Genomic DNA, 230,686 nt, shown 5'->3' on the forward strand with positions numbered 1-230,686 from the left:
CCTGCTCGAGAACGGCGGCAAATTTTCGACCGACCAAACGGTAACTCTTCACGCATCCGTCCAACCGAAGTCGATCGAACTGCGGGTGCATAACGCCGGTTCGGTGATTCCGCCCGACCAGCTAGCGGAGGTGTTCATCCCGTTTCAGCGGGGGCGCAATGCCAGCGGACTGCCGGGCTTCGGGATTGGACTTTCACTGACGGAGCGCATTGTCCGCTTGCACAAAGGCGACATCCGGGTTGAGTCGAAGGAAGGCGCCGGAACCACTTTTATCGTCACGCTTCCCCGCTAATTGCATTTCTAACCCCGTTCTAATGTCGTTCTAACACGAGCTTAACACCGGCTTACGACCTTTGTAAGGTCAACCAGGCAGTAGGGTACTAAATGAACCTGAAACCGAGTGGTTGATTTAGTATAAAGACAGAAAAAGCCATGAAAACATACATTTTTGCTCTAGCTCTTAGTGGATTAACGATTTTGAATGCCGCAGCCCAGGACGATACCAAACGTCGGAAGGATGTCACCTATTCGACCCATAATTACAAACACCCCAACAAAGCGGCTGTTGCCCAAAAGTGGGCGAACCAGAAAGGGGAAGGCATTAGCGCCCCGGCGGTGAACAACCGGGCGGTAGCCAACTACAAGCAACCAAGGCTCAACACAGAACCGGTCAACGGTATCCTGGTGCCGCATACGGCTGAGGAAAATCTGGCCAACCGGAACTACAAAATTCAGCATTTCAATGTAGCGGGTCAGGAAGCACCGGCGGCTGAAGTGGCCGGTAACACGCCGAAAGGAACCTTGCCACAGGAGAACGAATAATCCTAAACCTGATTGCCAAAAACGGCTTAACCGCATCTTGTATGCGGTTAAGCCGTTTTTGTTTTGGTCAAACTTCGGATATTCTCAATATGCCGGTAATTCAGTAGACCGGCGGGTGTCTAATGATGAGGTCTATGGGATGGAGCCCATTTACACTTGAGGAAAAATCTAATTTTGTATGCATACGTGATTTATGGTTCAACGCTCCGACCGGAGCGTTGAACCTGTTTCGTTTGAGGATATTTGGAACGGTATGATTAATAAATAGATAAACCGTAGAAATTTTGGTAGTAATTTTTATAAATTGTACCCCATTATGTTTTCTTTAAACAAAATGCAAAAAAGAATTTTTGTTTTGGGACCTATGCCGCACTATTATCTGATCAATTGTTAGAAAAAACTTTAAGTATTGTTGTAATTAGTAATCCTGCATTGGCGTCCTTTATTAAAATCCTTTATTTACTTAAAATCAACTTGAAATGTGTGAACTGGCAACACTTGATATTAATCGTGCTATAATGCACACAATTATTGAAAAAGAAACTAGGCAGTTACATGCCTCTGTTAAAGAGTCACATGAAGCAGTTACTTTGTCAGAGGGAGCAAAAAATGTTATTTATAAAAGACTAACCAATGCATTAGGTTTAAATTCTCGGGCTTTCAGTCTTGAAATTGAAAAATATGACACTGAAAGCATATTTTCATATTGCAAGGGGATAATTCCAAAAGATGATGTTTCTTTTGTTAATGCTTCAAAAAAAATTGCGGATAAACTAGCTGTATCTCAGAAAAGAGGTTTTATTCCTGGAGGATATTTGATTTTTTTAGAATGTACTCATACAGTGAAAAATATACCATGTTTTATAGTAATAAAAGCCGAACCTCATGAAGCAATCAGACAAAGTAATAATGGCGAAAAAGTTTTATTAGAAGTATTAGATGATTTGATTCTTTCGCCATCACAAAAGTTTTTTAAAATTGGAGTAATTTTTAAGAGAGATTTTCCTATAACTGAAGATGAATTTACTAATAAAGTTTACCCTCCAAACGATTATTATGGATGCATATTGTTTGACGAGAACTTTAAGAAGGCAACAAAACCAGCAGAATATTTTTATAAGGATTTTTTAGGTTTTTCTATTTCTAAAAACTCTTTGATACAAACAAAAAAGTTTTATCAGTTTACAGATGGATTTATAAAAGATAGCTCTATAAGTCAAAGTGAAAAAGAAGATGCCTTGAAGAGTTTGAGGTCTTACATCAGGAGTTACAATGATTCGATTATAAATTTTTATCATTTTGCAGAGGATTTTCTTCCTTATGAAATAAAGTCAAGCTATAAAGCCGAAGCACAAGACTATATACCATCTTCTTTTATGAAGGATGCGACACTATTAAAGAAAGAATTAGAGACAAAAAAGATCAATTTTCCAAATAAAGTAATGCTTTCATTACCTGAGGAATTATATGGCGACAGGGTCAAGGTTATTTCTTCTCATGAAATTAAGGTTGAAGAGATAAGCGACGCAAATTATACGTGGGTCAGAATAGCGGGAAAGCCCTATGAATCAAGAAGAAACTCGTGAGAAAGAATTGCGAATGGAATTTCGCACTCTACTACCTCATTTGGAAAGTTGGGGAAATGAAGTTGACAAGACTTTAAAAGAAATACTTCACGAGTTTATTTTGACAAAAAAAGTACAAATTGGTCCAGCATTTAGGGTGAAAGATGAGGACAAGTATATCGAAAAAGTGACTGCGAGGAAAGCTTATAATAATCCCTTGATAGAAACTTCAGATAAGGTAGGTACTCGTGTTGTGCTATTAAATACTAAAGATTTAGTAGATGTTTCAGATGTATTAATGAATCATGATTCATGGAATATTACCAAAGATAGAGAATGGTTGAAAGAAGTTGAAAGCAATCCCAGTACCTTTGATTACCAATCTGAACATTTTGTAGTCACACCAAAAAAAGAAACCCTTTTAGATATTGACTTTAATGCATTAAAGTGCGAAATTCAAATCCGGACTCTACTTCAACATGCTTATGCAGAGGTGAGTCATGATCATGTCTACAAAGGAGCTTATAAAAATGATAAGCCCATTTTAAGGAAGCTTGCTAAATCAATGGCACTTATGGAGGCTACCGATGATTACTTTAATCAAATTTTTGATTTAATCGGTAATCCTAATAACAAAGAAAATGATTTATTGAAAAATCTTGGTATTTTATATAAACATATTGTGCCTGAAAAAGAGGTGTATTATAGCCAAGATTTATCCGATTTGTATTTACCCCTTTTTTATAATAAACCATTTAATGTTGGAAATTTAGATGGGTTTGTTGAAAACAATGCTCAATTAAAAAACTGGATTAATAGGAGTAATCTTCTTCTTTTTAAGCATCCAATTATTATTATGCTTGCTTACTTTCTTAGAAATGATCAAGATTATTTGTGTGAGAATTGGCCTTCAACTAGGAGTCAGTTGGAAGGTCTTCATCTAGGTCTAGGTTACAGCTTTTCGGATTACTAGTATTGTAAATTTAAATAGTTTTTCCGTCGAATATGTATATTATATTCGACGGAAAGATGCTAAAATAATTGTTTTAGATATATGAGAGGAGTTTAAATTTAGGGTAATTATTGCCTTTTTTGTTGTTTTTTCAAGTTGAACGCATGAAAGAATTTCCTTTGGCTCACCTCTGAAAAACTGTAATTTTTTCGACATTTATCAATGAGTTACAAAGAGTGAACCAATGCTTTTTTGGCAAATTCGACCAAACTAATGCAAAAGTTTCGATAATACATTCAACCTGTTATCTTATCACTTCTTCCGAACATACACATTGTTGCTGATCGACTCCAGCCGCACTGCCGGCCCACCGCCGTTGACGGTTCCTTCCAGCAGATAACCGACCATCGGATTCTTCTGCTTTTTGTTTTTGAAGTCGATGTTTAAATCGGAATAGACCTCGCCGGTGATGGTTTTCATGGACAGATTAGCGCCCTTGGTTCCGGACCAGTTCAGGTCCACAAAACCGCTGATGGTTTTGGCAAACACCTCTTCGCTGGCGCCTTCGATGTCGATGTTGCCGTTGATGGTTTCGACGCGCAGTTTGGCTTTGCGGGGCAGAAAAACCTGGTAGTGGATGGTGCTGCAGACGTAAAAATCCTGACCATTCTTTTCGGTGCGCCAGGTCGACGTTTTTTTGCCCGGACAGTCCTCGGCTTTGCCCAGTCGCAAAAGCTCCCGGTCGTAATCGGTTTTGACGCTGATTTCAGTCGCCGTAGACGCCGATTCAACCAGCAGGGCATTGTTGAGCTGACCGCTGTTGATGGTCACCGCAATGCGGACGTAAACCTCCGGTTTGTCCCAATACCGGACCTGAATGCTGTCGGCAAACTTCAGGTGGAGGTTGACGAGCTGGTTCGGCGTGAACGGAAAGGTTTTGTCAATAATTTTTTGGGCGAAGGCCGGGCCGATAGTCAGGCCGGTCAGGAGCAAAAAGAGGAGCTTTTTCACGGGAGTAGTGCAGTTTTTGGTGGCTTACTTTTGCTTGCGGATGTAGATGTTGCTGCTGATGGTATTGAGCTGAATTTCAACTCCTCCGCCGTTGGCCGTTCCTTCGATGTGGTTGCCTCCACCCACACGCGACAAGCCTTCCTTCGCGCTTTTCAGGCCCAGATCAAAGTCGGTGTACATCTCGCCGTTGATCGACCGAAGCTTCATATTGGCCTTCGCATTGGCGGGTAGCGTCACGTCTACCGCTCCCGAAATGGTGGTGATCGACGTCGGTTTTTCCTGGCTTAGATTCGTAAAAAAGACGTTGACTTCGCCGTTGGTGGTGTTGGCGACCACGGGGCCGGTCACACTTTTGAGCGTGATGGGCGAGTTGGTGGTTCGCACTTCCAGGTCGCCGTCCATGTTGCTGATGGTGACTGCTCCGTTCCGCCAGTTGATTTGCCGGAAGAGAATGGCGACTTTTTTGGGCACCCGAATCGTGTAGTCAATGTCTTTGCGGGTGGCTTTTTCGATCTTTAACCCGCCGTTTTCCGGGGTTACGGCCAGCCCAATGCCGGAATTGTCCACGGCCGAATAATACAGCGGTTTCAGTCCTTTGGCCCGTTCCGGCGGTGCTTCCAGTCCCGACGACGCCCGGATGATGACCTCATCGCCGTCGTATCCTTCAATTTTGTATTCACCGGCGTCCATCTCGATAACGATTTTCCGGTCTTTGGCATTGGCGAGTTTAGCCTTGTATTCCTGTGCGTTGGCATCCGGAAGGCAGCATAAAGCCGTGACAATCAATAAACTGATTTTTCTCATTGGTTTGGTCTGTAAAAAGTGGAAATCGAATAAAATCAGGAAGCAGAGCGGTTTTTGGGCTGAGCCAGGCGATTCAGCCCTTCTTCCGCTTTCAGCCGGACCGCTTCCAGGAGTTGCCGGTTTTGGGCGAGTCGCTGCATCGCGTCGACGGCCCGTTTTTCCTGAATCGAAACCAGGGTTTCGATGAGCATGATCTGGACGTAGGGATCGGTCTGAATCTTCAGTGATTGAATCAGGGCTTCCCGAACGCCCGGTTCGTTGGGCAACCGCATCAAAGCCTCACAAGCCGCCAGCCGTACGTTGATGTTTTCATCAAAATTCAGCGTATTGATCAGCAACTGGGTAATCGCCTGGTCGGCTTCCGCCAACTCGTAGCTCTGATTAACAGCCTGAATGCGTTCGCTGGCCGATGTCTGGGCCGCCGGGTCGAAGTTTAGCACCTTTTTAATGGCCACCGTCGACGAACTTTCGAGCGAATCGGTCTGTGCAGAAACCCGGTTGCTGTAATAATAACCGCCCACAAAACCGCCCGCCAGCAGGGCCACACTGGCGGCCATGCGGAGCCCCCAGGTCGTCAGACTTCGGATGCGACCCTCCGAACCCAGCCGGTTGGCCAACCGGTTGTTGAATGCGGAGGACGGCTGCTCGTTGCGGACTTCGGCGAAGTAGCGAAACGGCCCGGCCTGGTTCTCCAGATGGGCGGGAACCGAGGGGCCGCGAAAAAAATCCCGCAAGGCTTTTTCTTCTTCCAGGGTGCTCTCCCCGGCGTAGTATTTTTCGAGCAGCTTTTCAATATCCTGCTTCATAATCGTTGGTCTTTAGGTAACTGTCACGCACCCGCTGTCGGGCTCTCGACAAAATCACGCGGATGTTGTTGACGGTCAGGCCCGTTACCTGTTCAATTTCCTCAAACGAATACTCCTCCACATCGCGCAGATGCAGAATCAGTTTTTGCGGGTCCGGCAAATCGCCGATGATGCGACGCAGGAGCGCGCTGCTGTCTGCTAATTCAGCCTGGCGATACGGCGAAACATCGTCTGCCTGAACGGTTGTCAGGTCGGTATTGCCGTCCACCGTCCGGTTGGCCTGGGATTTTAGTTTGTCCAGACACAGGTTTCGCGTCATCTGCACCGCCAGGGCTTCGACGCTGTGGTACGAGTCCAACTGCTGTCGTTTCGTCCAGAGCCGCAGCAACACCTCCTGCAACGTATCCTCGGCTTCTTCGCGGTTGCGCAGAAACAGTTTGGCCAACCGAAACAGTCGGCCCTGAACGGGGAGTACGATTTGTTTGAAGGCTTGTAAATCCATTTCAGAGACAAAGACGACTGAATAGGTCATTCATTACAGGGATTGTGCGAAAATTCGACTTTTTTTCGACACCCCAACTGGTATAGTCTGGAAACCGGCCGCCCGGCCGCGTTCGAAAGTCCATTGTAATTATTGTAACTACATGGATTACAACGGGAGCATACGTAGAACTACTTGCTACCAGGAAAGAAATAAGGGTAACTACTACGAGAATTTAAGGGAATTCTACCCGATTTTCACCGAAATGCGACCAACTGACCATTCACCACTTGTAAGAACCTGAGAAACTCCCTTATTTTGGCCTAAGTTTCACATCTAACTCATTCATACTAATGAAAAAATTACTCTCCTCACTCCTCGTAATGTCCCTGCTGCTGGTAGGTACGCAATCATTCGCACAATATCAGAAAGGCGATAAATTATTGAATGCCGGTATCGGTTTATCCAGTTACTACGGTGGTGGTCTTCCGATCGGAGCGTCTTTTGAAGTGGGTATTACCGACGAAATCAGTGTTGGCGCACAAGTCGACTTCTACACCTGGGGTTACAACTTCGGAGGGTATAAGTGGCGGTATACTTTTCTTCCGGTTGCTGTGCGCGGTTCTTATCACGTTAATGAATTACTTAACCTGAATAACGACAAATTAGATTTGTACGGTGGTCTGGCCTTGGGCTATTACATTTCAAGCTACAAAGATAATTCAGGCTACTCAGGATTTTACGATAATGCGTATGGTAACCAGGTTCTGTTTGGTCTGCACCTTGGTGGCCGGTATTATTTCAAACCGAATTTGGGTGCCTTTGCAGAAGTCGGTTACGGTGTTTCTGCGCTGAAATTAGGGGTTGCCTTCAAATTTTAATTAGACATCGCCACAACAAAAAACCGCCGGAAGCTCGCTTCCGGCGGTTTTTTGTTGTGAGACAAGAGAGTAGAGAGGTGAGAATAAAGACCGGTTGTGCCATGGTCTTTGCTCTCACCTCTCTGCTCTCTTGTCTATTTCAGACTCTTCACGCCCATATTCCAGAGCATAAATGCGTAAATATCCGCCGTCGACTCGATGTTTTTCTTCGTGTTGCTGGCACCGTGGCCGGAGTTGGTTTCGATCCGGATCAGCGCCGGATTCGGGCCTTTATAGTGTTCCTGCAACGTTGCCGCGTACTTGAACGAATGGGCCGGAACCACCCGGTCGTCGTGGTCGGCAGTGGTGATCATTGTGGCCGGATAAGGGATCCCCTCTTTAATATTATGAATTGGCGAATAGGCATAAATTGCCTTGAATTCGTCGGCGTTATCGCTGCTGCCATAATCCGACACCCAGCCCCAGCCGACGGTGAATTTATGAAACCGCAGCATGTCCATCACGCCCACCTGCGGAATGGCAACCCGGAACAAATCCGGCCGCTGGTTGATGACCGCGCCGACCAGCAAACCGCCGTTGGAACCGCCCCGCAGGGCCAGCTTTTGCGGTGAGGTGTACTTTTGAGCGATCAGGTACTCGGCAGCCGCAATGCAATCGTCGAACACATTCTGTTTCTTGAGTTTCATGCCCTGCTCGTGCCAGGTTTCGCCGTATTCGCTGCCTCCGCGCAGGTTCACAGACGCGTAAATGCCGCCCTGTTCCAGAAACGGAATCAGCAACGCGCTGAAACCGGGGGTGAGGGTGACGTTAAAACCGCCGTATCCGTACAGCATGGTCGGGTTGTTGCCGTCCAGTTGCAGGCCCTTCAGGTAGGTCAGGAACATCGGTACGCGGGTGCCGTCCTTGCTGGTAAAGAACACCTGTCTGGTTTCGTAATCCGCCGGTTTGAAATCGACTTCCGGCGCCCGGAACAGGGTGGTTTTCTTCGTCGCCAGGTCGTAGCGGTAAATGGTGGCCGGAAAAGTGAAGGAAGTGAAGGTGTAGAAAACGAATTGGTCGTCGCGCTCGCCATCAAATCCGCTCACCGTTCCCAGGCCCGGCAACGACACCTCATTTTCGAGCTTGCCGTTCAGGTCGTAGACGTAAACACGCGAGGTGGCATCTTTCAGGTAATTCGCAAAGAGTTTGTTACCAGCCACCGACGCGCCATCCAGTTTTTCGGGTTTTTCCGGAATCAGATCACTGATGGCACCGGTTTTGGGCATCACTCTGGAAAGCTTGTAATTCGGTGCGCCGTTATTGTGATACACCAGCAACTGATCGCCCACATTGTCGACCACCGAGTAGTTGTATTTGAAGCCTTCGAAAAGTCGCTTGAATTGCTTGTCACCGGCCTGCAGGTCTTTATACCAGACCTCGGACCCGTCGGTGCCCTCGGAAATGTTCAGGACCAGAAACCGTTCGTCCTCAGTGGTTTGTGAAAAGAAATACCGCAACGGATGCGCTTTGTCTTCATACACCAGTTCGTCCTGGGCCTGAGCAGTTCCCTGCCGGTGGAAATACACCTTCATGAACTCATTTTTGGACGATAACTCCTGTCCGGCAGCGGGTTTGTCGTACCGGCTGTAATAAAAACCGTCGCCTTTCCAGGCCGCCCCCGTGAATTTCACCCATTCGAGCTTGTCGGGCAGCGGTTTTAAGGTTTGCATGTCCATCACGTAGATTTCCTGCCAGTCGGACCCCGCTTTCGACAGCGCATAGGCGGCATACCGACCGTTTTTCGACAGATCGAAGCTCGTGAGCCGCGTCGTGCCGTCGGCCGAAAGCTGGTTGGGGTCGATTACCACCTCGGGCGTGCCGGTCAGGCCCTTCTGCCGGTATAAAACCGACTGATTTTGCAGTCCGTCGTTTTTGTAAAAGTAAAACCACTCATTTTTACGACCCGGAGCCGAAAAACGGGGGTAATTGATGATCTGTTCGAGCCGCTTTTCCAGTTGCTTCCGGTAAGGAATCTGCTCCAGATACCCGAAGGTAACAGCATTCTGGGCTTTCACCCACGCACCGGTTTCCGCCGACCGGTCGTCTTCGAGCCAGCGGTAGGGGTCGGCCACTTTCGTGCCGTGGTAGTCGTCGATCTGATCCGTTTTGCGGGTTTTGGGGTAGTTTAGGGGAGTGGATTGGGCTATAGCCCCGGAGATTTCAAGCATAAGAAACAGACCAGTCAGGATGGATTTTAAGAACATGCCTATCAAATAGGTTAATAAGAAAATGAGTCGATAAAATCCAAATTACGACTTTTGATCTGATTGGAACGCTGATTGGGCGGATTTAACGGATCAAAACAGATTTTATCTGCGTTAATCCGTTAAATCCGCCCAATCGCATCGGCGACCCGGCCGTGTTCCCACTCTTTACAAAATATCCCACCAATTTTTCACCGCCTGCGTATCGCCCCCGATGTTTTTGGCGGCTGCGGCACTGTTGGCCGCATTGCTGGCCCGGCTTCCACTGGGGTATTTCAGCCGTTTCGGAACGTCTTTCACGTCCGGGTCCAGGCTACCCGATGCCGGGTCGATGAACAGGATTTCGCCGTTCGGTTTTTTCGGGTCCAGCCGCAACCGTTCCATCCAGGCCTGCAACCCCTGCATGTAGAGCGCCAGCCATTTTTGCGTACCAATCACGTTTTTGAACGTGCCGGCTTTATATGGAACCCCTTCAAGGTAGGCCGCGACCACTTTCGAATCCGTGATTCCCCACTGTGTCATGGAAGCGGTTACGGCGGTTTTATAGAGGTCTTCCGCCGTTTCGGTGCCGACGTTCATCCCGCGCGCAGCGGCTTCGGATTTGGCAAAGGCAATTTCGGCGTAGGTGATCATATATCCCTTGGCCGACCCGCTGTAGGCCACCACACCCGGTTTAGACAAGCCAATCATGGTTGGCGAATTGGCTTCCGTGCCATACACTTTGCCGATGTACTTGCCATTCGTGTCGTCCGGACGGGCAAAAATTGGTAATCGCGGATCGTTGACGGATTTCAGATAATCCACCAGGGTCGATGTTACGGCGAATTCCACCAGCGGTCTTTCGACGTCGTTATACGGAAACCGGTTGGTCGTTGAAGCCACATTGTACGGAAAAAAAGCATCCTGGCTGACGCTGGTCAGGGTGTTTTTAACCGCATCTTCAATGACGGTTTTGGCTTCGGCGGGTTGCGCATCGGCGATTCGCAAGGCCATGCGAATCCGTAGGGCATTGCCGATCCGGACCCATTGTTTGGCATCTCCGTTGGCTACGATGTCGCCCCGAATCGGGCCGGATGACGTGTTTTGCAGAATGTCGATTTGCTTTTTCAACGAAGCCAGCAGGCCAGTGTAGACATCTTTCCCTTTGTCATAAACGGGTTGCGGAATGTCGTCGCCTTTGAGGGCCTGCGAATAGGGGATGTCGACGTAGACGTCGGTCAGTACGTGAAACAGCCAGCTTTTCAGGATTTCGGCCACGGCCAGCGTGTGCGGATTGCTTTCTTCCGGGTGCCGGTTGTAGTAGTTCTGGATTTCCTGCAAGTCCATCAGCGGGCCGGCATACAGGCTGTTCCACAAACCGTCGTTGGTAAACAGAAAACGACCGTCGGAGGTCTTGTCGGTGCCCATCCAGTATTGCGAAAGCTCCATGCCGATGCGTCCGTTGAAATACGTATCGTACATCAGATCCGACGCCCGTTTTTCGGCATTGGCCAGGAGGAATTCGGGCTGGGTTTCGCTGGAACGAGCCGGATCGGTGTTCAGCTCCTCAAAGTTTTGGCATCCTGAAAAGGCGATCAGCAGGGCCGCCAACAGGAAAATGGTATTGAATTTCATGGGAATAAATGTTATGATTTTGCGTGCCCGGTCCGGGCTTGCCTTAAAACGTCATGTTGATATTCACACCGTAACTGCGAACCGCGGGCAGGGCACCGCCTTCAAAACCAATCTGGTTGCTGATGGAATTGGTGATGTTCGCCGGGTCCACATTAGGCGCATTGCTCTTAATCAGCCAGAGGTTCCGGCCCGTCAGGGTGAGCCGCAAAGCCTGCATCCGGATTTTTTTGGCGACGGCATCCGGGAAATTCCAGCCCAGCCGAACTTCACGTAAATAGATGAAGCTGCCATCGTATAAATTGGCTTTGCTGATCCGGTTTCCACCATCGGCGTTGAAGTGCGTGCGGGCCGTAATCACCACATCGTTCGGGGTGCCGTCGGCTTTCACGCCCGGGTTGATCAGCCCCTTTTCGCGAATATCGCCCACGGCGGTTTCAGCCAGCATACCGGATTTATTGCCGTACAAATTGGTGTACGAAAAGAAATCTCCGCCTTTCTGGAAGTCGACCAGCGCAGAAAGATAAAGGCTCCTGAAACTGAATGTATTGGAGAGACCACCGATAAAATCGGGGTTGGCATCGCCAATGATCACCGGTGTTGGCGTGACGTTGTAGGTGCCATTGGCACCCACCGTTCGGTTCCCATTGGCGTCGTAGACGTAGTCCGTACCAAGCATGGTGCCCAGCGACTTGCCTTTTTGCGCCACCATCGAGACCTTGTTGGTACGACGTTCCGTGCCGATCACAAACCGCTCGATCCCTTGGATGTTATCCGTGTTGAGGTCAAGCACGGTATTTTTGTTTTTCGAAAAGTTCAGGGCCATACGCCAGCTAAAATTGCGGGTGGTCACGGGCGATGCCGAAAGCGTTAGCTCAATGCCCCGGTTCTGAACCGTTCCGCCGTTGACAACTTTAGTCGAAAAACCGCTTTCGGCGGGTATCTGAACATCCCAGATCTGGTTTTTGGTCCGACGGTCGTAGTACGTAAAATTAAGCCCGAGCAATTCATTGAAGAATTTTAAGTCAACACCGCCTTCTACTTCCGACGAAAGTTCCGGTTTTAACTTGCTGTTAAACAGCTTGTCGGACGTGCTTTGCAGCGGGAATGTATTAAACGGTGCCACGTAATCATAATACCGGGAAACGCTGTAGGGGTTGGCATCGTTTCCGACCTGTGCATACGACAGACGCGCCTTGCCGAGGGTGAGCCAGTTGGTCTTGGGCAACACATCCGAGAAGATAAAGGAACCGGCAACCGACGGATAGAAATACGAGAAATTACCGGTTTGCTGTAGCGTCGAAGCCCAGTCATTTCGGCCCGTAGCCGTTAGATACAGTAATTTTTTATACCCCAATGTGGCCGACGCAAAAAGGGAATTGGTCTGCCGGTTTCCGTATGCATTCGAAATCGTTGCCGGAAGAACCGAATTTTGCAACACATACACCAGCGGGTTCTGAAGGCCGCCATTCGTGGTGCCCGCGTCCACACTCGATTTGATGCTCAGGATGTTACCACCCGCCACGGCCTCCAGGCTCAGTTTGGAATCCATGAATGTCTTGTTCAGATTCAGCGTGCCCTGGTAGTTGGTTTCGTTGTTGATCGCTACCCGTTTGGCATACGACCCAACGAAAAACCCTTTGGCACTGCGCACTTCGTCGAGGTGATTTAGGTAATCCGAGAACACCCGCACGTCGGCCGATAGCCAGTCGTTGATTTTATACGTCAAACCGGCATTGCCGAAATAGCGGTTGTTCTGATCGGTGTTGAAGCTTTCATACTGGTTCCAGTACGGATTTTGGGTAAACGCCGGTTTTTGAATGTTCCAGGCCGTGCGGTTCCACGATTGCTCTGTTCCGTCGGCGTATTTGTAGTCTTTCAGATACGCATCGTCGATCTGGCGCTGGCCATACATGACGTAAAACAACATGGGGTTGTTGCCGAAAAAGCCGGTTCCGGGTCGCCCTTTGGAGTTGTCGTGTACGTAATTGATGCCACCGCTGAAGGTGAATTTGTCGGTAAATTTATACGTCGTGTTAAGGCTGATGAAAAACCGGTTCAGGTGGCTGCCGGGATAAATAAAGTTCTGCTTCGTTTGCCCCAGCGAAAACCGGATGGAGCCTTTATCGGAACTGCTGGCAACCGACAAGTTATTGGAAAACGTGAAGCCGGTTTTGAAAAAATCCTTCGCATTGTTGGGGTGGGCGCTCCAGGGAGCGGTTTTTCCGAAATTCGGATTGTTCCGATCCTGGTCCCACGACCAGTAGTGCCGCACCAGCGTGCCGTCCAGTTTTGGCCCCCACGATTCATCGGTGCCGTAGTCCGGAATCAGGTCATATTTGCCTTTCCCATCATTGTCGTCATACGTTCCACCGCCGGGCAGAAAACCGGTCGGATTCTGATTGACATACAATTTGGTGAATGCGGAGCTGCCCCCGCCCCCGTACGAATTCTGTAGTTTGGGCAACATCGAAACCTGGTCGACCTGCATGTTGAGGTCATAATTGACCGAAATACTGCCGGACCCTTTGCCGGTTTTGGTGGTGATGTAAATGACGCCGTTCTGCCCGCGGCTGCCGTACAGGGCCGTCGCAGCGGCTCCTTTCAGCACCGAAATGTTTTCGACATCATTGGGATTGATCAATTGGGCCGGGTTGCCGTAATCATAGCCGCCACCTCCGGTACCCTGTCCACCCGTTGTTCCGTAGGAGTTGAGGTTCATGTTGGCCATCGGCACGCCGTCCACGATAAAAAGGGCGTTGTTGTTGCCGGAAATGGATTTCAGTCCGCGAATGGTCACCCGCGACGAACCGCCCATGGAACCGCTGTTGCCGCCGATCTGCACGCCCGCCAGTTTGCCCTGCAACGAATTGATAAAGTTGACTTCCCGGGCTTCCTGAATACCGCTTCCGTCGATCTGTTGTATGGCATAGCCCACATTGCGGGTGTTGCGCTGAACCCCCAGCGCGGTTACCACCACTTCGCTCAGACTTTTGACGTCCGGTATCAACTTGACGGTCACTTTCGACATGGCGGGTGTGACCTGGACCTCCTCGGTTCGGAAGCCGATGGAAGAAATGGTTAAGGTCTGGTTGCCGGATGGCATGGAAACGGTGAAGGTTCCGTCTCCGGCGGTGGTGGTTCCGGTGGTGGTTCCTTTGACGACCACATTGGCCGCGGGGACTGCCGCACTGGTCTCATCAATGACTTTTCCGGTGACTTGCCGGTTTTGAGCCTGGACATGCTGCGTCCACATCGCTATGCCGAACAGCGTCAGCAAGCAATTGCATAAATTTTTCCTCATGGGTTTAGTGTTAATTGGGTAACAATACTTCGGTAATGTTACATATTATAATGATAATATAAATCTAATTTATACGTTTGTTTGGCTGTAAAATGGAAGAAACATCCAGTTTAAGATTCTAATGTTGCTATTTTTTCGAGACCGTTCAGAAATCTAATGGGCTGGTTAAAAACCAAGTACACCGGTTTTTACGGATACCGGAAACGGCTTTTCGAATAGAAATAGTGAATAGAAATAGTTTATAAAAGCGGGAAATGAAATAGTATTGCAGTGTGATTGGTAACGAATCAATTTCGCTATCGAAACGAGTTTGTCTTAATTCCTGTCTTTCTAGTTACCATAAACCGCATTATATGCCTAAAAATCTACTTTCAAAAGTTGGAATCGTATTGGTATTGTTGTTGGGAGCCGCAACGCTCCGTGCCCAGGTGGTGGTTTCGTGGCCACAAAACGGGATGGTCTTTCAGCGTGGTTCCGACAACAAAGCGAGCGTAAAATGCATCATTACCTCGACCAACGGGCAGGCCATTTCGTCCCTGCAACTGCTGTTTTACAAGTATACCCTGGCCAGCGGCACGCAGGGGCCACTCAATCCGGTGACGGGCAATTCGCAAAGCTGGACGACGGTGCCGATTTCCGGGGGCGGGACGTGTCAGGTTACCGCTCAGATCGACGTGGCTGGCGGGATGTATAAAGTCAAAGCGAAAGACAACAGCGGTCGGGAAACGGCCGAATTCGACCTCGGCGTCGGCGAGGTGTTTGCCATTGCCGGCCAATCCAACGCTTCGGGCATTGTGAATGCAAACAACCCGGCTTATGAAACGGGTAATGCGACCTTCGTCCGGTTTTTTAATGAGAAAGACCAGAGTAACAACCTGCAGGGGTTCGAAGAAAACGATCCGGGAAAGTGTGCCGGTTGTTCACCCGAAACGGTTTATTTTCAATGGTATTGGGGCGGATTGGGCAACAAGCTAATACAGACGCTGAATGTGCCGGTGGCCTTCTACCAGAACTCCATGTCGTCAACGAGCGTGGTGGAATGGCGAAACAGCAGCCAGAACCGCAATACGCCCTTCAACGATGGACAGCCCCGGTTTATCAACGGGTTTCCGTACCGGAATTTGAAGAATTTTCTGACGGGCCGGGCCAAACAGACGGGCTTACGGGCTATTCTCTGGCACCAGGGCGAAAACGACATCCGGGGGGATCCTTCTGCGCCCAATGACTCGCCTGCCAACACAACGGGCGGTTTTCCGAGAGCGACGCGGTATTATGACGTACGGACCAATGCCATCAATATGTCAGAAACCGATGACAACATACTGAATGAATTGATCGGGCAAAGCCGGGCCGATCTCGGTGCCGATGTTCCCTGGGTCGTTGCCCAGGCCAGTCATCTGCGTGGTATCACCGATCCGCTGGTCATTCAGCGGCAGGTTAAGGTGATCGGGTATGCCACCCACGAGAACAGCAATCCGGCCGCTGCACCCAAAGCGTTTGGCGATCCGTTTGTGTCGCCCTATGGCCGGGCCAACATCTTCAATGGCCCGAATACCGACCAGTTTGGCAATTCATACCGGCAACCGGATCCCGATAAAACGCATTTCAACAACCTGGGACAGAGCGCCGTTGCGACGGAATGGAACAAGGCTCTGACGACGGCGTATAACGGGCAGACCTTTTTCAACGCTTCGGTACCGATGCTCAACAGGGGCGAAACGACCGGTGTGCCGACCAACGTGGCCTGCAATCCGACGACGCCCCCCGTGGTTAGCGGCAACTTTGACGGCTATCTCTACGGCGCGGACTGCGAAACGTTCCGGGGCTGGGCCTGGGACGCCAATCAGCGAAATACCCCGATTTCGGTTCAGATTCTGGACGGAACAACGGTTATTGCTACCCTGACCGCCGATGAATTCCGGCAGGATCTGGCCAACGCCGGCAAAGGCGACGGACGCCATGCGTTTCGCTACTTCATCGACAACAGCCTGAAAAACGGGGCGAAACATAGCCTTTCGGCCCGCGTAACGGGCAGCAGTTTTGTGCTGAAAAGTGGCCCCAAAGTGATTGAATGTCAGGGAACCGGCACACCACCACCGGCCAACAACCCGCCACAACCCCCCACGGTGGCCGCGTTGTCGGCCCAGCAGGGCGTAGCCTATTCGACGACTTTACCGGCTTTTACGGACCCGGATGGCGAAACACTCACCTACGGTTTGTCACCCGTACCGACCGGCCTGGGCTTCAATCCGGCCAGCCGGGTGCTGAGCGGGACGCCCACGGTCAATGGCACGTTTACCCTGACGTATACGGCAACCGATCCGCGGGGCGGCACCGGCTCAACACCGGTAACCTTGACGATACAGCCTCCGGCTACACAACCGCCATCGTCGACTACCGTGACGGGCAGCTTTGAAGGTTACCTGGACAAAGTGGAGTGCGGCACCATGCGGGGCTGGGTTTGGGATCGGAACAAGCCCAATACTCCCATGACGGTTGAGTTTTACGCCAACGGCGTTGCCATCGGCACGACCGAAGCCAACATTTACCGGCAGGATCTGAAGGATGCCGCCAAGGGCAACGGCGCTCATGCGTACAGCTTTACGACACCGGCCAGTCTGAAGAATAATGCCACGCATCAAATCAGTGCAAAGATCCTGAACAGCAGTTACACCCTGAAGGGGGCGCCGAAACCGCTGACGTGTGCGCCCCCGGCGGCCCGCGTGTCGGCGGGTGTTCCGGAGCGAAACTTGACAGTGACGGTTTTGGGTAATCCGGTGGGCGAAACCATTGGGGTGGAAGTCCGCGGAGCCGAAGGTCAATCCCTGCATTTACAGCTTTCCGATCTGAATGGCCGCACGCTGGCAGAACAGGACGTGGCCGAAGCCGGAGCCGTTGAAATTCAGCACTTGCCGGTAGGACGACAGCCGACGGGCTTGCTTCTGCTGCGGGTCGTGAGCGGTCAGCAAGCGGTTACGGTCAAGGTGCTGAAACCGTAGAAAGACAAGAGAGATAAGACAAGAGAGGAAAGACGGGAGAATAAAGACAGCCAGTAGCGGTTTTTTGTCTTTTCTCTCTGGTCTTTCCTCTCTTGTCTTAACAACATTTGCAGGTTACCGATCTATCTGTTAATTTACCCTGATGTTTCCGTTTCGGTGACAAATGAAACTAACCCGTATCTTGTTCCTGCTCTGCTGGCTGATCGTCCTCGGGTCGCCGGTGGCTTCGGGAGCCCCGAAAGACCCGCTCAGTCAGTCCCTCCGGATTGATCACATTGGCGTTGACGATGGTCTGACGCAAGGGTCGGTGTATCACATGCTGACCGACAGCCGGGGGTTTCTGTGGTTGGGTACGCAGGACGGTCTGAACCGGTATGACGGGGCGCATTTTCGGCATTACCGCCCCAATCTGACCGATTCCACGGCCATTGTCGGCATCAATATCTCCGGGATTGTGGAAGATCGCAACGGCAATCTCTGGATTGGTACGGAATACGGGCTCAACTACTACGACCGGGCGACCGACCATTTCACCTGCATTTATTCGTATTCGAAAGCCAAAAAACCGTTAAAAAGCAAAACCATTCCGTTTTACGCCAACGGCCAGGAGGTGCTGTATTACAGTGAAACCGAAGGACTGGTTTCGTTGACGATCAAAACCCGCCAGAAGCTGGTGCTGGACCCGGGAGTCCGGCCCACGCATGAATACGACCAGTTGAATTCGACCGTTCGGACTCCGCTGGGCGATGTGTGGCTCCACGCGCCAACCGGTTTGATTCGGTATAATCTCTACGAACGGCGGGCTCACTATTATTTCAGCAACCACCCCACCAACGAAGCGGGCCCGGCGGTGGGTGTTTTCTCGTTTCATTGCGATACGGCGGGGGTGGTCTGGCTCGGAACCGCAGCCGGTATGATTCGGTTTGAGCCACAAACGGGTCGTTATCAAACGTTTATGCCGGATGGCGGACGTTCTCTGACTTCGGTTTACACGATTGCGGAAGACCACGACGGTCGGTTGTGGCTTGGCACCCAGCGAAGTGGAATCTGGCTGTTTGACAAAAAGACCAACCGGTTTAGCCCCGTCAGCGGTTTTACCAACAGCTCCCGGCAATTATCCGATTACGAAATCTGCAAAATCTACATCGACCGACAGGGCATTATCTGGGCGAATACCGACCCGGATGGCCTGGCCCGTATCGTGCCGGGCAGTACTTTTTTTGGCGGCATGGCCGTTTCCAAAAACGAACCGCACGTGGCCAAAGACCCGTCGACGCTCAGCCATTTTGTGGTGCGCGGTTTTCTGGAGACCTCCCCAACGGAGTTGTGGATTGCCACCGAACGAAGCCTCGACGTGTTGGACCGCTCCCAAAATCGCATCATCCGGCGGTATCTGACGCAGGCTAAATACAGCGATTTGCCCTCCCGAACCCTCATCAAATGCCTGTATAAAGACCCGCAGGGCCGAATCTGGGTCGGCACGAACGGGGGCGTTTTTACCTTCGATAAAGAGAAATCAACCTTCCGGAAAATTCCGCTGCCGGGTTCGCCCAACAGCAAGGTAGTCGAAAATTTTGTCCGTCGGCTGTTGGCCATCGATGACAATACCATGCTGGCGGCCACCGAAGATGGCCTTTTTCTGCTCGATGTTCGCCAGAAGAAGTTTACCCTGCTGCCGACGATGGTTCATCAGAACATTTTTAGCCTGGCCCGCGACCGCGCCGGTCGCTACTGGGTGGGAACCTACTCGGCCGGATTCTACTGTTATGAGCGGCCACCTATTGGCAAAGAGGTTGAACCACAGCAAATTGTGAAAGGTCTGGACGGCTATACGGTTCTTTATTTTTACGAAGATCCCGTTCATCCCATCGTCTGGATGGCGACGGACAAAGGGCTGGCGGCTCTGAACACCAAAACCGGCCGCATCAGCCTCTATGACCAGCAACACGGGCTGGCGAATCCGTTCATTTACGGCATTCTGCCGGATCACCAGAACCGGCTGTGGATGAGTACAAACCGGGGCCTGGCTTTCTTTAATCCCACTACAAAGAAGTTCAAAAACTTCGACATGTCCGACGGGTTGCAGGGCTACGAGTTCAACGGAAATGCGTATTTCCGAACCCGGGACGGCGAGCTGTTTTTTGGTGGGGTGAATGGATTTAACCGGTTTTATCCGGAGCAGTTCCGGACCAGTTCGTATATGCCGGCGGTTCATATTCACACGATGAGCGTCAATGAAAAGCCTTATCAGTCAGAGGGTTATATTGGTGAGGTGGCCCGAGTCGAACTGCCTTACAATCAGAATACCGTAGCCCTTGAATTTACAGCCCTGGACTATTATAGCAACGGCCGGAACCAGTACCAGTATCAACTCGTTGGCTACGATGACCAGTGGGTGCAGTCGGGGCTGGACACCTACGTCCGGTATGCCAATCTGCCGCCGGGAACCTACACCTTCCGGGTAAAAGCGGCCAACAAGGATGGGCAGTGGAGTCCGAAAATCAAGCGGTTGACGGTGGTGATTCAGCCGCCGTTCTGGCAACGGGCGTGGTTTCTGGTGTTGCTGGGATTACTGGTCGGCGCGATCGGTTTTTACTGGCTTCGCCGGCGCGAAAACCGGATTCACCGGCAGCACCAGCGGAACACCCGGCTGGCCGTGGAATTGCAGGAGCAGATCAAGAAAAACCTGGCCCGCGATCTGCACGACGAGATCGGAACCCAACTGGCGACGCTGAAACTGTACGTCGGGCGGCTGGTCGATCCGCCCACCCATCCCGTTCGGTCGACCTCTTTGAGCGAGCTGGCGCGGCAACTCATCAGCGACATCATCGGCAACATTCGCAACCTGCTGCGGGAGCTGAGTCCCCGAACGCTCGAGCAGTATGGCTATGCGGCTGCCGTGGAAGAACTGCTTTCCCGCATCGACAAATCGACGATTGAAACGCACTTCTGGGCCGACGAACTGCCGGCGCGGCTGAATCCCGAAACCGAACTGATGCTGTACCGGATTACGCAGGAATTATTGAACAACACGCTGAAACACGCCAACGCGCGGCAGGTGAGTATTCGGCTGGTGTATGAAGAACCGCTATTGAAACTCTATTACAACGACGACGGCCAGGGGTTCGACTACAAAGAAGCCCGGCGGGGGTTGGGCATCGGCAACATCGAGTCGCGGGTGGCGCTGATCAACGGCGAAATCGACTGGCAATCGACGCCCGGCGATGGCACACGGGCCATTGTAACATTAACCTACCGGCCGACGAGCCGGTTTTCGCTGGACCGGCTGGAGCGGTCGATCAAAAAAGTGACGGCTTTGTTTTAATTCCGTCTTAAGGGTGGTATGACCAATTTGCACATCAACGGAAGAGTCTGGCTGGAAGCCCAGGAACGGTTTTTCGGCATCGGCCGGATGGAACTGCTGGAACACATTCAGCAGACGGGGTCGATCAACCAGGCAGCCAAGGAGATGAAAATGTCTTACAAACGGGCCTGGGAACTGGTTCAGTCGATGAACAGCCAGGCCGACGCGCCCCTGGTGAGCACCCAAACCGGCGGTGAGCGCGGTGGGGGAGCCAGTGTGACGGAAGAAGGTCTCAAATACCTCACCTATTACCGCGGACTTCAGCAACGGTTTCAACAGTTTCTGGCCGAAGAAGTGAACCATTTGCCCATCTGATTTCAGTTACGCATTCTCCCTGAACCGGCTCTTTTTTTTGCTCCCGGGGTCGGCTCCTGTTCCCGCACCCGGATTTCAGGCAAAAATAATTTACTGCCCAAAACCGCTTATTTCTCCCGAAAACCCTCCTTTTTTGTCCCGTTCCCTCGAATAGGGGCCTAATAAAATCTTTTTTAATCGTTCCGAAATCCAAAAATCAAGTTGACTCGTTCGTATGGGTGTCTTTTAAGAAGATCCTTTTTATACACCCTATTAACAAATTCACTTTTCATATGGAAGAATTAACAAGTACCTCTACCCCCAAGAAAGGCCCGAGCGTACCCGCCATTCCATCAGTTGAACGTCGGATGTTTCTACGCGCATTAGGCTTAACGACTGTTTCGGCGGCTGCCTTTCTAACGGCTTGTCAAAATTCAATGAACGATGTTGCTCCCAAGTATTCAGGAGCCCGGCTTTCGGCCGACGGTGTGAGTTTCGGAGAAGGTGATTTTGCCATTCTGAACTACGCTTACGCCCTGGAGCAACTGGAAACGGCATTCTACATGGCTGTTATCGAGAAGAAAACGTTCGCTGCCGGGAGCAAGGAAGAAATGATTTTCAAGGATATTCACGATCATGAGTTGATTCACCGTGAGTTTTTCAAGCTGGCGATTCCGGCCGACAAACGCATTGGTGATCTGGAATTCGACGTAAGCAGCATTGATTTCACCAACCGCCGGGAAGTGTTGAACACGGCGCGGGTGCTGGAAGATACCGGGGTGGCCGCCTACAACGGTGCGGGTCCGCTGATCTCGAAAGCAAACTCCATTTACCTGACCCTTGCCGGAAAAATCGTATCGGTCGAAGCGCGTCACGCTTCCCTGATCAGTTCCATCCTGCAACCGGGTGGTGGGTTGTTTGCCGGTGACTACGTTGTGGATAACAACGGGTTGGAGAAAGCCCTAACGGTTTCGGAAGTATTGGGCAGAGCGGGTCGATACATCAAAACCGCCATCAACCCTGCTTCACTGCTTGCCCTGGAATCATCCAAATCATAAACCTTACGAACGATCATGAATCTTCTCGGAATATTCTCACAAATTGAAAAAGCTGATCCGGAAATTGGCGAAAAAATGGATTATTCGCGCCGGAAAATGTTGAAAACCACCTCGGTAGCGGCTGCGGCTACGCCCATGTTTTTTGCCGCGATGGTGAACAAGGCCTTTGCCGCTGAAGGTTGTGCCGGTGATGCCATCGCCATTGTCAAATACGCTTTGACGCTGGAATACCTGGAACGCGATTTCTACCGTGCCGGTCAGTTCAAAGCGGGTTTACTGCCTGCGGGAACCCGTCCTTATGTGGTGCAGATTGCCAAACACGAAGCACAGCACGTTGATTTGCTGGAAGGTGTTCTGGGTATCAAACCGAATGCCATGCAGCCGAAATACAACATGGCTACGCTGAACGCAGCCCTGGCCGACTACCCAACTTTCCTGACCTATGCGCAGGCGCTGGAAGACACCGGTGTTCGGGCGTATAAAGGACAGGCCGCCTGTTTGCTGGAAGAAGATACGGCAACATCCCGGACTGTTCTGGCGGTTGCCCTGCGGATTCACTCGGTAGAAGCCCGTCACGCGGCTGCTGTTCGCTACATGCGGGATCTGCGCGTATGGCCATCAGGCGGTCAGAACGGAACAGAACCGGATCCGAAAGTTTATATGAATGAAGATCAGGGAACACAAGGTGGTGCCAACCTGGTTGATTTCTTCAACATGCAGGAAAATAAAATGAAGTTGTACAGCCCCGATATGTCTACCCGGAGTGTGTACGAATCATTTGACGAAGCGTTGACTGCAGAACAAGTGCTGGCCATTGCCGGTCCGTTCTTTGCCGCGCCGATGTAATTGGATAAAGATTGTGATTTTTTGAAAAGACCGACATATGTCGGTCTTTTTTTTCGCTGGTTGAGTTGGTTTTTTAACGGATCATCGTGTGGCGGTCCGGGAGCGATCCTTTCTATAAAACCTACCTTTAAGTGAGTAGTTTGATGCTTGCCATTCCGGATTTATGCCTACTTCACAGTGGGTAATCAAACTAAAAATGCCGTTTAATCACTGATACACAACGGAACCGTTTGCTAATCACATTGGTAGCCGGAATTCCTGATTTTCTTTCCCGTTGGCTTCTTTTTTAGTGACCGCCCACTCGTTTTATTCATTATTTTTCCGTTAACAACGATCGGAGAAATGGTACATACCCGTGATTTTTTTCCACCTGTAATGGTATGGAAATAGTCGCCTTATCAGACAAGACGGTTTTTTTGGTAGGAATCTGGAACTCCTCAAACCGGCCTGTCAAAAATTACCGGTGAACGGCGTCAATGCACCACGACAGCGGGGCCATAGCATTGACCAAACCAATGCCATCGGCTGGCACCAACGCGATGAAAGCGGCCATATCGAAACAGATGCAAAGCAATTTTAAAACAGAAACCAGTTGTTTGTCAGTGTTTTGTGAGCAGGTTTGACCTTGCGCTAGGAAGCTGGCCCGGGCTGGGACTATTCAGATTCGGTCCCGGCAGCAGTCGTCAAAACCGGGAGCTGAAGCCGTTGGAAGGCTGGGACAAACAGCGGAATTTCGAACAACTGCCGGGGTTGTCTGCCGATTTTGCGAGAATAATGGGCGGGGATCTACCTCGTTTTGCGATAGTAGTAAGACAAGCCCCTGGGACTGGTATCCGGTTTAATCTTCGAAAAATGATACCTTATGGAGAATTCGGGGCTACTGCAGAAAATACTTATGATGTGATCTTCACTTATTCGGGACATTTTTCCACCACAAAATTCTGAAAAATATAATTAAATTTAGCACGAGTAACCCTGTCCAATATGTCCAAACTTATACAACTCGCAACGCATTCCTCAGCGCGGGGAGATCTTACCGTTTTTGAAAAAATATTACCCGGTGAAATAAAAAGGGCTTTCTATATCTATAATGTCGGGTCGCCAACCCAGGAACGGGCATTGCATGGACATCGGAAAGAGTCGAATGCCCTGATTGCACTGGCCGGCCAATGCCGGATATTCGTTACCAATGGAGAAGAAGAAAAGTATTTTCATCTCACCGTTCCGAACGAATGCCTGGTGATCGAACCCGGCGACTGGCATATTATTGACGAGTTTACGAAAGATACGGTTCTGCTGGTGCTCTCGAACGAGTGCTATGACCCATCCGATTACTTCTTCGACCGCCCATGATTCCGCATTTAGACCTCAGGCAGGTGAATCAGCCCTACTCAGAGGCTCTGCAAACCGCGGCCTGCCGGGTTCTGTCGTCGGGCTGGTATGTGTTGGGGCACGAAGTGGAGGCTTTTGAGACCAGTTTTGCGGCCTACTGTGGCGTCAAACATTGCATTGGCGTCGGCAACGGACTGGAAGCTATTCATTTGATTTTCAAGGCCATGAATTTTCCGGAAGGGAGTGAAATCATTGTGCCGGCGAATACCTACATTGCCACCATTCTGCCCATTACAGCTTTGGGGCTGACACCGGTCTGGGCCGAGCCCGATCCGCGAACCTATACCCTGGCGGCACCGCAGATTGAACCCCTGATTACGGAAAAAACCCGCGCCATCGTCGTCGTTCACCTCTACGGACGCTGCTGCGACATGGCACCCATTGAGGAACTGGCCCGGAAACACAACCTGAAACTGATTGAAGACGCGGCCCAGGCCCACGGGGCTACCTACCAAAACCGCAAAGCCGGGAATCTCTCCGACGCGGCCGCATTTAGTTTTTATCCGACCAAAAACCTGGGCGCTCTGGGCGATGCCGGCGGGGTGGTCACCAATGACGACGAGCTGGCGCATCAGGTTCGACTGCTCCGCAACTACGGTTCCGAGCAGAAATACATTCACCGGATTCCGGGCATGAACAGCCGACTCGACGAACTACAGGCGGCCTTTCTGGGGGTCAAATTAGCGCACCTCGACGCGGATAACCGGCGTCGGCAAGCACTGGCAGCCCGGTATCTGGCTGAAATTCACCATCCTTCGCTCCAACTGCCCCCCGCCGATACCATCAATCAGGATGTCTGGCATCTGTTTGTGGTACGGCACCCGCAGCGGGAGGCTTTCATGACGTATCTGCGCCAGAAAAACATCGGCACGGTGATTCATTATCCCGTGGCACCCCACCAGCAGGACGCCTATACGGAATACCGTTATCTGGATTTACCCCTGACCGAACAACTACACCGGGAGGTGTTGAGCTTGCCCCTCAATACCGTCCTGACCGATGCCGAAGCGGATTATATTATCGAAACCATTAATGAATCCCCTTACTGATGTTACTCTCTGTCATTATCCCGGTTTATAACAGCGAACGCACCATCTTTCCGCTGGTGGAATGCCTCACCTACGAACTTGCAGCTTACCCCTTCGAGATCGTGCTGGTGAACGATGGCAGTCGCGATGCTTCCGAAGAAATCTGTGAAACGCTGGCCCAAACGTTTCCTCAGGTTCAGTTCATCTCCCTGCGCAAGAACTTTGGCGAATTTCAGGCCGTCATGTGCGGGTTGAACCACGCCCGGGGCGAATACTGCGTGATTATCGACGACGACTTCCAGAATCCCCCACAGGAAATCATCAAGCTGCTCCGCGAAGCCCAGCAGGGCCACTACGATGTGGTGTATTCGCAGTATGAGAAAAAGAACCACGTTCTGTTCCGCAACATGGGCAGTTGGCTCGTGAACCGACTGACCACCTGGTTGTTGCGAAAACCGTCTGATTTATACCTGTCCAGTTTCAAACTGATCCGGCAGGAAGTGGTGCAGGAAATCATTCAGTATAATGGCCCGTATCCGTATCTGGACGGCCTGATTTTCCGGACCACCCGCAACATTGGCCGCGTGATTGTGCAACACCACAAACGCCAGGAGGGCGATTCAAACTATACCTTCCAGCGACTGATTTCACTCTTTCTGACCATCTTTTTCGGCTATTCGGTTCAGCCGTTGCGCCTGCTGACCACGCTGGGTATTTTCATGATTCTGCTGAGTATGGTTGCGGGTTTGGCCGAAACCGTCGGTTCGTTGCTAACGCAGCATTGGCCCGCAAAAGATCATCTGCTGTGGGTGACGATTTGCCTGATCGGCGGGATTCAGCTTTTTGGCATGGGACTGCTCGGTGAGTACGTCGGCCGACTTTTTATGATGCAAAGCGGACTGCCGCAATACGTGGTTAAATCGGAACATTTCAACTATGATCGGAAACCGGGACGAGTACGAAAGTATGTTCCAAGTGGAGCGTAAACTCTGGTGGTATCGCATTTTACACCAGAAAGTTATCCAACAAATTCAATCCCATTTTCCTGCTAATCAGTCCATCCATATTCTGGATGCCGGTTGCGGAACCGGCGGTTTGCTGGATGCATTGCGTCAGGCGGGTTATGCGCAGATCGTGGGCTTCGATGCGTCGGTCGATGCAGTTGCCTTCGCCCGGGAACGGCAGGTGGCCGTCGAACTGCATGATTTGCGGGCATTTGCGTCCTTTCATCCGGGTGAAACGTTCGATGTCATCATCTGCAACGATGTGCTTTGTTACTTCAGGGACGAAGAACTCCTGGCGGTTCTGGACAGTTTTCGGAAGCGACTTCGCCCCGGCGGAATTTTCATCAGTAACAACAACGCTTTTCCGGTTTTGCGCGGCACGCATGATATCGCGCTGCACATCATCCGGCGGTTTGTGAAAGCGGAGTTTGCCCGATTCGCTCCGCAAGCGGGTTTTTCGATTGAACAGTTGGAATACTGGAATTTCTGGCTGACCGTCCCGATCTGGTTGCTCCGCAAAGCGCAGCTTCTGGGGCAGCGCCTGAGCCCTTCCCCGTCCGTTCAATCCGATGTGAAATTGCCGCCGTTGTGGATGAATGAACTGATTTTCAACTGGCTAACGGTCGAAAACCGCTTTTTCCGCACTCCTCCTTTCGGGAGTTCCCTTTTCACGGTGATGCGTTGATGGAAAACCTTCTCTATTCGCTCCCATTCCGGCTTTTCGGTATTTTTCTGCTCATGGGCTGGAGCCTTCTGCTCGGGTGGAGAGTCCGGTCTCCGGACTCCCGGCCCCGGCTTTCGGGGCGGAACGTCCTCGGCCTTTCGTTCGTGCTGTTCATCGGCGTTCGGCTGCTCTACGCCCCGGATCGGGAACAAAATGTAGATACCAGCACCTGGATTGCCACGGCCCTGACGGTTGGCAAAGCCGATGATCCGCTGTCGACGCTACTCAACTATTCGGATGGCCGACCGCTGGCCGTTCTGCCGCTGGCCATCGCCGAACTGATGGGCATTCCGCTGAATTACCGCATTACCGACTTCATTGGGGTAGTGCTGTGGTGCCTGACGCTTTGGCTTTTCTGGCGAATTCTGAAAACCTACCTGGCTGAAGAAACGGCGGTGCTGCTGGTGTGGTTACCCATTCTGATCCTCAGTACGGTTTGGAACCACGACTTTGCGAGTTACAATACCGAAATCATGGGAAATCTCTGGTTGATCGCCGGACTTTTCTGGATTCTGCGGTTTAACACCTGGTCAATGCCTTCCGTGCTCGCCATCGGTTTTTGGCTGGGGTGTTTGCCCTTCGTGAAATTCCAGACCGTACCGATGGGGCTGGTTCTGGGGCTGTTTACGGCCTGGAAACTGTACCGTACCCGTCGGTTTGCCAGCGTGCCGGTGTTGGTGGGTGCAGCCTTGCTGCCGGTTTTGCTGCTAACACTTTACTATTTCAGCCAGAATGACCTGGAATCGTTCTGGGGTGATTATTTCAGCAACTATTTCGTCTATTCCTACACCACTCAGTATTCTGCCTTATCGACCGGCGACCGGTTTTCTCCCATTCGCATGGTTCGCTATTTATTTCATTCCCACCAGCTTACTCTCTTTTGGGTTGGTGTTTTCGGGGGGATTCTGCTGGGTGTCTGGCGTCTGGTTCGTCGCCCGGTTTTCCGATCGACCGATCAAACGGAACGGCTCTGGTTGGGGACGGTCTGGCTGGTGGCCAGCTTTTATGCCGCCCTGCAGGCAGGTAATAACTACACCCATTACCTTCTTTTTCTGGTTTTTCCGGGCCTGTTTCTGCTTGCGGTTTTGTACGAAATCCAGGGTGTTGCCGCGAACTGGAAATGGATAGGCATCAGTTTAGGGCTGGTTGTCGTGCAGGCTTCGGTGAACGGTTTTTTCCGAAAACCGCTTCCTATCCATCCCGGTGAGCCTTTGTTTCAGGCCGTTTCGACTGAAATTCAGCGACGGAGCCAACCGGACGATGGTCTGGTGCTTTGGGGCTATGTCGACCGGCTTCATGTATACGCGCGTCGGCCGATGGGCTACCGGGCGTCCGACACCTTCTGGGTGTATTATCCGACCTCGACCCAGCCTTTCCGCATGAAGGAATTTCTGGCCGATATGGAACGGAATAAACCGCTTCTGTTCGTCGATGCGATGACGCCAAGAATTTCCATGTTTGCGGATGACGCCTTTGAGTTTGAAAACTTTCCCGCCATCAAAACCTACATCGACCGGCAGTATCAGTTGGTGAAAACCATCGAAGACGTCCGGATTTTTGAGCGGAAGAAGGAGGAGAGGAATAAATTATAAATGTAAAATGATGAATGTTAAATGTAAAAGTCTCGCAATCCAGCACTTTTACATTTAACATTCATCATTTTACATTTATAATTACCATTTAAAGGCTTGTCTTTTAAAAGGTTACAAACTAACCGTCTGCTGCCCTTCTTTCAAAGCTACCGTTTTTCCTTTCCATTTCAACGTTCCGGTCAGGCCGTCGGGCAGGGTGACGGTGCCTTTCAGTCCGCCAGTGGGTGTTTTGTCAAACCGCACGGCAATTTCGCCCGCCGGGTGCGGCATGGCGCCTTCCGCAAATTGCAAATTCCCCAGATACGGGGTGATGAGAACCGAACCAAAACCGGGCGAGGCCGGATTGATGCCGCAAACCGTTGATAGAAACTCGTAATTCGGGGCGGCACTCCAGGCGTGGCAGTCGGAGCGGGTGGGTTCGGGGTTTTCAGCAAACGTCGTCAGGCCCATCGCCAGCATGTCGTGCCAGGGTTTCAGCATCGGCAGAAACTGATCGGCCATCCCGGTTTTTTTCAATGCCTGAAACAGATAGAACTTGAAGTAAAACGTCGCCTGAATCAGGGTCGGGTCGGCCATGATCTTCTGCATGAGTGCTTTTTGCTGCGCCACCGGCACGGCGTCGGTCAAAATCGCCCAGATGTTGGCGTGCTGGCTGAAGCCGGTTTTGTCGGGTGTGTCGGCCATCAGGCCCCGTTCGGCGTCCCAGCAACGGTTATACACATTTTTGGCCAGCCGGAGCCCAACCAGGCGGTAATGCTCGGCCTGCTGGTTTTTGCCGTAATGGTAAAACACCTGCGAAATTCGCTGCATCGTGTAGGCTTGCTGCAAAGTCAGAATGGCCGAACCGCCTTTGCGTGCGCCCTTCGGCACCCCGCCCATGCCTTCTTCCGGCGCATCCCACTTCGCCCAGTCGACAAAATTCCACCATTCGAGTGGGCCGTTCAGGCCGTTGGTCGCCAGCCGTTTTTCGTGCCAGTCCAGCACGCCCGTGATGCCCGGCAGCATGGATTCCACAAATGGATCGTCTTTGCGGTGCATCCAGTAGTCATACACCATCGTGACCCAATACAGCGAAAACGGCGGAATGACCTGAAAATCAGCACTCGGATAACGACTTTGCGTCAGTCCGTCGTTGAAACGGCTGTGGTCGTAATCCGAGATGGCTTTCCGCATCAGCCGGTCGTCGCCGGTTACATACAGCGAAATGAACGACTGAATGCGCGTATCGCCGGTGTACTGCAATTGCTCGTAGTAGGGGCAGTCGTAGTACGTTTCGCCGGCACAGAGCCGCGCTGTTCGCCAGCCGATGGTCCAGATGGGTTTCAGGCTTTCGTCACTGCTGGCAAACCGGGCTTTTTCCTGAAACGGGTAGCCCGTAAAGTGGCCCATCAAATCGTGAACTTCCAGCGGTTCGCCTTTGGTTTCGATCGTGATTTGCAAATACCGGTAGGTCCGGAACAACAGCGGCCGGAAGGTGCGTTTCTGCTTGGTGCCATCGCCGATGAACTGATCTTCAAACCCGATCAACTGCTTGCCTTCCACCTGGTTGCGGTTTCCTTTCTGCCGTTTGTCGTCCACCATCGCTTCGGCGTAGCCCAGCGTTATGACGGCGTCTTTTCCCCGGCTGACGGTCAGTTCAGGAAAGGCATTGGTCAGATGCCCCTGATCGCAGAGGATGACGGCTTTGTGGTTGCGGTGAACGGTAAACGAGTTTTTTCCCTGCAAAAAATCATCGTCCACATCGACGCCTTCCGACCGCCGAACCGTTGCCAGCCGTTGCGGAGTTTCTTCCATGAACGGAATGGTGCGCGCCACCAGATTCCAGTTGCCGTCCGTTCCGAGGCCACGCGGTTTGGCGGGCCAGCCGATCGGTTTGGCGGGTGTCCAGGCGGCATCGTCAAACGCCGGTTCCTCCCAGCCCCAGGGGTATTTCGCAGCCTCGACCCGGTCGCCTGCACCCATGACGATATAGGTCCGCAGTTTCGGAATGTCGTTGATCACTGGCGAATAGGCCGGATTCTGGTAAATTTTCCAGGTATTGTTGGTATTGACCACCTGTTCGGCGTCGCCATCGCCCTGCACGATGAACCCAAACTGGTAGTGCATCTGGGCAAACGGCGCGTACTCGGCCATGTACGTCACCACGGCGGCCAGGGTATTTTTGCCGGTATTCAGATACGGGGCGATGTCGACGGTTTCGTAATTCCAGTTTTGCAGATCGCTGCGGGCGGGGCCGGAAACCACGGCTTTGCCATTGACAAACAGCCGGTAACGGTTATCGCCCGACACGTTGATCACGAAGCGGGCGGGTTTCTGGGCCAGATCAAAGCTCTTGCGGAAATGATAGACGCCATACGCCCGGATCGGGGCCGTCGGGTGACCAATCCACTGGGCTTTCCAGAAGTCGGTTTGCCAGCGGGGGGAAGGCTTCGCCAGTTGGGGAGCGGGGGTTTGGGCGAAGGAAAGATGAACGGCCAGCAGGAATATGAAAAGGAGTAAGCGGGTCATAGTTGGGTAATAACGTTATCTCTGCAAAATTGCACTATTTAAAACATTTTCGGCAGCCAGTCGATCCGGTTTTATTTAACGAGATCGTTTCCGCAACCCAAACTACCCAATTTCTTAACACCGCCGTAACCCGATAAATCCCTATTTTTAACGAATGAAACAACCGCTTCGTAAACCGTTCGGATTGGCCCTGCTGGCCTTTACGCTCCTTCCTGTTTTTGCCGCTCTGGCACAACCCACTCCGAAAACCGTTCTGGGCGACTGGTGGTTCTGGCCCGATTATACGCTGGAACGAAACGCCCGGAATTACCCCGGCCCCCGAAAAGAATCCCCGACCACACCGGCGGTGGTGGCTGCGGTCGAAACACCGCCCCTCACGTTTTTTGGAGAGACGCCCACGGAGCGCATCACCAACCTGCTGCCCGCCGTCGCCCTGTCCGGCAAGGCCTTTGCCGTTGAACTCTGGCTGCTCAATCACGTCAATGAACCCGTTGGCGCACTGGTAACGCTTCGGAATCGGCAACGGCCCGAGCAGGGAAACTGGCTGCTCGGTTGTTACGGACAGACGATGCTGTTTTCGCTGAAACCCGATCAACTGTCGCAGCTCCCGGTCGGAAAAAAACAGCCCAGGGGCGGAACAGAAACGACAACCAGGGCATCAATCCTGCGAACCGTGCAGGAAAGAGGCTGGAAAAAACGCTGGAGCCACCTGGTCGGCAATTACGACGGAACCGGTTTGCAACTGTACCTGAACGGCAAAAAAATCGGCGAAATCCCCCAGACTTACCTGACTGCTTCCGGAACCGACTCGCTGCAACTCGAAATGGCGGCTTACCTGCGTCGCGAACCGTATATGCAGTGGGGTGACCTTGTCAAAAACGTTCGGATTCACAACGTAGCCCTGACGGAGCAAGCCATCGTCGGCCGGTTTGCTGAACTGCAACAACTGGTTGAAGATGGGCGGTTGTACCCGGATCTGTTTCATTTCAACGCCGGGCCGTATCTGAATGGTGTTCAGCAGGAAAGCATTCGGTTGGTTTGGGAAACGGATCGACCGGCGTCGGCGGTGATTCGCTACGGTGACCGGCAGCCGTTGAGCCATACGGTAACGGTTCCGCTGAGCGAGGGCAAAACCCACAACGAAGGAAAAGTACACAGTTACATTCAGGAGGCTATGCTGAAAGACCTGAAACCCGGAACGCCCTATTTCTACGAGATCGAAGCGAAATCGAAAACCGGCGAAACCATTTCATCGGGCATTCAAACGTTCAGCACGGCTGTGAAGGAAGGTCAGGCTTTTACGTTTGGGGTGATCGGCGACACCGAAGCGCGGCCGCACGTCAACAACCGCGTTGCGGGTCTGCTGTGGGATGAACGGCCCAACTTTGTACTGCACGTGGGCGACCTCACCGACGGGGGGGAACAGCCGTATAAATTCGAGTGGAACTACGAGTTTTTTACCGGTAACCGGCAACTTTCGGGCCGCGTTCCGTTTTTTCCGGTTCCCGGCAATGGCGAAGGCGATTTGTACTGGTATAAGCAATACCACGCGCTGCCCGAACCGAAAGCCTACTACAGTTTCCGGTATGGCGACGCGGAGTTTTTCATGCTCAACAGCAACGAAGAGAAAGAATTTGCGCCGGGTGGCAAACAATATGGGTGGCTGGAAGAGCAACTGAAGAAATCGACTGCCCGCTGGAAATTTGTAGCCCACCACCACGCGCCCTATTCGCCGGATGAAGACGACTATGGCAATGCCTGGACCCGATCCACCGACATGGGCGACGTTCAGATCCGGAAAATCATTCCTTTGTACGAGAAGTACGGCGTCGATCTGGTGTTCTACGGCCATTTGCACACCTACCACCGGACGCTGCCCATTCGGGAAGGGAAAGTAAACCGCAAAAAGGGCATCACCTACATTCAGGTGGGTGGAGCGGGCGGCAATCTGGAGGATTTTGCGCCCACCCGGCCCTGGTTTACGGCCAAAGCGTTCCGGGGCTACCATTATGGCACCCTAACGCTGGCCGACGGTCACCTGAATTTCAAAGTATACGATACGGAAGGACGTTTGAAAGATTACCTCGATCTGGAAAAAGCCGGGCGGGAAAAACCATAGGTAGTTTTCTGTATTAGTTTGAGCAGGATGCTGCCGGTTAACAGACGTTGAATTTGTCTTTTAATCGGAGAATAGGGCATCCTGCTTTCTAATAATCGAAAAAAAATCTATTTTAATTACCAAAAAAATATGAGTAGTTTGATAGCGATTAGCGTGCTCAACGTGTATAGAAAGTATGATAAAAACGTATACCCTTCTTATTGTAGTTGTTTTAGGATTAGCGATAGCCTGCGAAAGATCTCCCAACCACCATTCTGACCACACTGTCTGGGCCGACAGCACGGCCGAACGCGCTACCAACCTCATGGACGGGAAGAATCCCGCTTTGGCGATGCGGTATCTGGACTCGGCTTACCATGCCCTGCGCAAGCCCGGAATTGGTGATTTATGGAAAAAATACAAGGTAAAAGCGATCTACTATACGTATTACAAACAAGATTTTGTAAACAGGAGGCTGTATATCGACAGCATGTTTACCATTCTGAAAAGCAAGGAAACGACCTACCCGTATGAATATGCCCACACCCTGTATACCCTGGCTAATCTGTTGCAGGAAGAGAAAAAGTATAACCACGCTTTTAAAGTATATTACGATGGACGCAACTTTTCGAAGGGAAGTCTGGACAATTGCAGCTTGAGTGATTTCAGCAATGCCCTGGGAATTATTCGCTATAGACAGGAACAATATCAGCAGGCTATTCCGTATTTTAAACAGGCTTACCGGGAGGTAAGCTCTTGTTCTAATCCAGTTTTTCAGTACAGTTTTATTCAACGCCAGAGCGCGCTCAATTCGATTGCGCTGTGTTTTGAAAAAACCGGCAGGTCCGATTCGGCTATCTTCTATTACAACCGCGCCCTGGAGTTTATCAAAGCAAGTTTCAAACAGTATCCGCACAAACAGGATTTCATCACCACCGCCCGCGCCGTTGTTGAAGGGAATTTAGGGGGCGCGTATGGGCGATTGAACCGGTTTGAGGAAGCCGAAAAACACTTGCAGACGAACATCCAGCTCAATGACCGGCCCGGCTTTTCGATTGAAGATGCCCAGACGGCGAAAACCAAGCTGGTCAAATTATACATCGGCCATAACCGTTTGCCCAAAGCGAAATCGTTGCTCAACGAGCTGGAATCCGATCTGGTATCGGGTCGCGGAAAGAGCAGTTCGCATGGGGAAATCTGGGAGAGCTGGTACCAGTTAAAATGGCAGTATTACGACAAGGTGGGCGATTTGGCCGGCGCCTACCGGTTTTCAAAGAAATACCATGCCTACCGCGACTCGCTGGACCGTCTGAACAACGGGTTGAAGAACGTTGACATCGACCAGGTACTTCGGGAGCACGACCAGAAATACCGGCTTTCGTTGCTGGAGAAGAGCAGTGAATTGCAGAATACGTATGTGATTGGATTATCGGTTTTTCTGGGAATGGCCCTGTGTCTGGCGTTCGTCATCTGGCTTTCCTACCACCGCTCCCGGACCAACGTGAAGAACCTGACGGAACTCAACGGCCAGATGCAGCAGGCGCTTTCGGCCCTGGAAAACAGCCAGCGGGAAAATGCCCGGCTGATGAAAATTGTGGCCCACGACCTGCGCAACCCGATCGGAGCCATGTCGTCGATGGCCGAACTGATGCTGGACGATGACAACCGGGCCGAAGAGGACCGGGGTTTTCTGAAGCTGATCAAAGATTCCGGCACCAACTCCCTGGAACTGGTCAACAACCTGCTGCACATGAGCGGCACGTCGGAAAAACACTTCGCAAAAGAAGAGGTGAACCTGGCCGATCTGGTGCAACATTGTGCCGATATGCTGGCCCTGCGGGCCGCCGACAAACAGCAGTACATCCGGTTGAATCTCCAGCCCGCCGTGCTTTGGCTCAATTATGAAAAGATGTGGCGGGTGGTTAGCAACCTGATTTCCAACGCGATCAAATTTAGCCCGGAAGGGTCAGTGATTGAAATAGCGATTGAAAAAAACCGGGAATCCGTTCAACTCATTGTCAAAGACGAGGGGATTGGGATACCGCCGGAAGTAGGGAGCAAAATTTTCGATGTCTTTACCGAATCGAAACGGAAGGGAACGTCCGGCGAAGAGTCGTTCGGGCTGGGCCTTTCCATCACCAAGCAGATTGTTGAAGCCCACGCGGGAAAAATCTCGTTCGAAAGTGTTCCGAATCAAGGTACTACATTTAAAATTGTGCTTCCTGAGGCTGGATTTGAGTAAGGGTTTTTCGAAGAAATCCCTCCTCAAATCCGCTCGATCAACTCCGCTACTTTCCGCACCGGCTTGCCCGTGATGTGGTCGATAATCGCCTTGGCGTGGTCGCGGCCGTTTTCGATGAACACTTTTTCGGTGTAAATCCCGGCCATCACCGTGCCGCAGACATACAGACCCGGCACGTTGGTTTCGAAGGTTTCCTTGTCGTAGGTCGGCACCTGGGTTTCGGGATTCAGCGAAACGCCACACTCTTGCAGCAAATCGGCGTCGGGAATGTAGCCGGTCAGCATGAGTACAAAATCGGCGGGCAGTTCGCTTTCTTCACCGGTTTCCAACTGAGTCAGGCACACTTTTCCGGGTTCGATGCGGGTGACACAGGTGCTAAAACGGGTGTGGATTTTGCCTTCCTTGACCCGGTTTTTAACATCCGGCACCAGCCAGTATTTGACGGTTTTCCGGAAATCGTCGGCCCGGTGTACAATCGTTACGTGGGCATCGGCCCGATACAACTCCAGAGCCGCTTCCACCGCCGAGTTCGACGCGCCGATGATAACGACGTTGGTGTAGGAATACTGAAACGGTTCGTCGTAATAATGGCTGACATGCGGCAAATCCTCCCCCGGAATCGCCAACGTGCGCGGTTTGTCGAAGTAGCCCGTGGCCAGAATGATTTTGTGAGCCTGGTAGGTGCGGTCGTTGGTCGTAAAAACCGTAAACAGGTCTACCGAATTTTTTCCTTCTTCCTGGGGCGGTTGATACCGGGTGATGTGCTTGACTTCCGTGAATAGCTTGAAATTCAGCTTGAAATAACCGGCCACTTTCCGGTAATACTGCAAGGCTTCGGTGCGGTTGGCTTTTACGCCCGCAATCGGAAACGGAATGCCGCCGATCTCGATGTTTTCGGCAGTCGAGAAAAACCGCATCATTTTCGGATACCGGCGGATGGATTCGGTCAGGCTGCCTTTTTCCAGAATCAGATGGCTCAGTCCGGCTTTGGAAGCTTCGATAGCGGCCGCCAGACCGCAAGGTCCTCCGCCGATGATAATCACGTCGTACATATAGTGTTGCCCGTTGAGCAGGTTGGATCAGATGGACAAATAAAGAATACCAAAATTAGCCAAAGAAGTTCTGATTCTCCGGATATTTCCCGAAATCGCCGGGATTCCGCTGACTGAAGCGGTCTTCAGGCAGTCGACCGCGCTTCCCCTCGGTTTTTATTTCTTTAGATTTGACTTAAATTTGAGTAGACAGCCCTCCTGTGCCGAACCGGCAAACCGGTCGCGTGGGTGGTCTGAGTCCATCTTTTTTCCGAATCGCATGTCGTCCGTATTGATCCTTTTTGCGCATCCCGCTTTAGAAAAATCCCGCACCAACCGGCTTTTGCTGGAAGCCTGCCGGTCGGTGGAGGGCGTCACCGTCAATGACCTTTACGAAGAATACCCGGATTTTGACATCGACGTGGACCGGGAGCAGCAGTTGTTACTGGATCACGATTACATCCTCCTGCATCATCCGTTTTACTGGTACAGTTCCCCCGCCATCGTGAAACAATGGGAAGACCTGGTGCTCGAACACGGCTGGGCGTATGGGCGGGAAGGCAAGGCGCTGGTGGGCAAAAAAATATTGAACGTGCTGACCACCGGTGGGCGCCACGAAGCCTACGAAGAAGGCGGCTATAACCGCTTCACCATGCAGCAATTTTTGGCTCCCTTCGATCAAACGGCGTATTTGTGTAAGATGATTTACCTGCCGCCCTTCGTCGTCCACGGCACCCACCGGCTTTCCGAACCCGAAATGCGCCGGTATGCGAGTCAGTACAAAAGCCTGCTGACGATGCTGACCACCGACCAGATTGACCTCGAAGACGCCAAAACGCGTCGGTATTTGAATGAATTACTCGTCGATTAATCACGCTTATGAATCAATCCGTACTTATTCAGGCCATCGTTTACCTGGCTTCGGGTGTTTTTTTTGTTCCGATTGCCAAACGGCTCGGTCTGGGCTCGGTGCTGGGCTACCTGATCGCCGGTGTCATGATCGGCCCCGCTGTGTTGGGGCTGGTGGGCGAAGAGGGCCACGACATCATGCACTTCGCCGAGTTCGGCGTCATCATCATGCTGTTTCTGGTGGGGCTGGAACTTGAGCCGGAGCGGCTTTGGAAACTGCGCATGCCGGTTTTGGGCCTGGGCGGTTTGCAGGTGCTGCTGACGGCACTGCTGACGAGCGGACTGGCCCTGACGACCGGTTTGCCGTGGCAGCCGTCGCTGGCGCTGGGCATGATTCTGGCCATGTCGTCCACCGCCATCGTGCTGCAAACGCTGAACGAAAAAGGGTTGATGCAAACGGCAGCCGGGCAAAACACCTTTGCGGTTTTGTTGTTTCAGGACATTGCTGTCATTCCCATTCTGGCCATCATGCCGCTGCTGGCGACTTATCCGCTCCCGATCAGTGCCACTGAACACGAGCATGTTGCGTTCATCGATGGTCTGCCGGGCTGGTTGCGCCCCATTGTGGTCGTGAGTGCGGTCGTGGGGCTGGTGCTGATGGGCCGTTACGTCATGCAGCCGGTTTTTCGCATCATTGCCCGAACCGGCATGCGGGAAGTTTTCATCGCTACGGCCTTGCTGATGGTGGCCGGTATTTCAGTTTTGATGGAAATGGTGGGACTGAGTCCCGCGCTGGGCGCTTTTGTTGCGGGGGTGGTGCTGGCCAACAGTGAGTACAAACACGAGCTGGAAAGTGACATCGACCCGTTCAAGGGACTGTTGTTGGGGCTGTTTTTTATCTCCGTCGGGGCCGCCATCAATTTTGAACTAATTGCCGAAAATCCGTTGCTGGTGGTCGGTATCGTGTTGGCGGTGATGGTGGCGAAAGCACTGGTATTGGCGGTTTTAGGGAAGATCTTTCGATTAAAAACCGACCAGAATCTACTGTTTTCGCTGGGGCTGTGTCAGGTGGGTGAGTTTGCCTTTGTGCTGTTTTCCTTTGCGTCGCAAAATGGTATTCTGGCGAAGGAAACGGTGGATCTGATGACAGCGGTAGTGGCCATCAGCATGGGGCTGACTCCGCTGGTTTTTCTGGCGAATGAAAAACTGCTGTTGCCGCGAATCGGCACGAAGGAAGTGATTGATAAAGAGCAGGATACGATTGACGAAAAGAACGCAGTGATCGTCGCGGGTTTCGGACGATACGGCAACATCGTCGGGCGGTTTTTACGGGCCAACAACATCGGAACCACGGTTCTGGATTTTGATTCGGACCGGGTCGATACATTGCGGAAACTGGGCATGAAAGTCTATTACGGCGATGCGTCCCGCTATGACCTGCTGAAATCGGCCGGTGCGGAGGATGCCAAGCTGATGATTATTGCCCTGGATTCGGCGGACAAATCGCTGGAACTGGTCGAAACCGTCAAAAAACATTTTCCCCATTTGAAAGTCTTGGTGCGGGCCAGCGACCGGGAAGATACCTACGATCTGATGGATGCGGGGTTGACGTACATCTACCGCGAAACCGTCGATAGCTCGCTCCGGATGGGCGTCGATGCCATGACCTTGCTCGGTTTTCGGGCGTACCAGTCGCAGCGGGCGGCCCGGTTATTTCTGAAACACGACGAAAAAGCCCTGGCAGGACTGGCCGCCGTCCGGCACGACCGGAAGCAGTATTTCAGCAGTGCCAGACAACGTATTCGGGAGCTTGAAGACCTGCTCAGTTCCGACGAAAAAGACCGCTGGCTGAAGGATGTCGAAGACGGCTGGGACCCGGAATCGCTGCGGAACGAGTTCAAACAGCAGAATCTCTAAGGCGTCAATGTATCCCGATTCTAAATCAGAAACAGTCTGGCTTTTCGGCTGGTTATCAGGTTGTAGGACTTGTATCTGATAATTCTGTTACACTTTCGCTTTCTGCCCCTAAATCCCCTAAAAGGGACTTTTAGTATCCGGATTAAGCTACGTCCAAGTCCCCTTTAGAAGATTTAGGGGCAGAAAGCGAAAGTCTTAAGGTTGAAAACTCCTCAAATTCCTTCCCGGATGGTGGTTGGAAAGAAGACGGTTTTGTCGCGCAGGAAAGCCGCTATCCAGACCAGCACCATAACCATAATCGCCCCGGCGAGCGGCCCACCATGAGACAGTTCGGTGGCCATGGCTCCGGCAAAATAACAGCACAGCAATACGAAGCCCAGCTTCATGGTTTTGGGGTACAGAAACAGGCCGGCAAAAGCAATCTCCATGATCCCCAGCAGCGGAATGTAGGAACCTACGCCCGCATTCGTCAAGGTTTTTACAACGTCGGTGCTTCCCATCAGTTTCATAATACCGCTGAGAATCACCATGCCACTGGCGATAACCGTAAACAGGATGGTGACAATTCGTTTCGTTTTTGCATTCATGATCTTCCTTTGGTTAAATGCGAACGGCGTCCGGAATGGTCCGAACGGCGTCGTTTGTTCGGCCGTAAAAGTACAGCAGGTCACTATGCAAAAGATAGTACTATCCCAAAGGATACCGGTATCCTTTGGGATAGTGGACAAGCGGACGAAAAGGACTGATACCTATCAAATGATGAATGTTGAATGTAAAAGTGCCGCAGCAATTGCTAACTTGCTATACGAAATAAAGCCGTACCCATTGTGCAATCATTGCCCCAGACATTTGCTTTCGACGAAGAGACTACCTATTTCGCTGACCTGATCATCCCCGTTCCGATTCCGAAACTCTTCACGTACCGCGTGCCGCGCGACATGGTGGAACGGCTGAAAGTGGGCGCGCGGGTGATTGTGCCGTTTGGCAAAAACCGGGTGTACACGGCGGTAGTGAAGAACATTCACTACCAACCCCCGAATGCCTATCAGGCCAAATACATTCTCGAATTGCTGGACGAATACCCGCTGATTACCAGCTATCAACTGGAGCTATTTGCCTGGATGGCAGAATATTACCTCTGCAACATCGGCGATGTGCTGAACGTGGCCCTGCCGTCGGGACTGAAGATCACGAGCCAGTCGAAAGTGCAGTACAACCCGGATTTTGACTACCCCGAATTGCTGACCGACGACGAAGTGCGCTTGCTGGACGAACTCAAAAAGCATTCGTCGCTGTCGTACGAAGAACTGGGTCGGCTGGTGGGGGAGACCAACGTGCCGGGCACGATCAAACTCCTCGTGGGCAAACGGGCGGTGATCGTTTTCGACGAAGTGCGGGAAAAGTACGTGCCGAAAATGGTGCGGAAAGTCCGGCTGACGGAGAAATACGAAAACCGGGACGTGATGCTGAGTCTGATTAACGGACTGGAAAAGTCGCCGAAGCAGCAGGAGGTGGTGATGAAATACCTGAGCTACGTGCCGGTTTTGAACAATCCCACCCTCAACCGCAAAGGACTCGACAAATCCATTCTGAATCAGGACGATGAGGTGTCGCAGTCGTCGCTGCAAACGCTGATCAAAAACCAGGTATTTGAAACCTTTGAGATCATCGTTCCGCGTTTTGGCGACGAGGATATGCAAAATGTGGAGGTGAAACTGACTGACATTCAGCAGAAAGCCTGCGACGACGTCATCAGCCAGTTCAACGAAAAAGACATTGTTCTGCTCCACGGCATTACCGGAAGCGGCAAAACGGAAGTCTATATCAACCTCATTCAGAACGCGCTCGAAAGCGGTTCGCAGGTGTTGTATCTGCTGCCCGAAATTGCGCTGACCACCCAGATTGTGGTCCGGCTGAAGAAAGTGTTTGGCGATAAAATGGGGATCTATCACTCAAAATTCTCGGACAACGAGCGGGTGGAAGTCTGGAAGGGCATTGTGGATGGCCAATACCAGTTTGTGGTGGGCGTTCGTTCGGCGGTTTTTCTGCCGTTCGATAACCTCGGGCTGATTATTGTGGACGAAGAACACGAGACGTCGTACAAACAGCACGACCCGGCCCCGCGCTACCACGCCCGCGACGTGGCCATGATGATTGCCCACTGGCAAAAAGCCAAGGTGCTGTTGGGTTCGGCCACGCCCTCCATCGAAAGTTACTACCACGCGCAGCAGGGCCGCTACGGTTTTGTTGAACTGCTGCAACGCTACGGCGACGCCATGCTGCCCGACATTGTGCTGGTGAATACGCGGCTGGAAAAGCAGCAGAAGAAGATGAAAAACGAGTTTTCGTCGGTTTTGCTCGACCAGTTGCGGCAAAATCTGGAGCGGAAAGAGCAGAGTATTTTGTTTCAGAACCGGCGCGGCTACTCGCCCTATCTGCAATGTGAAGACTGCGAATGGACGGGCCGGTGTCCCAACTGTGACGTTAGCCTGACTTACCACATGCGCGATGCCGAGATGCGTTGCCACTATTGCGGCCACAAAGATCCGGTGCCGAAAAGCTGCCCGGCCTGCGGTTCGTTCAAGGTGCGGACGATCGGTTTTGGGACCGAAAAGCTGGAAGATCAGCTTCAGATTGTGTTTCCCGAAGCCCGGATTCAGCGAATGGATCTGGACACGACGCGGGCCAAGAATGCCTATCAGCAGATTATCTCGGAGTTTGAGGGCGGCAACGTCGATATTCTGGTCGGAACGCAGATGATCAGCAAGGGGCTGGATTTCGGAAACGTCAGCCTGGTCGGGATTTTCGACTCCGACCGGATGATTCACTACCCGGAATTCCGGGCCATCGAGCGGGCGTTTCAGATGATTACGCAGGTCAGCGGCCGCGCCGGTCGTCGCGCCGACCGCCGGGGAAAAGTGCTGATTCAGACCAGCAATCCGCAGCAGGCGGTTTTGCTCAAAATTCTGGAGAATGATTACCGGGGGCTGTTTGAGGAAGAAATTGTGGAGCGGGAAAATTACAACTATCCGCCTTTTTCGCGGCTCATCAAGCTAACGGTCCGGCACGCCGAGCAGAGCGTCAGCCAGAACGCGGCTCAGCGGCTGGTGGCCCAACTGACCGAGAAGCTGGGCGAAGCGCGGGTACTGGGGCCGGAAGTGCCGCTGGTCGAGCGTATCCGAAACCAGTATCTGTACACGATTCTGATCAAGCTTGAACGCACCATCAGTCCCAAAGCCGCGAAGGTTTTCATTCTGGAAAAGATCAATGAACTGCTGAGTGACAAGGGATTGAAAGCCGTGACGGTGGTGGCGGATGTGGATTGTTTGTGAAATTGTCTATACATTGTATTATGAACTGGAGAAATTATATACATTCTGACCCCGAAACACTGCTTGGCAAACCGGTCATTAAAAACACCCGTATTTCAGTGGAGTTACTGCTTGAACTTTACGGGAAAGGGTGGACCGAAGAAATGATATTGGAAAGCTATCCAAGACTGACACGCGAAGATATTCGGGCGGTTTTTTTCTACCTGAACGAGTGTTTACGTCAGGAACTCTATTTCCCGTTTAAAGCCAGTGCCTGATGCGGTTTCTTGCCAATGAAAATTTTCCGGGTCCAAGTATTCGACGGCTGCGTGCGGAAGGTTATGACGTGATTAGCATCTCCGAAACAAATGGTGGCTGGAAAGATAAGCAGGTTCTGGCTCAGGCCGTTGCTGAGCAACTGATCATCTTGACTTTTGACCGGGATTACGGAGAGCTTTTATTCCATTATCGATTGGAATCCCCTCCGGCAGTTGTCTATTTTCGTCGAAAAGGCAACACTCCTGATGATGCTGCTAAAATTTTGATTGACTTACTTTCGACCGGTAAGATTGACATTTTAAACCATTTTACGGTCATTGACGAAGATGGAATTCGACAGCGGAAACTGTGATTACCGCCGATAAAAACCCGGAGGTAAAATCAGGACATGCGTGAGTACCAGTACTCGAATCAGGACCGAATAGCAGGACAGTTTGAAAACCATCAGCGGTTTATTCTGAAACACGATAAAGAGTGCGATTTTCAAAGCCATGAGGGGGTGGGCGGGTGCGGATTGAAAAAAAGAAACCATCGTCTTAAGCCAGTGCTTTTCTGAACAATTCTTCCCGACTGCGAAAAATACTCCGGCTCACTTCGGACCCGCAGCTCCCCGGACTTTGCGAGCAGAATGCCCGCAGGCTGGTCGGCAGCGCATCGTAGCGCGCCAGCGCCATCAACCAGACGCTGCGGTCCTGATAGGGAGCCAGCAACGCCCGGGCGCGGTTCAAATAGCGGTGTTGCCGGGGTTTCCAGACGGGGCGCTCCCCGTAGACCAGTCCCTCGCCGTTCAGCAGGTTGGGAAGGGCCTGGGGGGGCGCCAGGGGCAACAGTTCCGCCAGCAGAAAAAGCCCCAGTTCAACGTTCAACAGCCGGTTGGCCAACTGGCCGGGCAACTCGTGTTGAAACCGGAGTTGCGTGGCCAGTGGCTCCTGCCAGTGCAACGGAAACGGGCTCAGTTGGCGGGCAAGGGGTGAGTTGGATAGGGGCAGTGCGTTCATGAGTATGGTTGTTTACCGTTCGTTGTATACAAAAATAAACCCACCAGAACGTAATCTTTTTACGTTGTTACTAAAATTAATTATTTATTTTTACTCGATTGGTCAGGTAAGTTGGTAAGGCAGTCAGGTTGGGGAAATAGTAGACCCGGTAGGTTCCATTGTCGTTAACTGCCCATTTTTCCCGCTGAGCCACAAGGAAAAGTAGCTTCGATACCACGGCCTGATAAGCTTCATAGCCACGGTTCCGAAGGTAAGTTTTTACGTCTAGCGTAGTCGTGCTGCCCTCGGCTAAAATCAGCGTGGTCGCGGCTAAGCGAACGGCCTGCCGGTTGGTTTTTTTCGCGCCTGCTTTCATGGTTATAGTTTAATTCGGACCATGTACCTAATTGTACACTGCGCCTGGTTATAGACAATAAATTCGTTTTTGAGCAAGCTCGCACCCCGTTGAGCAAATACCGAGTCGTATTTTGAATGGATACGCTTCAGCGAATCGTCATCCAACTGCATGTAGTGAGGTTCGTGTTTCGTTACCTTCATCGCTTGGCCTACGTGTACTTCGTAAATTCCCAGATACCCTTCTTTCTGTTTTCCGTTGGCCCAAACAGATCCATGCAGGGAGGTATAGTTGAGTGATTTACTAAACTGATCGGCGAAATAGATCCCATAGCCGAACATTTTGCCCGTAATAACGGCGTTGGCCGGGCGCAGCAATAAGCCGGTTTTTAAAATCGACAGCCAGTTTTCGCTCCGGCTACCGTGCCAGAGAAGCTGCGTTTTGGGGTTGGCGCGATGGCGGACGTAAGCGTCAAAAGCCGTTTGAGTCGCGGCCTGTTGAACGATGAAAGCCGCGTCGAATTTGTCGGCATCCTGTCCCATCATCCGCTTGATGAGCGTCAGCACACGCTTGTCGGTGACTGGCTCAACAGTCAGGTTCAGCATTTCAAGCAGCGTGGCCGGTGTTTGATCGGGGCCTTCCTTCGACTGGCTCAGTTCGACCTGCCCACGCATAACGTCGAGCGTGTCCTGTTCGCAGGCCAACTGATCGTGCAGACTTTGCAGATCATCGGCTGTTTCGGGGGTTTGTGCTAATAGATGCTGGCTTACTTTGCCCATTTTTCGGGGAATCACTTTAAACAGGTCCAGCAATTTGCGGTTGTAACGGTTTGTATCCACGTTCATGACCACCAGAGCGGCCAGCTCATTGAGCAGTTGCTGAGCGGTTTCTACCTGTTTACGGGTAACCTGTTGTGCCGTTACGACATAGTTCTGGTAGATAGACTGGTTCGCAAATTCCATCAGCCGACTCATCAACCCACGCACATCGGGATTGGCAATGGTGCTGGCGTCGGTCACGGCCGATTTCTCCGCATATAGATGCGTCTGATCTACATATCCTTTGGTCACTTTCTCGCGGATTTTCCGGTCCCATTGCACCATCGGATAGGTGGCTACGCTTTTGGCCCCACCGATTCGTCCGTAGTGAACCGTAAAAGTGTCATCCTGCTGTTCGTGCATTTCATAGTATTTGTTGTTGTTTTCGGCCGTTACCATAATCAGTTTCACTGTACGCAGTTTTTTTGCCGTCGTATCGACCGGTTTGGCGGATGAATCGGTAGACATTAGCGTGCTGGCAGGTGACTGGATATTTTTGAGCGATGCGGCAGGAGTAACGTAATTCGTAACACGCTGGAGCAGGTTCGTAAGCATGGTAGTAATGAGGAATAGAAGGGATAGGGGAACCAGGTTTATGGGAAAAATCATCCAAGAACGCTCCGTAAAACCGTCAGGCGATTGCGCGAAAAGCCCACGGTTTTCAAGCGAAATCCGCTGCGATCACAACTGATGTCGTAGGCCTGAAGATGAACCGGAACGGCAATGTACAGTTCCAGCAGATCATGCCAGCAGGTTTCCCGGGTCAGATGCGTCAACAACGCCAGACCCCGGTTGCGCAGTTTGTGCTGGCGGGTGGTCCAGTTCAGGCAGGCCGGGCTGGTCGGCGGGTGGTCCAGTTCAGGCAGGCCGGGCTGGTCGGATGGTGGTCGCTCAGCAAACCGGGCAGGGCGTCGGGGGGCGCACTCGGCAAGAGTTGCGAGAGCAGAAAAAGTCCCAGTTCAACATCCAAAAGTTGGCGGGCAGAAAGCCGGACCGACCGCCGGGCGGTGCGCTGATCGGTTAAAACCGGGTGCGTTGCTGGTTGGGGAGAAGCAAATAGCGTGTTCATCGTCGTGTTGTTTCTGTTCGGCTGGGTGATTCGAACACTACAAAATTGATTTTGTCAGAACGTAATCTTTTTACGGCCATTGATTTTTCTGCGATTTTTTTTTCGCTTCTTTGTCCCGACAACAACCGAACGCATGCCCATTACCCGCTCCGCCTTCCAACGCTACCGCCTGATCGACGAAGTGATCAGCCGCTACCCCCGCCGGTATTCCAAACAGGCGCTGTTCGAACTGCTTCAGGACCGTTGCGGCATTCGGTCGGTTTCGTCACTGGAAAAAGACATCCAGCGGCTGCGTGAAGACCACAACGCGCCCATTGCCTACGACAAACGCAGAAACGGCTATTACTATACGAATCCGCAGTTCCGGCTGCTCCGGCTCATGCTCACGCCCGACGACATGGAAGCCCTCGACTACGCCCGCGAGGTGCTGGCGGCCACGCAGGGCGCGTCGGTGGTAGCAGAACTGACCAACGCCCTCCAGAAAGTCCGGCAAAGCCTGGACATTGTCCGGGAAGTGCGACCCGAAGACGGCAATGCGTCGGGGATGCAGCGGAAAGTGGTGTATGTGGAAGAGAAAGTGCTGGGCGGAAACCGGCAGTACGTTCCAGTGCTGATTCGGGCCGTGAATCAAAACCGGCAGGTGTCGTTTCAATACCGCAAACACGCCGATCCCGAAATCGAGTCGTCCGCGTCGTCCCGAACCCTGCACCCGATTTTGCTGCGGGAGGTGGCCGATAGCTGGTATGTGATTGGGTATGATGCCCTGAGCGGCAAGGAGAAAACCTACGCTCTCGACCGCATGGCCGAACTGGAGATTCTGGACGAACCCTGCGCTGTGCCACCGTCGGTTCTGGCCTATGTCGCCGAGTTGTTCGACCACATTTATGGCATCACGGACACCACCGATCCGGTGGAGGAAATTCTGCTGTCGTTCACGCCCCTATTCGGGTATTACGTGAAAGCCAAACCCATTCACCAGACGCAGGAGGTGTTGCGCGACGACGAAACTGAGTGCGTCGTCCGGCTCCGGCTGGCCCCCAACCGCGACCTGCTGATGCACCTCCGCAGCTACGGCGAACACGTCAAAGTGCTAAAACCGGCGAGTCTGGCGCAGACCATTACGGAGTCGTTGCGGGCGACGCTGGGGCGGTATTGACGAGGCATTTGGAAATGAACTGTTTGTTGATCGGTAGAAATCTCGGTATATTCACTATTGGTAAATGTCTGAATCGCCACTATGCTCTACCCAAAATACCAGGCATTCTTCAACCCGGAACGAACCCCCGTTCCGCTAAAGGTATTGCGAGCCCGAACAGCACCCTTAATTCTCAGTTTTTTACAGGAAAATTTTAAAAATACCGATTATACACCGGCTCTCACGAATGAACGACTGGTAAATAATCTGGCTGATTTTCTGGAAACCTGGAATACCCGTGACGACGAAGGTGATCTGGCCAGCGCGGTGCTGGGTTTTGACGACCGGGCTGCTAAATTTATCCGGGACTGGGTACGGGAAGGATACCTGACATTGTACTCCGATGATCAGGGCCAGGACATGCATTCGCTCACGCCCGACATGGAAAATGTGCTGGATTGGGTGGCATCGCTGATGCGAAAACAGAGTTTCGTTGGGACGGAATCCCGGTTTCTGGACATTGTTAACAAGCTGCGGGATCTGGTTCAGAATACGTCGGAGGACTGGCAGACGAAGGTGACCGAATTGGAAAAACAGAAACTGGCGATCGATGAGCAGATTCGCCAACTGACGTTGACGCAAACCGTTCAGACGTTTGAAGATTATCAGATTAAAGAACGGTTTCAGGAAGTGAATCTATTGTCGCGGAGTATGCTGCGCGATTTTCGGGAAGTTGAATCCAATTTTCGTGATATTACCCAACGGATTTACCAGAAACAGGCGGCCCTTGACCAGACGAAGGGCGGTCTTCTCGGTTATGCACTCGACGCACTGTATGAACTGCGTCAAACCGATCAGGGACGTAGTTTCGAGGCTTTTTATCAGCATCTGACCGATCCGGCCCAGAAGGCTGAACTCGATAACCTGATTCGGCAAGTGTTTGAACTCCTGAACAAACGGGGACTGCCACCGGAGGATACGTTTGTCCGGAAAATTAAATTTTACCTGCACAGCGAAGGACAAAAAGTGAACGCGTCTTTTTACCTGCTGGCGAAGAAATTGGAGAAAATTATCTCCGAAAAAAATAGGATGGAGCGTCGAAAGTCGCTGATGCTCATCAACGAAATCAGAACTTTGGCGTTCGAAATGATGGACAATCCGCCCAAAGAAGAAGCCTTTCTGGAAATTGACGGACGACCGGATTACCTGTCCACCGATACGACGATATCATTGCAGGAACGCGAAAGCAAGATTATGCCGCGTGCCTTGTCTGTTGCCGAAAGCGAAGAAACTGATTTTGATTTGCTGGTCAGCCAGTGGGTTATCGATAAGTCGGTATTGCTGGCAAACATCAAATACCTGCTCCGGAGTGAGGCCCAGGTAACGTTGCGCCGGGTAGTCGACGAGTTTGGGCTGACTCACGGGCTAACGGAATTGATGGCCTACGGAAGCATTGCTGCGTCGTCGGAGAAGCATATCATCAACGATGCCCGAAAAGAAATTTTTGTCATCAGTCCGACCAATTCCGTACCTCAACGAATGGTCGATTTCCCGGAAATTATCTTTTGCCGTTAACTGCCATGCAAAAACCGTATGCCTCCGTGTTGGTCAAGCTCATTCAGACGCACGCCATTTACGACGATGACCGGTTCTACTGGCTGTTGCTGGAGCAGTATGAATCGGCCATCCGCGACTATTTTCAGGTCATTGGCGTCACGCTCGATCTGAACCGGCGGGAAGGCTACGCCCGACTCACTCAGAAGGAGTTTGCGGAGGATGAAGGCAATCCACCCATCCGGCTGATTCGCCGGGTGCCGCTCAGTTACGAACAGAGTCTGTTGTGTATTCTGTTGCGGGAATGGCTGGAAGAGCACGAAATCAGTGCTCACCTGAGCAGCAGTCGGCTTTTCGTGACGCGGGAGCAGTTGCGGGATCGGATCGAACTGTTTTTCAAAAACCAGACGAATCAGAAGGCTTTGCTGGGAAAACTGGACAACCTGATCGAAAAACTGGTCGATCACGGTTTTTTGAAGGTTTCCCGGAAAGATGAAGTCAATCTCGATAACACCCAATACGAAGTAAAAACGTTGCTAAAAGCCAAAATTACCAACGAGAAACTCGAAGAATTCAGAGATAAACTACGCAACTATGTTGAGTCTGTTTGACACCGGTGGGCGGAACTCCGCTGCTACGCGGACGGGCTACCGACTGAAAACGCTGGAAGTGTTCAACTGGGGGACGTTTCATGAAGGCAATAACCGGAGCGACATCTGGAAATTGTCGCTGGATGGAAACAATACCTTGCTGACGGGCGCGAATGGATCGGGCAAAACGACGCTTGTCGATGGGCTGCTGGCCTTATTGGTCAATCCGCAAAAGCGGTTTTTCAATCAGTCGTCAGGGGCGAAAAGTGCCCGGGAACGCACCGAAGAATCCTACGTGGAGGGGCATTATTCCCGGACGCAAAGCGAAGACCAGCAGAACTCGCGCGTTGAAAAACTGCGTCCAAACCGCTCGGCTACCTATTCCATTATTCTGGGCGTGTTCACCAATGAGGGTGCTGCCAGTACGCCCGTTACGCTGGCGCAGATTCGGTGGTTCAACAACAGCGGTTTGCAACGAAAATACGTCATTGCCAAACTCGAACTCACCATTGCCGACCATATTCAGTTCAGTACCGACGGAAACTGGCTCCGCAAACTCAAGCGGCAGTTTGCCGACCGCATCGACGACTTTGATGCGTTTCCGAAATACGCAGCCCGGTTTCAGCAGTTGTTCGGAATGCGGAGCGACAAAGCACTGACGCTGTTTAACCAGACGGTGGGCATGAAAATTCTGGGCGATCTGGACGAGTTTATTCGTACCAACATGCTCGAAGAGAGTACGGCCGAGGACACGTTTAAAAAGCTGATGGATAACTACCAAACGCTTTTGGTGGCCTATCAGGCACTCGAAAAATCCCGGATTCAGCTCAGTTTGCTAAAACCGGTTTATGACCTCAGTCAGGCCTATGCCGAACTGGAAAACCGCATTCGGGAAGCCGAAGGTCAGCAACGTTTGCTGGAACCGTGGTTTGCCCGGCAACAGGGCGGAATCTGGCAGGCAGAAATTGCCCGGCAAGAACGCGAATTAAAGCGACTGGAGGACAAACTGGCCACCCAGGAACACCAATTGGAAGAACTGCGTGAGCAGGAAAAACAGGTTTATGCCGCAAAAGAAAACAACAAAGTTGATCAGCAAATCAAGGAGTTAGCCCAGAAAATTAAAGGATTAGAGGAAATAAAGACAGATAAGAAAGAGAAACTAATAGACTATAATCGTTTCGCCCGTCCGCTGGGATTTGTCGAGAATCCCGACGAAGTGACCTTTCGTGAAAATACTGAGCGCGCCGTGGCCCTGCAACAGTCGCTGGTTCAGGATAGGGAGCGGGTTGGCCAGCAGAAATTCGATACACAAACGAAGGTGAACGGTTTGAAAACCGACTTCGACAAACTGACGGCTGAAATCACTCAACTTCTGAACAGCACGGGAAAAGTGACCGGACGACCCGCCGAAATCCGGCAGGAAATTCTGGAGGCTGTGAACGCAACCGAAGCCGATATTCCGTTTGTCGCTGAGGTGATGCAGGTGCGCGACGACCAAAAGGCGGTTTGGAACAACGCCATCGAAAAAGTATTGCACAGCCTGGGACTGAACCTGTTGGTGCCGACGGACTACTATTCGGCCGTTACGGAATACGTGAACGCGCAGACCGATTTGCGGGGAAAGGTGGTTTTTCAGCTTGTAGCCGGTAAACCGGGCCCGCCGATTTTTCCGGACCCCCGCACGTTGGTGGCCAAACTGGATTTTAACCCTAAAAGCCGGTATATCGACTGGGTCGAAAATCACATCTTCAGCCGGTTCAATTACCTGTGTACTGAAAACCGGAGCGAGTTTGAACGGGCCGAAAAAGCCCTGTTACCATCGGGACTGAACCGGACAAAGAACCGTCACGAGCGCGACGATTCAACAAATCACCGGCATATTCTGGGCTGGGATAACCGTGAACTTCTCCGTGAAAAGCAACGCAAAGGCCGGGAGTTGAGCGACGACATAACCAAGCTCAACCAGGCTTTAAACCGATTAGTTAATGAAGAGAAAAAGATCGATGAAGACGAAAAACGCCTGACGCTGTTTCTGACTATGGATCAATTTTCGAAACTGGACTGGCAGGCCGACGCGTTGAAAATTGCCGATTTGTCGAGACAAAAAGAACAACTCGAAAATTCGAACCAGACACTGAAAACGTTGCTGGAACAACTCGAAATGCTGAGGAAAAATATTGCTAATCTGAGTGCTAAAAAAGACTCAACGCGGGATGAATTCAAGGATACTGAGCGGACTATAAAGACCTTGCAGGAAGAGAAAAGAGGTGGCGAATATTTTCTGGATAACTTTGATTCAGAGGATATTGACATCGAATTAAACCGTCTCAATGATTTGACAAGTACACTGGTCGGGCAGTTGAATTTTGGCAACTTTATTCAGGAAAAACAAAAGCTGGAAAACCGGTTGAGTGCCGAAATCGCTGCGTTAAAAAGCAGTCGGAACAAACTTGAAAAGGACATTGAAAAAAGGATGTCTGATTTTAAAATACCGAAAAAAGAGGTGCGGCTAAAATTCCCGGATTGGGAAAGTGAAACCAACAATCTGGAGCCTGACATTGACCAGTTGGCCGAATACGTCGATCGTTACGAGCAAATCCGGGATGAGAATCTGGTTGAGTTGGAAAGCCGGTTTCAGGAGGAATTCAAGAGTGGCGCGACCAAAGCATTAAGCGATTATTGTAACTCGCTCGAACTGCAACACGAGCGGATTTGTGAAACCATCGACCAGATCAACGAGTCGCTGCGGGGTATTGCATTCAACCTCAACCCTGACACCTATATTCAGTTGGAGCGCACCGACACGCGTAAACCCCGGATTCGGGATTTCCGGTTTGGCAAACTCAATAGCTGGCAGCCTGACCGTACACAAATGGCGCTGGCAACTAATCCGAAAGAGGCTGAAATTGAGCATTTTGTTAGCCGGATTCAGCCGTTTATTAACGAATTACAAGCTGATGAAAAATGGAGACAGGAGGTAAGTGACGTGCGCAATTGGTCGGATTTCAAAGCCCGTGAGTATTTCAAAACCGATCAGACACCGAAACAGGTTTACGAAAGTTCGGGCAGTTTGTCGGGGGGAGAAGCGGCTCAACTGGCCTATACCGTGCTGGGTGCGGCCATTGCTTTTCAGTTTGGTATCAACCGCGACGCTAATACGTATAAGTCGTTCCGGTTTATTGTGGTCGATGAAGCGTTTAGCAAACTGGACGAAGACAAGTCGAAGTACCTGCTGCAACTCTGCCGCAGTCTGGGTCTGCAACTGATGGTCGTGACGCCCCTGACCTCCATTCACCTGCTGGAAAACGACGTGTCGGTGATTCATTGGGTAACCCGCGCCCAGAACGACCGGCGCAAATCCACGGTTCGGGATATTCCGATTCTGGAATACAAAGAGAAGAAAGAAACGCTGCTGGCCGACGCGAACGAAGCATGATTACGTTAGCAGAATTGACAACCAAGGCCAACCGGCAGTATATCAACCTGTTGAAGGGGCATCTGACGGGCGAAAACCGGTTTCCGCTGGTCATTTCCGCCAATAAAGCCCTGGATCGTCGGCAGGGAAGCGAGCATATTTTTGCCCAGCAGCAGGAATTATTACTTCACTCGAAGAACAAAACCGGTCGGGGTTACACGCTTCAACTCAAACAAAATAGCCGCACGAAGCAGAGCGAAATCAGCCGGATTTCGTTTGAATCGCTGGATGATTTTCTGGTTTTTCTGGGAAAAGAAGACGAGTATACGGCTTTTGTTCAGGCGGTTAGCCAGATTCGGATCGAAGTGCCGGAATTGCTTGCTCTGCTCGAACGAATGCCCCGGCTGGTAATCGAACAATTGGGCAAATGGCCTGATTTATTGCGGGTTGTCCGGTATTTCCAGCAAAATCCCCAGCCCCGGCAGTACGTCCGGAACCTGCCCATCGACCTGCCCACAAAGTTTATCGAAACGAACCGGCCCATTCTCCGGATTTTGCTTGATCACCTGATTCCGTCCCACATCAACGCCGACGAAACCGACTTCTACAGACGGTTTCACCTGGAAATTGAAGAGCCGATGGTGAAAATCCGGTTTCTGGACAATACCCTCCGCATCCAGGCCACGCTGTCGCACATCAGCGTGTGGCTGAGCGAGTTTCGTGGTCTGAACCTGGCTTGTGAGCGGATCTACATCATCGAAAACCTGACTTCCTTCCTGACTTTTCCGGCTATTCCCAATAGCCTGGCTATTTGGGGTGGCGGTTTTGCAGTTAACCTTCTCGGGGGCATCGATTGGCTGTCCGAAAAACAACTGTTTTACTGGGGTGACATCGATGTCCATGGTTTTCAGATTCTCTCCCAGATTCGGGGCCATTACCCCGAAATTCAGTCCATGCTGATGGACGAAACGACCTTCATCCGGTTTCACCGGAGCGGAATCGGCGGGGACTTTCTCGCGCTGGAATTGACTAATCTGACGGAGCCGGAACGGCGGCTTTATGAACGGCTATTAGTGAACAATTGGCGGGTTGAGCAGGAGCGGCTGGAAGGTAACTGGGTATTGGAACAACTACTGACTGTCTATCCGACATAGCGTTAATGGCTGCAACAATAGTTGTGTTTCATTCATGAATACAAAGAAATACTTCCCCGTCTTTTCTGGCAGAAATGGGCGAAATCCGGGTAGAATCCCTATTTTTACGGATAACGCTACAATACACAAATGAAAAAATACCGCCCGGCTGGTTTCCCCACAATCCTGATTTTGACTCTCAGTTTCCTCTTCTTTCAAGGTTCGGGTTCGCAAAAATCGTTTCATCCCACCAATCCCTCGGCTGCCGATACGGCAAAATGGGCGTTTCCGTGTGACAAAAATACCATTGAACAGTATACCGCTTACCGAACCTCCAAACCGCCCGTGATCGACGGAAAACTGGACGAGGAAATCTGGACCAAAATCCCGCGTTCACCCCGGTTTGTCGATCTGGTTTCGGGCGGTAAGACGTTGCACGACACGCGGGCGGCTGTCTGTTGGGACCAGGAGAATCTCTACGTGGCCTTCTGGGTGGAAGAGCCCTATATCAACGCCAAACTGGCGAATCACAACGATCCGATTTATTCGGAAAACGACGTGGAGGTGTTTATTGCCGGGAAGGACACCTATTACGAATTTGAAATCAATGCGTTAGGCACGCGCTACGAAGCGTTTTTTATCTGGCAGGATGCTTACGAAAAAGGCGGTTTTGGGCAGGATCCCCGCTTTGCCCTTTCCAATCCGGCGGTTCGAAAATTCAACGGCGTTGGGTTCAAAAACCACCCCCGGGGGCTGCGCTACGGTTCCTGGGATTTCCGGTTTCCGGGACTACAGAGTGCGGTTTTCGTGGACGGCACCCTCAACAACAACCAGGATCGGGACCGAAAATGGACGGTTGAACTGGCCTTCCCCTGGAAAAGCATGGGCGACCTCGCCAAAGCCGACCACCGCGCACTACCTCCGAAAAACAACGACCCATGGCGCCTTGATTTTTCGCGCTTCAACACCTACAAAGAAGCCGCCCCTTCCGGCGACCACGGCGGCTGGGCCTGGAATTCCCACCGCGTCTGGGATTCGCATGTTCCGGAGTGTTTTCCGATGATCCGGTTTTCGGAGAAGGGGTTATGAAAAACACTACTTGGATAAGCTACGCTGTATGTTTAAAACAAAGTCAAGGGTCACATCATTGATCTCAGCAACTAATTCCGGATCTAATCCTTTTTGAAGGCTTTTTATCACGGCAGACTTCTTGATGGCTTCAATCTTCTTTTTTTCACCATGCACGGCTGCCGCGTTTTGGGCAATTAGCATCTCATATGCCAATCTCTTTTCGGCTGACATGGCACTACGGTCTACTTCCTGAATAGCCGCTTTCAGCCATTCTTCATTCCAGAATTCTGGAAACTGCTTTTTATTTTTGACTTTATGCAGCGTCTTCATGGTATAAATGAGTTTGTCAATATCTGACTTTACCTGACCAGCCTTTTTTCTGAACTTGTCTAACTCTACGGTAATAAACGATAACTGGCTATCTGTTTGTTCGCCCTTCTCATTGCGAAGCGTAGAAATGTTATGGTAATCCTCAATAGATGGAAAGATAGTCTTTTTCAGAATACCCACGCAATACACTTTGGAGAGATTTTCAAATGAGTAATCGCCTTTCTTGACTAGCGTATTGAATTTAAAGGCCGAATAGAATTTCATGCGTTGCAGGAATTGGGGGTAGTCGCTCAACTGCATTTCTACAATGAAGTGGTTATCGTGTTCGTCCGTACAGGAGATATCGTACACCCCGCTCCGGCTGTCTGATGTATAGCCTTCAACCGTATTTTTGTTAAAAATAATGCGGGTAATTGGTACGGTAGATTTTAATAGTGTTTGTAAAGCCTGGCGTAGAAATAATGTGTTGGTTTCGTTGCCAAAAGTCACTTTAAAGCCGTAATCAGAGATAAGCGGGATAAACCGCTCTTGGCCGGTGTCGAATTCTTCCATGGACCAAGATTAAGCAAAAATGGCTGATTTTGAAAAATGGCGTCGTATTTCGTTGGCGGAACAACTGTTTCCGCAACCGAACCATTGTAATTCAGAACTAGACATAAACGCCGTATTCAATCCGGGTCAAAACATCATCCACCAGACCGAAACCGCTGATGGTGTTCAGCAACTGCATGGGAGCTTGTCCTTTTAACTCGCGCAACGGGTAACGCAGCCAGTTGGACAGGGCATCGGCCCGGTTGTCGAAAACCAGCAGGCCGTGAGCCGCCAGATTTTCCAGTAACAACAGCCTTTCGGAAGCCTGAGCGTCCAGCCGTCCTTCGCTGCGAAAGCGATGCAGGGTGCGTTCGGTGATTTGCAGAATGGCGGACAGTTCTTTCAGGGAAAGATTGAGCAATTGGGCCAGTTGATCGACCTGTTGAACTTCCTTATTGATCATAAAAATAGCTTATCGTAAAGCTTCCGCTGTTTTCTCAGAATAGCTATCCAACTGCTCTTCCTCGACTATCTTAACGTGTGGCAGATCGGCCAGGAGTTGAACGGCCTGGTCGTACGGTTTGTATAATCCGCGGTCTTTTGGACGAGCCACCAGCACATCGAAACGGGCGTTGTGTTGTTCCGCATAGGGGCGCAAAACCGTGAATTGCCCGACATTCAAGGTTACTTTTTCGGTAATGGACTGCTGCAGTTTTAAATCAAAACTGACCGGTTTTACTAAATTATAAGTGCCGTTCTGCCAGGCAAAAGGAAACTGATAAACCAAACCTGTAGTCTCCGGTTTAACGGTTATGGGTCGATCCAGTGTTTCGCGGCTGATGCGTCCTTGTAGGCGCTTGCGTAGATTCTTTTTAAAAGCTGTAAGGAGATAAGCCTCATCGTGGCGGCCCCGATAAGTTTCTTCCTCATCGTAAGAAGCCAGGAAAAGCCAATAGAAATCGTCTGCAATCTTAGACAAGTCGGACGTATAAACCACACCGGTTTTGACGTCGCCGAACTGCAAGGCGCTGGAATCGCGAATCAGAATTTCATGGTCCGGGAACAACTGGGCCTGCTGCTCGTATTTGATAAAAATGTCCGGCTTTTTATTCAGTTGAAGCGTCTTGGCTGTAATGCCACGAAAGAAGGATTTGATCGTCTTTTCCGGGAAAGACGGGTAAAGCTTACTAATGCGGCCGAGCCGCGAAGGATAGCGAAAAATAACCTGGCGTTGTTCAGGAAACCACAGCAGTAACCCAATATTCAACACCTCACCCAGTGCCTGGGAGTGGTGGTATTGGAGGATGCTATAGTGGAAGATTGAATTCACGCGATCAAGGTCGTTAAAAATTTACAAAACGCTCCGGCTCGGGCTTTGGTTTGGGATAAATGCGTTTTGATCACCGAGTAATTGCCAATTTCAATGTCGTTTACTTCCAATTGGTTCGCTACCTCATCCAGAGCATTGACATTCAAATTCTCTAAAAAATACCGGAATGTATCAAATACTTCTTCCTTTTCATTGGCATTCATCTGTTTTAATAACGGATAAAACAGGTGTTTCTCGTAGGGGAGATACCAGCCATCCCGATCGAATGGCGGCATTACATAGTCATGGACAGCAGATGTACCATTTGCGAAAGGAAAAATCTGTTCGTGATCAATCAGTACCAAATCCTCGTCATCAATCAGGAGGTTAGGCTTATTGCGTTGACCTCCCCGGTCCAGATTGAGTACTAAATTATCAAATGCAAAGATAGTACCGATATCGTAGCTTTTCAAGAATACTCGTTGGTCCGATATATCAACGATGGACGCGTGGGTCTTTAATTCCGTACCAAATTTCAAACCGGAATCGACCTCCCGCAACCGGCCAGCTTCCTTTTCAGGCAATGTTTTCAGAAAGGTTTTACCAAAAGAAATCAGTGCAGCAGTAGGTACTTTTAAGTCAAATTCCTGAGCCAATACATTGCCGAATGCTTCTTTTGCCACCGGATGCAATTGCTGCGTTTGCTTTTCCGTGAACAGTTTGACCACATAGGGTGTAAGCGCACCCTGATCGTTCACTTGTACAACCCACGGCTTGGTGGAGCCGCCGGAGCGAATCGGGCCGAGGTAGGAAATGGCTTCGAGGATTTTCAATACTAATTAAAGCTGTAGTTTTCCAAAGCTAAAGAGATTAACGGAAGAGTGCTTTAAATTATGGCCGAAAAATCGTATGATTATGATAATCTAAATAAAGCGGTGAAGGTCTGTTTGTGGTCAATTCAGGAAGAACCATTAAGCTTTTACCATGATATTGATAATACTCTTGTCCATTGTTAAATTCCTCCCGGATTCGTTTACTGACTTCAACCTTTAAATTGGGTGTAATCGTAATATATCCATCGTCAAATAGCTTATGCATATCGGATCGAAGTAATAGGCCATTCGCTGTTTGATTAGGACCAGATTCCGCAAATGGCTTAATATGGGCTGCTTCTAAAACCGGTAAAGTTTTCTCGCCCGTAATCGCACATCTTTTATTATAAGCATCTATGACCGAAAGCCTAAATGCACCTTGACCGATACGTACTTTACGCAAGATGGTATTTCCGTACTGTGGAGATTCCTCTGCTACAGTAAACGAATCTTGAATAGTTGGAACAGTTGTTAAATACCTGGCAAGAACCGCTTCAACCTGTTGCCAAAGAGTATTACCAATTGTATCGTTTGTACTATAAGTTTTACCTTTTACGATGTTATTGCTCCAATTAGAAGGAACCGTTATCCAATCTTCTTGATTGAAAAATACCGGATTAGTCAGAGCAATACAACCGATAGTCGGATTGCGTTCCGAATTACGACGATACCGCTGAATTACGGTCCGAAACTGTTCTAAATTATCGAAACCATTGCGCGACTTGAATGTGTCCCAGGCTAACGAAAGAGGAAGCTGACTTTGAGCTGCAAAAAAACCAATTCCTCCAATAGCATTGCGTGAGCCTTTTAATTTGAACAGGAATGCACCTCCCGGCTCAAGAGCCCGGAAAGCAGTTCTCCCACCGGGTTGCCAGAAATTCACATCTTCAGGAGCAAGTCTACTTAGATAGCTATACCAATTCCAGTCAGTTACACCAAGATAGTAATCCATGCCCTAAGGTAATAAACCTCTACAAATGAGTGCACAAGTTTATCGCTTTTCACCGTGAAAAGACCTAATTACTTGACACTATGCTTGTGTTAAGTAATTAGCGATTAAACCAATAAATTATGAATCGGCAACCCCCAACCCTCACACCCCAAACTGCCCCAAGTGATGATCCAGATGCTTATAAAACATCGTATTCCATTCGTCTTTACTCAGGTTGCCAAAAGAATGTGATTCTTTGTTATCAAAGTGGCTTTCACCCAGTTGCTGCGTTTTGGAGAGGTAAGCGATCAGGCGTTTTTTTTCCACATCAAAATCCCGGGCGTCTTTGATGAGAAAGGCAGGGGCGGTTTGCGAATTGCGTTGGTAGGGCGCCGGACCGGTGACGGCTCTCTTTACGAAGGTCTTGAGGACGAACTTCATCAGAAAATTGGGCCTGGGATGCTGGTTTTCGTACGTCATCTCATACGTCACGTTGCAGTGCGCCAGCATCTGGGCGACGGTCATTTTACCCCACTGGGCCGGCGTAGTGGGTTTCAGTTGGTTGATGCGCTGAATGACCTGGTCTGAAACCGTAGGGGTGAAGATGTTTGGTAGCGTCATTTGGTAGGTAGGTGTATGGGAGGTTCAACCGGTTTGCTTATCTTGTTCAGAACGGATTACGAATTGTGAGAACGTCATCAATAACCTGGCCTGCCTGCATGTCTTCCGAATAAAAAACAGAACAGCGTGACTCCAATGCTGCGGCTATAATCAGTGAATCATAAAAAGAATAACCGTAACGATTGGCAATTCGGATGGCATCATGAATGGTTTTAGGCGAGTTTTGATGAATCGTAAACTGTGATTGTATTTCATCCAGCGTCGATTTGATTTCTGGCCACTCGGTTTTGAATTTTCGACGTAAGGTATTAGCCATTTCCTGCAATACCTGAGTCGAAATTGTTCTTCCTTTAGGCATGACAATCTGTCGCGCCTTTTGTTGTTTATCAGGTTCGGTAACCGTATAACAATAAATCAGCACATTCGTGTCGACAAAATACCTATCGTTCATTGGCTTCTTCACGGTTAAACCGGAAACCCAGCGTATTCAACTGGATAGCCTCAAAAGTGGGCGTATCTTCAATTTTTATAGTTTTGCCAGCTTCATCCGTTTGCTGAATGTGAACAAATTCAAATTTGTTCAGCAATGCCGACAAAAACACCCATTCCGAATCCTTTACTTCCAATACCACCCGCATACCATCTCAGGTTTTGTTCATACTACAAATTACGACATTTTTTACTTCCGCACCAGCCGCGCATTCCGCAACTCCTCCCGCAACGCGTTCAACCGGCTGTAGGTTTTATACAAATGCTCGGCGTAAATCACTACCTGCGGTTTCAGCGACTGAAATCCGTTGAGCGCCGTCAGCCAGCTCGCGATGGATACGTACGTCGCCCGGCCCCGCTGACCGTTGTCGAGGTACTGCGCGCTGCGCTCCATCACCAGATCCATGCACTCGTTGGGGTAAAATTGAGCAGTTAATTTCAGGATCTCGTTCATCCCCTGAACATACAGCCAGTCGGCGTTTTTGACCAGCTTCAAAAGCTCGGCCGGACGGTTTTCAACGTGCAACACCTGGGCGTAAAACAACTGGTTATGGACAATGCCGCCCGGCGACCCGGCACTTTTACTTTTCAGACTATCGACAAACCGGTTGCGCTGGTCTTCGCTCCAGAACGTGCGCAGCTTCTGGTAGTCGGCCAGACTGCCCTGCAACCGGCTGCGGTTTTCGAGGGCCTGCAAATACAGGTTCAGCGCATCGCCGGGTGCCAGAAACTGGTCGTTCAGATTTTCGAGAATGAACGCATCGAAGGTGCCGGGAAATCGTTTGGTAAGTCGTTGCAGCGCGGTGACGAGTGCCGGATGATCGCCAGAACGGTGATGATACTGAAGCAGTTGCAAACCAATTAGGGCATCTCGCTCCGAAAATTGCTCGGCGGTTTTGACCCAAAGCTGGGTGTCGCCGGTGGTGTCGGCAATCCGCAACAGCACATATTCGACGCCCATTCGCTCCCAGTGGAAATTTTCGATGGCCCGGCGCACTTCCGCAGCCATAACGCGGTCGGTCGACAGTGCCAGCAGCAACGGTTCGAAGGCTTTCAGGTCGTAGTAAAGCTCCTCATCGTTGTTTTCGGCTTCGTCAAAAAAGTGAACCCGTTCGGCCAGTTGATTCATCGCCCACCGCACATCCTCCGAACTGATCACCTGTTGCGAAAGTCGCTGATAATCAGTTTCGAGTAGTTGATGCCAGACTTTTAGGGATTGGCTTGGATAGTCCTCGATGGAGCTATATTCGTCGTGTGCCGGTTCAAAAGCCGCCTGCGTTCCCTCATAAACGCCGAGGTAAATCCGCATGGCATCCAGTAGCCGCCCTTGCCGAAAAGCCGTGCCCACCTGCTCGGCGTAAGGGCGTAATACGTCTTCGATCAGCGGTTCCGGGTCGGGACTTTCTTCCGAATAATAATCGTCATCGTCCATCTCCAGTGTCTCGTCATCAAACCGCAGATCCGACAGGGCCTCGAAGACTTCCGTACTGACGGCCTCGACGCTGGCGGGTTCTGTGGACGGAACCGGGTTGTTTTTTAGTCCGACAAACTGCGCCAACTGAGCGCGTAAATCCGGTTGTTTGTCGAGAAGCTGGCGTAGAAATCCAGTTTTCTGCTCGACGGTGGTTTGTTGCCAAAGCGTGTCAAGATTGACAGGCGGCAGACTATGCGTGAACGAAACCGCTTCCGCAGCGAGCTGTTTCGTGCCAAACTGGTCGAGTACGGCCAAACCCAGTGCGACACAATGTTTGCAAATACCCTCGTATTCGTAGCCGTATGGGCAATCACATTCCGCGTCAAATTCCTGCCCCCGCAAGGTCAGGCTGACGTTGTATTGATCGGAGCCATAGACGATTGCCTCAAACGTGTTGCCCCGCTGTTTGAGTTTTTTAACGGAACCCCGCCTGTAATAGTCTTCACCCCGACCGAATACCGTACTACCGGCCAATTGGCGCAGTGCATTTTTAGTGAACATGGCTGATTGAAAAGCAAACCGCGTTTGATTTTCGCAAAGAAATGACCTAATTTTCAAACCTCGTTTGAAAATGAAACAACGGAATGAATTTACGAATGCTTCTTGCCCCTAAATCCCCTCAAAAATACGTAAATAAGACTTCATGCGGATTCCAAAAACCCTTTTTAGGGCCTATGGCGTTCTGGGTCTTTACACTGCTCAATCTGCTGGCTATCTGCACCTTTTCATATGGGCAACAGCCCGCAAAAAAGCCCACCGCAGCCAAACCGCCCCTTACCGCCACCACGGCATACTCCACCGACAAAGCGGTTTTGACCAAAGGGCAACAGTTGTTCCAGCAGAACTGTACGGCCTGCCACAATTTCCTGCAAAAAGGCATCGGGCCGAATCTGGCCAGCGTGACGACGGAAGTGCCGGTGGACTGGCTCCGGAAGTTCATCCGCAACGCCCCGGAGGTCATCAACAGTGGTGACGCCCGGGCGCACGAGCTTTTTGAAGAATACAAGCAGATGATGCCGCCGTTCACGCAGCTCAGCGAGGGCGACATCACCGCCCTGACGGCCTACCTTCACTCGAAACGCAAGGTATCGACGGTCGATGTCGGCAGCGAAAACCTCGGCGCGGTGCTAAAGGACCCCATTCCGACGAAAATACCGCCCTCCGGGTTGCGGATTCAGTTGGAAGAGGTGACCACCGCCCCGGCCAGTGCCGAAAAAATACCGCTGGCTCGCATCAACAAAATGCAGGTGTTGCCCGGAACGAAAAACCGGCTGTTTCTGGAAGATCTGCGGGGAACGCTGTACGAAATGGAGGGCAATTCGCTTCGGCCCTACATGTCGATGGCGAAAGAACGCCCGAATTTCATTCACGTTCCCGGTTTGGCCACTGGTTTCGGCAGCTACGCATTCCACCCGGATTTCTACACCAACGGCCTGTTCTACACGACCCATACCGAAAAAGCCAACACCGCCCCGGCCGATTTTGCCTATCCCGACTCCATCAAGGTGACGCTGCAATGGGTGCTGACCGAGTGGAAACTGCCCGACCCGACGGCCCCGACCTTTGCTGGCACGGGCCGGGAGATGCTGCGGCTCAACATGGTGAGCCCGATTCACGGCGTTCAGGAAATTACCTTCAACCCGCTGGCCAAACTGGGAAGCGCGGACTACGGCATGTTGTACATCGGCGTAGGCGATGGCGGAGCTACCGAAAATGGATTCTATTTCATCTGCAAAGACCGGAGCCGACCCTGGGGAAAGGTGCTGCGTATCGACCCGAAAGGCACCAACAGCACGAACGGAAAGTACGGTATTCCGCCCCACAACCCGTTTGTGAAGGATCCGACGGCGCTGAAAGAGATTTTTTGTCAGGGATTCCGGAACCCCAACCGGATTAGCTGGACGCCCGACGGCAAGATGCTGATTTCCGACATCGGTCAGGCGCAATCGGAAGAGCTGAACCTGGGCGTTGCCGGGGCAAACTACGGCTGGCCGGATCGCGAAGGCACCTTTGTCATCAACTACCAAGGCCGCATGGACCGGGTTTACGCCCTGCCCGCCAACGACGCGACCTTCAAGTATACGTATCCCGTCGTTCAATATGACCACGACGAAGGCAACGCGTTCTCCGCCGGTTTTGTCTATTCAGGAACCGCCATTCCGGCTCTGACGGGAAAATACATCTTTGGCGATATTGTCAGCGGGAAAGTGTATTTCGTGGAAAACAGTCAGCTACAACCCGGCAAACAGGCCGAAATCAAAGAGTTGAAAGTGGAAGTGGCCGGAAAAACCGCTACGTTTCAGGAATTGAGCCAGAGTAAAAAAACGGATTTGCGGTTTGGTCTGGGGCTGAATCAGGATTTCTTCATCTATACCAAAGCCGACGGCCGGATCTACAAACTGGCCAACTGCGTACCTGATAAATAGAACGGCGGGAAAACCCTACAGGGCTATTTTTAACGCGAACGATGGGATTATTGGCTACAAACATGTCGTGCCTACGATACTTAATTAGTTCATAATCAATTAATAAATCTCATAGTTTGCATTATTTTTAAGATCTGATCAGCACATGTTAGCCGGTATACGCGACAGCTTTTTCGCTGCGCTGTATACCGGCTATTTTCTTGCCATTTCTTCCGGCATTCTTCTCTGATTTCAATCTGACGAGCCACCCAAAACCCCGAATTCAGGCTGGGAAAGGGGTGTTGAAAAATAGTAGAAAAGAAATGTTTTTTTTAGTGTGGGGTAAAATAACAAAACTTTGTCTTCGAATTAGGATATTTTTCCGGCCTGGTCGACACACCGTCAACCATTCTCTACTACGTGCGTAGCGTGTATTCTCTGACCCGATGAACCCTGAAGAGCAGCCTTTAGAAGAGTATCACGCCGACCGAACCGGTCCCCGGATTTCAAAAGAATCAGAACAAACCCGGGTAATTTCCGACGAGTATTTTATTCAGAATTGTTTCGCTTTGTCTCCCCAGAAAGGGTTTGAGTTGCTCTTCAGAAAGTACTACACCAATTTATGCAACCACGCCATTCGGTATGTGTATTCGAAAGAAATAGCGGAAGACGTTGTTGCTGAAGTTTTCACGAATTTCTGGAATAATAAGGTGTATGAAACCGTCGCCATTTCGTACCGGTCCTATTTATACACCTCCGTCAAAAACCGTTCCTACAACTACATAAAACAGGAGTTAAACCGGAATGAAAACCTGGATACGCGCGATGAGGACACGGATTATCTTAATGCCATTGCGGTGCTGCAGCCGGACGAAATCCTGCATTTCCATGAGCTAAGCCGAAAGCTGGAAGTAGCCATTCAACACCTGCCAAAACAATCCCGAAAAGCGTTTCAGCTAAATCGGCTGGAAGGCAAGAAATATGCAGAAGTCGCTTCTGAAATGGAACTAACGGTTAGCGCGGTAGAACGGTTGATCAGCAGAGCGTTATCCCGGATCAGAGAGGAGCTGAAACACGAGTACTTACTCAGTTTATTTCTGCTGTTTATTCTCTAATTCAGTGAGTAATACGATCCAAATCCCGCCATTATGGAATCTTCATTAATAAAGAAAATCGTATTTGATTATTTTGATCATAAGTGTACCACGATTCAACGGAAACTGATTGAAGAGTGGCTTGCTGATAAAAATAATCTTGATCTGTTTCATCAATATCTGGATGAATGGGAGTCACAACATCCACAGTATAATTTTGATCCGGACAGAGGATTGGAAAAAGTATACCGATCCATTCAGGCACCAGAAACCGAACAAAAAGTGAGTACGGTTCCGACCAAACAATTCCGATTAAATTCGCTGTTCAGATGGCTTTCCGTGGCTTCGATTGTTTTAGTTTTGGGTTGGCTAGGCTGGACTCACTATTCAAAATCCCCCGTCATTACCTACCGAACGCTCATCAATACGGTAAAAGAAGGAACCGGTGAAATTTACGAAAAAGAGAACTTGACCAACGGCCCTATTCTGGTAAACTTACCCGACAAAAGCTCCATCATTTTACAGCCCCAAAGCCGGATCAGTTATTCACCGAAGCTATTTAATAAACGAAAACGGGAAGTGGTTTTGTCCGGTGAAGCTTTTTTTGAAGTACAGAAAAACCCCAGCAAGCCTTTTTTTGTCTACACGAGGGGGTTGATTACCAAAGTATTAGGAACCAGTTTTCTGGTAAAAACGCAGGCTGAGTTTTCTGAGGTCGTGGTAAAAACCGGGAAAGTCGAAGTGTTTCTGCATAGTGATAAAAATAAGGATAAGAAAATGACCAGCAACCAATTGGAGGGGCTGGTTTTAAAAGAAGATGAACGCATCAATACAAACCCGAATCAGCATACCTTAAACAAACCGCTGACGGTCGATAAAGCCAACCTGAAACTCCCCATTCAAAGCCTAAGTTTTAATTTTGATGAAACGGCGGCTATTACCGTTATCGAGACGTTAAACAAGGCCTATCATGCAAACATTGTTTATGATAGCACCCGCTTGTCTTCCTGCAAACTGACCGCTCATTTGTCTGACGAACCCTTATTGCAAAAAATCGAATTGATCTGTATTGCGCTTGAAGCCAGTTACGTCGAAAACGATGGTCGAATACAGATCAAGTCAAACGGATGTAAATAAACCGGTTTCAGAATAGGCTTTAATGTGCTGATTGTAATTACCACTGCCTCCCATTATTCCTAACCCTTAACCCATAATTTTATGAACATAGCGCTACGAAATTGCAAACAAAGCATGGGCTTTCTGCCTGCATTTGTTTGCCAGCTATTTCTTTCGGTTCTCTTCATGGGGCCATTGTTTGCTTATAGAGCCGATTCGCAGGAAGTATTGAAAAAACGGATTAGCCTGAAAATTGAAAATCAATCCGTCAAAAAGGTATTGATTGAGATCGAGAAAAATGCCGAAGTGCGGTTTATTTATAATCCCAATTTGTTAAAATCAGCGCACAAGGTCAATTTGACGATCCATAATTTACCGCTTGGCGATGTCCTGACCAGCGTCCTTGAGCCGCTGCAATTGGGCTACCGGATTCTGGGGAAACAGATTGTTCTCAATCGTATTGAAGGAAAGACGTCAGCAATGCCGGAAAACGAGGCCAGTCTACAGCCCATGCTGCCCCTGGATATATCCGTCAAGGGCCAGATTAAAGATGACAAAAATGAGGCCATTGTCGGGGCCAGTATCATCATCAAAGGCCTGAATAAAGGCACGACCACCGACGCGGAAGGCCGGTTTTCGCTGTCGGTTCCCAACGAGGATGCGGTATTGATTGTCAGTTTCATCGGGTATGAATCACAGGAACTTGCCGTTGGGAAACGGACGGTTTTCGATGTGGTTTTAAAGGCGGATTTAAAGCAACTGGAAGAAATCGTAGTGGTTGGCTACGGCGAAATCAAGAAGACCGACCTGACCGGCGCGGTGGCCTCCGTTCAAACCCGGGACATTGTCCGGGCCAATCCGGTGATGGCTTCCAAAGCGATTCAGGGGCAGGTCGCAGGCGCAACCGTCACCAAATCAAGCAACAAACCGGGGGCGGGCTACAACATCACCATTCGGGGCGAAAACACGATCAACAACTCCACCGAACCCCTGGTGGTGATTGACGGGCTGATGGGTGGCAATCTCAACAACCTCAACCCCAATGATATCCAGTCAATGGATATTTTGAAAGATGCGTCGTCGACCGCCATTTACGGGGCGCGGGGCGCCAACGGTGTCATCATCGTCACGACGAAAAAAGGGATTTCCGGCAAACCGCGCGTCAGTTTCGACAGCTACGTGGGCGTAAAAATGCCCGCCCACATTCCCGAACTGATGTCGAGCGAGCAGTTCTACAAAGCGACGTATACCGACCGGGTGCTGGAAGGTGCCACAGGGGCTACATTCACAGCCGCCGAAATGGCGAACATCAAGGCGGGAAAAACCGCTGACTGGGTGGATTTGATTACCGACCCGGCCCTGCAAATGAGCCAGAACATCAGCGTGGCGGGTGGAAATGACAAGACAACCTACCGGTTTTCAGGTGGTTATCTGAACGAAAATGGCAATGTGCTCCATACGGGCTACAAACGCTACAACCTGAACGCCGGTCTGGACAGCAAACTGGGAAACCGCTTCAAGGTGGGGTTTACCTCCTACCTGACCTACAGCAACCAGAACGTGGGGTCGCAGGAGTCGCTGCGGGGGGCTTACCGGGCGCGTCCGACGGGAACCGCCTATTTCAGCGACCTCGCCAACCCGTCCGAGAACGGTGATTTCAATGTCGATGGCTATGCGTTCTGGATGGGAATCAACGACAAGCAGGTGCCCAATCCGCTGGCGGACATCGACCCCAAAACCTCGAAATTGCTGACCACCACGATGTCGGTGATGAGCAACGGTTACGTTGAGTTTACCCCCATCAAAGGGCTCAGTTTCCGCTCGTCGCTTTCCGCTTCGTATAACACCGACCGGATTGGCGATTTCCGGGGGCAGTGGTCCAAATCGCAGATTGGGTCCAAACCCCGGGCGCAGTATGACAACCGGACGCAGGGAAACTACACGCTGGACAACATTATCACGTATAATCTGGATCTGGGCAGGCATAAATTTGGCGTGACGGGTTTGCAAAGTGCCTTTTACCAGCGCAATGAAGCCTATCAGATTGCCGCCAAAGACCTGCCGTACAATTCAGACTGGTATGCCCTGAATACGGGAACCGTGACGGGCATCAACAGTTCGCTGGTCGAGCGTTCGCTGCTGTCGTTCATGGGGCGCGTCAACTACTCCTACAATGACAAATATCTGTTGACGGTAACGGGTCGTTCAGACGGCGCTTCCCAGCTTTCGGAAGGCAACAAATGGGCCTTTTTTCCGTCGGTGGCCCTGGCCTGGCGGATGGGCGACGAACCGTTCATCAGCAACCTCAACGTGTTTTCGAACCTCAAACTGCGCCTGAGCTACGGGCAGGTGGGCAACTCGACGGTGAGTCCCTACAGCACGCAGGCCGGTTTGCTCAACACCGGGTATGATTTTGACGGCACGGCGGCTTACGGTTTCGCGCCTTCCAATCTGGCCAACAAGGATCTGAAGTGGGAGCGGAGTACGGAATACAACCTGGGGCTGGACTTCGGATTCTTTAAAAACCGCATTTCGGCTTCGCTGGAATTGTACAACCGAAAAACCGCCGATCTGATTCTGAATCAGAAGATTCCGACCGTAACCGGGTTTTCACAGGTCATTGCCAACGTCGGGCAGATCGAGAACAAAGGCGTGGAACTGACGCTCAATACCGTCAACATCGCTCGCAACGATTTTAGCTGGAACAGCACGTTTGCGTTCACCCGCAACCGGAATAAACTGCTGCAACTGTACGGCGACGGCCAAACCGTCGATAAAGGCAACAAGCTGTTTGTCGGCTACCCGATCCGTTCGAATTTCGATTATCAGTTCGATGGCATCTGGCAAACCGCCCAGCAGGAGCAGGCGACCAAATACAAACAGGTACCCGGCTCGGTACGCGTGGTCGATCAAAACAACGACGGCGTTATTTCCTCAACCGATGCCATCGACGACCGGGTGGTTCTGGGAACACAGTTGCCAAACTGGATTCTAGGCATCACCAACCGCTTCAAATACAAAAACCTGGATTTGTCCTTTTTCGTCTACTACCGGGATGGCGTTCAATATTACAACAGCACCCTGTCGGGCACCTTCGGCGAAATCAGCGGCACCCGCTATAATAAACTGGCCTCGCTGGACTACTGGCGGAGCGACAATCCGTCGAACACCTATTTTGGGGTAGTGGCGGCCAATCCGTACCGAAATGCCATCAACTACCAGGATGCCAGCTTTTTGCGGATTTCGGACATTACGGTAGGCTACACCTTGCCGAAAGGCGTGATGAATTCCTGGAAACTGGCCAATGCCCGCCTGTATGCGCAGGTCATGAATCCGTTTGTGTTTACCAAATTCACGGGATTTGACCCTGAATTTAACTCGGCGATTTATCAGGATGACGTGCCGTCGATGACGTATACCGTAGGTGTCAATATCAGTTTCTAACCCCGAAATCAACGCGTAATTCCCATGAGATCTTTCCTCTCGATCCGATATACGGCCCTGTCCCTTGCTTTCCTCGGCCTGGTGGCTTCCGGCTGCAAAGACGAATTTTTGGTTGAAAAACCGGTTACCACCCTGACCACCGACGTATACTACAAAACGGAAGCCGGTTTCGAAGATCTGGTTCGGTCCTGTTATTCCCTGTTGCGGAATATCCACCAGAACCGGACGCTGGTTCTGAACGGCACCGACATTTTTTCGCAGAGTGGTTTTGGCGACCCCAAATTTGCCACGCCAGCCGTCACGGGCGGTCCGCTGGAGCAATATGATGTTCGCCTGAATGCCACTTTGGCGGAATTGCAAAGTCTCTGGACGCTCCTGTACGCCGAAGTGGCCCGAACCAACACGGCCATTAGCCGGGCCGAGGGCATTACAACGATGGCGGCTGCACTAAAAGATACGCGGGTTTCGGAAGCCAAATTCCTGCGAGCGTTGTCCTATTTTTATCTGGTTCAGCAGTGGGGCGATGTGCCGATGCCGCTGACCGAATCGCTCAGTCCGAGCAAAGAAGCCATTCGGGTGTCTTCGGCGACTATTTACAAACAGATTATTGACGATTTGCTCGATGCGGAAGCCAAATTGCCGGTGACGGCGTCTAACTATGGACGGATCACCAAAGGGGCCGCTCAGTTTTTGCTGGCTCGGGTGTATCTGACGAGGGGCTGGAACTTCAAAAGTTCGTTGGGTGGGAGCAATGCCGATTTTGATCTGGCGCTGCAATACGCCGATAAAGTGATCGAAGCCTATCCGCTGGCGACAGCCTACACCCAGTTGTTTCCGATTCATTCCGAAAATCCGCTGAAACAATATACCGGTGCTCAGAACGACAAGAACCCGGAAATTGTGTTTGCCGTTCAATACAATTCGGATGTGCTGACCAACAAAACCGACCCGGCTTTTGCCGTAGATGCGGCTGGGGGCAACAACCTGCATTCGGTTTTTGGCGGTGGTGGTGAAGGCTATCCGGGCACGAAAGGCCGGACGTCGGACTACAACCGGCACCAGCCTTTTCACATTACCAATCCGGCCATGTATCGGCTGTTCGATCCGGAAAATGATTCACGATACGATCATAATTTTGTGGAAGTGGGTTATGCCTTATTGCCGGTTACCGGTTTCAAACCCTTGCCCGTCGTTAATCCGAATCTGAGAGTTGACATCAAAGCGGGCGATACCGTCGTGTATTTTCGGCCCTGGAACAAACCGGCCACCTCCTTGAATGAACGCGGCATCGATTTGGGCGGCAAGAAGAATTATTCGGTGGTGAATCTGGATGAGTTTAGCGGAGGATACGGTTTTGTGAACGGCAGCGCGGTTAGCGTGAGCGGTTTTCCGTCGGACCAGCCGATGATGTGGAAGTTCTGGCAGCCCGGTATTGCCTATGGTGATGCATTTGGCACCTTCAACGAAGCGGTTTTCCGCTCGGCGGAAGCCTATCTGATTGCGGCCGAAGCGCTGGTGAAAGGGGCGAAAAACGGGAAACTGGGCGGTGCCGAAGTGTATTACAACAAAGTGCTGGACCGGGCGCTGGTGAAAAAAGGGGCCGATCCGCTATGTGCCAAAGAGCCGGGCAATGTAAAATCGCTGGAAGCGGTGTCGTACCGCGCCACGGCAGCCAACATCTCAATCGACCTGATTCTGGACGAACGCGCCCGCGAACTCATGGGCGAATATTCCCGGTGGTTCGATCTGAAACGAACCGGCAAACTGGTCGAACGGGTGAAAAAATACAATCCCTGGGCGGCCAAAAGCAACACGATCAAAGACATTCACTATTTGCGACCCATTCCGCAGGGCGAGATTGACCTGTCGTTTCCGGCCATGAAACAGAACGAAGGCTACTGATCCATAACCCAATGCCAAAAAAGGGGAGCGGTTTTGCGTTCCCCTTTCTAACCAGAGGATAGTCGTGTAGATTTGCCATCGGCCTGTTGCCCCGTTCCCCTAAAGGGGACTTGGACACGAAATCTTCGGATGCTAAAAGTCCCCTTTAGGGGAACGGGGCAACAGGCCAATTCTGCACGCATAAGATTCACCTCAATATGTTTAAATTTTCCTTCTACAGTCTCCTGTTTCTGCTGGTTCTGGAAATCGGAACAACGCCTTCGCTGGCGCAGAAAGACGCCCCAAAACCGGTCGATCTGGTAAATCCGCTGGTGGATGCGGCCAACTCCCGGTGGTTCTTTTTTAATTCGGCCAGCCGACCGTTCGGCATGGTCAATTTGAGCCCCGACAATGCCGTCAACGCCGACTGGAACGCGGGTTACCGGTATCATCTCGACAGCATCAAATGTTTCAGCCATATCCACGGCTGGCAGTTGTCGGGGATTCCGGTGATGCCCACAACGGGCGAATTCAAGGGCCACCGGGGAGCCAGTCAGTACGGTTCGCCGTTTTCGCACGCCAGCGAAGTCATCAAAGCGGGGTATCATAAGGTGGTGCTGGATCGGTACAATATCACCGCCGAACTGACCTCGACTACCCGGGTCGGTTTTCACAAATACACCTTTCCGGCCTCGGCTCAAAGCCACATTCTGTTTGATTTTTCGACGTTTCTGGGGCCGTCCGATACGCAGAAGGGATCCGTGAAAAAGGTTAGCAATCAGGAGATTGAAGGCTACGCCATCATGGCCCCGACCATTCGCCGACCCAAAACGCTGACGGTATTTTTCGTGGCGGTTTTTGACAAACCGTTTGAGTCTTTCAAAGGCTGGCGAAACGGTACGCTGGAAACGCCCGGCGACCTGATCGAGGGCGAACGCACGGGAGCCTACCTCAGTTTCAAAACCGGAGCGGGTGAAATCCGGAAAATGAAAGTGGCGATTTCGTACGTCAGCGAAGCCCAGGCCCGGCTGAACCTGACGGCCGAACTGCCGCATTGGGATTTTGAAAAAACCGTGCAGGAAAGCCGCACCGACTGGAACACCTGGCTGAGCCGGATCGAGGTGCAGGGCGGCACCGAAACCGAACGCAGCCGCTTTTACACCGATTTGTGGCATGCCTTGCAGGGACGACGGATCATTTCTGACGTTAATGGGAAATACAGTGACATGACCGGTCCCGAACGGCGCATCAGACAGATTCCGTTGGATGCCAACGGGAAGCCCCAATTCAATCACCACAATTTCGATTCGATGTGGGGAGCACAGTGGTCGCTCAACACGCTCTGGCACCTGGTTTACCCCGAAGTGACGGAATCGTTCGTGAATTCGATGCTGCTGATGTACGACGATGGCGGGCTGATTCCGCGCGGACCGGCGGGCGGCAACTACACCTATGTGATGACAGGGGCTTCGTCTACCCCGTTCATTGTCAGTGCGTATCTGAAAGGAATCAAAGGCTTTGATCACCAGAAAGCCTACGAAGGTTTGCGGAAAAACCACTTCCCCGGCGGTATGATGAGCAAAGCGGGGTATGAGCACAACACGTTTAAAGGCGGTGGTATTGAATACTATATGGAACGCGGGTATGTGCCGCACCCGATGGGCAAAACCCGTTACGGTTTTCATCAGGACGGTTCTACGCAGACGCTGGAATATGCCTATCAGGATTACACGCTGGCGCAGATGGCGAAGAAACTGGGCAAAACGGATGATTACGGCCTGTTTATGAAGCGGGCTGAAAATTACAAGAACATCTGGAACCCCGAACTGGGCTGGATGTGGAACCGGACGCTGGACGGGAAATGGGGTGAACCCGCCGATATTTTGCGGTACGACAATGGCTGGGAAGAAGGCAATGCGGCCCAATACACCTGGTTTGTGCCGCACGATGTACAGGGCCTGATCAAGCTGATGGGTGGTCGGGAAGCCTTCACGGCCAAGCTGAACAGTTCGTTTGAAAAAGCCGAAAAACACGATTTTGTTTCGGGGAAATCGCACGACAAAGAGACGCTGGAGGAGTTGCGCCGGGTGTTTATCAACTACGGCAATCAGCCCTGCATGCAGACGCCTTTTCTGTTCAATTACGCCGGTTCGCCCTGGCTGACGCAACACTGGACGCGGCAGATTATCGAGAAAGTCTACAGCGGTATTTCGCCCGATTTTGGCTACAGTGGCGACGAAGATCAGGGATTGATGGGCAGTTTGTCGGTTTTGCTGAAAACCGGTTTGTTTTCGACCAACGGCGGCACGACGCCCGATCCGTTTTACGAAATCAGTAGCCCGCTTTTCAACAAAATTACGATTCACCTCAATCCCAGGTATTACAAAGGGAAGCAGTTTGTGATGGAAGCAAAAAACAACTCGGCTCAGAACCTGTACATCCAGTCGGCGCAATTGAACGGCAGAGCCCTCGAAAAGCCTTGGGTGACGCACGAAACCGTCGTCAACGGCGGAACCCTGCGGCTGCAAATGGGCGCAAAACCGAATAAAGCCTGGGGCAGCAAACCAGAGCAGGCACCGGTGTCGATGTCGTCGAAGTAGAATATCGTTTGATGAATGGGTATGAAACGGATGGAAAATCAGCGACACGTAAATGAGTAAACTGCCGGGCTTGTTATTGGCGTGGGTGCTATGCGTTGGCACAACGGCCTATTCCCAGAAAACCAGCGTCATCTGGCTGGATGATCTGCTGATTCAAACCTTTTCCGAGGGCATTCGTCCGGTGACGGCGAAACGAAATTACAGCAACGATTCGATGCGGATCAACCGGACGTATTTCAGCCGGGGCGTCGGGGCGCAAAGCGTTAGCGTGCTGGCGTTTTACCTGAATAAAAATGCCACGCGGTTCAGTGCCGTGATTGGAGCCGATGATCTGGGAAATACAGAAATTCCGGTCAAATTCTACGTCATCGGCGACCGGAAGATCCTTTTTGAAAGCCGGGAAATGAAGGTGGGCGACGCTCCCCAGAAGGTTGAGGTAGACCTGACGGGGATCGAACGGCTGGGCCTGTTGATCACCGATCCGGTCGGTGGTTCCAACAACAAACGAACCTACGCCAACTGGGCCAATGCGCAGTTGATCATGAAAGGCGAAAACCGCCCTGAACACCTTCCGAATACCGGCGAAAAATACATTCTGACGCCCAAACCGGGCGAAAAACCCCGGATCAATTCTGCAAAAATCGTCGGAGCCACACCCGGAAATCCGTTTCTGTACACCATTGCCACAACGGGAAAACGCTCCATGCTTTTTTCAGCCACGGGTTTACCGTCCGGGTTAATACTGGATCGTAAAACCGGCATTATTACGGGAAAAGTCAGCCAGCGCGGCACGTACAAAACCACGCTGAAAGCCAAAAACTCGCTGGGTGAAGCGACCCGGAGCCTGACGATCAAGATCGGTGATACGATTGCGCTGACGCCACCCATTGGCTGGAACGGCTGGAATTCGTGGGAAACGCGGATTGACCGGGAAAAAGTAATCGCGTCGGCCGACGCCATGGTGAAGATGGGCCTGATCGATCACGGCTGGACGTACATCAACATCGACGATGCCTGGCAGGGTGTCCGGGGTGGGCCGCTAAACGCCCTGCAGCCGAACGAAAAGTTTCCGGATTTCAAGGGCATGGTGGATTATATTCACGGGCTGGGCTTGAAAGCGGGGCTGTATTCGACGCCCTATATTTCCAGTTACGGCGGTTATGTTGGGGCTTCCTCCGATTTTGCAAAGGGCGGAGAATCGCACGAGTCGATTAGGGTAAATCGACGCGCGTTCAATCACATCGCTCCTTACCGGTTCGAAACCGAGGATGCCCGGCAAATGGCCGAATGGGGCATTGATTTCCTGAAATACGACTGGCGGATCGATGTCAACTCGACCGAACGGATGTCGACGGCGCTGCGGCAATCGGGTCGGGATATTGTGTTCAGTTTGTCCAACTCGGCCCCGTTTGCCAACGTGACCGACTGGATGCGGTTATCAAACATGTACCGCACCGGCCCCGACATCCGGGATAGCTGGACGAGCCTGTACCAACTGGCGTTTACGCTCGACAAATGGGCACCTTACAACGGCCCCGGCCACTGGAACGACCCCGACATGATGATTGTGGGCAATGTAGCGACCGGGCCTGAAATCCATCCGACGCGCCTGACGCCCGACGAACAATACAGCCACGTGAGCCTGTTTAGCTTACTGTCAGCACCTTTGCTCATCGGTTGCCCCATTGAGCAACTGGACGCGTTTACCCTGAATTTGCTGACCAACGACGAAGTCATCGAAATCAATCAGGATCCGCTGGGGAAATCGGCCCGGTTGGTGCGGGAGGAGAATGGTGTACAAATCTGGCTCAAACCGCTGGAAGACGGTTCGTTTGCGGTCGGCCTGTTCAACGTTGCGGAGTATGGCAAAACGCCCGAATCGTTTTTTCGCTGGGGGGATGAGACGGCGAAAATCTTTACATTTGACCTGGCTAAAGCGGGGCTGAAAGGCAACTACCGGCTGCGCGATGTGTGGCGGCAAAAGGATCTTGGTGTGTTTGAAAAGACATTCAAAACCGATATTCGGCATCATGGGGTGGCGCTGTTCAGGCTGTTTGCGCTCAATTCGCGTTCCTATCCTTAAACATTCACAAAATGATCAGATTTTTCAGTTTAGGCGTATTGATTTGTGGGATGGCCGGTTTTTTAATCGGCATGAATCCATCACAACCCGACAAAAAGCAGCCGCCCAACATCGTCTACATTCTGGCGGATGATTTGGGGTATGGCGACGTGTCGGTGTATAATCCGGAAGGGCAGATCAAGACGCCCCAGATCGACAAACTGGCGTCGGAGGGCATGCGGTTTACGGACGCGCATTCGCCCTCATCGGTTTGTACGCCCACGCGCTACGGTTTGCTGACCGGCCGCTACCCCTGGCGGAGCCGTCTGCCGGTCGGGGTGTTGCGGGGGTATAGCCGGACGCTGATCGAAGCCGATCGCCCAACGGTGGCTTCGTTGTTGAAAAGCCAGGGGTATCAAACGGCGGTTATTGGTAAATGGCATTTGGGGCTGGATTGGGAAGTGCAAAAGGGCCGTGAAGCGGTTTTGACGGCGGAAGGATACGGCATTAAAACCGAAATGAATCCCGATGATATTGATTTTTCGCGGGAACCGGCGCAGGGGCCGAAAACCGTTGGCTTCGACTATTCCTACATCCTGCCGGCTTCGCTCGATATGCCGCCCTATTGTTACCTTGAAAACCAGAAACTCACCGACTTGCCGACGGGTTACACCGACGGTAATAAGCTGGAAACCGGCTATACCGGCCCGTTCTGGCGCGAAGGCAAGAAGGCTCCCTCATTCGATTTCTATGGCGTACTACCCACGTTTGTGTCCAAAGCCGTAGCTTTCCTGAAAAAGCAGTCGACGCAAAAACCGTTCTTTCTGTATCTTCCACTGGCGGCTCCGCACACGCCCTGGGTGCCGACCGGCGATTATACCGGGAAGTCGAAAGCCGGGGAATACGGCGATTTTGTTCAGCAGGTGGATGCCGCCGTCGGGGAGGTTCTGCGAACGCTGGCCGAATCGGGACTTGCTGACAATACGATCGTTCTGTTTGCGAGCGATAACGGCCCCTACTGGCGGGAAAATTTTGTGAAGCAGTTCAACCACAAAGCGGCTGGCGGATTTCGGGGCATGAAAGGCGACGCGTTTGAAGGCGGCCACCGCATTCCGTTTATCGTTCGCTGGCCGGGTCACGTAAAACCGGGAACGACCAGCGCGGCCACCACCACCTTAACCAACCTGATGGCGACCTGTAATGACGTGCTTGGACTGAAAAACCGGACTGCCATGCCCGAAGACAGCTACAGCATTTTACCCGTGTTGCTGGGTAAAGCCAGCCAGGTTGCCGATCAACCGGCCGTGGTGCACAGTTCATCCATCGGTTTTTTTGCGATTCGAAAAGGCGACTGGAAGTTGATCGAAGGGCTGGGCTCGGGCGGTTTTACGGAACCCAGACAGATCAAAGCACCAGCGGAGCAGGGGAGCAAAGGGCAGCTCTACAATCTGGCCACGGATGGTGCGGAGACCACTGACCTTTATCAGCAGAATCCCGAAAAAGTGCGGGAATTAACGGACTTATTGGTCAAAATCCGGCAAAGCAAAACGCGGGTTTCGCGTTGAGGAGTTCATTTGGCCGGAACGGCCACAGTCACACTTTGGGGCAGAAATACCGTAAATATGGCTCCCTGACCGGGTTGCGACTGGGCCGCGATGGTGCCACCGTGCATCTCAGCCACTTTCTTGCAAATGGTCAGTCCGATGCCCGTGCCGGCATATAAGTCTTTGCCGTGCAGCCGTTGGAAAAGCTGAAAAATCCGGTTGTGATACCGTTCGTCGAAACCAATGCCGTTGTCTTCCACGCTGATGGCCAGGTACGACGGTTCCCGTTGCCGCATTGGAACCGGAATGTCGAAAATGGTGACGTCCCGGGCGGAAATCCGCACCTGCGGAAGGCGGTCGGGTGCGATAAATTTCAGGGCATTCGAGAGGAGGTTCTGGAACAGTTGCCGCAGTTGCAGCGGATTGCCGTAGATGGTGGGCAAACAGCCAACGAAAACCTGCGTCTTTTTTTCACGAATGCTTAGTTCCAAATCGCCCAATACCTCTTTAACCAGCGCGTTGAGGTCGACCTGCCGAAAGGGCTGGTGGTGCGTGTTCAGCCGCGAATAGGCCAAAATATCCTTGATCAGAACGTGCATGCGTTCGGCTGCGTGGTGCATCCGCTGAATCAAATCCTGGGCCGTTGGGTTTAGCTCATTGGCAAACTGTTCGACCAGCAGCGTTCCGAAAGACTGAATTTTTCGTAAGGGTTCCTGCAAATCATGGGAAGCTATGTAGGCAAACTCGGCCAGTTCCTGGTTGCTGCGGTTCAGTTCGCCAATGTTCAGTTTCAGTTCGTGCTGATATTGTTCCAGTTTCTTTTTGGTTTCGGTCAGCTCGCGGTTGTCCTGCAAGGTTCGCTCCACCATTTTCTGGGCCTGAATATCCACCAGAAAACCGCTCCAGTACAGAACTTCCTTCTTTTCATCCAGCAGCGCGGTGGCAGTCATCCGGTGCCAGACGTAAGCACCCGTTTCGGCATTCCGGATTCGGATTTCGATCTGGAACGCGTGGTTGGCCGAAGCGGTTTCGGCCCATTTTTCCCACCATACGGCTGCGTCGTCTTCATATAGAACCGTCTCCCATTTCGTTTTATTCAACTGGCTGACCGATTCGCCGGTGTATTTTCGCAGCCATTCGTTGGCATACAGGAGTTTCCCTTTCGCCGTGGCCGTAAAAATCATGAGTGGCAACGAATCGCTCAACACCTGATACTGGCGTTCTGACGAGCGAAGTCGCTCAGCCAGTTCCTGTAGCTGGTTGTTTTTCCGTTTGATTTCATCGGCTACCAGTTCGGTCGGCTCGGAGTTGAAGTGGTGCTTCCAGAGTGCCACGTTGGTTTCATAGACGCACTGATCGGCTAAAACCGGAATACTGAGCTGTACTTCTGAGCCTTTTTCGGATTTGTAAATCTGAACCTCATCCACCAGGCGGCTGGCCACCTCGATCCGTTCATTTTTTTGTCCGGTAATGGCACTGCGACTGTCACTGATTTTGGCCATAATCCGGGCTTTGGAGCCGTTTGGGGGCACAATACCGAGCGTCAGGGATGCATCGCTGCCATGCTGGAGGGCATCGCGGGAAACTTCTAAAACCGCCGTTGCAAAAGTCGTTTGGACCACGAGTGAAAGCCCCGCCAGTTCGCCCAGTTTCAACGTGCGTTTATGCGCCAGAATTAGATCCTGCTCATCATCCAGCGAAACTTTAGCGAGTTCGTACATAACAGAAACAGGGTATGTTCTATGGCTGCCAGCGAATAAATGGTTCACCCACCGTAGTTTTTATAAAAGGCCATTACCGTAAAAATATCCTCTTGTGAGTCGGGAGAAATAGGTTGATAATTCCGAAAAAGACGATCTGGTCAGTGTGTCGGTTATGTCTGTTAAAACAGCTAAGTTGCTGATTTTGTTTAAAGTGAATCCGGATGCCGATCCGGTCGGCAACAACGGAAACGGGTGTTTTTTTGAAAACTATTTTCCAGCATCCCGAAATCGAAACGGTTTTTTGTCCCGTACTTGCAAGTGGAGAAAAGGCGTCTGTTGGAAGGTGAATTGGTTATCGAAAACAGGAGAATTATGAAAAAAAACGTTCTGAAGAAGGTCTTGCTGTTTGCTCTTTCTTGGTTCATCGGGGCCTCCGGTCTGGCCCAGCAACGAACCTACTGCAACCCGATGGACATCAGTTACCGGTATAATTTTGAGCAGTTGAACGAACGGATTTCGTACCGTTCAGGCGCTGATCCGGTCATTATTAACCACAAAGTGGGCAACAAACCGGGGGAATACTTTCTGTTCGTCACCATTTCCGGTGGCTGGTGGAAATCGAAGGATCTGGTCAGTTGGCAATACGTTGTGCCTGATAAATGGCCGATGGAAGACATGTGTGCGCCGGCGGCCCTGTCGGTGCGCGATACGCTGTTCCTGTTTCAGTCGACGTTCGAACAACGCCCCATTTTTTATTCGACCGAACCCGAAAAAGGCAAGCTCAAGTTCTATAACCGCTGGCTGCCGCGCCTGCCCAAAGACATTGGCCCCTGGGACCCGGCTCTCTTCCACGATCCGGATACCGACAAGTGGTTTATGTACTGGGGTTCCTCGAATGTGTATCCGATTTTTGGTGCCGAACTAGACCACCGCCGTCGACTGACCTACATGAACCCGGAACCGTCGAAAGCCTATCAGCCCATGCTCTGGCTCGACCCGTGGCAACACGGCTGGGAACGTTTTGGCCCAAACCATTCCGATCCCATCAAACCGTTTACGGAAGGAGCCTGGATGACCAAACACAACGGCAAATACTACCTGCAATACGGAGCCCCCGGAACCGAATACAACGTGTATGCGAACGGCACTTATGTCGGCAAGGATCCGCTGGGACCGTTTGAATACGCGCCCTATAATCCCATTGCCTACAAACCGGGGGGCTACGCCACCGGCACCGGCCACGGAAACACGTTTCAGGACCATTTTGGCAACTACTGGAATACCGGCACCACCTGGCTGGGCATCGTCTGGGGCATGGAACGACGGATTGTGATGCACCCCGCCGGTTTCGACAAGGACGACCAGCTTTACGCCAACACCCGTTTCGGAGACTTTCCGCACCATCTTTCCACCAAAAAGTGGGAGAACAGCAACGCGCTTTTTACGGGCTGGATGTTGCTGAACTACAAAAAACCGGTTACAGCCTCCTCGACGCTGGATACCCTGCGGGCAGAGTTGACGGTGGACGAAAACCCCCGGACGTTCTGGGTGCCGACCCAAAACAAAGCCGGCGAGACGCTGACCACCGACCTCGGCGCCGACCACGACATTCGGGCGGTGCAGGTCAATTATGTTGATTACAAAAACACTGTTTTCGACAGTGATTCTACGGTTTATACCCAGTTTCGGTTGTATGCGTCGAAAGATGGAAAGAAGTGGGATAAAATTGCCGATCTGACATCGGAGCCCAAACGCGACCGCGCCTGTGCCTATGTGGAATTGCCCCGGCCGGTGCGCGGGCGGTATGTGCGGTATGAACACGTCTACACGGCGGGTCCCTACGTGGCCATCAACGGTTTCCGGGTTTTTGGCAACGGGTTGGGAAAAGCCCCGGCGACGCCCGTAAAACTAGCAGCTGTCCGGCAGAAAGACCAGCGAAATGCCGATATTGCGTGGGAAAAAGTACCCGGTGCAGTGGGCTACAACATTCTGTGGGGCATTGCCAGAGACAAGCTGTACCAGACCTACCAAATCTGGAACGACCAGCCGAATAAACTGGAATTGAGGGCGTTGAATGTGGGTGTACCGTACTATTTCGCCATTGAGTCGTTCAATGAAAACGGCGTATCAACGGTTAGTGAGGTCATTGGTCCCCGGTAAAAAAGAAATACGAATTCTTCAGGTTCATGTCCCTGTTTTCGACCAGTGATTCGTTCATAATTCACGCCGGAACGCCCGGATGGTTTGACAAAACTTTTCTTTTTCAAAAAAGACCCTCAACTTCGGGTCGCTAAATCGAGTTTGAAACCAACCAATTCCATGAGAAAAATTCTAGTACTGATTTGCAGTTTGCTAACCGGGCTGGCCGTTGCCCAAACCGCGTCGAAACATCCCGATACCTCCGGAAACGACTGGCAACCGCTTTTTGCCGCCGATTTGTCCGACGCCGGTTTTCCAAAAGGCATCTGGAGCGTTGAAAACGGCGTTTTGACGGCCACGGAAGACATCCCGATCTGGACTAAAAAAACGTATAAAAACTTCGTGCTGGACCTGGAATTCAAGAACGCGCCCGGCACCAACAGCGGGGTTTTCGTGTATTGCAGCGATACCGCCAATTTTATTCCGAACTCGGTGGAGATTCAGATTGCCGACGACTATAGCGAACAGTGGTCCAAAGCTCCGGCGTCGTGGCAGTGCGGGGCGTTTTTTGGTCACAAACCCGCTTTGCTGCCCAAGGTAGTCAAATCAGCGGGCGAATGGAACCGCTACACGATCACGTGTCAGGGAAAAAACATTACGGTTTTGCTGAACGGTCAGCTCGTCAACCAGATCGACATGAGCCTGTGGACTTCCGGCAAGACCAACCCTGATGGGTCGGAAATTCCGAACTGGCTCAACAAACCCTGGGCCACACTACCGAACGAAGGGTATGTCGGTTTTCAGGGCAAACACGCCGGAGCGCCGATTTACTTCAAGAACATGAAAATTAAAGCGTTGCCGTAAAAAAAAGTTACCAGAGTCTGCCGACCAGGAAACGACGTGTCCGGGTCGGCAGACTGGTCAAAAGTTTAGTTAATCGTCAGACTTCGCAGCAGGTTTGCACTGCACAGAATTGACAGCACTTTGACGACTTCGCTCGCCAAAACATCGTCCCGGATCACGAAAGCCGCCACCAGACAGGCTACTGACACACTGAACTGGAACATGATTGGTAAAACCGGTAAGCGGGATTCGAGCCGGGTACTCAGCATCCGGGCGTTTTGCAGGAACTTTTTCATGACAGCCTGATCGTTAAAACTGAATCAATTGAAACCGGCCCTCTGCTGGATTGAATGGCCTGCCGAAGGTCAGAGAGGTCTTTCTGCAAGGTTTTGATCCGCTTTTCCCGCATTTTGACGTCTTCCTCGCTGCTGTTGCTACCGATCTTACTTTCGTGGTATTTGATTTTAACATGTACCATTTCAGTAAGGAGTTGAATGGAATCCTGGGCCGAAAACTGACCCTGAATGAGCTGCATTTCCATGATATGCTAAATGGAGTGGATGAATTATTGACCTTGACCCAGCGAAAAGGCGGGTTTTCCGTTAAAATCGTACAGATTCTCCGTCTTGATGGTGTCAATGTTGTTTTCGACGGCTTTGACCAGCAGGAAAATAATATCCAGTTTACCCAGGGTGTTGCCTTTTGCGGGTTTGAAACGACACCGCCAGTGATCGGTACAAAACGTTTCCGAAAAGCCGTCCGGCCATACTTTGATGCCCCGGTTGGTGATCATGGAAAGTTTTGTTTTTTCGGATTCCAGCGGCTTCAGCAACCGGGCAAGCTCGTCTGGATTGGTGCCATTCCAATGAACAAAGACATCGACACCGACCAGTTCTTTTTTGGCGGGCGGTTTTCGCTGGTATTTAGGCAGATTTAACGGCGTTCCATTGGCCAGATTAACGGCTTTCAGGGTCGAGGGTTTCTGACCCAGATTGGCAATAACCGCCTGCGCAAATTCTTTTGTGCCCACTTTTTGCGTGCTGATGCCTTCCTTGTAGAGATCATACGTATGAATACCGTCTTCGATGGTTTTAAGCCAGGCATTCTGTACCTTTTCGGCCACGTCGGTTTGTCCGATGTGAATCAGCATCATCACCGCACCCTGAAGCAGCCCCGACGGATTGGCCAGATTTTGCCCGGCCCGGCGCGGGGCCGACCCGTGAATGGCTTCAAACATGGCACATTCTTCGCCCAGGTTTGCTGATCCGGCCAGCCCCACCGATCCCGCGATTTGAGCCGCTACATCCGAAAGCACATCGCCGTATAAATTGGGCATCACAATGACATCGAAAAGTTCGGGCGTATCGGCCATCTTGGCAGCTCCAATATCAATGATCCAGTGTTCATTTTCGATGTCGGGGTATTCGGCAGCAATCTCGTCGAACACCTGGTGAAACAAGCCATCCGTTTGCTTCATAATGTTGTCTTTCGTGAAGCAGGTTACTTTTTTGCGCTTATACTGACGGGCGTATTCGAACGCATACCGGACGATTTTTTCGCAACCCGGCCGGCTGATGAGCTTGAGGCATTGCACCACTTCATCGGTTTGCTGGTGTTCAATACCGGCATACAGATCTTCTTCGTTTTCCCGCACAATCACCAGATCCATGTGCGGGTGTTTGGTTTTGACGTAGGGATGGAGACTCAGGCAGGGCCGGACATTGGCGTAGAGACCTAAAAATTTGCGGGTGGTGACGTTCAGGCTTTTGTACCCTCCACCCTGCGGGGTGGTGATGGGGGCTTTCAGAAATACCTTGTTTCGCCGGATGATTTCCCAGGATTCTTTGGCAATCCCGGCTGGATTACCGGCCAGATAAACCTGTTCGCCCACCTCAATCTCGTCCAGTTCGAGTTGTGCGCCTGCCGCCAGAATAATGTCGAGCGTGGCATCCATGATTTCAGGACCGATGCCGTCGCCCTTTGCTACTGTAATTCGTGTCATTTTTAATACCAGTTATTGATGCGACAAAATTGCAGCGCCAGGATTATATATTTTTATTTATGTTTGTAATGATATGTATAAAAAATAATTATGAATTACACCCTCAATCAACTTCGCATTTTTTCAACGATCGTTCAAACCCAGAGCATCACCAAGGCCGCCGAAGTACTGCATCTGACCCAGCCGGCCGTTTCAATCCAACTGAAAAATTTTCAGAATCAATTTGAAATTCCGCTGACGGAAGTGATCGGAAAGAAGTTATACATTACCGATTTTGGGAAAGAAATGGCCATTGCGGCCGAAAATATCCTGAACGAAGTCTACGCCATTAATTACAAAACGCTGGCTTATAAAGGGCAACTAACGGGACGCTTGAAAATTTCGGTGGTTAGTACCGGTAAATACGTCATGCCGTATTTTTTGACCGATTTTATGAAGCAGCATCCGGGCATTGAACTGGTGCTGGATGTGACGAACAAATCGAAAGTGATCAGCAGTCTGGAGAACAATGAAGTTGACTTCTCGCTGGTTTCCGTCTTGCCGACTCAGTTGGCCATCAGCCAGATTGAACTGATGCAGAATAAGCTGTATCTGGTGGGGAGTCAGGAGACGGATTTTGGACCGAAACCGTACACCATGCGCCTGTTCGAGACCATTCCGCTAATTTACCGGGAAGCAGGCTCCGGTACCCGGCTGGTAATGGAGCGTTATTTGGAAAACAATGGGCTAACGGTTTTGAAAAAGATGGAACTGACTTCCAATGAAGCTGTAAAACAGGCGGTTATTGCCGGGTTAGGCTATTCCGTTATGCCGCTGATCGGCATTAAAAATGAGCTTGAAAATGGTCAGCTTCGGATTATCCCGGTTGAGAATTTTCCCATCAAATCAGTTTGGAGTCTGATCTGGCTTTCCCATAAAAAGATGTCGCCCGTTGCCGGTATGTATCTGACCTACGTTAAAAAGCAGAAGGATGCAATCATACAGGAACGTTTTAACTGGTTTGAAAATTACCAGTAGCGTTTTTCTTCGGTTACCTGTGACTTAATCCGGTTTTTGAGGTCAAAAGAATGGGCCAACAAACCCTTTCTCTTAAACTTAAAAACTGTCTATGAAAAAGTCACTGGCCGAACTGATCGGCACCTTTTCCCTGGTTCTCTTTGGCTGCGGAGCCGCCAGTATTTCCGGAATTTCGACCACCGGACCCGCCGGTATCGGCCTGTTGGGCATTTCGTTTGCCTTTGGTCTGGCGGTGGTGGTAATGGCCTATGCCATTGGTCCGGTTTCGGGCTGCCACATCAATCCCGCCATTACGATTGCCATGCTGGTGGCCGGAAAAATCAGCGCCAGTGATGCCATCGCCTACATCATTGCTCAGTTTATCGGGGCCACGCTGGGGGCGGGCGTATTGTATTTGATCCAGAGTGGGGCTCCCGGTTTTTCGATGGGCCAATGGGCACTCGGTTCCAACGGCTGGGGGCCCGGCTACCTGGGAGCCTACAACACCTCCTCCGCATTCATTACGGAAGCCGTCCTGACGTTCCTGTTTCTGCTGGTTATTTTCAAAACGACGTCCCGGTTAGGCAACAGCAACATGGCTGGCCTGGCGATTGGTCTGACGCTGGTGTTGATTCACCTGGTGGCGATTCCGGTCACGGGGACGTCGGTCAACCCTGCGCGGAGTTTTGGCCCGGCGATTTTTGCCGGCGGTCTGGCCCTGAAACAATTGTGGCTGTTCATCGTCGCCCCGATTGTGGGCGGAATTGTGGCCGCATTATTTTATAAGGGTGTTTTTGAAGAAAAGAGAAAATAATAAAAGATTCTACAAAATGGGCCATCCCTACGGGATTGTTTTTGATTTTTCTGTGTGGGCGTTTTTACAAAATGAATCATTCCGATGGGATTGTTTTAATTTTCCTGTGGTGCGATTCTACAAAATGAATCATCCCTACGGGATTGTTTTTGATTTTTCTGTGTGGTGCGATTCTACAAAATGAATCATCCCTACGGGATTGTTTTGAATTTTCTTGTGGCCGTTTCTACAAAATGAATCATCCCTACGGGATTATTTGGGATTCCTGCGGAAAACGGACTGCATCATACGTCCCATCGGGACGGCTCATTTTGTAGGAATCGTGTCCGATTATCCGGGGATGAATCCCGTAGGGATGGTTCATTTGACATCGGTGTCAGGTTTTGGGGATTTTAAACGATTCCGAAGACATAATACAGGGCAATCACAAAGAACACGGCTGCGGTTTTGACGAGGGTCAGGATAAAAATGTCCTTATAAGCCTGTTTATGCGTCAGTCCGGTTACGGCCAGTAGGGTGATCAGCGCGCCGTTGTGGGGCAGGGAATCCATGCCGCCACAGGCCATGGCCGCCACCCGGTGCAGCACTTCCGGATCGATGCCCAGTTGGGTGGCCTGTTCGAGGTAGGTTTTGCTCATGAGGGCCAGGCTGATGCTCAACCCGCCCGAACCGGAACCCGTAATCCCGGCCAGCGTCGTGGTCGTAACGGCTTCATTGACCAGCGGGTCTTTGAAAAGGGACGCAATGCCGGCACTCACCACTTTAAATCCCGGAAGAGCCGCAATCACGGCCCCAAAACCGTATTCGGATGCGGTATTCAGTGTGGCCAGCAAGGCCCCGCCAATGGCGAGGTTAAGCCCCGCCGTAAAACCAGCTTTGATGGCCCGGAAGGCAAAAAGAAGAACGGTGACGATGCCCAGAACCAGTGCCCCTTCCACCGCCCAGACAGCCGTTAATTTTGAAATCTCGATGGGCGGAATGCCCTCCATCCCCAGGCTGGCGAAGTCGAACGTTTGGCCGTAGCGTTGGGGAATCAGCTCCGTGAAAACTTTGTTGAAAACCGTCACAACGAGCAGCGGAAGTACCGCAATGCCAACGGAAGGCAGCGTCGTTTCAGCCCGTCGTTCGGGTTCATTGAGGTGGTTTTTTCCGTAACCTTCGCCGGTTTGGATCGCCCGGTTTCGTTGCCATTGCAGATAGAACATGCCAATCGAAAAGATAAAGATGCTCCCGCAAATGCCCAGCCAGGGAGCGGCCCAGGCATCGGTATTGAAAAATGTGGTCGGGATAATGTTCTGAATCTGAGGAGTTCCCGGCAGGGCGTCCATCGTGAAGGTGAACGAGCCGAGGCCAATGGTCGCGGGAATCAGGCGCTTGGGAATGTCGCTGGCTTTGAAGAGTTCGGCCGCAAAGGGGTAAATGGCAAACACCACGACGAACAATGAAACCCCGCCGTAACTGAGAATGGCACCGACCAACACCACGGCGAGCATCGCCCGGTTTTTGCCAATGACAGCGATCACCGCCGTGGAAATGGATTTGGCATACCCCGCCATTTCGATGAGCTTTCCCAACACCGCCCCCAACAAAAATACCGGGAAATAGAGCTTGATAAAACCGGCCATTTTATCGAGAAAAACGCCCGAAAAAAACGGTAGAACGTAAGCCGGGTTGGCTAGCAGAACGGCCAGCAAAGCGGCTAGGGGTGCAAATAAGATGACATTGAATCCGCGGTAGGCAACAATAATCAAAAAAGCCAAAGGCAGTAAAACCAGGAGGACGTCCATCCGATGCGATTGCTTAGAGAGTTAAGCTAGCAGAAGGAGAAAATCATTGTATTTTACTGCCTTTTTTTGGTATCTAGCCGTGTCGATTAAAGCGGCATATTTACAGCACTGAAATCCTTCAGCAACGCCAGGACTTCCTGAACGTTTTCAACCCGATGAGCAGCATGGGTACTGCCGGGACCAACCTTGACGGTATATTGGTTTTCCAGCGTCAGAGCCGTAAACATATCTTCATCGGTGCGGTCATCGCCGATGGCCAGCACAAAGTCGTAGGGTCGGGCCAGTGACAACTGCTTGGCCACCTTGCCTTTATCGGTTTCGGTGCTTTTGATTTCGACCACGCAATTGCCGTCGATCACCCGCAACTGGTAGGGCAGCAGATTTTCGAGCGTGGTGATCAACTCGCGGGACCGCACAAAGCCGGTTTCCGATTCAGCAGAGCGATAATGCCAGGCCAGCGAATGGCTTTTTTCTTCAATAAATGAACCGGGGCAGCGGGTTACGAAATCGATCAGAACCGGGCTGACAATCTGCTTCCACGAACCGTCGTCCAGAATATCCCGTCGCCACAATCCCTGCTGCTTGATGTACGAACCGTGTTCGGCCACCATGTCGATGGGCAGAAAACCCAGCCATTCGTCGAGCGTCTGCTGGTCGCGGCCGCTGATGATCACCACGTAATTTTCCCGGCGGCTCGCCAGCCTGCCCAGCACGTTGATCACTTCGATGGGCGGAGCTGCCAGTTCCGGTTTGGTCTTGTAGTTCACCAGCGTGCCGTCATAGTCGAGCAGCAACAGCCGCGAACGGGCCTGCGCGTAGCGTTCCTGGAGGGAGAAGTTGGGTTGTGATTTCAAGAGTGGGGCGGGCTCAGTCTGTTGGGAGCTTTGAAGATTCAATAAACAGTCGACAAAACTGCCGGCCCATTTTTTGACATCGTATTCTTTCAATCGTCGCTGCATGATGGCAATCCGGCGGGCCTGTTCCTCCGGTTCCATTTCCAGGGCAATTTTCATTTTGTCGGCCACTTCATTTTCATCCATCGGATTGATATGCAGGGCGGTGCTCATTTCGTTGGCGGCTCCGGTCATTTCACTCAGAATCAACACGCCCTGGTGGTCTTTGCGGGCTGCCACAAACTCCTTGGCAACCAGGTTCATCCCGTCGCGAATGGGCGTGATCAGGGCCACATCGCAGGCCGTATAGAGTGCAAGCAACTGCGGAAAAGGCACCGAACCGTAGCGATAGACAATGGGCCGCCAGATCAGGGTTCCGTATTTTCCGTTGATTCGCCCGACGGCTTGTTCGATCATTACTTTCCGTTCGCCGTATTTCAGAATTTCATCGCGGGAGGGCACCACCACCAGGATAAACGTCAACCGCTCCGTCCATTCGGGGTAGCGTCGCAAGAAGGCTTCCAGCGCATCGAGACGCTGCATGACGCCCTTGGTGTAATCCAGCCGGTCAACCGAAAAAATGATCTTATTATCTTTGTAGGCATTCTTCAAAGCCGCGCGCTCTTCCACCACATCCGCGTTGTCGTAGGCGTCGTGATAGAGCGAATAATTGATGCCGACCGGAAACGAATCCGACTGAATAAGCCGGTTCTGGTAATTAATCTTCCATATTTTGTGCTGAACACCCAGATTGATCTGGACGGATTGCAGAAAATGGATGTTGTAGTCGTTGGTATGAAAGCCGACCAGATCGGCCCCCAGCAGGCCCGTTAACAGGTATTCCTTGCATTTCTGGGGCAGAATCCGGATCAATTCGTAGGAAGGGAAGGGGATGTGCAGGAAAAAACCGATGGTGGCGTCGGGCTTTTTTTCACGGATCAACCTCGGCAACCCCATAAAATGATAGTCGTGTACCCAAACGATGTCCTGGGGTTTCATCAGTTGTGAAACGGCTTCACTAACCGCTTCGTTGGCTTTCTGGTAAGCCACGAAATCCTTTTCCTGGTAGTCGACATACGTCGTGAAATAGTGAAAAAGGGGCCAGATGACCGAATTGGAAAAACCGTTGTAGAAATCCTGCTGAATTTTGCGGTCTAAAAAAACCGGGACATACTCAAAGTCATCGTTGACGAGGTGTTTGTGCTTTTCCCAGGTTCGGCGGGAGAAATCGGCGCAGCCTACCCAAACCGGTTTTTCACTGGCGCCTTTGAAATCCAGGGACTTCATGGCCGTTACCAATCCTCCTGAGGAAGCTTTCAGCGTCGTACTACCGGAGGTGGTTTCAAAGGCAAAAGGGAGCCGATACGAAACGATGATAAGTCTATTGTTCTTCATAATGAATGGTTTATACTAATCACGTCGAGTAATTAAATAAGACCATTTAGCGTGGAATGGTTCGGGAAACACCCGGATTAGAAAAATTCTAATCCGGGTAATAACCATTTCCAGAATGCTAAATTTGTTATTTAAATTTCTGACCCACAATGAATTGTACGATAGTCAGAGATTTGCCTATTCGGTTTTGAACGGCTTTTCAATCAAGAATTGCTTTGATGATTCGAACCGGTGCCAGCACCCGGTCCGGGCGGTTGGCCAGGTCATCATTGAGGTCAAACATGGCTCGTTCCAGCAGATAAGCTTCCAGCATAACCCGCAGGTCGGCCCGGTTTTTTGGATAGAAATTCGCTTCCTCAACGGTGTCGAGGTACGCTTTCAGGAAGATCTGGCTGATCTGGTACGCCCACCAGTCGGCAAACGGTAGCAGGTTTTTAATGTCCTCTTTCGGAACCTGGTTGGTGGCCAGAAAACCTTCGTATGCAACGTAATAAAACGACCGGATCATGGCGGCAGCGTCCCGCAATGGCGACCGCTTGATGCGCCGGGTGCTGAAACTCCGCAGCGGATTCCCGCCAAAATCCTGAATGGCAAGGTCCCGGCCCGTCAGCAGCACCTGCCCCAGGTGGTAATTCCCGTGAATCCGAATTTTCAGCGCATCCAGTTTGTGGTCATAAATCCGCTTCATGGCAGCCAAAACCGCCTGTTTTTTACCCAGAATGTCCTCCACTTCCCGGCGGCTGTCGACTGGCAAATCCTTCAGGTTTTTGGTCTGGCTCTGGTAACTTTCCCGAACAAGCGACTGCATACCGGAAAACAGCGACCGCTGGTAGTGCAGCGAGAATTCCTCGGGGGCAAAGTCCTTGTTGGTCGTGTTGGCCAGTGCCAGATGCATCTGACCCGTTCGAATACCCAGCAGCCGGGCCTCTTCCGAGGCCGTGCCGCCCAGCAATTCCCGGCTTTCGACGGTTAACTCATCAAAGCTGGAGGGTTCGCTCCAACTTCCCTGGCGACCAATCAGAGCCAGTGTTTCTTTGTTCCGAGCCAGAATCCGCTCGATGAAGTTGTGAATCCGTTCCAGCATGAAACTATGGCCGTCGCCGTGGTTTTCCACCATCACCTCCATCATTCCCAACGCAATCGAGCCTTTCTCAGACTGCCATTCGATGGTACCGATAAACGATGGAACGTACTCGAAATGGGCTTCATCACTCAAAAACCGGGTGATTTCCACGTCCGGGTTCAGGTTCCAGTCCACTTTCCGGTACATTTTCAGGAAAAACTGGTTGTCGTAGGCAATGGCCGTATAATCCCGGTCGGCGGTGTGCATTTTGGATTTGATGTCTCCGGCGTTCAATGGGTAGCTTTTCAGCTTGTCGTTCCCGGTAAAAACCAGCTTGCCATTTTTGGCTGGAATGGCCTGATTCGCGGCCATTTTGGTGAAGAGCAACTGATGCAACTTGGCGGTAAAGAAAGCATCGCAGAGCAACCCGTCCTGGTCGCCAAGCCTTAGCGTTGCCAAAACCGCCTGCGGACAACTTGTGGCGATCTGGCTGGCCCGGTCACCCTGCACGAACACGACCGGAACCTGATACAATTCGGGCAAACCCTGTTCATACGACACCTCCACCAAGAGGAGCGAGCCGGTTTTGTCGTCCAGATGGATAACGGCCTGATCGGTGATGGCAAAACTGTCGATTTCCCGGCCTTTGCCGATAAACCAGTGGGCTTTCGTCATGTAGTTCGGCAGAATCTCGTTTTCGAGCGTCGTCCGCGCTTTGGTCAGCGTCAGGTCTTCCCATTTCGCCAGCGTCAGCGACGGCAATGCATTTTCCAGATCAACATCCGGGTGTGCTTTTTGCAGCGAAAACCACTGGTAATCATAGGGCGCGAGCGTAAACGGATACGGGCTGTCTTCCCGAATGACCGGGAACCGGTTTTTGCTGAACAGTTCAACCGGCCGGTAGCCTTTGTAGTCGACCAGATCGATCTCCGCCGGTTGCGAGTGTTTGGACAGGTTGACCACAATCAGCAACGTCTCGTCTTCGTAGCTGCGGGTAAAGGCCAGCACTTTCGGATTTTCGACGTTCAGAAACTTCAGATTCCCCCGCCCAAACGCTTTGTACCGCTTGCGCATGTTGATCATGCGTTTCGTAAACCACAGCAGCGACGACGTGTTTTGCCACTGCGTTTCCACATTCACGGCTTCGTAATGGTAGGCCGGATCGAGAATCACCGGCAGGTACAGCTTCTGCGGATTGGTTACCGAAAAACCGGCATTCCGGTCGGGCGACCACTGCATCGGGGTCCGAACGCCGTCGCGGTCGCCCAAGTACACATTATCACCCATGCCGATTTCGTCGCCGTAATACAAAACCGGGGTGCCAGCCAGCGAAAACAGCAGACTGTTCAGCAACTCGATTTTCCGACGGTCGTTGTCCATCAGCGGGGCCAACCGGTGCCGAATACCCAGGTTGATGCGCGCTTTCGGGTTTTTGGCGTACATCTTATACATGTAATCCCGCTCGTCGTCGGTCACCATTTCGAGCGTCAATTCGTCGTGGTTTCGGAGGAAAATGGCCCACTGGCAGGTTTCCGGAATGTCGGGCGTCTGGTCGAAAATGTCGGTAATCGGATAGCGGTCTTCCATCTGAACGGCCATAAACATCCGGGGCATCACCGGAAAATGGTAGTTCATGTGGCACTCATCGCCGTCGCCGAAATACGATGCCGAATCTTCCGGCCACATATTGGCCTCGGCCAGAAAAATGGTTCCCGGAAAATGCTCGTCGATGTGTTTCCGCAGTGTTTTCAGGTACGCATGCGTTTCCGCCAGATTTTCGCCGTTGGTGCCTTCCCGTTCAAAAAGATAGGGTACGGCGTCGAGCCGAAAACCGTCCACGCCCATCTTACACCAGTAATCCAGAATTTTGATGATTTCGTCCTGAACCAGCGGATTGTCGTAGTTTAAGTCGGGTTGGTGGTGGAAAAACCGGTGCCAGTAGTATTGCTGGGCCACGGGGTCCCAGGTCCAGTTGGAGGCTTCGAAATCCTGGAAAATAATCCGGACATCCTTGTATTGACTGGGGTCGTCGGTCCAGACGTAATAGTCGCGTTCCGGTGAGCCTTTCGGTGCTTTTCGCGCCCGCTGAAACCACGGGTGTTGATCGGAGGTATGGTTGATGACGAGTTCTGTTATCACTTTCAGGTTGCGGTTGTGCGCTTCCTGCAAAAATTCCTGAAACTGCTCGATGTTCCCGTACGACGGATTGATGCTGTAATAATCGGCGATGTCATAGCCATCGTCGCGCAGAGGTGACGGGTAGAAGGGCAGCACCCAGATGGCCGTAACGCCCAGATCCTGCAAATAATCCAGTTTTTCCAGCAATCCCCCGAAATCCCCTATGCCATCGCCACTGCTGTCGCGAAAGGCTTTAATGTGTAATTCGTAGATGATGGCATCTTTATACCAGTGGAGTTTATCGTCTAAGCCTGCTTTGTTCGTCGCCATATTTCTCTCGTCAAAAGTCCCGTTTCAATCAGTCTACCTATTAAAACTAACTTCTACGGGAGCGAGATGTTTGGGAAAACCTTGAAACGTCTTTCGGGGTTACTGAAATAGAGACGCATAAAAAAACGGTACCATGCTCCCACCAACCCATCAGACGGCTCCGGCACCGGATGTCGTATTTGGCGATTTTTTTCTGGATGTTCAATTGAGCGGTATTTTCCCCGACTCGAAAACCTTCGTGGACAGTGTCCCGCTGATGGCCCCCGAGGCTATTCTGGCCCAGTATGAAGCTCAGAAAAATAAACCCAATTTTTACCTGAAAGCGTTTGTCGACCAGCATTTTACGCTGCCCGATTCACCCGCGTCCGGTTATGTCAGCGACGCCACGATGACGACCACGGCCCACATTGATCAGCTTTGGGACGTCCTGACACGCGACCCGGATGTGCCGGTGGAAGGCAGTTCGCGGTTGCCGCTGCCCCATCCGTATGTCGTGCCGGGCGGGCGGTTTCGCGAAATTTTTTACTGGGATAGTTACTTTACGCTGCTGGGACTCAAACAGGCGGGGCGGATCAATCTGATTCGGAACATGGTCGATAATTTTGCATACCTGATCGATACGTACGGTTTTATTCCGAACGGCAACCGAACCTATTTCCTCAGCCGTTCACAACCGCCGGTTTTTGCCCTAATGGTGCAGTTGCTGGCCGAACTGGACGGCCCTGATGTGCTGGCGCGCTACCTGCCTCGTCTGCAAAAAGAATATACGTTCTGGATGCAAGGCAGTGAATTGTTAAACGTAGATCATCCGTTTGAGCAGCGCGTGGCCCGGCTGGAAAACGGCACGGTGCTAAACCGGTATTTTGACCCAACACCCCGCCCCCGCGCCGAGGCTTATCGCAAGGAAGTGGAACTGACGGAAGCTGCCAATGCGGTCGGGATCGAGTCTACGGTTTTTTACGGCCATTTGCGGGCCGCCTGTGAGTCGGGTTGGGATTTCAGCAGCCGCTGGTTCAGAGACGGGCAGACGATGGCCACCACCAGCGCGGCCACCCTGCTACCGGTCGATCTGAACTGTATTCTCTATTCGCTGGAACGGACCTTGCGTGACGCCTACCACCAAGCCGGTGACGGGACGGCGTCGGAGCGGTTTGAACACCTGGCCGAAAGCCGGAAAACCGCCCTTTTGCAGACGTTTTGGGATCAGGACCGGGGCTTTTATTTTGATTATGACCTGGTTACTAACCGGCGGACGACTGCCCAAACGCTGGCGGCTGCTTTTCCGTTGTTTTTCGGACTGGCTACGCCCGAACAGGCGCAGGGTGTTCATGACCGGCTGCGAAACGATTTTTTGAAACCCGGTGGCTGGGTGACGACCCTAATTCGATCCGGGCAGCAGTGGGATTCGCCGAACGGCTGGGCGCCCTTGCAGTGGATTGTGTATAAAGGACTTATGAACTACGGTTTTTCGGAAACGGCCACCGAAGGACGAGACCGCTGGCTGGCCCTTAATGACCGGGTTTTCCGGGAAACCGGTAAAATGATGGAAAAATATAATGTGGAAGATGATACACTGATGGCAGGCGGGGGCTATTACCCGAATCAGGACGGTTTTGGCTGGACCAATGGCGTTTACCGGCAATTGATGGGCGAAAAACTGGGTGAAACCGCGCTGGCAGATCAACCGGTATAGCCGAAAAAGCGGGGGGGGGAAGGCATTTTTTAGCATTGATTATACAACCTTTACAGAAAATTTGCTGGATTGTCGGAAAGGGTTGCTTATTTTGCACCTGTATGGTCTACTGACTTCTGTCAAATTCTATGTCATTGAAAAAAACCAAGATTGTTGCCACGGTCGGCCCGGCGTCCGACACCAAAGAAAAACTGCTGGCTTTGGCCCGCGCCGGTGTGAATGTTTTCCGGCTGAATTTTTCCCACGGCACACACGAAGATCATTTAGCCCGCATCAAAAGCATCCGGGAAATCAACGCTGAATACGGCCTGAACCTCGCCATCCTGCAGGATTTGCAGGGCCCCAAGATCCGCATCGGCAAAGTCGAGGATGAAAGCGGGGTGATGATTTATTCCGGTAATAAGCTGGTCTTCACCAATGATGACATCATTGGAACGGCCGAACGCGTCAGTACGCCCTATAAAGGCATGTTCCGCGACGTCCGAAATGGCGAGCGCATTCTGCTGGATGATGGCAAACTGGAGGTAAAAGTAATCGGTACGGACGGCACCGATGTCATCACGGAAGTGGTGTATGGCGGATTGCTGAAATCGAAAAAAGGGGTCAACCTGCCCAATACGAAGGTTTCGATGCCTTCGGTAACCGAGAAAGATTTCGAAGACCTGGACTTTGGTCTGCAACACGAAGTGGACTGGATTGCCCTGTCGTTCGTGCGGCAGGCGTCCGAGATTCTGGAAATTAAAGAGTACATCCGGGCGCGGGGTAAATCCTGTCGGGTGATTGCCAAACTCGAAAAACCGGAAGCGATTCAGAACATCGACGAAATCATTGCCGCTACCGACGGTGTCATGGTGGCCCGGGGTGACTTGGGCGTTGAACTGCCCGCCGAAGAGGTTCCGATGATTCAGAAAATGATCGTCGAGAAATCGAACAAGGCGGCAAAACCGGTGATCGTGGCGACGCAGATGCTCGAAAGCATGATCGACGCGCCCCGTCCAACCCGGGCGGAGATCAACGACGTTGCCAACTCCGTGTTAGACGGAGCCGATGCCGTGATGCTCAGTGCCGAAACCGCGTCGGGTAAATACCCGATTCTGGCGGTCGAAAACATGGCCAACACCATCCTGAAAGTGGAAGAACTGAGCGATAAAATTTACTACCGCTACCACGCTTTCGTCAACGAACAGCCGGGTAAGAACGTCCTGAACGACAATGTCGTGATGAGCGCGTGCCGGTTGGCGCGTGACACCAAAGCCAAAGCGGTGATCGGAATTACGACCTCGGGCTACACAGCCTTCCGGTTGTCGCACCACCGCCCGAAAGCCGGTCTGTACGTTTTTACGTCCAACAAAACCATGATGAACGCGCTCGCGCTCTATTGGGGGGTGCAGGTGATGCCCTATGAGCCTAACCCGGAAAACACGGTGGATCAGACGGTTTCCGAAATCAAGGATCTGCTGGTGAAGCAGGGCGTGCTGAAGTCAGGTGATATTTTCATCAATACGCTCAGTATGCCGTTGATGGAAAACCTGAAAACGAACACCGTGAAGCTGAGTGTCGTGGAGTAGAGAGAGAAGAGTTGTTTCGCGGAGTTAAGCGGAGAAAAAAGGAGTTGAGCGGAGAGAATTTCTCTGTTTAACTCCTTTTTTCTCTGATAAACCGCTCGGGCGGCCCCGTCTGTGTAATAACTCACTCCGCTAAACTCTGACATCCTCCGCTACTCTCTGCGAAACAACCGCCCTATATTTCCGCTGAAAATACCCGAAAGAAACGACGATCAAAACGCCGTAGACCACGGAAATCACATAGGCCGAGTAGATGAAAAAATCGAGGAAACTGATGTTCGGCTGGCCGAAGTTTTTATACAACACGACTGCGACACTTCCCATATAGCCGTAATAATCCGCCAGGGTCACGATGAAGCCCACCGTGCTCACGTAGCGGAACGACGCTACCAACCGCTCGAAATACAGCCCGTTGCACGGCACGTAAGCGCCGTAAAGTCCCAGCCCCACCAGCGTAAACCAGGCTCCCGGCGACAGGATGCCCTGCTGAAAAAGCCAGGTACTGGCGCCAATCAGCACCGCCGACAACAGCATCACGATGTTGATCAGCCGGAACGCCAGAAAGTTGTCTTTGATGAGCTGTAAGGCCCCCATGACGATCAGAATCCCGAACGCGACCGTGGTTTCCGTTTTGGTAAACACGCCCGGATTGGTAATGCCAACGGCCGAAAGAATTTCGGGGGCAAAATTATCGCGGAAATCCCGGAAGGCCGATAGCAGCACGTAGGAGACGATCAGCGTGGTGAGCCCCACCGAAAAAGTCTGGAGAAAATGCCGCCGTTCGGTCTGGTTCATCGGTCGCCGTTCAGTGCGGAGGTCGCGGTCTTCGGGCGAAGGCGGAGGGAGGAGTGTCATCATCCAGACCGAAACCAGCAACGGTACGACAAACAGCAGACCCGTGACGAAGGGAAGCCAGAACTCCGAAATGCCCCAGGCACTCCGGATGGTCAGGGCGACGGTTTTGACAAATCCCGACGCAAAGATGAACGAGGCCGTCAGTCCGGCAACGAGGGCGTCGGTTTGCCGCCGGCCTTCCAGAAAACCCAGCATGATGCCGTAAACCATGCCCAGCGGCAAGCCGTTCAGGAACAGAAAAACGATGTTGTAGGGGGGCGGAGTCAGCGCAAAACCGAGCAACGCCAGTTCAGCCAAACCAATAAAAATCAGGATGTACAGCGCGCGTTGCGCCGGTTTCATCTCCGACACGACCTTCACGCCAATCCGTTTGGAAACCGCATAGCCCAGCACCTGCGCCGTGATGAGCCAAATTTTGTAGCTGATGCCGGCGTAACTCATGCCCTCGAAAATGACGGCCGTAATGCCTTTCCGGAACGCATACATGCAGGCGTAGGTGCAAAACGCAGCGACTGCGCCGAAAGCAATGAAGAAGATCGGGTTTCGTAAAATGGATTTGTTGAGCATTCGGGTAGCTTTGATCACAAATTACACAGGATTTATGAATAGAATACGCGCCGGAACCTAAAAATCAAAATTCGGCAGACTTCCCGGCCTATGCGGTTTTTTGGTATTAAGATTGTGTACATAAAGACAGAAAACTGTATACCGAAGTGGGTCACTCTTTCGTATATATTCTTAAATTCACGTTAGTCTCCACCTGAATACAACCGATATGAGCGCACAACCGATCACCAATGGATGTCTGCTGATCGCTGAACCGTTTCTGGGCGATCCGAATTTTGAACGAAGTGTCGTGCTGGTGTGCGACCATAACGAGGAGGGCACGTTCGGGCTGGTTCTGAACCAGATTGCGCAGGTGAAACTGAACGACGTGCTGACTGATGAAATGTACCACGATTATTCGCTGTATGTCGGCGGGCCGGTGCAGCAAAACACCCTGCACTACATTCACCGGCTGGGGCACACGGTGGACGAATCCATCGAATTGCCCAACGGCCTCTACTGGAGCGGTAATTTCGACCGGTTGCGGCAACTCATCAACGCCGGTGCGGTGAAAGAATCCGACGTCCGTTTTTTTGTCGGCTATTCCGGCTGGTCGGGGGGGCAATTGGCCGATGAAATGGCCCAGAATGCCTGGATTGTGACCCAGGCCGACTCAAGCTATATCTTCGATACGCCCTCCGACCAGTTCTGGCGGGGCATTCTGCGCCAGATGGGCGGGCAATACCGGGTGCTCTCGCATTACCCCGTCGATCCGCGGCTGAATTGATTCAGGGTAGACAAGAGAGATAAGACAAGAGAGTAAAGACTATATTCCTGAAAACCGACGATTCTACTCTTTACTCTCTTGTCTCATCTCTCTTGTCTATCGTCTCTTGTCTATTCTCTTAATTTTTGTGAAAATGGCCCGAAACTTCGGGCTCTACCCGTAAGATAACTGAATTTCTCCCGTTATTTGTCTGCCGGTTCGCGCTCTTAGGGGTGAACGGATTTGTTTATTTCTCCAAAACCGTATGTTGAAAGTCAGACTACTTATATTGGTGGCGTTTTTGTTCGCTTCGTTTGCTTCATTTGCTCAGCTTCAGGGTGTATTTGGTATAAAAGCCGGTGCCAGTTCGTCCATCACCGCGCAGGAAGGCATTACCCCGTATATTTCCCGCTACAAAACCGCCTTTCATCTGGGTGGGGTGTACCGCCTTCGCTACAAACGCTTCGTGGCACAGCCGGAAGTATTGTATTCCATCAAAGGAGGAACCTTCAAACGTCTGGGTGTCAATCCGCAAACGATCCGGAATAATTACAACTACCTGAGTGTTCCACTGATGCTGGGCTGGATTCCCACCGAAGGCGTTGTGCTCCAGGCCGGGCCAGAGTTCAGCTACGCCATCGACACGCCCTACGGCCCCGGAAAGAAGCAGGATACCGGTATTGCCATTGGTGCCCACTACGATTTTCTGGACATGGCCGAAAAATTCAGTTTGAACCTCCGGTATATTCACGGATTGAACAACGTCTCCAACAGTTCCATTGTCGAATACCGCAACCGGACATTTCAGGTTTCGATCATCTATAATTTTTACAAGAAAAAGAAGTGAGAGAGGGGAGGGTTTGTTCTTTTTCGACCTTGTATAAGCACGAATTGAAAAACGAGGCAAACAGTAGCTGCTCTGATTGGTTATCCTGAAGACAATCAATTTCTTTTTTCACCTGAAAAGAGCAGTAGCATGGCAGAGAAGAGCAAAGAGGAGATCGAAGCCAAAAAGGCAATTGGTCCGGCTGGACTGGCCAACCAGTCGGCAAACGGAACCAGCGGGCCCGGAAGCCAGTTTCCGGATGAAGAGATTCAGGACATTGCCCCGACCGACATCGAAGACCGGTACCTGGACGGCGATGAAGACCGTACAGCCGCTAATGTCCGCGAGACGCACCCAAATCGCAACCGGGACGGTAAACCCCAAATCGACAAGCCTTCCTACGGAGGAGGACACTAGAGGATATGAAAAAACCGGGCACTGAAACCGCCCGGTTTTTTCATAAACTGCTAGGATTTTACCCGCACATACACAAGTTTAAAATTTCCCTTTCCGGTTTCCCGCTCGTCAATTTCGAACTGGTCGATGCTTTTCAACAGCGGAACCAGCTTTTTAAAACCGTAATTGCGGGGGTCGAAGTCGGCCTGTTTTTTGGGTAAGAGATTCCCGAGTTCGCCCAGAAACGCCCAACCGGATTCGTCGGCCAGGTCGTTGATGCTATCGGCAATCATCTTGATGACGTCTTTGTTTACCTTGCCAATCGCTTCGGGTTCCACAACGGCAATCGGCTCCGGTTCTTTCGCCGGTTTTACCGGGACCTCAACGGGCCTTGGCGTGGCTTTTTTCCGGGAACGGGTTTTGGCAGTCGCCGGTACGAGAACGGGAACGTGCTCGTTTTTTTTCAGGATTTCGAGGTAAATGAATTTATTACAGGCGGAGATAAACGGCGTTGGCGTTTTCTTTTCGCCGATGCCAAACACTTTCATCCCGGCTTCGCGCAGGCGGGTGGCCAGACGTGTGAAATCGCTGTCGCTCGAAACAATGCAAAACCCATCGACCCGCCCGGTATACAGAATGTCCATCGCATCGATGATCATGGCCGAGTCTGTCGCGTTCTTGCCGGTGGTATAGCTGTATTGCTGAATGGGCGTGATTGCATTTTCGAGCAGCACGGTTTTCCAGCCGGCTACGGTCGGTTTGGTCCAGTCGGCATAAATGCGTTTAAACGTCGGCGTTCCGTATTTGGCAATTTCTTCCAGCATACCCCGGACGTTGGAATAAGGCACATTGTCGGCGTCGATCAATACCGCAAGTCGGAGGTCAATGGCGGTTTCCATGGATTTTTCGGTTGGAAGCGGGCTATAGTGAATCGATAATCCGGCAACTTTACCGAAAATTATGCAGAAGTCAACCTCACCGGACAAGCTTCTTGCCCGGTGAGGAAGGAATTACGCGGTTTTACTCTCTTTCGGCTCTTCCGTGTGACTTTTGAATTTGGTGGCGATATCGTCGTAGGCAGCATCGACTTTCCGCTTGAGGCTTTTGACGGAATGGTTGTATTCATCTTTCAGGTCTTCCAGATAATCCTCTCCCTTTTCCCGGATCTTTCTGCGGACCTTTTCCCCTTTTTCCGGTGCAAACAAGATGCCCAGGGCCACACCGGCGGTGGCTGCCAGCAAAACGCTCAAGATTACTTTTTCGGTTTTCATGGTGTACAATGGTACGGTTTGTAATGATTACTGAATTCGATTTACAAAACTAAACGGATACAAAGTAGCGGAAACTGATCGATATTGGGCATAAAACTGAAAATTATCACCTCTGACGGGCTACAGTGCCATGCCTTCAATCAGCAGAACCCGTTCAATCGACTGGTCTTTCAACGCCAGATACTGCTGGCGTTGCGGATCATCACGGTACGCTTCAAAGTCGGCCTTCGTTGGAAACGTGACGAGGTGAAGTTCGTACGGACGGCCCAGCGTGGTCGCGATCACCGCCGATTGGGGTGGCCGGACCCGGTAAAGCAATTCGCCCCCATACTGATCGAGTAAGGGCAAAACGTGCTCTTCGAAGGCGTGAAAAATCGTTTCCTGCCCCGGTTTCACAAACAGAATCTGGGTGTAATACAGCATGGTTTATTCAATTAATCGGAACAACCGGTTCCAACGGATTTTAGTCCAAACCGTCGACGGGTCGGGGTCGATCGACATCCAGACGAAAACCGCCTTGCCAACGATGTGATTCTCCGGCACAAAACCCCAGTAGCGCGAATCGTCGGAGTTGTGGCGGTTGTCGCCCATCATGAAATAATAATCCTGTTTGAAGGTATACGACGTGATCGGCTGACCGTTGATCGTGAGGCTGTTCGCAGTCATTTCCACCTTCTCATTGCTTTCGTGGCGGTTAATCAGCGTGCCATAAATCGCGAGGGTTTGTGGGTTGATCGGGACGGTTTGTCCTTTTTTCGGAACCATCAGCGGACCAAAATTGTCGCGGTTCCAGGCATACGCCGAGCCGCCGTAAATGCCCGGAGCGAGTTGCCCGGCGGGTTCCGTCATTCGCTCGATTCCCTTCACCCAGTCCAGTTCTTTCAGTTTGGCAATGACCTCCGGCGTGGTCGTGACGCTGTAGCCCACCAGCATGGAAGCCTTCGTGGCTTCGTTGTATTCTTCGATGGGTTGCCAGTTGATAAATGGCCCTTCTGCCGATTTGTAATCGTTGATGATGTTGTATTTCCGGAAAAACCGCTCGTTCAGCACCTCCGTCGTTCTCATGAAATAACTGGTTTCGGCCCGAACCGGCGTTGGAAACACCTTCCCATTGACGTAAACCTGCTCCTGCCGGATTTCGAGTTGGTCACCCGGAATACCGATGCAGCGCTTGATGAGGTTGGTTCGCAAATCCATCGGATAGTCCGGTTCGCCAGCTTTGGGCGGGGGGAAATTGAACACCACGACATCACCGTTTTTTACGGTCGTAAAACCGGGTAGCCGATACGTTGGCAATTGAATCAGGTCGCTGTACGACGGTATTTCCGTCCCCCAGATCTTCTGGTGGGTGAGGGGCACCTGCAAAGGCGTCTGGGGCGTTCGGGAACCGTAGTGTAGTTTACTGACAAACAGGAAATCGCCCACCAGCAGGCTGTTCTCCATCGACGGCGTCGGAATGGCATAGGCTTCAAAGGTCAGAAACCGGATTAGCGTCGCGGCAATCACCGCAAACAAAATCGAATCGAGCCATTCCCGCAGGAACGATTTTTTAGGTTTGGTGGGCTTGGTTTGGGCGTTGCGCATGAGTTGGCAGAATCTGAGGTTACGAATCGTTACCGGGCATACGATCAGGGCGCAATCGGGTACCCCGAATAACCGCCATCATCATTCGGGCAAAGTAAGAAGCAACCGTTTAGGACGGTTTATTTTTTACAGGGGAGGTTGTCTGCTTTGCTGAATGGTGGGGCTGGTCTTGACCAGCATAATTAAAGCTATTCCGATTTCAAACTCTTCACCGGATTCATCAACGCGGCTTTGATACTCTGGAACGAAACCGTCGCAAAGGCAATCGCGATGGCGGTGACCGCCGTCAGGACGAAAACCCACGGGCTGATGCTGGTTCGGTACACGAAGCCTTCCAGCCATTGATTCATCACCCACCACGCCACCGGCGACGCCAGCACGAGGGCAATCAGAACCAGCTTCAGCAGATCTTTGGAAAGTAGCGTCACCAGTCCGGGTGTCGAGGCACCCAGCACCTTGCGGATGCCAATTTCTTTGGTGCGCTGTTCGGCCATGAACATCGACAAACCGAACAAACCGAGGCAGGAAATCAGGATGTCAACACCGGCGAAAATACCGAAGAGTTGTTGCTGCGTTTGCTCGGTGGTATAAAGCCGCCCAAACCGCTGATCCAGAAACTCATAGGAAAAGGGCTGGCTGGAAAACCGCCGTTTCCAGACGGACTCGATGTGCGCCAGGGCCGTCTGCAAACCGGCCCCACCCGCCACGTGAACCGAAATCCAGTTGTGCTGCTCGGGCAGCATAAACATCGCAATGGGAGGGATGGCCTGGCGGAGGGATTCAAAGTGAAAATCTTTGGTGACGCCCACCACCTGACCGCGTCGTTGGCCGTAGCCAAACGGTTTCCCAATGGCCTGCTCGGGGTTTTTCCAGCCCAACATGCGGGCTGCGGTTTCGTTCAGAATAAAAGCCGCCGTGTCATCCGTGGTGTAGGCGCGGGAGAAGTTTCGCCCGGCCGCCATTTTCATGTTGTAGGTGGGAATAAAATCGTGATCGATCGATAAGGCCTTGAGAATCACTTTGGAAGGTGCCATGCTGTCGCCTTTGGCCACGTAGGCATCCCAGGAATCCAGCAGCCGCCCCGACGGAATCCGCGATGACTGTCCCACTTCCAAAACCGATGTGTTGCTCTTTAACTCCTGCTTCAGCGCTTCGGCATTGACCGTCGAATCCTCCACCGTCCGCAGCAAAACGATCTGGTCTTTCTGGTATCCCAGTTTGTAGTTTCGAATGTAATCCATCTGGTTGTAGACCACCATCGTGCTGATAATGAGCACGACCGCAATGGCAAACTGGGTCACCACCAGCGCCTGCCGGAACCGCCCCGTCCGCATGGCCGAGGCAATTTTCCCTTTCAGCACGCTGATGGGTTGAAACGAAGTCAGGAAGAAAGCCGGGTAACTCCCCGACACCAGACCCGTTAACAGCGTGACGCCGGCCACGATGCCCAGAAAAACCGGGTGCGTCAACTGATCCAGCGTCAGTTGCTTTTGGGTGAAGTCATTGAGGAAAGGCAGACACAAAACGACCAGAACCACCGCCAGACTCAACGCAAAAACCACCAGCATAATGGATTCGCTCAGAAACTGGCCCACGAGTTGACTCCGGTGAGCGCCCACCACTTTTCGCATCCCGACTTCCTTTGCCCGACCCGCCGAACGGGCTGTTGCCAGATTCATGTAGTTAATGCAGGCAATGAGCAGAATGAACAGGCCAATGGCCGAAAACATGTAGACATAGCGAATATCGCCATCGGCCTCCAGCGCATCGTCCGTGTCGGAGCGGAGGTGAATATCGGTCAATTTTTGCAGGTTCAGAACCGAATACGTCGATGCTTTGGGTTCGATCCGGCGGTTTTGAAACGCCGGAAACGCCTTGACCAATTTATCCGGATCAGTGCCCTTGGCCAGCAAAACATACGTTAGAAACGAGTTGTTGCCCCAATTGGTCCGCAGGCTTTCGGCGCCGTAAACCCGGTTGTCGTTCAGCGTGTTGAACGAGATCAGAAAATCCGGACGAATGTGCGACTGCGATGGTAAAGGTTCAAAAACGCCCGTCACCATCAATTCAAACTGGTTGTTGCTCCGCAGGCTTTTTCCCATCGGCGATTCCTTCCCGAAATATTTCTCCGCCATGGGCCGCGACAGCATGATGGAAAACGGTTGCGCCAGGGCCTGCACCGGATTCCCGCTGATTACCTTGAAATCCAGCACGTTAAAAATCGCTTCTTCGGCAAAAAGCACCCGGCTTTCGTTGTAGGTGTGCTCACCGTATTTGAGCAACGAGCTGGTACTGAGGGTCCGAACGACCTCTTCGGCCTGCGGAAAATCCTGTTTGATCAGTGGACCGAACGGAGGAGCCACGGTGCCGAGTTTCAGCTCGACGGTGCCGTCATTGGCATTGAGAAAGGTGCGCAAAACCCGGTAGGTCCGGTCGGCTTTGGTATTGAAACGGTCGAAACTAACTTCGTCGCGGACGTAGAGGGCGATCAGCAGGAAGCAGGCCAGTCCGATGGCCACACCGACTATGTTGATAAAGCCGAATGTTTTGTGTTTCAGCAAATTGCGAAACGCAATTTTTAGGTAATTGCTCAGCATAAGGTTCGTCGTTCACTGTCCGTACAAGGCACGTTTTCAGAATGCTCAAACTGTATACCATAAAACGCAATGATCTGATTTTAAGGAATTTATGGTCTGACGATGAGTCCATTTGTCCGTTTACGGACGGTTGGCCGTTCGCTGGCGGACAGGAAAAAGAGGTTATTTCGCAGAGTTTATCAGAGGAAATCAGAGTTAAGCAGAGTTTTATTTTTCTCTGATAAACTCTGATTTCCTCTGATAAACTCTGCGAAATAACTCACTCACTTCTCAAGCTCTCCACCGGATTCATCAAGGCGGTTTTTGCCGATTGAAGCGAAACCGTCAGCAAGGTGATGCCGATGGCCATCAAACCGGCCAGGGCAAATACCCACCCTTGAATCTCAACGTGATAGACGAAGTTTTGCAGCCAGCGGCTCATTGCCCAACCCGCTACGGGCGAGGCTACGGCAATGGCCACCAGCACCGGTTTCAGGAAGTCTTTCGACAACAGGGCGACAATGTCCAGAACTGTCGCGCCCAGCACTTTCCGCACACCGATCTCCCTTGTCCGCTGTTGTGTGGCCAGTTTCGCCAGACCGAACACGCCGAGGCCGCAAATCAGGGTCGCCAGCAGGGTTGCATAGCTTATAATTTGCTGCCATTTCTGCTCCAATTCATAGGCTCTGGCGTTCAGCTCATCCTGAAAACCGTAGTCCATTTCAAATGAAGGGTAGGCTTTCCGGTATACGTTCTTCAAAACGGCCAGGGCTTCTTTTTGGCGGTTTTTGTCGATTTTTACCAAAATTCCGCTGGATTGATCCTCTCGCATGAACAGTGCCATCGGCCGAATGCGCTCCCGCAATGAACTGGCATGAAAATCCTTGACCACGCCAACGATAGTCAGCGGTTTCTGGCTGAAATTCTCGTGCAATCGAATGGTTTTTCCAATCGGCTTCTCCAGCCCCGCGGTCTTTACGAACGTTTCATTGACCAGAACGGCTTCGGTTTTGTCAGACACGAAAGCAGGGGAGAGGTTGCGACCGGCTTTCAGACGGATGCCCAAAACCGGCAGGTAGTTTTCGTCAATGTACTGGTAGTGGCTCTCGATTTTCCGGTTCCCCACGCGGGTCTCGTACGATCCCCCCAGATCACTGTTAAACGAGACGTTTCGGATCAACGGTTCGCCCGCCAGTTCGGTCCGCAGAAAAGCCTGATCGACTTTCAAATCAGTACTGAAAGGAATGTACGTTCCGACGACCTGATACGGATCATAGCCCAGGTCCTTCGTCCGCACATAATCCATCTGATGGTAGAAAACCGTGGTCGCAATCACCAGAAAAACCGACAGGGCAAACTGAATCATGACGAGCGTTTGCCCCAACCAACTCCGCCCCGAAAGTCGCGGTTTATTGTACAATACATCGGTGGGTTTAAAATTGGACAGAACGAGCGCCGGATACAGACCAGCTAGTAAAATATTGAAAATGAGTAGTATGATAAAATAAAGCAGAAGCTCGCCGTCCAGAATTTCACGAAAAACGATGGCTTTGCCGGCTAACTGGTTAAAAACCGGTAGCGTCAACTGCGCGAGCAGAATCGCCACCACAAAAGCACCCAGACACAGAATGGCGGACTCCCCCAGGAATTGAGCCATAATGCGTTGCGAACTGCTCCCCGTCAATTTCCGAACCCCGATTTCTTTGGTCCGTTTCAGCGAGTTCGCCAGACTGATGTTGATGAAATTAGTGGAAGCCATCAACAGGATAAAGGCCGAAATACCCAGAAACAGGTACGAAAAAACCGGATTACTGCCATTGGTGATGCCCCCTTCCCGGTTCCCTTTGCTGTGATATAACGGGTTGAGATGAATGTCGGTCATGGGTTGTAATCCATACCGAATTGCCGGATCAAAACCGTAATTCTTCCGGTTTTCGGCCACCTGCTGCCGGGCGTGTACCGCATAAACGGTACTGAATTTTCGGACAACCAAATCGCGATCGGCCTGTGGATGCAGCACGACAAAGGTGCTCAGATAGGAGTTCAGCCAACTGGTATCGTCGAACGACACCTGCATGAACCGAAACGGAAACAGCAGATCGAACTGGAGCGAGGAATTTTGGGGCGGGTCCTGCACCACACCGGTGATGATCGATGCCCCCACCCGCTTACCGGAAGGCCCATCTTCCAGCAGCGTTTTCCCGATCACATCGAGGCTGTTGAACAGTTTCCGCGCTGTTCGTTCGGTGATGACAACCGTGCCTGCACCCCGCAAGGCGGTTTTTGGATTACCGCTTAACAGCCTGAACGAAAACACATTGAAAAAAGTGGAGTCGACAAAGAAGGGGTGCAGAACAAATGATTTATGGTTGGCCACGAACATGCCCTGGATGTCACCGCCCATCACCCGCACGTAGTTCTGTACTTCAGGCACCTCCGCTTTAAAGGTCGGTCCCTGCACCTGACCCGTTCCTCCGTTCGTCTCGCCGGTTCCGCCCCGGGTTTCGGTCACGGTCGTTGTGATCCGGTAGAGGTTCGGATTTTTCTCGTGGAACCGGTCATAGCTTTGTTCATCTTTTAGGTAGAGAATCGCCAGCAACAGGCAGGTGATGCCAGCGGCCAGGCCAACGACGTTAATGACCGAATACAGCCGGTTTTGCCACAAGTGGCGGAAGGCAATTTTGAGGTAATTTTGGAGCATAAACGTGCCGGAGAACTTTTTACAGTCCTGAGAATAGAAGCGAAAGTCCTAAAGGAAAAAGATACGGATTAAGCGGTTCCCGATGCGTTAGGACGGGATTCCAGGCGATACCCTACGCCGTGAACGGCAACGATCCTGAGCGTCGGGTCGTCCTGCAATAGTTTCCGCAGACGCGATACAAACACATCGACACTGCGCCCGACGATGATGCCTTCGTCTTCCCAGACCGATTTGAGAATAAAATCACGTTCCAGCAGTTGGTTCGGATTCATGGCAAAAAGGCGGAGCAGCTTGGCTTCGCGGTAGGTCAGGTTGTGGACATGCCCCCCGGCGCTCAGCGTCAGATTGGTGGTGTCAAGGCTGGAATTTCCAAAATGAAGCTGGTGGTCGTCGTTAGGAACCGAATCCGGATCTATGGGTTCCTTCGGCGGGGACGACCGGCGCAAAACCGTGAAAACCAAGGCGGTCAACAAACTTCCGAAAGCCATCATCCACCAGGCAGAAGCCGTTTGCGGAGGTGTTTCGGAAGCCGTAAACCGAATCTGGAGATTGTAGCAGCCTTTGGCCTGTTCGCGACCGGTGCAGGCTACTTTCTGCTTTTTCGTTACATCCAAAACCGTATAACCCAGCTCGATTTTGCCATTCGAACAATTCAGGATGGCGACGTCATACGGTCGCGTAACCCCATGCAGCCGGAGGGATGCCTGCAAAACATCGGGCAGTTGGCTGTAGTTGAAGGTCTGATTCAGCCGGATCAGGAACGTGTTGGCATCGGTTTGCTGAACGGGCGAAATCCGGGAGGTCGAATCACCGGCGGCAGCCAGCAACCGGTGCGCCGTCCGGCGAAGGGCAAGATTGGCCTTCTCCGCAAAACGGTTCTGGTCGGCCTGCGCCGGGTTGGGGGTCGACCGAACGAACTGCACAAACAGCAGGCCCGTTAGCAGAACGAGGATGATTGCGATGATGCGGTTTGCTTTTCCCATAGCCCATTCTTTTTATTCCGTGCGCCTGACCTCCGTCAGAAATTTCTGCAATTCGTCCTTGACGTGGGGATCCATCCGTTCTTTTTTCAGTTCCTTCTCCAGCCGGCTGATGGCTTCCGGTTTTTGATTAATCCGGAGCAAAGCCTTTGCCAACGACAGCAGATAGACGTGGTAGCCGTACTTCGCAAAGAAATACTCGAAATATGGAACGGCCTCTGCTTTCCGACTGGATTCGATCAGTTTCTCGCCGGTTTTGATGAGGTTATCGTGATTAAAATACGTCAATTCGTACGTATAATACAACGGCTCATTTTGTAGAAAACGATCGAATACCGGCAACGCTGTTCCAACCGGCATCGTCTGAAGCAAAGAATCCAGGTATACCGAAACCGGTTTTCGGTTGACGTTAAGCGGTTTATCGCCGGCGAGTATTTTTTTAAGATAAGCCGTTGAATTGATGACATTGACCCGCCGACCCGTTTCCGCATCTGTTCGCCCGTTGGAATAAATGCCGACCAGCAGCCCATTGGTGTCGATAATTGGCGATCCGCTGGCACCACCCAAAAAGACCGTATCCATACCCGCGCCTTCAAACTGGACATAAAAGACGGGGCCTTCCGTTTTGACAACCGTCCCCTTTGCCGTCAGCGTCTGTTGAAAACGATAGGGATTGCCCGTCAGATACACGTTTTCTCCGACCAAAACCGCCTTTTCCCGCAACCTGACCGGCTGAATTTTTGGTGAAACCGACTTGGTTGAGAAAACAAGCCAATCCCGCTGCAATACTCCGTTGTCAAAACCATCCCACAGTTTTTCGGTGGAATCTTCGTTCATCAACCGATCGATGACCACCGAATCGGCGGGGTGGTATTTCGGGTACATCTTCCACGTTTTAAGCTGGTCGTTGATCACCACCCGCTTCGTGGCTTTGTTGCGGGCGACCCACAAAATGTGTTTCGCCGTTACCGCCAGCGTGTCTTTTCCGGTATCGAGCAAAAAACCGCTGGCGGCATAGGTGATCGTCGGGTCCTCGTATCGATCCCCGTTTTTATATAATACCTCATTGACCAGGGCAATCGGCGGCCACTGTTCGGCCGGTTTTTGAATCCATTTTTCGGGACTTTGGGCAAATCCAAAGACCGGTAGTGCAAGCACCCAAATTAATATTTTTCTCATCGCGATTAGAGGCCTGGTCAACATCCGTCCCCTTTTCTGAATGGGAGTTTAAGAAACCAGAAAAGCTTCAACCGGATGATTCGTCGGGCTACTGCGTCTTCTTTCCGGATCGGTTCTATCACCAGATCGTCGCCGGCCTGCGCGTAGGCCAGCACGTCTGATAGCTCAATTTCAGCCTTCTCGCAATGCCCATCCGCTTTTGTCCTATTGAGCGGTTTTCCGTCCCGTCGCAGATAAACCCGGAATGGTATTTTGATGGCATCGGGCGAATAGGGGTCGCCGGCCACAACAGCCAATTTACCCCGGCTATTGAGCGAGAAAAAGGAATAATCCAGCGGAATGCCATCTAAGAGCAAGGGATTATCGGAAAATTCTTTCGTTTTTTTCTCAGCAGTTGACTTACTGTTTTCGTGAGAATCGGTTACCCGGTTTTCGGTCAATAGTACGGAACCACTAAAAACAGACGGCTGGGGAAACGTACCGAACAAGAAGGCGAGAAAAATCCATTTTTTCGACATGGTGGTTTTTCGTTAAGTGGACAATGAACCAAATGTATAGTCCATTCCAAACGCAGCCAATCAATGCCCGTAAAACATTGTAAACGAAATGTAAAAGCTTTCTATTCAGTCATTAAAAGGCTTTCTATCCGATGGTTACCGTAGGAGTCGGAAGAGCCAAACTTTTTTTAAGAAATCGCTTCTAATTCTTTAAAAATCTTTTAAAGGAGAATAATCCAAAAACGGCAGAAATAATTTCTGGGATAGGGATTGGCGAAAAATCCCCAATTTCCTATTAAATTACCGCCATAATGGGAAATTAAATAGAGTAATGTCACTATTCAGCAAAACAATTGTTCGTTTCCCGATCGTACTCAACATACCCACCTGTAATTCTCTTTTACCATTTCTAACTTCATTTCCCCCATGCGAAAACCAGTACTTTTTTTGAACCGGAAAGCGCCATTCAACCGCCGGTCTCGGTCCTACACCCTCGTTCTGCTGGCCATCGGAATGGCATTGTCTGCTCCGCCGGCTTCAACCTATGCCAACCCGGCCAAATCCGGAGCGGTGGTCACCCTTGAAAAAGAAGTAACCGGAACCGTTAAAGATAACAATGGCAATGCGCTGCCGGGGGTAAACGTCGTCATCAAAGGCACGACCAAAGGCACGACCACCAACAGTGTCGGAAAGTATACGCTGATGGTCGACAATGACGCTACGGTTTTGATTTTTTCGTTCATCGGAGCTTTGTCGCAGGAGGTTACCGTGGGCGATCGTTCGGTGGTCGATGTGACGCTTCAGGAAGATGCCAAGCAGTTGAACGAAATCGTCGTGACGGCGCTCGGAATCGAACGGAACGCGAAAACCCTGACGTATGCTACCCAGCAGATCGACGGCAAAAAACTGGTCGATGTCCGGGATGCCAACTTTGTCAACACCCTTTCCGGAAAAGTGGCCGGGATGGTCGTGACGCAAGCCTCTTCGGGTCCGGGCTCGGCTACGCGGGTCGTTCTGCGCGGAAACCGCTCCATTACCGGTAACAACAACGCCCTGTTTGTGATCGACGGTGTTCCGGTCGACAACACCGTTCGTGGCCAGGTCACCGGCGACTTCGGTGGCATCAACGGCAGCGACGGTGCCAACAACATCAACCCCGACGACATCGAGTCGATGAACGTGCTGAAAGGCCCGGCAGCCTCGGCCCTTTACGGCAGCCGTGCCGCCAACGGGGTTATCATGATCACGACGAAAAAAGGGAAAGCCGGGAAAGTCTCGGTGGATGTCAATTCGGGCGTGGTGATGGAATCACCGTTCGTATTGCCCAAACTGCAGAATACGTTTGGACAGGGTGCCGGTGGCAAAACCAGCGCCAACTCGCCGTATAGCTGGGGAGCCGCTGCCACCACTTATCCCGACAACATCAAGGACTTTTTCCGGGATGCCGTTTCGACCAACAATTCGGTGGGTATTGCGGCTGGTAGCGAAAAGGTGCAGACCTATACGTCCTACACCAACAACTACAACCAGGGCATTCTGCCGAACAACGAGCTGATGCGTCACACGCTGAACCTCCGGCTCACCTCGCAGATTACGAAGCGGTTTTCGACCGACGCCAAGATTACCTACGTCAACCAGAAGATTGACAACAAACCCCGCTCCGGTGAGGAAAGCTCGGTGACGATGAACCTCTACAAGGTGCCGCGCAGTGTGGATCTGAACAACATCTACAATACGTATGAAGATGCCAACGGCAAACCGACCTACTGGACCAGCTCGGGGATTTATATGAACCCTTACTGGACGCTCAACAAAACGTTTGCGCTCGAAAAACGGAACCGGGTGATTGCCCTCGGTTCGGCCAAATACCAGTTGACCGACTGGCTGAATGTGCAGGGACGGCTCAGTTATGACTGGTATGCCGATCGCTACAACTTCGGGTATGCGAACAACACGCTGTTGTTTGCCGGAGCGGGTGGGTCCTATTCGGATTACACGGGTGAGCAACTGGAGCGCAACATGGACGTGATCATTTCTGGAAACAACAACGTCGGGAAAGACTTCGCCGTGACCTACAACGTGGGTGCCGGATCGACCTACAACCGTTTCTCACAGGTGGGAGCCAGCACCAACGGTCTGTCGGTTGCCAACCGCTTCGATCTGTCTTTTGCGTCGAACCTGACCCAGATTACCGGATATAGCGAGAAAGAACTGCAATACGTGTTCGGAACCGCTTCCGTTTCGTTCCGCGATTACCTGACGGTCGATGCTTCAGTGCGGAACGACTGGTCGTCTACGCTGCCCAAACCGTATTCCTACATTTACTCGTCGTTCGGGGCTAACGTTATTCTTTCCGATGCGGTAAAACTACCGAGCTGGATCAGTTTTGCCAAACTACGCGGTTCGTGGGCGCAGGTGGGGAACGATGCCGCGCCGTATAGCCTGCTGCAAACGTATGCATTTTCACAGGGTGGAACGGGCGGTTATATTTCCCGCAGCACAACCCGCCCGGCTGAAAACCTGAAACCTGAAATTTCGTCGTCTACCGAATTTGGGGCCGATGTCCGGTTTCTGGGCGGCCGCTTAGGCGTTGATTTTACCTATTACAACAGCAATACGGTCAACCAGTTGCTTTCGCTGGGTCTGGCTCCGGCATCGGGTTTTGCCAGCCAGTTTGTCAATGCCGGGAAAATCAACAACAAAGGGTTTGAACTGACCCTGAGCGCATCGCCGTTGAAAGGCAACCGCTTTACCTGGGATGCCTCACTAAATTTCGCCCGGAACGTCAACACCATCGTCGAACTCCACCCGAACATCAAGCGGGCCACCCTTGGCGGTAACACGCGTACGACCACCGCCGTGGTTGTTGAAGGCGGCTCTTATGGCGATCTGGAAGCCTATGGCTGGGCCAAAGATGCACAGGGGCGTTTGTTGGTAAATGCCAATGGTCTTCCGGTTGTTAGTGCTTTTGGTATTATCGGCAACTTCAATCCCAAATTTACGTTTGGTTTCAGCAACACGTTCTCTTACAAGAACTTTGTGATGAGCTTCCTGGTCGACGGTCGGGTGGGCGGCATCATGGTTTCCGGAACGGATGGCAACCTGGCGTATGACGGAACGGCCGAGTACACGCTCGAAAAACGCGAAGGTGGCTGGGTACTGCCGGGTGTAACGGCAACCGGCGAAACCAACACGAAGGCCATTACTTCCGAGCAATTCTGGCAAACCGTATCGCAGGGACGTTATACCTGGGGTGAGTTTTTCTCGTATTCAACCACGAATGTGCGGTTAAGAGAAGCAACTTTGGGCTACAACATTCCGTTCCCGCAAGGTTTTTTCATCAAAAATGCCCGGCTGTCGCTCACGGCACGCAACCTGTTTTTCTTCTACCGGGGCAACGCCACGATGGACATTCCCGGTTTGAAAACCCGCAAGCTGCCGTTTGACCCCGATGTGAACCTGAGTGCGGCCAACTACCAGGGTTCCGAATACGGCGCGCTGCCGTCGACCCGTACCGTTGGTCTTAACCTAAAATTAGGATTCTAAAAACTGAACCGAACGTCTTTTTGGAATCAACAATCAACACAGAACTCACCATGAAAATAGTAGGTACTAAAGTAATGAGATTATCCGCTATCGGCCTGATTGCCGGGGCGGCCGGCATTTGGAGTGGCTGTACGAGCGATTTTGACGAAATCAATACCAGCAAAACCGCTCTTACCACGCTGAGTGCTACCGAACTTCCGTATTTGTTCTCGCGGGCGCAGCAACAGGCGTCGTATGCCGCCGGGACGTACCAGACGGCCCAGAACCTGTTTGCGGATCTGTACGCCCAATACTACGCGACGACAACGCCGAACTTCCAGTCGGACCGGTACTTTATGCACCGGACCTGGATCAACTCGCACTGGAACCCGATTTATACGCAGGTGGTGCCGCAGTTGAAAACCTTGTTCGACCAGACCGACCCGACTTCGTCGCAGTATGCACTGGCCAGCATCTGGTGGGTGTTTGCGTTTCACCGCCTGACGGATTACTACGGTCCGGTACCATATTTCGACGCGGGTATTCCGGCCAACAGCGTTAAATATGATCCGCAGGACAAAATTTACGACGACTTCTTCAAACGTCTGGCGGCTGCAACGACGGTATTGAAAGGCAAAACGGCGGAAAAACCGTACGGGAGCTACGATATCATCTACGCGGGCGATGTCAACAAATGGATCAAATTTGCCAACACCCTGCGGCTGCGGCTGGCGATGCGGATTTCGAAAGTAGATCCGGCCCGGGCCAAAACCGAAGCGGAGGCTGCCATCGCAGGCGGCTTGCTGACCGACGTTGCCGACAATGCGCTGATGACCAAAAACCAGGTGGGGAATGACTACAACGGTCTGGCGACGATTTCGGGCTGGGGTGAGTTTCGGATGAGTGCGTCAATGGAGTCGATCCTGAAAGGCTTCGATGATCCCCGGATCGGGATTTACTTCCAGCCGGCTTTCAACACCAAAACGTATGAAGGCGTCCGCAACGGGCTGGGTTCCGTCGAATTGACCGATCCCCTCAACAACAACGACAACAACTCTAACATCGGAGAGCGTTGGGTGAGAAATACCGGTGCCGGCTCGGCCTGGGCGCAGCAATACGCTACCAAACAGGATATTATGCACACGGCTGAAGCGTATTTCCTGGTAGCCGAGGCCGCTCTGAATGGCTGGAATGTGGGTGGAACGACGGCCCAACAGGCCTACGAAAAGGGCATCCGGGCGTCGATGGACGGCTGGGGAATCAGCAGTGCCCTGACCGACGCCTATATTGTCAGCACCAAAACGCCGATTGCCCCGCAGGATCAACAGAAATCACCGGCTTTGTCGACGATTCCGGTCAAATGGGGCGCGACGGAAGCCATTCAGCGGGAGCAGATTGGTACGCAGAAATGGCTGGCGGTATATCCCGATGGCATCGAAGCGTGGGCCGAAGTTCGCCGGACGCGGTTCCCGAAATTGTACCCGGTGGTCAACTCGGTCAACACCGACGTTCCGACGACGGCCTATCCCCGCCGGATTCCGTTCCTGCTGCTGGAAGAAACCTCCAACACGGCAGCGGTCAAAGCGGCTGTTGCACTGCTAGGCGGCCCGGACAACGCGGCAACGCCGTTGTGGTGGGATAAGAATAAATAAGTGATTATTTCGCGGAGTTGAGCGGAGAAGAAAGGAGTTAAGCGGAGGTATAAATCTCTGCTTAACTCCTCTTTTTTCCTCCGCTCAACTCCGCGAAATAACCTCTTCTACTCAAGACTCCACCAGCATCCGCCGTTGTTTCACCAGATCCTCCCGCTTCACGAAGGTGATCGGCACAAACTGGTCGGTGGGCGAACCGATGTAGTAGAGCGTCCAGTCCTGATCATAACCCGCCAGCATCTGTCGGATGCAATCCACGCGGTCGATGGTCGGAATGTTGCAGTCTTCCCAGTAAAACAGCTCCACGCGGTAGTGCAATTCCTGCCGCTTGCCGTTGATGGTGACTTCGATTTCGATGTCCTGTTTGCCGGGCATCATGGGAATGGGAATAGCGATATGTGCCATAGTTATAGGAGATTGGAAGTTTCAGTTATTCACTCCGAAGACTTTTTACCGGGTTGGTCAAAGCTGCTTTGATGCTCTGGAAACTCACGGTTACAAAAGCAATGACAAGGGCCAAAACGGCCCCGGCGCCAAAAATCCACCATTCAATATCAACTTTGTACGCAAAATCCTGCAACCACTTGTCGGTGAAATAGTAGGCAATCGGCGACGCAATCAGGATGGCGGCCAGCACCAGCTTTAGAAAATCGCGGGTCAGCAATCCCACAATACTAACGACCGTGGCTCCCAAGACCTTACGAACCCCCACCTCTTTAATTCGTTGATAGGCAATCAGGGTTGACAACCCAAACAGCCCCAGGCAACTGATGACCACGGCCACCGCCGTTGCCAAATTAATGACCTGGGACATATTCCGATCACTGGCGTAGATTTCTTCCAGCGTGCTGTCGTAGAACTTGTATTCAAACGGTTCGGTGGGGTAGAAGTTTTTCCAGATTTTTCCGATCTGTTGGATGGCTGTCTGCCACTGTTCCGGATTCGACGTACTGAGTTTGATGTTAAAAGTCGTCAGGCTATTTTTGTTCGTCATCAGCAGAACCGGATCAATTTTCTGGTAAAACGAGCCGATGTGAAAATCTTTCACCACGCCGACAATCGGGATCGGATGTCCATCAACCTCCTGAATGTATTTGCCAATCGCTTCCTGGGGCGACGAAATCCCGAATTCGTGCAGAGCGGTTTCGTTGATGATGTATTCGCGGGCGGTGTCGGACGCGGCCAGATTCCGGCCGGCCAGCAGCGGAATTTTATACATCGCCAGCAGGGTCGTATCGACGTATTTGAGAAACATCCCTTTCTCAATAATCTCGCCTTTCTTCGTTTTATACTGATAACTGTTGCTGCTAAACGACTGGTTCATGGGCGCATTGCCCAGCGCGACACCGGCAATACCGGGTTGTTTGGCCAGTTCCTGCTGCATCGTAAACTGGCGGTGCTTGTAAGCGGGTTTGTCGCTCAGTTTCCAGGGAACATTGACCAGTAACACCGCTTCCCGGTTGAATCCCAGGTCTTTATGGAGCAGGTAATTCAGTTGCCGTCCCACCAGCATCGTTCCGACAATGAACAGCTGGGCGATCACAAACTGAAAGACGATCAGGCTTTTGCGCAGGGTCAAACCGCCTTTTCCGACTTCCGCCGTGACCTGTCCGCGCATCATGCTCACGGCCTGAACGCGGGTGACGAGCCAGCCGGGGTACAGGCCGGAAAAACCGGTAACACCCACCAACAATACCACCAGAAAAAGGGCCATCTTTCCATAATCCGTATAGGCATTCATGCCGTCCGGAATCAACTTCTCGAAATACGTCAGCACCCACTGCGACAGGAAAGCCGAAAGCAAAACCGCCAGGATTGTAATCACCAGCGTTTCGCCCAGAAACTGCCGGATCAGGTGCCAGCGCGAACTGCCCAGCGTTTTGCGGATGCCGACCTCTTTGGCCCGTTGCGGCATCTGCGCTGTGGTGAGGTTGATGTAATTGATGCAGGCCAGCAGCAGCAGGAAAGCCGCAATACCCATCAAACCGTAGAGCACATTCCGGTTGGCCTTGCGGAGGTTTTCGCCGTATTCGGTCGAAAAATGCACCTGCGCCAGCGGAAGCAGTTCATGCCAGCGTTTAAAGTGGTACTTTTTCATATTTTCCGCGCCGTTCAGGGCAGAAATCGCATTGATCTGCTTCAACACCTTCGCCGGAACCGTATTCGGTACGAGTTGGATATACAGCCTATTGTTGGAACTGACCCCGCCCCAGCTCGGGTTCCGGTTGGTCGTTCCTTTTATGGGAAAGAACTCTTTGGCATCGAAACTGCTCGGAAAAGCGAGGTCGGCCACCACGCCCGAAACCCGTACCGTGACGGTATCGTCGTAAATAATCGTGCGGCCCAGCACCTTCGCCATGGGAACACCCGGAAAATATTTTTCCGCCCGGCTTTGCGTCAGGACCACCTGGTTGGGCGCATCCAGGGCCGTGGCCAGGTTGCCGGCCAGCCAGCGGTGCGGCACCATTTCAAAGTAGTCGTTGTTGGTGACGATGAGCTTTTCCGGTTCCGAAAACTGATTGGAACCGGCTTTTCCGCCCGGAATCAGCACGCTCTGTTTCCAGTGATCCCAAACCGGCACTACCTTCTCCAGACCCGGCACCTGTTCCTGGATGGCTTCGGCCATCGGCATTGGCACTCCGGCATTTTTTCCTTCATTCCCCTCCGACTTGAAATGACTAACCACCCGGTAAATCCGCTCACGATTCGGCTGTTGGGTGTCAAAGCTGAATTCATAGCTGACAATCCGGTAAATGACCCAGCAACCGCTGATGCCAATGGCCAGGCCCAGGATGTTGAGGGTGGTGAATAACCGGTTCCGCCAAAGGTGCCGCAGGGTGGTTGTGAGGTAGTTGTGAAGCATTTTAGTGAAGAGTGATGAGTGAAGAATTAAGAATGATGAGTTAAGAGTGATGAGTTAAATAGAACTGCGTCAGCAACTCTTAACTCTTAACTCTTCACTCTTAATTCTTCACTCCGAACGAAGTGAGTTTACCGGGTTTTTCAGGGCGGCTTTGATGCTTTGGAAACTCACCGTGATCAGGGTTACCAAAACCGCCAGAACGCCCGCCAAAGCGAACATCCACCATTCGATCTCAATTTTATAGGCAAACTCCGCCAGCCATTTCGTCATGGCCCACCACGCCACCGGCGAGGCAATGACCAGCGCAATAACCACCAGAATGACAAAATCACGCGAGACCAGACCAACGATGCTGCTGACAGTGGCACCCAGCACTTTGCGAATGCCGATTTCCTTGGTTTTCTGCTGCGTAACGAGCGACACCAGACCGTATAAACCCAGGCACGAAATGAGAACCGCCAGCCCGGCAAAGTAGCCGATGAGTTGGCTCAGCCGTTGCTCGTTTTCATACAGCCGGGCGAGGTTATCGTCCAGAAACTGCGAAGCGAAGCCTTTTTCCGGAAAATACCGGTCCCATTCCTGCTGAATGAACTTCAGGGTTTCGGCCCGGTTTTGCGACTGAATTTTGATCGAGAAAAGCCGCAGCAACGGCTGGTCGATGGTCATCAGCATGCCTTCGATGGGGCGTTGCAGCGACTGGTTATGGAAATCTTTCAGGACGCCGACGATCTTGCCCTGTTTGCCTTCCAGATTGACCGACTTGCCGACGGCTTCGGTGGCCGATTTCCAGCCCAGTTGTTTCACCCCGGTTTCGTTGATCAGAAAAGCCGCGGTTTTATCCGTGGGAAACGACTCCGAGAAATCCCGTCCGGCCACAAATTTGAGTCCGTAGGTTTGGGCAAAGTTGTGATCGACGCCCATCGTGCCGATAAAAACGTTCTCGTCGGGCGAATGACCCTCGGCGATGACATTCCGCCGAACCGAACCGGAACCCATCTGCTGGGTCGACAGCGTTACCTGCCTGATCTGCGGGTTTTTGAGCAGAATATCCCGGAACGTCCGCAACCGGGAATAGGTACTGTCGGAGCGGTTGGCGAAAACGTTGGTAATCTTTTCGTTCCGCGTATTGGCCGTGATGATAAAGTCTTTCTCAAACCCGAGCGGACGGTTTTTCATGTATTCCAGTTGCTGGAAAGCCACCAGCGCACCGATGATCAGCGCAATCGACGCCACAAACTGCGCGCCCAACAACACCTGCCGCAACCGCCCACCCCGGGCTTTTCCGCTGACGAAACTGCCTTTCAGGGTCGCAATCGGTTGGAAACCGGACACAAAAAAAGCGGGGTAACTTCCGGATAATAAACCGGTTAGTAACGCAATCCCGACAAATAGGACCAGCAAACCGGCGTCGGACAGGAAGTAGCGAATGGTCAGTTCCTTGCCGGTCAGGTTGTTGAGAACTGGTAGCAAAACCGCGATTAGAACGAAGGAAAACACCAGAGCGATGACGCTCAGCAGGAGGGATTCTCCTAAAAACTGAGCGATCAGTTGCTGTTTTTCACTGCCCAGTACTTTCCGAATTCCGACCTCTTTCGCCCGTTTGAGGGAGCGAGCTGTCGAGAGGTTGACAAAATTGATGCAGGCAATCAACAGTGTGATCACCGCAATGCCGAGAAAAACGTAAATGTAGGTCATGCTGCCGGGAGACTCCGGAGCACCCTGCGCCCGCGAACGCAGGTGGAAATCCCGCATCGGGTCCAGTGCATACACAATGTCTTTGGCGAACTGCTTGTCGGCGTGCGTTAGCAGAAACTGCGGAAACCGGGCATTGACCGACTCCGGTGATGTTCCGGGGCGCAGCAGGACGTAGGTGTAGCCGTGGGAAATGACCCAGTTTTGCGGAAGATATTGCCGAACGTTCTCACTTTCAGTGGCAAACATGGTTTCGTAATTCGACAGCAGGTCGATGTGAATGTGCGAATGGTCCGGGAATTTTTCCACCACGCCCGTCACCCGCAGCGGATGCTGGCCTTCGTAGAGCAGGGTTTTGCCGAGCGGACTGGTTTTACCGAAATACTTCGTGGCCATTTCATCGGTAATCACCACCGTAAATTTGTCTTTCAGGGCTGTACGTGGATCGCCTTGCAGGAACTTGAACGAGAAGATGTCGAGCAGGGTCGAATCGCTGAAGAAAAACCGTTCCTCGTCGTATTTGACGGGTTGCGACTGCCGGTTGTCAATCAGTTCGATGGTGGCGCTGCTGCGGTAGACCCGGGCTGATTTCTCGATTTCCGAAAAATTGGAGGTCAACAAGGGCGAAACCGTGGGGGGCGTCAGGGCCAGCGGTTCTTCCAGTCCTGCGAATTTGGGCAGGTAGCTGATGCGGTAAATCCGGTCAAATTTCTGCTGAAAGGTGTCGTAGCTGAGTTCGTGTCGCACGAAGAGCAGAATCAGGAAACAGCATGTCAGGCCGACGGTTAAACCGACGATGTTGATGATCGAAAACGTCTTCTGACGAAGCAGGTTTCGGTAGGCGATTTTGAAGTAATTTTTAATCATCTCATAGGATAGGTTTGGTACTGAGGACTTTATTCACTTTTTAAACTCTTCACCGGATTCATCAACGACGCCCTGATCGACTGGAACGAAACCGTCAACAACGCAATGCCGACGGCCAGAAAAGCCGCCAAGACGTAGATACACCAGGCAATTTCGATGCGGTACGCGAAATCCTGCAACCAGTAATTCATCGTCCAGCCCGCGATGGGGAAGGCGATGAGAACAGAAATGAAAACCAGTTTCAGGAAGTCTTTCGAGAGCAGCACAACGATGCTGGACGAGGTGGCGCCCATGACCTTCCGGACGCCAATTTCCTTCGTGCGCTGTTCGGCGGTGAATGTGGCCAGCCCGAACAGGCCCAGACAGGCGATGACGATCGAAATACCGGCAAAAACCGAGAAGAGCCGACCGGTTTTTTGTTCCGCTTCATACAATGCCGCAAAGCGATCATCCAGAAACGTATAGGTAAAAGGGGCGGGAGGACTCAGGGCGGCCCACTTTTGCTTGAACGATTCGACAACACCGGAAGCATCATCCGCCTTCACCTTCACCTGAATGGCGCCCGAATTACCGCCCAGAATCATCATGAGCGGAGCAATTTTTTGCCGGGCGGAGGCATAATGAAAATCCTTGACGACGCCGATCACCGTAAATTCCCGACGCCCGGAACGGACGATGGTTTTGCCGATCGGATTGCTGCGCCCCCAGCCCAAATCCCGAACCGTGGCTTCGTTGATGATCACGGCGGAAGAATCCGTTGAAAATGCCTTCGAGAAATTCCGCCCCGACCGCAAAGCAATGCCCAGCGTGGGCAGATACGCGTCGTCGATGCGAAAAACCGTAGCCTGAATATCGTTGGTATTGGCCTTTTTGACCGGATCTTTCCCGAAGATCTGGGTACTTTCCTGTGTCTCAGTACTGAGCGGAATGCTACGGGAAAGACTCGCCTGAACCACCCGGCTGTCCTGCCGCAACTGATCTTTGAACGCGGTTTCGTTCGTTCCCAGCATGTAGGTGTCGTGAATGACCAGAACCTGCTCTTTATCAAAGCCCTGCGTTTTGGTTTGCATGAATTTCAGTTGCTGGTACGACACCAGGGTGGCAATGATGAGCGCCCCGGAAATGGCGAACTGAAAAACCACCAGTCCGCTCCGTAAGCCACCGCGACCGGCGCTCTGGAGAACCGAGCCGCCTTTGAGAACAGCGGTGATTTTGGAGAAAGCGAGGAAAAAAGCCGGGTAGATGCCCGCCAGAATACCGACGAAAACACCAAAAACGACAAAACCGGCAATGCTTTTCGGGTTAAATACCGTAGAAGCTTCAATTTGCTTCCCGGCCAGGTCATTGAAAAAAGGGAGAAGTACAGTCACCAGCCCAACCGAAAGCAGCAGGGCCAGAAACGTAATAATGACCGATTCGAGCAGAAACTGCCCCATCAACTGGACCTTGATCGACCCCATCACTTTCCGGATCCCGATTTCTTTTGAGCGTTTGGCGGCCCCCGCCGTCGACAGGTTGGTGAAATTGACGATGGCCAGCAGGAGGATGAAAACCGCCAGAACGCTGAAAATATACACGTAGCTGATGTTGCCGTTGGGCTCCAGTTCGTACTTCGTGGCCGAGTGCAAATGAATGTCGGTCAGCGGCTGGAGGAAAAACCGGAAAGTATTGACCGATTTCTGCGCTTCGGCCCGGCTAACGCCCATATCGTGCTGAATCTCGGGAACGACGTGTTCGGAAACCAGTTGCGGGAATTTCGCTTCCAGCTTCTGCGGATCGGTGCCTTTTTTGAGCACCAGATACGTGTAGCAGCCCACGTTGCTCCAGGTCTGGTTCTGGGCGTATTTTACGTCGGCGGTGCTGAAAAACAGGCTGAAGTGAAAGTGCGAGTTCTTCGGGATTTCGCGGATGACGCCGGTGATTTTGCGGACATCGCCGTTGCTGCCAAAGGTCAGCAGTTTGCCGAGCGCGGATTCATTGCCAAAAAAACGCGTGGCAAATTCCTTCGTTACCACCACGGAATTCGGCTCTTTCAGGGCGGTTTTTGAGTCACCTTCCAAAAACGGCAGCGAGAAAATCGTCAGAAAATTGGAGTCTACCACGGCAATGGATTTTTCCTTGATCTGCTTCTCCTGGTAGCGAATAAAAACCTGGTTCCACCGCAGCAGCCGGGTGGTTGCCTCGACCTCCGGGAACGCATTTTTGATGCCCTGACCCACGGCAACATCGACGTTGGGGAAGTCGGTGATGGCATCATTGACCGTCAGATGCAGACCAACGCGGTAAATCTGGTCGGCTTGTGCCGGGTACCGGTCGTAGCTAAGTTCATCAACGACGAACGCCGTGATGAGGATACAGCAGGTTAACCCGACCGATAAACCGACGATGTTGATGAGCGAAAACACCTTGTTCTTGACAAGGTTCCGCCAGGCGATTTTGAAATAGTTTTGTAGCATACCCTTTTGGAGTTAAGAGTTATGAGTTAAGAATTAAGAGTTAATGCATCTGACAATTCATATCTTTTAACTCATAACTCTTAACTCCTTATTCGGAACGGAGTGAGTTAACCGGGTTCATCAAAGCGGCTTTGATCGCCTGGAAACTGACGGTTGCAACCGTAATCACAGCCGCTCCCAGTCCGGACAGGGCGAAGATCCACCAGGAAATATCGGTTCGGTATTCGTACTGCTTCAGCCAATCGCTCAGGAAATACCAGGCCAGGGGCGCGGCAATCAGGAATGAAAGCAGAACCAGTCGTATGAAGTCTTTGGAAAGTAATCCCCACAGGCTGAAGACCGAAGCGCCCAGCACTTTCCGGACACCAATTTCTTTGGTTCGCTGCTCGGCAACAAACGACGCTAATCCAAACAGGCCCAGACAACTGATGAAAATGGCGAGTGTCGCAAAAATCCGCGCCAGTTTCCCCACGCGTTCTTCGGTTCGGAACTTGGCGTTGTATTCATCGTCGGCAAACTGAAAATCGAACGGGCTGTCGGGGTCGTGTTTTTTAAAAACCGCTTCGACTTTTTTGAGAGCCGTTTCAACCGGCATATTCGGTATCAATTTGACGTTGAAGACACTGGCCCAACCGGAATTGACCAGGAAAATGGTGGGTTTGATGGGCGTATAGGGCGACTCCATCACCATGTCTTTGACCACGCCCACGACCTGACACGGTTGGTCGTTGTACCGGATAATCTTGCCCACAATGTTTTTAAGCCCGGTCAGTTTGACGGCCGCTTCGTTCAGAATAAACGCGGAACTGTCGGTGGAAAAATCGCGGGAGAAATCGCGTCCTTCCTTAATCTCCCAGCCGATGGTTTTTCCGAACTCATGGGAGCAGGCCACCACGCCAAACAGCGGAACCGACTTTGGATCTTTGCCTTCCCATTCAAAACCGATCTGGTTGGAGCTAACGTAGGTGGTGGGGCTTGACGATTTGCTCATTTCGAAAACCGCACCCGATTTCAGCAGATCATTCCGCAACGGATCGTATTTGTCGTACAGAGAACTGCTGATATAAATTTGCAGCAAGCCCTCACGGTTGTAACCCACGGGGCGGTTTTTGGCGTGCTGAATTTGCCGGAAAACGATAATGGTACCGATGATGAGCGTAATGGAAACCGTAAACTGCGTCACCACCAGCACTTTGCGGGGAACCGTGGCCCAGCGGCCCACTTTGAAGGTGCCTTTCAGAACTTTCAACGGATTGAAAGACGACAGGTAAAAGGCCGGGTAACTGCCGGCCAAAAAACCGGTGAGCAACGAAAAAGAGGTTAGTAATAGCCAGAAAACAGGATTCTGATACGGGAAGCTCACCTGTTTTCCGGCCAGCTCGTTGAAGGGCGATAGCGACAGCAATACCAGTAAAACAGCCACCAACAGAGCGAAGAAAACGACCAGCATCGACTCACTGATGAATTGGAAAATCAACTGCCGCCGTTGCGAGCCCACGGCTTTGCGAATGCCCACCTCTTTGGCGCGTTTTTCGGAGCGGGCCGTGCTCAGGTTCATGAAATTGATGCAGGCCAGCAGCAACACAAAGACGCCGATGATGCTGAATAGCCAGACAAACTGAATGCCGCCACCGACGTTTTTTCCGTCTTTAAAATCGGAATACAAATGCCAGCGGCTCATCGGATGCAGGAAATATTCGGGGTTGTCGCGCGCGGTCGTGTGTGTTTTCTCCACATCGCGAATTTTTGCCGATACCTTGTCCATGTCGGCCTGGTCAGCAATTTGGGCAAAACACTGAAACGAGTGATTACCCCATTGTTGCTGGGATTCCTTCACCCACGGCTGGTCGGCCAGATAATCGCTCCAGGGCATGTAGAACTCGACCCGGTAGAACTCGGAATTGAACGGCAGGTTTGCGTAGACGCCCGTCACTTTAGCGCTGTTCTTAGAATCGATTTTGACGGTTTTGTTGAGCGGATCGGCCTCTCCGAAAAGCGCTTTGGCCATCGACTCCGACAAGAGAATGGAACGGGGCTCTTTCAGCACGGTGGTGTAATTGCCTTTGAGTAGGTTCAGGGAGAGCATCTGAGGGAAAGACGGCTCGACGTACATCCCGTTTTTGTTGATTTTCTTTTCGCCATGAACGAGCAGATGGCCGTAACTCCAGGATGCCAGCGATACGGATTTGAAGTTGGCTCCGTACTTGGTTTTGATTTCGGTTGCCGACGGAATGGAAATCGCCCGGCTGCTGCCCGTGCTGCCGTTGAATGTCTGGTTGACGTATAGCTGCGCCAGTCGGTCGTAGTTTCGGTGAAATGTATTGAAAGATACCTCGTCATAAATCCACAATCCTATCATCATAGCCACGGCCATTCCTACCGCCAGACCCAAGATGTTGATGAACGAAAAAACCTTGTTTTTAGCCAGGTTTCGGAGGGCGATCTTGAAGTAGTTGCGTAGCATAATCGGCCGGATCAAATAAAAAAAGACAGGTACCGGCCTAGCTCGACCAAATGATATACCAGATTTGTAAAGTGTTGATAATCAATTTTATGCGGAATTGAAATGAAATAAAATGTCCGTAAACGGACGCGGAGCGTACATTTACGGACAGGTAACTTGGTGCGGTATTAAGTGCCAGCCTCCTGGCATCGAATGGACCCTTTTCGGGCTTGCTGGCATAGTCATTTTTGTCTATATTTGATCAAAACAGAAGTCTATGATACCTGCACCACCCGCTGCGCGTGTGTCCGAAGAGGAGTACTTTGCGCTCCTGAAAGGATCGACCGAGAAATTGGAATATCATGATGGTGAGATCGTAGCGATGGCCGGTGCCCAACTACCGCATAATCTCATTGCCAGTAATCTGATTCGACTGCTCGGAAATTGTTTGCTCGAAAGCAATTGCCTTGTCCTGAACAGCGATCAACTGGTGCATCTGGTGGATTGCTATAAATACGTTTTTCCGGATTTGGCCATTGTCTGTCAAAAACCCATTCTGACGGAGCGTTACGGGTTGGATGTGCTGGAAAATCCGGAAATTATCGTCGAGATCCTGTCGGATTCAACGGAGCTATTCGACCGTACGGAGAAATTTGACTGCTATAAACAAATCACCAGCGTGAAAGAATATGTGCTGGTCGCGTCGAAAAAGAAAAAGGTAGAAGTTTTCCGGCGAACCGAATCGAATGAATGGCTTCTGCACGATTACCTTCCTCAGGATGAGGTCGTTAAGATCAGTGCCTGTACGCTGCTGATGGACGATATTTACCGGAAAGTCGGTTTTGAACAGCAGCAGGTTGAACAGAAATAGTTTGCTATTGCCCGAAAAAGAAAATGAAGAGTTATGCGTGTAAGTTAACTCATAACTCTTCACTTTTAACTTTTAATTCGGAATCATCCCGTGCGGATCGATGACGAATTTCTTGGCCGCTCCTTTATCGAAATCCTGGTAGCCTTTCGGTGCTTTATCCAGGCTGATCACTTCCACATTCACGGCTTTGGCAATCTGGATTTTGTCGTATAGAATGGCGTTCATCAATTGCCGGTGGTATTTCATCACCGGACACTGACCCGTATAGAACGAGTGTGACTTGGCCCAGCCCAAACCAATCCGGATGCTCAGGCTTCCTTCCTTGGCGGCATCGTCGGCAGCTCCCGGATCGCCCGTTACGTACAGCCCCGGAATGCCCAGCGCGCCCCCGGCCCGGGTAACGCTCATGATGGCATTCAAAACCGTGGCTGGCCGTTCCGTACCGGCATCCGAACCGTGGCCCCGGGCTTCAAAACCGACGCAATCGACGGCGCAATCGACTTCCGGAACGCCAATAATTTCCGCAATCTGGTCGGCCAGTGGCGTGTCTTTCCGTAAATCGACAATTTCGCAACCAAAGCTTTTGGCCTGCTCCAGCCGTTCAGGAATCATGTCGCCGACAATGACAACGGCGGCCCCCAGCAAATGGCACGAAGCCGCACAAGCCAGACCCACCGGCCCGGCTCCGGCCACGTACACAATGGAACCTGGCCCTACGCCCGCCGTCACGGCACCGTGGTAGCCCGTCGGGAAAATGTCCGACAGCAGCGTCAGATCCCGGATTTTGGCCATCGCCTGGTCTTTGTCCGGGAATTTCAGCAGGTTAAAATCGGCATAAGGAACCATCACATATTCGGCCTGACCACCAACCCAGCCGCCCATATCGACGTAACCGTAGGCCGCGCCGGGCCGGGCGGGGTTGACATTCAGGCAGATACCGGTTTGGCCCACTTTGCAATTCCGGCAACGTCCGCAGGCAATGTTGAACGGAACCGACACCAGATCGCCTTCTTTGACAAACTCGACATCGCGACCGGCTTCGATGACCAGGCCCGTGATTTCGTGGCCCAGTACCAGGCCCGCCGGGGCAGTGGTCCGGCCCCGCACCATGTGCTGGTCGCTGCCGCAGATGTTGGTTGAAACGATTTGCAGGATGACGCCGTGGTGGCACATTCGATCGCCGATCGCCAGTTTGGGGTATTCAATGGACTGTACTTCCACCACACCGGGTTTAATGTACGCAACACCGTGGTTTTGACACATACTTCTAGGGTTTAGAGGGTTTAGAAATTCAAATAAAGCATTATTAATGAACCGCTTCGGCTCCCGCTTTGGCGACAGCATGGTCGTTTTCGACGGTGCTGCCGGATACGCCGATGGCCCCAATCACGTCGCCGTCGGCATTCTTGATCGGAATACCGCCCGGAAAGGTAATCAGTCCGCCGTTCGCGTGTTCAATATTAAACAACGAGCCACCCGGTTGTGATAACTTTCCGAGTTCACCCGTGTTCATATCAAAAAAGCGGGCGGTTTTCGCCTTCTTCTGCGAAATATCGACCGATCCCAGCCAGGCGCCATCCATGCGGGCAAAAGCCGTCAGGTTGGCCCCGGCGTCGACGACGGTGATGTTCATGACGGTTCCTAATTCTGCGGCTTTGGCTTTAGCGGCTTTTACCGCAACCTCTGCCTGTTCTAATGTGATGCCAGTTGTGCTCATGATTTCGCTCTTTTGGATAAAGTGATCAATCTGTTGGTTCCTTTGGTGAACCTGAGCAAAACTAGGCATTCAGAAAAGCTTCTAGTTACACGATAATACCAACAAATACTACTATTATCCAATCCTATCGTAGTGATCAGCAAATTTTCTTATCAAAAAACATTTATAGGGCATACCCTGAAACACGATGAACAACGGATTTCCCTTACAGACCATCAATTTGTCGGACACCCGAGAGCTGGATTCGCTGGTCGAACACCGCCGGGTTTTTACCCTGAATCACTGCGAATTAAATATTTTCGAAACCTACCACTCTTGTTCCGATGTGGTGTTGTCGTACAACGGACTGGTTATTACCAGCATGTTGCGCGGGAAAAAAGTGATGCATTTATCCCAGAAACCCGGTTTTGATTTTCTGCCCGGCGAAACCGTCATTTTACCGGAAGGCATTTCGATGAAAGTGGATTTTCCGGAAGCCGACGAAAAACACCCGGTACAATGCGCCACCATTGCCCTCGACTGGAACGTAGTGACGCAAATGCTGGATTTTCTGAACGAAAATTATCCCCGGAAAGATAAGGTAGGGGAGTGGAAGCTGAATTTTAGTCAGTATCACTTTTACAACAACCGGGAACTGGCCAACGTCATGAACAAGCTGATCAACATCAGCATGGAAGACGATTTGGCCAAAGACGCCCTGGCTGACCTGACGCTCAAATCCCTGCTGATCCGGGTGATTCAGACGCAGAATATGGCGCTGATTGAAGACGGGCTGGCGACGAACAACCGGTTTGCCGCCGTGGTCGAGTATATCCGCGAAAACCTGACTGCGAAAATCAGCATCGAGGTCCTGTGTCAAAAAGCCTGCATGAGCAAATCCGGTTTTTTCCGAACCTTCAAGGAAGCTTTTGGGCTATCGCCGGTGGAGTTTATCATCCGCGAACGGATCGGATTGGCCAAACGGCTGCTGGCCAATCCGACGGCTACGGTCACCGAGGTGTGTTATCAAGTGGGATTCAACAACCTGCATTATTTTTCCCGCCTGTTCAAAATGCTGGAAGGCGTAACGCCCACGGTTTATCGCCAGACGGTGGGGGCGTGACAGAGGAGTGGTTACAGGGGCGTTCCAGGAACAATCCCGGCAGAAGGGGCTATCTGGTAGAAATCGCTAAATGAGCCATCCCTACGGGATTGTTTTTGGTTTTTCGCGCGATACGGTTTCTACAAAATGGATTATCCCTACGGGATTGTTTTTGGTTTTTCGCGCGATACGGTTTCTACAAAATGGATTATCCCTACGGGATTGTTTTTGGTTTTTCGCGCGACACGGTTTCTACAAAATGGATCATCCCTACGGGATTGTTTTTGGTTTTTCGCGCGACACGGTTTCTACAAAATTGGTCGTCCCTACGGAATTGTTTTTTTTTTGGTTTTTCGTGCGACACGGTTTCTACAAAATGGATTATCCCTACGGGATTGTTTGGTTTTCTTGTGGACACGGTTTCTACAAAATGGATTATCCCTACGGGATTGTTTTTGGTTTTTCATGTGGGAAACTGGTTACGACATCTGTCCCATTGAGACAGCCCATTTTGTAGAAATCGCGCGCTTATCCGGGGATGAATCCCGTAGGGGTGGTTCATTTTGTAGAAACACGTACGATTATACGGAGGATGAATCCCGTAGGGATGGTCCATTTTGTAGAAACCGTGTTGAACGAAAAACCAAAACAATCCCGTAGGGATGACCAATCTTGCCGCAACCGGTCTCAATGAAACACCAAATAATTCCATTGGAATGACCAATATGGCAAACACGTATCATCAAGTCTATATCCAGACCGTTTTTTCAGTGAAATACCGGGCCGCTCTGATTCACAAAGATTGGCAAACTGACTTATTTGCCGTCATTGGTAATCTGATCAATGAAACTACTTGCAAAACGCTCATTGTCAATGGTATTCACGACCATGTGCATTGTTTTATCGGTTTGAACCCAAGTCGCGCGATTTCGGAGGTAATGCAAACCGTGAAAGCTCGGTCCTCGAAATGGATTAATGACCACCGACTTACACCGTCCCGTTTCGAATGGCAGGAAGGTTATGGCGTGTTTTCTTACAGCCGCTCGCAGGTGGAGGATGTGTTCCGCTACATTCAAAATCAGGCGGAACACCATCGAAGCCAGACGTTTCAGGAAGAATATTTGAAATTTTTGAAAAAATTTGAAGTGCCGTATGATGTACGGTATATTTTTAAAGAGCCGGTCTAATGAACCATCCCTACGGGATTCATCCCCATAAAAGTGGACATGTTTTCTACAAAATGGGCCACCCCTACGGGATTGGTTTGATGTTCTACAAGATGACTCATCCCTACGGGATTCATTCCCATGAAAGTGGGCATGTTTTCTACATAATGGACCATCCCTACGGGGCGGATGGCGCAATCTGGTTCTCGAAGGCAAACCAACCAATCCCGTAGGGATGGCCCATTTTGTAGACCGATCCCGCGAATTGAATCAAACCAATCCCGTAGGGATGACCCATTTTGTAGGAATCTCGAATTGAATCAAGCTAATCCCGTAGGGATGGCCCATTTTATAGACCGATCCGCGAATTGAATCAAGCTAATCCCGTAGGGATGACCCATTTTGTAGGAATCGATCCGCGAATTGAGTCAAACCAATCCCGTAGGGATGGCCCATTCTGTAGACCGATCCCGCGAATTGAATCAAACCATCCCGTAGGGATGGACCATTTTGTAGGACCGACCGTCGGAATGATTAGCCTCGGGTTTTTATTCCGACCGCAAACTTTTCACCGGATTCATCAACGCGGCTTTGATGCTTTGAAATGAAACCGTGGCAAAGGCAATCGCGACGGCGGCAAAACCGGCGAGGGCGAACATCCACCATTCCACATCGATTTTGTAGGCAAAATCCTGTAGCCACTGGTTCATGCCGTACCAGGCGATGGGCGTCGCAATCAGAATAGAGACGAAAATCAGTTTCAGAAAATCTTTCGATAACAACCCGACGATGCTGCCCACCGACGCGCCCAGCACCTTGCGAACGCCAATTTCTTTCGTCCGCTGGTTGGCCGCAAACGTAATGAGGCCGAACAGACCCAGGCAGGAAATGAAAATGGAGATGCCCGCAAAAATCCGGAAGGCATCGAATACCAGTTGCTCGATCAGGTAATTTCTCGCCAGGTCCTCGTCGAGGAAGGTATACCGATACACATCGTCCGGAAAAATCTGCTTCCAGGTCTGTTCAATCGCCTGGAGGGCTTGGCGGAGGTTCGGTTCGTTGCCGGTGTGCGGGGCGAGTCGCAGGTGAATCTGTCCGTAAAATCCGCTGTTCCAGCATGTCATGACACAGGGTTCGATCGCATTTTGCAACGACCGGTTGTGAAAGTTCTTCACTACACCCAGAATCGGGGCTTCGCCTTCGTTGATGACAACGGTTTGACCAATAGCGGTTTCGGGTGTGAGTCCCAGCATTTTCACCAGCGTTTCGTTGACGACAAAACCGTTAAAAGGTTGACCATTGGGAACGATATTCGAGGTTGTGAACCAACGGCCGCTGACCAACTGGAGGCCAAAAAGTGATGAATAGTCCAGGTCAACCACCTTCAGTTCAGATTGTCGTTTCATTTGCTCCGACTCCGATTTCAGGCGCAAATCCGTTCCGTAGTGGTTTTCGGTCAGGGGAGCACCCGACGAAAAGCTCACGTTTTTGACGGCCGGGTTTTGTCGTAAATGCTCCCGAAATACGGCCAGCTTGCTGTCCTGCTGGTTGCGCGGACTATTGATCGTCATCACCGCGTCCTTCGTAAAACCCAATTCTTTTTGCTGGAAAAATGCCATCTGCCGCGAAACCACCAGCGTGCCAACCAGCAATCCGTAGGTAATGCAAAACTGGAGAACAATCAGTCCCTGTCGCAGCGAAAACCCTTTCTGAGGTGCCGAAAACGTATTTTTCAAGGCTTTGATGGGCTGGAACCTTGACAACACGATCGCCGGATAGGAGCCTGCTAAAACCGCCACAACCACCACCAGACCCGCTCCGAACCACCAGACTGTGTAATCGGCGTGCAGATCGAGCTCGATGAGGGTCATGGATTGGTTGATTACCGCCAGCAATCCGTTCAGGACGCCCAGCGACAGGATTCCTGCAACCACCGTGATCACCAGACTTTCCCCAATAAATTGAAAAAATAATTGCTGCTGCGAGCTGCCCACCACCTTCCGAACCCCCACTTCCTTGCGCCGTTGAATGGCCTGCGCAACGCTGAGGTTGATGAAATTAAACGCGCCGATCAGAATCAGAAAAACCGCCAGACTTGCCAGCCCGGCCAAAACCGTGCGGCTGATGACGTAACTGCCAATATTCTCGCCATAACGCGTTTCGGTATGCACATCGGCCAGCGGTTGCAGTACGTAGGTTTTACGGCGAATGTCTTCGGCGTTCATGTATTTTTTCTGCAAGGCCACCAGTTTCCGCTCAAACGCCTGCGGATCAGCACCAACCGGCAGCGTGACGTAGGTGGTACCCTGGTAGTTGCCCGACCAGTTCGTTGCATAATACGGGTTATTGGCTTTGTAGAATTGGTAATTGATCAGGATATCAAACAGCAGATTGGTATTTCGGGGTGGGGTTTGAATAATGCCCGACACCACCAGCGGGTCCGAATTGTTAATGGTCAGCGTTTTTCCTAGCAACCTTTCGTAGGGAAGGGCGGCTCCGGCAAAATACCGTTCGGCCATTTTTTGAGTCAGTACCACGGCATTGGGTTGTTGAAAAGCGGTATTGGCATTGCCCGCCAGCCAGATTCCGTCCGGCGCAATCGCTTTAAAATCGAACGTTTTCAGGTATTCCGCGTCGGCAAACATCACCCGTTTTTCATCAAACCGGGATACCGTTCCATTTCCATCCGTCGAACTGATGATGCGCGAATCGGGGCCGGCGGTTTGCGTTACGCCCACGCCCGGAATCTCCCGGCGAATGGCTTCGGCCAGCGGATAGGCGGTGCTCGACCAGTATTGAACACCGTCGGCCTTCCGGTTGTGCTCCACAATCCGGTACGTTCGATCGGCGTTTGAATGGAAATGATCGAAGCTCAATTCATACCGGATGAATACGTAAATGACGAGACAGCAGGTGATTCCCAACGACAAACCGAGCACGTTGATCAGGCTGTAGGAGCGGTTTTTCCACAACGTCCGCCAGGCGATTTTAAAGTAGTTACGTAGCATTTTTAGTGAAGAGTTATGAGTTAGGAATTAAGAGTTAAGAGTGAAGAGTTAAGAATTAAGAGTTGGCTGACGCATGCTGAAAACACGTGCGTCAGCCAACTCTTAATTCTTAACTCTTCACTCTTAACTCTTTGTTATTCCGAACGAAGTGAGTTAACCGGATTCATCAACGCGGCTTTGATGCTTTGAAAACTGACCGTCAGACCGGCAATGACCAGGGCTGAACCGCCCGCCAGCGCGAACATCCACCATTGAATTTCTACTTTGTATTCAAAATCCTGCAACCATTTGTCCATCGCATACCAGGCAACGGGCGATGCAATGAGCATCGACAGCAGCACCAGTTTCAGGAAGTCTTTCGACAGCAGCGTGACAATACCGGAAACCGACGCGCCCAGCACTTTCCGAATGCCAATTTCCTTGGTACGGGCTTCTACCGAGAAGGTAATCAGGCCGAGCAAGCCCAGACTGGCCACCAGCAACGTCAGGCCCGTAAACCCGTTGAACAACCGCATCAGTTGCTGTTCTTTGGCGTACAGTCTGTCGTAGGCGTCGTCGAGGAAATAATAATCGAACGGCACAATGGGCTTGCTGCCGTCGTAAAGGGCTTTCAGTTTTTCCAGTGATTGGGCCACATCCGCATTCAGCCGAACCAGCAGAAAACCGCCGTTGGCAACCAGCGCCCGGGCCGTATCACTGACAACGCTTAGTTGCATGGGTGACACGGGCCCATGCAGACTTCGCACGTGGAAATCGGCGAACACGCCGGCGGTTTTCGATCCTTTAAACGGCGGGGCCTGTAGCTGCGGATTGCCCTTGATCCCGGCTTCTTTCATCAGCGTCTGGTTGAAAACCGTCAGTTCGTTTGTCACCGGTTTTTGTTCCCAGCCGACGGGCGCATACAACCAGCGAATGCCCATCATTTTGAAGAACGTTTTGTCTACCGACAGCACATTCACCATCACCTGTTTTTTGGTTTTTTCCGTCTTCATAAACCAGGTAGAAATGTTGTCGGTAAACAAAGCCGTGTTGGAAACCGCCACGTTTTCGGGACCCGCCCATTGCCGGACGGCATCCCGCAGGGCCGGAAATTGCGTCGCCATTTCGGCATCGACTTTCATCGCTACAACTTGTGACCGGTTGATTCCCAGGTTTTTGGTGCGTAAAAACCGCATCTGGGTATACAACACGATGCTGCAAATCAGCAGGCCGATGGAGGTGGCAAACTGCACGGTGGTGAACACCCGCCGAACTGCAGCCCCGCTCCGCCCCGAACTCATGGTACCTTTCAAAACCTCCTGTGGCCGAAACCGCGACAAGAGCAGAGCCGGATAGCTGCCCGCCAGCAGCGAACAGCCCAGCCACAGGGTCAGCAGCAAGATCCAGTAGGGTCCCTGTTGCAACACCCGGTTGTCCATGTGCAGGTCCAGCGCCTGGTTGGCCCACGGAAACAGCGCCTGCAAAATGCCGAGCGACAGCGCAAATGCCAGTGTGGTGGTCAGGAACGATTCCGTAAAAAACTGGCCGATCAGCTCCCCGCGTTGCCCGCCGACGGCTTTCCGAACGCCCACTTCCCGGGCGCGTTTGGTGGCGCGGGCGGTGGTCAGGCTCACGTAATTGATGACTGCCAACGCCAGGATGACGAGGGCAACGGTCAGGAGAATGTAGAGCGACTGTCGGCCGGTTTTTGGCGCCATCCGGCTATCGAGGTGCAGCGCAGGCATCGCTTCGAGAACATATTTGGCCGTCATATCCACGAACTGAATCCCGGCTTTTACTTTTTTGAGCTTTGCTTCGACCTGGGCTACCTGGGCTCCCGGACGCAGCACCAGGTAATGGGTCAGAAAACCGGCTGATTTATAAACGTTTTGCGCCGTTGCTCCCAGCGTCGGCATCGAACTCAACGACACCAGTGCGTTGAACTGAATAACCGAGTTGGTCGGCAGGTCGTCCAGCACGCCCGAAACCGTGAGCGTATAGTGTTTGTCATACACCAATGGACGTCCGATGGGATACTGGTTTCCGAAATATTTTTCGGCCAGCGCGCGGGTCAGCACGATGCGGCCCGGTTCGCTGAGTGCGGTTTCTGGATTTCCGCTGAGCAGGCGAATGCCCAGAACCGACAAGGCCGGGCTGTCGGCAACGCCGATCTTTTCTTCCTTAAACCGGTGGTTTTCATCCGACTGCAACACGACATCGCCAAATCCTTCGGATAACCGGACCACCTCTTCCGCTTCCGGAATCTGTTGTTTGATGGCCGTAGCGAACGACTCGTGCAAACCGGCCATCATAAAATCATCACCTCCGTAGTTGGCAACGGACAGCAGACGGTAGGTCCGGTCGGCAAACGGATGATGGCGGTCGTAATGGAATTCGTGCCAGACATACAGGGCAATGAAGGTGCTGACGGCCAGTCCGACGGTTAAGCCGAGGATGTTCAGGAAACTGAACAGCGGGTTGTATCGCAACTGGCGAAGGGCGATTTTGAAGTAGTTCCGGATCATAAGTTTTTTTAGTTAAAAGTTAAGAGTGATGAGTTAAAAAAGGGTCAGCCAACCCTACGGACGGCCGATGCCGCCAGGTTCTAACTCATCACTCTTAACTCATCATTCTGAACGCAGTGAGGTAACCGGATTCATCAAAGCCGCTTTAACACTTTGGAACGAAACCGTTAAGAACGCAATGAAAACCGCCAGCGACCCCGCCAGCGCGAAAACCCACCACGACAATTCTACTTTGTACGCAAAATCTTGCAACCAGTTTTTCATCACGTATCCCGCAATGGGCGTGGCTATTACGATGGAAATCAGAACCAGTTTCAGAAAATCTACAGAAAGCAACCGGACAATGTTGGTAACACTTGCTCCTAATACCTTCCGAACGCCAATTTCCTTGGTACGCTGTTCCGCTGTAAAAGCCGCCAGCCCGAACAAACCCAGGCAGGCAATCAGGATGGCAAAGCCGGTGAGAGCCAGAATGATTTTGCCCATACTCAGCTCATTGACGTACAGTTGGCGGTAGGTGTGATCCAGAAACGCATACGCAAACGGTTTGGCGGTTTTATAGCGATCATACACCTGCTGAATGGACGCCAGCGTTTCCGAAGTGGGTGCCCCTTTTGCCAGCTTTATGTACAAATAATCCCGGAAAGTCGTATCACTCCCGACAAACAAAGCCATGGGTGCAATGCCATAAGCCATCGTCATGAAATTAAAATCCTTCACAACGCCCACTACGGTTTTTGTCATTCCCCGCCCTAAATCAAGGCTTTGTTCGTAGTTTTTCAGGGTGACTCCCAGTTGTTTCGCTGCACTTTCATTGAGGACGATCTGGTTAGTGGTCGCCCAATCAAGTCCTTTTCGGGGAGCGATGGCCCACTTGATGTTCATGGTTTCGATAAATTCGGCATCTACCGTGTAAGTGGTAGCGATCACTTCTTTTTTGCCATCCATTCTTTTCAATTGCCAGCTACTCGAAAAGGGGCCATACATTAGCAGGGTTGAAGCCGCAACCGATTCAACGCCTTTCAACTGATTGATCTCGGCCCGAATGGCTTTTCCGTATTTATCCAGACCGTCTTCAGGGTCCAGATGTACCGTCACCACCCGATCGCGATCAATGCCGAGGTCTTTCTGCAGGAATAAATCCAACTGGTTTTTAATCAGAATGGAACCGATCATCAGCGCAATGGAAACCGTAAACTGAAAAACCGTCAGCCCTTTCCGAATCCAGAGCACACTACCTGCTGCGCTGAATTTGCCTTTTAACGACTGAATTGGTGAAAAACCGGAAAGCAGCAAAGCCGGGTAACTTCCCGAAAGCAGAATGCTCAGGATGAAAAATCCAGCCGTTGGAATCAGGAAGAAGGGGCTTGTCAGAAAGTTCGGATCGATGGTGATTTGGAGTGTATTGCAGAAAACCGGCTGCAATACGGTGAAAATCAGCATGGCAAAACAGAACGCGAGGGTTACATACAGCGCTGATTCCAGGTAAAACTGAACGACGAGTGCTTTGCGGGCGGCTCCCACCACCTTCCGAACGCCAATTTCCTTCGCGCGGATTATGGAACGGGCCGTGGTCAGACTCACGTAATTGATGAGTGCCAGTAGCAGAATGAGCCCACCGACCACTGAAAAGATACCGACCCGTTTGTAGGTTAGGTTCTGGAAGCGAAAATGATAATCGAAAAGCGGATAGAGCCGGTAACGGTCTCTAACATCTTTAATCATTTCTTCTTTACTCAGCAGCGATGGTATTTTCTGTTCAATGTCGTGCGTGGTCGTCCGGGCACTGAGCAGAAAATAAGTTTCATAACTTCCGCCGGTTCCCACGCTCTCCTGAATTTCGTCGGCTTTCTTTTCGCCCAGAAAACCGGCATGCCAGTTCCGTTCAATCGCGCGATGGGTTGTCATATCGCCCAGAAAATCAAACTGGATGGACGAGTTGAACGGCGGATTTTTTACCACACCGACCACTTGTAACCGGTGGGCTTTATCGTACAGGATCGTTTTTCCCAGCGGGTCCGTATCACCGAAATACTTGCGGGCCATGCGCTCGGTCAGCACCACCGTCGCCGGGCGGGTCAACACGGTTTTGGGATCACCTTTCAGGAGTTGAAAAGAAAATAACCGCAGAAAACCGGGGTCGGCAAACCGGAAGTCTGATTCAAAGGCTTTGTGGTCGGCATCGCTCTGAATCAGTTTGCTGTTAAAGCCTTTTTCCGTCAAACGGGCAAAGTCGTCAACACCAGGGCAGGCTGCTTTGACCGTTTCGCCAAACCGGTATGACATCGTGGGGGCTGAAAACGACCGCTCGCCCTCCTCGTGCCTGAGTTCCACCTTCACGATCTGGCGGCCATTGGCATGAAACCGGTCGTAGCTGTACTCATGGGCCACATAGAGCACGATCAGCAAGGTCACGACCAGGCCAATGGCCAACCCTGATACATTCACCAGGCTGATGGTGCGGTTTTTCCAGAACGTCCGCCAGGCGATTTTGAAGTAGTTCCAGATCATAAGCTTTTTAGTTAAGAGTTAAGAGTGATGAGTTAAGAGTTGGCTGACGCACGTGTTTTCAGTTTGCGTCAGCCAACTCTTAACTCATCACTCTTAACTCATCACTCTTAACTCATCACTCTTAACTCATTACTCTTTTTCATTCCGAACGCAGTGAGGTAACCGGATTCATCAAAGCGGCTTTGATGCTTTGGAATGAAACCGTCAAAAATGCAATGGCAACGGCAATGACTCCGGCAATGACAAACACCCACCACTCTACGTCGATTTTATAGGCAAAATCCTGCAACCACCGGTTCATGGCCCACCACGCCAGGGGCGAAGCCAGCACGATGGCGATCAGAACCAGCTTCAAGAAATCTTTGGAAAGCAACAAAACAATATTGGGCACCGACGCACCCAGCACTTTCCGGATGCCGATTTCTTTGGTGCGCTGGGCGGTTGTATAGGCCGATAAACCGAACAAACCTAAGCACGCGAGCAAAATGGATAGAAAGGAAAAGACGCTGAAAATCTGGCCCGTACGGGTTTCGGCGAAATAGAGTTTGTTGAATTCTTCGTCCATAAACTCGTATTCGAATGGGCGGGAGGGGACGACTGCTTTCCACTTTTCTTCCATAAACTGAAGGGTCGCGGGCAACCGGCTTCCCGACAATTTGACCAGCAGGACATTGCCACTGGCTTCCGGAAAAATGACCAGCGAACTGATTTTCTGTTTCATGGAGGCAAAGTGGAAATCTTCCACCACCGCACCGACAACACCGGGTCTTTGGTTGCCCATGTCCATTTTCTGCCCAACCGCTTCCTGGGGCGACTTCCAGCCCATTTCTTTCACGGCGGCTTCGTTCAGGATAAAATGAAAATGAAGCAGGCTGTCACTGCCGGGCGTGGTTGCCTGCTCCAGATCGGTTGGCGTCCAGTCGCGACCCGCCACAATCCGAAGGCCCATCGTTTTGACGAAATCCTCATCGGCGGGCAGTGCCGTCACCGATTTGTACTGGTCATCCGGGGTGCCGGTTCGGTGCATGCCGTAGCCGCCGTTGATGTACACCGGTGATTCATAGGCCCGGGTCACCTGCTGCACATCGGCGTTCCGTTTGAATTCGGATTTTAAGGCCCGGACTTTTTCGTTCACCTGCCGGTCGGCGGGTAACACCAGCACATGGTCTTTGCTGTAACCCAGTTTTTTGTCTTGGATGTAGGACAACTGATTACGAACCAGCATTGTACAGACAATCAAAAAGGTGGTAATGGCAAATTGAAACACGATCAGCGCCCGGCGGAATTGCCCCGCTCCGGCGGTTTTCAAATGCCCTTTCAGGACGTGAACGGGTTCATAGCGGGCCAGTACCAGGGCCGGATAACCGCCCGCGATGAAACTGACCAGCAGCACAATTCCCAACAGCAGCAACAGATTCCGGGATTCCATCAGAACGTCGAATGAAAATTCCCGGTCGGACAAGTCGTTGAAAAGCGGAAGACCCAGGTAAACCAGCAACAGGCCCAGCCCCAGGGCCGCAAAGGTGACGATCACCGACTCGCCAATGAACTGCCCGAACAATTGCCCCTGCAACGCGCCCATCACCTTCCGAACGCCCACTTCCTGCGCCCGCTCCACGGCCCGCGAGGTGGCCAGATTGATGTAATTGACGCAGGCAATGATCAGAATCAACACCGCCACGGAGCCGAAAATGTAGAGATAAACCAGGTCGCCGTTGGGTTCGAAATTACCCTCGACATCGGAGTGAAGATGCACCTTTTGCAGCGGTTCGAGGTGGTAGGTCAGGTAATTCCCGCCCGTCATCTCTTCCTTGCTGAACTGCGTTTTCATGAAACCCGGAATTTTGGCCTGTAAAGTGGCAATCGACTCCGGTTTGCGCAGCAGCAAATAGGTGGCATAGTTGGCGGAAAACCACTGTTCTTCTTTCGACGCGGAGAGGGTCGTAAACGAAGCCAGCAGGTCGTATTTGATTTGGGAATTGTCCGGGCAATCTTCCACCACGCCCGTTACAGCATAGTCTTTGTCCCCACCCCCGGCGTTGATCCGGACGGTTTTCCCAATCGGGTTTTCGCTGCCGAAATACTTTTTGGCCGACGACTCCGACAGGACGACCAGATTGGGGCCGGCCAAGGCGGTTTTCGGATTTCCCTGTTTCAACCGAAACGAGAAGATGTGGAACAAAGCGGAATCGGCGTAGACCACTTTTTTCTCACTGAATTTCCGGTCGGCATAACTGACCACAGCCTGCCGGTTTTCCATCCGGACGCCCGATTCTACTTCGGGAAACTGCCGCCCGAATTCCGGAGCCACCTTCGTTCCGGTTTGTGGTACTTTATTGACCTGCCCTTCCATGCTGTATTCCATCACGACCCGTACCGTCCGGTCGGCCTTCTGCTGAAAGCTATCGTAACTTAATTCGTGCGAAATGTACAGATACAGCAGCAGGCAGGACGCCAGCCCGACGGCCAGCCCGAATACGTTGATTCCGGAAAAAACCTTGTTTCTCCACAGATTGCGAAAGGCGATTTTGAAGTAATTTTGTAGCATACATTTTTTAGTTATGAGTTATGAGTGAAGAGTTATATGCGTCAGCCAACCGTGCGGGTGGCCCCGTCATAACTCTTCACTCACAACTCTTCATTCCGAACGAAGTGAGGTAACCGGGTTCATCAAAGCGGCTTTGATGCTTTGAAACGAAACCGTGGCAAAGGCGATCAGGATGGAAACCGCGCCGACCAGCACAAACACCCACCATTCCACGTCGATTCGGTAACTGAATTCTTTCAGCCAGCTTTCCATCGCATACCACGCAATCGGGGTCGCAATGACGAGCGCCAGCAGCACCAGTTTCAGAAAGTCTTTGGAAATCAGGGCGACAATTCCCGTAACGGACGCCCCCAACACTTTCCGAACGCCGATTTCTTTCGTCCGCCGTTCGATGGTGAACGTGGCCAGTCCCCACAAACCCAGACAGCAGATAATCAGGGCAATACCGGCAAAAACGCGAAGAAGCGCGAATTGTCGCTGTTCGTCTTCGTACAATTCCTGCAGGCTGTCGTCCAGGAATTTGGCATCAAACAGGCTTTCCGGATACATTTCTTTCCAGGCGGTTTCAATAGCCGCCATCGTGGTCGTATAGTTGCTCGTCCGCAAGTTGAGTCCGACGGAATAGTAGAACTCCGGCAGGTTCATCATCACCATCGGCTCGATGGGATTGTGAAGTGAACTGGTATGGAAATCCTTCACGACGCCCACCACTTCGGCTTCAATATCGTTGATACCCACCCGAATTTTACGCCCCAATGCCTGTTCAGGTTTGGCATAGCCCAGTGCTTTGACAGTATTTTCGTTCACCACAAACGCATACCGGCGCTTTTCTTCCGGTATGGCCCCCGAAATCGCCAGCGTATCGCGGTGTTCGAGGAACCGCCCGGCGACCAGCTTTAAACCGTACGTCTTGAGGTAGTCGGCGTCGGCCAGTTTGAGCGAGATGTTTATTTTCTTCGTCGGATTCGCCGGGTCGGGACGCATGTCGGTACCGAAATTATTGGGTGATGTCGGCGCTCCCAGCGCGAATGAGAGGTGCTCGACCCCTGGAATCTGCCGTAGCGATTGTCCCAATACCGCCATTTTCTTCGAATCCGGAATGGCAACCGTCACAATAGCGTCTCGTTTGAAACCCAGGTCTTTCTGCCGGAAATAATTCATCTGCCGGTAAATGATCAGTACACCCACCGCCAGAATGAGGGAGATGGAAAACTGGAAAACGACCAGTCCCTGCCGCAGCCAGACGCGACCGGAGCGAAGACCTCCCGCTTCCGTGGCGGTTTTTAATGCGCGAATCGGGCGGAAACGGGCGAGGAAGAAAGCCGGATACAAACCCGCCAGCAAGGCCGTGAACAACGCCAGAGCCACCAGAATACCGCTGGTCTGAAGCCATTCTGAGGTGATCTGTTTCTGCAAAAAATCGTTGACAACCGGCAAGAGGACGTTGGTGAGTAGCAACGACAGCAGGGCCGAAATACCGGTCAGCCACAGGGCTTCGCTCAGAAACTGCCAGACCAACTGGCTTTGCGTGGCACCGATCACTTTCCGGACGCCCACTTCCTTGGCGCGCGTCATGGCGCGGGCTGTCGACATGTTGATAAAATTAACGCAGGCAATCAGCAAAACAAACAGACCAACGGCACCGAAAACGTAGAGATACGTGGGCGAAATGGCAGCCGTCAGGATGGTGCCTTCATAGTCGGGGTTGAAATGAATGTCGTGGAGCGGCTGGAGAACCAAGGTGCTGGTTTCGCCGTCGCGGGTAGAAAAGTATTTTTTCTCAGCCTGTCGAAGCCGGGCTGCGTACTGCTCCGGCGACTTGCCCTCGGGTAAAACCGCAAACACACTTCCGCCCGAACGAAGGCCCCATTGGTCGATGCCGAACGAAAAATAGGATTTCATCGACAGGAAAGACACCAGCATCGTTACCGGAAAATTCGTTTGTGAAGGCATATCCCGCATGACACCCGCCACCTGCACCTTCAGGTCGTTGTTGAGTCGCAGCGTTTTTCCGAGGGCCGAAGCCGAGCCGAAATACTTTTGAGCGGTTTTCTGGGTTAAGATGACTTTATTGGGTTCGGCGAGAACGTTCTTCCCGTTTCCTTCGACCATTTCAATATCAAACAGGTCGATGAAGTCGGGTTCCGCAAAAACGACGTTGTCTTCTTTCAGAATTTTCTGGGGCGAAACCAGCACGGAAAGGTCGCGGTCGGCATGAATGCGGGTCACTTTCGGCCAGTCGGCAAAGTCGGTACGCAGGGCTGGTGCGAGCGGATAAGGCGTAATGCCCGACTTCTCGACTTCGGCACCCGTTGTACGGATGAGGTTCACGCGGTAGATCCGGTCGCCCTGCTTGAGGTGTCGGTCGTAGCCCCATTCGTTCTGAACAAAGAGCAGAATCAACAGACAGGTCGTCAGGCCGAGCGTCAACCCGATCAGGTGAATACTCGTAGTGGTCGGGTGCTTCAGCAGGTTCCGCCAGGCGATTTTGAAATAGTTACGCAGCATATCTTTCATTAGTTACGAGTTAAGAATGAAGAGTTAGGAGTTAAAACCGCAGATATTTTAAATCTTAACTCTTCACTCATAACTCTTCATTCTTCACTCCGACCGCAATGATTTTACCGGATTCATCAATGCGGCTTTGATGCTTTGAAAACTGACGGTAATAAAAGCAATAAGCAGTGCCAAACCGCCAGCGGCTACGAAAATCCACCACGGAATTGTGATCTTATACGCAAAGTTTTGCAGCCATCGATTCATGGCCCACCACGCCATCGGTGACGCAATCAGAATGGCGATGACGACCAGCTTTAAAAAATCGGTGGAAAGTAGCAGCACGATGTGGGATATCGAAGCGCCCAGCACCTTCCGAACGCCAATTTCCTTGGTGCGTTGCTGAGCCGCAAAAGCCGCTAATCCGAACAGCCCGAGGCAGGAAATCAGGATGGAAATGGCGGTGAAATAAGTCACGATGCGCGACGTACGGATTTCGGCCTGGTAATTTTTCTGGAAATCTTCGTTCAAAAACGAATATTCAAACGGCTCGTCGGGGCGCAGGGCTTTCCATTTCCGTTCCAGAAAACCCAGCACGGTTTCCATGTTGTCTGAATTGACGTGCGCAATGATGTAGTTGAAATTCGGGCGGGTCATCAGCATAAAAGCGTAGGGTTCAATGGGTTGATGCAGGTTTTCGTGGTGAAAGTCTTTCAGAACACCAATCACTTCGTACTGGTACGTCTGCCCGTGCCAATTAAAATTCAGTTTTTGCCCAATGGCTTTGCGGAGTGGGATCTGAAGCTTTCGCAGGGTTGATTCATTGACAACGAGCCGGTTATTGGTGTCGCCGGGAAATTGCCGCGAGAACAACCGTCCGGCCACCAGTTTGAAACCCATTGTTTGCAGGTATTCAAAATCGACCTCACTGTTTTTGACATTCTGCATTTCATTGACGGTTTGATCCGGGCGATACAAACCAAAATCCGTGGGGTTCATAATGCCGGGATAATACTGGGTTCCGGCCGCCGAAACCACCTGGTTATTCCGTAAAATCTCATTCCGAAACGCCGTATACATCCCGCGCGACTCACTGCTCCGCAACGGAATGGCAATTTGCTGATCCTGCGTAAAACCCAGCGACTGATTCCGCAAAAACCGCATCTGTTCCTGAATCACGAACGTGGCCAGCACCAGCCCGATGGCGACCACAAACTGAAAAACCACCAGCCCGCGACGCAAAGCCACCGCCGACAGGGTGTTGACAAACTTACCCTTCAACACCTGAGCCGGATTGAACATCGACAGGAAAAACGCCGGATAACTGCCCGCGATCAAGCCCGTCAACAGCGTCAACCCGATGAATGATAGGGCAATTGATGGTTCCAGCAATTCCGACACCTGCAAGGATTTGCCGGCCAGTTGATTGAATACCGGCAGAAGCAAGGAAATCAGCCCCAATGCAATGACAAGCCCCAGCAATGACAGGATCATCGACTCGCCCAGAAACTGCCCGATTAGTGAACCCCGTTCCGCGCCCATTACCTTCCGAATACCGACCTCAGCCGCCCGTTTGGCCGAACGCGCCGTCGAAAGATTCATGAAATTAATACAGGCAATCAACAGGGTGAAAACCGCAATCGATGCCAGGATGTACAGGTAGGTGGTGCTGTTGGTCGGCGTCACAATAGCCTGAATCTGGCTGTATAAATGAAGCTCCGGAACGGGAATCAGGAAGAGTCGTTTATCGTAACCGTACCGTTTCAGCTCACTGCGCATGTATTTTTCGACAAATGCCGGTATTTTCTGTTCCAACTGCTGTGCGTCGGCATCCGGTCTTAACCGGAGGTAAGTAGTAAAGAGGTTGTTATTGGTATAATCCAGATTGGGCTGCCGAAGGTAATTGCCGATCATGCCGACATACATCGGTACAAAAAACCGGGCATCGATATGGGAACGCGAACTTTCATCACGGTAAACGCCCGACACCCGGAAATTGTCGCCGTTGCCTGTCGAACCGCTGATCCGAACGGTTTTGTTTAAGGCGGGTGTATTTCCGAACAGTTTATGGGCGACCTCTTCGGATAACACAATCGAGTTGGGCTGAAACAGGGCCTTTTTAGAACTGCCTTCCGTGAATTCGTAGGAAAAAAGATCAAAGAACGTCGAGTCGACCTGATAGCCCTGGGTTTCGTAAAATGACTTCATCGGCTTGCCGGTTTCCTGCACCTGCAGCATCGTTTTGTCATCCATGATGTTGACATAAAGCCGCGCGACTTTTTCGACCTCCGGAAATTCCGATTGAATCGCGGCTGCCATTGGCCCCGAAAGGCGGGGGTATTCTTCATTTAATCCAGGCGATTTGACGGCGCTCGACATCAAATACAATTGCTTCGCGTGCTGGTGGTGCTGATCAAACGATAACTCGCTCCGGATGTAAAGTAGTAACAACATGCAGCACGTCAAACCGACCGAAAGGCCGAGAATGTTGATGGCCGAAAACGACTTGTTTCTCAGCAAGTTCCGAACGGCAATTTTCAGATAGTTCGTTAGCATTTTTGTTATCTTTAAACTTCAATCCGAAAAAACTCTCTTGGTTATGGAAGCTACCATTGAACAACTCTCTGACTACGAACGCGAACGCGGAAAACCAATGCCCACACTGAATCACTCTATTGTGCAAGGCAATTTAACTTTTGCTTTGCAACTGCATTATCGAACCAAATACACCTTTCTGCCGGAGATTAATTTAACTATGCCGGAACGCCCGGATACCGTACCGGACATTGCCATTTATCCTAAACTCCAGGTCGACTTTCTGCACGACGTTACGTCCATGACTCAAATGCCGCTCACGGTCATTGAGATTGTTTCGCCTTCGCAATCCAATGACGATATTCTGGCTAAATTCGAGCGGTATTTTCTGGCCGGTGTTCAATCATGCTGGCTGGTTTTGCCCAGTTTTAAAGCGATTTCGGTTTATTCGGCCATTGGGAAATACCAGTTTTTTACCGATAATACCACTCTTACCGACCCGGTAACCGGGATTGAACTACCGCTGAATGATATTTTCGCTTAACTATTCTGATTTCAAACTCTTCACCGGATTCATCAACGCGGCTTTGATGCTTTGAAAACTGACGGTGGCAAAGGCAATCAGAACGGCCAGCAGTCCCGCCAGCGCAAACACCCACCACGCCAGGTCAATCTTATAGGCAAAGGCGGTCAGCCACTGGCTCATCGTCCACCAGGCAATCGGCGAGGCAATCAGGATTCCGATCAGCACCAGTTTCAGAAAATCTTTGGAAAGTAGCGCGACAATGCCCGTGATCGACGCGCCGAGGACCTTGCGGATGCCGATTTCTTTAGTACGTTGCTGGGCCGTAAAGGTTGCTAACCCGAATAAACCGAGGCAGGAAACCAGAATGGCGATTCCCGCAAAGAAGTTAAATAACTGCCCCGTCCGCTGTTCCGATTTATACATTTCATTGTATTGCACGTCCATAAACTGGTAGTCGAACGGATAATCGGGGCTGTATTTTTTCCAGAGTTTTTCAGTAGCCGCAATGGCTTTGGAGGCATCCTGTCCCGTGGTTTTGACGTAGAGCCGCCCCAAATTGGTGTTGTTCCGGTAAAAGAAAACCGCCGGTTCTACTTTCTGACGCAGGGAAGCAAAATGGAAATCTTTCACGACACCGATGATGATTCCCTTCGTCTGACCGAGCGTAAAACGCTTGCCAATGGGATTTTTAATGCCCGTATTTTTCACGGCGGTTTCGTTCAGGATGACGTGCATCGAGTCCGCGGGGGAACCGGTAAAGGTTTCGCCCTGCGCCATTTTCAGGCCGAAGGTGGCAATGAAATCTTTCTCGACCTGCATCCGGTTGATGATAAACATGCTGTTCTTGGGCTTTCCGTCCCAGTCCGTATCGCCGGTCGAATTGCCTAAACTGAGCAGATTGCCATTCGAAGCGGTTACGCTCCGGACGCTGGGCTGGCGCGACAATTCGGCCTTGATCGCATCGAAATGCTTCAACATATCGCCGGTCATCCAGAACGCGAAGACATTTTCCCGGTCATAACCCAGGTTGCGCTCGCGCATAAACCGCAGTTGGTTGCCGATGACCAGAGTTCCCACGATCAAGGCCGTCGAAAAGGCAAATTGGGTGATCACCAGTGTTTGCCGGAACGTAACGCCTTTGCCGCCCGTGGCCATTTTTCCGCGCAACACTTTCAAGGGTTCGAACGACGACAGAACCAGAGCCGGATAGATGCCCGCAACGGCCAGTGTAAATACCAGCGCGCCCACCAGCACCAGCCAGGTCTGCGGATCGGCCAGCGAAAAGGGCTGGGTTTTGCCGGTCAGTTCCTGGTAGGTCGATTCCAGCCCTTTGATCAGCCCGATGGCCAGCAGCAGCGCGACGACAAAAATCAGGAGCGATTCGGCCAGAAACTGGCCAATCAGGTGTTCGCGCCCCGCACCGACCACTTTCCGGACACTCACTTCCTTCGCCCGTTGCGTGGCCCGCGCCGTGGCCAGGTTGACGTAGTTGATGCAGCCGATGGCCAGCAGAATGAGCGCGACGATGCCCATCATTTTTACTTCCTGCATGGCTCCCGGTGTGCCGTCGGGCCGGTAGAGGTGGATGTCGGTCAGCGGTTGCAGGCGGTACACCGTCACCTGATCATATTGATTGCTGGCATGGTGAACGTCGTTCAGAGTTTTTACGATCTTGTCCAGATTGGCGCGCGGATCGACCCGGAAATACGTTTGGGCGAACCAGTTGCCCCAATCCGAATCCATGGTTTTCCAGTAATCACCGGGGGCACCACTGTATTGATTCGCCAGAATCTGCAACGGAAACAATAGATTGCACTTGATGCTGGAGTTGTCCGGAAAGTCACGGATGACGCCACTCACGACGTAGTTCTGCTTTTTCGGAACGGAATACAGCATCTTTCCAACCGGTTCAGCCGAACCAAAGTATTTCAAAGCCGCCGATTCCGTCAGAACGACCGATTGCAGATCGGGAAAAGGACGTTCGCGGTTGCCTTTCACCCATTCGAAACTAAAAAACGTGAAGAAACCCGGATCGACGTAGACGGCTTTTTCCTCCACCAGCGTTTTGTCCTGCACTTTGAAAGGCGAGACATCGTAATTCCCGACGATGCGCACGGCATCTTCCACCGACGGCATCTGCTGTTTGGCATAAGCCGCCACGGGGGCCACGATCTGGCCCGAAAACTGCTGCGCCGTGCCGGAGCCAAAACCGCCATTGACGCGGTAGATCCGATCCGCATTCGAATGAAAACGGTCGAAACCCGTTTCGTCTTTCACCCACCAGAGCAGCAGAATGCCGATTCCCAACGCCACGGCCAGTCCGCCAATGTTGATGGCCGAGTAGCCTTTGTTGTTGAGCAGACCCCGCCAGGCGGTTTTGAAGTAATTGCGAATCATACCCCTTTTTTTAGTTAAGAGTGAAGAATTAAGAGTTATGAATGAAGAGTTAGGACCGATTCGCGCAGTTTACTCACGCATTAATTCTTAACTCTTCACTCATAACTCATTATTCCGAACGCAGCGAGGTAACCGGATTCATCAGAGCCGCTTTTACGGACTGAAACGAAACCGTTAGCAACGCAATCGCCAGTACCAGCACGAACGGGAGTGCAAAAAGCCACCAGTTTATATCGGCCCGAAAGGCATACGTGTTGAGCCACTGGCTCACGGCCAGCCACGCCAGCGGAGTCGCTACCACGCAGGCAATCAGAATCAAAATCGCAAATTCTTTATACAACATCCGCACGATCTCGGGCACCGTTGCCCCAAGCACCTTGCGAATGCCAATCTCTTTGGTCCGCTGGGCCGTGGTAAACGACGCCAGCCCGAACAAGCCCAGACAGGCCACCAGAATGGCTAAACCGGTGAACAGCCCGAACACCTGCCCAAACCGCTGATCGGCCTGGTATTGCGCGTTGAAATGTTCGTCTAGGAAGAAATATTCAAACGGATTGCCGGGGAAAAAACGGTTCCATTCGCTCCGGACGGTAGCGATCGTGGTGTTCAGTTGGCTGGACGCCATTTTGATCGAAAAATAACCGCCTGCGTCCGGAATGAGCCGGAGAATCAAGGGCTCGAAAGCATCCCGCAGTGATTGCTGGTGAAAATTGTCGGTGACGCCAACGATGGTAAACGTTTCGCCCCAGAAGTCAATTTCTTTGCCAATCGACTCTTCCGGCTTGTTAAAACCCAGTTGTTTGATCGCCATTTTGTTGAAAATGACGGCTTTCTTTTCCAGTCCATACTCTTTCGAGAAGTCGCGCCCAGCCAGCAGTTTCAGGTCGAAGGTTTTCAGGAAATCGTAATCGACGGCAATGACCCGGTATTGGCTTCCCTTGCTTTCGTCGGTGCCTTTCAATCGAATGCCGCCCGCGTTCCAGTCCGACGCCTGTCCGGGAACAACGGACGACGCGGCCACGTGCCGAATGGCGGGTTGGAGCAGCAATTCCTCTTTGAAGGCTACCATCTGCCGCATGAACGTGGAATCCAATCGGATGATGGGGGGATTGACTACCAGCGTCTGATCGATGTTGATGCCCAGACTTTGTTCCTGCATGAAGCTAATCTGCCGAAAAACCGCCAGCGTGCCGACGAGCAGAAACAGTGAAGCCGCAAACTGAAAAATGACCAGCGATTTCCGCAGAATGATGCCCTGCCGCGACGTCACCATCTTGCCTTTCAACACCGTGACCGGCCGGAAACCGGACAAAACAAACGCCGGATACAAACCCGAAAAGAAGGTTCCAATGATGAACAAGGTTGCCAACGCCAACCAGAACGACCCGTTGCCCAGCAACGACAGCGTCAGGTGCTGGCCCGACAGTGCGTTGAACAGCGGCATCACGGCCACGACAAAACCCAGCGCCAGAATCACCGCCAGGCCATTCAGCAAGACCGATTCGATCAGGAATTGCCGGATCAACTGCCCCCGTTGCGAACCGACGGCTTTGCGAATTCCGACTTCCTTGGCGCGATTGATGGCCCGCGCCGTCGCCAGGTTGATGTAGTTGACCCAGGCAATGACGACAATGAAGAACGCAATCGCCAGCAGCAGATAAACCGTGTTGCCGTCGCCATTGGGCTCGGCTTCTTCCATCAGGTGCGAGTAGAGGTGAATGTCTTTCAGGGGTTGCAGCGTATAGACCGCACCGGCATCGTACTTTTTCAGTTCGGCTCCAATGGTTTTTTCAATATACGGCACAAATTTGGCTTCGAGGGCTTTCGGATTAGCGTCAGGGCGAAGCAGCAAATACGACATCGCCCCGTCCCACATCCAGGCATTGTCCGGGTTGTTGTCCGGCCCCATTTCTTTCACAAACGTTACGTGCGGAATCAGCAGATCCGCGTGCAGGTGCGTATTGGCAGGCATATCTTTGTAAACGCCCGTTACTTTAACCGCCTTTCGCTGGTTGAACCGGATGGTTTTGCCCATGGCCTGTTCGTTTCCGAATAGCTTTTTCGCAACGGTTTCGGAAAGTACGACGGTATTGGGTTCAGCCAGCGCGGTGGTGGGATCACCGGCGAGCAGGGGATAGGAGAAGATTTTGAAGAACGATTGGCTGGCCACAAAAACCTTCTCGACTTTCAGGCTTTTTTCGCCGTAATCGGCAATCAACGCCCGGCGCTTCAGCACTTTGACGTAATCTTCCACCTCCGGGAAGGTCGCTTTGAACGAATTTCCGGCCGCCTGGGCGCCACCAGCCCATTGGGTGCTCAGTTTGCCTTTGTCGTACCGATCCTGTTTGACGCGGTAAATCCGGTCGCCCTTCGTGTGAAACTGGTCGTAGCTCAGCTCAAAATCCACGTATTGCAGAATCAGGAGACAAGCCGCAATCCCGATGGACAGCCCGACAATGTTGATGGCCGAAAACACCTTGTGGCGCACCAGATTCCGAAACGCGATTTTGAAATAGTTCGTTAGCATGTTGTGTAAAATTATGAGTGAAGAGTTATGAGTTAAGAGTTAGAAATGCAGACATCCATTTTAACTCTTAACTCATAACTCTTCACTCTTTTCACTCCGAACGAAGTGAGGATACCGGATTGGTTAAAGCCGCTTTGATACTCTGAAAACTGACGGTGACAAAGGCGATCAAAATGGCGAGCAAACCGGCGACGGCGAACATCCACCAGGCCAGTTCGATTTTGAACGCGTATTCTTTCAGCCATTGACTCATCAACCACCAGGCCAGCGGGGATGCAATGACAATGCCGATCAACACCAGTTTCAGGAAGTCTTTCGACAACAGGATGACAATGCTGCTGACGCTGGCACCCAGTACTTTACGCACGCCAATTTCTTTGATTCGCTGCGCCATGATCATGATGGCAATGGCAAACAGGCCCATGCACGACAGCACGATGGCCACCCCGGCGGCTGTAATGAACAACTTGGCCATTTGTTCTTCCGACTGGTATTGCCGGTCGGTATTTTCATCGAGGAAACTCCCCTCAAATTCAGATTTGGGGGCTACTTCCTCCCACGCTTTTTTCAAAACCGCCATCGTGGCCGGCACGTTGTCCGGAGCAATTTTAACCAGAACATAGCCAATCGGCCAGTCGTGGCTCATGAGAAGGGTATTGGGCTGCACGGTTTTCTTGAGGGATTCGTGGTGGTAGTCTTTTACCACGCCGATGACTACCAGTGGAGGTTCGCCATCGCTCACGTTCAGCAAGGTGCCGACCGGGTTTTTCTCGCCCAGTTCCTTCGCCATCGTTTCGTTGATGATGACGCTGGTGGTGGTGTCGGTTGCGTACTGACGGGAGAAATCGCGTCCGGCCTGCAGTTTGATGTCTAAGGTTTTCAGGTAATCGTAATCAACGGGTTGCCAGTGGCTCCGAATCGTCCGGTTTTTGTGGTCAAAGCCCACAATCGACGTCACGGAGGAACCATCCAGACCACGGCCAAAGTTCTTATACGCACCCGTCACACTCAGCACCCGGGGCTGTTGTGCGAGCTTATCCCGGAAGAGGTTTAACGCCTGCCGTCCATTGACCGAGCTGCCAACCGGAATGCTAATGACCTGATTTTCATTGAATCCAAGCGGCATGGTGCGCAGGAAGTTGACTTGTTGCCAGGCAATGAGCGTACATGCCATCAGGAATGTGGCAATCGCAAACTGAACGATGAGTAGGGTGTTGCGAACCGCTCCGGTTTTTCCCAGTGAAACTTTTCCTTTCAGAATCTGCGTCGTGTTCAACCGGGCCACAAACAGGGCCGGATAGCCACCGGCCACAAAAGTAATCACCAGAAACGCCGTCAGCATGGAGATGATTACGGTAGGGTCGGCGAGGTAGGAGAGGGATGCTTTGGTTCGTAAAATACTGTTCAGTTCAGCGACCAAAACCGTGACCAGCAAACCGCCCAAGACCAGCGAAATCAGGCAAAGGATGAAGGCTTCGCCCCAGAATTGAAAGACCAGTTGTTGTTTTAAGGCCCCCAGCACCTTGCGCATACCGACCTCGCGGGAGCGCGTCATGGACCGGGCCGTAGAAAGATTGATGAAGTTGATGCAGGCAATCAGCACGATAAAACCGGCCACTACCAGCAGCAGAATCGGGTAGGAGCGTTTGACGGGCGAGCCATTGCCTCCGCCCACCTCGGTGTCGAAGTGCATGTCGGTCATCGGCAACAGCCGAAGGCTGGTCAGGTCGCCGTTTTCGTCGGGCTGCCCGCCGTCGCGTTTGAGGTTCAGGATCGAATTGGCGAGGTATTTGGTGACGAAAGGCCGGAGTCGTTGTTCAAACGTGGCTTCGCTGATTTTCGGATCGACCTGGACGAATACCGAATGAAACCGGTTGTCCCACTGGTCTTTGTTCTGCTGGTATTCCGGGTAGGCTTCAAATCGGGCCAGCAGGTCGAACTTCAGGCTGGAATTGGTGGGCGCATCGGCCACCACGCCCGACACCACGAACGGTTTCCAGGTTTCGTTCAACCGCAGCGACAGGGTTTTTCCGATGGGGTCGGCGGTTCCGAAAATCGACTGGGCGGTTTTTTCGCTGATGACGATGTTACTCAGGCTGTTCAGAACGGTGAGTGAATTGCCCTTCCGCATCGGAAACGAAAACATTTCGAAAAAATCGGGATCGACAAACCGGACGCTCTTGTCAAATTCCTGGTCGCCGTACCGAACCGCCCCACCGCCATCGACCACCCGCGTGATGTGCGCGATCTCCGGCAGGAGTTCTTTGCGGAGCGACGGTGCCAGGGGAGCAGGCATTGTCGCCGATTTGTTCGTGGGTCCCGACTGCTCATACACCATAAACAACTGCTTGCCGTTGGTGTGGAAATTATCGAACGTCAGGTGCGACCAGGCGGCCAGAAACAGCAAAAGGCAGCTCGCAAACGCTACCGACATGCCAATGACGTTGACCAACGCAAACGTTTTGTGTTTCCACAGGTTACGCAGCGCAATTTTAGTGTAGTTGAGAAGCATAAGAAAAAGCGGAATCGTCGGTGAGCCGTCGTACTACTGTGCCAGAGTCCGCACGAACTTCACCAGCGTTGGTTGGGATAACTGGCAAGGAGTTCGCTGGCTATCCTTTGTCTTTGGGACATACTGTTTCACCTTCCGGTGGGCCGAAAACAGGTTGTGTGGATGACCAATGGCCGAAGCCGATTGGCCGATACAAACCATAAGAAACAAAAGGATCAGCGTTTTCATAAAAAGGTTTCTGAACCGGGGTTAAATTGATTTTTAATCCCGGTTCAGATGTATTACACGTGGAAATTCTCCGTCACAATCTTGCCATCGAACAGGTTGACGATGCGGTGGGCAAAACCGGCATCGTAGGGTGAGTGCGTCACCATGATGATGGTTGTACCTTCCGTGTTCAACTGGTTCAGCAATTTCATCACTTCCTCCCCGTTGGTGGAGTCAAGGTTACCCGTCGGCTCATCGGCCAGGATCATCTTGGGTTTGGCAACCACCGCGCGGGCAATGGCCGTCCGTTGCTGCTGACCACCGGAGAGTTGCTGCGGAAAGTGGTTGCGACGGTGCATGATGTTCATCCGTTCGAGCACTTCCTCCACCGCTTTCTTACGGTCTTCGGCGGGGGTTTTCAGGTACAGCAGCGGCAGTTCGACGTTTTCGTAAACCGTTAGTTCGTCGATCAGGTTAAAGCTCTGAAACACAAAGCCGATGGAGCCTTTCCGCAACTGCGCCCGCTGACGTTCCGACATCTTCGACACCTCGGTGCCGTAGAAGTGGTATTCGCCTTCCGACGGGTTGTCCAGCAGGCCGAGGATGTTGAGCAGCGTGGACTTTCCACAGCCCGACGGACCCATCATAGCCACAAATTCGCCATCCTTGACATCCATGGAAATGCCGTGCAGCGCGGTGGTTTCGACTTCTTCAGTCGCAAAAACTTTTTGTAGGTTTACGGTACGTATCATATTGTCTGACTGGTTTCTGATTTACAACTCTGATAACCTCTGATATTCTCTGATAAACTCTGTGATATAATTCTTAAAAACTATTTCACAGAGTTTATCAGAGAATATCAGCGTTAAAATTCAAGGACTTCGTTATCACCAAAGTTCTCATACGATGAGGTAATGACCTGTTCGCCCGGTTCCAGGCCGGTCAGCACTTCGAAGTATTCGGGGTTTTTACGACCCAGCGTAATGCTCCGTTTCACCGCCCGGTTGCCCAGTTTATCAACCACATAGACCCAGTTGCCACCCGTATCGGAGAAGAAACCGCCCACGGGCAACAACGTTGCTTTCGAAGCCTTGCCCAGTTCCAGTTGAATGGGGGTCGACTGGCCACGTTTGATCCCCGCCGGAGCGCCTTTCGGGAAAATCATGTCTACCTCAAACCGTCCGTTCCGCACTTCCGGATAAACCCGCGTAATCTGTAAGGCATTGTTGGTACCGCTGTATTCAAACGTTCCGTTCAAACCGGCGAAGATGCGGCTGTTGTAGTGTTCGTCGATGCCGACCCGCATTTTAAAACCGTTGAGGTCATCGATCTGGCCAATGTTCTGGCCCTGGTTGATGTTGGAACCGACTTCCACGTCCATTGAGGACAACTGACCCGAAACCGGTGCTTTGACCACCAGATTATTCAGCGTTTGCTGCCAGAGGGCCACGTTTTTCTGCGTCCGGGCCAGCGTTTCTTCCAATTGTTTGATCTGAATCAGCGAGTTTTCCTGCTGGTATTTCTGCGATTCCACTTCAATTTTCCGTTGCTCCACCAGCCGGTCATAATCCCGTTTGGCCGTCAGGTAATCCTGTTCGGGAATGGCTTTGTCTTTAAACAATTTCGCCTGGCGATCATACGCATCTTTGGCCTTATCAAGCTGAAAATCAAGGTCAGAGAGTGTTTTTTGTAGCGTATAGCGTTCCACCCGCAAGCGTTGACGGGTATTTTGCAAATCGTTGACCAGTCGGTTGGCTTCGGTTTCTGACTGGAGGAAGTTGAGTCGCAGGTTCTGGTTTTCCAGCTTCAGCAATACTTCGCCCTGTTTCACCATCGCCCCGCCTTCCACGAGTTTCTCCGTCACATACCCCCCGGCGATGGCGTCGAGCCGGATGGTTTTCAAAGGCTGAACCACACCGGTTACGACAATGAAATCATCGAAAGTGCCGGTTGAAACGGTTGAAATCGTAATTTTATCCTTTTCGACGTTCAGTTTCGAACGGTGATCGGCCCATAGAAAGTTGTAAGCCAGTAATCCGATTACGGCTACTCCGCCGATTGCAATGGCAATCCGCTGGCTTGTCCAAAATCGTTTAGGTAATACGCGATCCATTAATTCGTTGATTGATTGGTTGACTAATTGATTCCTGAATAAGGCTGCAATAAAATGATTTTTCAGCATCATCCATTTGGATAGTCTAATGCCAATTGACGTGCCAGTAATTTACAAGTGCTGATAGACAGTAAGTTATGGTGATTTTGAGGGCTAATTCCTGTCCACATGCGGACAAGTTTTGTCCGAAAGCGGACACGGGTAAAACCGCTGAATATTGTCGTGTCAGGGCTTCCTGACAAGCTGTTTTGCAGCGAACCAACAGACTGCCTATCTTTAGGCGGTAAACGGGCATCCTGACTGGAAAAACCGCACTGTTTCTAGCACCGTCCTGAAAATTTTATGTCGAAACTTCTGATTATCGACGACGACGTCGATGTGTTGAGCGCAGCCAAATTGTTGCTCAAACGCCATTATCCCCAGGTTGATATTGAAAAAAATCCTGAGCGAATTCCGTTTCTGATCACCAACGGAAGCTACGATCTCGTGCTGCTCGACATGAATTTCCAGCGCGACAACAGCAGTGGCCGCGAGGGTTTTCTGTGGCTCGACCGGATTCTGGACATTAAACCCACCACGGCAGTTGTGTTGATCACGGCCTACGGTGACGTTGAAATGGCGGTGCGGGCCATCAAATCCGGTGCCCGGGATTTTGTGTTGAAACCCTGGGAAAACGATAAGCTGCTGGCCACCCTGCAAAGCGCGCTGGACGGGCGGAAAGACGACGGAAACGGACTGTCGAAAACCGGCAGCCCGGCCGGATCGGCGTCGGTGGGCGGCAAGTCGCAAAACCAATCCAACTACATAGCCGTTAGTCCCTCCATGCGGCAGGTGTTTGCCACCGTGGAGCGCGTGGCCGAAACGGATGCCAATGTACTGATTCTGGGTGAGAACGGAACCGGGAAGGATGTGGTAGCCAGAGCGTTACACCAGCGATCGCTCCGACGCGACAAACCGTTTGTGAGCGTCGATCTGGGCGCTTTGAGCGACAGTCTGTTCGAGAGTGAATTGTTCGGCCACGTCAAGGGTGCTTTCACTGATGCCCGCGAAGACCGAACCGGGCGGTTTGAAGAAGCTCAGGGTGGCACGATTTTTCTGGACGAAATCGGCAACATTTCGCTACCCCAGCAAGCCAAACTGCTGACGGTTTTGCAACAGCGGGTGGTGACCCGACTGGGAACAAACAAGCCCAAAAATATCGACGTCCGCCTGATTTGCGCCACGAACTCACCGATTTACCAGCACGTCAGTGACCGCACATTCCGGCAGGATTTGCTCTACCGGATCAATACCATTGAGATTCACATTCCGCCCCTGCGCGAACGGCCCGAAGATATTGTGCCGCTGGCCGAGCATTTTCTGAAGCAATACCGCAAGCAATACAACCGCAAAGTCGCTTCGATCAGTCCGGCCTTAACGCGGCAATTGCAGCAATACCGCTGGCCGGGGAACATCCGGGAATTGCAGCACGCCATCGAGCGGGCGGTTATTCTGGCGCAGGGCAACGTGCTCGAACCGGAAGATTTTTACTTCGGCACCAGCACCCCGGCGGCCATTCCGACGGATAAGGATTTGCCGTTCCAGGAGAATCTTCAGATTGAAGACATGGAGAAGAAAATGATTCAGCAGGCCATGCAGAAGTACCACGGCAACATCACCGACATTGCCCGGGAGCTGGGCCTGTCACGGCAGGCCCTGTACCGCCGTCTGGAGAAATACGGACTCTAATTTATGAAACGATTCGCCACCGGGCTTTTTATTCGGATTTCCATTATTCTGGTTACCTGTCTGCTGATCGCGTATGCCTGGTGGACGGTTCCGGCCAGCCGGTCGCTGCTGGTGGGGGTGGGTATTATTTTATTGACGATTCAAACGGCCAACCTGCACCGCTATATCACCAGCCTGAATCGCAAGCTAACCCGGTTTATGGAGTCGGTACGGTATTCGGATTTTGCCGTGGCCTTCAAAGCCGATAGTGAGTTGGGGCCCAGTTTTAAGGAGTTGAACCAGCAGTTCAACGAAGTGCTGGAAGCTTTCCGGCAGGCGCGGGCCGAGAAAGAAGCGAATCTGCATTACCTCAACACCATCGTTCAGCAGGTGAGCGTTGGGTTGATTTCGTTCGATATGGCCGGCAACGTCGAGATGACGAACCAAGCCGCTTTGCGTTTGCTGGGCATTTACCGGCTTCGCAATCTTTCTGATTTACAGTCGGTTCATGCCGGTTTATACGATATTCTGACCGGAACCCCCAGCAGTACACCCGCCATTTACCAGACCAGCTTCGAGCAGGAGCTATCGGTGCGCTGTGCGACGGTCAGCCTGCGGGGCCGTCCGGTCACGGTGGCGTCGATTCAGAACATTCGCTCCGAACTGCAGCAGAAGGAACTGGAAGCGTGGCAGAACCTGACCAAGGTACTGCGGCACGAAATTATGAATTCGGTCACGCCGATTGTTTCGCTGGTCGGCACCATGCAGCAGATTGTCAATACGGAACTGGCCGGGGCGGATACCGAAGCGGTCAATGACCTGCGCGAAGCCCTGACGACCATTGAACACCGGGGGCGTGGCATCATGCGGTTTGTGGATGCCTATCGTAATTTCACGGCCATTCCGCAACCACGACTGGCCGAAATCTCCGTCGAGAACCTGTTGAAAAATGTCATTGCGCTGGTACAAACGGAGTTGCAGCAGCGGCATATTATTTTGCAGGCTCCTCCCGTGCCGTCGTATCTGATGATTTTTGCCGATGCCGGGCAAATTGAAATGGTGTTGATCAACCTGATCAAGAACGCGATGGAAAGTCTGGACGGACACCGAAAGCCGAAACTCCGGCTGGAAGTCAAATCGCAGGACAACCGGCTGATGATTTACGTTTCCGACAACGGGCCGGGCATTGAACCGGAAGCCATCGAGAAGATTTTTATCCCCTTTTACACTACTAAAAAAACCGGTTCAGGCATCGGTTTAAGCCTTTCCCGGCAGATTATGCAGCTTCACAACGGGCAATTAAAAGTGACCTCCACACCCGGACAAGGCAGCACGTTTTCGATGATTTTCTGATTAACTCACTATCCCGCTCGTCAAGTTCTCCGTATTGGTATTATATTTGCTTTTGCAAGCATGTATAATTGCTGGTTTTATAGTATTTTCTAGTTTATAATCTATCCTGTTCGGCATGTAAAACTACTATCCACTTTTGTATGATATTAGCGATAAACTATTGCAGAATTTACCTCTTACCCACGTTTGAAAGATTCATCAATACGAGAATTGAGAGCCAAATTATAAAAATCAGTTACGTATTACTTCTTTTAATTTTGACGTTTCCGTATCTGGATTTCGTCCATATGCCAAGTGCCGGAATCGATAATTCATGGCGTATTGCTTTAGAGCTTAGCCAGGAAAAAAAACTGATCTGGGGGCAGGATATTATTTATACATATGGGCCGCTGGGTCGCTGGCTACAGCGATACACGATTACAACCGGCCGGTTGGAGCTTTTGGCAGTTGATCTTTTCTTCGCGGTTAATTTGGCCGTTTTGCTTTACAATATGTTGCCTAATCCGCTCAGAATGTGGAATTTGGGTGTCTATTTCATTCTATGGGCCCTGATCAGCAGCATGTATGGGGAATGGGTGCATTTCCTGTGGTTTTATTCAGTAATTTACTGGGGTGTTCGCTATGCCTACCGGCCGACGCAGGGTTTGCTCTACTACCTATTGGTCCTCTCCACCGTAAATTTTTTCATGAAGGCCAATTATGGCATTCTCAGTCTGGGTTTTGTTGTTTCATTGTTGATTTATGTTTACTTGAGCAAACAAAAAACAGGACATTGGTTTCTTTATCAGGTAGCGATTCTGCTTGCGTTATTGATGACGGGAGCTCATTTTTTGCACACCGATTTAGTGAATTACTTTATTTCCAGCCTGCATATAATCAGCGGTTATAATGAATCGCAAGCTATTTATCCGGATAACAGGCTCAGGCTCGTGCTGCTTTCATATGGAATGTACGTCCTGCAAATCGCAACCACCTTACTTTATTTTTATACCCTGGCGACATCCGCTTACAAGCCTAAAAGCAACCCTTATGCTGCTTTATTCAGTCTGGTATGGTTGCTGATCATTTCATTTGTACTCCTGAAATATGCATTCACCCGAGCCGATAGCGGCCACTTAACGGTTTATATCAAGCAATCAAGCATATTACTGGTGCTGATTATCGTTTCCGCAAAAGAAGACTGGATCCGGAAAACATTCTTTGTCTATTTACTCCTGAATAGCAGTTTTTATCTTGTTTTTTATGTGCCGGTTTTTGGAAAAATGTCGGTTAATTATACGACGATGTTTACCCAGAAAGTATACATCCTGCATCATTATTTTCAGTCGGCATTAACGGAAAAGTATCCCGTTCCCAGGGCCACACTCCCCGCCCGGATTCGTCAAAAGATCGGGAATCAGACGGCGGATCGGATCCCCAATGAAATTTCAGAAGTTTATTTTAACGGATTGAACTACAATCCCCGCCCGGTTATTCAATCCTATCAGGCTTACAACTGGTATCTCGATACGAAGAATCGGGAGAAGTATCTTTCCAAAACCGCTCCCGACTGGATTATCTACTCCTACGAAAGTATCGACGGGAAATACCCGCTTGCGGATGAGACGCAAACGCTGTTGGCGGTTTTGCAACGATACCGTGTAGCCGATGAGGCCAATGGTTGCCTTTTTCTGAAAAAAACGGATGATATCCGGCCGCTGCAACTTGTCAGAAAAGAAACCATCCGGCTGCGGATGGGTGAAACATTGCGTCTTTCGGAAAAAGACTCCCTGTTGCATGTCATTTATACCAAAATCCACTATTCCCTGTATGGAAAAATCCTGAATGTCCTTTTTCAGCCTCCGCAACTGACCATGACCATTGGGGCAGAAAATAACCCGGCCGTTACCTACCGGGCGGTGCCGGTGTTATTGGAGAAAGGGATGGTGGTGAACGCCCGGGTCGATCATCTGGCTGACGCCAAAGAGTTTCTGGAAACGACACAGGTTCGTAATAAACGGGTGACGTCTATTATATTTAATGAGAAAATCCGGTGGAAATCCGGGTTCGACGCAGCCATTGAGGTGACCTTACAGTCGTACAGGCTGCGATAACCGTTTTCAGGGGTGGTGACAACATACAGTCCAGGCTGCCCGGTAAACTGGATCAACCCCGCGCCCAGAAAATAAAATCGGTCAGCGGAGCCTGGTCGAGTTGCGGGCGAATCAACTGGACAATCTGCCCGCGGTGGTAGGCGGCATGATGACTCAACTGCGTCAGAATGTCGATCAGGGGGCTTTTGAATGGCTGACCGGTTGAGGTAGTATACGAAATAACCCGGTTCAGGCTGTCGTCTGATTCATTTGCCAGGACGGTTTTCAAGCGCAGGAAATTCCGGTCGGACGTTTCCCCCATCCAGGCAATTGGAATGTCTTCCCAAATGGCGACGTAACTGATCTCTCCCGTCACCCGCGATAGCCAGATTTGCTGGGCCGACAGAATATGCCCCATCAATTGCACCGCCCGAAGCGGAGGGCTGGCCACGCTGTCAAGCGCATCGATCACGGTTCGGTTGGCCCACTGCTCGTAGTCAACCAGGCGAATCAGGTAGTTTTTCATCCGAAGCCAGGCGTTTTAACGCATTAGTCAAGACAAAAATACGAAATGGATCTTTTTACGGCGTCATCAGGATACTCGCCAGATTGGACGTCGGTCCCCGCCGAATCGCTTCGTACAACGCATCGGCGATGCTGGTCCGGATGTTCAATGTAATGAGCTTGGTATGGCTGCGGCTCGGATAAACCCGGTTCGACATGAACACGTAGGAAGTGTTGTATTGCGGGTCGACCCAGATAAAAGGTCCGGTAAAACCGGAGTGACCGAAGCTCTGTGGACTGGCGTATTTAGGTGCGTTTCCTGAGTATTTGAACGTCGGCTTGTCGAAGCCCAGGCCGCGCCGACTCCCTTTTTCCGGGAATTGATAGCGCGTAAATTCCGTAATGGTGGCCGGACTAATAAACTGCTTTCCACCGTAGTAGCCCTTCTGCAAATACATCTGGACCAGTTTCATCAAGTCGTTGGACGAACCGAACAAACCGGCATGGCCCGAAACACCGCCCAGCATGGCGGCTCCTTCGTCGTGTACGCGACCCCAAACCAGCGTTTTGCGAAACACCGAATCGTATTCCGTCGGCACCATGCGCGGCAGGGGATAAAACCGCAGTGGATTGAACGTCAGCGTGGTAGCGCCCAGAGGTTCGTAAATGTTCTGTTTTAGATAGTCTTCAAAGGGCTGGTGCGTCATTTTTTCAACAATCTGCGGATACAGAATAAACGACAGATCGCTGTAGACGTAGTCTTTTTTGGCACTGACCGGAGAGTCGCGAATCGTCTCGAAAATGGTTTTCCGGTATTTTCGGTGCATGAACAGATTATCCGTAATCTCAACTTTATACGGGCCGTGTTTTTCGTCGTCAAACGTATGGTCTTTCCAGGTACCGTCGGGATTTTTGGTAGCGGTCCAGAAAGCAATGGATGCCTTTAAACCCGCCTGGTGGGCCAAAACGTCCCGCCAGACCAGATTGGCTTTGTTCGAATGTTTGAAATCCGGCAGGTAGTCACCCATGGTTTTGTTCAAATCGAATTTCCCTTCGTCTACCAGCCGCATCAGTGCCAGCGTGGAGGTGCTGATTTTGGTTACGGAGGCCAGATCGAACAAATCGTCTTCTTTCGTCGGGGTCAATCCTTCATAAGTATGCGTTCCGTAGGCTTTCCGAAAAATTACTTTACCGTCTTTCGCCATTTCCACGACACAACCCGGTGTTGCTTTTTGCTCCATTGCCACTTTGACCAGCGAGTCGATCTTTGCCGTCAGGAAATACGAATCGACGCCGACCTCCTCCGGAATGGTGTATTTCAACCGGGCAATGGCGGGCGTGGTGATACCGTCGTTCAGTTTGAATTGCGGGTTAACCGTTACCGGCAGCTTGCCTTTCGCCGGAATGGCTCCAAAAATGAGCTGAGCGGCCAGTTCTTCCGTGAATTGGGTGAGCTGGTAGGCCATAATCAGGCCTTTGGCCTTGTCCAGTCCTTCAAATTTGTCCAGCGCATAGGGGTTGCCAAAAACCGAGACGACGGCTTTGCCGGTTTCGCACAATTCTTTCAACAGCGCGACGGTTTTGGGCGTAACCCCATATTGCACCGCCGGGCGAATATTGCTTAGATGTACGCCTACCAGTAGCAAATCGTACTGTTTCAAGTCGTTCCGAATCCGCTCAATGGTGGTATCCGCCGTCGTAGCTGCCAGGTTGAAATGATCGATGGCGGTATAATTGGCGAGCATTTTCTGAAAATAGGTTTCGTTCGGGGCATCGAGCGAAACAGAGGCAATCCGTTTGGTACCCAGATTCAATACCGGAATGATGGGCTCACCAGACGGTTCTTTGTCGTTTTTCAGAACCGTCAGGGATTCTTCCGTCAGCAGTCGATTGATCAGATTGGATTCAGGTTCGTTCAACTCCCGAACGAGGTTCATCAGGTTGACGGGTTTGTACCGATCCAGTCCGGCCCAGGCTTTGGCCGCCAGTACTTTGCGGCAGCGGGCGTCGACGTCCGTTTGCAATAGCCGCCCGTCGGCAATGGCTTGTTTGATCTCCGCAATGGCGCGCGGAATGTCGAGGGTGTATTCCAGCACATCCATACCCGCTTCGATGCCCATCCGGTCGGCAATACCGGACGGAAAATATTTCGTAACGCCTTTCATGTTCATGGCGTCGGAAAAAACCAGACCGCCAAAACCGAGTTCGTTTTTCAGCAAATCGGAAACCACCCGGCGCGAAAGCGTGCTGGGCAGGTTGGGCGTGGAGTCCAGCGCCGGGATGTTCAGGTGGGCAATCATGACACCGGAAGCCCCCGCGTCGATCAGTTTCCGAAACGGATACAGTTCCAACTCGTCCAGTTGCTGGCGGTTTTTCGAGATCAGTGGCAGGTCGTAGTGCGAATCCGTACCGGTATCGCCGTGGCCGGGAAAGTGTTTCAGCGAAGTCAGCAAGCCGTTGTCCTGCATCCCTTTCATGTAAGCCAACGCCTTGCGGGCCACCGATTCTTTGTCTTCGCCAAACGAACGGAAGTTGATAACCGGGTTGTTGGGGTTATTGTTGACATCGGCTACCGGGGCAAAATTGATGTGAATGCCCATCCGCTTGCTTTGGCGGGCCACGGCGGCACCCATTTTATAGATCAAATCGTCGCGTTCCTGAATGGCCCCCAGCGTCATCTGATACGGAAACCGTACGGTGCTGTCGAGCCGCATACCCAATCCCCACTCGCCGTCGATGGCAATGAGCATCGGGACTTTTACGACGGTTTGCAGCCGGTTGACCAGCCGCGCCTGCCGGATCGGACCGCCCTGGAAGAAAACCGCTCCGCCAATCTGGTACGTTTGAATCAGTGCCATCAGCGAATCTTCGTAGCCTTTGCTGCGGTTGGAAAAACCGGCTACCATGATCAATTGGGCAATCCGCTGGTCGGGTGTCAGGGCGTTAAAAACCGAGTCGACCCAGCGCGGATTTGCTTTCAGAAAGGATGGAACCGTCTGGGAATGAGCGGACTGAAATGAAACTAAAAAACAGAGCGTACAAGCCAGCAAACGTAAGCGGACGGAGAAAAGCATAAGCGATGGATTCCTGTTGATACAACGGTTCAGCAAAAGTAACAAAATCAGGGGCTAAATTTGCTCAAATGCCTGTTTCAAATCCGCAATCAGTACGTCCGGTTCTTCAAGACTTGTTGCCCGCCGATTGCGCCACGATGGCCGGCGTCCGAAAAATGCCCACGCCAATGACGAGGCTGACGACGATCATCGCCATGTCGAAAACGGAGCGCTTCGGTTGAATCATGGGGCGGTTATTTGCTGCGGTTGTTGCGAGTCGTCTGCGCCTTTTGCGCCTGTTCCCGTTCGTATTCCTGGCGGTGGCGTTTTTCGGCCGAGAGGTTGCGGTATAACCCGTTCAGGACATAGATGTCGTCTACTTCGTCGATAAGCAGGTGCAACTGTTCGCGTATTTCGTTGATATTCATGCTTTTATTTCGCTAGCCCCCGGATTGCATCCGGGGTTATCCAAATGTAACCCCTTCGGGATTAGAGACTCACTATAGAATAGATAAATGGATGTTTACGAATCGGTATAACGCTACGGCATTCGTTTTGTCACGTTACTCAGTGAAAAAAGAAGTACCCCAGCGCAATGCCGGCGATGACGCCGGCGGCATCGGCAATCAGGCCGGCGACGATGGCGTACCGGGTTTTCTTGATGCCGACCGACCCGAAATACAACGCGACGATGTAAAACGTCGTATCGGCAGCCCCCTGAAAAATGCAGGACAACCGGCCCACAAACGAATCCGGGCCAAACTCCTTCATGGCGTCGATCATCAACGCCCGCGATGCGCTGCCGCTCAGGGGCCGCATGAGTGCGACGGGTAAGGCATCCGTGAAATCCGTGTTGACGCCCGTCAGGCCGATCAGGTATTTCATCCCGTCCACGATGTAGGTCATTGCTCCGGAATTCCGCAGCGCACTGATGGCAACCAGCATCCCGACCAGGTATGGAATGATCCGGATCGAAGTTTCAAAACCGCCTTTGGCACCCTCAATAAACGTGTCGAAAATATCGACCTTCTTCCGCATCGCACCGAGCAGAAACGCTACGATGATCACGAACAGAATGACGTTGCCGACGACTTTCGAAATCTGCTCGATTTCCTCTTTTGGCAGCGAGGACAAATACCACAACGCAAGCGCGAGAAAAGCCGTGATGCCGCCCAGCCAGCCCATCACCAGCCCGTTGAACAGGTTGATCCGTTGTTTCAGGGCCACCAGAAACATACTGAAAACCGTGGCCACATACGTACCGATCAGACAGGGAATGAAAATGTCGGACGGGTCTTTGGCCCCCAGAATGGCCCGTTGCGCCATGATCCCGAGCGGAACGATGGTCAGCCCGGAGGTGTGCAGCACCAGAAACATGATCTGGGCATTGGAAGCAGTTTCCTTCTCCGGGTTCAGTTCCTGCAGACTCTGCATGGCTTTCAGACCGAAGGGCGTGGCGGCATTGTCGAGGCCGAGCATATTGGCCGAAAAGTTCATGATCATCTGCCCGTTGGCGGGGTGGTTTTTCGGCACTTCCGGGAAGAGTTTGTTGAAAAACGGGCCGATGATGCGCGCCAGAAAATTGATGGCCCCGGCTTTTTCACCAATGTTGAGCAGACCCAGAAAAAAGGTCATCACGCCCGCCAGGGGCAGGGCAATGTCCATCACCGCCGTTTTGGAGGAATCGAACAGCCCCTCGACAATGACTTTGAAAATCTCGGTATCGCCCAGAAAAATCAGTTTAAAGAGCGCAATCAGAAAGGCAATCAGGAAAAAAGCTACCCAGATGTAGTTGAGGGCCATGTTTACACGTTGTTCATGGCAAAATAGGTGGTTTTTCGTTATTTCGCAACGAATTAACGCTGGTTCCCTCTGATGTTCTCTGATTAACTCTGAGAAACAGTTAAAAGAGTTGTATCGCAGAGTTAAGCAGAGAACATCAGAGTTGATCAGAGATTCTATAATGAGAAACCTCGCTTTGTTTCTTTTGTTGTTTCCCCGGATTCTTCTCGCTCAGGGGAAACTGGAGCTAGCCATGATTCGGCAGGGATTGGTTGATATTCAGGCAATTGACCGGACGGTTTTGGTCGAGTTGAAGTATTCTACTACTGATAATTTTGTGGGGAAAGACGTCTATGGCGATTTGACGCGGGCGTATTTGCAACCGATGGCGGCTCAAAAACTGGCGAAAGCCAGCAAACTTCTTCAGCAAAAACACCCCGATTTTCGTTTGCTGGTCTACGATGCTACCCGCCCCCGCTCAGCGCAGTGGGATTTGTGGAATACGCTGAGCCACCTGCCGCCGACCGAACGGGGGAAGTACGTTTCCAACCCGCGCAACGGCTCGGTTCATAATTACGGTTGCGCCGTCGATCTGACGCTGGCGACCAAAGCCGGAAAACCGCTCGATATGGGAACAAAATTCGATTACTTCGGCGAATTGGGACATCCCGATAAAGAACTCCAGATGCTGAAACAGGGGAAACTGACCCAGAAACAGGTGGAAAACCGGCGGCTGTTGCGCTCGGTGATGCGAACGGCAGGCTTCTCGTCTCTGAAAACCGAGTGGTGGCACTTCAACGCGCTATCCCGTGCCGACGCCAAAAAGGTGTATAAGATTGTTGAATGAGCCGGAAACCGGAGCGGCTAAACGCTGACCCGCCAGGTTTTGATCAGTCCGTGCATATCGTTCATCAGCAGCAGTTCGAAAAGCTTCACCGTTGCGGCCGCGTCGCCGTCGGCGCGGTGGCGGTTTTTGACCGGAATTTCGAGCGAACGACACAATTTACCGAGGCTATACGAGGGCAATCCCGGAAAAATCCGGCGGCTGAGTTGCACGGTGCAGAGCCGGTGACGCTCAAAGGGCAGGCCAATCCAGGCAAATTCTTTTTTCAGAAAACCATAGTCGAATGGTGCATTGTGGGCCACAAAAACCGCTCCTTCCGTTACCCGCGCAATGTGGTGAGCAACGTCGGCAAAGTCGGGTGCTTCCTGCACCATCTCGTCCGAAATACCGGTCATGCGGGCAATAAAGGGCGGAATGGGGCAGTGAGGGTTCAAAAGCGAATGAAAGCTATCGACTACCTCAACACCATCATACCGAAAAATGGCCACCTCTGTCAGACGGGTTTGTCCACCGATTCCCCCCGTCGTTTCTACGTCAACAATTGAAAACATCGTTTCGCAAGATACACTATTTTCTTTTTTCAGTAAGATTTTGGGGAAGGATGCCCGAAAATAAGGTTGCAGAAGTAGGACGTCGCGAAAGGGACTCCGTAACGCTAACCAACCTGTCATGAATCGTCGCGAAGCACTTGCCTCTCTCGGGCTGTTGACCACCAGCCTGAGCACACCTGAACTCACCGAAACTTACCGGCGAAAACGCGTGCTGCGGGTGGCGCATCTCACCGACATCCACATGATGCCCCGTGCCAATGCCGAAGTTGCGCTGGCGAAATGTTTGCACCGCCTGCAGTCGATGAAAGACCGCCCGGCGTTTATTCTGAACGGGGGCGACACGATTATGGACGCCCTGTCGCGGGATAAAAACACGGTGCGGAAACAGTGGAACGTCTGGAACCGGATCATCAAAGCGGAAAATTCACTGCCCATTCATGCCTGCATCGGCAATCACGATGTCTGGGGCTATAACGGTTCCCAAAAAGATCCGCTCTACGGCAAAGCGTGGGCTGTGGAGCAGTTGGGGCTCACCAACCGGTATTACAGTTTCGACCACAGCGGCTGGCATTTTGTGGTGCTGGACAGCACCCAGCCCCGACCCGAAGGCGGCTGGTATATGGCCCGGCTTGACGACCAGCAACGCGACTGGCTGGAAAAAGATCTGCGGAAAACCGATGCGAAAAAACCGGTGCTCATTTTGTCGCACATTCCCATTCTGTCGGCGTCGGTGCTTTCCAACCAGCGGGTGCAGAAAAACGGCCGTCGGGAAATTTCGGGCGGTTTGCTGCACACCGACGCAGCGGATTTGATCCAGTTGTTTCACAAACGTTCCAATGTAAAAGTCTGTCTGAGCGGCCACACGCACCTGCTCGATCGGGTCGACTACAACGGTGTGACGTACCTCTGTAACGGTGCACTTTCCGGCGACTGGTGGGACAAATCGACCTATCACGAAACCCGCGCCGGTTACGCCCTCATCGACTTGTTCGACGACGGCTGGGTCGAGCGGACGTATGTGGCGTATTGAAAAATAAGAGATTAAATAAACTGTAATTTTTAAGCAAATAATGAGAGTTTATGCTTTGACTACGTACCATCTAAGTGCCATCGGCACGACATGTTTGTAGCAATAACGATTATCTTACTACTCCCGCGTGCCTTTGGGTACGCAATCAGCAGTGGCGGTTGCGTACCCAAAGGCACGCGGGAGGACTGGGGTCCTTTTTTGCTACAAACATCCGTCCGCTATGCGGCCCAAAATCACATAATTTGCGTTGGTTTTAATTGTGATTTATTTCCAAATAGTTTTCATTAAATCATAACCTAGTGGGTCAAACAATTGCAAATCGGTACGAGTAAATGGGAAATAGTCGTTAGTTCCAAAGTATGCTTCTGTCAATTCTGAAAAATATTCCCTTTCGTTTGTAATTGCATATGCTTCTTTCATGGAATAATTACCATTCCCTTCATGGTAATGTACTAAATTGTATATGCCCTCTTCTTTGACACATTTGTAAGCCATTTTAATCACTCTGTTATCAAATCCAAGTATTAAGTCATGATAGGCATGAGCCAATTCATGTAATACCATATTAGGTTGATTTAGCTCAACCCAATAAATAAAATTTTGTATGTTATTTATTTCAATACTTTTTACTTTGTATTTTGAGATGCCATTATTTATCAGATAATTGATGTCGATATGATACCACATGGCACCATCTTCTTTAGTCTTCCATTCAATCCATATCGGGACTTTCTGTAGGATTGGTAAGATGTTAGGTTCAAGTTTATTGCTAATTTCTCTAAGTTTAGAATCTAGCAATTCAATTGCTATTGAAGTAGCTTTCTCTTGAATAGTATTTTGATTTAATCTTATATCAAAACCTGAAAGTTTTAAAAAATTATACATGATAAAATAGATTGGTCTCCATTTATGAAAACAATTTAAACTCATGATAATACCATAGTATACTGCAAGGGTATCTTCTTGTTAATTCTTCTCCAATTTCTTCAATTCCTTCTGAATATACGCTTTCGACAGCCAGTTGGTCCCGATCATCACGCCTTCGATGTTTTTGGTTTGGCTGATGTCTTTCAGCGGGTTGCCGCTGAGCAAGACCAGATCCGACACATTACCGGTTTTGATGACGCCCGAATCCGGTTTTTTGAAGTACGAAGCCACATTGACGGTTCCGGTGCGCAGGGTTTCGTAGGGCGTCAACCCGGCTCCGACGAGGAACTTCATTTCGTGGTGAATCGAAAAACCGGGTACGTTGAAAACCTGGGGGGCATCGGAACCCAGCAGAATATCGACGCCATTTTTCTGGCATTCGTACAGGATTTTCCGGCGCATCTGAATGTACTTTTCTGCGCGTTCTTTCGTGAATTTTGGGTTGTTATTGTAGTTGTTTTTGGTCCTCGTCCAGTTCTGAATTTCCTCCGGTTTCATGTACTTCATTTCGGGATCTTTTGTGAATTCTTCCGCCGGGAGGGGCGAGAGCCAACGTTCGGCCAGGGCTTCGGTCGGAACCACGCGGATGTTCTGGTCGTGCAAGCCTTTCACCAGTTTCGGAATCAGCGCCGGATCAGCACGGTAGCCAATCCAGGAGCCGAACAAACCGGTTTCCTGCTCCACCAGCGTGTCGGAACCGGGCGTAATGGCTTCCATAAAACTATCTAAATGGTCGATGGAAGAATAGCCCGCATCGATCGCCATCCACGCCCCGACGTTGAACGAAACGTGGCCGACAAACGGAATGCCGACTTCCTTAGCGGTTTTGGCAATGGCCGGAAACGTCTCTTTGGTCAAACCGGGGTGGAGTTTCAGGAAATCGTATCCGGCGGCTTTCTGGTCGCGCACCATTTTGGCCCCCTGCTCCGCCGACTTCACGGTTTGCCCACTGAACGACGGCCCGGAAGCGTAAAAATGCGGCCCCAGAATGTCACCGCTGTTGATTTTGCTGCGGAGTTCGAGATGTCGGGGGTGGCCCAACATCCCGCGAATGGTTGTAATGCCGTTGGCCAGGTAGAGTATCAGCACTTCCTTCATTGGCTCGATGTCGTCGATGGGCGGCACGTGGGCGTGAATTTCGGCCCAGCCGGGCGTCAGGTATTTTCCTTTGGCATCGACCACCTGGGCGTCTTTGCTGTATTTTACTTTTCCTTCTGCGCCCATGGCCGTAATCCGGCCATTTTTTACGACAACGGTCTGGTTTTCCAGAACCCGCTCCTGATCCATCGGAATGACATTCACCGATTTGAAGACAATTTCTTTCTGGCGATTGCTGACCAGTTCCTGCGCAAAAACCGATGGCGTCAGGAGAACGATGAGAAACGATAGGAGGGTGCGCATGATCTGACCGGGTTTGGAATAGCTGGATAGGGAACACTGACCGATGAGTAACCGATCCGGCGTTTAAAGTACAAAAGCGTTCGGAGATTTTCATAAATCGCCAAACGCTTTTGTACTTTAAACGCCGGATTTAGTGGGAATAAACTGTCAGGCCGTTGCCTTTTCCGCTTCAAAACCTGTTGAAACCGTAACTTCTTTCCAGGTTTCCAGGTCGTTTTGAACTGCATTGATTTTTTGGTACGCCAGATCATACGCGTCCTGACCCAAAAACAAATGCAGGGGCGGATTGGCTTCCGACGCGATGCGAATCAGGGCCGCGACGGCTTTTTCGGGATCTCCAGGCTGATTCCCGTTGATCTGACTCTGGTGGGCCTGCTGCGAATTCCGAACCTCCTGGTAGGCATCGATCTGGTTTTTGGGAACGCCTAGTGAATCGGACGTCAGAAAATCCGTACGGAAATAACCGGGTTCGACCACGGTCACGTTGATGCCCAGTGGTTTGGCTTCGGCTGCGAGGGATTCCGAAAACCCTTCGACGGCAAACTTGGTGGCGCAGTAAATCCCGAAACCGGGGAAGGCACCCGTAAAACCGCCAATGGAGGAGATGTTAATGATGTGTCCCGATTTCTGTTCGCGCAAGTAGGGAAGTGCTTTCCGAATGACGTTCAGGGAACCGAACACGTTGACGTCAAAATTTTCGCGGGATTCCTCGTCGGTCAGTTCTTCGATGCTGCCGAGCAAACCGTAGCCGGCATTGTTGACCACTACATCGATCTGACCAAAATGATCGACGGTTTTCTGAATTGCTTCGGCCACACTGGACTCGGTTTTCAGATCGACCGCCAGAGGCAGAAAACGGTCATCGGTCGCGCCAACGGCCCGGCGCAGATCGTCCAGATTCCGGGAGGTAGCGGAAACCCGATACCCGGTGTTTATCAATTGTTTTACCAGCGAAAGGCCCAGTCCTTTGGAGGCTCCGGTAACAAACCATACTTTTTGTGTGCTCATCATTTTGTTTGTTTTATGATGCAGCAAAAGTAGGCCGGATTGGCAGGCCGGGCATTGCGGTTTTCAAACTGATCCTTGCAAAATTCAAACCGTGCGAAAGGCCGAGGGCGTCAGGTGGGTGTGTTTTTTGAAAAAGTTGTTGAAATGGGCCGGTTCTTCAAAACCGAGGGTGTAGCTGATTTCGGAAATGTTCCAGTCGGTGTGCTTCAGTAACGCTTTGGCTTCACTGGCCAGCCGCTCGGCAATGTGGTCGGTGGTGGTTTTGCCGGTGGTTTCGCGGATGGAGCGGTTGAGGTGGTTGACGTGTACGGCAAGCTGGTCGGCAAAATCCTTCGCCGACCGCATCCGGAACCGTTGCGAAGGCGATTCGATGGGAAACTGACGTTCGAGTAATTCCGTGAAAACGGCGGTAATCCGGGATTTCGCATCCGTATGCTGGTAGAGTGTTTCGGAGGGCTGCATTTTCAGCGCATAATGCACCAGCTCCGTTACGTAGTTTCGCAGCAGATCGTATTTGTAGAGGTAATCCGAATTGATTTCCGCAAGCATTTTTTCGAACAACTGGCTCACTTGCTGATCCTGAATGTCGTTCAGAACGTAGGCCGGTTTGCCGCCGATGGCATACATCGGCAGCTCGTTCAGGTTGCCCCTAATTTTTTCGGTAAAAAACGCTTCCTTAAAAATGCAGAAAAAACCGCTGGTATCCTCCGACAACGATTCCCAACTGTAGGGTACCTGTGGGTTGAAAAACATCAGCGTCGTTCCGTTGATTTCCAAGCTTTTATCCGCGTAATGATACACGTTCCGGCCCCGGATCAGGGTGACTTTGTAAAAATCCCGGCGGCTGTACTGGACCGGTTCTTTGCCCTCTCCGATGCAATCTTCCAGCCGGAAAACATTGAAATGTCCTCTGTCCTGTTGCAGGTTATTGGGCAGCCAGTTGAACTTGATCTGGTAAAAATCTTCGAGCGATTCCGGTTTTGACATAGTGCGAAGTTACAAAATTCAAACCAGGTTTCTCAATCAAGAGCATTACTTTCGTTATTCCCTAATCTGCAGACGGTGTCGGTACCGTCTGCAGATTAGGGAATAACTATCATTGACAGCTATATTCGTAGTCTGTGAATCCTTGAACAAAGCTTTCTCCTCCTGATATAACTTTCGTTATCATCCTTTTTACGCGCCCGTCATTATCAAATAAATATTTGTATTCGATATGAGAGGTTTCGGTAGAGGTAGACTCTTTTACCAAAAGATTACGGTTTTCTTTGCCAAAAAATGGGAGAGGATTTGGTAAATTCGGCCGGGATAAATCATATTCATAGACAGTGGATGCACCAGCAAATTCTTTTTTAATCGTATTACCATTTTTAATCGTGTATTTGATACTTTCACCTGAGGAATTTTTGCGCTCGACCACATATCCGTTTTCGTCATAGGTTGGAGTTGATGCTACAAATGCTCCATATTCAAAACTTGTATTGGTTACAAGCCCTTGGTTATTCAAGGTATGAGTCGTCAATATATCATTGCTACGCTTAAAAGCGGTCTCCCTTGTATTTATTTGGTTGGGTAGATATTCATAGTACGTTGTGTATTTATCACTAGGGGTATTATCTTCTGTTTTTAGAACTTTTCCATTAGCATCGTATTCATAGATAAGATCATAAGGAGAGCCTCCTATTGCATACGTTTTGCCGTCTTCAACCGTAATTTCCCTCACAATGAATGGCTTTCCTGCATCATAGATGGTAGCCGCGTAATGCAGATCTCCCACTTTTATGTCTTCACCTGGCAGGAGCTTCGCGGCATTGTTGCGGCTCACCACGGAAAGACGGCAATTCTGATAAACCGAAGAAGGTTGCAAATGATCTTGCACCGTACAGGAAATAAACAAAAGAATAAAGCTTGCCACCAGCAGGCAGGATTGAGTAAAAAGTTTCATCGTAATCTTGGAAATGGGTGTATGGTAGACGAAATGACAATTCTTCGGTAAAGACACCCAAAATGCGTAGAACGTTGGAAATGTATTGAAAAAAATAATGCATAAAAAAAGCAATGTTATTAGTACGCTGGAAAATTAAATAACTAACATCGTTTTTTGTTCTTTTTCCGGGGAAAATGATCTTGGTTTGAGAAATCCCGCAGAGCACTATCGCCGATTGAAAATCGGTGTTTTTTACAATTTAATTGGTTTCAGGAGTAGAAACGTTGCCCTTCACATTTTCTCAAAAAACACCCATCGTTTCCCCATGAAACAACTCCGTATCTTTATTCTGACGGTTTTTCTGGCCACCGGCGTTGCCCTCCGCGCCCAAACCATCTGGACCGAAACCGCGCCCGGCGTCTGGAAATTGGCCGTTGGCAAGCCGGAAGCCTACAACCTGCTCACGGCAGCCGGTGTTCAGCCCAATCGGCCTGCGCTCGAAAAATTGGGCAAAACCGCTTTCCCGTTGCCCAAAGACGACATTTCCGTCCGGGTTGTGGATGGAAAAACCTATCTGCGGTTTCCGCTGGAACGCGGGGAGCAGTTGTACGGTTTTGGCCTGAATTTCCAGACGGTTCACCAACGCGGCAAAATTCTTACCCTGCACATGGATCATTATGGCAACCGCGACAATGGCCGAACCCACTCGCCCACACCGTTTTACGTTTCGTCGAATGGCTACGGGGTTTTCATCAATTCGGCCCGGTACATTACCGTATATGCCGGTTCAGGGGTTCGACAGGATAGTAAAAATCCGCCCCAGGCCCAGGACCGGAACACCGACAAAGACTGGTCGGCGCACCCGTATTCCGATGCGGTTGAACTGCTGGTTCCGGCCGAGGGGGTTGAGGTCTACGTATTTGGCGGACCCAAGCCGATGGAAGTGGTGCAGCGGTTTAACCTGTTCAACGGGGGCGGTTGCCTGCCCCCGCGCTGGGGCCTGGGGTTTACACAGCGTGTTCACCGGCTCTACACCGCCGATAGCGTCCGGAAAGAAGCTGCCGAGTTTGAAGCCAGGCAGTATCCGCTGGATTTCATCGGGTTGGAACCCGGCTGGCAGAGCAAATCGTATCCCTGCACCTTCGAGTGGGACAAAACCCGGTTTCCCGATCCGGCCGGTTTTGTAAAAGACATGCTGACCAAAAATGTCCGGATTAACCTCTGGACCAACCCCTACGTTTCGCCCGACGCGTCGATTTACGCGCAGATCAAACCGTTTACCGGCTCACACACGGTTTGGGTGGGGGCCGTGCCCGATCTGACGATTCCGCAGGCGCGGGCTATCTACTGGCGTCAGTTTGATAAGGATCACGTGGGCATTGGTGTGAGCGGTTACAAGATCGATGAGGTCGATGGCAACGATTCGTGGTTGTGGCCCGATGTGGCCACGTTTCCGTCGGGGATCAGTGCCGAGCAGATGCGGCAGACCTACGGTTTGCTGGTGCAGAAACAAAGTACGGACCTGTACCATGCCCGCAACACCCGAACCTACGGACTGGTGCGGGCGTCCAACGCGGGCGGTTCGTCGTTTCCGTACGTGATTTATAACGACAATTACAGCCACCAGGATTTCATTACGGGCCTGATCAACAGCGGTTTTGCCGGGGTGTTGTGGACACCGGAAGTTCGTGCGTCTAAAACCAGCGAAGAATGGTTGCGCCGGTTTCAGTCGGTTTGTTTTTCGCCGATGGCGATGATCAACGCCTGGGCTGATGGCACCAAACCGTGGTCGTTTCCGGATGTGGCCGGGCAGGTGAAAGCCGTGGCCCAACTGCGGATGCAGATGATGCCGTACTGGTACACCGAATTTGCCAAGTACCACTTTGAAGGCACTCCGCCATTCCGGGCATTGAACCTGGAAGACGGTTTTATCGAGAAGGTAGAAAAGCAAACCGCCGTGACGAACCTGGGCGAAAATCCGTACCAGGAAGCCAGTACGAAGGAAATTAAGGACCAGTATATGGCGGGCGATCAGTTGCTGGTGGCACCGATGTTTACGGGGCAGACGTCGCGGAAGGTGATTTTACCGAAGGGCAACTGGTATGATTTCTACACCGGGCGGTTTGCCGGGGCCGGTGAGGTGATTACGGTGACGCCGGGCCTGGACAAGATTCCGGTTTTCGTAAAAGATGGCGGCATTATTCCGATGATGCCCCCGCTCTTGCACGCGCCCAAACCGGGTCAGAAAGTTGATCTGGAAATCCGTCATTACGGCGAAAAATCGGCTCAATACCGACTCTACGACGACGATGGCGAAACGTTCGATTACGAAAAAGGCCAGTTTAGCTGGCGACTGATTGAGGTTGAAAAGCAGAAAAACGGCGCGCTGAAAGGCCGGCTGTCGGCGGCTGAAAAAGGAAAACCGGATACGGTGGGGAAGGTGACGTGGCGGTTTATGACGAATTGAGCGACAACGCAGGCCATGGGGTTTTAGACAACCAAAAAGCCGAATCCATTCGGGATCGGCTTTCGGTTGGGTTGGATATAGCTAGTTTCCAAGGCATTAATTAACAGCTACAAAGCGGGGAGTAGCAACGGGCTGCTGAGTGGCCAGCGTCAGCGCTTGAGAAGTGGTTTCAACTCCGTTGCTGATTTCCACCTGGTATACGCCGTCGGGCAAGGCACTGACGTCCAGGCTCAGACGGGCCGCCTGCCGGCGTTTGGCAACTTGCTGAACGAAGACCTCTTTCCCCGCCTTGTCGACCAGCCGTACCACAACGGTGCCAGCGGTTTCTTTCTTGACGGCGATCTGGAGTTTACCGGCCAGATTGGTATACATGCTGCTCTGAAAAGCGGCAGCATTTTTAGGTTTAGCAACCGGTTTGCCGGGTTCAGCCTGAGAAACGGCGAAGGTGGTCAGGCTTAAAGTGGCGGCAACGAGCAGGGATTTGACGAGCGTTTTCATGATGTATCAAGTTTGAATTGGGATGTCCGTTTTGGATGATTCAAAGGTCGACATCCGGCCGCCAAATGGCTGTCACAAATGAGTCAATCCCTGCTACTTTTGGGAAACACGATACTTTCCTGCTTTTATTTTAGGTGGTTTAACTTTTTGCTTTGTCCGCCATTCACCAAATGGTTCCCCTTTCTGACCACCGGATTGGCGATCGCTCTGCTGGTTTGTACCCGGACACCGACGCGGGCTCAGCTTTACACGGTCTGCGTGAAAGAATACGGTCTTTCAGGTCACCTGTCGCCAGACGGTTTGACGGATGTGAATAGTCGGCTTGTCAGTCAGGTTCAGATTGATAAGGCTGGCAGGATTGAGCGACTGGTGTTTGAGGTGAGCTTCCGGCCTGCAGTTTTTGCGCGCTTGGAGTAGATCACGCCCTGTTTCGGTGAAGATTCTCGAACCGCGACCTATTATCCCGCAGCGGTTTGGAGGGAAATGAGGCTTCGACCAACCTTTTTTAGCCGTTTAAGTCATCAGAATCATCCAATAATCAATACACCTCCATCTCCGGCTGCACATCGCGCGCCCAACTGTTGATGCCACCCTGAAGGTTCATGAGGTTGGTAAAATTGAATTCTTTTTGCAGGTAATCGACCACGTACTGACTGCGGATACCGTGGTGACAATACACCACCACCGGGCGGTCGACGGGGATGCGCTTGATGTTGTTGGCGATGATGTTGACCGGAATCAATACCGCATTGTCGAGGTGACAAATGTTGTATTCGGGCCGCTCGCGGACGTCCAGCAGGAAAATGTCTTCGTCCTGCGCCAGTCGCTCGGCCAGTTCGGTGGCCGTGATGGTTTTGCGAACGTCGGTTTTGACGGCAACCCGCTGGCCCTCTTCCCAGGCGTTTTGGGCCGCAGCTTCGGCATCGAGCCGACGGCGAACCCGAATTTTCTGGAACGACATCGCCAGCAAATCCACCATCAGCAGTTCTTCGTTCAGCAGATGGCCGATACCGGTGATGAGCTTGATGACTTCATTGGCTTGATAGGTGCCAATAACCCCCGGCAAAACGCCCATGACGCCGGTTTCAGCACAATTCGGAATTTCCATCTGATTCGGAAATTCCGGGAACAGACACCGGTAGGTGGGGCCGCGCCGAACTTCTTCGGGTTGAACTTCGGATGCTGCCAGCCGGGCATTCAACACCGCTACCTGGCCTTCGAAACGGTGAATGGCACCGTAGATAAACGGTTTCTCCTGCATCACGCAGACATCGTTGACCAGATAACGAACGGTAAAATTATCGGTGCAATCCACCACCAAATCATACTCCTCGATGAGCGAACGCGCATTGGAACGGTCGAGGGCATACGCATAGGAGTTGAAGCTGATTTCCGGATTGATTTTTTTGAGTGAATTTACGGCAATCGTGGCTTTGGGTTTACCTACCTGCTCGGTCGTATACAGAACCTGCCGTTGCAGGTTGCTGATGGCAACCGTGTCCGGGTCGATGACCCCAATCGTGCCGACTCCGGCCGCCGTCAAATACAACAATACCGGGCAACCCAACCCGCCTGCGCCCACAACCAGCACACGGGCCTGTTGTAATTTTAGTTGGCCTTCCACGCCAATTTCGGGAAGATTCAGGTGTTTTTCGTAACGGGCGTATTCTGCAGGTCGGAGCATAGTCGATTTGTTGTTGAGTTACCGCACTACATTTTAAACGAAAAAGCAATTCGATTTACATTTTGCGTTCATAATTTATTTTACGACACTCCCTTAAGTAGAAATCCTGACCTTGGACTTGCAAAGCTACTTATCGGGTTTAACTTTGGTACTCAAACCATTACCTTTTCGTCATGAAACAAAAACTTGGATTTACGGCCCTTGCCCTGATGCTCTGGATGGCATTCAGCGGTTTTTCGATCAAACCCAAAACCGTTGCTCAGATGACGACGGAGTGGCAGCGTGCCAAAGAGTTTACGAAGGAATACCTGGACGCCATGCCGGAAGATGGGATGGGCTACAAACCGACACCGGAAATCCGGAGCTTTGCGGAACAGATGCTGCACTTAACCGCAGCAAACTACAACTTCACGGCGGCAGCGACCGGGAAAGCCAACCCGATGCAGGGAAAAAAGCTGGAAGCCATGGATGAGTTGAAAACGAAAGCCGCGCTGACGAAAGCCGTCATGGAGAGCTACGATTTTGTGCTGAATGGCATCAAAGGACTGAGCGATGCACAACTGGCCGAAAATGTGAAGATGGGAGCGCGCGAAATGTCCCGCGAAACCGTGTTTGCCAAAGCTTTCGAGCACCAGACGCACCACCGTGGACAGGCCACGATCTACATCCGGATGAAGGGGATCAAACCGCCGAATGAGAAGCTGTTTTAGAGTGATGAGTTAAGAGTTAGGAATTAAGAGTTGGCTCCGCAGGATTAGTATGCGTCAGCAACTCTTAATTCCTAACTCTTAACTCATCACTTTTTCGCCACCGCAATTTGCAACTCATCCAACTGCCCCTGGGCAATAACGGATGGAGAATCGATCATGACGTCGCGGCCCGAGTTGTTTTTGGGGAAAGCGATGAAATCGCGGATGGAATCGGCACCCCCGAAAATGGAGCAAAGCCGGTCGAAGCCGAACGCAATACCGCCGTGGGGGGGAGCACCAAATTCGAACGCATCCAGCAGAAAACCGAACTGTGCCTTGGCCTCTTCGGGCGAGAAACCGAGCAGATCGAACATGCGTGACTGCAAATCGCGCTGAAAAATCCGGATGGAACCGCCACCAACTTCGGTGCCGTTGATCACCATGTCGTAGGCATTGGCCCGCACGGCACCGGGATCGGTTTCCAGCAATTGAATATCTTCCGGTTTGGGCGATGTGAACGGGTGGTGCATCGCAAACCAGCGTTTTTCTTCTTCGCCGTATTCCAGCAACGGAAAATCCAATACCCACAACGCACTGAACGTGTTGGGATCGCGCAAGCCCAGGCGGTTGCCCATTTCCAGTCGGAGTTCGCTCAGTTGTTTGCGGGCCTTGTTGGTTTCGCCCGACATAATCAGCAGCAGATCACCCGGTTCGGCCTGGAACTGAACCACCCAATGTTTCAGATCTTCTTCCGAATAAAACTTGTCGACCGACGATTTGACCGTTCCGTCTTCGTTATACCGCACATAAATCAGTCCTTTTCCACCGATCTGCGGACGTTTGATAAAGTCGGTCAGTTCGTCCATCTGCTTGCGCGTGTAGTGGGCGCAGCCTTTGGCGTTGATCCCGATCACGATTTCCGCCGAATCGAACACAACAAAGTTTTTTCCCGACGTCAGATCCACCGTATCGAAAGCTCCTTTCAGTTCGACGAACGGCATGCCGAAACGCGTATCCGGTTTGTCGGAACCATACAGCCGCATGGCTTCGGCGTAGGTCATCCGGGGTACTTCGTCCAGCCCGATTCCTTTTACGGTTTCAAACAGGTGCCGAACCAGTCCCTCGAACATCTGAAGAATGTCTTCCTGTTCGATGAACGACATCTCGCAGTCAATTTGCGTGAATTCCGGCTGGCGGTCGGCGCGTAGGTCTTCATCACGGAAACACTTGACAATCTGGTAATATCGGTCGAAACCCGACACCATCAGCAGTTGCTTGAAGGTCTGGGGCGACTGCGGCAGGGCGTAGAATTCACCGGGATTCATGCGGCTGGGCACCACAAAATCGCGGGCACCTTCCGGCGTCGATTTGATCAAAACCGGTGTTTCGACTTCGATAAAATCCTGGCCGTCCATATAAATCCGCGTTTGCTGTGCCATTTTATGACGCAGTTCGAGGTTCTTCCGGACGGGATTCCGGCGCAAATCGAGGTAGCGGTATTTCATCCGCAGGTCGTCGCCCCCGTCGGTTTCGTCTTCAATCAAAAACGGCGGCAGTTTGGCAGGGTTCAATATTTCCAGCTTTTCCAGCCGGATTTCGATGTCGCCCGTTGGCAGATTGGGGTTCTTCGATTTGCGCTCGATCACTTCGCCGGTGGCTTTCAGAACGAATTCGCGGCCCAGCGTCCGAACCATCGCAATGGTTTCCGGGTCGGTTTTGCCTTCTTCGAGCAACAATTGGGTTAGGCCGTAGCGGTCGCGCAAGTCGATCCAGATCAGACCGCCCTTGTCGCGAATGCGCTGCACCCAGCCGCAAAGAATAACCTGTTTAGTAACGTGTTCGATGCGGATTTCTCCGCAGGTATGAGTACGTAGCATACTGCTAAAATGGTTCAATAAGCCGCAAAGGTAGCCAAAGTATATCCGCCTATCAAGCTGATGGTAAAATCGATTACAACACTTCTGAATACAACTTCCAATACTGCTGGGCTGCCCGTTCCCAGCTAAACCGGGCGGCTTGCTGGCGGAGCCGGTCGGCGCGGAAGGGATTGGCGCGGAAATCGTTCAGGCCGTCAAAAATGGTTTCCGCCATCGACTCCGGTTCTTCCGAATCGAAATAATAGGCATCTTTCCCGCCGATTTCGGGCAGGCTCGTGCGTCGCGACAGGAAAACCGGTTTGCCATAGCTCATAGCCTCGACCACCGGCAAGCCAAATCCCTCGGAAAGCGACGGAAACAAAAAGGCGTCGCAAGCCTGATACAAGCCGTTTTTGGTCGCTTCGTCAACGGCACCGGTCACAATCAGCCGATCCGCAATCTCCAGTTGCTGAGCCTGTTGCCGCAGGTGGGTAGCATACGGATGACCGTCGGGCCCGGTCAGCACCAGCCGCCATTCCGGGAAGGCTTCAAGCAGCGGCAGGAGCGTGTGCAGGTTTTTCCGGGGATGAATGACGCCGACAAACAGAAAATACGGATTCTGGATGGGGAGCGGTTGGGTAGCTGACTGATTGATCGAGTCGCTAGGAGCTGAATACCCGTTGTGGATGACCGACAGCGGAATGTTGGGCAATTTGAGGTGCTGGCGGACGACCGAAGCCGTATACTCCGAGATCGTGGTTAGGGCCGAGGCCCGGTCGATTTTACGCTGTAGAACCGCCAGTTTACGGGCTTTTTTTGCGTCGTCATAATCCGGTCGTTCCAGAAAATTAAGATCGTGAATTGTGAGAATCAGGCGGTTTTTTTTCGAAGCGGGCAGAAACCGGGAATCCTGGTGCATACAATGCCAAACGTCGTAGCGGCCCGGCGAATACCATTTCCGCCACCAGGTTGCCGTTTGGTAAGCTACATCCGGTCCGAAAATGCCCTGCCGCCCTTCCGGAACCAGAAACGTGAGTTGGACAGAATCGGGTCGCTGCCGCACCAGTTCCAGGCCCAGTTGCAGGCAGAACTGCCCCAAACCGCTGTTTAAATCCCGCAGACGTTCGGTATCGATGAATAGAGTCATGTGTTAAATTAGTTTCCCAAACCGCACCTGCCGGACAAACCGGGCCATGGAGTCGGTTCCGCGAATGTCCAGTCGTTGCCATTCAAACCGGTTGTTCACCGGGAAACGGTTTAGGCGGTTTCCGATCCGGAAAGCGAGTTGGATGCCCGCCTGTTGCATCGCATCCTGCATGGCCCGTTTTGTTGCCGGGTCTTTCGGTCGCCCACCGTAGGGATACGCGAAGGCCCGAACGTACGGTATTCCCAGCGCATCGAAAGCCGTTATGTTTTGCGTCAAGTCTACCTGTATGTCGCTGATAGCAAGGTTTTTATAGTTTAGGTGCTGGTGTGAATGCAAGGCCAGTTCGAAGGTGGGAGCCAACTGTTTAAGCTGTTCAGTGCTCATCAGGGGTTCGGTGCAGCCGTCCCACTGATTGCACTGGCCGACAAAAGACGTGGGTACAAACAGCACGGCTGTCAGTTTCAGGCGTTGCAAAACCGGCAGCGCGTACGTCAGGTTATTGACATACGCATCATCGAAGGTAATCAAAACCGGTTGGGCGGGTAACGGCTGTTTCTGATCAACCGAAGCCACAAGCTGTTTCAGCGTAATGGGTCGGTAGTTGTGGTCGATCAGCCACTGCAACCGCTGTTCGAACTGTTGAACCGAAACCGTTAGCGAATCCTGGCGTTCAGGGTCAATTTTGTGGAACATTAACACAGGCAAAGCGTTCGAACTGCGGAAAAAATACCACAGTATACCCACCAGCAGAAGACTGGCAACCAGTCCGATCATAAATATTTTATGGTTTTCACGGATCAAAAATCACGATAATTTGCGTTATAAAACAAATTACTGACCAATTGTCCGCTTATTTCCGCCTTATCGCTTATTATCAGCCATAATGACGCTAAATACGGCCTGATCGAGTTAGGTACGTAATTTGTTTACTAAACAGTATACAACCAACCAGTACGATTATGAAACCGATAGAAAACACGCTGAAGGGAATGGGTGGGCAATTCGATTTGCTGAATACTCTGTATGGCGGATCGAGCATGACCCGTATGGAAACCGAGCAGGAGCCAGACCGCTTGCTGATCAAATTGTCGGCTCCCGGCGTTGGTCCGGACGCGTTCAACGTTCTGATCGATGGCAAAAAACTGGTTCTATATACCTTGCTCCAACAAAAAAATCCTGTAGAAGGCCAGAGTCTGGCGGTACCGATGTTTTTAAGGGTACTGGATATTCCGGACTTTGTCGACGCGGAACACATTGAAGCGGTTCAGGAGCAGGGTCATGTGGTGATCAATCTGCCGTTTAAGGATGGGCAGCACTTTCAACGAAAAGTAGAAATCCAGAATTTGTTTTGATAATAACCAGAGCGTGAATACACCCGGCGGTCAATCTAACATTGACCGCTTTTTTTATACCGACCCGCGAATAAAATCTTCCAGCGCGTTCAAATGGTCGGTAAAGGCCTGGCGGCCGGCGGGGGTGGCGGTGTAGGTGGTATTGGGCTTTCGGCCCACAAACTGCTTTTTCACGGAGACATAGCCCTGCTCTTCCAGCGCCCGCAGGTGCGTCGCCAGATTCCCGTCGGTCATGTCGAGCAGTTCTTTGAGAGAATTGAAACTCAGGGTTTCATTCACAATCAAAACCGACATGATGCCTAACCGGGCCTTACTTTCAAAAGCTTTATTAAAGCCTATCAGGAACTCCATCAGCGCTTCAGTTCGTCTCGTTCATACTTGAGATACATCACGGTGCCGTACACAATGTGCAGGATACCAAACCCAACCGCCCACGTCAGCAACGAATACCCCGTCCAGAACAAAGCCACCAGACCCAGCAGAATTTCGGACAAACCGAGGTATTCCACATCGCGGACGGTGTATTTACTGCCACTGTAGAGCGCCATGCCGTAAAAAATAAGGGTGGTCGGAAACGTCAGCCAGATCAGGTTAAACCGGATCAGGGCCAGACAAAAAATACCGCCCGTGACCAGCGGAACGGCCAGCGCCCAAAGCAGCCGCTTCGAAATGCTGTTCCAGACGCCATTGCCTTGTCGGCGGGCTTTGCGAACGGTGAAAAATATTCCGAGTAGCAAGGCCGCTACCAGCACCAGGGCGCCGTCGAGGATCAGGAAATCAACCATATCCTGGCGATCCGGGCCATTGAGCCGGGTGATGCGCTCGTAGCTCATCAGGGTCAGGTTGTTGTTATGCAGCCGGACGTAGGCGGCACCGGCACCGATGAGGGCTACGACACCCGCCGAAATGCCCGATAAACCGCTCAACGACAGGAATTTCGAGGAGCGTTCCATCAGGCTCCGAATCTCCGTCAGGGTCTGTAAATGCTCGTGTGAATCGGACATTGTTAACTAAGTAAGATGGTTAGGATGGTTTTATGGTTATAATGGTTGGGATGGTTGTATGGTTGAGAATGGTTGAAATGGTTTTTAGGGTCAGGGACGGTTTTCGTGGTTTGAGTACTGGATAAGTCGCCATTTAACCATAAAACCGTCCTTAACCATAAAACCATTCACTCCAATTCATCATTTTTATCAATTTAGTGCCAAAAATCAAGATACCTACTACAATCGCCACAATTACTACCAGCAACACGGCGCCCGCCGAGAGGTCCTTGACGGTTTTGATCAGCGGGTGATGGTCGGGCGAAACCACATCGGCGAGTTTTTCAAGGGCCGTATTGAACGCTTCGGCCGCCAGCACCAGACCCACCTGCGTAAGTACCAACGCCCATTCGACGCGATCCAACCGGAGCCAGATTCCGGCGACAACGACGGCCATTGCCGCTAATAAGTGAATTTTGGCGTTATTTTCAAACCGGAACAGGGCGACGATGCCCTCGGCGGCAAACCGAAAGCTTCGCAAATTCTTCCGAACATCAATCCAGCGGCTCATGCGTTCGGCGTTGAACGTACTGGGTGAAGCCCGTATAGAGCGTCACCAACGCAAATGTATACGAAAGTGTGAGTTTCAGTGCAAACGGATTGATTAAGCTTTTACCGATCAGTTGGGCCAATTCCAGCGGATTGGTGAATAAATCCCAGCTATTCAGGCGGATATACCGTCCGAGATAAACGCCAAAACTGGTCAGTAGCAGACACCCGATCATGACTACCCACGTCTGCGTTCGACCCAGTCGCTCGCTGAGCATCCGGTGTACCAGCAGTTGGGAATACAGGCCCGCGAGCAAACCCGTGAGGGCGCACATGAAAATCATCATCGTATCGAACCACACGGTTTCTTCCGAAACATGGCGGACGTGGAACAGATCGGTGATGATGTAGGGGGAGTTGGGCAGGAACAGCAGCCAGAAGATCAGACCCGGCCAGAGCGTCCACTTCGGCAACTGACGGTCTTCCAGCCCTTCGCGCAGAAACAGGGCAACAGAGAGGGGAATCCAGGCCAGAAACAGATTCCAGCTCAACATCTTGAAGAACCAGTAGTTCTGGCGGAACACCACCATGGCGATGCTCATGACGGACAACATGATCAACATGCGCAGACCTTCGCCGGAGCGGTAAACGGAAAGTAGTTTGCTCAACATACCATGAAAGAACTTTGAACTACAAAGTAGCACATTGAAGTGATGCGGGGCAAGGGAATGGGGGAAAATATTTAGGAATGGAGGATTTTTTCGATTTGCTGCCTGAACCAGCTGGTTTGAACCAGCCGCTTTTTATCGAGGTTGAAAGCGGTCAAAATGGCTCTGTTGAATTGAACTTTCATATCGAAGTACTTGTAAAAACGCTCGAACTCATCACTTTTAAAATCATCAATGATAAAATCGATCGATTTGTCCTTCAGCTTCTCATCGGTTTTAAATTCTTCATAAGTCTGTCGGGACGAATGTAAAGTGGCTATGATGTGGTATTTGCGTTCATTTTTCTGGCGGATAATTTCCAGAATATATTCTTCTCGGCTAAAACCGGCCGGATTAACTTCCGCTAGGTTATCAGGATGATACAGGTAGTTTTCAAAGTCGTAATACCGAAGAATATGATGATTGGGGTATGACTTGCCGATTCGCTCAATTTCTGAGTCGGAAAGAAAATCCCGATCTCTGATGGAATGATACCGGGCGTCGCGTTTGATATGCATAAACACATCCCGGGCGTCTTTTACCCCGACAAAAACCGTCTCTGGTAATACTAGTAGATTGTAGTATTCATCATTCTGATTCTCACAAACGACCAATCGTTTCCCCAGCATTAACTCAAATAAAATCTCTTTCGGAACCGCAATGTCGTAAACATCTAATCGCTCTTTTGATTGTGGGAGTAGAACTTGTGGCTGGTCAAAATCCAGATCATCGAAATCGATAATTACGCCGTTCTCATACTGCCGGGTGTAATCGATGAAGCCGAGAGAATGGGATGACGTCCAAAGCTGGCAATGGTCAGGAATCCAGTTTTCGGTCAGTTCTTTCAGCAAGTTGAACTGCAATTTCGTATGCAGGTGTAAATCAATTTCATCGAAAAAATAAACCGTATCGGTAAACTGATCCCGGCGGACTAACAAATTGAACAGGATATTAACTACTTCTTTTTCACCGGCACTGAGGTAATTATAATGGATTTCAGACTCGCCTTTTTTGAAGGTTATTTGGGCTATTTTGCCTTCAAGTGGAGGAATGATTTCAAGTAACGACAATTTTGTATTCTGTTGTAATCCAAAGATATTATCCAGTGCCCTGTTAATAGGATCAATGTAGGTCTTTGTTATTTGCTCGCCCGAAGCTTTTTCACGGAAAATCTCTTTTAATATTCGTTCTGAAATTTTTTCAATATCATTTTCGAAACGATCGTCTCTATCGACGAAAAAACGTGGCCGGTCAGAATCTTCCTCAAAATTTACGGTATCTATTTGACCTAACTGAGTCCGTTTAAGTCTTGGTATTTGCCGAAAACTGGTTCTACCGTAAAAATTATTAGCAGTAACCGTATCCTTGATGGTAGAGATTCGAATACGACCATAGGGAGATGAACTGTCTGATGATATGGATTCGGCTATCATGCCACTGGCAAGCATGATTTCTAAATTGAAACTGCCATGATCGGTATTTTTTGTATAATAGGTTGAATCATTTTTTTCAAACTTAGAATGTCTGCTTTCGCTGTTAACATACTCAAACGCATCAAAAACCGACGATTTTCCTGATCCATTTGATCCAATTAATAACACTAGTTTCGCATCAGCCGGAATCCCGTCGATGGTCAGGTCGGTAAATCGTTTGAAATTGGTCAGGTGTAATTTGGTAATCTGCATATGCCGGAGAAAAGGAAACCGTAATTTCCAAAGGAACCAAAAAACCGCCAAACCCTCCCAACCTCTTCGTAACTTTGTCAAAAATAATCCCGATGCAAACCAACCTGAATCAACAACTGGAAACGATGCCTGTCCGGCGGCAGGAACAATTGCTGGCTTTCGACCGTCTGCTGACCATCATGGACGAACTGCGCGAACAATGCCCCTGGGATCGCAAACAAACGATGGACACGCTCCGGCACCTCACGATTGAAGAAACCTACGAACTTTCCGACGCCATTCTGGAGAAAGACCTGCCCGAAATCCGGAAAGAACTGGGCGATGTGATGCTGCACCTGGTTTTTTACGCCCGAATCGCTTCGGAGCCGCAAGCCGGGGCAACGTTCGACATCGGCGATGTTCTGAACAGTGTGTCCGATAAGCTGATTTCCCGCCATCCGCACATTTATGGTGACGCCAACGGCAACACCGTCGTGGCCGACACGGAGGAGAAGGTGAAGCAGAACTGGGAGCAACTGAAGCTGAAAGAAGGCAATAAATCGGTGTTGTCGGGGGTTCCGGGCTCGCTGCCGGCTCTGGTGAAAGCCATGCGGATTCAGGAAAAAGCGCGGGGAGCCGGTTTTGACTGGGAGGAAAAGCAGCAGGTTTGGGAAAAAGTGGAGGAAGAAATGCAGGAGTTCAAGGACGAGTTTAATGCCGAAACCGACGAGATCATCGACCGCGACCGCGCCGAAAAGGAATTTGGCGATGTGCTATTTTCGCTGGTCAACTACGCCCGCTTCATCGACATCAACCCCGAAACCGCGCTGGAACGCACCAATAAAAAGTTCATCAAACGCTTTCAATACCTCGAAGAACAGGCTCGTAGCAACGGCCAACACCTGAAAGATATGACGCTGGAAGAAATGGAAGTGTATTGGCAGGAAGCCAAACAGTTTACTTGAAGTTTACGGAAATAAGTATATATTTTACTTAAAAAGTGACATTTGTCAACTTTAAAATTATTATAGAAGAAGGGCATTACTTTCTTCAAAACCGTACGTCTTAGAGTAATTAGTAGTCGTGTAGTCGAATCACTAAACGCTCTGTGCTATGAAATACGGTTATCTACTTTTTGCCGGGCTCGTGGCCCTGGTAAATGGAACGTCCTCCTTTGCTCAGGATTTGGATTTCAATACGACAGCACCACTGTATCCACCTAGCGCAACTTCGCATTCTTACGTAGCTATCGGGACACCAGCAGTAAATGTAGATATTAGTGTAAGTGAGGGATATACTACTTCTTTACCTGCTCCTCAAAAAGCTTCTACAGGTTTATATTCTCCAAACTTAGATTTTGACAATCCGAATGAAACCAAAAGCTATAGGTTCACCTTTGGTGATCCCGTTACAGGCTTAGAGTTTTCGCTAATTGCTCTTCAATACAGAATAACTACAATCCTTGATCACAGCTATCAGGATAAAGTTACCATACTTGCTACGGATGAATTCGGGAATCCAGTCATGCCGGTTATTCCTGCTGGAACCGGGTATAGCGTGATTGGGAACGAAGTCCTCGCAACCTCGGCGACGGCGTCCAATGTCAATAAAGTTCAATTTCCAACAAAAGTTAAAATTGTAACTATTATATATGGTAACGGTCCTTTAGCCGGTTCAAATCCAAACTCGCAGGGTTTCACGATTGGTGACATGGACTGGTCCGGCGTCGTCTTGCCGGTCGAACTTTCCTATTTCCGGGCCAAATCCATCGGTAGTGTTGTTCAGCTTACGTGGGAAACTACTTCGGAGCAAAATGCCCGCTATTTCTCCGTTGAACATAGTTTAAACGTATCTGAATTTGCACCCATTGGCCGGGTGATGGCCAGCGGTGATGCGACCCGCCGACAGTTTTACTCCTTTGTGGATGATCAGTCGCACCAGACGACCAATTATTACCGCTTGCAGCAGGTCGACAGAGACGGTTCGACGCACTATTCCAAAATCATCGCCGTTCGGCACGACAACCGCCTGCCGGATCTTGCCGTTTATCCCAATCCGTCCGACGGTCACTCCATTGGCTTGCAATGCAATGAACTCGATCCGGCCACCTTGCAATTGACCGACCTGACCGGTCAAAAAATAGCCTTTCGACTGGAGGAACACAATACTGGTCAGATGACGCTACTACCTCAAAAACCGCTAAAAACCGGGGTGTACATCCTGCACGCACCGGGCCTGAAAGCCGTGCGTCTGCTGGTTCAGTAACCAATCAGTACAATCCAATTCATTTCTCACGCTCTTTAAGACACCACACCATGCGACATTTTTTACGATTGATCAGTCTGGCAATTTTTATTTTCCTCGCGCCGAAACCGGTATTGGCACAAACTATTTATTCCCAGGATTTTACGTCTGGGCTGGGCGGGTGGGCGCCAAGCAGCGCAACGGCTATCGTTGTGAATTCCACTTCCTCAAGCGATACTTACACCACGCCATTTACCGCTTCGGGAGGAAATAACTTGGTTTTTGGCTCCTGCGGAGGCAGTATGGAACAAACGGTCACGTCCACAGCCATTAGTACCGTAGGTCAAACCAGCATTATGGTTGGATTTGGACGCAGAAAAACGAACGCGTTTTCGCTACCGGTCGCTTTTGAATTTAGCATCGATGGCGGCACGAATTGGACGAGCATTTCTTCCAATGTTACGATTCCTGCATCCACTACCTGGGGTGCTTCCGTTTTCAATTTGCCAGCCTCTGCCGAAAACCAAGCCAATCTGACGTTTCGTTTCCGGTATACGCCCCCGGCTGGCGCATCCTGTGCGACCGCTTTCCGAATTGACGACTTTACCGTCAGTGGGAACAGTACGTTACCAGTCGAATTAGCCTACTTCAGAGGCACAGCAGAACGCAACGGCAATCAGCTTTCGTGGGAAACCGTTTGGGAGCGGGGAGCCAGTCATTTTGTGATCGAACGCAGTACTGATGCCAAAGAGTTTGGTGCGATCGGGCAGGTGACAGCCGTTGGTAATGCCACCAGCAAGCGGTTGTACACGTTTACCGATGGCGAACCCCTCGCCGGAACGAGCTACTACCGGCTTCAGCAGGTCGACAGCGATGGGGCATCGCAGGTCTCCAAAATGGTCTTTGTCAGCCGTTCCGACGCGTTGTTCGTGGTTTGCGATAATCCGACGCCCGGAGACGAAATCCGGCTAAACGTTTCCAACGTCGATCCGGCCAGTTTGCAGTTCCTATCTACCACCGGCCAGTTCCTTTCGTTTCAGTTGATTCAGTTGTCCGCAACCGATTGGCGGGTTCGTCCGGCTGTTCGGTTACAACCGGGTTTGTATCTGCTTCGTGCCGGACAACAGAACCAGCAACGGACCGTTCGGGTTCTGGTTCGATAAAACCGTCGTTAGGAAAACCGGTAGCAAAACAGTCAGCATCTGGGCGACCTTGCTGATTTTTGTTTTCCGTACTCCCTTTTCTTTTTACTTTGCAGAATGAGTGAGAAACGCTGGCTATACCGACCGGTTCCGGAGTCACCGGAAGAGTTACTGGCGGTTGAAAATTTGACTCGCGAGCTGAAAGTAAATCCGTTTATGGCCATGTTGCTGGTCCAACGGGGAGTGCATACTTTTGACCAGGCCCGCACCTATTTCCGCCCCGAACTTCTGCATCTTCATGACCCTTTTCTGATGAAGGACATGGACAAAGCGGTTCAGCGGTTGCAGATGGCGATGGTGAGGGAGGAAAAAATTCTGGTGTACGGTGATTATGACGTGGACGGAACGACCTCGGTGGCGTTGTTCTACGGCTTTATGAAAACCCTTTATCCTCATCTGGATTATTACATTCCCGATCGGTATAAAGAAGGCTACGGTATTTCGTCGCAGGGCATCGAGTGGGCGGCCGAAAACGGTTTTTCGCTGATTGTCAGCCTCGATTGCGGCATCAAATCCGTCGATCGGGTGGACGAAGCCTTGGAAAAAGACATTGAGTTTATCATCTGCGATCACCACCGCCCCGGTGCCGAACTGCCCCGGGCTGCGGCCGTGCTCGACCCCAAGCGTTCCGATTGCGAGTATCCCTACAAGGAACTGACCGGCTGTGGCGTTGGCTTCAAATTGCTCCAGGCCTTGTGTGTGTTCAAAGGAATTCCGCTGGATCGTTTGTTTGATTATCTGGACTTGCTGGCGATTAGCATCGCGTCGGACATTGTGCCGATTGTGGGCGAAAACCGGGTTCTGGCGTATTACGGGCTGAAAAAACTGAATGCGTCTCCCGGTTTTGGCCTCCAGGCACTCATCAAAGTGGCCGGGTTTAGCTCCGAACTGGACATTACCAATGTGGTGTTCGGACTGGGTCCCCGGATCAATGCCGCCGGTCGGATCAAGCACGCCAAAGCCGCCGTCCAGTTGTTGCTGGCCGAAACCGAGGAAGAAGCCACCGACTTCGCGTTTGCCATTAATGAACACAACAACAGCCGCCGGCAATATGACTCCAGCATTACCGAACAGGCACTGGCGATGATTCAGGGCGACGAATGGCTGCTGAACGCGAAAAGTACCGTGCTTTTTAACAATACCTGGCACAAAGGGGTCATTGGCATCGTGGCATCGCGCTGCATTGAAAAATACCACCGGCCCACTATTATTTTGACGGAATCGCACAACCGGGCGGCTGGCTCGGCGCGGTCGGTGCCGGGATTCGATGTCTACGAAGCCATTGAAGAATGTTCCGACCTGCTCGAACAATTTGGCGGCCATACCTTTGCGGCCGGTTTGACGCTCAAGCTGGAGAACATCAAAGCGTTTCAGCAGAAGTTTGAGGAAGTCGTGACCCGGCGCATTCAGGCTGAGCAACTGGTTCCGATGATTGAAATCGATTTGCCGCTTGATTTTGACGCCATCGACCAGAAATTTTACAACGTTCTGAAACAAATGTCGCCTTTTGGGCCGCAAAATATGGCCCCGGTTTTTTCAACCAGCGAGGTGTTTCTGGTGGGAGAACCGTATATCATGAAGGAAAAGCACCTGAAAATGACCGTGCAGCAAGCCGGTTCATACCAGCGGTTTACGGCCATCGGCTTTAACATGGCCCACCACGCCCTGTTTCTCCGACGCGACCAGCCCTTTTCCATTTGTTACCAGATAGAAGAGAATAATTATAACGGGAACAAATCGTTGCAGTTATATTTGAAAGATATTAAGGCGACCGTGGGCGTTGAGCAATAGACAACATCAGTCGTTGGGAAAACCGGCGACAAGCGGAGCACGAAAACCATGATTCTTCGAACCGAAAATTTAGTTAAAAAATACGGCTCCCGGCTGGTCAACGACCGCGTTACCTACCAGGTCGAACAGGGCGAAATCGTTGGGTTGCTCGGCCCCAACGGTGCGGGGAAAACCACCTCGTTTTACATGGCGGTGGGATTGATCAAGCCGAATAGCGGCAAAGTGTACCTGGACGATCAGGACATCACGAACCTCCCGATGTACAAGCGTGCCCGGCTGGGAATTGGCTATCTGGCGCAGGAAGCCTCGATTTTCCGGGATTTAACGGTCGAAGAAAACGTGCTGGCCGTGCTGGAAATGACCGATCTGTCGCGGCAGGCGCAAAAAGACAAAGTGGAGCAGTTGCTGGAAGAATTCAGCCTGACGCACGTTCGCAAAAACAAGGGGAAAGTATTGTCGGGCGGTGAACGTCGGCGCACAGAGATTGCCCGGAGTCTGGCCGTCGACCCCAAATTTATTCTGCTGGACGAACCGTTCGCCGGGGTGGATCCCATTGCCGTTGAGGATATTCAGAGTATTGTCGCCCAACTCAAACACCGGAACATCGGCATTCTGATCACCGACCACAACGTCAACGAGACGCTCTCGATTACTGACCGGGCGTATCTGCTGTTCGAAGGGAAAATCCTGAAACAGGGAACGGCCGAGGATCTGGCGAACGATGAGCAGGTTCGAAGGGTGTATCTGGGGCAGAATTTCGAGTTGAAACGGAAGATTTGAAAAGGGTTGCTACGCAGAGTTTACCTGAGAAAATCAGGGTTTATCTGAGAAAAAGACTCTGCGTAACTCTGATGTTCTCTGATAAACTCTGTGTAACAACTTCCTTAACTCAGCACCTCCCGCAGCACCGATAGAGACTTGATTTCTCCCAAACCGTCGATGTGGATCTGATAAAACGCCACCAGGGCGTCCAGTAACTCGGCGCGGGTTGATCGGGAGATTTTGATGGGCGTGGCCAGTGGCTGGCGCAGGAAGTGATTCAGGGCTTTTTCGGCCGCATCGTCGGGCAAAAAGGGGTATTTCTGTTCCTGCAACTGGCCTTCAAACTCACGGGCGCTGGCCGGGCCAAACCCCAGAAAAGACGCTAGTTTCAGCAAAAAAGAAAGGTGAAAGTTCTCGTAGTCGGCTTCCACTTCTTCCAGGTAAAGAATACTGTCCACTAAAAAATAATACAAAGCCGGGTTGCTGGCTTCTTCTTTCAGCGTTTTGGTCAACATTTCGCTGACAAACAACGCCATGCTGGATTTGGCAATGTCGAACGGAATGTGCTGAAACGGAAAATTGACCTTCACCTCCGAAAGCCGGTGCAAATCTTTGCCGGGTTTGTAATAAACTACCATATCCAGCAAGGTCAAGGGCTGAAAAAACGCGATCCGGTTGGTTTTGCTCTTGGCCGACCGCACCCCGTTGACGAGGTAGCTGTGTAACCCAAATTCCTCCGTGTAGATGCGGACAATAATCGACGTTTCGCGGTAGCGAAAATAACTCAGAACGATGCCTCGGGTTTTGTGGAGCATTTTTTCAGTAAAAAGTTCTCAGCCGGTACTGGGTGTGGAAGGAGAGAAGGACCGGTTGAGTGCTGCTAATTCCATCCTAAATTAATGCCTTTTGCGCGATTTTCCATTCGAAATTTCTTAAAATCCTCCGTAAAAATGTCCATTTTTGCGGTCTTTAAGTCAACACTCAATTCCTTGATCCTTCATGAAACTGTACCGCACCCGCCAGGGCATCGTAGTTGAAGATAACCGCACCGACGGACCATCCCGCTTTCACCGCGCGCCGAGCGACGACTGGGATTACCTCGTTAATCAGGACGACCTGTTCAATTTTCTTCAGCAGGAGATCCCTTCCACGACCGCTTCCGACGAATACCGTGTCTGGACCGAAACCCAATTGTTACCGCCGATCAACCAGCAGGAAATCTGGGCGTCGGGCGTAACCTATCTCAAAAGCCGCAATGCCCGCATGGAAGAGTCGAAAGATGCCGGGGGCGGTGATTTTTACGAACGCGTTTACGACGCCGAACGGCCCGAATTGTTTTTTAAATCCACAGCCGCGCGGGCGGTTGGGTCGGGCGATGCGGTTCGCATTCGGAAAGACTCGACCTGGAACGTGCCGGAGCCGGAACTGACGCTTTTCATTACCTCGAACGGAAAAATCGTGGGCTACACGGTTGGTAACGACATGAGTTCCCGGAGCATCGAGGGCGAAAACCCGCTGTATTTGCCCCAGGCCAAAACCTACGACGGCGCGGCTGCCATCGGACCGTGTCTCTACGTTCCGGAAGCGCCGATTTCGCCCGAAACCCTGATCAAAATTGAAATCCGGCGCGACGGAAAGGCGGTTTTTGACGAAAGCATTGCCATCAACCGCATGAAACGCCAGCACACGGAACTGGTTTCATTCCTTTATCGTGAAACTACTTTCCCCCACGGGTGTTATTTAATGACCGGCACCGGCATTGTCCCCGGCGATGATTTTACGCTGGCAGTGGGTGACGAAGTCCACATTACGATTGAAGGAATTGGTACGTTAATCAATACGGTACAAAATTAGCAGCATGACTTTTCAAGCCATTAATCCGGCCACCGGCGAAGCATTAGACGGGGCCTTCAGTGAATCCACGAGTCAGGAAGTTGACCAGGCCTGCCAGTTGGCAGCCGCAGCGTTCCCGGTTTACCGCAAACTCTCCGGCGAAGCCAAAGCGCAGTTTCTGGAACGCATTGCCGACGAAATCATGGCCCTGGGGCCGGAACTGCTCGAACGCGCCAACCTCGAAACCGCCCTACCGCTGCCCCGCCTGACGGGAGAACGCGGTCGGACCACCGGCCAGTTGCGGTTGTTTGCGCAGTATCTCCGCGAAGGTTCGTGGGTGGATGCCCGCATCGATACCGCCCTGCCCGACCGTCAACCGCTGCCCCGGCCCGACTTGCGGCAGATGCTGATCCCGCTCGGACCGGTCGGTATTTTTGGCGCGAGCAACTTTCCGCTGGCGTTTTCGGTGGCGGGTGGCGACACCACCTCGGCCCTGGCGTCCGGTTGTCCGGTGGTTGTGAAGGCCCATCCGGCACACCCCGGCACCTCGGAACTGGTGGGTCAGGCCATTCGGAAAGCGGTAGAAGCCAGCGGATTGCCGGAAGGCGTTTTTCAGATGGTTCAGGGTACGGGTATCGACGTGGGAATGGCCATTGTGTTGCACCCGCAGATCAAAGCCATTGGGTTTACGGGTTCGTTTCGGGGTGGGAAAGCGATTTATGATGCCGCCGTCCGCCGTCCGGAACCCATTCCGGTTTATTCCGAAATGGGCAGTACGAATCCGGTATTTTTCCTGCCCGCCATTCTGAAACAGAAAGGTTTGGATCTGGCAAAAGCCTACGTCGATTCGGTTACGCTGGGGGTCGGGCAGTTCTGTACCAATCCCGGTTTAGCCATTGTCAAACAATCGGATGGGGGAGATGCCTTTGTGAGTCAGGCCCGGTTGGCCATGTCGCAGACGCAGCCGACGCCGATGCTGACGAAAGGAATTTATCAGGCGTATACGGCCGGCATCGAAAAGCTGAACTCGTTTTCGCGGGTTCTCATCGCCAGTAAATCCGAAACCGTAGTCGATGGTTTTGCGGCTGCCCAGCCGACGCTTCTATCAACAACCGCCGATGTGTTGCTGGAGAATCCGGAACTAACGGAAGAGGTATTTGGACCCAGCAGCTTGCTGGTAACGGCGGATACAAAAGAAGAAATGCTGGCCGTAGCGCAGGGGCTGGAAGGCCACCTGACGGCAACGGTCTACGGAACGCCCGAAGAATTGCTGGAATACGCTGATTTACTGGAAATTCTGGAGCAGAAAGTGGGACGTTTGCTGATCAACGGTTTTCCGACCGGGGTAGAAGTGAGCCACGCCATGAACCACGGCGGCCCGTATCCCGCCACCACCGACGTTCGCTCGACCTCGGTGGGTACGAACGCGATCCGGCGGTTTGCACGTCCGGTTTGTTACCAGAACTTCCCGGATGCGTTATTGCCTGATGCACTGAAAGCCGATAACCCGCTGGCGATCTTCCGATTGGTGGATGGAGAGTGGAAAAAATAAAAGTTGTTTCGCAGAGTTAAGCGGAGGACATCAGAGGTACGCAGAGTTTTTTTCTCTGATTAACTCTGATGTCCTCCGCTTAACTCTGCGAAACAACTTTCAGTGTCTCAAACTGCCGCCCTAAAACCGCCTGATCATCCACTTTCAGCCAGTCACGCAGGAGCGTCGCGTAGATACTGCGGAAATCGACTGTATATTTCAAATCCCCTTCATCCAGGTTCGTCAGGTTCGGTGCTTCATTGAAAACCCGGCCCGGGATGAGTCCTCCGCCAATCAGAAACAGGTTGTTGGCCGTGCCGTGGTCGGTGCCGTTGCTGGCGTTCTGCTTCACCCGGCGACCAAATTCCGAGAAGGTCATCAACAGCACGTCGTTTAGCTTTCCGTTGGTTTTCAAGTCTTTGGTAAAAGCCGCTACGGCTTCGGCATACTGACGCAACAGCCGTTCCTGCTGCCCCGGCTGATTGATGTGCGTATCAAATCCCGAAATGGAAATGTAATAGACGTTCGTGTTGACGCCCGACGTAATCAGTTCCGAGACGGTTTTGAGCCGGTTGCCCAACTCGCTTGCTGGGTAAACGGTTTTCGTGTGGGTAGCTTTCGACTTGTCGTAAATAACTTCAGCCGACGAAGCGGTCTCGGCCAGGGTTTTATACAAATACGAAACGTTCGGGTGCGAGGCTACTACCTCCGCAGCGGGCTTTATGTTGGAAAGCTCGGCTACCAAACCGCTGCGGGTCTGGTTGTATAGTTTCTTCGGGTCGAGCAATGCCAAACCGTTCAGATCCTGGCCTTTCAGAGCCAGACTCAGCGTATCATCCACCTCGATCGCCCGGTGCGCCATGCAGTCGTTCCCCTGGCAGTTGGCGTCCAGATAGCGTCCTAACCAGCCCGTTGTCAGGTATTTATCCGAATCGCTGGCGGTTTGCCAGATGTCCATCGAGCGAAAGTGGGAACGGTCGGGGTTCGGATAGCCGACGTTGTTGACCACCGTTACCAAACCGTCATCGTAAAGACCTTTCAATGCTTCGAGTGCCGGATTGAAACCGATTTCGTCGTTCAGTTTCAACACTTTTTCCGGCGCGATAGCAATCGTTGGCCGTTCGCGGTAATAAAGGTCATTGCGGAAAGGTACGACGGTATTCAGCCCATCGTTGCCGCCCGACAACTGAACGATCACCAGCGTTTTGCCCACAGGCTGGTTCAATCCCAGATGCTTGCTTTCGTACGCTTTCAGGAAGCTGGGAATCAGCATGGTTCCTACTGTGGCAAAGGCCGACTGTTTGAAAAAATTCCGACGGTGCATGGGTTGAATGGTTTTTTAATAGTTGAATGGTTTGGATGGTTAAAAATGGTTAGATGGTTAAAATGGTTGGTAGTAATTTTTAACCATCAAACCATTTGTAGCCATCTAACACAATTGATATTCAGGTAAGGAGAGCAGCAGGGTTGTTAAGGTTCGGATTTGTTCACTGCGCGGGGCTTCTTTTTTTACTTTTGTCAAGAGTAAATTCCGTTGCGAAGGACTCAGGGGTTGCGGCAAAAAATACAAAGCCAGTTCGTCTAACAAGTGTTCCTCGTTGCCTTTCTGGAAGGCTTTTTCGAAGGTCGGCCAGTCGATGGAAGAAGCAAACAGGCGGTTTACTTTTCGGGCGAGCAGGGCCGTATTCACGTCACCATCGTCTTTGGGTTTGATCGTCACTTCACCGGCTTTTAGCACCAGATCGGGGAGTTTCATCCGGAACAGCAGGCTCGAACTGTCGATCCAGTTGCGCCCGCCCGGCCAGCCAGCCACGTTCGGCGGATAGAGCAAAACCTGCCCCAACGTGCGCTGAACGTATAAAATCGGCTGTTTCTGTTCAAAATGGATTCCCAGACTGTGCTGCATTCCAGCCAGCAATTCCACCGGGGACTTGATGCGCCCCCCGATGTGTTTCGGCTCATAAAACCAGTCGCTCGTGAAAATCGTCTTCAGCAAACCGGCTGTGTCGTAGCCGCTCCGGTAAAACTGGTCGGCCAGTTGACTGATCCGTTGCTGATCTGCCGAATCCGTAGCGATTTCATCGGTAACCAGAAACCGGTAGAGTTTGGTCGTCACGAAAGTGGCGGTTTCTTTCCGTTCCAGCAGGAGTTTGATGATGTCGTCGCCCTGGAAATTTCCGGTTTTTCCGAACACGGTTTTTTCGCCCTCGTCGTGAACATTCCGGCGGAAAACAAACTCGCCCTGTGGATTGTATCCCCAGCCGGTGAAAGCCCGGGCCGCTTCTTTGATGTCGTGTTCAGTATAGTTGGCGCGACCGAGCGTAAACAATTCCATCACCTCGCGGGCAAAATTTTCGTTGGGTGCGTTCTTGCGATTTTGCTGGTTGTTCAGGAATTGCAGCATGGCCGGGGATTTTGAAACCGCCATCAGCAAATCGCCGAAATTGCCCAGTGCCTGCTCGCGAATGAGGTTCGTATACTGCTGCACCATTCGGACGTTATTCTGGTTGCGGCAAGCAAAATGACCGTGCCAGAACAGCGCCATTTTTTCTCGCAACGCACCCCGGCCCGAGGCCATTTGTTCCACCCACAGCACATTCAGGTCGCGGATGGATTCCCGGTTTTCGCGGATGCGGTTTTTCAGCATTTCCCGGTCGAGCGTGCCTTCTTTGAACCGGTTTTTCAACTCTTTTTTGTCAGGCTGATCGTCGGCCGAAACCGTCAGGGACGTAAACGGTACACTGTCGGTGAACAACTGGCTCACTACGTTTCGCAGCGGCTGGCGATCAGCCTCCCGCAGTTGGGCCGGGGTTGCGCCAAAACCCGCCCGCCAGAAGAGATGACGCTTGTTGACTCGCTCCTTCATAAATCCGTATTTCGGGTTTGGACAAATCAAACGACCAGAAGTTTAGTCTTTAGCGGTTTTAGTTACAAACCAAAAGATCATACCCGCTGGTTGCGGTTTTATGGGAATATACTAAAAGTTTCTGACCGCCCGAGCTTGTTGGAATGTACTACATATCTTTTTTTATAATACCTTAGATTTTCAAAAGGCACACCAACACGTGCGTAAAAAATGGAAAAAGTAGAATCTTCGCTGGGGATGTTGCCCATTATTTCAACCTCCATGGCAGATCAGGTTGAACTGCGGCTTCGTGAATACATAGCCAACAAAGCCTTCAAACCCGGCGACGCAATTCCGAAGGAAATTGAACTGGCCGAAGCGCTGGGTGTCAGCCGGAATGTGGTGCGCGAAGCCCTGAGCCGCTTTCGGATGCTGGGCATCATCGAAACCAAAAAACGGAGGGGGATGATCCTGGCTCAGCCCGACATCCTGAGCGGATTGGAGCGGATGATGCAGCCGCACATGCTGGGTGCCGACACCCGCAAGCAGATTTTTGAGTTCCGGCTGGTGCTGGAAGTGGGGCAGGCGGCTTTGCTGTTTGCCCGCAAAACCGAGGAAGGCATTCAGAAACTTCAGGAGGTGGTGAAGCGGGAAAGTCAGGTGAGTTCCATACCGGAAAAGGTCGAATGCGAAATCGCATTTCACTCCACCTTGTATGAAATGGCCGGGAATGAAACCATCAAACGGTTTCAGACGATGCTTATGCCGGTTTTCGAATACGTAGTTGAATACGAAACCAGCCACCAGTTTCACGCCGTCGGTTCCGTCACGCACCAGGACCTGATTAACATCCTGAAAACCGGCACACCAGCCGAATTTGCCAGTGGAATGCTGAAGCATCTGGAACCGCATTTTGTGCTGCTCTCCTGAAAAATTGTACTTCCAGTATACGGGATACGCTTTTCTGTTGTTTATTTAAAATAAATCTAAATTAAGTTGTTAGGTACGCGATCAGGGTTTTTCTTTGCCACTATTAATAACAAGTCTAGTTAATAATAGTCTGGAAGCCTATCCTGTAACTTAATGACAAAATATTTATTCTTCGCACTCTTCAGTTTAACCTGCTCACTCGCCTGGGCGCAGAAGGCCCAGATTCGCGGCAAAATCGGGGAAAAAGACAATACCGTATCGGTGAGTTATGGCTCACTACAACTTTTCGAAAAGGGCGTTTTCATAAAAGGGGTGATTGCCGGTGAGAACGGAGATTATCTTTTTGATAAACTGAGCAAAGGGTCTTATACCTTGAAAGCGAGCGGCATCGGCTACGAAAGCCGGGAACAGGGACCTATCGTTATCGAACGCGATAATCAGGTGATCAGTCTGAACATGGATCTGCTGCCCGCCGTATCACAACTTTCGGAAGTTGTGGTAAAAGGTGAGATTGGTGTGACCAGAATCGAACCGGGCAAGATCGTTTATCAGGCAGCGGATTTGCCGATTGCCAAAGGATCTTCGGTGGGGGATATGTTGCGGCTGATGCCATCGGTTGCGATGGGAGGCCCTCCGGGGGTGCCCCGCGACATTCGCTACCGGGGCCTGGAAAAATCGTATACGCTGGTGCTGATCGACGGAAAAAATGCGGGGATTACGGGGAATAACCGGGAAGTTGTGCTGAACCAGATTCCGGTTTCGGCCATTGAACGCATCGAGATTATTGCCAGTCCGGGCGCTCAATACGATGGCGACGGCATGAACGGGGTCGTCAACATCATTCTCAAGAAAAATTCGCGGTATGGGACCCATGGGCAGGCGATGGTCGGCATCAACAGCCTGGGCGGTTACAATGCTTCGTTGCAGGCTTCTCACAAATTTGGCAAAGGTGAGTTTTACGGGGCGTATGATCGCAACGAAGTGCTGCTCACCGGGGATAATTCCATGACAGAAACCAACCGGGTGACGGTGTTGAAAAATGGGGAGGTGACGGGTTATCAGGACATTTTTTCCAAAGAAAGCCGGAAAATAACGAGTGATAACATCAAACTGGGAACCCGCTGGGATTTGTGGAAAGGCGCCGATCTGAAAGCCGAATACGTGAGAGGATGGCAGCGGGAGCTTAAAATCAAAACCCAGGATACCAAAGTATTGAAAGCCGACCGCTCCTTTTCGAGCCGCACCCTGCGGACGGAAGATCAGACGGAAGACTGGAGTTTCAACGAATACATCCTCAATTTTTCGCAGAAACTATCGCCCAAAAGCCGGTTGACGGTTTCGTATAACCACGTCGATGGCGATTATCCCAAACCCAAATACCAGACCGATCAGAAGTTGAACGGTGAGGGGTTGCCGTCCGATGCCAAACCGGCTAAAACCAATACGTATGAGAATAATTACGACCGGAATGATTTCGTTCAGGCCGATTATTCACTGCATACCAATCACATTGTAAGCTGGAACGCCGGTTTAAAATACAGCAGCCGCGTCCGCGAAAACATTCAACTGGTCGACAAGTTCGACTACGCTAAAAACCAGTTTCTTCGGACCCAGAGCCCGGCCAATAACTTTACGAGTTCCGAAAAAATCATGGCCGGTTATGTGCAGTCGGCCATTACCAAAGGCCGGTTGCGGAGCGTGATCGGCGTTCGGGCGGAGTATACCGATTTTCACAACCAGACGCTCGAACAGAGTTATTCCACCCACGGCAATTATTTTATTCCGCTGCCCAGTGCGTCGTTTATCTTCAATCTGGATACGACACAATTCATCAAATTTTCGGTGGATCGGAAAATCCGGCGGGCCAGTTTTAAGGACCTGAGTCCGTTTGTCGATAGCTCGGATGTGGCTAAAATCAAAACCGGCAACCCGTTGTTGCGGCCGGAAAAAGCCTGGGGTTTTGAACTTGGCTACATGAAAACCGCAGCAAAATGGAATGTGGGCGTGAACCTTTTCCGACGCCAGATCGACGGCCTGATCCAGAAAGTGTTGTATGATGTGTCGCCGGGCGTAGTACTCGAAAAACCGGACAATTTCAATGCTGCTTACATTCAGGGCGTCGAGTTGATTGCAGCCGTTAAACCGTTATCGTTCTGGAGTATCAACGGAAGTTATTCCCGGTTCGACTCCCAGTTAAAAGACGAAAACCAGGGTGGGGGAGACGCCATCAAAGACCAGTTTGACTGGTGCGCCAAGCTGATTTCGGACGTGACGATCGGACGCAACACCTTTTTTCAGGTGGCCTGGAACGGCATTGGCCCCAAGGTTTCCAGCCAGAAAGAAGAAAAGACACTGGCGTATTGGGATGCCAGTTTATCCCGGTATTTTGTTCAGAAAAAAGTGGTGTTGAGCGTCCGCGTGATGGATGTATTCAACACGAACAACAAGCAGACCATCGAGTATACGACCGCCCAGACCAGCGAGAAAATCCAGGATATTCCGGGCCGTCAGGTTTTCCTTAATCTTTCGTACAGCTTCTGATATGAAAACAACAGGTTCGTTCAAACGGCTAAGCGGTCAACTCCACCTGTGGCTTGGGCTGGCGTCGGGGATCGTGGTTTTTGTGGTGAGCATTACCGGTTGCCTTTTCGTTTTTGAAGAAGAAATCCGGAACATTACCCAAAAGGAATTTCGCTTTGTCGAACCGCAGAACCGCCCCAAACTCTCGCTGGCGCAGGCAACGGCGATGGTGACGCAACGGTTTCCCGACCAGAAAATCGAGCAGATCCGCTTGTTTTCAGCCGCCGACCGAACCATCATTGCCCGGCTGGTCGATAAAAATGCCGTGAGCAAAAAGAAACAGGGCAAAGAGGATGAGGAAGAATATGAAGGAAAGAGAACCGTCGTTTCACTGAATCCGTATACCGGCGCGGTGCTGGGACCGTGGAATATGGATCAGGATTTTTTGCACACGGTTGAAAAAATGCACAAGACCCTGTTGCTCGGAGAAGTTGGCAAATGGATTATCAAGGTAAACATCGTGATCTTCCTGGTCATGCTGATTTCGGGGCTGGTGCTGTGGTTTCCACGGAAGAAAAATCAGGTTAAAACTGCTTTTACGCTGAAATTCGATGCCAAATGGCAGCGGATCAATTACGATTTCCACAACGTTCTCGGTTTTTACTTCGTCTTTCCGCTCTTGCTGATCACTCTCACGGGAATCTGGTGGGCCATAAAACCGTCGCAGAAACTGGTGTATGCGGTTTTGGGCGATACCAGAAAAGAGATGAAAAAGCCGGTTTCCGTCGTTCAGCCGGGGCGAGCGTTCAGTCCGGTGCAGGCTTTCGAAACCGTCGCGCCCCATCATCCCGGCTGGAACGAAGCACACATCAATTTTGCCAAACATTCAAAAGATGCGGTCAAGGTCAATCTGCGGTATCCGTACGAGATCGTTAAAAAACAGAACGTGTTCGAATTTGATCAATATTCCGGGAAGCTGCTGAAATCGGAGCTGTTCATTAACTATTCGGCCGCCGACAATGTGAAACATGCCAACCGGGATCTGCACACCGGCCAGGCTTTTGGCTTGTTTGGCAAGATTTTGATGTTTCTGGCCAGCCTGTTTTCGGCCACCCTGCCCTGGTCCGGTTTCCTGATCTGGTATCAGAAAAAATACAAAAAACCGGTAGCCCGGCCCCGGAGGGTTCCCGTTCCGGCCAGTCAGGAAGTGAAGCGAAAACCAGTTTATCAACCCCGCGTTCCGGTGAAAGCGTGACAAATCTTTGGGAAATTGCCCCAGAAACGGCCGAGAGGCCGTTTTTTTGCGTTTAAACCGGTTGCTTCCAAGCCCATTATCCGGATTGCGGGACCCGGTATGGCTCGTTCACTACCCGCTATGAGTTACCGTTGAAAGCCTGAATCGGGCGGTTCTACCTTTGTTGTGTTCAATCAGTCACACACCAACCAACACAACCAATCAGAATGAACCAATCGATCAGACTACTTACCTTTTTTCTTTGTTTTTCAGCGTTGACCGGGTTGGTATCCTGCGAGCGGGAAACGCCGGTTTCTCCACATCAATCCGCGACCGAACAACCCCAAACCGTTGGCCTTGACGATGAAATTCTGGTGGTGGCGTCCAAAAAATACACCTTGGTAAAACACGGCACGAAAACGCTGGCCTACGCTGCGGATGGGAAGTTAAAGAAAGTCACCTTCAGCCCCGGCCATTACATCGACTATACCTACCAGGATGGGGAGTTTCGGCGGGTGTTTACCAAAGAGTACAATGACAACAAGCTGGATGTGGCAACGACCTATTATATTCACCGGGCACAGGTTGCCGGAGGTTATCCGTACAAATCAAGTCCGCCCGCCGGGGCCTACTATAAAAATTATCCGGATCAGTGTTATCTGGTTAGCACCGAGAGGTATATGCACTACAAACAGGGGGATGAAATCATCAAAACGGAACACCTCTATACCTACAATGACAAAGGACAACTGGCGAGGATGGATTTGAGTAACTTTCAGGGCACGTATTATCCGAATAAACGCATCGACTTTGCCTACAATGCTACCGGTGATTTAACGAAGGCGACGGAGTTCAATGCCCAGAATGTGAAAATCCGTGAATCAACGTTCGAATACACGGCCTTTGGCGATCCGATCCGGAACGACCGGAATGCGCTAAACCCGGAGGAGATGCAGGTGGATCCGTATGTGATGGTTTTTGGCCAGTATAGCAAACACCTTGCACGGGGCAAAAAACGGGAAGCTTTTGCGCCGTATAGTTTGCTAAGCAATACGTATTACCAATACGTGATCAATGGCGATGGGTACGTTACAAAACAGGATACGTATACCCTTTTGAACGCTCAATTGATCCTTTCCACACCTTTCGAGTACACGGTTACGTTTCCCCGGATTGTGCAGTAAAGGGCGGATGATGAAGCCGGAACTAGTGTTTATGCCGTTCAAGGAAGCGCAATCGGCATCAACACTAGTTCGCTGAAACTGGTTTTTGTTCTTCAAAGGCTGATTAGTCTTTTTCAAAAGCGCTGAATGCGTGAATCAGTTTTGGGATGGCATCATCCGAGTGAAGCATTTTGGTGGCTTCCAGCGTCATTGTTGTGATTTCTGAAGCCCGCGCGCACATCTGTTTTTCAAAAGCGGCTATAGCGGTTTGAAGATCAGGAAAATGATTGTCAGAAAGACATTCTGCCAATTCAAACGCATCCTGCATGGCCATATTGACCCCTTCACCGGCATAGGGCGGCATCACATGGGCCGCATCGCCGAGCATGGTCAGGTTGGGCAGTGGCGTCCATTGCTGGTCGATGGGGTAATGGTATTGGGGCCGGGGTACGAAGGAGACGTCGTCGCTTTCGAACAATTCCTGCCAAGTGGGATCCCAGGATGCAAACGCCATTTTAAACCAGTCGAAGACTTGCGCCTTGCTGCTGAAATCAATACCGCTCTCCCGAACCCAGTATTCAGGCACCTTACAACCGGTATAAAAGGAAAGACTGCCATCCCCTTTGGTACTCAAGATCAATGATTTTTGGTCGCCAAAAGCAAATACTTTTCCACCGTTCAGAAGATGCGTCAATCCCGGTGCATTTTTTTGGGAATGATACACCGTGCCTTCTACGATGGTGATACCTGCATAAACCGGTTTGATCGCGGTAATAAAAGGGCGAATGGCAGACCGTGCGCCATCAGCCGCGATGACGAGATCCGCAGTGGCACCGGTGCCGTTTTTAAACTGCAAGTGCCAGTCGTCCTGTTGCGCTGTCATAGCAACCAGTTGACGATCCCAGACGACGGTTTCGGGGTGTAAGGAAGCCAGAAGTATATTTCGGAGCGGCCCACGGTCTATTTCCGGGCGGTTTTCCTCAAAATCATCTCCGGCATGCGTATCCATTTTGACTTCCAGGTGTTTATCCAAAATCCGCAGTTTGCCTGCCTCCGGGCGGTAATTGGCGTAAAAAGCATCGATTAATCCCGCCCTGCGAAGGGCTTCCAGTCCTGATTCTTCGTGCAGGTCGAGCGTGGCACCCTGAACCCTGACTTCGGCATTGAAATCCCTTTCGTATACCTTTACCGTTGCTCCGCTAAGTTGTAAAAGCCGCGCCAGGATTAAACCACCGGGTCCTCCTCCTACGATTGCTATTTTTTTGTTATTCAACAACATGGTCTGAAACGTTTGTTTTAGGCAACAAAACTATTTCTTCGGCAAGGTTGAAAATTGTATAAATCGGTCGTTTTCGTTTTTGCTCAGTTCCCGTGGTGTCACACCGGCGAACTTTCTGACATTTTTAATAAAATGGGACTGATCCGTGAAGTCCTGTTCGGGAAAAAGCTTGCCTTCTTTGAGTTGCCGGAAAGAAGCCCTGAACCGCAGAATCGTGCAGTACGCTTTGAGGGAGATGCCGAATCGCTGGTTGAAATACCGGTTTATTTGTCGGCTACTCCAGTTCACGGTTTCAGCAATCTCCTGAATCGGAATTGAGCCATCAGAAGAATACATGAGCGCAAAGAGGTTTTGCTTTCGGGGGTCTATATCGGCGGGTAGCTGACTGATAAAATGGTTGCTAAGGACACCACAAAAGTGATCGAATGCCTGGAAGTCGCGGGTCGTAATGCCGAAATAATCCGGTGGTAAACGGTACGCGGAATTGACCAGCGTGGGAAACTTTCGATCAAAGAGGTAGTCAACAGCGAGTAATTTGAAACTAACGGCAAACAAACGGCTTCCCGGAGTCAGGCTCGCGTGCGAAGGCTCGCTTCCCAGTCCCAACAGGGTGAGGTCGTACGGTTCAAGAAAAGAGAAAAAGAGGTCAATTCTGCCATCCGGCACAATGATCACCGGTTTTTCCTGATCAGAATGATTGGACAGCATCCAAAAGCTATCGACGAAATCAGAAAGCGGGGCATCCGGTTTGATTTCCTGGTATTCAATTCCTGTCATTGTCGGCATGGTCGTGTCAAGTCGCCAAGGGCGGCCATATGACCGTTAACCTACCGGAAAAAAACTAAAAAAACGTAGGTTGCCCGGAAAATCGACTCATTTCCCGGATCAAAGTTTGCCAAGCGGTTTCGGACGAACTTCGGGGTGTCGCCCAGCCCAAACGCCAGTTTGTCTGCGAAGTGAAAACCGGCTGGCAGGCTACTTACCGATTCAGACCCGGCAACTATCAACCCGAAGACCCCCGTTGTTGATTCTGGTTGGGAGGGAGTGGGAAGCTCCGCTACTTTTGAGTAAGCCATTCAATCAAAACCTCTATAGCGGGTCGAAATCTGAAAAGATGATCTATGTAATTGATAATAAGTAGTGTGTATTTAGTAGTGTTTAAAACGCCTGGCCTTGGCCGGGTGTTTTTTTGTGCCGCTGGATAAGAACCGGAAACGACTTACCGGGCTTTTGCCACAAGTTATGGGTCGGAAACGACCAGTTATTCATCCGTTCTTTCAAAAGAGCGCAATTAGCTCTACTTTCGATTAAAGATTTCACTATAGCTTTAAGGACATCAACCAGACTAAACGTGTCAAAACATGAGAAAAATAAAACGGCGGATCAGGAAAGAAAGGCGTTAGAAGAAGAGCTCGAAACCGAACGAGCCATCAATTTTTTTGCGATTTCACTCATTGATCAAACAACCGTCGAAGAGGTGCTGTGGGACGTTGCGAAAAACTGCATCGCCCGGCTTAACTTCGTCGACTGCGTGGTTTATCTGCTGGATGAGAAACGGAACGTGCTGGTGCAGAAAGCCGCCCACGGACCCAAAAATCCCCGGTCGTACGAAATTCTCCAGCCCATTGAAATACCCATCGGGCAGGGAATAGTAGGCTCGGTGTTGCTGACGGGAAAAGCCGAGATCATCGGCGACACCTCGCAGGACCCCCGCTACCTTCGGGACGACGAAATGCGGTTTTCCGAAATTACCGTGCCGATTCTGCTGGAAGGAAAGGTGATCGGCATCATCGACGCGGAACACCCCGACAAGAACTTTTTTCAGTCCCGTCATCTGCACATTCTGACGAGCATTGCCCGTCTGTGTGCCCAGAAAATCCGGCGTGTGCAGATCGAACGGGCGTATCAGCAAACCGAGCGGCAATTGCTGGAAAACAACAAACGGATTGCGGAAACCAAGCTGCTGGCCCTGCGGATGCAGATGAATCCGCACTTTGTGTTCAACAGCCTGAATGCCATCAATAAATTTATTCTGCAAAACGAGGTGGACGAAGCTTCGCTGTATCTAACCAAGTTTTCGCGGTTGATGCGGCAGATGATTGATAACACCCAAACCGAGTGGGTGTCGTTGCGCAGTGAACTGAAGGCCTTGCAGACATACATTGAACTGGAACAGTTGCGGAGTGATAATACTTTTGACTTTTCACTGGTGATCAACCCCGCCATCAGCCAGGACACCGTTCACGTGCCACCATTGCTGTTGCAGCCGTATGTCGAAAATGCGATCCGGCACGGGTTGTTGCAGCAGAAAACCGAAAAACCGCTTTTGCAGATTGATTGTCAGCAGATGGCCGGTTTTCTGGTGATCTGCATCGCCGACAACGGCATTGGCCGCGAAGCGTCGCAACAGTCGCAGGTCAACGGATTGATGGCCCACAAAGCCCACGGCAGCCGGATTGCGGAAGAACGATTGCAGATTGTCAATGAAATTTACGGCGTCGATGCCCGGATCGACGTGGCCGATCTGGTCGATTCGGTGGGAGCGCCAGCGGGAACCTGTGTTACGTTTACCATGAAACTCAAACAACCATGACAGCCATTATTGTCGATGACGAAAAACATTGCCGGGACGTACTTGCCCTGTTGCTCCAGCGGTTTTGCCCGCAAGTGCAGTTGCTGGCGTCCTGTGTGGATGGAATCGAAGGCTACCAGGCCGTTGAAATGCACCACCCGGACCTAGTTTTTCTGGACATCGAAATGCCCGGCATGAGCGGATTCGATATGCTCGAAGCCTGCCGTTTCAATACATTCGACGTTATTTTTACAACTGCCTACAACGAATACGCCATCAAGGCCATTCGGCACAACGCGCTGGATTATATCCTGAAGCCCATCGATAAAGATGAACTGGTGAAGGCCGTTCAGAAAGCCGAACAGGAGCGGCTGACCCGGACCCCGGCCAAAGTCGAGAGTTTTGTCGACTACCTGCACCGCCAGAAAACCGGTGACCGCATCGCGTTGCCCACGCTGGAAGGACTGCAAATTATCAACAGTGAAGAAATTTACTACTGCGAATCGGACGGCGGTTACACCCGGTTTTTCCTGACCAATGGCAAAATCGTTCTGATTTCCAAGACGTTAAAGGAGGTTGAAGATGTGCTGGAAACCAAGGGCTTCTGCCGCGTTCACCACGGCTACCTCATCAACCTGCGTTACGTTCAGCGTTACATCCGGGGCGATGGGGGCGAGGTGATCATGGAAAACAACAAGAACATCCCGGTGTCGCGGAACAAGAAACAGGAGTTTCTGAACTTGCTGGAGAAAATTTAAGGGCGGTTTTCGGTTCACGTCGACCCGTTGTAATACGGTCTACAGCATTTATTCCGGTTTCGGATGGCCCACAGACGTCGGCTGGCCGAAACCGGATATTTTTGTAATTTGCCCCTGAATCCTAACGCCTTACCGAAAATTATGAAACGAAGTATGTTGTCGGTCCTGCTGACCGGGCTTGCCGGTGTCGCTTTCGCCCAGACGCCTTATCCCACCATCGGTTCCATCGAGCGACTCGACCCCAAACTGGATGCACTGATTGCGAAAGGCGCCCAAATGGACGTGCTGGCTTCCGGCTTCGTCTGGTCCGAAGGGCCCGTCTGGGTCAGGGAGGAGGGCGGTTATCTGCTGTTCTCGGATGTTCCGCAAAATACGGTTTACAAATGGACGGAGAAAGACGGTTGTGTGCCGTATATCAAACCGTCGGGCTACACCGGCGTTGGCCACTACAGCGACGAACCCGGTAGCAACGGTCTGGCTCTGGACGGCAAAGGAAGGCTGATTTCGGCAGAACACGGTGACCGGCGCGTCTCGGCGCTGGTGTTGGGGGGCGCATCGGGGGGCAAAAAAACGCTGGCGGACCATTACAAGGGCAAACGATTCAACAGCCCTAATGATGTGGCTCCGCATTCGAACGGCAGTGTGTATTTTACCGATCCGCCCTACGGTTTGCCGGACCGGGAAAAAGATACCAAAGCGCGGGAACTGGACGTTTTCGGCGTCTACCGGGTGGAACCAGACGGCAAAGTGACCTTGCTCATCAGCGACCTCACCCGCCCGAACGGAATTGCCTTTTCGCCCGACGAAAAAACGATGTACATTGCCCAGTCGGATCCGGAAAAACCGTATATCATGGCCTATCCCGTTCAGGCCGACGGAACGGTGGGCAAAGGGCGGATTTTTTACGATGCCAGTGATGGAATAAAACAAAAACTGCCGGGTTTGCCCGATGGTCTTAAAGTCGATAAAGCTGGCAATGTATGGTCGAGCGGGCCGGGTGGCATACTCGTCGTTGCGCCCGACCGGGCCGACGGTCCCGGCAAGCTGCTGGGCCGGATTCGGACCGGCGTCGCCACGGCCAACTGCGCCTTCGGCAACGACGGCTCGACGCTCTACATTACCGCCGATATGTACCTCATCCGGATCAAAACCCTGACTAGAGGCCTCTAAAACCTGCCATCGATTTCCTCCCCGGAACCCCGGATCAAAGCCGGGGTTCCGGGGAGCCAGTCACTTTATTCTTAACTCTTCACTCATAATTCTTCACGCTGTTCTTAATCTCGCTATATTTGTACTGAAGCTGGTATGAAATGTGTAGTGAGGATTTCTGGGTTATAAGGTTATGATTGAGAACAGAAAATACATTGTCATCGGCGTTTTCTGTCTGGTTGGGCTGGTCTATCTGTCGCGTTTGTTTTATCTGCAAATCCTGGATGACAGTTATTCACTGGAATCGTCGAGTAACTCCATAAAACGGGTCATCGAAATCCCGTATCGCGGTCAGATTTATGACCGGAACGGGAAATTTATGGTCTACAATACGCCGGTGTACGATCTGTACGTCACCCCCCAAAAAGTACAAATTCCGGATACCGCTGCCTTCTGTCACTTGCTGAGCCTGGAGCGTACCGAATTTGACAGCATTATGGCGGCAGCCAAGGCGCATTCTTACCGAAAACCGTCGTTGTTTTTGCGGCAGTTGTCGAAAGAAGATTTTGCCCGGATTCAGGATGCCTTGGTCGATTATCGCGGTTTCGAGCACGTCACAAGTTCGATGCGGACGTATCCGGCCCACACCATGGCGAATGCGCTGGGCTACGTCAGCGAGGTCAGCCGCAAGCAGCTCGACGAACAGGAAACACCATATTACCGCCAGGGTGATTATATTGGACGAAGCGGCCTGGAAGAACAATACGAATCCGTCTTGCGGGGGCAGCGGGGCATCAAATTCGTGATGCAGAACGTCCACGGTGTGGTGAAAGGCTCCTGGAAAGACGGCGCGTTCGATTCGCTGGCCATTGCGGGCAAAAACCTGCATACCGGGATCGATGTCGAAATTCAGCAGTATGCCGATACGCTGATGCAGAACAAAGTGGGCAGTGTTGTCGCCATCGAACCATCGACTGGCCAGGTATTGTGCATGGTGTCGGCCCCAACCTACGACCCCAACTCACTGTCGAGCCGGTTTTTTTCCAAGAGCTACTCCAAACTGGCCAAAAATCCCTATAAACCGCTGATCAACCGCCCGGTAATGGCGAGTTACCGGCCCGGATCGACCTTCAAACTGATTCAGGCGCTGGTGGCTCTGCAGGATGGCGCGGTGTCGCCCGGTTCGATTTTCAGCCACGCTGGTTCGCCGATGAAGTGCCACTGCAACCGGTCCGGTCGGTTGAATCTTTCCGGGGCCGTTCAATATTCCTGCAATCCCTACTTCTACCACGTTTTTCGGCGGCTGCTCTACAACAACGCGGAACGAAACACCTTCAAGGCGTCGGCGATGGGCTTGCACCATTGGCACGATATGGTCTCGAAGTTTGGGATCGGGAGTCGGCTCGGCATCGATTTGCCGAGCGAACTGAGAGGAAGTTTGCCGGATGCGGAGTTATACGACAAACTTTACGGAGAAAAGCACTGGAAATTTTCGACGGTTTATTCCCTCAGCATCGGCGAAGGCGAGTTGCTGATCAACCCGTTGAAAATGGCTAATGTGGCCGCGATCATTGCCAACCGGGGCTGGTTCTACACCCCCCACATCGTGAGTGGCATTGGTGAGCCAGGGAAAGGAATTGACCCGAAATACCTCGAAAAACACGATGTCGGCATTGATCCGCGCCATTTTGAAATCGTCGCGGAAGGGATGCAGGGCGCGGTTGAACACGGCACTACCACCTTGGCTGCCGTGATTCCGGGCATTACGATGTGTGGAAAAACCGGCACTTCCCAAAACAAAAAAGGGAAAGATCATTCCATCTTTGTTGCCTTTGCGCCCCGCGAAAATCCGAAAATTGCCATTGCGGTTTTCGTTGAAAATGCGGGTTGGGGTGGAATTGCCGCAGCGTCGGTGGCTTCGCTCGTGATCGAAAAATACATCAAACGACGGGTCGATAACCACGCGCTGGACAAGAAAGTGAAGGAAGCCAACTACCTTCCCGCGATTACGCCACCTAAAAAACCGGCACCCAGAAAGTTTGTAGAACCGCCGAAGGACAGCACGGCCAAACCGATGATCGTGAAAACCGTTCCTGCCCGACCAGTGGCACCTGCCCCACCGGAAACCCACTCGCTGGCTTCCCGGCCAGTGACTACCAACGGAAATTAAGTATTCATCGTCTATAAGCAGACCGGCGACCCGGTCATCATTCCTTTGGTTTCGAGAGAACCACAAATTACGCAAAACATCGATTGGGTAACGCTCATGCTCTACATTGCCTGCGTGTTGATGGGCTGGCTGAACGTGTACGCGGCCGTTTACAGCCCCGAAACCCAGACGAACCTCTTCGATATGTCCACGGAAGCGGGTAAACAATTGATGTGGATTGGTACAACGGTATTGCTCATTATTGCCATTCTGGTGATCAACTACCGGTTTTGGGATACATTTGCCTTTGTCATCTACGGCATTACGATTCTGTTGTTGTTACTGGTGTTGGTAGCGGGATCCAATGTCAACGGTTCGCGGTCGTGGTTTAAACTGGGGGCTTTTTCCATTCAACCTGCCGAGTTTTCCAAACTCGGTACGGCTTTGGCCCTGGCGCGATATATCGACTATCCAAACGTCAACCTGACCAAACTGAAAGACCAGCTCTCGTGTGCGGGGATCATTGCCTTGCCGGCCTTGCTCATCATTGCGTCGAACGAAACTGGCTCGATGCTGGTGTTTGCCTCCTTCATCATCATGCTCTACCGCGAAGGGCTGCCAGGAATTTACCCGCTGATCGCCATTGTGATCGTGGCCCTGTTCATTCTGACGCTGATTGTGCCAAAATTCATTTTGTTTGGGGTTATTCTGGCCCTCGGTCTGCTGGTTTTCTTCCTGACGCCCCGCTACCAGCGTTCGGTGCAGAATGTAATGGTTATCGGCATCACGGCGGTTTCGATGATTGCGATTGTGGCCGGTGTCGATTTCTTTGTGAACAGTGTATTGCAAAAACACCAGCAAAACCGGATCAAAGTATTGGTCAACCCGGCGGCCGATCCGCTGGGCGTGGGCTGGAACGTGACGCAGGCCAAGATTGCCATTGGTTCCGGGCGATTACAGGGAAAAGGTTTTCTGGAAGGGACCCAAACCAAACTGGACTTTGTACCCGCACAAAGTACGGATTTCATTTTCTGCACCATTGGCGAGGAACACGGTTTTATTGGCAGTGCGGTTGTTTTAAGTATGTTTGTTTTTCTATTGTGCCGGATTGTAATCCTGGCCGAAAAACAACGAACGCGTTTCGCCCGGGTGTATGGGTATTCGGTGGCCGGTATTCTCTTTTTTCACCTGATGATCAACATCGGGATGACAATTGGCCTGATGCCGGTCATCGGCATTCCGCTGCCGTTTTTCAGTTACGGCGGTTCGTCACTCTGGTCGTTTTCGATTCTGCTGTTTATTTTCCTGAAACTGGATTCCCGCCGGGTAGGAATGTTTACGCGGTAAAGGAACAAGGTAATTCCCAATGTAAAATGATGAATGCTAAATGTAAAAGTGTTTCAAATCGAGCACTTTTACATTTAGCATTCATCATTTTACATTGGGAATTACCTTTCTAAACCACCTTCACCGCAATCCGATGGCAGGCATTGTTGCAGTAGCCTTCCGGATTCCATTGGGGCATCACCATCGGCTGTGAAACCCCCGCATCGTCGACGGCCCGCGCCCAGATTTCATAGTAGCCTTTCTGCGGAAGTTTCAGCTCTGCCGTCCACTGCTGCCAGGCCAGCCGGTTTTTGGGGCTCTGGAGTTTGCAGGGTTGCCACGTACTGCCGAAGTCGAAGGAAACCTGCATGGTTTTCACCGCCCGGTCGCCCGCCCAGGCGTGGCCACGCAGGCTGATCGACTGACCCAGATCCACCATCGCCCCGGTTTTTGGAAACGTGATGAGGGATTTGACCGGCATAGATTCGATGATCTTGAACTGATCCTCCGGCGGATCGACACCCGGCTGAACCGGATTGATCGGTACTTTGTAGCTTTTTCCGGTCATTTTTGCCCCATCGTGTACCTTGTTGCGAATGGAAATCGTGTGTAGCCACTTGCCCGAAACCGAAGCCGGCCAACCGCCAATCACCAGCCGCAACGGGTGGCCGTGCGTCAGCGGAATGTCCTTGCCATTCATGGCCCAGGCCACCAGCGTTTCGTCTTCCAGCGCTTTTTTGATCGGAATACCCCGCGAAATAACCGGTTTGGTGGCGTCCTGGCTGATGTGTAAATCTTTGCCGTAATACCCGATGTAAACCGCATCGTCTTTCAAACCGACATCCGCCAGAATGTCTTTCAGCCGGACGCCCGTCCATTCGGCACAGCTTACGGCACCGTCGCTCCACTGGTTTCCGGCGGTTTGGGGGGCGTAACCCGCCCGCCCATTCCCGGCGCATTCGAGCACCAACTGGTACGTATAGGTTTTAAACTTCTTCTTTAAATCGCTGAGGGAATAGGTTTTAGCCGCTTTAACGGATTCGCCGTTGATGGTAAGCTTCCAATTGGCTACATCAATGCTTTCGGGAATCAGTCCATTGTTCCGGATGAACATTTTATCGGCGGGTGTAATGGCATCGTCGAGCAAATGGGCGGGTGGTTCAACGTTCCACGGTTTATCGTTCAGCACGATCAGGTCCTTGTTTTTGATCAGCATCGGATTCGGTTCCTGAAAAGCAAGCGGGAGGTAACCGGTTGGCAGGCGGTCGGCGAAGGCGATTTTGGTGCCCAACATCCCGGCCATTGTGGCCAGCGTACTTTTTTTGAGAAAACCCCGACGGTTGAAGAGCGATGATCGATTCATGAAAGCAATTGAAAAGATTGGGTTGAATAGCTCAAAAGTAATAAAAAAAGACCTACAGGGCGCTTTCGTCCTTGCAGGTCTCTCAAATCAGTCGTGTAAATCAGGTGTTATACGACGGCTTCGCGGTGAATGATCGCGCCCCGATCCGGGCCGGTCGAGATAAAGCTGATCGGCAGACCCAGTTCGGCTTCTAAAAAATCGATGTAAGCAGCCAGTTCGGTCGGCACTTCTTCGTAGATATGAAAGTTAGCCAGATCGGTTTTCCAGCCTTTAAATTCCTTGTAAACCGGGACGACAGCCGTATCACACAGGTCATAAGGCAATTGTTCCGTAATTGTGCCGTCCGGCAATTGATAATGCGTACAGATGTTGATGGTATCGAAAATGTTCAGAACATCGACCTTCATCATAATCAGTTGCGTCACGCCGTTGATCATGATGGCGTATTTCAGCGCGGGCAGGTCGAGCCAGCCACACCGGCGGGGGCGACCCGTCGTAGCGCCGAACTCCCGGCCTTCCGCCCGCATCCGTTCGCCGGTTTCGTCCGACAATTCTGTGGGGAAAGGGCCGCTGCCAACGCGCGTGCAATAGGCTTTGAAAATACCGAACACCTCCCCAATTTGCCGGGGCGCAATGCCCAGGCCGGTGCAGGCACCCGCCGACATCGTGTTCGAACTGGTTACGAAAGGATAGGAGCCAAAATCAATGTCGAGCAGTGATCCCTGCGCACCTTCCGCCAGCACTTTCTGTCCCACAGTCAGGGATCGGTTGATTTCGTATTCGCTTTCGACCAGTTGAAACTGCTTCATGAATTCAACGGCTTCGAAGAATTCCGCTTCGGCCTGTGGCAAAACCGACTGGTAATCAAACTGATGATGATCCAACGTAACTTTGTGGAGGTCAACCAGTTTGGTGTATTTGGCGCGGAAGTTCGGCGAAAGCACATCGCCCACGCGCAGACCCTGACGGGCTACTTTGTCCTGGTAGGTTGGACCAATTCCGCGCAGGGTCGAACCGATTTTCGATTCGCCTTTGGACAGCTCATAAGCCGCGTCCAGCAGGCGGTGGGTGGGCAGAATAATCGATGCTTTTTTGGAAATAAAGAGGTTACGCGTCAGATCGAGCTTGTATTTGGCTAAACCGTCGATCTCTTTCCGGAACACGATCGGGTCGAGAACGACGCCGTTTCCGATGATATTTTTAATGTCGGTCCGGAAAATTCCCGACGGAATTTGGTGCAGGACGTGCTTATAGCCGTCGAATTCCAGCGTATGACCGGCATTTGGTCCACCCTGAAACCGGGCCACCACTTCGTACTGCGGGGCCAGTACATCCACAATTTTCCCCTTACCTTCGTCGCCCCATTGCAGGCCGAGTAATACATCTACCATAATAAAAAATTAAAAAATGACTGCGTTCATCGAGTTAGGTTTTAGTCGTTGAAACGAAGTGTTTGGGGGTTAGTTGCCCGACAACTAGTCAGTACGTTATCAAATAAATAGGTTCAGACCACGTTGCATACCTTAGCTTTTGCCATGCGGATGATGTGTTCCAATTCCATGAAATGGTTCAATTCCTTTTGCTCCTCTTCGGTTGCGTGGCCTGCTTTCTCTTTTTGCAGGAGTTCGTAAAAACGATTACGAAGTTCATCTGAAGCCTTGAATGCCAGAATCTGCTCCGGAGTTACTCCGGCTGAAATAAGATCAGTAAATTCAGCGTAGGCGTTCATAAACACTACTCACACAAAAATATAACAATTCGATTCGTTCACCGACCGGTTACGAAACCAGCGGTCGCCCGCCGTGTTCCTGAAGATCTTTTTCCTCCTCGCTTTTGGACCGGTTTTCGCAATGGTCGCGCTGGCAGCTTCCGTAGAAAATCAGCGAGTGGTGCATCACGTTGAATTTCAGCATGTCACCCACCAGCGACTGAATGTTCTGGACGCGTGGATCGCAGAACTCCATCACGTGGTGGCAATCCGTGCAGATAATGTGATCATGCTGCTTGTAGCCGTACGACTTCTCGTACTGGGCCAGATTTTTTCCAAACTGGTGTTTCGTTACCAGATCACAATCCACCAACACATCGAGCGTGTTGTAAACCGTCGCCCGACTGACCTGGTATTTCTTATTTTTCATTGAGATGTAGAGTTCATCGACATCAAAATGATCTTCACGGTTATAGATCTCTTCCAGAATAGCGAAGCGTTCCGGGGTTTTCCGCAGGGCTTTGCTTTCTAAATATGCCGTAAAAATTTTCTTTGCGGCATCGAGGTTGGCTTGTTTCGCTATGGGCATAACTTCACATTTATGAATTCCGGAGTTCGGTGTGTTGAGCTTAAGGAGCTGGTAGTAAGGTGTATACGAGACTATTTGCCCCCATATCCATTCACTCCAAAATCCCAGAACTCGCTAATGCAGTACAAAATTAATCAAACCGGGCTACTTTCACGACTCCGTCGACTTTTTCGAGTTTTTTCATCAACTCTTCAAGGTGACGGGTGTTGTGAACGTATAACTTCAGGGTGCCTTCAAAAATTCCGTCTTTCGAGTCAATCGTGATCGACCGGATGTTGATGTGCAGTTCGTTGCTGATGATTTTGGTTACGTCATTCACCAGACCCACGCGGTCGGTGCCCGTGATCCGCAAACCGGCCAGAAAAGCCAGGTCGCGCTGCGACGTCCACTTGGCCTTGATAATCCGGTTGCCGTGGTTCGACATCAGTTCGACGGCATTCGGGCAGGTGGTTCGGTGAATTTTGATGCCTTCGTTTACCGTCACAAACCCGAAAACGTCGTCGCCCGAGATCGGATTGCAGCACTTTGCCAGCGTGTAATCGATCCGGTCCATGTCTTCGCCGATCAGCAGCATGTCGGCGTCGGCCCGCTCGCCGTGGAGTTTTTTCAGTTCTTTTTCAAACTGTTTTCCGTCCTGAAGCGTGTCGGTATTGAGTTTGTTCTGGCGGTTTTCCTTGGATTCCTTGTCCGACTTGAACCGCTTCAGTTCCTGAACATCAATGTGTCCCTTGCCGACGCGATAAAAGAAATCGTTGGACGTTTTGGAACCGAAATACGCCCGAAGCTGATTCAGCACTTCGTTCGTCATTTCCAGACGAAGCGTTTTCAGTTTCCGGGCCACGGCTTCGCGCCCATCCGTAATGTGCTGCTTGTTCTCCTCCTTGATGAGGTCTTTGATCTTGGTTTTGGCTTTCGATGTCACCACAAACCGCAGCCAGTCCTCGTTCGGTTTTTGCTTGTTGGAGGTAATGATCTCGACCTGATCACCGTTGTTCAGCACATGACTGAGCGGGACCAGCGTCGTATTGACCTTGGCCGCCATACACCGCGCCCCAATCTGGGTGTGAATGTCGAAGGCAAAATCCAGTGCCGTGGCTCCACGCTGCAAAACCTTCAAGTCACCTTTGGGCGTAAAGACGAATACTTCCTCGCTGTACAGGTTACTCCGGAAATCGTCCAGAAACTCGATGGCCCCGGTTTTTTCGTTGCTGGCCGATTCGAGCATTTCGCGCACCTGACTGATCCAGGTTTCGATGCCGCGCCCGGTCTGGGTTTCGTTGCCTTTGTATTTCCAGTGAGCGGCATAACCTTTTTCGGCGATTTCGTTCATGCGTGCCGTCCGGATCTGCACTTCCACCCACTGCCCGGCTTTGCTCATGACCGTCGTGTGCAACGACTCGTAGCCGTTGGCGCGGGGGGTGCTGATCCAGTCTTTCAGCCGGTCGGGGTTGGGTTTGTAATGATCGGTTACGACGGAATAGGCCTGCCAGCAACCGGCTTTTTCGCTTTCTGGCGGCACGTTCAGAATGATCCGGATGGCAAACAGATCGAAGATTTCCTCGAACGGTTTTTTCTGCTTACTGAGCTTGTTGTAGATGGAATAAATGGACTTGGGGCGGCCTTTCACCACAAAATCGTAGCCCATTTCTTTCAAATCTTCCTCAATTGGCTCAATAAAGCGGGCGATGAAGCGATCCCGGGCGGTCTTGGTTTCCCGCAGTTTCCGGGCAATGTCCTTGTAGGCTTCCGGTTCGGCGTATTTCAGATACAGATCCTCCAGTTCTGATTTAATCGCGTTCAACCCCAGCCGGTGGGCCAGGGGCGCGTAGATGTAAATCGTTTCGGAAGCAATTTTGAGCTGTTTGTCGCGGGGCATCGAGTCGAGCGTCCGCATATTGTGCAACCGGTCGGCCAGTTTGATCAGGATCACCCGCACATCATCCGATAACGTCAGCAGCATCTTGCGGAAGTTCTCGGCCTGTTGCGAGGTGCCGTATTCGAATTTACCCGAAATCTTGGTCAGGCCGTCGATGATCCTGGCAACCTTCGGACCGAAGAGCCGGTCGATGTCAGCAATGGTCATGTCGGTATCCTCCACGACATCGTGCAGCAGGGCGGCAACGATGGAGGTGGTTCCCAATCCAATTTCTTCAACGGCAATCTGGGCAACGGCGAGCGGGTGATAGATATAGGGTTCGCCCGACCGTCTGCGCATGCTCTGATGGGCTTCCAGGGAAGTATTGAACGCCTTTTTGATCAATTTGGCGTCATTATCCTTCAACATCGGTTTCGCTTCCCGCAGTAACCGGCGGTAGCACTTCAAAATTTCTTTCCGTTCCTGGTCAAGATCAATGACCGGTTCAGCGGTTATGTCCATAGGGGTGCGTCCTTCTTCTTGGGTTATACGCTGCATCACTTTCGGGTACAGGATATACATTAATATTAGAAAACTGGCTTAGCAAATCAAAGGAATAGTTAGAAAAAATAATCCTCGTTCAGGAAGTGGTTGCTCAATACAGAAATCATTTGTACTTTTGCAGGCCAAAATTAGTTTGGGAGTTAGAACAGGACGGGCTTTGGGCGCGAATACAGAACGCTTCACTCCCCTAACGACTAAAAGCCCAAACTAGATATTCGCGGGCGTGGCGAAATTGGTAGACGTGCCAGACTTAGGATCTGGTGCCGCAAGGCATGGGGGTTCGAGTCCCTCCGCCCGTACAAGTTTTAATTGTGAATGAGTGAATTAGCGAATGAGCGAATAGATTTTTATCTCTATATCCGCGTTTGTTAATTCACTCATTCTTTCATTCACTCAATCACTCAATATTTTTCTGTGGAAATTGCATTAGAAAAATCAACGGAAACCAACGCTTCGCTGAAAATCAAGCTTTCGAAAAGCGACTATCAGCCGGAAGTAGATAAGAAATTGAAAGACTACGGACGTCGGGCCAGCATCAAAGGGTTTCGTCCGGGTAAAGTGCCCACGTCGTTGATTCAGAAAATGTACGGCAAAAGTGTGCTGGTGGAAGAAATCAACGAGTTATTGAAAAACACGGTTAGTAACTACATCCGCGACCATAAATTGCAGGTGGTTGGCGATCCGCTGCCCGACCGCGAGCAGGCCGACGCCATCGACTGGGATAGCCAGAATGAGTTTGAATTCAATTATAACATCGGCCTGGCTTCGGACTTTGAAGTCGATTTCGACGCCTTGCCACCCGTACCGTCTTACGAAATTCAAGCGGGTGAAACCGAGTTGAATTCTACCATCGAAGAACTGAAAACCCGGTTTAGCGGTCAGGGGCACGTCGAAGAATCAGCCGAAGGCGACATGATTTACGGCGAACTGAAGCAACAGGCGAAAGAAGACGGCGAACCGTTTGCCACCAAAACCGCTTTCCCAACCAAGCAAATCGCGGCCGAAGAACTGCCGAAATTTGTGGGTCTGAAAAAAGGCGATACCGTCACCTTCGATATTCAGAAAACATTTGTTGACGAGAAAGCCCGCGGGCTGGCGACTGGCCTGAAAGGGGAAGAAGCCGCCAATCTGGAAGGTGAGTTTACCTTTACCGTCGATGACATTACCCGCAGCGAACCGGCGGAAATCGGCCAGGAGTTTTTCGATAAAGTGCTGGGGAAAGATGCCGTTGAAACGGAAGAGCAGTTCCGCGAAAAAGTGCTGGAAGTGATCAAAGGCAACTACGGACGGGAGTCAGCGACGCTGGAACGGCTTGATATTGAGCAGGCTTTGCTGGATAACATTACCATCGAACTGCCGAATGATTTCCTGAAGCAGTGGTTGCTGACCACCAACGAAGGCAGTGTGACGGAAGCCGAAGTGGAAGAGCAATACGATGCCTTCGCCCGTTCGGTGAAACTGCAACTGATCAAAAACAAAATTGCCAGCCAGAACGAGATCAACGTGACCTACGAAGACGTGCTGAACGTGACCCGGGGCATGGTGCGCGAACAGTTCGGCTTCTACGGCGATGATGAGTCGATGAACCAGAGCATCGACAAGATTGCCCAGCAGTATTTGATGGATGAAAAAGGCGAAAATTACATGAAAATGTACAACCGCCTGTCCGACGATAAAGTGATCGAGCTGATCAAAAGCAAGTTGACGCTGGAGCCGCGGACGGTTTCCGTGGATGAATTCAAGGAATTGGTGAGCACCCGCCAACCGGTATAATACTTACCCTGTTAGCGCCGGGCCGACGTTTCGGTTGTAAACCCTGACCGCGGTGGAGGTGTTGTTTAAAGAATCGGGTTTTAATTCCCACCCTGTCTGCGGTTATAAACCCTGACAGGGTGGGAATTAAAACCCGATTCGGTTTCGGTCGGTGGGTGGAATGAGATGGCGAACCACTTCGACTAGGGTCATATCTTCGGCTTTCCGTTTCCAGTAGGCCACTTCCATTCGCAGCTTTTCGATTTCCAGGTCTTTCCGCTCCTGCGCGGATTTCAGCGTTTCGACCTGGTGAACCACTTCGGCCGGGTACAATTCTTGGTGGGGCTGGATTTCTCCCGACAGCAATTGGGCGGCCGTGGTGCCGAGTGCCGTTGCAATTTGCTGCAAGCGCGAGAGCGTTACATCCGTTTTTCCCCGCTCAATGTCCCCGTAAGCGGTGGTGGAGAGGCCCAGCATATCGGCCATATTTTCCTGCGAATACCCCTTCTGTTGGCGCAGTAAACGGATTTGGGAACTTATCGTCATGACGTCTCAAGAAATTCTGATAATATAATAAGTCAAACCGACTATCAAAACCGGGTTTGATTGCCCATTTTTGTATCGTAACACGGACAAAGGGGAAGTTGGTTTCAAAACCGGTTTTCAGTCATCAACCTGCCTTTGTTCCGGAAAAAAAAACGAAGGCTGACAACCGGATACCAGAGAGTGCGTTAAGTTTGTATTTTCGTTGCGCTAAACAGAAGAATAATCAGTATGAATCAAGGAAATGAATTCCGCAAATTTGCCGTTCACCACATGGGTCTGAACGGGTTGACGGTGGATGGCTACGTGAACCATACCGTTGAAAATATGACCCGCTCCGTGATTGAAGAACGTCCGATGAACTTCCGCGAAGTCGACGTTTTCTCCCGGCTGATGGCCGACCGGATCATCTTCATGGGGATGGGCGTTGATGATAACATCGCCAACATCATTGTCGCACAGTTGCTTTTCCTGGAATCTGCCGATCCGAAAAAGGATATCCTGATGTACATCAACAGCCCCGGTGGCTCGGTGTATGCCGGTTTGGGAATTTATGACACCATGCAGTATGTCCGGCCCGACGTCGCCACGGTTTGTACGAGCCTGGCCGCTTCGATGGGTGCGGTATTGCTTTGTGGAGGAGCCGCCGGCAAACGCTCGGCACTGCCCCACGCCCGGGTGATGATTCACCAGCCATCGGGGGGAGCCCAGGGGCAGTCGGTTGATATCGAAATCACCGCCCGTGAAATTGTGAAACTGCGGGATGAACTCTACGAAATCATTGCGGATCACTCCGGAAAAACGAAGGAGCAGATCGAAAAAGATTCCGACCGCGACAAGTGGTTCCGGGCTGAAGAAGCCAAGGAATACGGCCTGATCGATGAGGTATTGCGTCGGGAAAAATAAGATCCGGAAGAATCGGATGCCCAAAACGGAAACTGTCTGCGACGGTTTCCGTTTTTTTTACCGGGAAAGTCACTATTTTAGCGTCTTCCTCTAAACTACGGCTATGAAAAAGAATATCCTGATCGGACTTGTCGTGTTATTCGTTGGTATTCAATTTATTCGGCCCGAAAAAAATGAAGGACCCGCAGATATGCCCCAGGACGTTACGCATTTTGTAACGGTACCGGATGCGGTGATGACCACCCTGAAACGGGCTTGCTACGATTGCCACTCCAACCACACAACATACCCCTGGTATGCCAGCGTCAGTCCGGTGAGCCTGTGGCTGGCCAATCACGTCGATGAGGGAAAGAGCGAATTGAATTTCTCCAATTTTGCCCAGTACGACAAAAAGCGCATGGATCACAAGCTGGAGGAAATGGCGGAAGAAGTGGAGGAAGGGCACATGCCTTTGCCAGCCTATACGCTGATTCATCAGGATGCCAAATTGAGCGAAGCCCAGCAGCAACTGATTGTCGAATGGGTCAAAACAGAGCGGGCGCGGCTGGGGGTCATTCCCGAAAAATAAAAAGTCTTCACAAAAAGCGGCTGGATTGGGGCGCAAAACCGGGTTCGGTTTGCTTTCCAGGCTCGTATCGTTTTCTGAATGCACCCTCATCAATTACCCAACCGAATTTTCTAGTATATTTGTTTTGGCACGACCCGGTTCCCCAGTGGGTTCTGCTTTTTTATCGGTTGAGCCGGAACCCGGCGGCTGATACCCAACGTTAAGCGAAAACGCGATCTAAATCGTTTAGAAAAATTTTTATGCCACAAGTGAGCTGTTCGTTCTGCGGACGACGGAAAAACGAGGTGTCCCTCCTGCTGTCGGGCATCGATGCCCATATTTGTAATTTCTGCATCGAGCAGGGCCATCAGGTGGTGCTGGAAGAAACCAAACCCAAACGGTCGAATCCGGAAGACCGCCCCAACTTCAATCTCGTCAAACCGATGGAGATGAAAAGTTACCTGGACCAATACATCATTGGGCAGGACGAGGCCAAAAAAGTAATGACCGTTGCCGTTTACAACCACTACAAACGGTTGATGCAGCCGCCAACGGATGACGAAATTCAGATTGAGAAATCGAATATTGTGATGGTTGGGGATACGGGAACCGGCAAAACCTATCTGGCGCGGACCATCGCGAAGATTTTGCAGGTGCCTTTCTGCATTGCCGACGCCACGGTCATTACCGAAGCCGGGTATGTGGGCGAGGATGTGGAAACCATTCTGACCCGTTTGTTGCAAGCCGCCGACTACAACGTCGAGAACGCCGAGCGGGGCATCGTTTACATCGATGAGATCGACAAAATTGCCCGGAAATCGGACAATCCGTCTATTACCCGGGATGTGAGCGGAGAAGGCGTACAACAGGCAATGTTGAAGCTGCTGGAAGGGTCCATCGTCAATGTGCCACCCCAGGGCGGTCGCAAACACCCCGACCAGCGCATGATTGCGCTCAACACGGAAAACATCCTGTTCATCTGCGGAGGAGCCTTTGACGGCATCGACCGGCACATCGGCAAGCGCGTGAATGCCCGGCCCATCGGTTTTTCGGGTGGCCGCCGGTTGAACGAATCGCTGGAGCGCGCGCATTTGATGCGGCACGTATCGGCGCAGGATCTGAAATCATTCGGTCTGATTCCGGAATTAATTGGCCGTTTGCCCGTCCTGACCTACCTCGAACCCCTCAGTTCTGAGGCTTTGCGCCGGATTCTGACGGAACCCAAAAACGCCATCACGAAGCAGTATGCCAAGCTGTTCCAGATGGAAGATATTCAATTGTACTGGGACGATCTGGCCCTGGATTATGTAGTCGATCAGGCGATGGTGTATAACCTGGGAGCCAGGGGATTACGCTCCATTTGCGAGTCGATCATTACGGATGCCATGTACGAACTGCCTTCAACGAAGGAAGTGAAGGAGTTGACCATCACAGTCGATTACGCCCGGGAGAAATTCGGGAAGTCGTCGCTGCACGTACTGCGGTCAGCCGCCTAGCCTGACGGACTAGAACCGGAATATTCCCGGTTCCAGTCCGTCAGATTTTTTTTGGGAAACAGAACAAATCCGGTTTTGGGAAGTTTTGGATACGAAGCAACCATCATGCTTCGTCAAAACCTCAATTATACCCGTATGAAAACTTCTTCCCGAAACGTGATTTATGCGTTGATCGCCACGGTTTTATTCAGCGCCTGCAGTCGTCCGTATGCCACTTACCAGAAAATGCCCGTTGAGCATTATGGCAGCCGGAAAACCCAAACCCCGGTAGCAGTGCCTACTGAAGTGGTGTCTGCTGAAAAAGCCCTTGCCACCACCCAACCAGACGCGGCAATTATCCCTTCTTCTTCTCTGCCTGCGGTCGTCGGCACACCCAGCACACCGTCAGCGGATGTAGCAAAAGCCAAAGCGGCCGTTGATCAGGTCGTCGCCAGCAGTGCCAACAAGGTAACGAGCAACAAGCTACAGAAAAGCATGGCCCGCATTCAGAAAATGCTGGGAGCTGAAAACACGCAAACGGCGATGGATGCCCGCAAAGCTGGTGTAGCCAAAAAAACCAATCTGGCCGAACGCTTGATGTTGAAAAACGTCGATAAAAAAATTAAAAGAGCCCTCGCACCCAATCACCCCAACGCACCCAAAGCCGTTAACGTCATCGTTACCGTGGGTGCCATTGTGGCACTGGTCGGTTTGATTTTATACTTAGCCACGACTTCCAACGCCATCGGGATTACGCTCCTCATTGTTGGACTTGTTCTGTTGCTGGTCGGATTGATCGTCTGACGGAACGTATAAAAGCGCCCGGTTTCAAAAACCGGGCGCTCACCTTTCCGCGGTTCTGGCGTGAAATGACCGTTTTTAAGTGCGGTAAATAAAATTATCCAGTTGCCCGTAGAGTTTTTGGTAAAAAAAAGGGCCAAGTTTTGCAGGGATGCTAATCATTCTGCTTTTTTGCCCCCATTTACAACGAATACACATTACTCATCTAATCTCCATTTTACATTTCATGAGAACATTTTCCAAACTGGCAGTGTATGCACTGCTTTCTTCAGCTTTGTTGAGTGCCTGTAGCCGTCCCTATGCTACGTATCAGAAAATGCCGGTCGAGCGCTTTGGCAGCCGTCAGGAGGTTCCTGCGGTTCAGGCCACGCCGACTCCTGCGGAAGACGTAGCGGTGGCATCGGTAGAAACACCGGCCCTGACGCCCGCTGAGCAGGCAACGCCCCTGACTACGGCGGCAGCGCTGAAAAACGTTGAGCAGAAACTCCAGGAAACCGTTGCTCGCAATGATAATAAACTGGCCGGTAACAAAAAGCTGGAGAAGCGGATGGCCCGCGTTCAAACCATGCTGGCGGAAGCGAGTGCCAAAGCCGCTACCACGACCACGAAGGCATCGGCTTCAGCATTGACCTCGACGCACAAAATGAATCTGGCGGAGCGGATGATGATGAAGAAAATCGACAAGAAGATCAAAAACTCGCTGGCTCCGGACGAAGCAAAAGCCATGAGCCGGACGCTCCGGGCGGGCGTTATTCTCGGCGTAGTGGGTTTGATTTTAGTTATTTTGGGAATTCCGGTCTTGTCGTTGATTGGTCTTTTGGCACTGATTGCCGGTCTGGTACTGATTCTGGTGGATGTGCTCGCGCAGGCGTAGCGAATCGTACCCGATTTGGTCATAAAGATAACTTAGTTTGGCGTAGTAATCGACTTCCGGGTCGGCTACTACGCCGAACTGTTTTCAGACTTCCCGGTTATTACCTCTACACACCTTAAAAGCAATGGAACGATGAGTGAAAAACCAGTTATTGTGTTGATTCACGGCCACGGCGTCGATGCGGCCATCTGGAATACGGTCTATGACGAGCTGACCACCCACTACCGCGTTGTGAAACCTGATCTTTCTCAACAAACCCGGCACGAATCGATGGATGCCTACGCCGAGGACCTGTTTAGTCTTCTGCAATCGTCGGAAATCGAATCGTGCGTGCTGGTCGGCCATTCGATGGGGGGCTACATTGCGCTGGCTTTTGCCGAACAGTATCCCGCGCTGGTCAGCGGTTTAGCGTTGCTCAATTCAACGGCTTTTGCCGACGATGAAGCCAAGAAACAGGCGCGGCAGAAGGCAGTCGACACCATGCAGGCCAACGGTTCAGCGCCCTTTATCGAACAAACCGTTCCTAAAATGTTCGGAGAGACTTTCCGTAAAAACCATACGGATGTGGTGCAGCAGTACGTACAACAGTACTCGACACTCCCGGCAGAAGCCCTCATTGCGGGCGTCAAGGCCATGGCTTCGCGTTCCGATCGGACGGCGGTTTTGAAAGAGGCCGCTTTCCCGGTATTGATTATTGCCGGGCAGCAGGACCAGATCGTACCGATTGAAAAAAGCCGGGAATTGTTCACAGCGGTTCCCAATGCGAAAACCGTTATCCTGGAAAATGCCGGCCATCTGGGCATGATCGAAAGTCCGGACGACGTGATAACGGCTATCCGGGACTTTGTGGCCGGTTTATAACGACACAATTGAATAAATCCGAAGCGGTATGGGGGGAACCTGATACCGCTTTTCGTTTTACGGCAACCGGAACTGAAAGGGGATAAAAGCCGGATGACCGATTAATAAATCACCCGGCTGGTTTCGGGTGGTTTGCGATACCTTTAGGCCTATATCTACGGATGGAAGTTATGACGGAATCCGCAATTCACCACACCCCTTTACGCAGCAGACGCATGCCCATGGTCGCCGATG

General features: G+C 51.4%; 175 protein-coding genes and 1 tRNA gene (2 of these 176 cut by a window edge). 85 read left to right on the forward strand and 91 right to left on the reverse strand.

The features are described from left to right. The 4 genes from ACS5NO_RS04585 to ACS5NO_RS04600 all read left to right on the forward strand — a co-directional run. On the forward strand, nucleotides 1-292 hold the 3' portion of the coding sequence (locus tag ACS5NO_RS04585; RefSeq protein WP_439414052.1) for a HAMP domain-containing sensor histidine kinase. Its footprint begins 1,070 nt before the window's first position; the window shows 292 of its 1,362 coding nt (coding positions 1,071-1,362); the start codon falls outside the window, past its left edge; its stop codon occupies nucleotides 290-292. Between the two features lie 140 nt (nucleotides 293-432). Beyond that, nucleotides 433-822: a hypothetical protein gene (locus ACS5NO_RS04590; RefSeq protein ID WP_439414053.1), complete on the forward strand. Its 390-nt coding sequence runs from the start codon at nucleotides 433-435 to the stop codon at nucleotides 820-822. Between the two features lie 479 nt (nucleotides 823-1,301). Beyond that, complete coding sequence (locus tag ACS5NO_RS04595; protein ID WP_439414054.1) at nucleotides 1,302-2,408, forward strand: nucleoid-associated protein; 1,107 nt, start codon at nucleotides 1,302-1,304, stop codon at nucleotides 2,406-2,408. Further along, nucleotides 2,386-3,360 (forward strand): GTP pyrophosphokinase, encoded by a 975-nt coding sequence (locus ACS5NO_RS04600; RefSeq protein ID WP_439414055.1) that lies wholly within the window; start codon nucleotides 2,386-2,388, stop codon nucleotides 3,358-3,360. The genes ACS5NO_RS04595 and ACS5NO_RS04600 overlap by 23 nt, the downstream gene beginning before the upstream one ends. Before the next feature lie 291 nt (nucleotides 3,361-3,651). On the opposite strand, the gene ACS5NO_RS04605 is transcribed toward ACS5NO_RS04600, so the two are convergent. Genes ACS5NO_RS04605 through ACS5NO_RS04620 form a run of 4 tightly spaced genes read right to left on the reverse strand, consistent with a single transcriptional unit; the run spans nucleotide 3,652 to nucleotide 6,492 of the window. Then, on the reverse strand, nucleotides 3,652-4,350 hold the full coding sequence (locus tag ACS5NO_RS04605; RefSeq protein WP_114404041.1) for a DUF4097 family beta strand repeat-containing protein: 699 nt from the start codon (nucleotides 4,348-4,350) through the stop codon (nucleotides 3,652-3,654). A 24-nt stretch (nucleotides 4,351-4,374) separates the two neighbouring features. Further along, entirely contained in the window at nucleotides 4,375-5,154 is a 780-nt protein-coding gene (locus ACS5NO_RS04610) for a DUF4097 family beta strand repeat-containing protein (RefSeq protein ID WP_114404040.1), read from the reverse strand. A 35-nt stretch (nucleotides 5,155-5,189) separates the two neighbouring features. Beyond that, nucleotides 5,190-5,960 carry a HEAT repeat domain-containing protein gene (locus tag ACS5NO_RS04615; protein WP_439414056.1) on the reverse strand — a complete coding sequence of 257 codons (771 nt, stop codon included), beginning with the start codon at nucleotides 5,958-5,960 and terminating at the stop codon, nucleotides 5,190-5,192. Then, entirely contained in the window at nucleotides 5,944-6,492 is a 549-nt protein-coding gene (locus ACS5NO_RS04620) for a GFO_1088 family ECF-type sigma factor (protein WP_439414057.1), read from the reverse strand. Before ACS5NO_RS04620 ends, ACS5NO_RS04615 begins: the two co-directional genes overlap by 17 nt. A gap of 302 nt (nucleotides 6,493-6,794) precedes the next feature. Between ACS5NO_RS04620 and ACS5NO_RS04625 the strand changes: the two genes are divergently transcribed. Next, nucleotides 6,795-7,322: a hypothetical protein gene (locus ACS5NO_RS04625; protein ID WP_439414058.1), complete on the forward strand. Its 528-nt coding sequence runs from the start codon at nucleotides 6,795-6,797 to the stop codon at nucleotides 7,320-7,322. 134 nt (nucleotides 7,323-7,456) lie between these two features. On the opposite strand, the gene ACS5NO_RS04630 is transcribed toward ACS5NO_RS04625, so the two are convergent. From ACS5NO_RS04630 to ACS5NO_RS04640, 3 genes are all read right to left on the reverse strand, one after another. Next, on the reverse strand, nucleotides 7,457-9,529 hold the full coding sequence (locus tag ACS5NO_RS04630) for a prolyl oligopeptidase family serine peptidase (RefSeq protein ID WP_439414059.1): 2,073 nt from the start codon (nucleotides 9,527-9,529) through the stop codon (nucleotides 7,457-7,459). Nucleotides 9,530-9,733: 204 nt separating this feature from the next. After that, nucleotides 9,734-11,179, reverse strand: a complete 1,446-nt coding sequence (locus ACS5NO_RS04635; RefSeq protein ID WP_439414060.1) for a SusD/RagB family nutrient-binding outer membrane lipoprotein — start codon at nucleotides 11,177-11,179, stop codon at nucleotides 9,734-9,736. A 43-nt stretch (nucleotides 11,180-11,222) separates the two neighbouring features. Next, nucleotides 11,223-14,480: a SusC/RagA family TonB-linked outer membrane protein gene (locus ACS5NO_RS04640; protein ID WP_439414061.1), complete on the reverse strand. Its 3,258-nt coding sequence runs from the start codon at nucleotides 14,478-14,480 to the stop codon at nucleotides 11,223-11,225. Between the two features lie 353 nt (nucleotides 14,481-14,833). Here ACS5NO_RS04640 and ACS5NO_RS04645 point away from each other — a divergent pair, with 353 nt between their 5' ends. The 10 genes from ACS5NO_RS04645 (at nucleotide 14,834) to ACS5NO_RS04690 (ending at nucleotide 28,781) form a co-directional block, all read left to right on the forward strand. Then, nucleotides 14,834-17,479, forward strand: a complete 2,646-nt coding sequence (locus ACS5NO_RS04645) for a putative Ig domain-containing protein (RefSeq protein WP_439414062.1) — start codon at nucleotides 14,834-14,836, stop codon at nucleotides 17,477-17,479. A 163-nt stretch (nucleotides 17,480-17,642) separates the two neighbouring features. Continuing rightward, a complete protein-coding gene (locus tag ACS5NO_RS04650) occupies nucleotides 17,643-20,804 on the forward strand; it encodes a ligand-binding sensor domain-containing protein (RefSeq protein ID WP_439414063.1) in 3,162 nt (1,053 codons plus the stop codon). An 18-nt stretch (nucleotides 20,805-20,822) separates the two neighbouring features. After that, nucleotides 20,823-21,158, forward strand: coding sequence for a winged helix-turn-helix domain-containing protein (locus ACS5NO_RS04655; RefSeq protein ID WP_439414064.1), 336 nt, complete (start codon nucleotides 20,823-20,825; stop codon nucleotides 21,156-21,158). A 416-nt stretch (nucleotides 21,159-21,574) separates the two neighbouring features. Further along, nucleotides 21,575-22,195 carry a ferritin-like domain-containing protein gene (locus ACS5NO_RS04660; protein WP_229316944.1) on the forward strand — a complete coding sequence of 207 codons (621 nt, stop codon included), beginning with the start codon at nucleotides 21,575-21,577 and terminating at the stop codon, nucleotides 22,193-22,195. Between the two features lie 15 nt (nucleotides 22,196-22,210). Continuing rightward, nucleotides 22,211-23,041 (forward strand): ferritin-like domain-containing protein, encoded by an 831-nt coding sequence (locus tag ACS5NO_RS04665; protein ID WP_439414065.1) that lies wholly within the window; start codon nucleotides 22,211-22,213, stop codon nucleotides 23,039-23,041. A 984-nt stretch (nucleotides 23,042-24,025) separates the two neighbouring features. Then, the gene (locus ACS5NO_RS04670) at nucleotides 24,026-24,394 is read left to right on the forward strand and encodes a sugar 3,4-ketoisomerase (protein WP_114404029.1); all 369 of its coding nucleotides are present in this window, start codon (nucleotides 24,026-24,028) and stop codon (nucleotides 24,392-24,394) included. Beyond that, on the forward strand, nucleotides 24,391-25,482 hold the full coding sequence (locus ACS5NO_RS04675) for a DegT/DnrJ/EryC1/StrS family aminotransferase (protein ID WP_439414066.1): 1,092 nt from the start codon (nucleotides 24,391-24,393) through the stop codon (nucleotides 25,480-25,482). The genes ACS5NO_RS04670 and ACS5NO_RS04675 overlap by 4 nt, the downstream gene beginning before the upstream one ends. Continuing rightward, on the forward strand, nucleotides 25,482-26,447 hold the full coding sequence (locus ACS5NO_RS04680) for a glycosyltransferase family 2 protein (protein WP_439414067.1): 966 nt from the start codon (nucleotides 25,482-25,484) through the stop codon (nucleotides 26,445-26,447). The genes ACS5NO_RS04675 and ACS5NO_RS04680 overlap by 1 nt, the downstream gene beginning before the upstream one ends. Continuing rightward, nucleotides 26,428-27,150: a class I SAM-dependent DNA methyltransferase gene (locus ACS5NO_RS04685; RefSeq protein WP_439414068.1), complete on the forward strand. Its 723-nt coding sequence runs from the start codon at nucleotides 26,428-26,430 to the stop codon at nucleotides 27,148-27,150. The genes ACS5NO_RS04680 and ACS5NO_RS04685 overlap by 20 nt, the downstream gene beginning before the upstream one ends. After that, nucleotides 27,150-28,781: a hypothetical protein gene (locus ACS5NO_RS04690; RefSeq protein ID WP_439414069.1), complete on the forward strand. Its 1,632-nt coding sequence runs from the start codon at nucleotides 27,150-27,152 to the stop codon at nucleotides 28,779-28,781. Before ACS5NO_RS04685 ends, ACS5NO_RS04690 begins: the two co-directional genes overlap by 1 nt. Nucleotides 28,782-28,892: 111 nt before the next feature. Here the strand turns inward: ACS5NO_RS04690 and ACS5NO_RS04695 are convergent, their stop codons facing one another. After that, entirely contained in the window at nucleotides 28,893-31,289 is a 2,397-nt protein-coding gene (locus ACS5NO_RS04695; protein WP_439414070.1) for an alpha-L-rhamnosidase-related protein, read from the reverse strand. Nucleotides 31,290-31,443: 154 nt separating this feature from the next. Between ACS5NO_RS04695 and ACS5NO_RS04700 the strand changes: the two genes are divergently transcribed. Beyond that, the gene (locus ACS5NO_RS04700) at nucleotides 31,444-33,408 is read left to right on the forward strand and encodes a metallophosphoesterase (RefSeq protein WP_439414071.1); all 1,965 of its coding nucleotides are present in this window, start codon (nucleotides 31,444-31,446) and stop codon (nucleotides 33,406-33,408) included. 175 nt (nucleotides 33,409-33,583) lie between these two features. Beyond that, entirely contained in the window at nucleotides 33,584-35,629 is a 2,046-nt protein-coding gene (locus tag ACS5NO_RS04705) for a tetratricopeptide repeat-containing sensor histidine kinase (RefSeq protein WP_439414072.1), read from the forward strand. A gap of 23 nt (nucleotides 35,630-35,652) precedes the next feature. On the opposite strand, the gene ACS5NO_RS04710 is transcribed toward ACS5NO_RS04705, so the two are convergent. Next, entirely contained in the window at nucleotides 35,653-36,681 is a 1,029-nt protein-coding gene (locus ACS5NO_RS04710) for a YpdA family putative bacillithiol disulfide reductase (RefSeq protein WP_439414073.1), read from the reverse strand. A 259-nt stretch (nucleotides 36,682-36,940) separates the two neighbouring features. Here ACS5NO_RS04710 and kefF point away from each other — a divergent pair, with 259 nt between their 5' ends. Both kefF and ACS5NO_RS04720 read left to right on the forward strand, forming a co-directional pair. Next, a complete protein-coding gene (gene kefF / locus ACS5NO_RS04715; RefSeq protein ID WP_114404016.1) occupies nucleotides 36,941-37,531 on the forward strand; it encodes a glutathione-regulated potassium-efflux system oxidoreductase KefF in 591 nt (196 codons plus the stop codon). An 8-nt stretch (nucleotides 37,532-37,539) separates the two neighbouring features. Beyond that, a complete protein-coding gene (locus ACS5NO_RS04720) occupies nucleotides 37,540-39,426 on the forward strand; it encodes a monovalent cation:proton antiporter-2 (CPA2) family protein (RefSeq protein WP_439414074.1) in 1,887 nt (628 codons plus the stop codon). Between the two features lie 212 nt (nucleotides 39,427-39,638). On the opposite strand, the gene ACS5NO_RS04725 is transcribed toward ACS5NO_RS04720, so the two are convergent. Next, nucleotides 39,639-40,013, reverse strand: a complete 375-nt coding sequence (locus ACS5NO_RS04725; protein ID WP_439414075.1) for a DoxX family protein — start codon at nucleotides 40,011-40,013, stop codon at nucleotides 39,639-39,641. Nucleotides 40,014-40,253: 240 nt separating this feature from the next. Between ACS5NO_RS04725 and priA the strand changes: the two genes are divergently transcribed. Genes priA through ACS5NO_RS04740 form a run of 3 tightly spaced genes read left to right on the forward strand, consistent with a single transcriptional unit; the run spans nucleotide 40,254 to nucleotide 43,368 of the window. Next, complete coding sequence (priA, locus tag ACS5NO_RS04730; protein WP_439414076.1) at nucleotides 40,254-42,758, forward strand: replication restart helicase PriA; 2,505 nt, start codon at nucleotides 40,254-40,256, stop codon at nucleotides 42,756-42,758. Nucleotides 42,759-42,778: 20 nt separating this feature from the next. Continuing rightward, on the forward strand, nucleotides 42,779-43,015 hold the full coding sequence (locus ACS5NO_RS04735) for a DUF433 domain-containing protein (protein WP_138989669.1): 237 nt from the start codon (nucleotides 42,779-42,781) through the stop codon (nucleotides 43,013-43,015). Then, nucleotides 43,015-43,368, forward strand: coding sequence for a DUF5615 family PIN-like protein (locus ACS5NO_RS04740; protein ID WP_439414077.1), 354 nt, complete (start codon nucleotides 43,015-43,017; stop codon nucleotides 43,366-43,368). The genes ACS5NO_RS04735 and ACS5NO_RS04740 overlap by 1 nt, the downstream gene beginning before the upstream one ends. Nucleotides 43,369-43,552: 184 nt before the next feature. On the opposite strand, the gene ACS5NO_RS04745 is transcribed toward ACS5NO_RS04740, so the two are convergent. The 5 genes from ACS5NO_RS04745 to ACS5NO_RS04765 all read right to left on the reverse strand — a co-directional run bounded on the left by ACS5NO_RS04745 (nucleotide 43,553) and on the right by ACS5NO_RS04765 (nucleotide 46,235). Further along, nucleotides 43,553-44,014, reverse strand: a complete 462-nt coding sequence (locus ACS5NO_RS04745; RefSeq protein ID WP_439414078.1) for a pPIWI_RE_Z domain-containing protein — start codon at nucleotides 44,012-44,014, stop codon at nucleotides 43,553-43,555. A gap of 76 nt (nucleotides 44,015-44,090) precedes the next feature. Beyond that, entirely contained in the window at nucleotides 44,091-44,369 is a 279-nt protein-coding gene (locus ACS5NO_RS04750) for a hypothetical protein (protein WP_439414079.1), read from the reverse strand. A 2-nt stretch (nucleotides 44,370-44,371) separates the two neighbouring features. Further along, entirely contained in the window at nucleotides 44,372-45,721 is a 1,350-nt protein-coding gene (locus ACS5NO_RS04755) for an ADP-ribose polymerase (RefSeq protein WP_439414080.1), read from the reverse strand. A 50-nt stretch (nucleotides 45,722-45,771) separates the two neighbouring features. Beyond that, nucleotides 45,772-45,945 carry a hypothetical protein gene (locus ACS5NO_RS04760; RefSeq protein WP_439414081.1) on the reverse strand — a complete coding sequence of 58 codons (174 nt, stop codon included), beginning with the start codon at nucleotides 45,943-45,945 and terminating at the stop codon, nucleotides 45,772-45,774. Between the two features lie 44 nt (nucleotides 45,946-45,989). Beyond that, nucleotides 45,990-46,235 (reverse strand): hypothetical protein, encoded by a 246-nt coding sequence (locus tag ACS5NO_RS04765; protein WP_439414082.1) that lies wholly within the window; start codon nucleotides 46,233-46,235, stop codon nucleotides 45,990-45,992. Between the two features lie 133 nt (nucleotides 46,236-46,368). On the opposite strand from ACS5NO_RS04765, the gene ACS5NO_RS04770 reads away from it, so the two are divergent. From ACS5NO_RS04770 to ACS5NO_RS04795, 6 genes are all read left to right on the forward strand, one after another. Continuing rightward, nucleotides 46,369-47,391, forward strand: a complete 1,023-nt coding sequence (locus ACS5NO_RS04770; RefSeq protein WP_439414083.1) for a helix-turn-helix transcriptional regulator — start codon at nucleotides 46,369-46,371, stop codon at nucleotides 47,389-47,391. Nucleotides 47,392-47,472: 81 nt separating this feature from the next. Next, a complete protein-coding gene (locus ACS5NO_RS04775; RefSeq protein ID WP_439414084.1) occupies nucleotides 47,473-48,945 on the forward strand; it encodes a DUF3375 family protein in 1,473 nt (490 codons plus the stop codon). A 5-nt stretch (nucleotides 48,946-48,950) separates the two neighbouring features. Further along, on the forward strand, nucleotides 48,951-49,535 hold the full coding sequence (locus ACS5NO_RS04780) for a DUF4194 domain-containing protein (protein ID WP_439414085.1): 585 nt from the start codon (nucleotides 48,951-48,953) through the stop codon (nucleotides 49,533-49,535). Continuing rightward, on the forward strand, nucleotides 49,519-52,950 hold the full coding sequence (locus ACS5NO_RS04785) for an ATP-binding protein (RefSeq protein ID WP_439414086.1): 3,432 nt from the start codon (nucleotides 49,519-49,521) through the stop codon (nucleotides 52,948-52,950). Before ACS5NO_RS04780 ends, ACS5NO_RS04785 begins: the two co-directional genes overlap by 17 nt. Further along, entirely contained in the window at nucleotides 52,947-54,083 is a 1,137-nt protein-coding gene (locus ACS5NO_RS04790; RefSeq protein WP_114403999.1) for a Wadjet anti-phage system protein JetD domain-containing protein, read from the forward strand. Before ACS5NO_RS04785 ends, ACS5NO_RS04790 begins: the two co-directional genes overlap by 4 nt. Nucleotides 54,084-54,212: 129 nt before the next feature. Next, the gene (locus tag ACS5NO_RS04795; protein WP_439414087.1) at nucleotides 54,213-55,151 is read left to right on the forward strand and encodes a carbohydrate-binding family 9-like protein; all 939 of its coding nucleotides are present in this window, start codon (nucleotides 54,213-54,215) and stop codon (nucleotides 55,149-55,151) included. Nucleotides 55,152-55,157: 6 nt separating this feature from the next. Here the strand turns inward: ACS5NO_RS04795 and ACS5NO_RS04800 are convergent, their stop codons facing one another. The 9 genes from ACS5NO_RS04800 to ACS5NO_RS04840 all read right to left on the reverse strand — a co-directional run bounded on the left by ACS5NO_RS04800 (nucleotide 55,158) and on the right by ACS5NO_RS04840 (nucleotide 62,191). Beyond that, complete coding sequence (locus ACS5NO_RS04800) at nucleotides 55,158-56,015, reverse strand: Rpn family recombination-promoting nuclease/putative transposase (protein ID WP_439414088.1); 858 nt, start codon at nucleotides 56,013-56,015, stop codon at nucleotides 55,158-55,160. Between the two features lie 97 nt (nucleotides 56,016-56,112). Then, nucleotides 56,113-56,457 (reverse strand): Xre family toxin-antitoxin system antitoxin, encoded by a 345-nt coding sequence (locus ACS5NO_RS04805; protein WP_439414089.1) that lies wholly within the window; start codon nucleotides 56,455-56,457, stop codon nucleotides 56,113-56,115. Between the two features lie 9 nt (nucleotides 56,458-56,466). Then, nucleotides 56,467-57,324, reverse strand: coding sequence for a DUF3037 domain-containing protein (locus ACS5NO_RS04810; RefSeq protein WP_439414090.1), 858 nt, complete (start codon nucleotides 57,322-57,324; stop codon nucleotides 56,467-56,469). After that, the gene (locus tag ACS5NO_RS04815) at nucleotides 57,321-58,136 is read right to left on the reverse strand and encodes a HipA family kinase (RefSeq protein ID WP_439414091.1); all 816 of its coding nucleotides are present in this window, start codon (nucleotides 58,134-58,136) and stop codon (nucleotides 57,321-57,323) included. The genes ACS5NO_RS04810 and ACS5NO_RS04815 overlap by 4 nt, the downstream gene beginning before the upstream one ends. Before the next feature lie 58 nt (nucleotides 58,137-58,194). Further along, nucleotides 58,195-59,127, reverse strand: a complete 933-nt coding sequence (locus ACS5NO_RS04820; RefSeq protein WP_439414092.1) for an HNH endonuclease — start codon at nucleotides 59,125-59,127, stop codon at nucleotides 58,195-58,197. 141 nt (nucleotides 59,128-59,268) lie between these two features. Beyond that, nucleotides 59,269-59,727 (reverse strand): DUF1569 domain-containing protein, encoded by a 459-nt coding sequence (locus ACS5NO_RS04825; RefSeq protein WP_439414093.1) that lies wholly within the window; start codon nucleotides 59,725-59,727, stop codon nucleotides 59,269-59,271. A gap of 46 nt (nucleotides 59,728-59,773) precedes the next feature. Then, the gene (locus tag ACS5NO_RS04830) at nucleotides 59,774-60,178 is read right to left on the reverse strand and encodes a PIN domain-containing protein (RefSeq protein WP_439414094.1); all 405 of its coding nucleotides are present in this window, start codon (nucleotides 60,176-60,178) and stop codon (nucleotides 59,774-59,776) included. Beyond that, complete coding sequence (locus tag ACS5NO_RS04835; RefSeq protein WP_439414095.1) at nucleotides 60,168-60,365, reverse strand: hypothetical protein; 198 nt, start codon at nucleotides 60,363-60,365, stop codon at nucleotides 60,168-60,170. Before ACS5NO_RS04835 ends, ACS5NO_RS04830 begins: the two co-directional genes overlap by 11 nt. A gap of 41 nt (nucleotides 60,366-60,406) precedes the next feature. Then, a complete protein-coding gene (locus ACS5NO_RS04840; protein WP_439414096.1) occupies nucleotides 60,407-62,191 on the reverse strand; it encodes an SWIM zinc finger family protein in 1,785 nt (594 codons plus the stop codon). Between the two features lie 173 nt (nucleotides 62,192-62,364). On the opposite strand from ACS5NO_RS04840, the gene ACS5NO_RS04845 reads away from it, so the two are divergent. From ACS5NO_RS04845 to ACS5NO_RS04880, 8 genes are all read left to right on the forward strand, one after another. Further along, nucleotides 62,365-64,116: a PQQ-dependent sugar dehydrogenase gene (locus ACS5NO_RS04845; protein ID WP_439414097.1), complete on the forward strand. Its 1,752-nt coding sequence runs from the start codon at nucleotides 62,365-62,367 to the stop codon at nucleotides 64,114-64,116. A 425-nt stretch (nucleotides 64,117-64,541) separates the two neighbouring features. Continuing rightward, complete coding sequence (locus ACS5NO_RS04850) at nucleotides 64,542-65,210, forward strand: RNA polymerase sigma-70 factor (protein ID WP_439414098.1); 669 nt, start codon at nucleotides 64,542-64,544, stop codon at nucleotides 65,208-65,210. Between the two features lie 33 nt (nucleotides 65,211-65,243). After that, entirely contained in the window at nucleotides 65,244-66,326 is a 1,083-nt protein-coding gene (locus tag ACS5NO_RS04855) for a FecR family protein (RefSeq protein WP_439414099.1), read from the forward strand. A gap of 81 nt (nucleotides 66,327-66,407) precedes the next feature. Then, nucleotides 66,408-69,749, forward strand: a complete 3,342-nt coding sequence (locus ACS5NO_RS04860; protein ID WP_439414100.1) for a TonB-dependent receptor — start codon at nucleotides 66,408-66,410, stop codon at nucleotides 69,747-69,749. A 24-nt stretch (nucleotides 69,750-69,773) separates the two neighbouring features. Then, the gene (locus tag ACS5NO_RS04865; RefSeq protein WP_439414101.1) at nucleotides 69,774-71,651 is read left to right on the forward strand and encodes a RagB/SusD family nutrient uptake outer membrane protein; all 1,878 of its coding nucleotides are present in this window, start codon (nucleotides 69,774-69,776) and stop codon (nucleotides 71,649-71,651) included. Nucleotides 71,652-71,848: 197 nt separating this feature from the next. Then, nucleotides 71,849-74,230 carry a GH92 family glycosyl hydrolase gene (locus tag ACS5NO_RS04870; RefSeq protein ID WP_439414102.1) on the forward strand — a complete coding sequence of 794 codons (2,382 nt, stop codon included), beginning with the start codon at nucleotides 71,849-71,851 and terminating at the stop codon, nucleotides 74,228-74,230. A gap of 52 nt (nucleotides 74,231-74,282) precedes the next feature. Beyond that, nucleotides 74,283-76,313 carry an NPCBM/NEW2 domain-containing protein gene (locus ACS5NO_RS04875; protein WP_439414103.1) on the forward strand — a complete coding sequence of 677 codons (2,031 nt, stop codon included), beginning with the start codon at nucleotides 74,283-74,285 and terminating at the stop codon, nucleotides 76,311-76,313. Between the two features lie 11 nt (nucleotides 76,314-76,324). Beyond that, a complete protein-coding gene (locus tag ACS5NO_RS04880; RefSeq protein ID WP_439414104.1) occupies nucleotides 76,325-77,857 on the forward strand; it encodes a sulfatase family protein in 1,533 nt (510 codons plus the stop codon). Nucleotides 77,858-77,862: 5 nt separating this feature from the next. Here ACS5NO_RS04880 and ACS5NO_RS04885 read toward each other — a convergent pair whose 3' ends face one another. Continuing rightward, the gene (locus tag ACS5NO_RS04885; RefSeq protein ID WP_439414105.1) at nucleotides 77,863-79,557 is read right to left on the reverse strand and encodes an ATP-binding protein; all 1,695 of its coding nucleotides are present in this window, start codon (nucleotides 79,555-79,557) and stop codon (nucleotides 77,863-77,865) included. A gap of 354 nt (nucleotides 79,558-79,911) precedes the next feature. Between ACS5NO_RS04885 and ACS5NO_RS04890 the strand changes: the two genes are divergently transcribed. Beyond that, nucleotides 79,912-81,699 (forward strand): family 43 glycosylhydrolase, encoded by a 1,788-nt coding sequence (locus ACS5NO_RS04890; protein WP_439414106.1) that lies wholly within the window; start codon nucleotides 79,912-79,914, stop codon nucleotides 81,697-81,699. A 159-nt stretch (nucleotides 81,700-81,858) separates the two neighbouring features. Beyond that, entirely contained in the window at nucleotides 81,859-82,542 is a 684-nt protein-coding gene (locus ACS5NO_RS04895; protein ID WP_439414107.1) for a 3-keto-disaccharide hydrolase, read from the forward strand. A gap of 65 nt (nucleotides 82,543-82,607) precedes the next feature. Here ACS5NO_RS04895 and ACS5NO_RS04900 read toward each other — a convergent pair whose 3' ends face one another. From ACS5NO_RS04900 to ACS5NO_RS04910, 3 genes are read right to left on the reverse strand one after another with little or no spacing between them, the layout of a single operon-like run. Continuing rightward, nucleotides 82,608-82,817 carry a hypothetical protein gene (locus ACS5NO_RS04900; protein WP_439414108.1) on the reverse strand — a complete coding sequence of 70 codons (210 nt, stop codon included), beginning with the start codon at nucleotides 82,815-82,817 and terminating at the stop codon, nucleotides 82,608-82,610. Next, entirely contained in the window at nucleotides 82,814-83,062 is a 249-nt protein-coding gene (locus ACS5NO_RS04905) for a hypothetical protein (RefSeq protein ID WP_439414109.1), read from the reverse strand. Before ACS5NO_RS04905 ends, ACS5NO_RS04900 begins: the two co-directional genes overlap by 4 nt. Nucleotides 83,063-83,086: 24 nt before the next feature. Then, the gene (locus ACS5NO_RS04910) at nucleotides 83,087-84,523 is read right to left on the reverse strand and encodes an NADP-dependent isocitrate dehydrogenase (protein ID WP_439414110.1); all 1,437 of its coding nucleotides are present in this window, start codon (nucleotides 84,521-84,523) and stop codon (nucleotides 83,087-83,089) included. A gap of 90 nt (nucleotides 84,524-84,613) precedes the next feature. Here ACS5NO_RS04910 and ACS5NO_RS04915 point away from each other — a divergent pair, with 90 nt between their 5' ends. Together ACS5NO_RS04915 and aqpZ are read left to right on the forward strand one after the other, a co-directional pair. Beyond that, nucleotides 84,614-85,540 (forward strand): LysR substrate-binding domain-containing protein, encoded by a 927-nt coding sequence (locus ACS5NO_RS04915; RefSeq protein ID WP_439414111.1) that lies wholly within the window; start codon nucleotides 84,614-84,616, stop codon nucleotides 85,538-85,540. Between the two features lie 91 nt (nucleotides 85,541-85,631). Further along, nucleotides 85,632-86,333: an aquaporin Z gene (gene aqpZ, locus ACS5NO_RS04920; protein ID WP_439414112.1), complete on the forward strand. Its 702-nt coding sequence runs from the start codon at nucleotides 85,632-85,634 to the stop codon at nucleotides 86,331-86,333. A 392-nt stretch (nucleotides 86,334-86,725) separates the two neighbouring features. Here the strand turns inward: aqpZ and ACS5NO_RS04925 are convergent, their stop codons facing one another. From ACS5NO_RS04925 to treS, 3 genes are all read right to left on the reverse strand, one after another. Then, entirely contained in the window at nucleotides 86,726-88,120 is a 1,395-nt protein-coding gene (locus tag ACS5NO_RS04925) for a GntP family permease (protein WP_439414113.1), read from the reverse strand. An 86-nt stretch (nucleotides 88,121-88,206) separates the two neighbouring features. Beyond that, entirely contained in the window at nucleotides 88,207-90,408 is a 2,202-nt protein-coding gene (locus ACS5NO_RS04930; RefSeq protein ID WP_439414114.1) for a bifunctional alpha,alpha-trehalose-phosphate synthase (UDP-forming)/trehalose-phosphatase, read from the reverse strand. A gap of 199 nt (nucleotides 90,409-90,607) precedes the next feature. Beyond that, nucleotides 90,608-93,919, reverse strand: coding sequence for a maltose alpha-D-glucosyltransferase (gene treS, locus ACS5NO_RS04935; RefSeq protein ID WP_439414115.1), 3,312 nt, complete (start codon nucleotides 93,917-93,919; stop codon nucleotides 90,608-90,610). Nucleotides 93,920-94,052: 133 nt separating this feature from the next. Here treS and treF point away from each other — a divergent pair, with 133 nt between their 5' ends. Further along, complete coding sequence (gene treF / locus ACS5NO_RS04940) at nucleotides 94,053-95,612, forward strand: alpha,alpha-trehalase TreF (protein ID WP_439414116.1); 1,560 nt, start codon at nucleotides 94,053-94,055, stop codon at nucleotides 95,610-95,612. Between the two features lie 128 nt (nucleotides 95,613-95,740). Then, nucleotides 95,741-97,180 (forward strand): pyruvate kinase, encoded by a 1,440-nt coding sequence (gene pyk / locus ACS5NO_RS04945; RefSeq protein ID WP_439414117.1) that lies wholly within the window; start codon nucleotides 95,741-95,743, stop codon nucleotides 97,178-97,180. A 129-nt stretch (nucleotides 97,181-97,309) separates the two neighbouring features. Here pyk and ACS5NO_RS04950 read toward each other — a convergent pair whose 3' ends face one another. Further along, nucleotides 97,310-98,599, reverse strand: a complete 1,290-nt coding sequence (locus tag ACS5NO_RS04950) for a DUF5690 family protein (protein ID WP_439414118.1) — start codon at nucleotides 98,597-98,599, stop codon at nucleotides 97,310-97,312. A 208-nt stretch (nucleotides 98,600-98,807) separates the two neighbouring features. Here ACS5NO_RS04950 and ACS5NO_RS04955 point away from each other — a divergent pair, with 208 nt between their 5' ends. The 3 genes from ACS5NO_RS04955 (at nucleotide 98,808) to ACS5NO_RS04965 (ending at nucleotide 100,587) form a co-directional block, all read left to right on the forward strand. Then, complete coding sequence (locus tag ACS5NO_RS04955) at nucleotides 98,808-99,365, forward strand: YqgE/AlgH family protein (RefSeq protein ID WP_150876067.1); 558 nt, start codon at nucleotides 98,808-98,810, stop codon at nucleotides 99,363-99,365. Nucleotides 99,366-99,609: 244 nt separating this feature from the next. Continuing rightward, nucleotides 99,610-100,191 carry a porin family protein gene (locus ACS5NO_RS04960; protein WP_171062729.1) on the forward strand — a complete coding sequence of 194 codons (582 nt, stop codon included), beginning with the start codon at nucleotides 99,610-99,612 and terminating at the stop codon, nucleotides 100,189-100,191. Between the two features lie 129 nt (nucleotides 100,192-100,320). Further along, on the forward strand, nucleotides 100,321-100,587 hold the full coding sequence (locus tag ACS5NO_RS04965) for a hypothetical protein (RefSeq protein WP_138989636.1): 267 nt from the start codon (nucleotides 100,321-100,323) through the stop codon (nucleotides 100,585-100,587). Nucleotides 100,588-100,637: 50 nt separating this feature from the next. On the opposite strand, the gene ACS5NO_RS04970 is transcribed toward ACS5NO_RS04965, so the two are convergent. From ACS5NO_RS04970 to ACS5NO_RS05010, 9 genes are all read right to left on the reverse strand, one after another. After that, nucleotides 100,638-101,465: an NYN domain-containing protein gene (locus tag ACS5NO_RS04970; protein WP_439414119.1), complete on the reverse strand. Its 828-nt coding sequence runs from the start codon at nucleotides 101,463-101,465 to the stop codon at nucleotides 100,638-100,640. Between the two features lie 111 nt (nucleotides 101,466-101,576). Continuing rightward, nucleotides 101,577-101,837: a YtxH domain-containing protein gene (locus ACS5NO_RS04975; protein WP_421829435.1), complete on the reverse strand. Its 261-nt coding sequence runs from the start codon at nucleotides 101,835-101,837 to the stop codon at nucleotides 101,577-101,579. A 120-nt stretch (nucleotides 101,838-101,957) separates the two neighbouring features. Continuing rightward, a complete protein-coding gene (locus ACS5NO_RS04980; protein WP_439414120.1) occupies nucleotides 101,958-102,260 on the reverse strand; it encodes a DUF1330 domain-containing protein in 303 nt (100 codons plus the stop codon). A 3-nt stretch (nucleotides 102,261-102,263) separates the two neighbouring features. After that, nucleotides 102,264-103,421, reverse strand: coding sequence for a signal peptidase I (gene lepB / locus ACS5NO_RS04985; RefSeq protein ID WP_439414121.1), 1,158 nt, complete (start codon nucleotides 103,419-103,421; stop codon nucleotides 102,264-102,266). A 188-nt stretch (nucleotides 103,422-103,609) separates the two neighbouring features. Further along, the gene (locus ACS5NO_RS04990; RefSeq protein WP_439414122.1) at nucleotides 103,610-106,018 is read right to left on the reverse strand and encodes an ABC transporter permease; all 2,409 of its coding nucleotides are present in this window, start codon (nucleotides 106,016-106,018) and stop codon (nucleotides 103,610-103,612) included. A 259-nt stretch (nucleotides 106,019-106,277) separates the two neighbouring features. Next, nucleotides 106,278-108,698, reverse strand: coding sequence for an ABC transporter permease (locus tag ACS5NO_RS04995; RefSeq protein ID WP_439414123.1), 2,421 nt, complete (start codon nucleotides 108,696-108,698; stop codon nucleotides 106,278-106,280). Nucleotides 108,699-108,766: 68 nt separating this feature from the next. Continuing rightward, nucleotides 108,767-109,681, reverse strand: coding sequence for a winged helix-turn-helix domain-containing protein (locus ACS5NO_RS05000; protein ID WP_439414124.1), 915 nt, complete (start codon nucleotides 109,679-109,681; stop codon nucleotides 108,767-108,769). Nucleotides 109,682-109,693: 12 nt separating this feature from the next. Next, nucleotides 109,694-110,857 (reverse strand): S1 family peptidase, encoded by a 1,164-nt coding sequence (locus ACS5NO_RS05005; RefSeq protein WP_439414125.1) that lies wholly within the window; start codon nucleotides 110,855-110,857, stop codon nucleotides 109,694-109,696. Between the two features lie 17 nt (nucleotides 110,858-110,874). Continuing rightward, nucleotides 110,875-111,375, reverse strand: coding sequence for a hypothetical protein (locus ACS5NO_RS05010; RefSeq protein WP_439414126.1), 501 nt, complete (start codon nucleotides 111,373-111,375; stop codon nucleotides 110,875-110,877). A gap of 405 nt (nucleotides 111,376-111,780) precedes the next feature. Here ACS5NO_RS05010 and ACS5NO_RS05015 point away from each other — a divergent pair, with 405 nt between their 5' ends. Together ACS5NO_RS05015 and ACS5NO_RS05020 are read left to right on the forward strand one after the other, a co-directional pair. Beyond that, nucleotides 111,781-114,900: a SusC/RagA family TonB-linked outer membrane protein gene (locus tag ACS5NO_RS05015; RefSeq protein WP_439414127.1), complete on the forward strand. Its 3,120-nt coding sequence runs from the start codon at nucleotides 111,781-111,783 to the stop codon at nucleotides 114,898-114,900. Between the two features lie 74 nt (nucleotides 114,901-114,974). Continuing rightward, the gene (locus ACS5NO_RS05020; RefSeq protein ID WP_439414128.1) at nucleotides 114,975-116,531 is read left to right on the forward strand and encodes a SusD/RagB family nutrient-binding outer membrane lipoprotein; all 1,557 of its coding nucleotides are present in this window, start codon (nucleotides 114,975-114,977) and stop codon (nucleotides 116,529-116,531) included. Nucleotides 116,532-116,642: 111 nt separating this feature from the next. Here the strand turns inward: ACS5NO_RS05020 and ACS5NO_RS05025 are convergent, their stop codons facing one another. The 5 genes from ACS5NO_RS05025 to ACS5NO_RS05045 all read right to left on the reverse strand — a co-directional run bounded on the left by ACS5NO_RS05025 (nucleotide 116,643) and on the right by ACS5NO_RS05045 (nucleotide 126,873). Beyond that, nucleotides 116,643-116,936: a hypothetical protein gene (locus ACS5NO_RS05025; RefSeq protein ID WP_439414129.1), complete on the reverse strand. Its 294-nt coding sequence runs from the start codon at nucleotides 116,934-116,936 to the stop codon at nucleotides 116,643-116,645. A gap of 25 nt (nucleotides 116,937-116,961) precedes the next feature. Continuing rightward, nucleotides 116,962-119,394: an ABC transporter permease gene (locus ACS5NO_RS05030; RefSeq protein ID WP_439414130.1), complete on the reverse strand. Its 2,433-nt coding sequence runs from the start codon at nucleotides 119,392-119,394 to the stop codon at nucleotides 116,962-116,964. 108 nt (nucleotides 119,395-119,502) lie between these two features. Next, the gene (locus tag ACS5NO_RS05035; protein ID WP_439414131.1) at nucleotides 119,503-121,953 is read right to left on the reverse strand and encodes an ABC transporter permease; all 2,451 of its coding nucleotides are present in this window, start codon (nucleotides 121,951-121,953) and stop codon (nucleotides 119,503-119,505) included. A gap of 29 nt (nucleotides 121,954-121,982) precedes the next feature. Then, a complete protein-coding gene (locus ACS5NO_RS05040; RefSeq protein ID WP_439414132.1) occupies nucleotides 121,983-124,409 on the reverse strand; it encodes an ABC transporter permease in 2,427 nt (808 codons plus the stop codon). An 88-nt stretch (nucleotides 124,410-124,497) separates the two neighbouring features. Next, the gene (locus ACS5NO_RS05045) at nucleotides 124,498-126,873 is read right to left on the reverse strand and encodes an ABC transporter permease (protein WP_439414133.1); all 2,376 of its coding nucleotides are present in this window, start codon (nucleotides 126,871-126,873) and stop codon (nucleotides 124,498-124,500) included. Nucleotides 126,874-127,129: 256 nt separating this feature from the next. Here ACS5NO_RS05045 and ACS5NO_RS05050 point away from each other — a divergent pair, with 256 nt between their 5' ends. Beyond that, entirely contained in the window at nucleotides 127,130-127,723 is a 594-nt protein-coding gene (locus tag ACS5NO_RS05050) for a Uma2 family endonuclease (RefSeq protein ID WP_439414134.1), read from the forward strand. 72 nt (nucleotides 127,724-127,795) lie between these two features. Here the strand turns inward: ACS5NO_RS05050 and fdhA are convergent, their stop codons facing one another. Beyond that, a complete protein-coding gene (fdhA, locus tag ACS5NO_RS05055; protein WP_114403948.1) occupies nucleotides 127,796-128,986 on the reverse strand; it encodes a formaldehyde dehydrogenase, glutathione-independent in 1,191 nt (396 codons plus the stop codon). 43 nt (nucleotides 128,987-129,029) lie between these two features. After that, the gene (locus ACS5NO_RS05060; RefSeq protein WP_138989616.1) at nucleotides 129,030-129,440 is read right to left on the reverse strand and encodes a GlcG/HbpS family heme-binding protein; all 411 of its coding nucleotides are present in this window, start codon (nucleotides 129,438-129,440) and stop codon (nucleotides 129,030-129,032) included. Between the two features lie 187 nt (nucleotides 129,441-129,627). On the opposite strand from ACS5NO_RS05060, the gene ACS5NO_RS05065 reads away from it, so the two are divergent. Both ACS5NO_RS05065 and tnpA read left to right on the forward strand, forming a co-directional pair. Next, nucleotides 129,628-130,542: an AraC family transcriptional regulator gene (locus ACS5NO_RS05065; protein WP_150876049.1), complete on the forward strand. Its 915-nt coding sequence runs from the start codon at nucleotides 129,628-129,630 to the stop codon at nucleotides 130,540-130,542. Between the two features lie 704 nt (nucleotides 130,543-131,246). Continuing rightward, on the forward strand, nucleotides 131,247-131,708 hold the full coding sequence (tnpA, locus tag ACS5NO_RS05070; protein WP_439414570.1) for an IS200/IS605 family transposase: 462 nt from the start codon (nucleotides 131,247-131,249) through the stop codon (nucleotides 131,706-131,708). A 527-nt stretch (nucleotides 131,709-132,235) separates the two neighbouring features. Here tnpA and ACS5NO_RS05075 read toward each other — a convergent pair. The 6 genes from ACS5NO_RS05075 to ACS5NO_RS05100 form a co-directional block, all read right to left on the reverse strand. Continuing rightward, complete coding sequence (locus tag ACS5NO_RS05075) at nucleotides 132,236-134,695, reverse strand: ABC transporter permease (protein WP_439414135.1); 2,460 nt, start codon at nucleotides 134,693-134,695, stop codon at nucleotides 132,236-132,238. A gap of 134 nt (nucleotides 134,696-134,829) precedes the next feature. Beyond that, nucleotides 134,830-137,199, reverse strand: coding sequence for an FtsX-like permease family protein (locus ACS5NO_RS05080; protein WP_439414136.1), 2,370 nt, complete (start codon nucleotides 137,197-137,199; stop codon nucleotides 134,830-134,832). 102 nt (nucleotides 137,200-137,301) lie between these two features. Beyond that, the gene (locus tag ACS5NO_RS05085; protein ID WP_439414137.1) at nucleotides 137,302-139,710 is read right to left on the reverse strand and encodes an ABC transporter permease; all 2,409 of its coding nucleotides are present in this window, start codon (nucleotides 139,708-139,710) and stop codon (nucleotides 137,302-137,304) included. A gap of 139 nt (nucleotides 139,711-139,849) precedes the next feature. After that, nucleotides 139,850-142,258, reverse strand: a complete 2,409-nt coding sequence (locus ACS5NO_RS05090) for an ABC transporter permease (RefSeq protein WP_439414138.1) — start codon at nucleotides 142,256-142,258, stop codon at nucleotides 139,850-139,852. Between the two features lie 90 nt (nucleotides 142,259-142,348). Next, complete coding sequence (locus tag ACS5NO_RS05095) at nucleotides 142,349-144,775, reverse strand: ABC transporter permease (protein WP_439414139.1); 2,427 nt, start codon at nucleotides 144,773-144,775, stop codon at nucleotides 142,349-142,351. 84 nt (nucleotides 144,776-144,859) lie between these two features. After that, on the reverse strand, nucleotides 144,860-147,310 hold the full coding sequence (locus tag ACS5NO_RS05100; protein WP_439414140.1) for an ABC transporter permease: 2,451 nt from the start codon (nucleotides 147,308-147,310) through the stop codon (nucleotides 144,860-144,862). A gap of 43 nt (nucleotides 147,311-147,353) precedes the next feature. Between ACS5NO_RS05100 and ACS5NO_RS05105 the strand changes: the two genes are divergently transcribed. Continuing rightward, nucleotides 147,354-147,833 carry a Uma2 family endonuclease gene (locus ACS5NO_RS05105; protein ID WP_439414141.1) on the forward strand — a complete coding sequence of 160 codons (480 nt, stop codon included), beginning with the start codon at nucleotides 147,354-147,356 and terminating at the stop codon, nucleotides 147,831-147,833. Here the strand turns inward: ACS5NO_RS05105 and ACS5NO_RS05110 are convergent, their stop codons facing one another. From ACS5NO_RS05110 to ACS5NO_RS05135, 6 genes are all read right to left on the reverse strand, one after another. Further along, entirely contained in the window at nucleotides 147,834-150,212 is a 2,379-nt protein-coding gene (locus ACS5NO_RS05110; protein WP_439414142.1) for an ABC transporter permease, read from the reverse strand. It lies immediately after the preceding gene. 109 nt (nucleotides 150,213-150,321) lie between these two features. Next, on the reverse strand, nucleotides 150,322-152,739 hold the full coding sequence (locus ACS5NO_RS05115; RefSeq protein ID WP_439414143.1) for an ABC transporter permease: 2,418 nt from the start codon (nucleotides 152,737-152,739) through the stop codon (nucleotides 150,322-150,324). A 91-nt stretch (nucleotides 152,740-152,830) separates the two neighbouring features. Beyond that, a complete protein-coding gene (locus tag ACS5NO_RS05120; RefSeq protein ID WP_439414144.1) occupies nucleotides 152,831-155,251 on the reverse strand; it encodes an ABC transporter permease in 2,421 nt (806 codons plus the stop codon). A 33-nt stretch (nucleotides 155,252-155,284) separates the two neighbouring features. Then, nucleotides 155,285-155,479: a hypothetical protein gene (locus tag ACS5NO_RS05125; protein WP_114403936.1), complete on the reverse strand. Its 195-nt coding sequence runs from the start codon at nucleotides 155,477-155,479 to the stop codon at nucleotides 155,285-155,287. Between the two features lie 53 nt (nucleotides 155,480-155,532). After that, a complete protein-coding gene (locus ACS5NO_RS05130; RefSeq protein ID WP_114403935.1) occupies nucleotides 155,533-156,210 on the reverse strand; it encodes an ABC transporter ATP-binding protein in 678 nt (225 codons plus the stop codon). 113 nt (nucleotides 156,211-156,323) lie between these two features. After that, nucleotides 156,324-157,571 (reverse strand): efflux RND transporter periplasmic adaptor subunit, encoded by a 1,248-nt coding sequence (locus tag ACS5NO_RS05135; protein WP_439414145.1) that lies wholly within the window; start codon nucleotides 157,569-157,571, stop codon nucleotides 156,324-156,326. Nucleotides 157,572-157,913: 342 nt separating this feature from the next. Between ACS5NO_RS05135 and ACS5NO_RS05140 the strand changes: the two genes are divergently transcribed. The 3 genes from ACS5NO_RS05140 (at nucleotide 157,914) to ACS5NO_RS05150 (ending at nucleotide 162,724) form a co-directional block, all read left to right on the forward strand. Continuing rightward, nucleotides 157,914-159,299 (forward strand): sigma-54-dependent transcriptional regulator, encoded by a 1,386-nt coding sequence (locus tag ACS5NO_RS05140; protein ID WP_439414146.1) that lies wholly within the window; start codon nucleotides 157,914-157,916, stop codon nucleotides 159,297-159,299. 3 nt (nucleotides 159,300-159,302) lie between these two features. Beyond that, complete coding sequence (locus ACS5NO_RS05145) at nucleotides 159,303-160,631, forward strand: sensor histidine kinase (protein WP_114403932.1); 1,329 nt, start codon at nucleotides 159,303-159,305, stop codon at nucleotides 160,629-160,631. A gap of 929 nt (nucleotides 160,632-161,560) precedes the next feature. Continuing rightward, nucleotides 161,561-162,724, forward strand: coding sequence for a hypothetical protein (locus ACS5NO_RS05150; RefSeq protein WP_439414147.1), 1,164 nt, complete (start codon nucleotides 161,561-161,563; stop codon nucleotides 162,722-162,724). A 52-nt stretch (nucleotides 162,725-162,776) separates the two neighbouring features. Here ACS5NO_RS05150 and ACS5NO_RS05155 read toward each other — a convergent pair whose 3' ends face one another. The 4 genes from ACS5NO_RS05155 to ACS5NO_RS05170 all read right to left on the reverse strand — a co-directional run bounded on the left by ACS5NO_RS05155 (nucleotide 162,777) and on the right by ACS5NO_RS05170 (nucleotide 168,063). Beyond that, nucleotides 162,777-163,229 carry a DinB family protein gene (locus ACS5NO_RS05155; RefSeq protein WP_439414148.1) on the reverse strand — a complete coding sequence of 151 codons (453 nt, stop codon included), beginning with the start codon at nucleotides 163,227-163,229 and terminating at the stop codon, nucleotides 162,777-162,779. A gap of 55 nt (nucleotides 163,230-163,284) precedes the next feature. Continuing rightward, complete coding sequence (locus ACS5NO_RS05160; RefSeq protein WP_439414149.1) at nucleotides 163,285-166,281, reverse strand: serine hydrolase domain-containing protein; 2,997 nt, start codon at nucleotides 166,279-166,281, stop codon at nucleotides 163,285-163,287. 233 nt (nucleotides 166,282-166,514) lie between these two features. Continuing rightward, entirely contained in the window at nucleotides 166,515-166,688 is a 174-nt protein-coding gene (locus ACS5NO_RS05165; protein ID WP_439414150.1) for a hypothetical protein, read from the reverse strand. A 139-nt stretch (nucleotides 166,689-166,827) separates the two neighbouring features. After that, nucleotides 166,828-168,063, reverse strand: coding sequence for a nucleoside recognition domain-containing protein (locus ACS5NO_RS05170; RefSeq protein WP_439414151.1), 1,236 nt, complete (start codon nucleotides 168,061-168,063; stop codon nucleotides 166,828-166,830). A gap of 160 nt (nucleotides 168,064-168,223) precedes the next feature. Here ACS5NO_RS05170 and ACS5NO_RS05175 point away from each other — a divergent pair, with 160 nt between their 5' ends. After that, nucleotides 168,224-168,889: a M15 family metallopeptidase gene (locus tag ACS5NO_RS05175; RefSeq protein ID WP_439414152.1), complete on the forward strand. Its 666-nt coding sequence runs from the start codon at nucleotides 168,224-168,226 to the stop codon at nucleotides 168,887-168,889. A 17-nt stretch (nucleotides 168,890-168,906) separates the two neighbouring features. Here ACS5NO_RS05175 and ACS5NO_RS05180 read toward each other — a convergent pair whose 3' ends face one another. Beyond that, nucleotides 168,907-169,437, reverse strand: a complete 531-nt coding sequence (locus ACS5NO_RS05180; RefSeq protein WP_114403925.1) for a 3'-5' exonuclease — start codon at nucleotides 169,435-169,437, stop codon at nucleotides 168,907-168,909. 118 nt (nucleotides 169,438-169,555) lie between these two features. Between ACS5NO_RS05180 and ACS5NO_RS05185 the strand changes: the two genes are divergently transcribed. After that, nucleotides 169,556-170,467: a metallophosphoesterase family protein gene (locus tag ACS5NO_RS05185; protein ID WP_439414153.1), complete on the forward strand. Its 912-nt coding sequence runs from the start codon at nucleotides 169,556-169,558 to the stop codon at nucleotides 170,465-170,467. Nucleotides 170,468-170,731: 264 nt separating this feature from the next. Here ACS5NO_RS05185 and ACS5NO_RS05190 read toward each other — a convergent pair whose 3' ends face one another. The 5 genes from ACS5NO_RS05190 to ACS5NO_RS05210 form a co-directional block, all read right to left on the reverse strand. Continuing rightward, nucleotides 170,732-171,352 carry a hypothetical protein gene (locus tag ACS5NO_RS05190; RefSeq protein WP_439414154.1) on the reverse strand — a complete coding sequence of 207 codons (621 nt, stop codon included), beginning with the start codon at nucleotides 171,350-171,352 and terminating at the stop codon, nucleotides 170,732-170,734. Between the two features lie 81 nt (nucleotides 171,353-171,433). Beyond that, the gene (locus ACS5NO_RS05195) at nucleotides 171,434-172,795 is read right to left on the reverse strand and encodes an amidohydrolase family protein (protein ID WP_439414155.1); all 1,362 of its coding nucleotides are present in this window, start codon (nucleotides 172,793-172,795) and stop codon (nucleotides 171,434-171,436) included. 147 nt (nucleotides 172,796-172,942) lie between these two features. Further along, a complete protein-coding gene (locus tag ACS5NO_RS05200; RefSeq protein WP_439414156.1) occupies nucleotides 172,943-173,803 on the reverse strand; it encodes an oxidoreductase in 861 nt (286 codons plus the stop codon). An 84-nt stretch (nucleotides 173,804-173,887) separates the two neighbouring features. Then, nucleotides 173,888-174,790 carry a helix-turn-helix domain-containing protein gene (locus ACS5NO_RS05205; protein WP_439414157.1) on the reverse strand — a complete coding sequence of 301 codons (903 nt, stop codon included), beginning with the start codon at nucleotides 174,788-174,790 and terminating at the stop codon, nucleotides 173,888-173,890. Nucleotides 174,791-174,899: 109 nt separating this feature from the next. Continuing rightward, nucleotides 174,900-175,748 carry a hypothetical protein gene (locus ACS5NO_RS05210; protein WP_439414158.1) on the reverse strand — a complete coding sequence of 283 codons (849 nt, stop codon included), beginning with the start codon at nucleotides 175,746-175,748 and terminating at the stop codon, nucleotides 174,900-174,902. Between the two features lie 307 nt (nucleotides 175,749-176,055). Between ACS5NO_RS05210 and ACS5NO_RS05215 the strand changes: the two genes are divergently transcribed. Beyond that, nucleotides 176,056-178,197, forward strand: a complete 2,142-nt coding sequence (locus ACS5NO_RS05215; protein WP_439414159.1) for a glycoside hydrolase family 31 protein — start codon at nucleotides 176,056-176,058, stop codon at nucleotides 178,195-178,197. A gap of 96 nt (nucleotides 178,198-178,293) precedes the next feature. On the opposite strand, the gene ACS5NO_RS05220 is transcribed toward ACS5NO_RS05215, so the two are convergent. After that, nucleotides 178,294-178,695, reverse strand: coding sequence for a T9SS type A sorting domain-containing protein (locus tag ACS5NO_RS05220; protein WP_439414160.1), 402 nt, complete (start codon nucleotides 178,693-178,695; stop codon nucleotides 178,294-178,296). 195 nt (nucleotides 178,696-178,890) lie between these two features. Between ACS5NO_RS05220 and ACS5NO_RS05225 the strand changes: the two genes are divergently transcribed. Further along, nucleotides 178,891-179,112, forward strand: coding sequence for a hypothetical protein (locus tag ACS5NO_RS05225; protein WP_439414161.1), 222 nt, complete (start codon nucleotides 178,891-178,893; stop codon nucleotides 179,110-179,112). Between the two features lie 121 nt (nucleotides 179,113-179,233). Here the strand turns inward: ACS5NO_RS05225 and moeB are convergent, their stop codons facing one another. Continuing rightward, nucleotides 179,234-180,379 carry a molybdopterin-synthase adenylyltransferase MoeB gene (gene moeB / locus ACS5NO_RS05230; protein ID WP_439414162.1) on the reverse strand — a complete coding sequence of 382 codons (1,146 nt, stop codon included), beginning with the start codon at nucleotides 180,377-180,379 and terminating at the stop codon, nucleotides 179,234-179,236. Between the two features lie 173 nt (nucleotides 180,380-180,552). Here moeB and ACS5NO_RS05235 point away from each other — a divergent pair, with 173 nt between their 5' ends. Beyond that, nucleotides 180,553-181,089: a DinB family protein gene (locus tag ACS5NO_RS05235; RefSeq protein ID WP_439414163.1), complete on the forward strand. Its 537-nt coding sequence runs from the start codon at nucleotides 180,553-180,555 to the stop codon at nucleotides 181,087-181,089. 86 nt (nucleotides 181,090-181,175) lie between these two features. Here the strand turns inward: ACS5NO_RS05235 and aspS are convergent, their stop codons facing one another. The 3 genes from aspS to ACS5NO_RS05250 all read right to left on the reverse strand — a co-directional run bounded on the left by aspS (nucleotide 181,176) and on the right by ACS5NO_RS05250 (nucleotide 184,845). Continuing rightward, nucleotides 181,176-182,945 carry an aspartate--tRNA ligase gene (gene aspS, locus ACS5NO_RS05240; RefSeq protein WP_439414164.1) on the reverse strand — a complete coding sequence of 590 codons (1,770 nt, stop codon included), beginning with the start codon at nucleotides 182,943-182,945 and terminating at the stop codon, nucleotides 181,176-181,178. Nucleotides 182,946-183,018: 73 nt separating this feature from the next. Continuing rightward, the gene (locus ACS5NO_RS05245) at nucleotides 183,019-184,071 is read right to left on the reverse strand and encodes a glycosyltransferase family 4 protein (RefSeq protein ID WP_439414165.1); all 1,053 of its coding nucleotides are present in this window, start codon (nucleotides 184,069-184,071) and stop codon (nucleotides 183,019-183,021) included. Between the two features lie 3 nt (nucleotides 184,072-184,074). Continuing rightward, the gene (locus ACS5NO_RS05250; protein WP_439414166.1) at nucleotides 184,075-184,845 is read right to left on the reverse strand and encodes a polysaccharide deacetylase family protein; all 771 of its coding nucleotides are present in this window, start codon (nucleotides 184,843-184,845) and stop codon (nucleotides 184,075-184,077) included. 185 nt (nucleotides 184,846-185,030) lie between these two features. On the opposite strand from ACS5NO_RS05250, the gene ACS5NO_RS05255 reads away from it, so the two are divergent. After that, nucleotides 185,031-185,423, forward strand: a complete 393-nt coding sequence (locus ACS5NO_RS05255; RefSeq protein WP_421829487.1) for an Hsp20/alpha crystallin family protein — start codon at nucleotides 185,031-185,033, stop codon at nucleotides 185,421-185,423. A 54-nt stretch (nucleotides 185,424-185,477) separates the two neighbouring features. Here the strand turns inward: ACS5NO_RS05255 and ACS5NO_RS05260 are convergent, their stop codons facing one another. From ACS5NO_RS05260 to ACS5NO_RS05280, 5 genes are all read right to left on the reverse strand, one after another. Continuing rightward, a complete protein-coding gene (locus tag ACS5NO_RS05260) occupies nucleotides 185,478-185,774 on the reverse strand; it encodes a winged helix-turn-helix domain-containing protein (protein WP_114403911.1) in 297 nt (98 codons plus the stop codon). Then, a complete protein-coding gene (locus tag ACS5NO_RS05265) occupies nucleotides 185,774-186,427 on the reverse strand; it encodes a hypothetical protein (RefSeq protein WP_439414167.1) in 654 nt (217 codons plus the stop codon). The genes ACS5NO_RS05260 and ACS5NO_RS05265 overlap by 1 nt, the downstream gene beginning before the upstream one ends. 151 nt (nucleotides 186,428-186,578) lie before the next feature. Then, nucleotides 186,579-186,977, reverse strand: coding sequence for a diacylglycerol kinase family protein (locus tag ACS5NO_RS05270; protein WP_439414168.1), 399 nt, complete (start codon nucleotides 186,975-186,977; stop codon nucleotides 186,579-186,581). Beyond that, entirely contained in the window at nucleotides 186,961-187,626 is a 666-nt protein-coding gene (locus tag ACS5NO_RS05275) for a DUF1361 domain-containing protein (protein WP_439414169.1), read from the reverse strand. The genes ACS5NO_RS05270 and ACS5NO_RS05275 overlap by 17 nt, the downstream gene beginning before the upstream one ends. 71 nt (nucleotides 187,627-187,697) lie before the next feature. After that, a complete protein-coding gene (locus ACS5NO_RS05280; protein WP_439414170.1) occupies nucleotides 187,698-189,347 on the reverse strand; it encodes an AAA family ATPase in 1,650 nt (549 codons plus the stop codon). A 92-nt stretch (nucleotides 189,348-189,439) separates the two neighbouring features. Between ACS5NO_RS05280 and mazG the strand changes: the two genes are divergently transcribed. The 5 genes from mazG (at nucleotide 189,440) to lptB (ending at nucleotide 195,343) form a co-directional block, all read left to right on the forward strand. Further along, nucleotides 189,440-190,291 (forward strand): nucleoside triphosphate pyrophosphohydrolase, encoded by an 852-nt coding sequence (mazG, locus tag ACS5NO_RS05285; RefSeq protein ID WP_439414571.1) that lies wholly within the window; start codon nucleotides 189,440-189,442, stop codon nucleotides 190,289-190,291. Between the two features lie 745 nt (nucleotides 190,292-191,036). Further along, nucleotides 191,037-191,591 (forward strand): T9SS type A sorting domain-containing protein, encoded by a 555-nt coding sequence (locus tag ACS5NO_RS05290; protein ID WP_439414171.1) that lies wholly within the window; start codon nucleotides 191,037-191,039, stop codon nucleotides 191,589-191,591. A 50-nt stretch (nucleotides 191,592-191,641) separates the two neighbouring features. After that, a complete protein-coding gene (locus tag ACS5NO_RS05295) occupies nucleotides 191,642-192,733 on the forward strand; it encodes a hypothetical protein (RefSeq protein ID WP_439414172.1) in 1,092 nt (363 codons plus the stop codon). A 96-nt stretch (nucleotides 192,734-192,829) separates the two neighbouring features. Beyond that, entirely contained in the window at nucleotides 192,830-194,563 is a 1,734-nt protein-coding gene (recJ, locus tag ACS5NO_RS05300) for a single-stranded-DNA-specific exonuclease RecJ (protein ID WP_439414173.1), read from the forward strand. A 48-nt stretch (nucleotides 194,564-194,611) separates the two neighbouring features. Next, on the forward strand, nucleotides 194,612-195,343 hold the full coding sequence (gene lptB, locus ACS5NO_RS05305; protein WP_138989576.1) for an LPS export ABC transporter ATP-binding protein: 732 nt from the start codon (nucleotides 194,612-194,614) through the stop codon (nucleotides 195,341-195,343). A gap of 104 nt (nucleotides 195,344-195,447) precedes the next feature. On the opposite strand, the gene recO is transcribed toward lptB, so the two are convergent. Beyond that, complete coding sequence (gene recO, locus ACS5NO_RS05310; protein ID WP_439414174.1) at nucleotides 195,448-196,140, reverse strand: DNA repair protein RecO; 693 nt, start codon at nucleotides 196,138-196,140, stop codon at nucleotides 195,448-195,450. A gap of 184 nt (nucleotides 196,141-196,324) precedes the next feature. Here recO and ACS5NO_RS05315 point away from each other — a divergent pair, with 184 nt between their 5' ends. Both ACS5NO_RS05315 and ACS5NO_RS05320 read left to right on the forward strand, forming a co-directional pair. Continuing rightward, on the forward strand, nucleotides 196,325-197,179 hold the full coding sequence (locus tag ACS5NO_RS05315; protein ID WP_439414175.1) for a fumarylacetoacetate hydrolase family protein: 855 nt from the start codon (nucleotides 196,325-196,327) through the stop codon (nucleotides 197,177-197,179). A 4-nt stretch (nucleotides 197,180-197,183) separates the two neighbouring features. Next, a complete protein-coding gene (locus ACS5NO_RS05320) occupies nucleotides 197,184-198,710 on the forward strand; it encodes an aldehyde dehydrogenase (NADP(+)) (protein WP_150876012.1) in 1,527 nt (508 codons plus the stop codon). A 79-nt stretch (nucleotides 198,711-198,789) separates the two neighbouring features. On the opposite strand, the gene ACS5NO_RS05325 is transcribed toward ACS5NO_RS05320, so the two are convergent. Together ACS5NO_RS05325 and ACS5NO_RS05330 are read right to left on the reverse strand one after the other, a co-directional pair. Beyond that, the gene (locus tag ACS5NO_RS05325; RefSeq protein ID WP_439414176.1) at nucleotides 198,790-200,013 is read right to left on the reverse strand and encodes a DUF1501 domain-containing protein; all 1,224 of its coding nucleotides are present in this window, start codon (nucleotides 200,011-200,013) and stop codon (nucleotides 198,790-198,792) included. 105 nt (nucleotides 200,014-200,118) lie between these two features. After that, nucleotides 200,119-201,555: a DUF1800 domain-containing protein gene (locus ACS5NO_RS05330; RefSeq protein WP_439414177.1), complete on the reverse strand. Its 1,437-nt coding sequence runs from the start codon at nucleotides 201,553-201,555 to the stop codon at nucleotides 200,119-200,121. 210 nt (nucleotides 201,556-201,765) lie between these two features. Between ACS5NO_RS05330 and ACS5NO_RS05335 the strand changes: the two genes are divergently transcribed. From ACS5NO_RS05335 to ACS5NO_RS05350, 4 genes are all read left to right on the forward strand, one after another. Then, the gene (locus ACS5NO_RS05335; protein WP_114403897.1) at nucleotides 201,766-202,464 is read left to right on the forward strand and encodes a FadR/GntR family transcriptional regulator; all 699 of its coding nucleotides are present in this window, start codon (nucleotides 201,766-201,768) and stop codon (nucleotides 202,462-202,464) included. Nucleotides 202,465-202,617: 153 nt separating this feature from the next. Beyond that, nucleotides 202,618-205,005 (forward strand): TonB-dependent receptor, encoded by a 2,388-nt coding sequence (locus tag ACS5NO_RS05340; protein WP_439414178.1) that lies wholly within the window; start codon nucleotides 202,618-202,620, stop codon nucleotides 205,003-205,005. Between the two features lies 1 nt (nucleotide 205,006). Continuing rightward, nucleotides 205,007-206,239 (forward strand): PepSY-associated TM helix domain-containing protein, encoded by a 1,233-nt coding sequence (locus tag ACS5NO_RS05345; protein WP_439414179.1) that lies wholly within the window; start codon nucleotides 205,007-205,009, stop codon nucleotides 206,237-206,239. A 206-nt stretch (nucleotides 206,240-206,445) separates the two neighbouring features. Next, nucleotides 206,446-207,402 carry a hypothetical protein gene (locus ACS5NO_RS05350; RefSeq protein ID WP_439414180.1) on the forward strand — a complete coding sequence of 319 codons (957 nt, stop codon included), beginning with the start codon at nucleotides 206,446-206,448 and terminating at the stop codon, nucleotides 207,400-207,402. Between the two features lie 103 nt (nucleotides 207,403-207,505). Here ACS5NO_RS05350 and ACS5NO_RS05355 read toward each other — a convergent pair whose 3' ends face one another. Both ACS5NO_RS05355 and ACS5NO_RS05360 read right to left on the reverse strand, forming a co-directional pair. Beyond that, nucleotides 207,506-208,660, reverse strand: a complete 1,155-nt coding sequence (locus ACS5NO_RS05355; protein ID WP_439414181.1) for an FAD-dependent oxidoreductase — start codon at nucleotides 208,658-208,660, stop codon at nucleotides 207,506-207,508. A 30-nt stretch (nucleotides 208,661-208,690) separates the two neighbouring features. Further along, entirely contained in the window at nucleotides 208,691-209,437 is a 747-nt protein-coding gene (locus tag ACS5NO_RS05360) for a helix-turn-helix domain-containing protein (protein WP_439414182.1), read from the reverse strand. Between the two features lie 574 nt (nucleotides 209,438-210,011). Here ACS5NO_RS05360 and ACS5NO_RS05365 point away from each other — a divergent pair. The 5 genes from ACS5NO_RS05365 (at nucleotide 210,012) to rodA (ending at nucleotide 216,635) form a co-directional block, all read left to right on the forward strand. Then, nucleotides 210,012-211,253 carry a histidine kinase gene (locus ACS5NO_RS05365; RefSeq protein ID WP_439414183.1) on the forward strand — a complete coding sequence of 414 codons (1,242 nt, stop codon included), beginning with the start codon at nucleotides 210,012-210,014 and terminating at the stop codon, nucleotides 211,251-211,253. Continuing rightward, on the forward strand, nucleotides 211,250-211,990 hold the full coding sequence (locus ACS5NO_RS05370) for a LytR/AlgR family response regulator transcription factor (protein WP_138989565.1): 741 nt from the start codon (nucleotides 211,250-211,252) through the stop codon (nucleotides 211,988-211,990). Before ACS5NO_RS05365 ends, ACS5NO_RS05370 begins: the two co-directional genes overlap by 4 nt. A gap of 141 nt (nucleotides 211,991-212,131) precedes the next feature. Continuing rightward, nucleotides 212,132-213,160 carry an SMP-30/gluconolactonase/LRE family protein gene (locus ACS5NO_RS05375; protein WP_439414184.1) on the forward strand — a complete coding sequence of 343 codons (1,029 nt, stop codon included), beginning with the start codon at nucleotides 212,132-212,134 and terminating at the stop codon, nucleotides 213,158-213,160. A gap of 172 nt (nucleotides 213,161-213,332) precedes the next feature. Beyond that, a complete protein-coding gene (gene mrdA, locus ACS5NO_RS05380) occupies nucleotides 213,333-215,309 on the forward strand; it encodes a penicillin-binding protein 2 (protein WP_439414185.1) in 1,977 nt (658 codons plus the stop codon). A gap of 96 nt (nucleotides 215,310-215,405) precedes the next feature. Further along, nucleotides 215,406-216,635 (forward strand): rod shape-determining protein RodA, encoded by a 1,230-nt coding sequence (gene rodA, locus ACS5NO_RS05385; protein ID WP_439414572.1) that lies wholly within the window; start codon nucleotides 215,406-215,408, stop codon nucleotides 216,633-216,635. A gap of 109 nt (nucleotides 216,636-216,744) precedes the next feature. Here rodA and ACS5NO_RS05390 read toward each other — a convergent pair whose 3' ends face one another. The 5 genes from ACS5NO_RS05390 to ACS5NO_RS05410 all read right to left on the reverse strand — a co-directional run bounded on the left by ACS5NO_RS05390 (nucleotide 216,745) and on the right by ACS5NO_RS05410 (nucleotide 222,651). Further along, a complete protein-coding gene (locus ACS5NO_RS05390) occupies nucleotides 216,745-217,977 on the reverse strand; it encodes a sulfite oxidase (protein WP_439414186.1) in 1,233 nt (410 codons plus the stop codon). Nucleotides 217,978-218,084: 107 nt separating this feature from the next. Further along, a complete protein-coding gene (locus tag ACS5NO_RS05395; protein WP_439414187.1) occupies nucleotides 218,085-219,368 on the reverse strand; it encodes an adenylosuccinate synthase in 1,284 nt (427 codons plus the stop codon). A gap of 113 nt (nucleotides 219,369-219,481) precedes the next feature. Further along, the gene (locus tag ACS5NO_RS05400; protein ID WP_439414188.1) at nucleotides 219,482-219,706 is read right to left on the reverse strand and encodes a hypothetical protein; all 225 of its coding nucleotides are present in this window, start codon (nucleotides 219,704-219,706) and stop codon (nucleotides 219,482-219,484) included. A gap of 49 nt (nucleotides 219,707-219,755) precedes the next feature. After that, nucleotides 219,756-220,274 (reverse strand): Fur family transcriptional regulator, encoded by a 519-nt coding sequence (locus ACS5NO_RS05405; protein WP_439414189.1) that lies wholly within the window; start codon nucleotides 220,272-220,274, stop codon nucleotides 219,756-219,758. A gap of 130 nt (nucleotides 220,275-220,404) precedes the next feature. Continuing rightward, a complete protein-coding gene (locus ACS5NO_RS05410; RefSeq protein WP_114409445.1) occupies nucleotides 220,405-222,651 on the reverse strand; it encodes a RelA/SpoT family protein in 2,247 nt (748 codons plus the stop codon). 259 nt (nucleotides 222,652-222,910) lie between these two features. Between ACS5NO_RS05410 and ACS5NO_RS05415 the strand changes: the two genes are divergently transcribed. Together ACS5NO_RS05415 and tig are read left to right on the forward strand one after the other, a co-directional pair. After that, a tRNA-Leu gene (locus tag ACS5NO_RS05415) sits at nucleotides 222,911-222,992 on the forward strand. A gap of 115 nt (nucleotides 222,993-223,107) precedes the next feature. Next, entirely contained in the window at nucleotides 223,108-224,466 is a 1,359-nt protein-coding gene (gene tig, locus ACS5NO_RS05420) for a trigger factor (RefSeq protein WP_439414190.1), read from the forward strand. Nucleotides 224,467-224,592: 126 nt separating this feature from the next. On the opposite strand, the gene ACS5NO_RS05425 is transcribed toward tig, so the two are convergent. Continuing rightward, entirely contained in the window at nucleotides 224,593-224,991 is a 399-nt protein-coding gene (locus ACS5NO_RS05425; RefSeq protein ID WP_439414191.1) for a helix-turn-helix domain-containing protein, read from the reverse strand. A 228-nt stretch (nucleotides 224,992-225,219) separates the two neighbouring features. Here ACS5NO_RS05425 and ACS5NO_RS05430 point away from each other — a divergent pair, with 228 nt between their 5' ends. The 7 genes from ACS5NO_RS05430 to ACS5NO_RS05460 all read left to right on the forward strand — a co-directional run. Beyond that, nucleotides 225,220-225,894: a ClpP family protease gene (locus ACS5NO_RS05430; protein ID WP_114409442.1), complete on the forward strand. Its 675-nt coding sequence runs from the start codon at nucleotides 225,220-225,222 to the stop codon at nucleotides 225,892-225,894. Nucleotides 225,895-225,997: 103 nt separating this feature from the next. Continuing rightward, the gene (locus ACS5NO_RS05435; RefSeq protein WP_439414192.1) at nucleotides 225,998-226,462 is read left to right on the forward strand and encodes a heme-binding domain-containing protein; all 465 of its coding nucleotides are present in this window, start codon (nucleotides 225,998-226,000) and stop codon (nucleotides 226,460-226,462) included. A 239-nt stretch (nucleotides 226,463-226,701) separates the two neighbouring features. Beyond that, nucleotides 226,702-227,937, forward strand: coding sequence for an ATP-dependent Clp protease ATP-binding subunit ClpX (gene clpX, locus ACS5NO_RS05440; RefSeq protein WP_138989556.1), 1,236 nt, complete (start codon nucleotides 226,702-226,704; stop codon nucleotides 227,935-227,937). Between the two features lie 135 nt (nucleotides 227,938-228,072). Then, nucleotides 228,073-228,720 (forward strand): hypothetical protein, encoded by a 648-nt coding sequence (locus tag ACS5NO_RS05445; RefSeq protein ID WP_439414193.1) that lies wholly within the window; start codon nucleotides 228,073-228,075, stop codon nucleotides 228,718-228,720. Between the two features lie 223 nt (nucleotides 228,721-228,943). Beyond that, the gene (locus ACS5NO_RS05450; protein ID WP_439414194.1) at nucleotides 228,944-229,591 is read left to right on the forward strand and encodes a hypothetical protein; all 648 of its coding nucleotides are present in this window, start codon (nucleotides 228,944-228,946) and stop codon (nucleotides 229,589-229,591) included. 132 nt (nucleotides 229,592-229,723) lie between these two features. Further along, on the forward strand, nucleotides 229,724-230,452 hold the full coding sequence (locus ACS5NO_RS05455) for an alpha/beta fold hydrolase (protein WP_439414195.1): 729 nt from the start codon (nucleotides 229,724-229,726) through the stop codon (nucleotides 230,450-230,452). A 215-nt stretch (nucleotides 230,453-230,667) separates the two neighbouring features. Then, nucleotides 230,668-230,686, forward strand: partial view of a hypothetical protein gene (locus ACS5NO_RS05460; protein ID WP_439414196.1) — the start only. Its footprint extends 1,139 nt past the window's final position; the window shows 19 of its 1,158 coding nt (coding positions 1-19); the start codon lies at nucleotides 230,668-230,670; its stop codon lies off the right edge, out of view.

It is taken from the genome of Larkinella fluvii (genome assembly GCF_051857545.1).
GTDB lineage: Bacteria > Bacteroidota > Bacteroidia > Cytophagales > Spirosomataceae > Larkinella.

Bases quoted from the DNA above. Each gene is read 5' to 3' on its own strand.
- ACS5NO_RS05330 (WP_439414177.1), bottom strand. From the start codon at position 201,555: ATGAAGGAGCGAGTCAACAAGCGTCATCTCTTCTGGCGGGCGGGTTTT.
- ACS5NO_RS05085 (WP_439414137.1), bottom strand. From the start codon at position 139,710: ATGATCTGGAACTACTTCAAAATCGCCTGGCGGACGTTCTGGAAAAAC.
- ACS5NO_RS05010 (WP_439414126.1), bottom strand. From the start codon at position 111,375: ATGTCGAAAAAATGGATTTTTCTCGCCTTCTTGTTCGGTACGTTTCCC.
- ACS5NO_RS04645 (WP_439414062.1), top strand. From the start codon at position 14,834: ATGCCTAAAAATCTACTTTCAAAAGTTGGAATCGTATTGGTATTGTTG.
- ACS5NO_RS04675 (WP_439414066.1), top strand. From the start codon at position 24,391: ATGATTCCGCATTTAGACCTCAGGCAGGTGAATCAGCCCTACTCAGAG.
- ACS5NO_RS04590 (WP_439414053.1), top strand. From the start codon at position 433: ATGAAAACATACATTTTTGCTCTAGCTCTTAGTGGATTAACGATTTTG.
- ACS5NO_RS05315 (WP_439414175.1), top strand. From the start codon at position 196,325: ATGAAACTGTACCGCACCCGCCAGGGCATCGTAGTTGAAGATAACCGC.
- ACS5NO_RS05165 (WP_439414150.1), bottom strand. From the start codon at position 166,688: ATGAATATCAACGAAATACGCGAACAGTTGCACCTGCTTATCGACGAA.
- ACS5NO_RS05035 (WP_439414131.1), bottom strand. From the start codon at position 121,953: ATGATTAAAAATTACTTCAAAATCGCCTACCGAAACCTGCTTCGTCAG.
- ACS5NO_RS05130 (WP_114403935.1), bottom strand. From the start codon at position 156,210: ATGATACGTACCGTAAACCTACAAAAAGTTTTTGCGACTGAAGAAGTC.
- mazG (WP_439414571.1), top strand. From the start codon at position 189,440: ATGCAAACCAACCTGAATCAACAACTGGAAACGATGCCTGTCCGGCGG.
- ACS5NO_RS04845 (WP_439414097.1), top strand. From the start codon at position 62,365: ATGGCGTTCTGGGTCTTTACACTGCTCAATCTGCTGGCTATCTGCACC.
- ACS5NO_RS04620 (WP_439414057.1), bottom strand. From the start codon at position 6,492: ATGACCTATTCAGTCGTCTTTGTCTCTGAAATGGATTTACAAGCCTTC.
- ACS5NO_RS05140 (WP_439414146.1), top strand. From the start codon at position 157,914: ATGTCGAAACTTCTGATTATCGACGACGACGTCGATGTGTTGAGCGCA.
- ACS5NO_RS05000 (WP_439414124.1), bottom strand. From the start codon at position 109,681: ATGGGAAAAGCAAACCGCATCATCGCAATCATCCTCGTTCTGCTAACG.
- ACS5NO_RS04995 (WP_439414123.1), bottom strand. From the start codon at position 108,698: ATGCTCCAAAATTACCTCAAAATTGCCTTCCGCCACTTGTGGCAAAAC.
- ACS5NO_RS05215 (WP_439414159.1), top strand. From the start codon at position 176,056: ATGAAACAACTCCGTATCTTTATTCTGACGGTTTTTCTGGCCACCGGC.
- ACS5NO_RS04705 (WP_439414072.1), top strand. From the start codon at position 33,584: ATGATAAAAACGTATACCCTTCTTATTGTAGTTGTTTTAGGATTAGCG.
- ACS5NO_RS04670 (WP_114404029.1), top strand. From the start codon at position 24,026: ATGTCCAAACTTATACAACTCGCAACGCATTCCTCAGCGCGGGGAGAT.
- ACS5NO_RS05120 (WP_439414144.1), bottom strand. From the start codon at position 155,251: ATGCTTCTCAACTACACTAAAATTGCGCTGCGTAACCTGTGGAAACAC.
- ACS5NO_RS04755 (WP_439414080.1), bottom strand. From the start codon at position 45,721: ATGCTTACGAACCTGCTCCAGCGTGTTACGAATTACGTTACTCCTGCC.
- ACS5NO_RS05125 (WP_114403936.1), bottom strand. From the start codon at position 155,479: ATGAAAACGCTGATCCTTTTGTTTCTTATGGTTTGTATCGGCCAATCG.
- ACS5NO_RS04915 (WP_439414111.1), top strand. From the start codon at position 84,614: ATGAATTACACCCTCAATCAACTTCGCATTTTTTCAACGATCGTTCAA.
- ACS5NO_RS05065 (WP_150876049.1), top strand. From the start codon at position 129,628: ATGAACAACGGATTTCCCTTACAGACCATCAATTTGTCGGACACCCGA.
- ACS5NO_RS04900 (WP_439414108.1), bottom strand. From the start codon at position 82,817: ATGAAAAAGTTCCTGCAAAACGCCCGGATGCTGAGTACCCGGCTCGAA.
- ACS5NO_RS05175 (WP_439414152.1), top strand. From the start codon at position 168,224: ATGAGAAACCTCGCTTTGTTTCTTTTGTTGTTTCCCCGGATTCTTCTC.
- aqpZ (WP_439414112.1), top strand. From the start codon at position 85,632: ATGAAAAAGTCACTGGCCGAACTGATCGGCACCTTTTCCCTGGTTCTC.
- ACS5NO_RS04710 (WP_439414073.1), bottom strand. From the start codon at position 36,681: ATGTACGACGTGATTATCATCGGCGGAGGACCTTGCGGTCTGGCGGCC.
- ACS5NO_RS04600 (WP_439414055.1), top strand. From the start codon at position 2,386: ATGAATCAAGAAGAAACTCGTGAGAAAGAATTGCGAATGGAATTTCGC.
- ACS5NO_RS05025 (WP_439414129.1), bottom strand. From the start codon at position 116,936: ATGGCACATATCGCTATTCCCATTCCCATGATGCCCGGCAAACAGGAC.
- ACS5NO_RS05100 (WP_439414140.1), bottom strand. From the start codon at position 147,310: ATGCTAACGAACTATCTGAAAATTGCCGTTCGGAACTTGCTGAGAAAC.
- ACS5NO_RS05015 (WP_439414127.1), top strand. From the start codon at position 111,781: ATGCGAAAACCAGTACTTTTTTTGAACCGGAAAGCGCCATTCAACCGC.
- ACS5NO_RS04840 (WP_439414096.1), bottom strand. From the start codon at position 62,191: ATGTTCACTAAAAATGCACTGCGCCAATTGGCCGGTAGTACGGTATTC.
- ACS5NO_RS05160 (WP_439414149.1), bottom strand. From the start codon at position 166,281: ATGCTTTTCTCCGTCCGCTTACGTTTGCTGGCTTGTACGCTCTGTTTT.
- ACS5NO_RS04800 (WP_439414088.1), bottom strand. From the start codon at position 56,015: ATGGAAGAATTCGACACCGGCCAAGAGCGGTTTATCCCGCTTATCTCT.
- ACS5NO_RS05210 (WP_439414158.1), bottom strand. From the start codon at position 175,748: ATGAAACTTTTTACTCAATCCTGCCTGCTGGTGGCAAGCTTTATTCTT.
- ACS5NO_RS05425 (WP_439414191.1), bottom strand. From the start codon at position 224,991: ATGACGATAAGTTCCCAAATCCGTTTACTGCGCCAACAGAAGGGGTAT.
- ACS5NO_RS05145 (WP_114403932.1), top strand. From the start codon at position 159,303: ATGAAACGATTCGCCACCGGGCTTTTTATTCGGATTTCCATTATTCTG.
- tnpA (WP_439414570.1), top strand. From the start codon at position 131,247: ATGGCAAACACGTATCATCAAGTCTATATCCAGACCGTTTTTTCAGTG.
- ACS5NO_RS05435 (WP_439414192.1), top strand. From the start codon at position 225,998: ATGAAAAAGAATATCCTGATCGGACTTGTCGTGTTATTCGTTGGTATT.
- ACS5NO_RS04905 (WP_439414109.1), bottom strand. From the start codon at position 83,062: ATGGAAATGCAGCTCATTCAGGGTCAGTTTTCGGCCCAGGATTCCATT.
- ACS5NO_RS04895 (WP_439414107.1), top strand. From the start codon at position 81,859: ATGAGAAAAATTCTAGTACTGATTTGCAGTTTGCTAACCGGGCTGGCC.
- ACS5NO_RS04785 (WP_439414086.1), top strand. From the start codon at position 49,519: ATGTTGAGTCTGTTTGACACCGGTGGGCGGAACTCCGCTGCTACGCGG.
- ACS5NO_RS04860 (WP_439414100.1), top strand. From the start codon at position 66,408: ATGAACATAGCGCTACGAAATTGCAAACAAAGCATGGGCTTTCTGCCT.
- ACS5NO_RS05430 (WP_114409442.1), top strand. From the start codon at position 225,220: ATGAATCAAGGAAATGAATTCCGCAAATTTGCCGTTCACCACATGGGT.
- ACS5NO_RS05050 (WP_439414134.1), top strand. From the start codon at position 127,130: ATGATACCTGCACCACCCGCTGCGCGTGTGTCCGAAGAGGAGTACTTT.
- ACS5NO_RS04690 (WP_439414069.1), top strand. From the start codon at position 27,150: ATGGAAAACCTTCTCTATTCGCTCCCATTCCGGCTTTTCGGTATTTTT.
- ACS5NO_RS05355 (WP_439414181.1), bottom strand. From the start codon at position 208,660: ATGTTGTTGAATAACAAAAAAATAGCAATCGTAGGAGGAGGACCCGGT.
- ACS5NO_RS05200 (WP_439414156.1), bottom strand. From the start codon at position 173,803: ATGAGCACACAAAAAGTATGGTTTGTTACCGGAGCCTCCAAAGGACTG.
- ACS5NO_RS05245 (WP_439414165.1), bottom strand. From the start codon at position 184,071: ATGACTCTATTCATCGATACCGAACGTCTGCGGGATTTAAACAGCGGT.
- ACS5NO_RS04765 (WP_439414082.1), bottom strand. From the start codon at position 46,235: ATGAACACGCTATTTGCTTCTCCCCAACCAGCAACGCACCCGGTTTTA.
- ACS5NO_RS05260 (WP_114403911.1), bottom strand. From the start codon at position 185,774: ATGGAGTTCCTGATAGGCTTTAATAAAGCTTTTGAAAGTAAGGCCCGG.
- treF (WP_439414116.1), top strand. From the start codon at position 94,053: ATGCTCCCACCAACCCATCAGACGGCTCCGGCACCGGATGTCGTATTT.
- ACS5NO_RS04975 (WP_421829435.1), bottom strand. From the start codon at position 101,837: ATGAAAACCGAAAAAGTAATCTTGAGCGTTTTGCTGGCAGCCACCGCC.
- ACS5NO_RS04720 (WP_439414074.1), top strand. From the start codon at position 37,540: ATGAATCAATCCGTACTTATTCAGGCCATCGTTTACCTGGCTTCGGGT.
- ACS5NO_RS04700 (WP_439414071.1), top strand. From the start codon at position 31,444: ATGAAACAACCGCTTCGTAAACCGTTCGGATTGGCCCTGCTGGCCTTT.
- ACS5NO_RS05275 (WP_439414169.1), bottom strand. From the start codon at position 187,626: ATGTTGAGCAAACTACTTTCCGTTTACCGCTCCGGCGAAGGTCTGCGC.
- ACS5NO_RS05185 (WP_439414153.1), top strand. From the start codon at position 169,556: ATGAATCGTCGCGAAGCACTTGCCTCTCTCGGGCTGTTGACCACCAGC.
- ACS5NO_RS04745 (WP_439414078.1), bottom strand. From the start codon at position 44,014: ATGAACGCACTGCCCCTATCCAACTCACCCCTTGCCCGCCAACTGAGC.
- lepB (WP_439414121.1), bottom strand. From the start codon at position 103,421: ATGCGCAACGCCCAAACCAAGCCCACCAAACCTAAAAAATCGTTCCTG.
- ACS5NO_RS05155 (WP_439414148.1), bottom strand. From the start codon at position 163,229: ATGAAAAACTACCTGATTCGCCTGGTTGACTACGAGCAGTGGGCCAAC.
- ACS5NO_RS05280 (WP_439414170.1), bottom strand. From the start codon at position 189,347: ATGCAGATTACCAAATTACACCTGACCAATTTCAAACGATTTACCGAC.
- ACS5NO_RS05370 (WP_138989565.1), top strand. From the start codon at position 211,250: ATGACAGCCATTATTGTCGATGACGAAAAACATTGCCGGGACGTACTT.
- ACS5NO_RS04615 (WP_439414056.1), bottom strand. From the start codon at position 5,960: ATGAAGCAGGATATTGAAAAGCTGCTCGAAAAATACTACGCCGGGGAG.
- ACS5NO_RS04890 (WP_439414106.1), top strand. From the start codon at position 79,912: ATGAAAAAAAACGTTCTGAAGAAGGTCTTGCTGTTTGCTCTTTCTTGG.
- ACS5NO_RS05235 (WP_439414163.1), top strand. From the start codon at position 180,553: ATGAAACAAAAACTTGGATTTACGGCCCTTGCCCTGATGCTCTGGATG.
- ACS5NO_RS04965 (WP_138989636.1), top strand. From the start codon at position 100,321: ATGGCAGAGAAGAGCAAAGAGGAGATCGAAGCCAAAAAGGCAATTGGT.
- recO (WP_439414174.1), bottom strand. From the start codon at position 196,140: ATGCTCCACAAAACCCGAGGCATCGTTCTGAGTTATTTTCGCTACCGC.
- ACS5NO_RS04680 (WP_439414067.1), top strand. From the start codon at position 25,482: ATGTTACTCTCTGTCATTATCCCGGTTTATAACAGCGAACGCACCATC.
- ACS5NO_RS05205 (WP_439414157.1), bottom strand. From the start codon at position 174,790: ATGTCAAAACCGGAATCGCTCGAAGATTTTTACCAGATCAAGTTCAAC.
- ACS5NO_RS04595 (WP_439414054.1), top strand. From the start codon at position 1,302: ATGTGTGAACTGGCAACACTTGATATTAATCGTGCTATAATGCACACA.
- ACS5NO_RS04660 (WP_229316944.1), top strand. From the start codon at position 21,575: ATGAACGATGTTGCTCCCAAGTATTCAGGAGCCCGGCTTTCGGCCGAC.
- ACS5NO_RS04870 (WP_439414102.1), top strand. From the start codon at position 71,849: ATGTTTAAATTTTCCTTCTACAGTCTCCTGTTTCTGCTGGTTCTGGAA.
- rodA (WP_439414572.1), top strand. From the start codon at position 215,406: ATGCTCTACATTGCCTGCGTGTTGATGGGCTGGCTGAACGTGTACGCG.
- ACS5NO_RS05220 (WP_439414160.1), bottom strand. From the start codon at position 178,695: ATGAAAACGCTCGTCAAATCCCTGCTCGTTGCCGCCACTTTAAGCCTG.
- ACS5NO_RS04930 (WP_439414114.1), bottom strand. From the start codon at position 90,408: ATGAAGAACAATAGACTTATCATCGTTTCGTATCGGCTCCCTTTTGCC.
- recJ (WP_439414173.1), top strand. From the start codon at position 192,830: ATGAGTGAGAAACGCTGGCTATACCGACCGGTTCCGGAGTCACCGGAA.
- ACS5NO_RS04950 (WP_439414118.1), bottom strand. From the start codon at position 98,599: ATGCTCAACAAATCCATTTTACGAAACCCGATCTTCTTCATTGCTTTC.
- ACS5NO_RS05350 (WP_439414180.1), top strand. From the start codon at position 206,446: ATGAACCAATCGATCAGACTACTTACCTTTTTTCTTTGTTTTTCAGCG.
- ACS5NO_RS05135 (WP_439414145.1), bottom strand. From the start codon at position 157,571: ATGGATCGCGTATTACCTAAACGATTTTGGACAAGCCAGCGGATTGCC.
- ACS5NO_RS04805 (WP_439414089.1), bottom strand. From the start codon at position 56,457: ATGATCAATAAGGAAGTTCAACAGGTCGATCAACTGGCCCAATTGCTC.
- ACS5NO_RS05250 (WP_439414166.1), bottom strand. From the start codon at position 184,845: ATGATCGGACTGGTTGCCAGTCTTCTGCTGGTGGGTATACTGTGGTAT.
- ACS5NO_RS04640 (WP_439414061.1), bottom strand. From the start codon at position 14,480: ATGAGGAAAAATTTATGCAATTGCTTGCTGACGCTGTTCGGCATAGCG.
- ACS5NO_RS05410 (WP_114409445.1), bottom strand. From the start codon at position 222,651: ATGGACATAACCGCTGAACCGGTCATTGATCTTGACCAGGAACGGAAA.
- ACS5NO_RS05105 (WP_439414141.1), top strand. From the start codon at position 147,354: ATGGAAGCTACCATTGAACAACTCTCTGACTACGAACGCGAACGCGGA.
- ACS5NO_RS05190 (WP_439414154.1), bottom strand. From the start codon at position 171,352: ATGTATAATTTTTTAAAACTTTCAGGTTTTGATATAAGATTAAATCAA.
- ACS5NO_RS05030 (WP_439414130.1), bottom strand. From the start codon at position 119,394: ATGCTTCACAACTACCTCACAACCACCCTGCGGCACCTTTGGCGGAAC.
- ACS5NO_RS05020 (WP_439414128.1), top strand. From the start codon at position 114,975: ATGAGATTATCCGCTATCGGCCTGATTGCCGGGGCGGCCGGCATTTGG.
- ACS5NO_RS05040 (WP_439414132.1), bottom strand. From the start codon at position 124,409: ATGCTACAAAACTATTTCAAAATCGCCTGGCGGAACCTTGTCAAGAAC.
- ACS5NO_RS04885 (WP_439414105.1), bottom strand. From the start codon at position 79,557: ATGTACGAACTCGCTAAAGTTTCGCTGGATGATGAGCAGGATCTAATT.
- ACS5NO_RS04830 (WP_439414094.1), bottom strand. From the start codon at position 60,178: ATGAACGATAGGTATTTTGTCGACACGAATGTGCTGATTTATTGTTAT.
- ACS5NO_RS04695 (WP_439414070.1), bottom strand. From the start codon at position 31,289: ATGACCCGCTTACTCCTTTTCATATTCCTGCTGGCCGTTCATCTTTCC.
- ACS5NO_RS04875 (WP_439414103.1), top strand. From the start codon at position 74,283: ATGAGTAAACTGCCGGGCTTGTTATTGGCGTGGGTGCTATGCGTTGGC.
- ACS5NO_RS04685 (WP_439414068.1), top strand. From the start codon at position 26,428: ATGTTCCAAGTGGAGCGTAAACTCTGGTGGTATCGCATTTTACACCAG.
- ACS5NO_RS04990 (WP_439414122.1), bottom strand. From the start codon at position 106,018: ATGCTGAGCAATTACCTAAAAATTGCGTTTCGCAATTTGCTGAAACAC.
- ACS5NO_RS05060 (WP_138989616.1), bottom strand. From the start codon at position 129,440: ATGAGCACAACTGGCATCACATTAGAACAGGCAGAGGTTGCGGTAAAA.
- ACS5NO_RS05110 (WP_439414142.1), bottom strand. From the start codon at position 150,212: ATGATTCGCAATTACTTCAAAACCGCCTGGCGGGGTCTGCTCAACAAC.
- ACS5NO_RS04750 (WP_439414079.1), bottom strand. From the start codon at position 44,369: ATGAAAGCAGGCGCGAAAAAAACCAACCGGCAGGCCGTTCGCTTAGCC.
- ACS5NO_RS04725 (WP_439414075.1), bottom strand. From the start codon at position 40,013: ATGAATGCAAAAACGAAACGAATTGTCACCATCCTGTTTACGGTTATC.
- moeB (WP_439414162.1), bottom strand. From the start codon at position 180,379: ATGCTCCGACCTGCAGAATACGCCCGTTACGAAAAACACCTGAATCTT.
- ACS5NO_RS04650 (WP_439414063.1), top strand. From the start codon at position 17,643: ATGAAACTAACCCGTATCTTGTTCCTGCTCTGCTGGCTGATCGTCCTC.
- pyk (WP_439414117.1), top strand. From the start codon at position 95,741: ATGTCATTGAAAAAAACCAAGATTGTTGCCACGGTCGGCCCGGCGTCC.
- ACS5NO_RS05095 (WP_439414139.1), bottom strand. From the start codon at position 144,775: ATGAAAGATATGCTGCGTAACTATTTCAAAATCGCCTGGCGGAACCTG.
- ACS5NO_RS05270 (WP_439414168.1), bottom strand. From the start codon at position 186,977: ATGAGCCGCTGGATTGATGTTCGGAAGAATTTGCGAAGCTTTCGGTTT.
- ACS5NO_RS04770 (WP_439414083.1), top strand. From the start codon at position 46,369: ATGCCCATTACCCGCTCCGCCTTCCAACGCTACCGCCTGATCGACGAA.
- aspS (WP_439414164.1), bottom strand. From the start codon at position 182,945: ATGCTACGTACTCATACCTGCGGAGAAATCCGCATCGAACACGTTACT.
- ACS5NO_RS05340 (WP_439414178.1), top strand. From the start codon at position 202,618: ATGACAAAATATTTATTCTTCGCACTCTTCAGTTTAACCTGCTCACTC.
- ACS5NO_RS04625 (WP_439414058.1), top strand. From the start codon at position 6,795: ATGAAAAAATTACTCTCCTCACTCCTCGTAATGTCCCTGCTGCTGGTA.
- ACS5NO_RS05345 (WP_439414179.1), top strand. From the start codon at position 205,007: ATGAAAACAACAGGTTCGTTCAAACGGCTAAGCGGTCAACTCCACCTG.
- fdhA (WP_114403948.1), bottom strand. From the start codon at position 128,986: ATGTGTCAAAACCACGGTGTTGCGTACATTAAACCCGGTGTGGTGGAA.
- ACS5NO_RS05375 (WP_439414184.1), top strand. From the start codon at position 212,132: ATGAAACGAAGTATGTTGTCGGTCCTGCTGACCGGGCTTGCCGGTGTC.
- ACS5NO_RS04735 (WP_138989669.1), top strand. From the start codon at position 42,779: ATGAACTGGAGAAATTATATACATTCTGACCCCGAAACACTGCTTGGC.
- ACS5NO_RS05180 (WP_114403925.1), bottom strand. From the start codon at position 169,437: ATGTTTTCAATTGTTGACGTAGAAACGACGGGGGGAATCGGTGGACAA.
- ACS5NO_RS04970 (WP_439414119.1), bottom strand. From the start codon at position 101,465: ATGGAAACCGCCATTGACCTCCGACTTGCGGTATTGATCGACGCCGAC.
- ACS5NO_RS05290 (WP_439414171.1), top strand. From the start codon at position 191,037: ATGGACTGGTCCGGCGTCGTCTTGCCGGTCGAACTTTCCTATTTCCGG.
- ACS5NO_RS04635 (WP_439414060.1), bottom strand. From the start codon at position 11,179: ATGAAATTCAATACCATTTTCCTGTTGGCGGCCCTGCTGATCGCCTTT.
- ACS5NO_RS05170 (WP_439414151.1), bottom strand. From the start codon at position 168,063: ATGGCCCTCAACTACATCTGGGTAGCTTTTTTCCTGATTGCCTTTCTG.
- clpX (WP_138989556.1), top strand. From the start codon at position 226,702: ATGCCACAAGTGAGCTGTTCGTTCTGCGGACGACGGAAAAACGAGGTG.
- ACS5NO_RS05390 (WP_439414186.1), bottom strand. From the start codon at position 217,977: ATGAATCGATCATCGCTCTTCAACCGTCGGGGTTTTCTCAAAAAAAGT.
- ACS5NO_RS04910 (WP_439414110.1), bottom strand. From the start codon at position 84,523: ATGACACGAATTACAGTAGCAAAGGGCGACGGCATCGGTCCTGAAATC.
- ACS5NO_RS04960 (WP_171062729.1), top strand. From the start codon at position 99,610: ATGTTGAAAGTCAGACTACTTATATTGGTGGCGTTTTTGTTCGCTTCG.
- treS (WP_439414115.1), bottom strand. From the start codon at position 93,919: ATGGCGACGAACAAAGCAGGCTTAGACGATAAACTCCACTGGTATAAA.
- ACS5NO_RS04825 (WP_439414093.1), bottom strand. From the start codon at position 59,727: ATGACGCTACCAAACATCTTCACCCCTACGGTTTCAGACCAGGTCATT.
- lptB (WP_138989576.1), top strand. From the start codon at position 194,612: ATGATTCTTCGAACCGAAAATTTAGTTAAAAAATACGGCTCCCGGCTG.
- ACS5NO_RS05400 (WP_439414188.1), bottom strand. From the start codon at position 219,706: ATGAACGCCTACGCTGAATTTACTGATCTTATTTCAGCCGGAGTAACT.
- ACS5NO_RS05090 (WP_439414138.1), bottom strand. From the start codon at position 142,258: ATGCTACAAAATTACTTCAAAATCGCCTTTCGCAATCTGTGGAGAAAC.
- ACS5NO_RS05395 (WP_439414187.1), bottom strand. From the start codon at position 219,368: ATGGTAGATGTATTACTCGGCCTGCAATGGGGCGACGAAGGTAAGGGG.
- ACS5NO_RS05320 (WP_150876012.1), top strand. From the start codon at position 197,184: ATGACTTTTCAAGCCATTAATCCGGCCACCGGCGAAGCATTAGACGGG.
- ACS5NO_RS04655 (WP_439414064.1), top strand. From the start codon at position 20,823: ATGACCAATTTGCACATCAACGGAAGAGTCTGGCTGGAAGCCCAGGAA.
- ACS5NO_RS04665 (WP_439414065.1), top strand. From the start codon at position 22,211: ATGAATCTTCTCGGAATATTCTCACAAATTGAAAAAGCTGATCCGGAA.
- ACS5NO_RS05360 (WP_439414182.1), bottom strand. From the start codon at position 209,437: ATGACAGGAATTGAATACCAGGAAATCAAACCGGATGCCCCGCTTTCT.
- kefF (WP_114404016.1), top strand. From the start codon at position 36,941: ATGTCGTCCGTATTGATCCTTTTTGCGCATCCCGCTTTAGAAAAATCC.
- ACS5NO_RS05115 (WP_439414143.1), bottom strand. From the start codon at position 152,739: ATGCTAACGAACTATTTCAAAATCGCGTTTCGGAATCTGGTGCGCCAC.
- ACS5NO_RS04775 (WP_439414084.1), top strand. From the start codon at position 47,473: ATGCTCTACCCAAAATACCAGGCATTCTTCAACCCGGAACGAACCCCC.
- ACS5NO_RS04630 (WP_439414059.1), bottom strand. From the start codon at position 9,529: ATGCTTGAAATCTCCGGGGCTATAGCCCAATCCACTCCCCTAAACTAC.
- ACS5NO_RS05455 (WP_439414195.1), top strand. From the start codon at position 229,724: ATGAGTGAAAAACCAGTTATTGTGTTGATTCACGGCCACGGCGTCGAT.
- ACS5NO_RS05335 (WP_114403897.1), top strand. From the start codon at position 201,766: ATGGAAAAAGTAGAATCTTCGCTGGGGATGTTGCCCATTATTTCAACC.
- ACS5NO_RS04980 (WP_439414120.1), bottom strand. From the start codon at position 102,260: ATGCTGTATTACACCCAGATTCTGTTTGTGAAACCGGGGCAGGAAACG.
- ACS5NO_RS04835 (WP_439414095.1), bottom strand. From the start codon at position 60,365: ATGCGGGTGGTATTGGAAGTAAAGGATTCGGAATGGGTGTTTTTGTCG.
- ACS5NO_RS05450 (WP_439414194.1), top strand. From the start codon at position 228,944: ATGAGAACATTTTCCAAACTGGCAGTGTATGCACTGCTTTCTTCAGCT.
- ACS5NO_RS04610 (WP_114404040.1), bottom strand. From the start codon at position 5,154: ATGAGAAAAATCAGTTTATTGATTGTCACGGCTTTATGCTGCCTTCCG.
- ACS5NO_RS04790 (WP_114403999.1), top strand. From the start codon at position 52,947: ATGATTACGTTAGCAGAATTGACAACCAAGGCCAACCGGCAGTATATC.
- ACS5NO_RS05255 (WP_421829487.1), top strand. From the start codon at position 185,031: ATGAAACCGATAGAAAACACGCTGAAGGGAATGGGTGGGCAATTCGAT.
- ACS5NO_RS04795 (WP_439414087.1), top strand. From the start codon at position 54,213: ATGAAAAAATACCGCCCGGCTGGTTTCCCCACAATCCTGATTTTGACT.
- ACS5NO_RS04780 (WP_439414085.1), top strand. From the start codon at position 48,951: ATGCAAAAACCGTATGCCTCCGTGTTGGTCAAGCTCATTCAGACGCAC.
- ACS5NO_RS04955 (WP_150876067.1), top strand. From the start codon at position 98,808: ATGAGCGCACAACCGATCACCAATGGATGTCTGCTGATCGCTGAACCG.
- ACS5NO_RS04880 (WP_439414104.1), top strand. From the start codon at position 76,325: ATGATCAGATTTTTCAGTTTAGGCGTATTGATTTGTGGGATGGCCGGT.
- ACS5NO_RS04850 (WP_439414098.1), top strand. From the start codon at position 64,542: ATGAACCCTGAAGAGCAGCCTTTAGAAGAGTATCACGCCGACCGAACC.
- ACS5NO_RS04865 (WP_439414101.1), top strand. From the start codon at position 69,774: ATGAGATCTTTCCTCTCGATCCGATATACGGCCCTGTCCCTTGCTTTC.
- ACS5NO_RS04820 (WP_439414092.1), bottom strand. From the start codon at position 59,127: ATGGATTACTATCTTGGTGTAACTGACTGGAATTGGTATAGCTATCTA.
- ACS5NO_RS05045 (WP_439414133.1), bottom strand. From the start codon at position 126,873: ATGCTACGCAACTACTTCAAGATCGCCCTCCGAAACCTGGCTAAAAAC.
- ACS5NO_RS04855 (WP_439414099.1), top strand. From the start codon at position 65,244: ATGGAATCTTCATTAATAAAGAAAATCGTATTTGATTATTTTGATCAT.
- ACS5NO_RS05445 (WP_439414193.1), top strand. From the start codon at position 228,073: ATGAAAACTTCTTCCCGAAACGTGATTTATGCGTTGATCGCCACGGTT.
- ACS5NO_RS05265 (WP_439414167.1), bottom strand. From the start codon at position 186,427: ATGTCCGATTCACACGAGCATTTACAGACCCTGACGGAGATTCGGAGC.
- ACS5NO_RS05195 (WP_439414155.1), bottom strand. From the start codon at position 172,795: ATGCGCACCCTCCTATCGTTTCTCATCGTTCTCCTGACGCCATCGGTT.
- ACS5NO_RS05075 (WP_439414135.1), bottom strand. From the start codon at position 134,695: ATGCTACGTAACTACTTTAAAATCGCCTGGCGGACGTTGTGGAAAAAC.
- ACS5NO_RS04925 (WP_439414113.1), bottom strand. From the start codon at position 88,120: ATGGACGTCCTCCTGGTTTTACTGCCTTTGGCTTTTTTGATTATTGTT.
- mrdA (WP_439414185.1), top strand. From the start codon at position 213,333: ATGATTGAGAACAGAAAATACATTGTCATCGGCGTTTTCTGTCTGGTT.
- ACS5NO_RS04740 (WP_439414077.1), top strand. From the start codon at position 43,015: ATGCGGTTTCTTGCCAATGAAAATTTTCCGGGTCCAAGTATTCGACGG.
- ACS5NO_RS05005 (WP_439414125.1), bottom strand. From the start codon at position 110,857: ATGAGAAAAATATTAATTTGGGTGCTTGCACTACCGGTCTTTGGATTT.
- ACS5NO_RS05080 (WP_439414136.1), bottom strand. From the start codon at position 137,199: ATGATCCGGAACTACTTCAAAATCGCCCTTCGCCAGTTGCGATACAAC.
- ACS5NO_RS05325 (WP_439414176.1), bottom strand. From the start codon at position 200,013: ATGCACCGTCGGAATTTTTTCAAACAGTCGGCCTTTGCCACAGTAGGA.
- ACS5NO_RS05295 (WP_439414172.1), top strand. From the start codon at position 191,642: ATGCGACATTTTTTACGATTGATCAGTCTGGCAATTTTTATTTTCCTC.
- ACS5NO_RS05405 (WP_439414189.1), bottom strand. From the start codon at position 220,274: ATGCCCATAGCGAAACAAGCCAACCTCGATGCCGCAAAGAAAATTTTT.